This is a genomic window from Bradyrhizobium sp. Cp5.3, from assembly GCF_000426265.1.
In the GTDB taxonomy this organism is placed as follows: Bacteria; Pseudomonadota; Alphaproteobacteria; order Rhizobiales; family Xanthobacteraceae; genus Bradyrhizobium; species Bradyrhizobium neotropicale.
Genome location: NZ_AUFA01000002.1, coordinates 288,358 through 490,528, shown reverse-complemented (window position 1 = coordinate 490,528; position 202,171 = coordinate 288,358). Strand labels below are relative to the sequence as shown.

The 202,171-nt window shown below is 65.0% G+C and carries 173 protein-coding genes and 3 pseudogenes (1 of these 176 cut by a window edge); 91 read left to right on the top strand and 85 right to left on the bottom strand.

What is annotated here, in order from left to right; translation table 11 throughout:
- Both K289_RS0105230 and K289_RS0105225 read right to left on the bottom strand, forming a co-directional pair.
- Window positions 1-269, bottom strand: a 269-nt coding sequence (locus K289_RS0105230) for a transposase (RefSeq protein WP_198024659.1), incomplete at its 3' end; no start/stop codon positions are given.
- A gap of 239 nt (window positions 270-508) precedes the next feature.
- Window positions 509-1,480: a hypothetical protein gene (locus tag K289_RS0105225; protein ID WP_156917802.1), complete on the bottom strand. Its 972-nt coding sequence runs from the start codon at window positions 1,478-1,480 to the stop codon at window positions 509-511.
- Between the two features lie 264 nt (window positions 1,481-1,744).
- On the opposite strand from K289_RS0105225, the gene K289_RS0105220 reads away from it, so the two are divergent.
- Window positions 1,745-2,365 carry a VOC family protein gene (locus tag K289_RS0105220; protein ID WP_027550529.1) on the top strand — a complete coding sequence of 207 codons (621 nt, stop codon included), beginning with the start codon at window positions 1,745-1,747 and terminating at the stop codon, window positions 2,363-2,365.
- Between the two features lie 24 nt (window positions 2,366-2,389).
- On the opposite strand, the gene K289_RS50175 is transcribed toward K289_RS0105220, so the two are convergent.
- The gene (locus tag K289_RS50175) at window positions 2,390-2,581 is read right to left on the bottom strand and encodes a hypothetical protein (protein ID WP_156917801.1); all 192 of its coding nucleotides are present in this window, start codon (window positions 2,579-2,581) and stop codon (window positions 2,390-2,392) included.
- On the opposite strand from K289_RS50175, the gene K289_RS0105215 reads away from it, so the two are divergent.
- Window positions 2,571-3,014: an SRPBCC family protein gene (locus tag K289_RS0105215; RefSeq protein ID WP_027550528.1), complete on the top strand. Its 444-nt coding sequence runs from the start codon at window positions 2,571-2,573 to the stop codon at window positions 3,012-3,014. The two genes, K289_RS50175 and K289_RS0105215, sit on opposite strands and share 11 nt — an antisense overlap.
- A 229-nt stretch (window positions 3,015-3,243) precedes the next feature.
- Here K289_RS0105215 and K289_RS0105210 read toward each other — a convergent pair whose 3' ends face one another.
- The gene (locus tag K289_RS0105210; RefSeq protein WP_027550527.1) at window positions 3,244-4,575 is read right to left on the bottom strand and encodes an Hsp70 family protein; all 1,332 of its coding nucleotides are present in this window, start codon (window positions 4,573-4,575) and stop codon (window positions 3,244-3,246) included.
- Window positions 4,576-4,938: 363 nt separating this feature from the next.
- Here K289_RS0105210 and K289_RS51410 point away from each other — a divergent pair, with 363 nt between their 5' ends.
- The 14 genes from K289_RS51410 (at window position 4,939) to K289_RS0105140 (ending at window position 20,995) form a co-directional block, all read left to right on the top strand.
- Window positions 4,939-5,076 carry a hypothetical protein gene (locus K289_RS51410; protein WP_198024658.1) on the top strand — a complete coding sequence of 46 codons (138 nt, stop codon included), beginning with the start codon at window positions 4,939-4,941 and terminating at the stop codon, window positions 5,074-5,076.
- A gap of 248 nt (window positions 5,077-5,324) precedes the next feature.
- Window positions 5,325-6,611: an oxalate/formate MFS antiporter gene (gene oxlT / locus K289_RS0105200; RefSeq protein ID WP_027550526.1), complete on the top strand. Its 1,287-nt coding sequence runs from the start codon at window positions 5,325-5,327 to the stop codon at window positions 6,609-6,611.
- Window positions 6,612-6,873: 262 nt separating this feature from the next.
- Window positions 6,874-8,196 carry an oxalate/formate MFS antiporter gene (gene oxlT, locus K289_RS0105195; protein ID WP_027550525.1) on the top strand — a complete coding sequence of 441 codons (1,323 nt, stop codon included), beginning with the start codon at window positions 6,874-6,876 and terminating at the stop codon, window positions 8,194-8,196.
- A 189-nt stretch (window positions 8,197-8,385) separates the two neighbouring features.
- The gene (locus K289_RS0105190; RefSeq protein WP_027550524.1) at window positions 8,386-8,811 is read left to right on the top strand and encodes a CBS domain-containing protein; all 426 of its coding nucleotides are present in this window, start codon (window positions 8,386-8,388) and stop codon (window positions 8,809-8,811) included.
- Window positions 8,812-8,921: 110 nt separating this feature from the next.
- Window positions 8,922-9,941, top strand: a complete 1,020-nt coding sequence (locus K289_RS0105185) for a 2-dehydropantoate 2-reductase (protein WP_027550523.1) — start codon at window positions 8,922-8,924, stop codon at window positions 9,939-9,941.
- Window positions 9,941-10,726 carry a fumarylacetoacetate hydrolase family protein gene (locus K289_RS0105180; RefSeq protein WP_035683843.1) on the top strand — a complete coding sequence of 262 codons (786 nt, stop codon included), beginning with the start codon at window positions 9,941-9,943 and terminating at the stop codon, window positions 10,724-10,726. The genes K289_RS0105185 and K289_RS0105180 overlap by 1 nt, the downstream gene beginning before the upstream one ends.
- Before the next feature lie 375 nt (window positions 10,727-11,101).
- Window positions 11,102-12,508, top strand: a complete 1,407-nt coding sequence (locus K289_RS0105175) for a hypothetical protein (RefSeq protein ID WP_027550521.1) — start codon at window positions 11,102-11,104, stop codon at window positions 12,506-12,508.
- Between the two features lie 98 nt (window positions 12,509-12,606).
- Complete coding sequence (locus K289_RS0105170) at window positions 12,607-13,320, top strand: hypothetical protein (protein ID WP_051310490.1); 714 nt, start codon at window positions 12,607-12,609, stop codon at window positions 13,318-13,320.
- A 167-nt stretch (window positions 13,321-13,487) separates the two neighbouring features.
- On the top strand, window positions 13,488-13,691 hold the full coding sequence (locus K289_RS0105165) for a hypothetical protein (protein WP_035683840.1): 204 nt from the start codon (window positions 13,488-13,490) through the stop codon (window positions 13,689-13,691).
- A 116-nt stretch (window positions 13,692-13,807) separates the two neighbouring features.
- Complete coding sequence (locus K289_RS0105160; RefSeq protein WP_371260786.1) at window positions 13,808-14,401, top strand: hypothetical protein; 594 nt, start codon at window positions 13,808-13,810, stop codon at window positions 14,399-14,401.
- Between the two features lie 351 nt (window positions 14,402-14,752).
- Window positions 14,753-15,745 carry a nitronate monooxygenase family protein gene (locus K289_RS0105155; protein ID WP_027550517.1) on the top strand — a complete coding sequence of 331 codons (993 nt, stop codon included), beginning with the start codon at window positions 14,753-14,755 and terminating at the stop codon, window positions 15,743-15,745.
- A 103-nt stretch (window positions 15,746-15,848) separates the two neighbouring features.
- The gene (locus K289_RS0105150) at window positions 15,849-16,817 is read left to right on the top strand and encodes a zinc-binding dehydrogenase (RefSeq protein WP_027550516.1); all 969 of its coding nucleotides are present in this window, start codon (window positions 15,849-15,851) and stop codon (window positions 16,815-16,817) included.
- A gap of 250 nt (window positions 16,818-17,067) precedes the next feature.
- A complete protein-coding gene (locus K289_RS0105145) occupies window positions 17,068-18,441 on the top strand; it encodes a cation-efflux pump (RefSeq protein WP_027550515.1) in 1,374 nt (457 codons plus the stop codon).
- Between the two features lie 226 nt (window positions 18,442-18,667).
- Window positions 18,668-20,995 carry a PAS domain-containing sensor histidine kinase gene (locus tag K289_RS0105140; protein ID WP_027550514.1) on the top strand — a complete coding sequence of 776 codons (2,328 nt, stop codon included), beginning with the start codon at window positions 18,668-18,670 and terminating at the stop codon, window positions 20,993-20,995.
- Window positions 20,996-21,002: 7 nt separating this feature from the next.
- On the opposite strand, the gene K289_RS0105135 is transcribed toward K289_RS0105140, so the two are convergent.
- A complete protein-coding gene (locus K289_RS0105135; RefSeq protein WP_027550513.1) occupies window positions 21,003-21,896 on the bottom strand; it encodes a LysR family transcriptional regulator in 894 nt (297 codons plus the stop codon).
- 235 nt (window positions 21,897-22,131) lie between these two features.
- On the opposite strand from K289_RS0105135, the gene K289_RS0105130 reads away from it, so the two are divergent.
- Genes K289_RS0105130 through K289_RS0105110 form a run of 5 tightly spaced genes read left to right on the top strand, consistent with a single transcriptional unit; the run spans window position 22,132 to window position 28,099 of the window.
- Window positions 22,132-22,608 carry a formate dehydrogenase subunit gamma gene (locus tag K289_RS0105130; RefSeq protein WP_027550512.1) on the top strand — a complete coding sequence of 159 codons (477 nt, stop codon included), beginning with the start codon at window positions 22,132-22,134 and terminating at the stop codon, window positions 22,606-22,608.
- The gene (locus K289_RS0105125; RefSeq protein ID WP_027550511.1) at window positions 22,605-24,161 is read left to right on the top strand and encodes an NADH-quinone oxidoreductase subunit NuoF; all 1,557 of its coding nucleotides are present in this window, start codon (window positions 22,605-22,607) and stop codon (window positions 24,159-24,161) included. Before K289_RS0105130 ends, K289_RS0105125 begins: the two co-directional genes overlap by 4 nt.
- A 10-nt stretch (window positions 24,162-24,171) precedes the next feature.
- Window positions 24,172-27,045: a formate dehydrogenase subunit alpha gene (gene fdhF, locus K289_RS0105120; RefSeq protein WP_027550510.1), complete on the top strand. Its 2,874-nt coding sequence runs from the start codon at window positions 24,172-24,174 to the stop codon at window positions 27,043-27,045.
- Window positions 27,046-27,048: 3 nt separating this feature from the next.
- Window positions 27,049-27,876: a formate dehydrogenase accessory sulfurtransferase FdhD gene (gene fdhD, locus K289_RS0105115; protein WP_027550509.1), complete on the top strand. Its 828-nt coding sequence runs from the start codon at window positions 27,049-27,051 to the stop codon at window positions 27,874-27,876.
- Window positions 27,866-28,099: a formate dehydrogenase subunit delta gene (locus K289_RS0105110; RefSeq protein WP_027550508.1), complete on the top strand. Its 234-nt coding sequence runs from the start codon at window positions 27,866-27,868 to the stop codon at window positions 28,097-28,099. Before fdhD ends, K289_RS0105110 begins: the two co-directional genes overlap by 11 nt.
- Here K289_RS0105110 and K289_RS0105105 read toward each other — a convergent pair.
- The 14 genes from K289_RS0105105 to K289_RS51405 all read right to left on the bottom strand — a co-directional run bounded on the left by K289_RS0105105 (window position 28,074) and on the right by K289_RS51405 (window position 45,433).
- Window positions 28,074-31,040 (bottom strand): bifunctional [glutamine synthetase] adenylyltransferase/[glutamine synthetase]-adenylyl-L-tyrosine phosphorylase, encoded by a 2,967-nt coding sequence (locus tag K289_RS0105105; protein WP_027550507.1) that lies wholly within the window; start codon window positions 31,038-31,040, stop codon window positions 28,074-28,076. The two genes, K289_RS0105110 and K289_RS0105105, sit on opposite strands and share 26 nt — an antisense overlap.
- On the bottom strand, window positions 31,037-32,497 hold the full coding sequence (locus K289_RS0105100; protein ID WP_027550506.1) for an ATP-binding protein: 1,461 nt from the start codon (window positions 32,495-32,497) through the stop codon (window positions 31,037-31,039). Before K289_RS0105100 ends, K289_RS0105105 begins: the two co-directional genes overlap by 4 nt.
- Window positions 32,481-33,161 (bottom strand): response regulator transcription factor, encoded by a 681-nt coding sequence (locus K289_RS0105095; protein WP_035683899.1) that lies wholly within the window; start codon window positions 33,159-33,161, stop codon window positions 32,481-32,483. The genes K289_RS0105100 and K289_RS0105095 overlap by 17 nt, the downstream gene beginning before the upstream one ends.
- A gap of 271 nt (window positions 33,162-33,432) precedes the next feature.
- Window positions 33,433-35,007 carry a Do family serine endopeptidase gene (locus K289_RS0105090; RefSeq protein WP_027550504.1) on the bottom strand — a complete coding sequence of 525 codons (1,575 nt, stop codon included), beginning with the start codon at window positions 35,005-35,007 and terminating at the stop codon, window positions 33,433-33,435.
- A 221-nt stretch (window positions 35,008-35,228) separates the two neighbouring features.
- A complete protein-coding gene (locus K289_RS0105085; RefSeq protein ID WP_027550503.1) occupies window positions 35,229-36,572 on the bottom strand; it encodes a methyl-accepting chemotaxis protein in 1,344 nt (447 codons plus the stop codon).
- A gap of 105 nt (window positions 36,573-36,677) precedes the next feature.
- Complete coding sequence (locus K289_RS0105080) at window positions 36,678-37,160, bottom strand: cytochrome c-type biogenesis protein (protein WP_027550502.1); 483 nt, start codon at window positions 37,158-37,160, stop codon at window positions 36,678-36,680.
- A gap of 5 nt (window positions 37,161-37,165) precedes the next feature.
- Complete coding sequence (locus K289_RS0105075; RefSeq protein ID WP_027550501.1) at window positions 37,166-39,148, bottom strand: heme lyase CcmF/NrfE family subunit; 1,983 nt, start codon at window positions 39,146-39,148, stop codon at window positions 37,166-37,168.
- Window positions 39,145-39,654 (bottom strand): cytochrome c maturation protein CcmE, encoded by a 510-nt coding sequence (ccmE, locus tag K289_RS0105070; protein ID WP_027550500.1) that lies wholly within the window; start codon window positions 39,652-39,654, stop codon window positions 39,145-39,147. The genes K289_RS0105075 and ccmE overlap by 4 nt, the downstream gene beginning before the upstream one ends.
- Before the next feature lie 37 nt (window positions 39,655-39,691).
- A complete protein-coding gene (gene ccmI / locus K289_RS0105065; RefSeq protein ID WP_027550499.1) occupies window positions 39,692-40,813 on the bottom strand; it encodes a c-type cytochrome biogenesis protein CcmI in 1,122 nt (373 codons plus the stop codon).
- 131 nt (window positions 40,814-40,944) lie between these two features.
- Window positions 40,945-41,214 (bottom strand): hypothetical protein, encoded by a 270-nt coding sequence (locus K289_RS0105060; protein WP_027550498.1) that lies wholly within the window; start codon window positions 41,212-41,214, stop codon window positions 40,945-40,947.
- Between the two features lie 99 nt (window positions 41,215-41,313).
- Window positions 41,314-42,714: a hypothetical protein gene (locus K289_RS0105055; RefSeq protein ID WP_027550497.1), complete on the bottom strand. Its 1,401-nt coding sequence runs from the start codon at window positions 42,712-42,714 to the stop codon at window positions 41,314-41,316.
- Window positions 42,715-42,872: 158 nt separating this feature from the next.
- Window positions 42,873-44,249, bottom strand: coding sequence for a sensor histidine kinase (locus tag K289_RS0105050; RefSeq protein ID WP_027550496.1), 1,377 nt, complete (start codon window positions 44,247-44,249; stop codon window positions 42,873-42,875).
- Between the two features lie 107 nt (window positions 44,250-44,356).
- The gene (locus K289_RS0105045) at window positions 44,357-45,031 is read right to left on the bottom strand and encodes a response regulator transcription factor (RefSeq protein ID WP_027550495.1); all 675 of its coding nucleotides are present in this window, start codon (window positions 45,029-45,031) and stop codon (window positions 44,357-44,359) included.
- A 246-nt stretch (window positions 45,032-45,277) separates the two neighbouring features.
- Window positions 45,278-45,433, bottom strand: a complete 156-nt coding sequence (locus tag K289_RS51405; protein ID WP_198024657.1) for a hypothetical protein — start codon at window positions 45,431-45,433, stop codon at window positions 45,278-45,280.
- Window positions 45,434-45,669: 236 nt separating this feature from the next.
- Between K289_RS51405 and K289_RS0105035 the strand changes: the two genes are divergently transcribed.
- The 7 genes from K289_RS0105035 to K289_RS0105000 all read left to right on the top strand — a co-directional run bounded on the left by K289_RS0105035 (window position 45,670) and on the right by K289_RS0105000 (window position 55,496).
- The gene (locus tag K289_RS0105035) at window positions 45,670-46,632 is read left to right on the top strand and encodes a Ku protein (protein ID WP_027550494.1); all 963 of its coding nucleotides are present in this window, start codon (window positions 45,670-45,672) and stop codon (window positions 46,630-46,632) included.
- Window positions 46,633-46,691: 59 nt separating this feature from the next.
- A complete protein-coding gene (locus K289_RS0105030; protein WP_027550493.1) occupies window positions 46,692-46,928 on the top strand; it encodes a hypothetical protein in 237 nt (78 codons plus the stop codon).
- Between the two features lie 224 nt (window positions 46,929-47,152).
- A complete protein-coding gene (locus K289_RS0105025; RefSeq protein ID WP_027550492.1) occupies window positions 47,153-47,335 on the top strand; it encodes a hypothetical protein in 183 nt (60 codons plus the stop codon).
- 186 nt (window positions 47,336-47,521) lie between these two features.
- Window positions 47,522-47,686: a Flp family type IVb pilin gene (locus K289_RS0105020; protein ID WP_027550491.1), complete on the top strand. Its 165-nt coding sequence runs from the start codon at window positions 47,522-47,524 to the stop codon at window positions 47,684-47,686.
- Window positions 47,687-48,413: 727 nt separating this feature from the next.
- Window positions 48,414-50,048 carry a thiamine pyrophosphate-requiring protein gene (locus K289_RS0105010; protein WP_027550490.1) on the top strand — a complete coding sequence of 545 codons (1,635 nt, stop codon included), beginning with the start codon at window positions 48,414-48,416 and terminating at the stop codon, window positions 50,046-50,048.
- Between the two features lie 79 nt (window positions 50,049-50,127).
- Entirely contained in the window at window positions 50,128-53,736 is a 3,609-nt protein-coding gene (locus K289_RS43895) for a GAF domain-containing protein (protein WP_035683835.1), read from the top strand.
- A gap of 41 nt (window positions 53,737-53,777) precedes the next feature.
- On the top strand, window positions 53,778-55,496 hold the full coding sequence (locus K289_RS0105000; RefSeq protein ID WP_035683832.1) for an alpha/beta-hydrolase family protein: 1,719 nt from the start codon (window positions 53,778-53,780) through the stop codon (window positions 55,494-55,496).
- A gap of 4 nt (window positions 55,497-55,500) precedes the next feature.
- Here K289_RS0105000 and K289_RS0104995 read toward each other — a convergent pair whose 3' ends face one another.
- The gene (locus K289_RS0104995) at window positions 55,501-57,084 is read right to left on the bottom strand and encodes an MDR family MFS transporter (protein ID WP_027550488.1); all 1,584 of its coding nucleotides are present in this window, start codon (window positions 57,082-57,084) and stop codon (window positions 55,501-55,503) included.
- A 172-nt stretch (window positions 57,085-57,256) separates the two neighbouring features.
- A complete protein-coding gene (locus tag K289_RS0104990; protein WP_027550487.1) occupies window positions 57,257-57,772 on the bottom strand; it encodes a YcgN family cysteine cluster protein in 516 nt (171 codons plus the stop codon).
- A gap of 294 nt (window positions 57,773-58,066) precedes the next feature.
- On the opposite strand from K289_RS0104990, the gene K289_RS0104985 reads away from it, so the two are divergent.
- Genes K289_RS0104985 through K289_RS0104975 form a run of 3 tightly spaced genes read left to right on the top strand, consistent with a single transcriptional unit; the run spans window position 58,067 to window position 61,534 of the window.
- Window positions 58,067-60,364 carry a transglycosylase domain-containing protein gene (locus K289_RS0104985; protein WP_027550486.1) on the top strand — a complete coding sequence of 766 codons (2,298 nt, stop codon included), beginning with the start codon at window positions 58,067-58,069 and terminating at the stop codon, window positions 60,362-60,364.
- Between the two features lie 10 nt (window positions 60,365-60,374).
- Window positions 60,375-60,953, top strand: a complete 579-nt coding sequence (locus K289_RS0104980; RefSeq protein ID WP_027550485.1) for a DUF1214 domain-containing protein — start codon at window positions 60,375-60,377, stop codon at window positions 60,951-60,953.
- A complete protein-coding gene (locus tag K289_RS0104975; RefSeq protein ID WP_027550484.1) occupies window positions 60,950-61,534 on the top strand; it encodes a DUF1254 domain-containing protein in 585 nt (194 codons plus the stop codon). Before K289_RS0104980 ends, K289_RS0104975 begins: the two co-directional genes overlap by 4 nt.
- Window positions 61,535-61,610: 76 nt before the next feature.
- On the opposite strand, the gene K289_RS50170 is transcribed toward K289_RS0104975, so the two are convergent.
- The 5 genes from K289_RS50170 to K289_RS0104960 all read right to left on the bottom strand — a co-directional run bounded on the left by K289_RS50170 (window position 61,611) and on the right by K289_RS0104960 (window position 63,696).
- Window positions 61,611-61,850, bottom strand: coding sequence for a hypothetical protein (locus tag K289_RS50170; RefSeq protein ID WP_156917798.1), 240 nt, complete (start codon window positions 61,848-61,850; stop codon window positions 61,611-61,613).
- A 60-nt stretch (window positions 61,851-61,910) separates the two neighbouring features.
- On the bottom strand, window positions 61,911-62,141 hold the full coding sequence (locus K289_RS50165; protein ID WP_156917797.1) for a hypothetical protein: 231 nt from the start codon (window positions 62,139-62,141) through the stop codon (window positions 61,911-61,913).
- Between the two features lie 74 nt (window positions 62,142-62,215).
- On the bottom strand, window positions 62,216-62,683 hold the full coding sequence (locus K289_RS52160) for a tripartite tricarboxylate transporter substrate-binding protein (protein WP_245283844.1): 468 nt from the start codon (window positions 62,681-62,683) through the stop codon (window positions 62,216-62,218).
- A 46-nt stretch (window positions 62,684-62,729) separates the two neighbouring features.
- Window positions 62,730-63,491 (bottom strand): hypothetical protein, encoded by a 762-nt coding sequence (locus K289_RS0104965; RefSeq protein ID WP_027550482.1) that lies wholly within the window; start codon window positions 63,489-63,491, stop codon window positions 62,730-62,732.
- A 16-nt stretch (window positions 63,492-63,507) separates the two neighbouring features.
- Window positions 63,508-63,696 carry a hypothetical protein gene (locus K289_RS0104960; protein WP_027550481.1) on the bottom strand — a complete coding sequence of 63 codons (189 nt, stop codon included), beginning with the start codon at window positions 63,694-63,696 and terminating at the stop codon, window positions 63,508-63,510.
- 254 nt (window positions 63,697-63,950) lie between these two features.
- On the opposite strand from K289_RS0104960, the gene K289_RS0104955 reads away from it, so the two are divergent.
- Window positions 63,951-64,928 (top strand): DUF2336 domain-containing protein, encoded by a 978-nt coding sequence (locus K289_RS0104955; protein ID WP_027550480.1) that lies wholly within the window; start codon window positions 63,951-63,953, stop codon window positions 64,926-64,928.
- A gap of 162 nt (window positions 64,929-65,090) precedes the next feature.
- Here the strand turns inward: K289_RS0104955 and K289_RS0104950 are convergent, their stop codons facing one another.
- The 3 genes from K289_RS0104950 to K289_RS0104940 are packed head-to-tail and all read right to left on the bottom strand — an operon-like array spanning window position 65,091 to window position 68,056.
- Window positions 65,091-65,435 carry a DUF1491 family protein gene (locus K289_RS0104950; RefSeq protein WP_027550479.1) on the bottom strand — a complete coding sequence of 115 codons (345 nt, stop codon included), beginning with the start codon at window positions 65,433-65,435 and terminating at the stop codon, window positions 65,091-65,093.
- 58 nt (window positions 65,436-65,493) lie between these two features.
- Window positions 65,494-66,201, bottom strand: a complete 708-nt coding sequence (locus K289_RS0104945; protein ID WP_027550478.1) for a peptidoglycan-binding domain-containing protein — start codon at window positions 66,199-66,201, stop codon at window positions 65,494-65,496.
- Window positions 66,194-68,056 (bottom strand): ATP-binding protein, encoded by a 1,863-nt coding sequence (locus tag K289_RS0104940; RefSeq protein WP_156917796.1) that lies wholly within the window; start codon window positions 68,054-68,056, stop codon window positions 66,194-66,196. The genes K289_RS0104945 and K289_RS0104940 overlap by 8 nt, the downstream gene beginning before the upstream one ends.
- A 377-nt stretch (window positions 68,057-68,433) precedes the next feature.
- On the opposite strand from K289_RS0104940, the gene K289_RS0104935 reads away from it, so the two are divergent.
- Both K289_RS0104935 and K289_RS0104930 read left to right on the top strand, forming a co-directional pair.
- On the top strand, window positions 68,434-68,868 hold the full coding sequence (locus tag K289_RS0104935; protein WP_027550476.1) for a DUF5330 domain-containing protein: 435 nt from the start codon (window positions 68,434-68,436) through the stop codon (window positions 68,866-68,868).
- A 69-nt stretch (window positions 68,869-68,937) separates the two neighbouring features.
- Window positions 68,938-69,366, top strand: coding sequence for a SufE family protein (locus K289_RS0104930; protein ID WP_027550475.1), 429 nt, complete (start codon window positions 68,938-68,940; stop codon window positions 69,364-69,366).
- Between the two features lie 91 nt (window positions 69,367-69,457).
- On the opposite strand, the gene K289_RS0104925 is transcribed toward K289_RS0104930, so the two are convergent.
- Window positions 69,458-69,871: a MucR family transcriptional regulator gene (locus K289_RS0104925; protein WP_027550474.1), complete on the bottom strand. Its 414-nt coding sequence runs from the start codon at window positions 69,869-69,871 to the stop codon at window positions 69,458-69,460.
- 163 nt (window positions 69,872-70,034) lie between these two features.
- Window positions 70,035-70,916 (bottom strand): hypothetical protein, encoded by an 882-nt coding sequence (locus tag K289_RS0104920; protein WP_027550473.1) that lies wholly within the window; start codon window positions 70,914-70,916, stop codon window positions 70,035-70,037.
- 308 nt (window positions 70,917-71,224) lie between these two features.
- Here K289_RS0104920 and K289_RS0104915 point away from each other — a divergent pair, with 308 nt between their 5' ends.
- Both K289_RS0104915 and K289_RS0104910 read left to right on the top strand, forming a co-directional pair.
- A complete protein-coding gene (locus K289_RS0104915) occupies window positions 71,225-72,874 on the top strand; it encodes a glycosyltransferase family 39 protein (protein WP_027550472.1) in 1,650 nt (549 codons plus the stop codon).
- Between the two features lie 215 nt (window positions 72,875-73,089).
- Entirely contained in the window at window positions 73,090-73,869 is a 780-nt protein-coding gene (locus K289_RS0104910; RefSeq protein WP_027550471.1) for a class II aldolase/adducin family protein, read from the top strand.
- Between the two features lie 223 nt (window positions 73,870-74,092).
- On the opposite strand, the gene K289_RS0104905 is transcribed toward K289_RS0104910, so the two are convergent.
- From K289_RS0104905 to K289_RS0104895, 3 genes and pseudogenes are all read right to left on the bottom strand, one after another.
- On the bottom strand, window positions 74,093-75,487 hold the full coding sequence (locus K289_RS0104905; protein WP_027550470.1) for a M20/M25/M40 family metallo-hydrolase: 1,395 nt from the start codon (window positions 75,485-75,487) through the stop codon (window positions 74,093-74,095).
- Window positions 75,435-76,825, bottom strand: a pseudogene (locus K289_RS43890) (glycosyltransferase family 87 protein). The gene K289_RS0104905 and the pseudogene K289_RS43890 overlap by 53 nt, the downstream one beginning before the upstream one ends.
- 140 nt (window positions 76,826-76,965) lie before the next feature.
- The gene (locus K289_RS0104895; protein ID WP_027550469.1) at window positions 76,966-78,585 is read right to left on the bottom strand and encodes a helicase HerA-like domain-containing protein; all 1,620 of its coding nucleotides are present in this window, start codon (window positions 78,583-78,585) and stop codon (window positions 76,966-76,968) included.
- A 353-nt stretch (window positions 78,586-78,938) separates the two neighbouring features.
- On the opposite strand from K289_RS0104895, the gene K289_RS0104890 reads away from it, so the two are divergent.
- The 15 genes from K289_RS0104890 (at window position 78,939) to K289_RS0104820 (ending at window position 93,859) form a co-directional block, all read left to right on the top strand.
- Window positions 78,939-79,304 carry a hypothetical protein gene (locus K289_RS0104890; protein WP_027550468.1) on the top strand — a complete coding sequence of 122 codons (366 nt, stop codon included), beginning with the start codon at window positions 78,939-78,941 and terminating at the stop codon, window positions 79,302-79,304.
- Between the two features lie 22 nt (window positions 79,305-79,326).
- Window positions 79,327-79,734, top strand: coding sequence for a DUF4332 domain-containing protein (locus K289_RS0104885; protein WP_027550467.1), 408 nt, complete (start codon window positions 79,327-79,329; stop codon window positions 79,732-79,734).
- Between the two features lie 262 nt (window positions 79,735-79,996).
- Entirely contained in the window at window positions 79,997-80,857 is an 861-nt protein-coding gene (gene folP / locus K289_RS0104880; protein WP_027550466.1) for a dihydropteroate synthase, read from the top strand.
- On the top strand, window positions 80,854-81,222 hold the full coding sequence (gene folB, locus K289_RS0104875; RefSeq protein ID WP_027550465.1) for a dihydroneopterin aldolase: 369 nt from the start codon (window positions 80,854-80,856) through the stop codon (window positions 81,220-81,222). Before folP ends, folB begins: the two co-directional genes overlap by 4 nt.
- A complete protein-coding gene (folK, locus tag K289_RS0104870; RefSeq protein WP_027550464.1) occupies window positions 81,222-81,713 on the top strand; it encodes a 2-amino-4-hydroxy-6-hydroxymethyldihydropteridine diphosphokinase in 492 nt (163 codons plus the stop codon). The genes folB and folK overlap by 1 nt, the downstream gene beginning before the upstream one ends.
- A 75-nt stretch (window positions 81,714-81,788) precedes the next feature.
- Entirely contained in the window at window positions 81,789-83,657 is a 1,869-nt protein-coding gene (locus tag K289_RS0104865) for a methylmalonyl-CoA mutase family protein (protein ID WP_027550463.1), read from the top strand.
- Window positions 83,657-84,121, top strand: coding sequence for a GFA family protein (locus K289_RS0104860; RefSeq protein ID WP_027550462.1), 465 nt, complete (start codon window positions 83,657-83,659; stop codon window positions 84,119-84,121). The genes K289_RS0104865 and K289_RS0104860 overlap by 1 nt, the downstream gene beginning before the upstream one ends.
- A 32-nt stretch (window positions 84,122-84,153) precedes the next feature.
- Window positions 84,154-86,310 carry a methylmalonyl-CoA mutase gene (gene scpA / locus K289_RS0104855; RefSeq protein WP_027550461.1) on the top strand — a complete coding sequence of 719 codons (2,157 nt, stop codon included), beginning with the start codon at window positions 84,154-84,156 and terminating at the stop codon, window positions 86,308-86,310.
- A 170-nt stretch (window positions 86,311-86,480) separates the two neighbouring features.
- Entirely contained in the window at window positions 86,481-87,308 is an 828-nt protein-coding gene (locus K289_RS0104850) for an RsiV family protein (protein WP_084788550.1), read from the top strand.
- 131 nt (window positions 87,309-87,439) lie between these two features.
- The gene (locus tag K289_RS0104845; RefSeq protein ID WP_027550459.1) at window positions 87,440-88,432 is read left to right on the top strand and encodes a tripartite tricarboxylate transporter substrate binding protein; all 993 of its coding nucleotides are present in this window, start codon (window positions 87,440-87,442) and stop codon (window positions 88,430-88,432) included.
- Window positions 88,433-88,531: 99 nt separating this feature from the next.
- Window positions 88,532-89,026, top strand: coding sequence for a tripartite tricarboxylate transporter TctB family protein (locus K289_RS0104840; protein WP_027550458.1), 495 nt, complete (start codon window positions 88,532-88,534; stop codon window positions 89,024-89,026).
- Window positions 89,027-89,029: 3 nt separating this feature from the next.
- A complete protein-coding gene (locus K289_RS0104835) occupies window positions 89,030-90,544 on the top strand; it encodes a tripartite tricarboxylate transporter permease (protein ID WP_027550457.1) in 1,515 nt (504 codons plus the stop codon).
- A gap of 51 nt (window positions 90,545-90,595) precedes the next feature.
- Entirely contained in the window at window positions 90,596-91,585 is a 990-nt protein-coding gene (gene meaB / locus K289_RS0104830; RefSeq protein WP_027550456.1) for a methylmalonyl Co-A mutase-associated GTPase MeaB, read from the top strand.
- Window positions 91,582-92,235, top strand: coding sequence for a pyroglutamyl-peptidase I (locus K289_RS0104825; protein ID WP_027550455.1), 654 nt, complete (start codon window positions 91,582-91,584; stop codon window positions 92,233-92,235). Before meaB ends, K289_RS0104825 begins: the two co-directional genes overlap by 4 nt.
- Before the next feature lie 253 nt (window positions 92,236-92,488).
- Window positions 92,489-93,859 (top strand): TIGR03808 family TAT-translocated repetitive protein, encoded by a 1,371-nt coding sequence (locus K289_RS0104820; protein WP_027550454.1) that lies wholly within the window; start codon window positions 92,489-92,491, stop codon window positions 93,857-93,859.
- A 142-nt stretch (window positions 93,860-94,001) separates the two neighbouring features.
- On the opposite strand, the gene K289_RS0104815 is transcribed toward K289_RS0104820, so the two are convergent.
- From K289_RS0104815 to K289_RS0104800, 4 genes are all read right to left on the bottom strand, one after another.
- Window positions 94,002-94,568: a TIGR03809 family protein gene (locus tag K289_RS0104815; protein WP_027550453.1), complete on the bottom strand. Its 567-nt coding sequence runs from the start codon at window positions 94,566-94,568 to the stop codon at window positions 94,002-94,004.
- Between the two features lie 500 nt (window positions 94,569-95,068).
- On the bottom strand, window positions 95,069-96,751 hold the full coding sequence (locus K289_RS0104810) for a S8 family serine peptidase (protein WP_027550452.1): 1,683 nt from the start codon (window positions 96,749-96,751) through the stop codon (window positions 95,069-95,071).
- Window positions 96,752-96,767: 16 nt separating this feature from the next.
- Window positions 96,768-97,463, bottom strand: a complete 696-nt coding sequence (locus K289_RS0104805; RefSeq protein ID WP_027550451.1) for a hypothetical protein — start codon at window positions 97,461-97,463, stop codon at window positions 96,768-96,770.
- Entirely contained in the window at window positions 97,460-98,029 is a 570-nt protein-coding gene (locus K289_RS0104800) for a sigma-70 family RNA polymerase sigma factor (protein ID WP_027550450.1), read from the bottom strand. Before K289_RS0104800 ends, K289_RS0104805 begins: the two co-directional genes overlap by 4 nt.
- A gap of 438 nt (window positions 98,030-98,467) precedes the next feature.
- Here K289_RS0104800 and K289_RS0104795 point away from each other — a divergent pair, with 438 nt between their 5' ends.
- Both K289_RS0104795 and K289_RS0104790 read left to right on the top strand, forming a co-directional pair.
- Complete coding sequence (locus tag K289_RS0104795) at window positions 98,468-99,625, top strand: GGDEF domain-containing protein (protein ID WP_027550449.1); 1,158 nt, start codon at window positions 98,468-98,470, stop codon at window positions 99,623-99,625.
- A 59-nt stretch (window positions 99,626-99,684) separates the two neighbouring features.
- Entirely contained in the window at window positions 99,685-100,788 is a 1,104-nt protein-coding gene (locus K289_RS0104790) for a DUF2336 domain-containing protein (protein ID WP_027550448.1), read from the top strand.
- Between the two features lie 9 nt (window positions 100,789-100,797).
- On the opposite strand, the gene K289_RS0104785 is transcribed toward K289_RS0104790, so the two are convergent.
- Entirely contained in the window at window positions 100,798-101,436 is a 639-nt protein-coding gene (locus K289_RS0104785) for an NrsF family protein (protein ID WP_027550447.1), read from the bottom strand.
- A gap of 2 nt (window positions 101,437-101,438) precedes the next feature.
- Window positions 101,439-101,984: a sigma-70 family RNA polymerase sigma factor gene (locus K289_RS0104780; protein WP_027550446.1), complete on the bottom strand. Its 546-nt coding sequence runs from the start codon at window positions 101,982-101,984 to the stop codon at window positions 101,439-101,441.
- Window positions 101,985-102,261: 277 nt separating this feature from the next.
- On the opposite strand from K289_RS0104780, the gene K289_RS0104775 reads away from it, so the two are divergent.
- From K289_RS0104775 to K289_RS0104745, 7 genes are all read left to right on the top strand, one after another.
- Entirely contained in the window at window positions 102,262-102,918 is a 657-nt protein-coding gene (locus K289_RS0104775) for a hypothetical protein (protein ID WP_027550445.1), read from the top strand.
- Between the two features lie 104 nt (window positions 102,919-103,022).
- The gene (locus K289_RS0104770) at window positions 103,023-103,802 is read left to right on the top strand and encodes an enoyl-CoA hydratase (RefSeq protein ID WP_027550444.1); all 780 of its coding nucleotides are present in this window, start codon (window positions 103,023-103,025) and stop codon (window positions 103,800-103,802) included.
- A 236-nt stretch (window positions 103,803-104,038) separates the two neighbouring features.
- Window positions 104,039-105,436, top strand: a complete 1,398-nt coding sequence (locus tag K289_RS0104765) for a TolC family outer membrane protein (protein ID WP_035683822.1) — start codon at window positions 104,039-104,041, stop codon at window positions 105,434-105,436.
- A gap of 104 nt (window positions 105,437-105,540) precedes the next feature.
- The gene (locus tag K289_RS0104760) at window positions 105,541-106,509 is read left to right on the top strand and encodes an alpha/beta fold hydrolase (protein ID WP_051310489.1); all 969 of its coding nucleotides are present in this window, start codon (window positions 105,541-105,543) and stop codon (window positions 106,507-106,509) included.
- Window positions 106,510-106,543: 34 nt separating this feature from the next.
- Complete coding sequence (locus tag K289_RS0104755) at window positions 106,544-106,963, top strand: hypothetical protein (RefSeq protein WP_027550441.1); 420 nt, start codon at window positions 106,544-106,546, stop codon at window positions 106,961-106,963.
- On the top strand, window positions 106,956-108,056 hold the full coding sequence (locus tag K289_RS0104750) for a hypothetical protein (protein WP_027550440.1): 1,101 nt from the start codon (window positions 106,956-106,958) through the stop codon (window positions 108,054-108,056). Before K289_RS0104755 ends, K289_RS0104750 begins: the two co-directional genes overlap by 8 nt.
- Window positions 108,046-108,378: a hypothetical protein gene (locus tag K289_RS0104745; protein ID WP_156917792.1), complete on the top strand. Its 333-nt coding sequence runs from the start codon at window positions 108,046-108,048 to the stop codon at window positions 108,376-108,378. The genes K289_RS0104750 and K289_RS0104745 overlap by 11 nt, the downstream gene beginning before the upstream one ends.
- A 10-nt stretch (window positions 108,379-108,388) precedes the next feature.
- Here K289_RS0104745 and K289_RS0104740 read toward each other — a convergent pair whose 3' ends face one another.
- Window positions 108,389-109,987: an FAD-binding protein gene (locus tag K289_RS0104740; protein WP_027550438.1), complete on the bottom strand. Its 1,599-nt coding sequence runs from the start codon at window positions 109,985-109,987 to the stop codon at window positions 108,389-108,391.
- Between the two features lie 205 nt (window positions 109,988-110,192).
- On the opposite strand from K289_RS0104740, the gene K289_RS0104730 reads away from it, so the two are divergent.
- The gene (locus K289_RS0104730; protein WP_027550437.1) at window positions 110,193-111,155 is read left to right on the top strand and encodes an amidohydrolase family protein; all 963 of its coding nucleotides are present in this window, start codon (window positions 110,193-110,195) and stop codon (window positions 111,153-111,155) included.
- Window positions 111,156-111,160: 5 nt separating this feature from the next.
- On the opposite strand, the gene K289_RS0104725 is transcribed toward K289_RS0104730, so the two are convergent.
- From K289_RS0104725 to K289_RS0104715, 3 genes are all read right to left on the bottom strand, one after another.
- Entirely contained in the window at window positions 111,161-114,277 is a 3,117-nt protein-coding gene (locus tag K289_RS0104725; protein ID WP_027550436.1) for an efflux RND transporter permease subunit, read from the bottom strand.
- A 30-nt stretch (window positions 114,278-114,307) separates the two neighbouring features.
- Entirely contained in the window at window positions 114,308-115,552 is a 1,245-nt protein-coding gene (locus K289_RS0104720; RefSeq protein WP_027550435.1) for an efflux RND transporter periplasmic adaptor subunit, read from the bottom strand.
- Window positions 115,553-115,695: 143 nt separating this feature from the next.
- Window positions 115,696-117,108, bottom strand: coding sequence for a CoA transferase (locus K289_RS0104715; RefSeq protein ID WP_027550434.1), 1,413 nt, complete (start codon window positions 117,106-117,108; stop codon window positions 115,696-115,698).
- A gap of 56 nt (window positions 117,109-117,164) precedes the next feature.
- Here K289_RS0104715 and K289_RS0104710 point away from each other — a divergent pair, with 56 nt between their 5' ends.
- Together K289_RS0104710 and K289_RS0104705 are read left to right on the top strand one after the other, a co-directional pair.
- Complete coding sequence (locus tag K289_RS0104710; RefSeq protein WP_027550433.1) at window positions 117,165-117,452, top strand: hypothetical protein; 288 nt, start codon at window positions 117,165-117,167, stop codon at window positions 117,450-117,452.
- 279 nt (window positions 117,453-117,731) lie between these two features.
- Complete coding sequence (locus K289_RS0104705; RefSeq protein WP_027550432.1) at window positions 117,732-118,502, top strand: SDR family NAD(P)-dependent oxidoreductase; 771 nt, start codon at window positions 117,732-117,734, stop codon at window positions 118,500-118,502.
- A 258-nt stretch (window positions 118,503-118,760) separates the two neighbouring features.
- On the opposite strand, the gene K289_RS0104700 is transcribed toward K289_RS0104705, so the two are convergent.
- Genes K289_RS0104700 through K289_RS0104690 form a run of 3 tightly spaced genes read right to left on the bottom strand, consistent with a single transcriptional unit; the run spans window position 118,761 to window position 124,586 of the window.
- The gene (locus K289_RS0104700) at window positions 118,761-122,285 is read right to left on the bottom strand and encodes an error-prone DNA polymerase (protein ID WP_027550431.1); all 3,525 of its coding nucleotides are present in this window, start codon (window positions 122,283-122,285) and stop codon (window positions 118,761-118,763) included.
- Window positions 122,282-123,862, bottom strand: a complete 1,581-nt coding sequence (locus K289_RS0104695; protein ID WP_035683818.1) for a DNA polymerase Y family protein — start codon at window positions 123,860-123,862, stop codon at window positions 122,282-122,284. The genes K289_RS0104700 and K289_RS0104695 overlap by 4 nt, the downstream gene beginning before the upstream one ends.
- Window positions 123,762-124,586 (bottom strand): ImuA family protein, encoded by an 825-nt coding sequence (locus tag K289_RS0104690; RefSeq protein ID WP_051310488.1) that lies wholly within the window; start codon window positions 124,584-124,586, stop codon window positions 123,762-123,764. Before K289_RS0104690 ends, K289_RS0104695 begins: the two co-directional genes overlap by 101 nt.
- Window positions 124,587-124,823: 237 nt before the next feature.
- On the opposite strand from K289_RS0104690, the gene K289_RS0104685 reads away from it, so the two are divergent.
- Together K289_RS0104685 and K289_RS0104680 are read left to right on the top strand one after the other, a co-directional pair.
- A complete protein-coding gene (locus tag K289_RS0104685; RefSeq protein WP_027550428.1) occupies window positions 124,824-126,221 on the top strand; it encodes a UdgX family uracil-DNA binding protein in 1,398 nt (465 codons plus the stop codon).
- A gap of 121 nt (window positions 126,222-126,342) precedes the next feature.
- Window positions 126,343-127,965: an inorganic phosphate transporter gene (locus K289_RS0104680; protein ID WP_027550427.1), complete on the top strand. Its 1,623-nt coding sequence runs from the start codon at window positions 126,343-126,345 to the stop codon at window positions 127,963-127,965.
- 74 nt (window positions 127,966-128,039) lie between these two features.
- On the opposite strand, the gene K289_RS0104675 is transcribed toward K289_RS0104680, so the two are convergent.
- On the bottom strand, window positions 128,040-129,212 hold the full coding sequence (locus tag K289_RS0104675) for a M20 aminoacylase family protein (protein ID WP_027550426.1): 1,173 nt from the start codon (window positions 129,210-129,212) through the stop codon (window positions 128,040-128,042).
- A 183-nt stretch (window positions 129,213-129,395) separates the two neighbouring features.
- On the opposite strand from K289_RS0104675, the gene K289_RS0104670 reads away from it, so the two are divergent.
- Both K289_RS0104670 and K289_RS0104665 read left to right on the top strand, forming a co-directional pair.
- Window positions 129,396-131,015, top strand: coding sequence for a GMC family oxidoreductase (locus K289_RS0104670; RefSeq protein ID WP_027550425.1), 1,620 nt, complete (start codon window positions 129,396-129,398; stop codon window positions 131,013-131,015).
- A gap of 44 nt (window positions 131,016-131,059) precedes the next feature.
- Window positions 131,060-131,953 carry an alpha/beta fold hydrolase gene (locus K289_RS0104665; RefSeq protein ID WP_027550424.1) on the top strand — a complete coding sequence of 298 codons (894 nt, stop codon included), beginning with the start codon at window positions 131,060-131,062 and terminating at the stop codon, window positions 131,951-131,953.
- A gap of 2 nt (window positions 131,954-131,955) precedes the next feature.
- Here the strand turns inward: K289_RS0104665 and K289_RS43885 are convergent, their stop codons facing one another.
- On the bottom strand, window positions 131,956-132,432 hold the full coding sequence (locus tag K289_RS43885) for an L-2-amino-thiazoline-4-carboxylic acid hydrolase (RefSeq protein WP_035683812.1): 477 nt from the start codon (window positions 132,430-132,432) through the stop codon (window positions 131,956-131,958).
- 132 nt (window positions 132,433-132,564) lie between these two features.
- Here K289_RS43885 and K289_RS52975 point away from each other — a divergent pair, with 132 nt between their 5' ends.
- The 5 genes from K289_RS52975 (at window position 132,565) to K289_RS0104635 (ending at window position 135,977) form a co-directional block, all read left to right on the top strand.
- Window positions 132,565-133,152 (top strand): LysR family transcriptional regulator, encoded by a 588-nt coding sequence (locus K289_RS52975; RefSeq protein ID WP_051310487.1) that lies wholly within the window; start codon window positions 132,565-132,567, stop codon window positions 133,150-133,152.
- A gap of 109 nt (window positions 133,153-133,261) precedes the next feature.
- A complete protein-coding gene (locus tag K289_RS0104650) occupies window positions 133,262-134,200 on the top strand; it encodes a metallophosphoesterase (RefSeq protein ID WP_027550423.1) in 939 nt (312 codons plus the stop codon).
- A gap of 13 nt (window positions 134,201-134,213) precedes the next feature.
- Window positions 134,214-134,537, top strand: coding sequence for a cupredoxin family copper-binding protein (locus K289_RS0104645; RefSeq protein ID WP_027550422.1), 324 nt, complete (start codon window positions 134,214-134,216; stop codon window positions 134,535-134,537).
- 127 nt (window positions 134,538-134,664) lie between these two features.
- Window positions 134,665-135,213, top strand: coding sequence for a sigma-70 family RNA polymerase sigma factor (locus tag K289_RS0104640; RefSeq protein ID WP_027550421.1), 549 nt, complete (start codon window positions 134,665-134,667; stop codon window positions 135,211-135,213).
- On the top strand, window positions 135,210-135,977 hold the full coding sequence (locus K289_RS0104635) for an anti-sigma factor (RefSeq protein WP_027550420.1): 768 nt from the start codon (window positions 135,210-135,212) through the stop codon (window positions 135,975-135,977). The genes K289_RS0104640 and K289_RS0104635 overlap by 4 nt, the downstream gene beginning before the upstream one ends.
- A 24-nt stretch (window positions 135,978-136,001) precedes the next feature.
- Here K289_RS0104635 and K289_RS0104630 read toward each other — a convergent pair whose 3' ends face one another.
- Together K289_RS0104630 and hpnO are read right to left on the bottom strand one after the other, a co-directional pair.
- Window positions 136,002-136,406 (bottom strand): GFA family protein, encoded by a 405-nt coding sequence (locus tag K289_RS0104630; protein WP_027550419.1) that lies wholly within the window; start codon window positions 136,404-136,406, stop codon window positions 136,002-136,004.
- A gap of 115 nt (window positions 136,407-136,521) precedes the next feature.
- On the bottom strand, window positions 136,522-137,913 hold the full coding sequence (gene hpnO, locus K289_RS0104625; RefSeq protein ID WP_027550418.1) for an aminobacteriohopanetriol synthase HpnO: 1,392 nt from the start codon (window positions 137,911-137,913) through the stop codon (window positions 136,522-136,524).
- Between the two features lie 141 nt (window positions 137,914-138,054).
- Here hpnO and K289_RS0104620 point away from each other — a divergent pair, with 141 nt between their 5' ends.
- Window positions 138,055-138,681, top strand: a complete 627-nt coding sequence (locus K289_RS0104620; protein ID WP_027550417.1) for a DUF2147 domain-containing protein — start codon at window positions 138,055-138,057, stop codon at window positions 138,679-138,681.
- Here the strand turns inward: K289_RS0104620 and K289_RS0104615 are convergent.
- Window positions 138,649-141,237 (bottom strand): MMPL family transporter, encoded by a 2,589-nt coding sequence (locus K289_RS0104615; protein ID WP_027550416.1) that lies wholly within the window; start codon window positions 141,235-141,237, stop codon window positions 138,649-138,651. The two genes, K289_RS0104620 and K289_RS0104615, sit on opposite strands and share 33 nt — an antisense overlap.
- Before the next feature lie 467 nt (window positions 141,238-141,704).
- Here K289_RS0104615 and ispH point away from each other — a divergent pair, with 467 nt between their 5' ends.
- Together ispH and hpnH are read left to right on the top strand one after the other, a co-directional pair.
- The gene (gene ispH / locus K289_RS0104610) at window positions 141,705-142,631 is read left to right on the top strand and encodes a 4-hydroxy-3-methylbut-2-enyl diphosphate reductase (RefSeq protein WP_027550415.1); all 927 of its coding nucleotides are present in this window, start codon (window positions 141,705-141,707) and stop codon (window positions 142,629-142,631) included.
- Between the two features lie 35 nt (window positions 142,632-142,666).
- Window positions 142,667-143,827 (top strand): adenosyl-hopene transferase HpnH, encoded by a 1,161-nt coding sequence (gene hpnH / locus K289_RS0104605; RefSeq protein WP_027550414.1) that lies wholly within the window; start codon window positions 142,667-142,669, stop codon window positions 143,825-143,827.
- 93 nt (window positions 143,828-143,920) lie between these two features.
- Here hpnH and K289_RS0104600 read toward each other — a convergent pair whose 3' ends face one another.
- From K289_RS0104600 to K289_RS0104575, 6 genes are all read right to left on the bottom strand, one after another.
- A complete protein-coding gene (locus K289_RS0104600) occupies window positions 143,921-144,670 on the bottom strand; it encodes a phosphorylase (RefSeq protein WP_027550413.1) in 750 nt (249 codons plus the stop codon).
- On the bottom strand, window positions 144,667-146,619 hold the full coding sequence (gene shc / locus K289_RS0104595; RefSeq protein WP_027550412.1) for a squalene--hopene cyclase: 1,953 nt from the start codon (window positions 146,617-146,619) through the stop codon (window positions 144,667-144,669). The genes K289_RS0104600 and shc overlap by 4 nt, the downstream gene beginning before the upstream one ends.
- 53 nt (window positions 146,620-146,672) lie before the next feature.
- Window positions 146,673-147,929, bottom strand: a complete 1,257-nt coding sequence (gene hpnE / locus K289_RS0104590; protein WP_027550411.1) for a hydroxysqualene dehydroxylase HpnE — start codon at window positions 147,927-147,929, stop codon at window positions 146,673-146,675.
- Window positions 147,929-148,768, bottom strand: coding sequence for a presqualene diphosphate synthase HpnD (hpnD, locus tag K289_RS0104585; protein ID WP_027550410.1), 840 nt, complete (start codon window positions 148,766-148,768; stop codon window positions 147,929-147,931). Before hpnD ends, hpnE begins: the two co-directional genes overlap by 1 nt.
- The gene (hpnC, locus tag K289_RS0104580; protein ID WP_027550409.1) at window positions 148,758-149,642 is read right to left on the bottom strand and encodes a squalene synthase HpnC; all 885 of its coding nucleotides are present in this window, start codon (window positions 149,640-149,642) and stop codon (window positions 148,758-148,760) included. The genes hpnD and hpnC overlap by 11 nt, the downstream gene beginning before the upstream one ends.
- A 191-nt stretch (window positions 149,643-149,833) precedes the next feature.
- The gene (locus K289_RS0104575) at window positions 149,834-150,070 is read right to left on the bottom strand and encodes a hypothetical protein (protein ID WP_027550408.1); all 237 of its coding nucleotides are present in this window, start codon (window positions 150,068-150,070) and stop codon (window positions 149,834-149,836) included.
- A gap of 456 nt (window positions 150,071-150,526) precedes the next feature.
- On the opposite strand from K289_RS0104575, the gene K289_RS0104570 reads away from it, so the two are divergent.
- Complete coding sequence (locus K289_RS0104570; RefSeq protein WP_027550407.1) at window positions 150,527-151,024, top strand: hypothetical protein; 498 nt, start codon at window positions 150,527-150,529, stop codon at window positions 151,022-151,024.
- A 66-nt stretch (window positions 151,025-151,090) separates the two neighbouring features.
- On the top strand, window positions 151,091-151,936 hold the full coding sequence (locus K289_RS0104565) for a hypothetical protein (RefSeq protein WP_027550406.1): 846 nt from the start codon (window positions 151,091-151,093) through the stop codon (window positions 151,934-151,936).
- An 18-nt stretch (window positions 151,937-151,954) separates the two neighbouring features.
- On the opposite strand, the gene K289_RS47670 is transcribed toward K289_RS0104565, so the two are convergent.
- The 5 genes from K289_RS47670 to K289_RS0104540 form a co-directional block, all read right to left on the bottom strand.
- Window positions 151,955-152,746 (bottom strand): class I SAM-dependent methyltransferase, encoded by a 792-nt coding sequence (locus K289_RS47670; protein WP_051310486.1) that lies wholly within the window; start codon window positions 152,744-152,746, stop codon window positions 151,955-151,957.
- A 74-nt stretch (window positions 152,747-152,820) separates the two neighbouring features.
- Window positions 152,821-155,187: an RND family transporter gene (locus K289_RS0104555; RefSeq protein WP_027550405.1), complete on the bottom strand. Its 2,367-nt coding sequence runs from the start codon at window positions 155,185-155,187 to the stop codon at window positions 152,821-152,823.
- Between the two features lie 169 nt (window positions 155,188-155,356).
- Window positions 155,357-156,175 carry an ethanolamine ammonia-lyase subunit EutC gene (gene eutC / locus K289_RS43870; RefSeq protein WP_051310493.1) on the bottom strand — a complete coding sequence of 273 codons (819 nt, stop codon included), beginning with the start codon at window positions 156,173-156,175 and terminating at the stop codon, window positions 155,357-155,359.
- 5 nt (window positions 156,176-156,180) lie between these two features.
- Entirely contained in the window at window positions 156,181-157,767 is a 1,587-nt protein-coding gene (locus K289_RS0104545; protein ID WP_027550404.1) for a B12-binding domain-containing radical SAM protein, read from the bottom strand.
- Between the two features lie 174 nt (window positions 157,768-157,941).
- Window positions 157,942-159,324, bottom strand: a complete 1,383-nt coding sequence (locus tag K289_RS0104540) for an ethanolamine ammonia-lyase subunit EutB (RefSeq protein ID WP_027550403.1) — start codon at window positions 159,322-159,324, stop codon at window positions 157,942-157,944.
- Between the two features lie 308 nt (window positions 159,325-159,632).
- On the opposite strand from K289_RS0104540, the gene K289_RS0104535 reads away from it, so the two are divergent.
- A complete protein-coding gene (locus K289_RS0104535; protein ID WP_027550402.1) occupies window positions 159,633-161,372 on the top strand; it encodes a methyl-accepting chemotaxis protein in 1,740 nt (579 codons plus the stop codon).
- Window positions 161,373-161,604: 232 nt separating this feature from the next.
- Here K289_RS0104535 and K289_RS0104530 read toward each other — a convergent pair whose 3' ends face one another.
- Entirely contained in the window at window positions 161,605-162,498 is an 894-nt protein-coding gene (locus tag K289_RS0104530) for a LysR family transcriptional regulator (RefSeq protein WP_027550401.1), read from the bottom strand.
- Between the two features lie 134 nt (window positions 162,499-162,632).
- On the opposite strand from K289_RS0104530, the gene K289_RS0104525 reads away from it, so the two are divergent.
- The 4 genes and pseudogenes from K289_RS0104525 (at window position 162,633) to K289_RS0104510 (ending at window position 165,574) form a co-directional block, all read left to right on the top strand.
- Window positions 162,633-163,796 carry a mandelate racemase/muconate lactonizing enzyme family protein gene (locus K289_RS0104525; protein WP_027550400.1) on the top strand — a complete coding sequence of 388 codons (1,164 nt, stop codon included), beginning with the start codon at window positions 162,633-162,635 and terminating at the stop codon, window positions 163,794-163,796.
- Between the two features lie 229 nt (window positions 163,797-164,025).
- Window positions 164,026-164,183: pseudogene (locus K289_RS48420) on the top strand (helix-turn-helix domain-containing protein); the annotation flags it as partial.
- Window positions 164,184-164,384: 201 nt separating this feature from the next.
- Window positions 164,385-164,567 (top strand): annotated as a pseudogene (locus K289_RS48415) (NAD(P)/FAD-dependent oxidoreductase); the annotation flags it as partial.
- Between the two features lie 89 nt (window positions 164,568-164,656).
- The gene (locus K289_RS0104510) at window positions 164,657-165,574 is read left to right on the top strand and encodes an MBL fold metallo-hydrolase (protein WP_035683806.1); all 918 of its coding nucleotides are present in this window, start codon (window positions 164,657-164,659) and stop codon (window positions 165,572-165,574) included.
- A 142-nt stretch (window positions 165,575-165,716) separates the two neighbouring features.
- Here the strand turns inward: K289_RS0104510 and K289_RS43865 are convergent, their stop codons facing one another.
- Window positions 165,717-166,208, bottom strand: a complete 492-nt coding sequence (locus K289_RS43865; protein ID WP_027550397.1) for a septal ring lytic transglycosylase RlpA family protein — start codon at window positions 166,206-166,208, stop codon at window positions 165,717-165,719.
- A gap of 243 nt (window positions 166,209-166,451) precedes the next feature.
- Window positions 166,452-167,276 (bottom strand): DUF4239 domain-containing protein, encoded by an 825-nt coding sequence (locus tag K289_RS0104500; protein ID WP_156917790.1) that lies wholly within the window; start codon window positions 167,274-167,276, stop codon window positions 166,452-166,454.
- Window positions 167,277-167,397: 121 nt separating this feature from the next.
- On the opposite strand from K289_RS0104500, the gene K289_RS0104495 reads away from it, so the two are divergent.
- Together K289_RS0104495 and K289_RS0104490 are read left to right on the top strand one after the other, a co-directional pair.
- Window positions 167,398-167,808, top strand: coding sequence for a hypothetical protein (locus K289_RS0104495; RefSeq protein WP_027550395.1), 411 nt, complete (start codon window positions 167,398-167,400; stop codon window positions 167,806-167,808).
- Window positions 167,809-167,956: 148 nt separating this feature from the next.
- Window positions 167,957-169,645 (top strand): SulP family inorganic anion transporter, encoded by a 1,689-nt coding sequence (locus K289_RS0104490; protein WP_027550394.1) that lies wholly within the window; start codon window positions 167,957-167,959, stop codon window positions 169,643-169,645.
- Between the two features lie 328 nt (window positions 169,646-169,973).
- Here the strand turns inward: K289_RS0104490 and K289_RS0104485 are convergent, their stop codons facing one another.
- The 15 genes from K289_RS0104485 to hpaR all read right to left on the bottom strand — a co-directional run bounded on the left by K289_RS0104485 (window position 169,974) and on the right by hpaR (window position 191,634).
- Window positions 169,974-173,333, bottom strand: a complete 3,360-nt coding sequence (locus K289_RS0104485) for an adenylate/guanylate cyclase domain-containing protein (protein ID WP_027550393.1) — start codon at window positions 173,331-173,333, stop codon at window positions 169,974-169,976.
- 164 nt (window positions 173,334-173,497) lie between these two features.
- Entirely contained in the window at window positions 173,498-174,727 is a 1,230-nt protein-coding gene (locus K289_RS0104480) for an acyl-CoA dehydrogenase family protein (RefSeq protein WP_027550392.1), read from the bottom strand.
- Between the two features lie 27 nt (window positions 174,728-174,754).
- The gene (locus K289_RS0104475; protein ID WP_027550391.1) at window positions 174,755-175,966 is read right to left on the bottom strand and encodes an ABC transporter substrate-binding protein; all 1,212 of its coding nucleotides are present in this window, start codon (window positions 175,964-175,966) and stop codon (window positions 174,755-174,757) included.
- Window positions 175,967-176,083: 117 nt separating this feature from the next.
- The gene (locus K289_RS0104470; protein WP_027550390.1) at window positions 176,084-176,308 is read right to left on the bottom strand and encodes a hypothetical protein; all 225 of its coding nucleotides are present in this window, start codon (window positions 176,306-176,308) and stop codon (window positions 176,084-176,086) included.
- A gap of 26 nt (window positions 176,309-176,334) precedes the next feature.
- Window positions 176,335-176,910 (bottom strand): HdeD family acid-resistance protein, encoded by a 576-nt coding sequence (locus K289_RS0104465; protein ID WP_027550389.1) that lies wholly within the window; start codon window positions 176,908-176,910, stop codon window positions 176,335-176,337.
- A gap of 129 nt (window positions 176,911-177,039) precedes the next feature.
- Window positions 177,040-178,563 carry an FAD-dependent oxidoreductase gene (locus K289_RS0104460; RefSeq protein WP_027550388.1) on the bottom strand — a complete coding sequence of 508 codons (1,524 nt, stop codon included), beginning with the start codon at window positions 178,561-178,563 and terminating at the stop codon, window positions 177,040-177,042.
- Between the two features lie 30 nt (window positions 178,564-178,593).
- Window positions 178,594-179,220 (bottom strand): GTP cyclohydrolase I FolE, encoded by a 627-nt coding sequence (folE, locus tag K289_RS0104455; protein ID WP_027550387.1) that lies wholly within the window; start codon window positions 179,218-179,220, stop codon window positions 178,594-178,596.
- A gap of 105 nt (window positions 179,221-179,325) precedes the next feature.
- A complete protein-coding gene (locus tag K289_RS0104450; protein ID WP_027550386.1) occupies window positions 179,326-180,228 on the bottom strand; it encodes an alpha/beta fold hydrolase in 903 nt (300 codons plus the stop codon).
- Between the two features lie 50 nt (window positions 180,229-180,278).
- Window positions 180,279-181,109: a metal-dependent phosphohydrolase gene (locus K289_RS0104445; protein ID WP_027550385.1), complete on the bottom strand. Its 831-nt coding sequence runs from the start codon at window positions 181,107-181,109 to the stop codon at window positions 180,279-180,281.
- A 421-nt stretch (window positions 181,110-181,530) separates the two neighbouring features.
- Entirely contained in the window at window positions 181,531-182,409 is an 879-nt protein-coding gene (locus K289_RS0104440) for a transglutaminase family protein (RefSeq protein WP_027550384.1), read from the bottom strand.
- Window positions 182,406-184,919 (bottom strand): circularly permuted type 2 ATP-grasp protein, encoded by a 2,514-nt coding sequence (locus K289_RS0104435; protein WP_027550383.1) that lies wholly within the window; start codon window positions 184,917-184,919, stop codon window positions 182,406-182,408. Before K289_RS0104435 ends, K289_RS0104440 begins: the two co-directional genes overlap by 4 nt.
- A gap of 27 nt (window positions 184,920-184,946) precedes the next feature.
- Entirely contained in the window at window positions 184,947-188,216 is a 3,270-nt protein-coding gene (locus K289_RS0104430) for a DUF2126 domain-containing protein (RefSeq protein WP_027550382.1), read from the bottom strand.
- Window positions 188,217-188,320: 104 nt separating this feature from the next.
- Window positions 188,321-189,844, bottom strand: a complete 1,524-nt coding sequence (locus K289_RS0104425) for a UxaA family hydrolase (RefSeq protein ID WP_027550381.1) — start codon at window positions 189,842-189,844, stop codon at window positions 188,321-188,323.
- A gap of 185 nt (window positions 189,845-190,029) precedes the next feature.
- Window positions 190,030-190,806 carry an HpcH/HpaI aldolase/citrate lyase family protein gene (locus tag K289_RS0104420; protein ID WP_027550380.1) on the bottom strand — a complete coding sequence of 259 codons (777 nt, stop codon included), beginning with the start codon at window positions 190,804-190,806 and terminating at the stop codon, window positions 190,030-190,032.
- A 309-nt stretch (window positions 190,807-191,115) separates the two neighbouring features.
- A complete protein-coding gene (gene hpaR / locus K289_RS0104415; protein WP_027550379.1) occupies window positions 191,116-191,634 on the bottom strand; it encodes a homoprotocatechuate degradation operon regulator HpaR in 519 nt (172 codons plus the stop codon).
- A 114-nt stretch (window positions 191,635-191,748) separates the two neighbouring features.
- Between hpaR and hpaH the strand changes: the two genes are divergently transcribed.
- The 6 genes from hpaH to K289_RS0104385 all read left to right on the top strand — a co-directional run bounded on the left by hpaH (window position 191,749) and on the right by K289_RS0104385 (window position 198,149).
- Window positions 191,749-192,555 carry a 2-oxo-hept-4-ene-1,7-dioate hydratase gene (gene hpaH, locus K289_RS0104410; RefSeq protein WP_027550378.1) on the top strand — a complete coding sequence of 269 codons (807 nt, stop codon included), beginning with the start codon at window positions 191,749-191,751 and terminating at the stop codon, window positions 192,553-192,555.
- Window positions 192,556-192,585: 30 nt separating this feature from the next.
- On the top strand, window positions 192,586-192,984 hold the full coding sequence (locus tag K289_RS0104405; RefSeq protein ID WP_027550377.1) for a 5-carboxymethyl-2-hydroxymuconate Delta-isomerase: 399 nt from the start codon (window positions 192,586-192,588) through the stop codon (window positions 192,982-192,984).
- Window positions 192,977-194,515: a 5-carboxymethyl-2-hydroxymuconate semialdehyde dehydrogenase gene (hpaE, locus tag K289_RS0104400; protein WP_027550376.1), complete on the top strand. Its 1,539-nt coding sequence runs from the start codon at window positions 192,977-192,979 to the stop codon at window positions 194,513-194,515. Before K289_RS0104405 ends, hpaE begins: the two co-directional genes overlap by 8 nt.
- 130 nt (window positions 194,516-194,645) lie before the next feature.
- Entirely contained in the window at window positions 194,646-195,629 is a 984-nt protein-coding gene (hpaD, locus tag K289_RS0104395) for a 3,4-dihydroxyphenylacetate 2,3-dioxygenase (protein WP_027550375.1), read from the top strand.
- Window positions 195,629-196,498, top strand: coding sequence for a fumarylacetoacetate hydrolase family protein (locus tag K289_RS0104390; protein WP_027550374.1), 870 nt, complete (start codon window positions 195,629-195,631; stop codon window positions 196,496-196,498). Before hpaD ends, K289_RS0104390 begins: the two co-directional genes overlap by 1 nt.
- 25 nt (window positions 196,499-196,523) lie before the next feature.
- Window positions 196,524-198,149 (top strand): thiamine pyrophosphate-dependent enzyme, encoded by a 1,626-nt coding sequence (locus K289_RS0104385; protein ID WP_027550373.1) that lies wholly within the window; start codon window positions 196,524-196,526, stop codon window positions 198,147-198,149.
- Window positions 198,150-198,292: 143 nt separating this feature from the next.
- On the opposite strand, the gene alkB is transcribed toward K289_RS0104385, so the two are convergent.
- The 4 genes from alkB to K289_RS0104365 form a co-directional block, all read right to left on the bottom strand.
- Window positions 198,293-198,946: a DNA oxidative demethylase AlkB gene (gene alkB, locus K289_RS0104380; RefSeq protein ID WP_027550372.1), complete on the bottom strand. Its 654-nt coding sequence runs from the start codon at window positions 198,944-198,946 to the stop codon at window positions 198,293-198,295.
- A 35-nt stretch (window positions 198,947-198,981) separates the two neighbouring features.
- Window positions 198,982-199,734, bottom strand: a complete 753-nt coding sequence (locus K289_RS0104375; RefSeq protein WP_027550371.1) for a 2OG-Fe(II) oxygenase — start codon at window positions 199,732-199,734, stop codon at window positions 198,982-198,984.
- Window positions 199,735-199,919: 185 nt separating this feature from the next.
- Window positions 199,920-200,606 carry a DUF2848 domain-containing protein gene (locus tag K289_RS0104370; protein WP_027550370.1) on the bottom strand — a complete coding sequence of 229 codons (687 nt, stop codon included), beginning with the start codon at window positions 200,604-200,606 and terminating at the stop codon, window positions 199,920-199,922.
- Window positions 200,599-201,948: an amidase gene (locus K289_RS0104365; protein WP_027550369.1), complete on the bottom strand. Its 1,350-nt coding sequence runs from the start codon at window positions 201,946-201,948 to the stop codon at window positions 200,599-200,601. The genes K289_RS0104370 and K289_RS0104365 overlap by 8 nt, the downstream gene beginning before the upstream one ends.
- 178 nt (window positions 201,949-202,126) lie before the next feature.
- Here K289_RS0104365 and K289_RS0104360 point away from each other — a divergent pair, with 178 nt between their 5' ends.
- Window positions 202,127-202,171: the beginning of a Zn-ribbon domain-containing OB-fold protein gene (locus tag K289_RS0104360; RefSeq protein ID WP_027550368.1), read on the top strand. Its footprint extends 369 nt past the window's final position; the window shows 45 of its 414 coding nt (coding positions 1-45); it begins with the start codon at window positions 202,127-202,129; its stop codon lies off the right edge, out of view.

Sequence of the window (202,171 nt, the reverse complement as noted above, 5' to 3'; positions counted from 1 at the left end):
AGCAGCTCAGATTCCAGCGGTGATGCGTCCCAGACACCATCGGCGATGAAATGGTGCAGCTGATCGTAGTTGCCCGTGACAAGGCGTTCTGCCATCGGCTGAACGCTCTTGCGATCGCCAGGACCGATCAATCCCGCAACGTACAGTGGACACATCCGCTGCCGGGTCTTGTGACCCAACCGGTCCAAGAACGGCTTCAGCCAGCGTTCGAGTTCGTCTTCCCATTGCGCCATGGTCAGCCCTCCAAGAGCCGACCACCCATGAATCATTGAAGAATCGATTCGGGAATCCTAAAAACTCACGGAAATCAAATAATCTGCCAAAGTAGTGCTAGCTAGATCAAATGCAGGGAAGAGGGATTCCTCCGACAGCGGTCGAGAATGCAATTCAGAATGGAGTGCCCGGTCCAGGTATTACGGTGACAGTGCTGGACTGCACTGGACTGCACCCCTGAAGTGAGACACGATAATTCCTGCGACAGGCTCATTTTGAGGATGTGGCAGCCCCGTCAAAGCCGCGCGGATGGCACGATCCGGGCGAGCAGAGGCAGGTTTGACTGCCACAGCATGCAATCGCGCGCACGGTCCGTTTGGCCGGCCGCAAGCTCGGCAAGCTGCTGGCGTGAAAACACGTGCCGCCCGCAGAAGAATGGCCGAAGCGGCGTGCGCGAGAAGAAGTTGTAGAACAGCGCGCAGCGGTCACGTGCGACCGCCGGCCTCCCGCGATGGTAATGGCTCGCCACATCCGTGAAGATCACCGTGCCGGCCCTGCCGGTGCAGGTCGTCACGTCGCCGCTCCGCAGCGTTGTGCCGAGCCTCTCTTCCAGCATTTCCTGTGTCAGGACGGGAAAGTTGGCGCCTTCGAGCGTATCGCTTCCGGGAAAGGAGCGGTGAAGGATTTCGAGCGGGCCGGTGTCGATGTCGACATCGTGCAGGTAGACGATCACCTTGACCATCCGCCTGTCCTCGACATCGCGATGCCATCTGCGTGCGGCAACCTGCCTGCCATCGGCCACGGTGTAGAAGAAATTCAGCGTGTCATAGGCGGCAGGCAGGCCGAGATAGGTCTCGACGATGTCGAGGATGCGGTCGTTGAGAGGCCAGCGGACGATATGCGGATGGCGCATCATCTCTTCGGCGCCGACCTGCACGGTATAGTCGTCGGCGAACTCGCCGTTCCTGGCGCGGAGGGAATAGGTGTTCGCGATTTCGGTCGCCGATGTCCAAAGTGCCGTCGTGCCGGGCAGATCCAGCTCTTCGAGCGAAGTGATATAGACGCCGTTCTTTTCCAGTCCGGCGACGATGTCCATGTCGAGGGATGAGAGTTTGGGCAGGCGCGGCTTGTGAGATGCTCTCGCCCGTTCGTATGCCCCGTTCAGTCGTCGGCTGACAGTCGGCATTCCAACCAGCCTCGAGGCGAACTCGGCCGGGAGGCTGCGGGCACGGCGCGAGACCCGGTAACGCAGGGTGTTCTGCTTCAAGACGCAAATCCTCTAGTACCATAGATGCGTAGCGCGATCGCCACGTAGCTGGACGCGGCGAACGGCCAACTAATCCATGAGACTAGAGGCCAAAATCCGGCTGGATTGTTACGAAGTGTAGACCAGGCATATCTGCTCGTGAGTCCTGGGGCGAATTCTCCGCATGGTTGCATATCGCTTCATCAGGGTGCGCGGCCTCTCCGCAGCGTGATCTGACGAATTCGGCGCACTCGACTAGATTGTGGCAAACAACAGGAGTGGCACATGAGCGATCCCCGTAGTCGCAACGAACCTGCAACGCGGAGCACGAACACGCAGGGCGTGGACATGAAGCTCGAGGTGGCAGTGCTTCCCGTTTCCGACGTCGATCGCGCAAAACGCTTCTACAGCGAGCTCGGCTGGCGGCTCGACGCCGATTTCACCAGGGCGGATGGCTCGCGCGCGGTGCAGCTCACACCGCCGGGCTCGCCGGCCTCGATCCAGCTCAACTCCGCACCGCTATACTATCTCGTCGTATCCGACATCGAGGCGGCACGCGCCGAGTTCGAGGCGCATGGCGTCGACGTCAGCGAAGTCTTTCATCGCGGCGCGAAAGGCCGCATCAGTGGTCCGGATCCGGAACGGCCGAGCTACGGCTCGCTCGCGACCTTCAGCGATCCGGACGGGAATGCCTGGCTGGTCCAGCAGGTCACGAAGCGGTTGCCTGGACGCGTGGACGGCGACACGACCTTTGCGTCGTCACGCGACCTTGCGAGCGCGCTCCGCCGCGCGGCGGCCGCCCATGGCGAGCATGAGAAACGAACCGGCAAGCACGATGACAACTGGCCGGACTGGTATGCCGACTACATCGTCCGCGAGCAGGCCGGACAGGACCTGCCCGAGTGAGCCGCGTCGCCGCGTGATCCTTCGTCACGCCACGATGACGCAGCCTGCAGCTCCGGCCAGATGATCCACCGCCGGCGTTGCCCACAAAAGCCGGCGAAAAAATCCAAGCTGCCATGTCGGATCGGCAGCGTCTCGTTCGTCCTTGGGGCATGAATGGGCGATATACGTCAACGCCGTGCCCATCGATGCAAGAGGATGAACGATCATGCCCAGCACTGTACGCCTGCACCGCGTTTTGGCGACCAGCCCGGAGAAGATCTATCGCGCCTTCCTCGAGGCGGATGCGCTGGCGAAATGGCTTCCGCCCAATGGCTTTGCCTGCACCGTCCATCACCTCGAGCCCAAGGTCGGGGGCACATTCAGAATGTCCTTCCGGAACTTCACGACGGGCAACGGCCACGCGTTCGGCGGCGAATATCTCGAGCTCGTTCCGGGCGAACGGCTGCGCTACACCGACAAATTCGACGACCCCAACCTGCCCGGCGAAATTCAGGTGACCGTGACGCTGAAGAAAGTCTCTGTCGGCACCGAGCTGAACGTCACACAGGAGAGCATCCCGGACGTCATTCCGCCTGAGGCTTGCTATCTCGGCTGGCAGGAGTCGCTGCGGAACCTGGCAAGGCTCGTCGAGCCCGAGATCAATCAGTAGCGTCCCAGACGGAGCCAGCGCCTCGTCCTTCGAGACGACCGCTCCGCGGTCTCTTCAGGATGAGGCTAAGCGGCATCAGCGCCCGTCGAAACTGCGGCCACCGCACTCCGTCCTCATCCTGAGAGCCCGCCAAAGGCGGGCGTCTCGACGGATGGCCGCAGAAACGGTCTTCAAATGCGAAAGCCCTGTCCGCAATCGGGGTGAGCAATCGAGTCTGGTCTCATTGCGCTTACGCGCCTGCCCTCGATTTGACCCCGCCGGCTGCAGCCCAGCGGTCCGGGTCCGGACTGTGTCCGATCAGCGCGAGGCCGTAGGCGATCGATTCGAACTGGTCTCCCGACATCAGCCGTTCGTTGCCGAAGCGATCGGCGAACAGCCGCCGGACGGCGGGCACGAACGAGGTCCCGCCGGTCAGGAACACCTTTTCCACCTCGCGGGCGGTGATGCCCGCTTCGCCCAGCACCTTGTCGACGGTGGCCCCTAACCGAGCGATATCGTCGGCAATCCAGGCGTCGAAGTTCTTCCGTGTGATGGTCGAACCAATGTCGACCCCGCCGCCCTTGAAGCGGAAGTCCACCTGATCCTGCGCCGACAGCGCGACCTTGGCGTCGGACACCGCACGGTACAGCGAAAAGCCGAGGTCGAGATCGACGATGGTGATGAAATCCTCAAGCAGAGCCGGCTTCAGCGCGGTGCGTGAAAGCTCCCGCAGCTCGCGCAGATCGCCGTTGCTCTTCATCATCGCGAGCTGATGCCAGCGCGCGAGGTTGGTGTAGTGGCTGTTGGGAACCGGCAGCACCTTGTCGAACGAGCGAAAGCTGGAGCCCTTGCCCAACCGCGGCGAGACGACGTGGTCGACGATGCGGTAATCGAACGTGTCGCCCGCGATGCCGATGCCGGCATGGCCGAGCGGCTCGGCGCGCAAGGTGCCGCCTGCGCGCGAGAACCGCATCACCGAGAAATCGCTGGTGCCGCCGCCGAAATCCGCAACCAATACGGTGGCATCGCGCTCCAGCCGGCGGGCAAAGGAGAACGCCGCTCCCACCGGCTCATAGACATAGCGCGCGTGGCCGGCGCCCAGGCGTTCGAACGCGGCCCGATAGCGCTGCATCGCCAGCGCCTCGTCGGGATTGCCGCCGGCGAAGCGCACGGGACGGCCGACCGTGATGTTGGCCGTCTCGAAGCCGAACCTGTCTCCGCCATGGCGCGCCAGCGTCCGCAGGAACGCCGCCAAAATATCCTCGAAGCGGTAGCGCTGCCGGAATACCTGGGTCGAATTGAAGCTGCTGCTGGCAGCGAAGGTCTTGAACGACTGGAGGAAGCGGTAGATGTGGCGTCCTTCGAGAAACTGTTCGATCGCCCACGGGCCGCCTTCAGCCTGAGCTCCGGCTCCTGGCCGGTCCTCCCAGAAGCACAGGGCCGACACGTAGACGCTGTGCCGTTGTCCGCCATGATCGAAGCGAATGGCCTCGACCCGGCGGTCGTCCGTCGCGAGCGCGACGACCGTATTGCTGGTTCCAAAATCGATGCCGATCGAGACGGCGGGCGAGGCGCTCGACATGAACCACTCTGACAGTTGGTGGGAAAAAGGGGGCAGACCACTAGCGGCTTTGAATTGCCCTGCCAAGACCCCGGTCCATTGCCGTCCGATCGGACCCCGCACCCGCGGCGACGTGGAACAACTTCCCTCTTCGACGCCTTTCTGCGCTGGCGGCGGAAGGCATTTTATGGCCCGTACCCTTCATTTCGGCGGCTTTCCGCAGCTTTATGCCCGAAATGGCCCTGTTGACGCACGATCATGCTGCGATGCGGGAGAGCGTATGCTGCTATGCAATGACATGCATAGACACTGGCATCTGGTATACATAGATTACTCTTCGAAATGAGACAGCAATGTTGACTGTCTCCGAGAAAGGGAATTCCGATGTCCAAGTCCGCTTCCGTCGCCCTCCAGCCTTCCTCTTCGCTGCTCGCCCGCCTCATCGCCACCCTCGATCGCCTCCTGATGGCGAGCGCCGAGATCTCGAATCGCAACGGCGACTTGCCGCGCTTCGGCCTGTAAGCATTCGCCTTTCCCGCAATTCGGGAAGCGGAGCCGGTTTCAGATCCGTCAACATGCTACTTTTGATGAATGGCCCCGCCCGACGGGGCCATCTCTATTTGTGCAGTCCCTGAGTCACTGCCGCGGGCCAGGAAAGTCCTGCGGCATTTGCGCACGGTGACCGGACCGGCGCTTGAACCTTGGCATAATGAATACAAGAATGCCGCCCCAGCGCTCGTAAAAAAATGAGAGGCGCCACGGGAGGCTTTATGACGGACATGGTGCAGGCAACGGCCCCTACAGCCGCGCGCGTCAGCGATACGTTTCGCTGGGCGCAATTGGCGATCGGTGTAGCGGCCATGGTGATGATCGCCAACTATCAATACGGCTGGACGTTCTTCGTCCCCGACATCCAGAAGACGTTCGGCTGGGATCGCGCTTCGATCCAGTGGGCCTTCACACTGTTCGTCCTGTTCGAGACCTGGCTCGTGCCGATCGAAGGATGGTTCGTCGACAAATACGGCCCGCGCATCGTCGTGCTCGTCGGCGGCGTGCTCTGCGCGATCGGCTGGGTGATCAACGCCAAGGCCACCACGCTCAACGGCTACTATCTTGGCATGATCATCGCGGGCATCGGCGCCGGCGGCGTCTACGGCACCTGCGTCGGCAACGCGCTGAAATGGTTTCCCGACAAGCGCGGTCTTGCCGCCGGCATCACGGCGGCGGGCTTCGGTGCGGGCTCCGCGCTGACCGTTGCGCCGATCCAGGCCATGATCAAGGATAGCGGCTTCCAGTCGACCTTCCTCTATTTCGGCCTCGGCCAGGGCATCATCATCTGCATCCTCGCCTTTTTCCTGCTTGCGCCGAAGCCGGGCCAGGTGCCGAACGTGGTGGCGAATGCCGCGCTGGCGCAGAGCCGGCGCAACTACCAGCCGACCGAAGTTTTGCGTCAGCCGATCTTCTGGCTGATGTATTTCATGTTCGTGATCGTCGGCGCCGGCGGCTTGATGGTGACGGCGAACCTGAAGCCGATCGCGGTCGACTGGAAGGTCGACAGCGTCCCGGTCACGCTGATCGGCATGACCATGACGGCGGTGACGTTCGCTGCGACCATCGACCGCGTGCTCAACGGCCTGACGCGTCCGTTCTTCGGCTGGATCTCCGACATGATCGGGCGCGAGAACACGATGTTCATCGCCTTCGGCATGGAGGGCATCGGCATCTGGATGCTCTACCTCTGGGGCCACGACCCGGTCTGGTTCGTGATACTATCGGGCTTCGTGTTTTTCGCCTGGGGTGAGATCTACTCATTGTTCCCTTCGACCTGCACCGACACGTTCGGCGCGAAGTTCGCGACCACCAATGCCGGCCTGCTCTACACCGCAAAGGGCACCGCCGCACTTCTTGTTCCCGTGGCCAATTATGTGCAGCAGACCTCGGGCCATTGGGACAACGTGTTCATCATCGCGGCCGGCGCCAACATCCTGGCCTCCCTGCTGGCGATCCTGGTGCTGAAACCCTGGCGCAGGACGGTGGTCGCGCAATCGTCGGCCTGATCCGTCTTTAGCCAGACTTCGCGCGAAGCGCCCGGCCCGAGCGGCCGGGCGCTTTCGTTTTGGCCGAATACCATCCGATTCCACAAATCCGAAGGGAACCGCGCACTTTCTTTGCAGGCGGGCGCAGAATAGGGCTTGCATTCTGGGATATGGTATACCAAGCTGCGCGCCGCGCTTGCGACGATAAGCCACAATATTTGCGACATCAGGTCATCTTGGCAGCCTGCGTCGCCACCAGACAGGCGCTTTTGGGAGGTTGTTGATGATTTCCAGCACCGAGGGCGCCGTCACTGCTGCGCCCCTTCGTACCGGTTTCCGTTGGCTCCAGCTCGTCATGGGCATCGTCTGCATGGCGATGATCGCCAACCTGCAATATGGCTGGACGCTGTTCGTCGATCCGATCGACGCGGTCCACCATTGGGGACGGGCGGCGATCCAGCTCGCCTTCACCATCTTCGTCGTCACCGAGACCTGGCTCGTGCCGATCGAGGCGTGGTTCGTCGACAAATACGGCCCGCGCATCGTCATCATGTTCGGCGGCGTGATGATCGCGCTCTCCTGGGTTCTCAATTCCTACGCTGACTCGCTCACCATGCTCTACGCGGCCGCGGTCGTCGGCGGTATGGGCGCGGGCGCGGTGTACGGCACCTGCGTCGGCAACGCACTGAAATGGTTTCCCGACCGCCGCGGCCTTGCCGCCGGCGCGACCGCCGCGGGCTTCGGCGCCGGCGCCGCGCTCACCGTGGTGCCGATCGCGAGCATGATCGTATCCAGCGGCTATCAGAACGCGTTCTTCACCTTCGGCATCGGTCAGGGCCTGATCGTCTTCGTGCTCGCCTTCTTCATCCAGCCGCCGCGGATTTCGATCCCGCCGAAGAAGAAGCAGCTCAACCTGCCGCAGACCAAGATCGACTTCACCCCGCCGCAGGTGCTGCGCGCCCCTATTTTCTGGGTGATGTATCTCGTCTTCGTCATGGTCGCCTCCGGCGGCCTGATGACCGCGGCCCAGATCGCCCCGATCGCGCACGATTTCAAGATCGCCAACACGCCGGTGACGCTCGCCGGCTTCCAGATGGCGGCGCTGACGTTCGCGATCTCGCTCGACCGCATCTTCGACGGCTTCGGACGCCCGTTCTTCGGCTTTGTCTCCGACACGATCGGCCGCGAGCACACCATGTTCATCGCCTTCGGCACCGCGGCGCTGATGCTGCTGACGTTATCGGCCTACGGTCACATCCCGGTGGTGTTCGTGCTGGCGACCGCTGTTTACTTCGGCGTGTTCGGAGAAATCTACTCGCTATTCCCCGCAACCTGCGGCGACACCTTCGGCTCGAAGTTCGCAACCACCAACAATGGCATGCTCTACACCGCCAAGGGTACCGCCTCGCTGCTGGTGCCGCTCGCAAGCGTGATCTCGGCGACCTACGGCTGGAAGGCCGTGTTCGTGGTCGCGGTGGCGCTGAACGCTACGGCCGCTCTGATGGCGCTGTTCGTAATCAAGCCGCTGCGTCGCTCCTTCATCCTCGGCAAGGAGGCCGAGAGTGCGAGCACTGCAACCGGCAACGCCAAGACCGAGACGGCGTAGCGGCCACACCTCTTGTGATCGGTCGGAAAGGGGCGCAGCATTGCGTCCCTTTTCTTTTTGGCCTGCATCGGCCGCGAGAAACGTCAGTATCGCTGCCGCAAGATTTTTCGGATCAGCCAAATCCAGCGCTTGACGATTGGCATAATGTATACCAGAATTTCACCCAGACGTTCACCCAGGGAGGTCGCAATGTTGGTCGGAGATATTCTGCGCAAGAAGACGTCGCGCGTTGTCACGGTGCGAATGAACGAAACGGTGGGTATCGCCGCCAAGCTGATGCGCGCCAACAACATCAGCGCGCTGGTGGTCAAGGACGTCGTCCGCTCCGAGGGCAACACCGCGGTCGGCATGTTCACCGAGCGCGACGTGGTGCGTGCCGTCGCCGAGCACGGCGCCAATGCCATCAACATCAAGGTCTCGCAGCTCGTATCGGTGCAGCAACTCGTCTCCTGCACGTCGACCGACACGATCGAGCACATCCGTCACCTGATGAACCGGCATCACATCCGCCACCTGCCGGTGATCGACGAGTACAGCCTGATCGCGGTCGTCAGCATGCGCGACATCGCGGCCGCCGTCGACGAAGCCACCAGCTCCACGCCGCAAGCGGCTTAAGGCAGCCGCACCATTCCCCTGCGACTTCCGGCCCCGGCTCGGACCTGTCCGAGCCGGACCGGGCCTTGTCGTGCCCAAAAAACCCGTTCCTGCTCCCCCGCGAGGATTTCATGAAGATCTGCATCTACGGCGCCGGCGCGATCGGCGGATATCTCGGTGTTCAGCTCGCGCGCGCAGGCGCCGATGTCAGCCTGGTCGCGCGCGGCGCTCATCTCGCCGCGATGCGCGAGCGCGGCCTGAGGCTGCTCGCCGGCGGAGAGGAGCACGTCGTCCATCCGCGCTGCACCGACAACGCCGCTGAGCTCGGCGTGCAGGACTACGTCATCATCACGCTGAAGGCGCATTCGATCACCGGCGTGATCGAGAAGATGCAGCCGCTGCTTGGATCGCACACCCGCATCATCACCGCGGTCAACGGCATCCCCTATTGGTACTTCTACAAGCACGGCGGGAGTTACGAGAACTCGACGCTGGAGAGCATCGACGCCGGCGGGCGGCAGTGGCGCGAGCTCGGGCCCGAGCGCGCCATCGGCTGCATCGTCTATCCCGCAACCGAGATCGAGGCACCCGGCGTGATCCGCCACGTCTACGGCAACAATTTTCCGCTCGGCGAACCCTCCGGCGAGATCACCTCCGACGTGCAGCGTCTCGCCGACCTCTTCGTCGAGGCCGGCATGAAGGCGCCGGTGCTCGACAACATCCGGGACGAGATCTGGCTGAAGCTTTGGGGCAATGTCTGCTTCAATCCGATCAGCGCCCTCACCCACGCAACCCTCGACGTGATCTGCACCGACCCGGCAACCCGCGCGCTGTCGCGCGCGATCATGCTGGAGGCGCAGACCATCGCCGAGACCTTTGGCGTCAAATTCCGCGTCGACGTCGAGCGCCGCATCGAGGGCGCCCGCAAGGTCGGCGCGCACAAGACCTCGATGCTGCAGGACCTCGAGCGCGGCCGCCCGATGGAGATCGATCCGCTCGTCACCGTGGTCCAGGAGATGGGCCGCCTGACCGGCATCGCCACGCCCGCGCTCGACTCGGTGCTGGCGATGGTCACCCAACGCGCCCGCATCGCCGGCCTCTATGACGGCGTCTCGGTGCCGGCCGATCCGCGCGCACTCGCGGTGGCGTGATGGCTGACGAGATGACCAAATGGCTGCGCTTCCGCCATGGCGGGGCAACCTCCTTCGGTACGCTGACGCCGTCAGGCATCAGCGTCCATGACGGCGAGATGTTCGGCCGCAACGCAGCCAGCGGCAGGACGCTGTCGCTGTCCGAGGTCGAACTGCTCGCGCCTTGCGCGCCCAGCAAGATCGTCGCGCTCTGGAATAACTTTCACGCGCTCGCGGCCAAGCTCAACCAACCCGAGCCGCCGGAGCCGCTCTATCTCTTGAAGGCCACGACCAGCATCGCCGCGCCCGGCGCGGTGATCCGCCGTCCCTCCTATTACGACGGCAAGACGACCTATGAGGGCGAGCTCGGCATCGTCATCGGCAAGACCTGCGCCCGCGTCTCTCCGGCCGAGGCAGATAGCTTCATCTTCGGCTATACCTGCGTCAACGACATCACCGCCAACGACATCCTGACGAGCGCCCCCACCTTCGCCCAATGGGCGCGGGCCAAGGGCATCGACGATTACGGCCCGTTCGGTCCGGTGATCGCGACCGGCCTCGATCCAGCAAAGCTCGTGGTGCGCACCATCCTCAATGGTGCGGAGCGGCAGAATTATCCGATCTCCGACATGATCTTCAGCGCGCAGGAGCTGGTCAGCAAGATCTCGCACGACATGACCCTGCTCCCTGGCGACCTCATCGCCGTCGGCACCTCCGTCGGCGTCGGCGTGATGAAGGAGCAGGTCAATACGGTGACCGTCGCCATCGACGGCATCGGCGAGCTGACGAACGAGTTTCGGCTGTAGCGTATTTCTTGCGCGCCATCCCCTTCCCGTCATTCCGGGGCGCGACGAAGTCGCGAGCCCGGAATCCATAACCACGACCGCGGATTGGGGCAGACATCGCGCGGCGCCGATCTCGCTCCGCAACCTCTGTCTGTGGCTATGGATTCCGGGCTCGGCGCTGCGCGCCGCCCCGGAATGACGACTGAGACTTGATGACGGGCGCCGAACAATTCAGGCAAACCCGGCAATCTCCAAGGGCGGTGCACCGATCGGTCGCTCTCGGCCGACTGTGGATCGCGCCTGCCGGAAACATCCCGCAAGCCGCGCGCCCCTTGATCTCGGTTCCGCTCTCCAATAGCAACTACAGCGTTAGTGGCGCCGCGTGAGGAATTCTCGATGTGGCTGTTTTTCCTGCTTGCCTGGTTCACCCTGTTGGCCGTTATCGCGGTCTTCGCCCAGCAGGCGCTCGGTTACGACGTCGTCCACCTGCCGGCCATGTTCGCGGGCCTTCCCATACCGCAGCGCATCACGACTGGCGCGATCCTCGCCGGGGCGCTGGCGCTGATCGGCACATCGGCTTTCCGGATTTCGCGCCAGGACCGGCGTCTCCAGACGCTGCGCGACCGCCTCAAGAAGACGCGCGAGGACGTCGTCGCCGCCCACGCGCTCCAGAACCACCTCGACGCCACCGTCCAGCACCTGATCGAGAGCGATCCAAGGGAGGCGGTTTCCGCGCTGCACGGCAAGTTGGGAGAGACCGAGCAGCGGGCCCAGCTCCAGCAGGCCCGCAACGAATCCGCCGACATGCACGACCAGCTCGCCGAAATCCGCCGCCGCCAGCAGGGGCTGCGCGAGATGGTCGGCAAGGTCGCCGACCAGCGGCGTGCCGTCGAGCCGGTCTTCACCGAGATCCGCGACCGCCAGAACCAGCTCGAACGAGCCCTGCTCGATCTCGAGACTGACGACCGCAAGAACAACCTCGCCGACCGACTGAAGGACATCGAGCGCGACGTATCAAAGCTTCTGTCGCGGGTGAACGCGGTCCAGGACACGTTTGCGAGCTTAAACCAATTCAAGGAGGGCCTGGCGAAATCCCATGCTGAGCTCGCGCCGCTGCGCGCGCCCGAGGCCGGCATCAACGCGCTGATCAGCGAGCTGAGCCTCAGCTACGACAGCCTCGCCAAGACCATCGACGAGCTCGAGACCGGCGGCGAGGCCCCGCTCAGCGCGCGCGTCGAAACGCTCTCGAAGAACAAGCTCGAGGTCGAGCAGCGCATTGCCCGCATCGACGACAGCTTCAACATCCTCAAGGCGATCCGGCTCGATTTCGAGGAGCTCGGCCAGCGCCGGGCTCAGCTCGAACGCTCGCTGGCGGAGGTCGAAACCGATTCTGACGGCAAGAACCTCGCCGAACGTCAGAACGCGCTGAACGACTTCGTCATCAGGTCGCGTCAGCGCCTCGGCGCGTTGCAGGAGACCTTGGCGACGCTGAACGTCTTCAAGGCCGAGTTGACGAAGTCGCAGGCCGACCTCGTCCCGCTGAACGCTCCCGTCTTCGGTATCGAGGCCATGATCGCCGATGTCGGCGCCACCCACGACCTCCTCGCCAAGACGATCGGCGAGATCGAGGCGAACGGCGGCGTGCCGCTCGCATCGCGCGTGGAGGCGCTCTCTCAGAGCAAGCGCGAGGTCGAGGACCGGCTCGCCCGCATCTTCGACAACTTCAACGCACTCGATGGCCTGCGCAAGGACATCGGCGGCATCTTCGCGACGATCAGGAACAGCCTGAACCGGATCGGATGAGGCGAGGTTCTCGCACGCCTCAAGCTCGAACCGGGATCGATAAGCGGACGACCAACGTACGCACATAGAGCAACCTGGCTGATCTCGTTTCCCCACCCATGCGCTTCATCCTCGGATTCCTTTCCGCCCTCCTCGGGATGCTCGCCGGCTGGTCCGCGCTTGCAGCGCTGGTGGTCATGCTGGCGGGGCCGGACCGCGATGGCGGCATCGCCATGGGCGCCTTCTTCAACATCGGCCCGGTCGGCGGCGTGGTCGGCCTTGTCGCCGGCATCTGGCTGTTCATGCGCTTCGGCCTCATCCGAAACGCTGCGCCCCCCGCTGCGGAGGCCCCCGACGCTGCGCCTCACCCCAAGACGCGCCCGTCCATTCCCTTTGCCGTCACGGTTCTGCTCATCGCAGCAAGTCTCGCCTGGTGGGGCTGGTACGAATTCATCCGCTCGCCCGATCTCACGCACGGCTTCATGACGCTCGAGCTGCAGTTCCGGCTTCCCGCTGGCATGACCTTGCCGGACAACAGGGAGGACGTGCAGATCGAGGTCGAGGAAGCGCGGGGATATGCGACCGCCATGTTGCCCGCGAACTGGCGCGCGCATGATGGCGACCGTGCAGCGATCATCGCCACGGTGTCGTTGATGTACAAGACGCGCCACCGGGTCGTCAGCCTGACGCTCCCGGGCACTCCAACGCAAACCTGGCCGATCGATCTTCCTTCCGATCCGGATCCAACGCCCGGCTTTTCACCCTGGCGCATTGCGAGCGAGCCATCGCCCGCGAAGATCGAGATGCATTTCCGCCTGACTGCCGACCGCTAGCTGCGGCGCGGTGGTGCAATGGCGGCAAATATCACACACTTCCCGCACGCCCGACATATGCCGCCAACTTGTCCCGCAGGCGCCGCACTGTGGACGCATTCCGACGCCCATCTGTGAGGTGGGTCTGGGGGCACGGCACTGCTGTGTTTGGACTAACCTTCAGGGGAATGACTGTGAAGAAGATTGTATTTGTCGTGGGCGCAACGCTTGCCCTGGTGACGGCCGCGAGCGCCGCGGATCTGCCGCGCCGGCAGCCCGTGCCCGTCTATCCGGCAGGACCGGCTCCGATCGGCAAGATGCCGATTGGCAAGAGCCCGATTGGCAAGGCCCCGATCGGCAAGGCGCCCGGCCCGGTCGTCTCGCGCTACTGACGCGCCGCATTCCAACGCTCAATCTGAGTGAACGGCCGACGTCGAAGGGGCTGAACGTGACGAACAGATCTTATCAATCGGGATCCTGCCTGGTCGCGGGGTTCGCCCTTGCGGCCATGATCTCGTGCACGACGCCATCGGCTTCGGCCCACGAAGCGAGCAAGCGCATCGCCGATGCGAATGCGCTTGTCTCGAACGACGGCGGATCACGACCCGCGCCGCAATCGACGAGACGGCCTGTCGCGCGAGCGGAGAAAGGCCCCTACTACGTCGACTTCCGCGCCCGTACTGCGGCGAGCTGGGGCCACGCCTTCGTCTGGTACGGCAAAACCAGCGAGCGCGCCGTCGAGGTCGCGGGCCTCACGCCGGCCGGTGACACGCTCGCCTACGTGATCGGGCATCTGACCTGGGTGCCGTCCGAAACCGGCGCGAGCTACGGCGATCTCGATCCGGAATATCTGACCGCGAACTACCGCGTCTATCTCAACGAGGCCGACGCCAAGCGCGTCTTCGCCTATATCAAACAGTTGCAGGCAAACTCACCGGTCTGGAATGCCGAGACGACCAACTGCACCGGCTTCATCGGCGACATCGCCGAGTTCATGGGACTGAAGGTCCCGTATCGCTGGCAGCGCCCGGAATCCTTCGTCAACCGCCTCAAGGAAATGAACGGCGGCCGGCAGATGGTACGACTTTCGCCTGAGCAGTAGCTTTCGGACGCCTACGCCGCCCGGGGCAACACCCGCACCCACACTCGTCATTGCGTGCGTAGCGAAGCAATCCAGAATCTCTCCGCGGTGGCAGCCTGGATTGCTTCGCTGCGCTCGCAATGACGACGTCGACGCAGCGACTGAGAACGGGGAAACGCTAGCGCACGTCACACGCATCCCATCACCGAACACCGCACAGCCCCAAATTATCCGACCCACGGAATCACCCCTGTCCCCCTGCATGATCGCCCTGCCCGCGCCGCAATAGACTTTTGCCGACCCGGGCGGCATCCTGCCGCGGACATCAGCGATAACAGAGCCTGCGAAACGCACAGGCGGGGGAAACAGACCATGTTGCAGACCCGGTTCACGAAACTCGTCGGCGTCCAGCACCCGATTGTCCAGGGCGGCATGCAATGGGTCGGGCGCGCGGAGCTGGTCGCCGCCGTCGCGAACGCCGGCGCGCTCGGCTTCATCACCGCGCTGACCCAGCCGACGCCGGAGGACCTGACCAAGGAAATCGCGCGCTGCCGCGACCTCACCGACAAGCCGTTTGGCGTCAACCTCACCATCCTGCCCGCGATCAAACCGCCGCCCTACGCCGAATACCGCGCCGCCATCATCGAGAGCGGGATCAAGGTGGTCGAGACCGCCGGGAACAAGCCGCAGGAGCATGTCGACGAATTCAGGAAGCATGGCGTCAAGGTCGTGCACAAATGCACCAGCGTCCGCCATGCCCTCTCGGCCGAGCGCATGGGCGTCGACGCCATCTCGATCGACGGGTTCGAGTGCGCCGGACACCCCGGCGAGGACGACACGCCAGGCCTGATCCTGATCCCGGCCGCCGCCAACAAGATCAAGATCCCGATGATCGCCTCCGGCGGCTTCGCCGACGCCCGCGGCCTCGTCGCGGCGCTGGCGCTCGGCGCCGACGGCATCAACATGGGTACCCGCTTCATGGCGACCCGGGAAAGCCCGATCCACCAGCTCATCAAGGAGAAGATCGTCGCCAATGACGAGCGCGAGACCGAGCTGATCTTCCGGACCATGCGCAACACTTCGCGCGTCGCCAAGAACGCGGTCTCGACCAAGGTGGTCGCCATGGAAAAGGAAGGCGCCAAGTTCGAGGACATCCGCGAGCTCGTCGCAGGTGCCCGCGGCAAGATGGTCTATGCGACCGGCAATTCCGACGAGGGCATCTGGTCGGCCGGCCAGGTGCAGGGGCTGATCCAGGACATCCCGACCTGCGCCGAGCTCGTCTCCCGTATCGTGCGCGAAGCCGAAGCCATCATCAGGAACAGGCTGGAAGGCATGATCGTTAGCAAGCAACGTGAAGCAGCGTAGTAAGCCCTGCAACGATCCCGGAGCTTTCTCCCTCTCCCCGCCGGAGAGGTAAAGCGACATCACTCTTTGCTTGAACAAGTTCGTAACGCGCGCGAGGCCACACATGAAGGCTTACGTCTACGGTCCTGATGGAGCTAGGATTTCCGACGTTGCTCAACCAACACCTAAAGGCACGCAAGTGCTGGTCAAAGTCCGCGCCTGCGCCCTGAACCGCGCCGACACCGGCATGCGCAAGGGCCACGCCCACGGCGCAGCCGGCGGCGTCGGCACCGTGCTCGGGATGGAATGGGCGGGCGAGGTCGCCGCGCTCGGGCCGGATGCAAAGGGCGTCAAGGTCGGCGACCGCATCATGGGCTCGGGCGCCGCAGCGTTCGCCGAATACACGCTGGCGGATCACGGCCGCCTGTTCCGCGCGCCCTCCAACATGAACTTCGAGGAAGCCGCCACCCTCCCCGTCGCGCTGGCGACCATGCACAACGCCGTCGTCACGGTCGGCGGCGTGCAAGCGGGACAAGCCGTGCTGATCCAGGGCGCAAGCTCGGGCGTCGGCCTGATGGCGATGCAGATCGCCAAGCTGAAGGGCGCAAAGCTCGTGATCGGCTCGTCGACAGACGCCCACCGGCGCAGCCGGCTGACCGACTACGGCGCCGACCTCGCGATCGACTCCTCCGACCCCGGCTGGGTCGACCAGGTGCTGAAGGCGACGAACGGCGAAGGCGTCGACCTGATCGTCGACCAGGTCTCCGGCAAGGTCGCGAGCCAGAACCTCGCCGCGACGAGGGTCAAGGGCCGCATCGTCAATGTCGGCCGGCTCGGCGGCACCCATGCCGACTTCAACTTCGACCTGCACGCCGCCCGCCGCATCAACTACATCGGCGTCACCTTCCGCACCCGCACCATCGAGGAGATCCGCGAGATTTTTGAGGAGGTTCGCAAGGACATCTGGAGTGCGGTGGAAGCGCGGAAGCTGCAATTGCCCATCGACAAGGTGTTTTCGTTCGACGACATCGACAAGGCGTTCGAGCACATGGAGGCCAACAAGCATCTCGGGAAGATTGTCGTGACGCTGTGAGGCGTGACCGTCAGTCCGGGACGATCCACAGATCGGCGGTCTTGTAGGGTGGGCAAAGCGAAGCGTGCCCACCATAAGCGGTTGATTGAGAGACGTCTGTTGGTGGGCGCGGCGCTACGGCGCCTTGGCCCACCCTACGAGCTCATTCAATTCGGAACAGTTGGCAGCATATCCGCTCCTGCAACTCACTTGCGACTAGAGTTGTGGACTGCGGCTTGATGTTCGGCTGCGGCCTGCTAAATCCCCCGCCATGACCTCCCAGCACAGCAAGACATCGGTCGCTGCGATCTCGATCTTCGCCAGCGGCGGCATGGCGGCGGCCAAGTTCGTGGTCGGCTTTGCGATCGGCTCGCTCGCGCTGATCTCCGAAGCCCTGCACTCCTCGATCGACCTGGTCGCGACCATCATCACCTGGGCGGTGGTGCGGGTGTCCGACAAGCCGGCGGACGACGAGCATCATTACGGCCACGGCAAGCTCGAGAGCATCTCCGCGCTCGGAGTCACCGCCCTGCTCTACGTGCTGGCCGGCGGCATCCTGGTCGAGGCCTATAGCCGCCTGCGCGAGGGAACCCCGCCGCCGACGATTTCGGCCGTGCCCTTCGTCGTGCTCGTGATCGACATCGTCGTCAATCTCTGGCGTGCCCGGGCACTGCACCGGGCCGCGCGCGAGACGCGGAGCCAGGCGCTCGCCGCCGACGCGCTGCATTTCGCCTCCGACGTCATGGGCTCAATCGCCGTCATCGTCGGCCTGATCCTCGCCGGCCTCGGCTTCTGGTGGGGCGACGCCGCGGCCGCGGCCGCCGTGGCCGTGATGATCGCGGGGCTCGGCCTGCGCATGGCTGGCTCGACGGTGCAGACGCTGGTCGACCGCGCGCCCGAGGGCGCGCAAGAGAAGGCCACGGCCGCGATCCGAAGTGTCCCCGGCGTGATCGACGTCGAGCGGCTGCGAGTGCGCATGGTCGGGGCCACCACGTTCATTGACGCCATCGCCAAGGTGCCGCGGACCTATCCGATCGACCGCGTCGAGGACATCAAGCGCAACGCCCAGGCCGCCGTCGGCAAGGCGTTCGGCGATGCCGACCTCACCTTCACCGCCGTCCCCGTCGCCCGCAACAACGAGACCGTGCGCGACCGCATCATGGTGATCGCGCGCAATTCGGGCCTCGCCGTCCACCACGTCACGGTGCACGACCTCGGCGCCAAGCTGATCGTCGGCATCGACCTCGAGGTCGATGGCGAGATGCAGCTCGTGGCCGCCCATGATGTCGCCAACACGCTGGAGCGCAACATCAAGGAGGAATTCGGCGAGGACGTCGAGGTCGACGTCCATATCGAGCCGCTGGAGCCGGAACTGCCGTTCGGCGTCGACGCACCGCCGGAACGGGTGCAGACCATCGCAGCCGCGCTCGCGGGCTACGCGCGCGACGGCGAGATCCATGACATCCACAATGTCCGCGTCCGCAACACCGATGCCGGCGAGGTCGTCAACTTCCACTGCCGCGCGGTGCCCTCGATGAGCGTGATCAAGGTGCACGAGCAGGTCGACGCGATCGAGCGTGCGCTACGTCGCGCCTTCCCGAGCGTGAAGCGCGTGATCAGTCACGCCGAGCCGCCGCGCGCGTGAAGCAGAGCGTACGAAGAGTCACACGTTCTCGTTTCGGACTCGCCGCGCAGCTCAGTTTGCGTACGCGCGACGCGCCAACTCTCCATTGGATAAGAATTATTTCGCGTTAACGATTCGTTGACTCTCGACAGGCCGCGAAAACTGGATTCAAATCGCTGTGATTCGGAAGCGAGCGGGGGCTTCATTCCGAATTGTGGTGCAGCAATATCTCCTGGGGGCCTAAGGCATGGCGCGTGCTGACGCCGCGAACGCGTGCGCTCAATCCGATTCGATCAAGGGATTGGCGCAATCGATCGCGAAACCTGCCTACCACCGGCTGCTGATCGCCGAGCCGGCGCTGCGCCGCGCCGTGCCTACTCTCATCATCGCCTTCCTCATCACTATCTGCCTCGGCGCGTTCGTGCAGGTCGTCGACCAGACTCGCCAGAAGCGGCTGGTGATGCGCCGCGACATCTCCGCGCTCGCTGACCTGCTCGCCGAGCGCATCGACCGCCTCACCTCCGTCCGCATGGAGCGGCTGAAGAACATCGAGAACCTGCCGACGACGCTGCCCGATCTGATCCCGTCGTGGGGCACGGCCTCGGGCCGCCACGTCATCGTTACCTCGGCCGGCGTCGACCGCCGCATCCTCGCCCGCATTCCGGTCGACACCGATCCGGCCGGCAACGACCGCCTGCTCGATGCGATCACCACGGCGCAGCTGGTGGCGACGCCACCGCGCGACACCAACGTCTCCGACATGACGCTGCCGAACGGCAACGCGGCGATGGTGACCTCGCGCCCGATCCGGTCGCTGCCGGGCCTCGTCACCGTGATCCAGGAGCGCAACGAGCCGATCTGGGGCTCGGACGCGGCGCTCTCGGTGACACTGTCGGCGACCACCGGCTTCGTCGTCCTGATCCTCGGCTTCGCCTTCCACTGGCAATCGACCCGCGCCCGCGAAGGCGACCTGATCAACGACGCGGTTCGCGGCCGGATCGACACCGCGCTCAACCGCGGCCGCTGCGGCCTGTGGGACTGGGACCTGTCGCGCGGCCGAATCTTCTGGTCGCAGTCGATGTTTTCGATGCTCGGCCTCGACGGCCGCAACGAGCTCCTCACCTTCGGCGAGGTCAACGCGCTGGTGAAGTCCGACGACATCGACCTGTTCGCGATCGCCGACCAGCTCATCTCGGAAAAGATCGACCACATCGACCAGACCTTCCGCATGCAGCATGTCGATGGCCACTGGATCTGGCTGCGCGTCCGCTGCGAAAAGGTGCGCGGGGCGACCGACTCCAGCGTGCATCTGATCGGCATCGCCGTCGACATCACCGAGCAGAAGAGCCTCGCCGAGAAGACCGTCGAAGCCGACCTGCGCCTGCGCGACGCGATCGAGACCATCCCGGAAGCCTTCGTGCTGTGGGACGCGAGCGACCGCCTCGTGCTCTGCAACTCGCACTTCCAGCGCCTGCACAAGCTGCCCGACAGCGCCGTCATCCCCGGCACGTCCTACGAGACCGTGCTCGAGGTCGGCCGCATGCCGGAAGTGCGCACCCGCCACAACGAGACCGCAAGCCAGGGCCCGGGCGCACGCACTTTCGAGGCGCAGCTCGACGACGGCAGCTGGCTGCACATCAGCGAGCGCCGCACCAAGGACGGCGGCTACGTCTCGGTCGGCACCGACATCACCCGCATCAAGGAGCACGAGCAAAAGCTCGTCGACAACGACCTGCGCCTGCGCGCCACCGTCATCGACCTCAAGCGCTCCCAGGCGGCGCTGGAGCGCCAGGCGGTCGAGCTCGCCGACCTCGCCGAGAAATATCAGCGCGAGAAGACCCGCGCCGAGGAAGCCAACCAGACCAAGTCGAAATTCCTCGCCAATATGAGCCACGAGCTGCGCACGCCCCTCAACGCGATCATCGGATTCTCCGAGATCATGGGCAGCGGCATGTTCGGCGAGCTGGGCTCGGAGAAGTATCAGGAATACTGCCAGGACATCCTGACCAGCGGCCATTATCTGCTCGAGGTCATCAACGACATCCTCGACATGTCCAAGATCGAGGCCGGCCGCATGAAGCTCGACATGGAGGAGCTCGACCTGTCGCGGGCACTCGCGGAATCGCTGCGAGTGGTCTCGGGCCGCGCGCAGGACAAGCAGCTGACGCTCGATGCCGACATCGCGAAGTCGATCTCGGTCGTCGCCGACCGCCGCGCCACCAAGCAGATCATCGTCAATTTATTGTCCAACGCCGTGAAGTTCACGCCTGATGGCGGGCGCATCGTGGTACGCAGCCGCCAGCTCGAGGACAGGATCGTGCTCATGATCGCCGATACCGGCATCGGGATCGCGCCGCACTCGCTGGCCCGGCTTGGACGCCCGTTCGAGCAGGTGGAGAGCCAGCTCACCAAGACCTATCACGGCTCGGGACTCGGGCTTGCGATCGCCCGCTCGCTCGCGCAGCTCCACGGCGGCTCGATGCGTCTGCGCTCGAAGATCGATGTCGGCACCGTCGTGCGCGTCACCCTGCCGCGCGATGCCAAGATCGCCGCCCGGATTTCGGCGGCGGCGTGAAACCGCTCTAAACCTGCAGTCCCGGCGCCACCTCGCGCGCGACATTGACCAGCGCTGCGATCAGCGGCGTCATCGGGTCGCGCTGCGGGATCACCATGCCGATGCTGTAATTGACATCGGGGTCGACGATCGGGATCGAGCGGACGGTGTCGGACAGGCCGAGCGTCTCGGCAAGCTTGGCCGGCATCACGCTCGCCCAGCGCCCGGTCTTGACGTGGGTGAACAGCACGAGCAGCGAGTTCGAGGTCAGCGTCGGCGTCGCCTCCGCGCCGACCGAGCGCAGCGCGCGGTCGATGATGCGGCGGTTCTGCATGTCGGGCGTCAAGAGGCAGAGCGGCACCTGTCCGACCTCTGTCCATGTCACGGTCTCGCGGTCGCCGAACATCGCATCCGGCGCGGTCAGGAGGCGATAGCTCTCGTTGTAGAGCGGAATGGTGCGCACCTTGCCGATCGGCTCGTTCTCGATGTAGGTCAGCCCCGCATCGACCTCGAGATTTTCCAGCAGCCCCAGCACTTCGGACGACGTGGTGGACTGGATGCGGAAGCGCACGTCGGGATGCCGCGCGCGGAACGGCGTCGTCAGCGAGGCGACCATGCCGAGCACGGTCGGGATCGCTGCGATCCGTATCTCGCCCGAGAGCTTGTCCTTCAGCGAGTTGATCTCCTGGCGCATCGCGCGCGCATCGCCCACGATCCGCCGCGCCCAGTCCAGTGCGCGCTCGCCTTCAGGCGTGAAGCCCTGAAAGCGGGAGCCGCGCTGGACCAGCATCACGCCCAGAATCTCCTCGAGCTGCTTCAGCCCGGTCGACATGGTCGGCTGGGTGACGCCGCAAGCCTCCGCGGCCCGTCCGAAATGCCGCTCCTTGGCCAGTGCCAGCAGCAGTTCAAGCTTGTCGATCAAGCGTCCGTCCCCTTGTCCGTCCCTTTGGGTTTGCGCGTGGCATGCAAGCTAGCACGCCCGGCCTGCACCAACACGCAAAAACCGGCAGCCAATACAAGTTTCATTACCATTCCGTATCGACCGATTACGCTCGTCAATCGATCCGAATTCCCGATCGCAGCATGAGACGGCTTTATTGATTTTCAAATGATTCCAAATACTCATGGGCTGTCGGACACCGAATTGAGAATGAAGAATGACAGCGGTTTACGAACCTTGGGATGAAACGCGCGGCGCCGAGATCATCGCCGAACACGCTCAGCAGGAGGGCGCGACGCTGGTCATCCTCCATGCCCTCCAGGAGGCGTTCGGCTACGTGCCGGAGGCCGCCATTCCGATGGTGGCGCAGGCGCTCAACCTGTCGCGCGCCGAGGTGCATGGCGTCTTCACGTTCTATCATGATTTCCGCCACAAGCCGGCCGGCCGTCACGTGCTGAAGCTCTGCCGCGCGGAAGCGTGCCAGGCCGCGGGCGGCGATGCGCTGGCTGCACGCGCCGAGACGAAGCTTGGCGTATCGCTCGGCAACACCACGGCCGACGACCGCGTCACGCTTGAACCGATCTACTGCCTCGGGCTGTGCGCGACCGCGCCATCCGCGATGCTCGACGGCCGCCTCATCGGCCGGCTCGATGAAAAGCGTCTCGACGCGCTGGTTGCGGAGGCGCAGCGATGAAGATGCGGATTTTCGTCTCGCGCGATGCAGGTGCGGTTGCCGTCGGCGCCGACGAGGTCGCGCTAGCGCTGGAGCAGGCCGCGGCGAAGCGCGGCCTTGCTGTCGAGATCGTCCGGACCGGCTCGCGCGGGCTGTACTGGCTGGAGCCGCTGGTCGAGGTCGCGACGCCGCAGGGTCGCATCGCCTTCGGGCCGGTCACCGATGCCGATGTGCCCTCCCTGCTCGACGCACTCGCCAGCAACACGCCGCATCTGCTGCGGCTCGGCGCGACCGACGAGATCCCGTGGCTGAAGCGCCAGACCCGCCTCACCTTCGCCCGCTGCGGCGTGATCGACCCGCACTCGCTCGACGACTATCGCGCCCATGGCGGCTACAAGGGCCTGGAGCGCGCGCTGTCGCTCGGCGCGGATGCGATCCTCACCGAAGTCACCGCGTCCGGCCTGCGCGGCCGTGGCGGCGCGGGCTTCCCGACCGGCATCAAATGGAAGACGGTCGCGCAAGCGAAGGCCGATCGCAAATTCATCGTCTGCAATGCCGACGAAGGCGACAGCGGCACCTTCGCCGACCGCATGATCATGGAAGGCGATCCCTTCCTGGTCATCGAAGGCATGACGATCGCCGGCATCACCGTCGGCGCGACCAAGGGCTACATCTACATCCGCAGCGAATATCCGCATGCGGTCGAGGCCATGAACGCGGCCATCATTGCGGCCAGGCGCGGCGGCTATCTCGGCGCCAATATCGGCGGCTCGACGCAGAGCTTCGATCTCGAGGTGCGGGTCGGCGCCGGCGCCTATGTCTGCGGCGAAGAGACCTCGCTGCTGGAGAGCCTCGAAGGCCGCCGCGGCATCGTGCGCGCAAAGCCGCCGCTGCCGGCGCATCACGGCCTGTTCGGCAAGCCGACGGTGATCAACAACGTGCTGTCGTTCGCCGCTGTCCCCTTCATTCTCGCCGAAGGCGCCAAGGTCTATGCGGATTTCGGCATGGGCCGCTCGCGCGGCACGATGCCGATCCAGCTTGCCGGCAACATCCGCTATGGCGGGCTGTTCGAGACCGCGTTCGGCGTGACGCTCGGCGAGCTCGTCGACGACATCGGCGGCGGCACGTACTCGGGCCGTCCCGTTCGCGCGGTGCAGGTCGGCGGCCCGCTCGGCGCCTATTTCCCGCGCGCGCTGTTCGACACTCCGTTCGACTACGAAGCCTTCGCGGCGCGCGCCGGGCTGATCGGCCATGGCGGCATCGTCGTGTTCGATGACAGCGTCGACATGCGCAAGCAGGCGCGTTTCGCGATGGAATTCTGCGCCGTCGAGTCCTGCGGCAAGTGCACGCCGTGCCGGATCGGCTCGACCCGCGGAATCGAGACCATCGAGAAGATCATGCGCGGCGAGCGCGTCACGGAAAACCTCGCGCTCGTCGAAGACCTCTGCAACACCATGAAATTCGGCTCGCTCTGCGCACTCGGCGGCTTCACGCCCTACCCCGTGCTCAGCGCATTGAAGCATTTCCGGGAGGACTTCGTCCCGGCGCCGACCACGCTTCAGGCCGCGGAATAGGAGAACGACAATGTCTCTGATCGAAGAAATCGACTTCGGCACGCCGCGCTCGAAATCGGAAACCATGGTCACGCTGACCATCGACGGCAATCAGGTCACGGTGCCCGAGGGCACCTCGATCATGCGCGCCGCGATGGACGCCGGCCATCAGATCCCCAAACTCTGCGCGACCGACATGGTCGACGCCTTCGGCTCCTGCCGCCTGTGCCTGGTCGAGATCGAGGGACGCGCCGGCACGCCGGCCTCCTGCACCACGCCGGTGATGCCAGGCCTCGTCGTGCATACCCAGACCGAGCGGCTGAAGAAGCTGCGCAAGGGCGTGATGGAGCTCTACATCTCCGACCATCCGCTCGACTGCCTCACCTGCGGCGCGAATGGCGACTGCGAATTGCAGGACATGGCCGGCGCCGTCGGCTTGCGCGACGTGCGTTATGGCTACGAGGGCGAGAACCACGTCTTCGCCAAGTCCAACGGCGACGCGAACCCCGCTTGGATGCCGAAGGACGAGTCCAACCCGTACTTCACCTACGATCCCTCAAAATGCATCGTCTGCTCGCGCTGCGTGCGCGCCTGCGAGGAAGTGCAAGGCACCTTTGCGCTGACCATCTCGGGCCGCGGCTTCGACAGCCGCGTCTCGCCCGGCATGAGCGAGAGTTTTCTGGGCTCCGAATGCGTGTCCTGCGGTGCCTGCGTGCAGGCCTGCCCGACCGCGACGCTGACGGAGAAGTCCGTGATCGAGATCGGCCAGCCCGAGCATTCGGTCGTCACCACCTGCGCCTATTGCGGCGTCGGCTGCGCCTTCAAGGCGGAGATGCGTGGCGAAGAGGTCGTGCGCATGGTGCCGTACAAGGACGGCAAGGCCAATCGCGGCCATTCCTGCGTCAAGGGCCGCTTCGCCTGGGGCTACACCAACCACAAGGAACGCATCCTCAAGCCGATGATCCGCGAGCGGATCGAGGATCCCTGGCGCGAGGTGTCGTGGGACGAAGCGTTCTCGTTTGCCGCCACCAGGATGCGCGGCATCCAGAAGAAGTACGGCCGCGACGCCATCGGCGGCATCACCTCGTCACGCTGCACCAATGAAGAAACCTATCTGGTGCAGAAGCTGATCCGCGCCGGCTTCGGCAACAACAACGTCGACACCTGCGCCCGCGTCTGCCACTCGCCGACCGGCTATGGCCTCGCCACCACCTTCGGCACCTCCGCCGGCACGCAGGATTTCGACTCGGTCGAGGACACCGACGTGGTCGTCGTCATCGGCGCCAACCCGGCCTCCGCCCACCCCGTCTTCGCCTCGCGGCTGAAGAAGCGGCTGCGCCAGGGCGCGAAGCTGATCGTGATCGATCCGCGCCGCACCGAGATGGTGGAATCGCCGCACGTAAAGGCGCTGCACCTGCCGCTGATGCCCGGCACCAACGTCGCGGTGATGACGGCGCTGGCGCATGTCATCGTCACCGAGGGCCTCGTCAACGAGGCCTTCGTCCGCGAGCGCTGCGACTGGAGCGAGTTCGAGGAATGGGCCGCGTTCGTCGCCCAGCCGAACAACAGCCCGGAAGCGACTGCGATCCTGACCGGCGTCGATCCCAAGGCGCTGCGCGAAGCGGCGCGGATCTACGCCACCGGCGGCAACGGCGCGATCTATTACGGCCTCGGCGTCACCGAGCACAGCCAGGGTTCGACCACCGTGATCGCGATCGCCAACCTCGCGATGGCGACGGGCAATATCGGCCGTCCCGGCGTCGGCGTGAACCCGCTGCGCGGCCAGAACAACGTGCAGGGCTCCTGCGACATGGGCTCGTTCCCGCACGAGCTGCCCGGCTATCGCCACATCGCGGGCGACGCCGTGCGCGAACAGTTCGAGGCGCTGTGGAACGTCAAGCTCAACCCGGAGCCGGGCCTGCGCATCCCCAACATGTTCGACGCCGCGGTCGAAGGCACGTTCATGGGCCTTTACGTGCAGGGCGAGGACATCCTGCAGTCCGATCCGAACACCTCGCACGTGGTGGCGGCGCTGTCCGCGATGGAATGCGTCATCGTCCACGACCTCTTCCTGAACGAGACCGCGAACTACGCCCATGTGTTCCTGCCCGGCTCGAGCTTCCTCGAGAAGGACGGCACCTTCACCAATGCCGAGCGCCGCATCCAGCGCGTGCGCAAGGTGGTGACGCCGAAGAACGGCATGGCCGATTGGGAGGTCACCATCGGCCTTGCCAAGGCCATGGGCTTCGAGATGAACTACAATCACCCCTCCGAGATCATGGACGAGATTGCGGCGCTGACGCCCACCTTCGCGGGCGTCTCCTACGCCAAGCTCGAAGAGCTCGGCTCGGTGCAGTGGCCCTGTAACGAGAAGGCGCCGGAAGGCACGCCGGTGATGCATATCGACGGCTTCGTTCGCGGCAAGGGCAAGTTCGTCGTCACCGAATATGTCGCGACCGACGAGCGCACCGGCCCGCGCTATCCGCTGCTGCTGACCACGGGCCGCATCCTCAGCCAGTACAATGTCGGCGCGCAGACACGGCGCACCGAGAACGTGGTCTGGCATGCCGAGGATCTGCTCGAAATCCATCCGCACGACGCCGAGCAGCGCGGCGTGCGCGACGGCGACTGGGTGCGGCTGAAGAGCCGGGCTGGCGAGACCACGCTGCGCGCGGAGATCACCGACCGCGTCGCGCCCGGCGTCGTCTACACCACCTTCCATCACCCTGACACGCAGGCCAACGTGATCACGACCGACTATTCGGACTGGGCAACCAACTGCCCCGAATACAAGGTCACGGCGGTGCAGGTCTCGCCGTCGAACGGGCCGTCCGACTGGCAGAAGGCCTATGATGCTCAGGCGCGGCACTCCCGCCGCATCGCGCCGGCCGAGGCTGCGGAGTAGCGCATGCACGTGCCGGTCCAGGCCATCGACCGCGAGATCTGGCGCGACGGCGCGCCCTCCGAAGGGGCGCGTCTGATCCCGGAGGAAACCCCGCTGGCGCTAACCTACAATGGCGGCACCTATGCCGTCATGATGGGCACGCCGCAGAACCTGGAAGACTTCGCCGTCGGCTTCAGCCTGAGCGAAGGCATCGTCAACTCCGTAGACGATATCCAGTCGCTCGAAGTGGTCCGCCTCGACGAGGGGATCGAGCTGCGCATGTGGCTGGCATCGGAGAATGCCGGGCGCATCAGCGAGCGCCGGCGGCACATTGCGGGGCCGACCGGCTGCGGCATCTGCGGCATCGAGTCGATTGCGGAAGCGGTGCGGCCTGCGGCTGTGGTGCCCGAGGGACAGAGCTTCACGCCCGAGCAGATCATGGCGGCGATGCAGGCCATCGCGCCGCTGCAATCGATCAACCTGCAAACCCGCGCCGTTCACGCCGCCGCGTTCTGGTCTCCTGCCGGCGGCATCGTCGCCCTGCGCGAGGACGTCGGCCGCCACAACGCGCTCGACAAGCTCGCCGGCGCGCTGGCGCGCAGCCGGACGAATGCGGGTGGCGGCATGGTGCTGCTGACGAGCCGCGTTTCGGTGGAGATGGTGCAGAAGACCGCCGCGATCGGCGTTCCGGTGATGGTTGCTGTCTCCGCACCCACCGCGCTCGCGGTCCGTACCGCGGATGCCGCCGGCATCACGCTCATTGCCATTGCCCGCCAGGACGGGTTCGAAGTGTTCACGCATGGCAGCCGGGTTGTCCCCCGCCATGCCACGGAGGTTGCCGATGTCGCCTGACCGCTTGATCTACATGGCCAACCAGATCGGCACGTTCTTCCGGAGCCAGGGCCATGACAAGGCCGTGCCGGGCATCGCCGAACACATCAAGAAGTTCTGGGATCCCCGGATGAAGCGCGCGATCTTCGCGCATCTGGACGCGGGCGGCGCGGGACTGGAGCCGAACGTGCGCGAGGCGCTCACCTCGCTGAAGCAGTCTACTGCCCTTCCAACAGCGCCGTAAACACGCGCCGCACCTCGCCTTGCGTCTCCTTCACGCGCGCCTCCAGCGATGAGAAATCCGGCGCATCGCCGGCCCGCGCCATCACGCGCTGAAGATCGACACCCGCCGTTTCCGGCTTGAAGCGGTCGCTGACGCAGAGCCGCAGGATTTGCGTCAGATCGTGATAGAGCCGCGCTGCGGCGCGCAGGATCTCGGCCTCCGATTGCGCGAGCAGGCCGAGCTTCGCCGCATTGTCCAGCACCTGCATCGTGCTGACATCGAGAATCTCCGGCTTGGCGTGGGCGTGCACGAGCTGGAGATATTGCGCGATGAAGTCGATATCGACCATGCCGCCGGCGGCATATTTGAGGTCCCAATAGTCGGTCTCGCCCTTCTCCTGCGCGATCGCGCGACGCATGTCGGCGACGTCGCTGGCGATGATCGCCACCTCGCGACGCCGCGTCAGGACCTCGCGGATGACGCGCTCGATCCGCTCGCGGAACTCGGGCGATCCCGACACCACGCGCGCGCGCGTCAGGGCCATGTGCTCCCAGGTCCAGGCTTCACTGGCCTGGTAGTCGGCGAAAGACGCGATGCTTGACGCAACCGGGCCGGCACGGCCTGACGGACGGAGCCGCATGTCGATCTCGTAGAGCACGCCGTAATTGGTGCGCGTCGTAAAGGCGCTGATCAGGCGCTGGGTGAAGCGCGCGAAATAATGCGCCCCCTGGAGCGATTTGGGTCCGTCGGAATCCGGATTTTCGCTGTCGAAATCGTAGAGCAGGATCAGATCGAGATCGGAAGACGCCGTCATCTCGCGGCCGCCGAGCCGGCCCATGGCGATGATCGCGGTCTCCTGGTCCTTGATCCGACCGTGCTGGGCGGCAAAGCGATCGGCGACGAGGCCATGCACGGTGTAGACGATGCCCTCGGCAACGTCTGCGAACGCGGTGCTCGCCTGCTGCGCCGAGACGGTGCCAGAGAGAATGCGCGTGCCGATCAGGAACAGGCTCTCCTGCCCGAACAGGCGGAGGCGATCGAGGAACTCCTCGTAGGAATCGGCGTCCCGCACCGTCGCGGCGAGCCGAGCCGACAATTCCTGCTTGTCCGGCATGGCGCCGAAGAAGCGCGGATCGATCAGGCCATCCATGAGCTGCGGCTGCCGCGCCAGCATCTCGCCGAGCCGCGGCGCCGCGCCCAGCACCAGGGCCACGAGCGCGACGAGGTCACGGTTCTGACTGAGCAGCGTGATCAGCCGCCCGCCGCGCTGCAATGCCTGGAGGAAATGATCGAAGGCCGCGACCGCGCGGTCCGGCTCCTCGGCGTGCGCAAGGCCGTCGATCAGGGCCGGCACGAACTCGACGAAAGCGCTTCGCGTCTGTTCGTTGCGGAACACGCGATAGTCGCCGGTGATCCAGTCGCGCACGGTCTGCGCCACCGCCGCAGGCTTCTTGAAGCCGAGCCCCGTCAGGTGCTGCAGCAGGCGCGAATCTTCGGGACCGGCACGATAGTCGATGGCCGGCAGGTTCGCCGTGCCGTTCGAATCGTCGCCCTCGAACAGCTTTTCATAGTGCCCCTGCACGATTTCGAGCTGACGCAGGAGATCGCGGGCAAAGGCCGCGCGATTCTCATAGCCAAAGAACCAGGCAAAGCGCTCGACTGCCTCCTTGTCCTCGGGAAGCGCATGGGTCTGCTCGTCGGCGATCATCTGGAGGCGGTGCTCGACCCGGCGCAGAAATTCATACGCCGTGGTGAGCTCGTCGCGCGCCTCGCGAGTGATCCAGTTGCTGGAGGCGAGCACGTCGAGCGCCGCGAGCGTCGGCCGCACCCGCAATTCCGGATGGCGGCCGCCGGCGATCAATTGCTGGGTTTGCGCAAAGAACTCGATCTCGCGGATGCCGCCGCGGCCGACCTTCACGTTATGGCCTTCGACCGCGATCTCGCTCTGGCCGCGATAGGTCTGCATCTGCCGCTTCATGTCGTGGACGTCGGCAAGCGCGGCGAAGTCGAGATGCTTGCGCCAGACGAACGGCGCGATTTCAGCCAGCAGCGCCTCGCCTGCCCTCGAATCGCCGGCGCAGGCGCGCGCCTTGATCATGGCGGCGCGTTCCCAGGTCCGCCCCTCCCGCTCGTAATAGTTCAGTGCGGCGTCGCGCGAGATCGCCACTTGCGTCGAGGACGGATCGGGGCGCAGGCGCAGGTCGACGCGGAAGACGTAACCGTCGTAGGTACGCTGCTGCAGAATGCGCGCCATCCCCTGCGTCACCCGGACGAAGAACGGCTGCGGCTCGATGTCGGGTGCCAGTGTCGTGGCCTCGGGATCGAAGAACACGATGAGATCGATGTCGCTGGAATAGTTGAGCTCGCCGGCACCCATCTTGCCCATCGCGAGCACGATCAGGCCGCAGCCCTCTTCCGGCGCCTCGGGATTGGACGGCGAAAGCTTGCCGCGTGCGGCTTCCTGTCGCAGCATGAACTGGAGCGCCGCCTGCACCGATGAGACGGCGACGTCGGTCAGCGCCGCCGTCACCCGCATCACCGGCCAGACCCCGCCGATGTCGCACAGCGCGGTCAGGAGCGCCGTCTCCGCCTTCATGCGGCGAAGCACGCGCATGACCTCCGCTTCGTCGGCCGCAGCAAACACCGCGCCCCTCGCCCCCTCGATCAGCGCGGCCAAATGCGCGTCGGGATCGCATTGCAGGAGCCGGATCAGGCGTGCCGGATCGGCGCGAACGAGGTCGAACAGATAGGGCGAGAATTCGGCGATGCCGGCCAGAATGTCCTTCGCGAACGGACGGGCGAGCTGTGCCTCGATACTGGCCGATTGTGCCGGCTCGAGCTCGGCCAGCCAATTCGCGAGGCGTTCGTCGGTTGCGGAAGCGGCAATATGGGGGGCTTCCGCGAAGCGTGCGGCCAGCCTCTCACCATTCTTGTCCGCGTTTCCCGGCGCGGAGAGGTTCATGCCACCTTCTGTGGCACATCCTGCATTGGGGGAGCAACCCTGTCGCCGGCGCCAGCGCGGGCCGGCAGAACCAGCGTGGCGACGAGGCCGGGCTGAGCATCACCCAGCCGCAGTTCACCGCCATGCAATGTCGCTACCGCCGATGCCAGGCTGAGGCCGAGCCCGGAGCCCGGCAAGGTGCGGCTCGCTTCCAGCCTGACGAACCGTTCCACGACATGCTTGCGGTCGGCCTCGGGGATGCCGGGGCCGCGATCGGTGACGCTGAGCAGAACGTGATCGTCCTCGCGCCTGGCCTCGATGGTGATCTGCCGGCTGTCCATGCTGACCACGGTTCCCGCAGCCTGGGCTGCCGGCTTGCCGTATTTGATCGCATTCTCGACCAGATTGGCGAGCGCCTGGCTGATCAGTTCGCGGTTGCCGTGAATGGGCGCTGCCTCCGCCTTGACCTTCAAGGCCATGCCGTCATCTTCGGCAAGCGGCTCGTAGAGCTCATGGATGCCATTGGCGACCTCGGCGGCATCGAAGTCGTCCATGTTGCCGCGCGCCTGGCCGGACTCGGCACGCGCGATCATCAGGAGGGCGTTGAAGGTGCGGATCAAGCCGTCGGATTCCTCGATGGTCCGCTCCAGCGCCGCGCGGTAGTCGGCCTCGCAGCCCGACTTCGCCAGCGCCTCCTCGGCGCGGTTGCGCAGGCGTGTCAGCGGGGTTTTGAGGTCATGGGCGATGTTGTCGGAGACCTCCTTGAGGCCCGCCATGAGCGCTTCGATGCGCTCCAGCATGGCGTTGAGGTTCTCCGCGAGCCGATCGAGCTCATCACCGCTGCGGCCCACCGGCAGCCGTTCGCTGAGATCGCCGGTCATGATGCGCTGGGCGGTGCCGGTCATCGCGTCGATGCGCCTCAACACGCGTCTTGCGACGAAGATGCCGCCGCCAAGGCCCAGCACGACGACGATCAGGATCGACCATTGTGCCGCCTTGGCCACGATGCCGAACAGCCGCCGCCGCTCGTCGAGATCGCGGCCGATCAGGAGGCGGAATCCGTTCTCCAGTTCGGTGACACGCACCAGCGCGCGATGATCGCGGTCGTCCGCATCCTCGATCCGCCGATAGGCCGTCTCGGACCAGCCGGGTGTCGCCATCACACCGGGCGCCAGCGAGCCGACATTGCCGGCAATCGCCTGCCCGGTCGGCGTGGTGACGAGATAGAGGTTTGCGCCCGGCCGTAGCGCGCGGTACTCGATCGCGAGCACGAGGCCGCGCAGGCCGCGGCGGCCATAGATCTCGTTGATCTCCGAGGTTTCGGCGTTCACCGTCTGCGTGATTTCCTCGGTGATCAGCCGCCGCGTATTCCAGGCGAAATAGGCCAGCAGCGAGGCCGCGAACAGCGCGAACAGCAGCAGATAGACCAGCGTCAGCCGGAATGCCGTGGTGCGGACGAGTTTACCGAATGCCGTCACGGATCATGTACCCCGCGCCGCGGATCGTGTGCAGCAGCGGCCGATCGAACCCCTTGTCGATCTTGGAGCGCAGCCGCGAGATGTGCACGTCGATCACGTTGGTCTGCGGATCGAAATGATAGTCCCAGACGTTCTCCAGCAGCATGGTGCGCGTCACCACCTGGCCGGCATGCTTCATCAGATATTCGAGCAGGCGGAATTCGCGCGGCTGGAGTGTGAGCTCGTCCTTGCCGCGGGCCACGCGATGCGAAAGCCGGTCGAGCTCGAGATCGCCGACGCGATAGACCGTGTCCTCGGCCGGACCGCCGCGGCGGCGCGACAGCACCTCGACGCGCGCCAGCAGCTCGGCGAAGGAATAGGGCTTCGGCAGATAGTCGTCGCCACCGGCGCGCAGACCCTTGATGCGGTCATCGACCTGCCCGAGCGCGGAGAGAATCAGCACGGGCGTCGGGTCGCTCTTTTCACGCAGCGCGCCGATCAGCGACAGGCCGTCGCGCTTGGGCAGCATGCGGTCGACCACCAGCACGTCGTAATCGCCGTTCTCGGCCATGGATAGGCCTTCCTCGCCGTCACCGGCGTGGTCGGCAATGTGGCCCACTTCGCGAAACGCCTTCACGAGGTAGTCGGCGGATTCGCGGTCGTCTTCAATGATGAGGAGGCGCATCGTGCGATCGGCGGCGGTCAAGGAGGTCAACCCTTTATGAACATGGCGCGAGCGGCACTCGCATGCAAGCCGAGCGAAACAGACTTGGGTCGAGAAAAAGGGGGGCGGTGAAGCTGGGGGACCTCACCGCCCTAGGCCCTTCCGACGGAGGGGGGCGTATTCCACCGGAAGGTAGATAGGGGGAGCAAGCATTGCGCTGCTCCCCGGAAGGGCGCCGACGGCGGGGGCGACTGATGCCGGCGACACCCTTCATTTCGTAAGCCTCCTGGGGTTAGCCCTTGGCGAGGGGCACCGCGACGAAGCGCGACTGGCCGCCGCTCTTCACGCGCATCAGGACGCTGTTCTTGTTGTCGGTCCGCGCCGCGTTGATCGCTTCGCGGACGTCGCCGGCAGTGCTCACGCTCTTGCCGCCGACTTCGAGAATCACGTCGCCTTCCTTGAAGCCGCGTTCGGCCGCGGCGCTCTTCGGATCGACTTCAGTGACCACAACGCCTTCCTTGCCGGCACCGGCCACGGAGTCGGCGGGCGCAACGGTCATGCCGAGCTTGGGCACGTCGGTGCCGCGGCTCGCACCCTTGCCGCTGTCCTTGTCGGTGTCGGCCTTCGCCTCGACCGTGTTCGGCAGCTGACCGAGGGTGAGGTTCACGACCTTGTCCTGGCCCTTGTGCAGCACGTTGAGCTTCACGGTCGCGCCCGGCGCCATGCCGCCGATGGTGCGGGCGAGCTCGCGCGCGTCCTTGACGGATTCGCCGTTGACCGCAGTGATCACGTCACCGGACTCGATGCCGGCCTTCGCAGCCGGACCGTTGGCCTGCGGCTCCGCCACCAGCGCGCCTTCGGCCTTCTTCATGCCGAGGCTGTCGGCGATGTCGGACGTCACGGGCTGGATCTGCACACCGATCCAGCCGCGGCTGACCGAGCCCTTGTCCTTGAGCTGGGCGACCACGCTCTTCACGGTGTTGGCCGGAATCGAGAAAGCGATGCCGACGCTGCCGCCGGAGGGCGAGTAGATCGCGGTGTTGACGCCCATCACCTCGCCATCGGTGTTGAAGGCCGGACCGCCGGAATTGCCCTTGTTCACGGGCGCGTCGATCTGGATGAAGTCGTCATAGGGGCCGTTGCCGATGTCGCGGCCGCTCGCCGAGACGATGCCCGCGGTGACGGTGCCGCCGAGGCCGAAGGGATTGCCGACCGCGAGCACCCAGTCGCCGATCCGCGGCTTGCCGTCGGCAAGCTTGGCGAACGCGAAGTTGGAGCCGCCCTCGACCTTGATCAAAGCGAGGTCGGTGCGCTGGTCGGTGCCGATCACCTTGGCGGTATAGGTCTTGCCGTCGTCGGTCGTGACCTCGACCTTGTCGGCGCCGTCGACCACGTGGTTGTTGGTCACGGCAAAGCCGTCAGCCGAGATGAAGAAACCGGAGCCCTGGCCCTGGACGACGCGGCCACGACCACCCTTCAGGCCGGGGAAGCCATCCGGACCGCCGAAGCGGCGGAAGAAGCGCTCCATCGGCGAGCCGGGCTGGAACGGCGTGGAATCGTCGCCGTCATCGTTGCTCGCGGTCTTCTCCTTGATGTTGACCTTCACCGAGATCACCGAGGGCTTCACGCGCTCGACGATGTCGGCGAAACCGACCGGACGTTCGACCTTCCGGACCTCGTTATTGACCTGCGCATGCGCCGGGCTGGAGAACAGGTCGGCCGGCGAGTGCGTCGGACTGAAGCCATAGACGGCGACGCCGAGACCGGCGACGACCGAAGCCATCAGCGCGATTTTGCGGGCCGAGAAGACCGACCGGCGCGGCTGCCGGTAGGATGGAAGGTTCGAAAGATCGGGACGGTCGTTCATGCAGAGCTCTCCAGGGCCTTGAAATCCTTGTGATGCCTGAGGGTGGCATCCTACGGTCCTGAAGATGGGATCTTCCGCCTTACCGTGCGCTGGCGGCGGGGTTAAACTTTCGTAATGAAGGGCCGTGCGGATGCGGCAGATTAACGCAGGAAAAAAGCCAGCTTCCACAGGAACTTAGTCGGGTTCTTGAAATCGGCGCGTAGGTGGCCTGTTCCACCACTTTAGCCCGCCCTGACGCTGACGATGAATTCGTCGACTTCGCGCTTCAAGGTTTCCGCCTGCTGCGACAAGTCGACAGCGGAATCGCGGGCCTCCGCGGCCATGCGCCCGGTCTCCGCCGAGGTCGAGGTGATCTGGACGATGTGATTGGAGACGTCGAGCGTCCCGTGAGCCGCATCCTGCGCGTTGCGCGTGATGTCCTGCGTGGCGTTGCGCTGCTGGGCGGTGTCGACCTCAATGCCGGACATGATCGACGAGATATCCGACAGCGTCCTCGAAATGCCGTCGATCGCGCCGCGCGTCTCGGCGGTGATGCCCTGGATGCTGGCGACATGAGAGGTGATCTCCTCCGTCGCCTTGCTGGTCTGGTGTGCGAGGCTCTTCACCTCGGAGGCGACCACCGCGAAGCCTTTGCCGGCCTCCCCTGCCCGCGCAGCCTCGATCGTCGCATTGAGCGCAAGGAGGTTGGTCTGCGACGCGATCGCCTGCACGAGTTGCACGACCTCGCCGATCTTGTCGGCGGCGTCCGTCAACGTATGGATCGTATCGCGGCTCTTCTCGGCCTGCGCTGCCGCACCCTCGGCGCGCTGGGTTGCATCCGTGACACGGCGGCTGATCGTGCCGATCGAATTGGTCATTTCCTCGGCGGAGCCCGCAACCGTCTGGACGCTGGCGCTGGCCTGGCTCGCGGCGCTCGCCACCGCGTTGGCCTTGCTACTGGTGTCGTTGGCCGCGCGCGACAAAGTCTCGGCATTGCGCTTCAGTTGCACGGCCGAGGACGCCACGCTGTCGACGACGCTGGCGACGAGCCCGTTGAAGCTCTTGATCCGGGCGTCGAGATATGTCGACCGCTCGGCCTGGTGCTGCGCCTCCTGTAACTGCCGCTCGGTGAGCCGGCGCCGCTCGATGCCGTTGGTCTTGAAGACCTCCAGCGCCCCGGCCAAAAGGCCGATCTCGTTCGAGCCGCCCAATCCCGGAACGGGCGTGTCGAACTTCTGGTCGGCGACCTCGCGCATGGCATGCACGATCGCCGCCAGCGGGCGCAGAATGCCGTTGCGCACGGCAAACCAGGTCGAAAGACAGATCGCGAAGGCGATGACCGCGATCGCGCCGCAGGCGACCAGGAAATAGGAGAACGCGGTCTGCGCCTGCTGATAGATCTGCATCGCGTGGTCCCGCGAGGGGCCGCTCAGCGCGGCGAAATCGGACGAAAGGCTGGTGATCTCGTTGTTGAGATAGAGCACCGCGACAAATCCGGTGCCTCCGCCGATACCCAGCAAGAACAATAATGCCGCGACGACGGCTCCAACCAGGAAACGGATCGTCAGGTTGCTGTTGGCGAACATCGGAAGGACTCTACGTCTGGAATCGAATCTCGCGACAAGCTTCCAGACAAAGGTCAACAGAACATGAAACGCGCTACCTTGCGCAGCCTACGTATCATTGCGTAGCTAGCGCGACGTCGCATCGTCCGACATCAAGGCGGCAAGGCGCGCCTTTTCGTCGGGCGTGAGCGGCGGCATTGGTACATCTGCACCACTCCGCGAGCGCCGCCGAATTTGCAGCCACAGGGCCAGACCGCCACCGCCGAGCAGAACCGGTGCGAGCAGCCAGAGCAGCAAGGTTTGTCGCTCGAAGCGCGGCTTGAGCAGCACGAATTCGCCGTAACGCGCGACCAGGAAGTCGAGCACCTGCGAATTGCTGTCGCCGGCCGCGATCCTCTCGCGCACGAGCAGCCGCAGGTCGCGCGCCAGCGGCGCATCGGAATCGTCGATCGACTGGTTCTGGCAGACCATGCAGCGCAGCTCCCGCGACAACTCGCGCGCGCGCGCCTCCTTCGCCGGATCGGCCATGATCTCGTCGGGCTGTACTGCGCGGGCAGCCGGCACCCCCAGCAGCGCGAGCGCAATCAGCGCGACAAACATCCGACGCATGACGATCACTCCGCCGGCTGCAGGCTTTGCTTCGCCCGCGCCGGCTTCGGCGCACCGACGCGCAGGCGACGGTCGGACAGCGACAGCATGCCGCCAAACGCCATCAGCACCGGTCCCCACCAGATCAGCAGCACGAAGGGCTTGTGATAGATGCGCACCGCGACGGCGCCCTCGGCAGTGACGTCACCGAGCGAGATGTAGAGCTGGCTCGCGCCGCGGGTCAGCAGCGCGGCCTCAGTGGTCGAGGAGCCGCGGGTGGTGAAGCTGCGCTTTGACGGCGTCATCACGCTGAGGGTCTCGCCGTCGCGGCTGACGTTGAACTCGGCGATCATCTCGCGGAAGTTCGGCCCCTGACGCTGAAACAGCCCGTCGAGCTTCAGATCGTAGCCGGCGAGATGCGCGACGTCGTTCTGCTTCATCGTCGCGATGTATTCGCTGTTCCAGGTGGTCTCGCAGACGATCCCGAGCAGCGCGACGCCGAGGCCGGCATGCGCGAACGCGGTGCCCCAGGCCGAGCGCGGCAGGCCGCGTGCCCGGTGCAGCGTCGTCGCGAACGGCAGGCGGAACAGGCCGGTCCGTTCGGCGAGGTCCGTGACCGCGCCGGCGATCACGAAGATGCCAAGCCCGATCGCCAGCGGCGCGAGCGCACTGCCGCCGCGCGCCCAGCCCCACGCGATGGCGACGGCGACGAGTCCGGCGGCGCCGGCCGCGAGCAGACGCTGGGTAACGCCGAGCAGATCGCCCCGCTTCCACGCCAGCATCGGCCCGAACGGCACGGCGAGCAGCAACAGCGCGAACAGCGGAACGAAGCTGAGATTGTAGAAGGGCGCGCCGACCGACATCTTGAAATCGGCCAGCACTTCCATTGCCAGCGGATAGAGCGTGCCGAACAGTACGACCGCGCAGGCCACCGTGAGCAGCAAATTGTTGAGGACCAGCGCCCCCTCACGCGAGATCGGCGCGAACAGGCCCCCCTGCTTCAACGAGGTGGCGCGCCCCGCGAACAGCGACAGGCTGCCGCCGATGAAGAGGCAGAGGATCAGCAGAATGAACACGCCGCGCGTGGGATCGTTGGCGAAGGCGTGGACCGAGGTGATGACGCCCGAGCGCACCAGGAAGGTGCCGAGCAGCGACAGCGAGAAGGTCAGGATCGACAACAGGATGGTCCAGACCTTCAGCGCGTTGCGCTTTTCCATCACCAGCGCCGAGTGCAGCAGCGCCGTGCCGGCGAGCCACGGCATCAGCGAGGCGTTCTCGACCGGATCCCAGAACCACCAGCCGCCCCAGCCGAGCTCGTAATAGGCCCAGTAGGAGCCCATGGCGATGCCGAGCGTCAGGAATATCCAGGCCACCAGCGTCCAGGGCCGCACCCAGCGTGCCCAGGCCGCGTCGATCCGGCCCTCGATCAGCGCCGCGATCGCGAAGGAGAACGAGATCGAGAATCCGACATAGCCGAGATAAAGCATCGGCGGATGCACCGCGAGGCCGATGTCCTGCAGCACCGGGTTGAGATCGCGTCCCTCGATCGGCGGATTGGCGATGCGCAGGAACGGGTTCGAGGTCATCAGGATGAAGAGGTAGAAGGCGCTGGCGATCCAGGCCTGCACGGCCAGCACATGCGCGCGCAGCGACAGCGGCAGATTGTCGCCGAAGATCGCGACCAGGCCGCCGAACAGCGCCAGGATCGATACCCAGAGCAGCATCGAGCCTTCATGGTTTCCCCACACGCCGGTGATCTTGTAGATCAGCGGTTTCATGGAGTGCGAATTCTCGTAGACGTTGGCGACGGAGAAATCCGAGCTCACGTGCAACATGACGAGCGCCGCGAACGAAGCGCCGACGAACAGAAGTTGCGCAAGCGCGGTGGAGCGCGCGACATTCATCAGGGCGGGATCGCGCAGGCGCGCACCAATCAGCGGCACGAAGGACTGGATCAGCGCGAGGCCAAGTGCCAGCACCAGCGCATAGTGTCCGGATTCCGCGATCACCGCACCGCTCCCTGCGAATTGCCCTGCGCGGTCGTCGCCGCAGGCTTGACACCATCAGAAGCTTTGGCGCCGTAATCGTCCTTCCAGTGGCCCTGCTTCTTCAGGGCATCGGCGACGTCCTTGGGCATGTAGGTCTCATCGTGCTTGGCGAGCACCGTGTCGGCCTTGAACACGCCGTTGGCATCGAGCGCGCCTTCGGCGACGACGCCCTGCCCTTCGCGGAACAGATCCGGCAGGATGCCCTTGTAGGCGACCGGAAGCTTGGCGCTGCCGTCGGCGACCTCGAAGGTCACCGCGAGATTGTCGCCGCGCTGAAGCGAGCCGGGTTGCACCAGCCCGCCAAGGCGAAACCGCTTGCCGGGTGCGAGGTGCTTCTCCGCGACCATGCTCGGGGTCGAGAAGAACACGATGGAGTCCCGCAAGGCATTCAGCACGAGCGCGGCGGCGAGCGCGAGCACGGCGAGCGAACCGCCGATGATGGTCATACGTCGCTGCTTGCGCGTCATGGCGTGTCTCTTCTCCGCTCGTCCCGTCCCGCAATCATCATCCGTCGAGCCCGAGATTCTTCAGGCCTTCGTTGAGCTGGCGCAGCCGCTCGGCGTCATTGGCCACAGCCTGGCGGGCGTCGGTCGAGGCGCCCATCGCCTTGTCGCGATCGCCCATCACGAGATAGGCACGGACCAGGCGCAGCCAGCCGTCGACATCGTCGCCGTTCTGCTTGAGGCGGGTGGCCAGGCGCTCGACCATGCCGCGGATCATCGCGCTGCGATCGCCCTCGCTCATGTCCTTCGCGGCCGCCATCGTCTCGTCCGACAGCGCCGGCACGGCGCTGCCGCCGCCGACCCGCGCCAGCGAGGATTGCACCAGGGACCGCCACGGCGCATCCGCCGGCGCCTTCACAAGCAGCGCCCGCCAGATATTCGCCGCATCGTCCTTGCGGCCGTCCTGCTCGGCGGCGAGCCCGAGGAAGTAGTTCGCCTTGGGATCGTCGGCGTTCAGGCCATGCGCGCGTTCGAATTCGGTCTTGGCCTCAGCGGTCACGACGCCGCCGGCAGCGGCCGAGAGCGCTTCGCCGAGATCCGACCGGCGCTCCGCGCTCTCGCCATTGTAGGTGAGCGCGTTGCGATAGGCGCGCACCGCATCGTCGTAGCGGCCGAGCCGCTCCAGCACCGGCGCGAGCACGTTCCAGCCGCGACCGTCGGTCGGATTCTTTTCCAGATGCTGCTCGACCTGCACGACGAGGTTCTCGAGCGATTGCGCCATTCCGGGCGCGCGGTCCCGCTGCGCCAGCGGAAAGTCGCGAAGCGCCGGCGAACCAAGCGGGATGTAGACCGCGATCGCAACCAGCGGCAGGCCAACGAGGGCAAGCACGGCCGCCGCGCGGCGCCATTTGACGCTCGATTTCGGTGCCGCCGCAGGCTCGCTGCCGGCAGCCGCCAGCAGCCTGCGGCTGATCTCGACACGCGCGGCCTCCGCCTCCGGAGCCGCGATCAGTCCGGTCGCAAGGTCACGCTCGATCTCGACGAGTTGGTCCTTGTAGACCGCGACCTCGCTGCCTTGATTTTCAGTGTCTTGCCGCTCAGCGCGACTGCCACGGCCGAGCGGCCAGAGCACGGCGAAAATCGCCGCGACCGTCATCAGCGCGAACACGAACCATAGTGTCATCAGGCAAGCTTCCGGCAGCGCGCAATCCGCGCCCATCGGTGGCTTTACACCACGGCTGGAGCATGCGGCAATTGACAATTGTCAATTTGGCGCGACCGGCCGCAGTCCCGAAACAGTGAAAATCCAACAACTTAGCCGATTTCGAACTCTGCGCTCTGGGCGGCGTCCTCGCCGTGCCCGTTAAGGGCCTTCAGAAAGTATGTTCCCGGCTTGATGGTGTCGGGCAGCCTGATGCGCAACGCGCCGACGGGAACCGGGGATGCAATCGTCGTGACCGGATCCGGCAGTTGCAGGCCGCTCGCCTTCTCGACCAGCACCACCTTCGCCCTGACCATTAATCTCCGATAGGTCGCCGAGATCACGCGATTCTCGAGTTCAACAAAGCTGATAATCGGTTTCATGCGCCCACAAATAGAAATTCCCAAAATGTGCACGAAACCGTACGGCCCGCCACCGGCAGCGTCAACCACAAATTGTGATTGCAAAAATATGCGCCTAAATCAGCTCGCGCGCGACGATTTGCGCTCGCCGGTCAGCGCGTTTTCCGCGGCCCGGCTCATCAGCGACGCATAGTCGTCGCCGAACAGAACCTCGCAGAAGCGGATCGCGGCCTGAACCTGCTGCTGCCGGTAGGTGCGGACCTTGTGGTCGGCGGCGCGCAGCGACTGCACCAGCGATTCCGTCGACCGCTCGACATATTGCTGGAGGTCGGAGAACGTGCGCAGCGTCACCTCGTTGATCGCGAGCTCGCTGGCATAGTTGCGGCAGGTGGCGACGAAATCGATCAACGCGGCCGCCTCCTCCACCTCGGTGCTGTCGACCCGCGCGCCCGGGGGAATGTCCTTCTCGGCACGCTGGCGCAGGATGCGGCGGACGCGGCCGGGAACGCTGTCGATCTCCGATTGCAGCGCGTTGGAGATATCCGCACGGATCGAGGTCAACTGCTTGCCCCAGGCGGAATCGTTGCGTAGGTCGAGCTCGGTGCGCAAGCCGCGCACGCCGTCGTGCAGCGCCTTCAGGTTGTCGGCGACGGTGTCGAAACGCCCGCGCTTGATGTCCATGCGCAGGATGGCGGCAAGGCACGACAGGTCGTGCAGCGCGATGGTGACGGCCACGCCATACGGCGTGGCCGCGACGCGGATCTCGTCGTCGGAGGCGGCAATCTTGATTGCGAGGCGAATGATCTGCCAGGGCGCGGTCATCCGCTGGATCACCATCGACAGCGCGAAGGGCAGCATCTGAGGCGTCTGCAGCACGGGGATGTTGAGTGCCGCCGTCACCGAGGCGATCTGGGATTCGCCGAACGCGCGCAGGAAGCGCGGCAGTTTTTCGTTCAGCGTTACCATGGCCTCGCGGACGGTGAGCACCGCGCCGATCGAATAGAGATCCTCGATCACGCTGGGCGCGCCGACACGGGCGAGCGCGCGCGACTTGTCGCCGCCGCCGGGCCCGATCAGTTCGGCGATGGCGTCGGAGGCCGCCGCCTGCAGCTTCAGCGCGAGAGCTTCGACCTGGCCTGCATTGTCGGTCGGCAGGCGCGCCAGCGTCGCCTCGAATTCATTCAGCTTGGCCGGGGCGCCGTCGCGGCCGAGCCACTGCCAGATCGGGTGCAGCGAGGAACGGCGGATCTGCCCGACCCGGATCGGCGCGCCGGCCTCCACGAGGAACGGTTCCAGCGGCTGGAACAGGAGCCGCGACAGGTCGTCAGTACGGGCGGGCGCGGCCTCGTCGGCCTCCGTCTTGCGCACGATCTTGCGCAGCTGCTCGAGCACGAGGGTGGCGACCGCCGTATCCTGGCCGCGCTCCAGCGCACGCTCGAACTCCCGCATCAGCAGCGCCTGCGACTGCGGCGGGAGCTGCGCGAGATACTCTCTCAGCCGCTCGATCGATGTCTGGCTCATACGCCCGGTAATGCACGGTAAAATGGCGGACGTGGGATGCGTCCGAGCGCGATCATAGGAGGTCGCGCCTTAAGAAGCCGTTTAGGAAGTTGGGTAGGACGTCCCGTCTTTCTCCAGGCCGGCCCCCGCCGAGACGAAAAAGCATGATAGGACAAGCACTAAATGCCGGGGAGCACCAGCTCCGCCCGCAAACCGCCGATCGGTGCGCTGCCGAGGGAGAGAGAGCCGCCGTAAAGCCCGGCCAGATCGACCACGATCGACAGACCCAGCCCCGATCCCGGCTTGGATTCGTCGAGCCGCTGGCCGCGCCGCGAGACCTGGGCGCGCTCGGTCTCGGACAGGCCGCGACCGTCGTCATCGACGAGGATGCGGAGACGCGGGCCCGCGCCGGACTGGTGTGGCGTCTCCACCAGGACCTCGATGAAGACCCGGGAGGCTGCCCATTTGCAGGCATTGTCGACGAGATTGCCAACCATCTCCTCCAGGTCCTGGCGCTCGCCGCGAAATTTCGCGGATGGCTCGGCCTTGGCCTCGACGATGATGCCGCGGTCGCGATGGATCTTCTCCATGGTCCGCCGCAACGCCTCGACGGCGGGCGCGACGTCGGTCACGGTGGCGACGACCGAGACCCTGGCCGCGATGCGCGCGCGCTCCAGATGATGGGCGACCTGGTCGCGCATCACATCGGCCTGCTCCATGACCTTGGCCGCGAACGGCTCGGCTGCGTGCACGCCGGCCTCGTTGACGATGACCGAGAGCGGCGTCTTGATCGCATGCGCGAGATTGCCGACATGAGTGCGCGCGCGTTCGACGATCTCGCGATTGGCATCGATCAGTGCATTGGTCTCACGCGCCAGCGGCGCGATCTCGACCGGAAACTCGCCTTCGAGCCGCTCCGCACGCCCGGAGCGAATGTCGGCGATCGCCTCTGATATCCGCTTTAGCGGTGCAAGACCGAAGCGGACCTGGAACACCGTGGTCAGCAGCAGCACGATGCCGAGCGCGGTGAAGGTCCCGCCGAGGTAGTAATCGAAGCTGCGTGTCTCGTCGAAGATCTCGGTCGCATCGCCCGCGACGCTGACCAGATATTTGCCGTCCGCGCCCAGATCGACCGGCCGCTCGACCATCCGCAAATTCTGGCCCTCGGGCCCGTCGACATAGGCGAGCCGGATGCCGGCAGCGGTGAGCTCGGCGCCCTGCTCTTCCAGCTTCGGCAGCTTCTTGTCCCACAGCGAGCGTGACGAGCGCACCTCCGGCTTCTCGGTATCGGTGCGCGTGATCTGCCAGTACCAGCCGGACAGCGGCAGCTCGAACAGGGGCTCGCCGAGCGACTGGAACTGGCGGTCCGGCGGCTCGTCGGGGGTGGCGACCTCGGCGATGAGCGTGCGGAGATAGAGATTCAGGCGGCGGTCGAAGGCGCGCTCGGTGGCGTTCTTGTAGACCGAGGACAGCACGACGCCGGTGATCGCCAGGATCACCACGAGCCACGCGGTCGCCGACAGGAACAGGCGGTTCGCAAGCGAGCTAGCGGCCATCGGAATGGTCCCGGGAGGCGCAGGACGGCGAGTCGTCAGGGGTCATGGCCGAGCAAGAGCCTCGTTCCGCCGCCCGGTCAAGCCTCGGATGTTGCGAGCCCCAGGCTTCAGCTGCCGTTGGCTGCCGGCGGGGTCAGGAGATAGCCCAAGCCGCGGACGGTCTGGATGATGTCGACGTCGAGCTTCTTGCGGATGCGGCCGACGAAGACCTCGATCGTATTGGAGTCGCGGTCAAAGTCCTGGTCGTAGAGGTGCTCGACGAGCTCGGTGCGGGAGACCACGCGACCGGAATGGTGCATGAGGTAGGCCAGCAGCCGATATTCGTGCGAGGTCATCTTCACGGGATTGCCCGACACGCTGACGCGGCCGGTTCTCGTATCCAGCGTGACGGGACCGCAGCTGAGCTCGCTCTGGGCGTGGCCGGTCGAGCGGCGCAGCAGCGCGCGAATGCGGGCCAGAACCTCCTCGAGATGGAAGGGCTTTGCGACATAGTCGTCGGCGCCGGCGTCGAAGCCCTGGACCTTGTCGCTCCAGCGGTCGCGCGCGGTGAGGATCAGCACCGGCATGGTTCGGCCATTGCGGCGCCAGGCCTCCAGCACCGAGATGCCGTCCTTCTTCGGCAGACCGATGTCGAGCACCACGGCGTCATAGGGCTCGTTGTCGCCGAGATAGTGTCCCTCCTCGCCGTCGAAGGCGCGATCGACGACATAGCCGGCGTCGCTCAGCGCCTTGGTAAGCTGGCGATTGAGATCGGGGTCGTCCTCAACAACGAGCAGGCGCACGCTTCTCTCCAGCAATGGTTCGACGGGATCGACGGCAGAAGATCCGCGCCAAGATGATCAATTCCGGCGTGAACTGAATATGAACGCCGGGAACCGGGAAACGTTACTTTTTCGTCATAAACGATTTTCACGCCTTGACGCGACTGCGCCCGCCAGGCCAGCGGACGAGCCGTTGGCTTGGCGGGCGCAATGTGCCGCGTTACGCGGCGAGTCGGAAGGTCAGAACCTCCTGTCGATCGCGGTCCTTCAGGTCCGGAAGAACACGAACCAGATGACGGCGAGGATCAGGATCGCCAGCCCGGTCGAGATGGCGAGCAATGCCGCCACGGACGGGCCAGGCTCGCCTTGGCGCGCCTCGGTCGGGGTTTCGATGATCTGATGTTGGTCTCGCGTGGTTGCCATGGTGACCTCGATCTCTGGCTGGCACGTCCGATTGCCGCGATCTCCTCGCGGCCTTGAGTCTCTGGGGCAACGCCCGATCGTAAACGATGTTCCGGGCGGACTGCCCTCGCCCGATGGCAACCAGAGCCGGCGCCCGCGGTTAACGTCGTTGCAAGATTCCGTGGCGCCGCTTGCTATGATTCGCGGAACAGCGATGGTATTCTTGTGGGCTGTCCCTGTTGCGTTTGGAGTAACCCATGGCCCCCCGAGCCAATTGGAAGGGTTTTTTGCGCCTCTCGCTCGTGACCTGCCCGGTCGCGCTCTATCCCGCCACTTCGGATACCGAGAAGGTCTCGTTCAACCAGATCAACCGCAAGACCGGCCACCGGATCAAGTATCTCAAGGTCGACGCCGAGACCGGTGACGAGGTGACCTCCGAGGACATCGTCAAGGGCTACAAGGTCGACACCGACACCTATATCGAGGTCACCAAGGACGAGCTCGACGACATCGCGCTCGACTCGACCCACACGATCGAGATTGACGAGTTCGTGCCCAAGGCCGACATCGACAACCGCTATCTGATCCGCCCCTATTATCTCGTGCCGGACGGCAAGGTCGGCCACGACGCCTATGCGGTGATCCGCGAAACCATCCGCAGCATGAACAAGGTCGCGATCGGCCGCGTGGTGCTGACCAACCGCGAGCACATCATTGCACTGGAGCCGCTGGAGAGCGGTTTGATGGGCACGCTGCTGCGCTACCCCTACGAGGTGCGCAGCGAGTCCGAGTATTTCGACGACATCCAGGACGTGAAGCTCACCAAGGACATGCTCGACCTCGCCAAGCACATCGTCGAGAAGAAGTCCGGCGCATTCGAGCCTGAGCTGTTCGAGGATCATTACGAGACCGCGCTGATCGACCTCATCAACAAGAAGCGCAGCGGCATGCCGATCACGGCCAAGGCCACGCCGAAAGCGGGCGGCAATGTCATCAACCTGATGGATGCGTTGAAGAAGAGCCTCGCAAGCGAAAAGGAAGCGCCGCCCGCAGCCAAGGCCGCCAAGGGCAAAAAGCCGAAGAAGCGCGTCGAAGGCCAGCGCGAGATGCTGCTGCCGATCGCCGGTAAAGGCGGCAAGGAAGCTGCTGCGGCCAAGGAAGCCCCGAAGAAAGCCGAGAAGCCCGTTCGGACGACCGCGCGGACGAAGAAGGCCGGATAGCAGCAGCAGCCGAGGGGCAAAGCGCGTCGTGATATCTCCTGCGGACGGGCCGGCCTGACATGCCCTGGTCGGCGCCGTTCGACGATCCCATTTCCCTGCGAGGCGGGCGCAAGCTGCGGACGCTGCAAGAGGCGGCCGATCACATCATGCAACTTCCCGAGGACGCGCAGCACGCGAGCCACTGGCAGACCGCGATCGAGACTCTGATCAATGCGGCTGAGACCGGGGGCGGTTGGATGATGTTTGCCCGCATCGCGATGTTGCGGGCGCTGAACAAGGACGTTCCTCGCAAGTGAGCCCTGCCCGGCCGGCGCCGTTCTGCGGGGGCTGGCCGATATCGTGGCCCCTCGCCGCCCCCTTGAGGAACAGCCTCAACAATCCGTTAAGCGGCGCCGTCGTTTTGCGCGCCCGGCCTCACCATCGTGAGGCGCCACGTAGTCCTACGGAAGACAAAATTAACCGTCGGTTCCCGCCCAGCACAGCAAGGTCGCGCCGTTAATTGTGTCAAGGTTCGCATGCCGTGCAGCAGCAGAACACCAGAAAAAACTACATCGGCATCGTCAATGACGGGACCGAGGAAGAACGGGCCGCCGACAGTGCGGCGTGGTCGCAGCCGCGTGTGATGAGCTATCTGGTCGACCGCATCGCAGCGGCGCTGAGACGCCCCGGCAAGGGCACGCCGGGACACTCGATCACCTCCTGAGACGCCAAGAATCAAATCCACCCGAATTGGGTGACGAAGCCTTAAGCTAATCGATGGCAACATGTGCCGGAGCAGGCGGGGACGACCCGAACCTGCTTTTTTCACGCGCGCAAAAAAGTTAATGGATCAATTTACCTTTCCGAAAACGGCGCCAGCGTACGTTAGACGCACGAATAGGAGTTGACGATGCCTTTGCTCAGGTCCTTTTTTGCCGATGAAAGTGGTGCCACCGCCATCGAGTATTGTCTGATTGCCTGCGGTATTGCGCTCGCGATCGTTACGGTCGTGAACGGCACCGGAAGCGCGCTCCTGAACAACAAGTTCAACTCGATCAACACGGCCACGAAGTAACCGTCGTAGCCGGCACTCCCCAATCTCGTCTTCGCAAGCGCAGCGAGGTAACCCAGAGTCATGCCGCAGAGGGATTCTGGATTGCTTCGCGAAGCCTGTCATCGAGCTGCGCTTCGCGCGGACCCGTTGGCTCGCAATGACGAAGCATAGGTAACGGCGCTTCTCTTTCCAGCGCGACCGCGCGACACGGCCCGCGCTCGCGAACCCGTGAACAGACTTCGTCAACGGCGCGGAACGAAACAATCGCCCCCTGGATCGAAGCCGCTTTCGAGCGACCACGAAGTCACCGCAAAACATCACCGAGCTACGATGCGAACCGTTCCGATTGGGAGAGGCAACAATGCGGTCGCATCAGGCTTTCGTCGCTCCGGTAGTCATCCTCAGTTTCTCGCTGCTGAGCATCGCCACCCTGGTGATGGTCGGGGCTTGGTAATCCCTGGGTCAAACGTCCATGCGTGAAGAATTCACATCGCTCGCTTTTCTGGCCGTGACTGTCGCAGGCGTCGCTCTGCTCGGGTCAGGCCTGCTCGCACTCGTCTTCGTGGGATAGGCCGCGCGGCGACCTGAAGCCGCGCATTTCGAGATCGCCGGGGCGGACCTGCACGCTCGCGCTGCATAGCTGACCTACCGCAGCCCGCCCGCGCCCGCGCTTTACGCTTCTCCAGATTCCTGATCCTCTCTCCTCCAAATCGGCCGGACCAACCGGCCTCTCAGGGAGAGAGACGCCATGAAGCTCGGCACTGCGATCGCGGAAATCATGAAGCGCGAGGGCATCGAGATCCTCTGCGGCTATCCCGTCAACCACCTGATCGAGCACGCGGCCGAGGCCGAGATCCGCCCCGTGATGGTGCGCCAGGAGCGGGTCGGGATCCACATGGCGGACGCGATCTCCCGCGTCACGTCGGGACGCAGCATCGGCGCGTTCTGCATGCAGCATGGCCCGGGCGCGGAGAACGCCATGGGCGGCGTTGCGCAGTGCTTTGGCGAGTCCGTACCCGTGCTGGTGCTGCCGATGGGCTATCCGCGCCGGCTGTCGCATATCGAGCCGAACTTCAACTCCAGCGAGGTGATGAAGGCGTTTGCCAAATCATCCGAGCCGATCATCCTGGCAGCCGAGGTCGCCAACATTTTCCGCCGCGCCTTCACCAAGCTGAAGAACGGCCGTGGCGGGCCCGTCATCGTCGAGATTCCCTCCGACATGTGGAACGAGGAGGTGCCGGAGCCGCTCAACTATACGCCGGTGCTGCGCACCCGCTATGGCGCCGATCCTGTTCATGTGAGGGAGGCGGCGGCGCTTCTCGTCAACGCGAAACGGCCAGTGATCTATGCCGGCCAGGGGGTCCACTATGCGCAGGCCTGGCCGCAGTTGAAGCGGCTGGCCGAACGGCTGGCGATTCCGGTCACGACCAGCCTCGGCGGGAAGTCGTCGTTTCCCGAAACCCATCCACTCTCGCTCGGGTCCGGCGGCCTCGCGGTGCCGCGCGCTGTGCCCAAATTCTTGGGCGAAGCCGACGTCATCTTCGGCATCGGCTGCTCCTTCACCGAGACCAGCTTCGGCATCGCGATGCCGAAGGGCAAGACTGTCATCCATTCGACGCTCGATCCGAACCATCTCAACAAGGATGTCGAAGCGAGGGTTGGCCTCGTCGGCGACGCCGGCCTCGTGCTCGATGCGCTGCTGGAGGAGATCGGCAGGACCGTGACATCGGATCGCGACGCCTCGGCCGTCACCGCCGAGATCGCCGCCTCGCACAAGGAGTGGCTTGCGAAGTGGATGCCGAAGCTCACCGGCAACGACGCACCGCTGAGCCCCTATCGCGTGCTCTGGGACCTCCAGCACACCGTCGACCTCCACAACACCATCATCACGCATGATGCCGGCAGCCCACGCGATCAACTCTCCCCGTTCTGGAAGGCGGTCGAGCCCCTCTCCTATCTCGGCTGGGGCAAGACGACGCAGCTCGGCTACGGCCTCGGTCTTGCGATGGGCGCCAAGCTGGCAAAGCCCGACAAGCTCTGCATCAATGTCTGGGGCGATGCCGCGATCGGCTTCACCGGCATGGATTTCGAGACCGCGGTGCGCGAGCGTATTCCGATCATGTCGATCCTGCTCAACAATTTCTCGATGGCGATCGAGCTGAAGGTGATGCCGGTCTCGACCGAGAAATACCGCTCGACCGACATTTCCGGCGATTACGCCGCCATGGCGCGCGCCTTCGGCGGCTATGGCGAGCGGGTGACCAGGCCGGAGGACATCGTTCCCGCGATCAGGCGCGGCATCCAGAAGACGCAGGAGGGCGTGCCGGTGCTGCTGGAGTTCATCACCAGCAAGGAGACCGAGGTGTCGCGACCGGGCACCTGAGGCTTGCTTGAGGCCCCTTGGCCGCGCGAGCTTTTGGCGCTAAAGGCGCGGTCGTGGGACCGGCCGCATCGGACGATCAATGACCGCGCTTTCCGAGGACATGGCTGCCGCGCTGAAGCGCAGGATCGACGAGCTCGAGCAGCAGCTCAAGTCCAGCACGGCCGAGAACGCGCGGCTGGCCGACGAGAAGCGGCAAGCTCTCGAACGGCAGGCCGCAACGGCCGACATCCTGAAGGTCATCGCGGCCTCCCCCTCCGATGCGCGACCGGTGTTCGAGGCGATCGCGTCCAGCTCCAAGCGCCTGCTCGACGGCTTTTCCGCCACCGTGCTCCAGTTCATCGGCGATGAGCTCCATTTGGTCGCCTACACACCGACGAGCCCCGAAGCCGACCGGGGATTGAAGGCATCGTTCCCGCGACGGATCGCGGATTTTCCGACCTTCGAACTGGTTCGCGGCGGCGAGACGATCCAGTTTCCCGACAGCGAAGCCAATGACGTCCCGCAACTCAACCGGGATCTGGCGCGACTGCGCGGCTTCCGCAGCGTGCTGTTCACGCCGCTGATGAACCGGGGCACCCCGGTCGGCATGATCAGCGTCACGGGCGCCCAGCCAGGCGCGTTCGACGCCGAGCACGTGCAACTGCTCCAGACCTTCGCCGACCAGGCCGTGATCGCGATCGAGAATGCGCGGCTCTTCAACGAGACGCGGGAGGCGCTGGAGCGCCAGACCGCCACCGCCGACATCCTGAAGGTGATGGCGGCCTCGCCCGCCGACGTGCAGCCGGTGTTCGATGCCATCGCGTCCAACGCCAACCGCCTGATCGGCGGCTTTTCCACCGCGGTGCTGCGCTATGTCGACGGCGCCGCACATCTGGCTGCCTTCACGCCGACCGACCCGACCGGCGACCGCGTGCTGCAGGCATCGTTCCCAGTGCCCTTCGCAAAATTCCCGGCGTACCAGCTCGTGGCGAATGGCGCGGCAGCGCAACTGCCCGACACCGAGCTCGAACCGGCCGCGCGGGACGTCGCGCGCGCCCGCGGTTATCGCAGCATGCTGTTTGCTCCGTTGATGAGCGAGGGCCAGGCCATCGGCGTCATCATCGCGACGCGCAAGGCCACCGGCGCATTCAGCGAGCATCATGTCCGCCTGCTGCAGACTTTCGCCGACCAGGCAGCGATCGCGATCAAGAACGTCGCGCTGTTCAACGCGACGCGAGAGGCGCTGGAGCGCCAGACCGCGACCGCCGACATCCTCAAGGTGATTGCAGCCTCGCCATCGGATGTCACGCCGGTATTCCAGGCCATCTCCGACAGTGCCAAGGCGCTGATCGGGGGACATTCCTCCGCCGTCACCCGCGTCATCGACGGCATGCTGCACCTGGCCGCCTTTACCACCGACAATGACGGCGGCAACGAGGATCTGCTCCGCTCGTTCCCGGCACCGCTGTCCGCGTCCGGCATTCATAGCCGCGTCGCGACGAGCGGACAGTTCGCCTTCCGCACCGACATGCAGAGCGAGCCCGACCTCACCGTCGCGATGCGGGAGCTGGCGCACACAAGAGGCTATCGCAGCATTCTGGTGGTTCCGATGCTGCGCGATGGCGTTGCGATCGGCACCATCGGCGTGACGCGCCCCGAGGCCGGTCACTTCCCGGACAAGGCGATCAATCTGCTCAAGACCTTCGCCGACCAGGCCGTGATCGCGATCGAGAACACGCGGCTGTTCAACGAGGTGCAGGCGCGAACGCACGAGCTTACCGAGTCACTGGAGCAGCAGACCGCGACATCGGAGGTGCTCGGCGTCATCAGCCGATCGGCCGGCGATCTCGCGCCGGTATTCGAGGCGATGCTCAGCAAGGCAATGCAGCTCTGCGGCGCCAGTTTCGGCGTGCTCAATACCTACGATGGCACGCAGTTCAACTCGGCCGCCACTTACGGCCTGCCCCCTGCCTATGATGAATTCCGGCGCAAGGCGCCCCTCAACTATGGTCCGGCCACCGCGCCCGCGCGCCTTTTGAAGGGCGAACCGTTCGTCGAAATTGTCGACCTGCTGGAGTCGGACGCCTATCGCAGCGGAGAGCCGAACCGTCGGGCGCTGGTCGATCTCGGCGGCGCGCGCTGCCTGCTTGCGGTGCCGCTGCTCCAGGACGAGCGCGTGGTCGGCAACGTCATGATTTTCAGACAGGAGAACCGGCCCTTCTCGGAGAAGCAGATCACCTTGCTGAACCAGTTCGCGGCGCAAGCCGTGATCGCCATCGAGAACGCGCGGCTGCTCAGCGAACTGCGTCAGCGCACCGAGAATTTGACCGAGTCGCTGCAGCAACAGACGGCGACTGCCGACGTGCTCAAGGTTATTAGCCGCTCGGCGTTCGACTTGCAGGCCGTGCTCGATACCCTGGTCGAATCGGCGGCTCGACTATGCGAAGCCGATATGGCAGCGATTACCCGCAAGACCGGCAATGCCTATTTCCGGGCGGGCTCCTACGGCTTCCCAACCGAATTCGTCGAGTTTGTAAGAACTCTCCCGGTCCGTCCAGACAAGCGCACCATCACGGGCCGGACTTTGCTCGGCGACAAGGTGGTCCATGTCACCGATGTGCTCGAAGATCCCGATTACCTCTTTGAAGGCCAGGAATTGAGCGGCAATCCGCGTAGCTTCCTCGGTGTACCCTTACTGCGCGAAGGCAGCACGGTTGGCGCCATTGTCCTCGCACGTCGCGCAGTCCGGCCGTTCAGCGAAAAGCAGATCGAACTCGTTACCAGCTTCGCCGACCAAGCCGTCATCGCGATCGAGAATGTGCGCCTCTTCGACGAAGTGCAGGCCCGGACCAAAGAGCTTGCAAAGTCCCTCGACGATCTGCGCGCCGCGCAGGATCGCCTGATCCAGACCGAGAAGCTCGCATCGCTCGGCCAGCTCACCGCCGGCATCGCGCATGAGATCAAGAACCCGCTCAACTTCATCAACAATTTCGCCGCGCTCTCTGCCGAGCTCGCCGATGAGGTGAACCAGGTGCTCGCGGCCGTCACGACGGTCACGGGGGACGTTCGCGCCGACATCGACGAGCTGACCGGCCTCCTGAAGGACAACCTGCAGAAAGTGGTACAGCACGGCAAGCGCGCCGATTCCATCGTCAAGAACATGCTGCTGCATTCCCGCGGGGGCAGCGGCGAGCACGGGCCGGCCGACATCAACGCGCTGGTCGAGGAGAGCCTCAACCTCGCCTATCACGGCGCACGCGCGGAGAAGCCGCAATTCGATGTCACGCTGCGGCGCGATCTCGATCCCGAGGCCGGAACGGCCGAGATGTTTCCGCAGGAAATCGCCCGCGTGCTGCTCAACCTGATCTCGAACGGCTTCTATGCGGTGACGAAGCGCGGCAGCGAGGCCGGCAGGGGTTTCGAACCCACGCTCAGTGCCTCGACCCGCGACCGCGGCAGCCATGTCGAGATCCGCATCCGCGACAACGGCATCGGCATCCCACCGGAGGTGAAGGAGAAGATGTTCAATCCCTTCTTCACGACCAAGCCGGCCGGCGAAGGCACGGGGCTTGGCCTTTCCATCAGCCACGACATCATCGTCAAGCAGCACGGCGGCACGCTCGATATCGAGACCGAGCCCGGCGAGTTCACCGAGTTCACGATCCGGTTGCCGCGAAAGAGCATTTTTTCGGACAAGGACAGAGGATAGCCGTATCGTCGGGTCTGCGGGTTGAGGAAGATCGTCGCTCGATGGGTGCATTCAAAAATCTGGCTTGGCTCATTCGGCGGCAATTGCTCTCGCTGTCCGGCGTCGGCCTCATGCTGGGCGCCCTGTTCTTCGCGGCTGCGCTGACGCCGACGCTGATCCCGCGGAGCTATCTCACGCAAGGCGTCCTCGCCGGCGCCTGCTTCGCGATCGGCTACCTCGCCGGCATCGTCTGGCGCTGGCTGTGGCACTATCTCGAATTGCCCGAACCTTCGGCGCGCGCAAGAGCGATCGCCAATGCGCTGGTCGCGGCCGGCTGCCTGCTCGTCGTCATCATCTATCTGCGGCGAGCCTCCGAATGGCAGAACTCGATCCGCGCCGTCATGAACATGGCGCCGGTCGAGACCGCGCATCCGCTCAAGGTCTGCGGCATCGCCCTGGTCACGTTCGTCGTGCTGCTGATGCTTGCGCGGCTGTTCGCGCTTCTCGCTCGCTTCCTTGCCGCGCGCAAAGGGCGTTTCGTCCCGAGAAAGATCGCAAACGTCCTCGGCGTTCTCGTGGCGGCTCTGCTGTTCTGGATGATCGCCAACAACCTCCTCATCCGCACGGCCTTCCGCGCACTCGATTCGTCCTTCCGCGAATTCGACGCACTTCTCGAGCCCGAGCGGCCGCAACCGACGGCCCCCGGGAAGACGGGAAGTCTCGCGTCGCTGGTGAAGTGGAAGCAGCTTGGGCGTGCGGGGCGCGAATTCGTTGCCTCGGGTCCGACCGCAGCGGAGATCAGTGCCGTCACGGGGCGGCCCGCGCAGGACCCCGTACGTGTTTATGTCGGCCTCGGGGGCGGCAACACGGCGCAGGCGCGCGCCCGGCTTGCGCTCGACGAACTCAAGCGCCAGCACGGATTTGAACGCTCGGTCCTGATCGTCATCACGCCGACCGGCACCGGCTGGGTCGACCCCGCCGCGATGAATACGGTCGAATATCTCCACCATGGCGACGTCGCGAGCGTTGCGGTGCAATATTCCTATCTCAACAGCCCGCTATCGCTGCTGTTTCAGCCCGAATTCGGCGCGGAAGCTGCGCGCGCGCTGTTCTCTGAAATCTACGGCTACTGGACGAGGTTGCCGAGGGACAAGCGGCCGAAACTGTACTTGCACGGGCTCAGCCTCGGCGCCATGAACTCGGAAAAATCCGCGGAGCTGTTCGAAACGATAGGCGATCCGATTGCCGGCGCGCTGTGGAGCGGGCCGCCGTTCGAGAGCCGCATCTGGCGCTCGGTCACTGCGAACCGCAATCCGGGCTCGCCGGCCTGGCTGCCGGAATTCCGCGACAGCCGCTTCGTCCGCTTCATGAACCAGAACGGGCCGACGGTGCCGGCGGATGCGCCCTGGGGCGCGCTGCGCGTCGTCTATCTGCAATATGCCAGCGACCCGATCGTGCTGTTCTCCTACCGCGACGCCTACCAGGCCCCGGCCTGGATGGCAGCGCCGCGCGGGCCCGACGTGTCACCGGAACTGCGCTGGTATCCGATCGTCACCATGCTGCAACTCGCGCTCGACATGGCGGTCGCGACCAGCACGCCGATGGGCTTTGGCCATGTCTACGCGCCCGAGCACTACGTTGATGCCTGGGTCGCGGTCACCGATGTGCATGACTGGTCCGCCGACGCGCTGGCGCGGCTCAAGACCCAGCTTGCGGCGCAGGCGCGGAAGGCATCCGAGAGCAGCGCCGACGACAACCCCTATGCCGATCGTGGCGGTTGAGGCCCTACTCCGCCATCTCGACGGGCGGCGCGGTGGCGGGGCCGGCCAGCGGCCGTTCCTCCATCAGAATCAGGCAGAGCGCGGCGGTGGCCATCATCGCCGCCGCGGCGCCGAAGACGTAGCGGAACGCGACCATCATGTCGGCCGAGGGAATCGCATTGACCGCAGCGTGATGCTCGCCTGCGAGCGGAATGTCCGCCCCCAGCGCGATCAGCAGGATCGCGGCGAAGGCCGCGACCGTGAACGAGGACATCAGCGAGCGGAAGAAATTCATCGCACCGGTGATGGTGCCGACTTGTGCGCGGACAACCGAGTTTTGCAGCGAGACGACGCACACCGGGAAGGTCGTGCCGAGCCCCAGCGCGAACGCGGCCATCAGCAGCAGAAGCCCCCACAGCGGCAACGTCAGGAACGTGAGGCCGAGGCCACAGATCGCGGCCCAGGAGGTGCCGACGACGGCGACGCGCTTGTAGTGCTTGGCGCGCGCCATGGTGCGGCCGGCGATGGCCGCGCCGCAGGTCGAGACCGCAGCGAGCGGGATCAGTGCGAGCCCCGCCTCGCTGGCGCTGAGGTGATAGACCGACTCGTAGTAGAGCGGGAGTTGAACCGTGAGACCGGTGATTGCGCCGAGCGCGCAGCCGCCGGCCGTCAGCGCATAGGGCGCGACCGTTCCGCCGAGCAGCGGCAGCGGCAGGAACGGCTCGTCCGCCTGGCGCGCGTGCCAGACGAAAGTGAACGCCAACGCGACCGCCACACCCACCATCGCAAGAACGGTCGGCGAGAGCCACGGGAACCGCGTGCCGCCCCAGGTCAGCACCAGCATGAAGACCACCGCGGACGCCATCAGCAGCACGCCGCCGAGCCAATCGACCTCGCGCCGGTGGTGGAACACCGGGATCTTGTTCATTTTCGGAAGCAGCAGCGCCAGCGCCGCGGCCGCGAGCGGCAGGTTGATCCAGAAGATCATCGACCAGTGCAGATGCTCGGCGAACACGCCGCCGATGACGGGGCCGAGGATGCCGCCGACCATCCAGACGCTGGAGAAATAGGCTTGGTACTGGCCGCGTTCGCGCGGTGAGACAACATCGGAAATCACGGTCTGCACGACCGGCATGATGCCGCCGCCGCCGAGGCCTTGCAGGCCGCGCGCCAGGATCAGCATCGGCATGCTGGGCGCGATCGCGCACAGGATCGAGCCCGCCACAAAGAGACTCAGCGAGGTGATGATCATGGCACGCCGGCCATAGATGTCGCTCAGCGTCCCGAACACCGGTGCAACCGCGGTCGAGGCGAGCAGATAGGCCGTGATCACCCAGGAGAGGTTCGAGACGTCCTGGAACTGGCGCCCGATGGTCGGCAGCGCGGTCGCCACGATGGTCTGGTCCAGCGACGCCAGGAACATCGTCAGCATCAGGCTGATCACGATGGTCCGCACCTCGTCCGTCGAGAGCGGAACTGGCGGCGCGATGGAGGGCGCGTCGCTAACGCTGATGACCTCGGACGGAAGGCGGGAGAGCTCTTCGGCGATGTCGTCGGGCAACGCCTGGATGTCGGCAGATTGGCTCGTCTGCCGTTCGAACTTGTTCATGTCGGTCGGACGTCGGGTAGCGGCGCAACGCCGCGGAGGATTCGTTCTGTCCAGGTAATCTAGACAGCGAACTTCTTCTCGGGCAGGCGCTGCGGCGCATGGGTGCATCCCACCCCCTGGTCATCCCGAAGACGTGATCGCTTCACACAGCGTTAGGCCTGAGACGTCGCTTTCAGTCCTTTGGACGTCGCTTGAGGCGTGCCCGTTTCGGCAGCTGCGCCGGCCACTGCACGATGTGCTCCTCGAGCTCCTCGTCCGGGATGTCCTCCTCGCTGCCCTCGACCCGGCCGCGCACGGAGACGCCGGCCTCATGAACGGTGTTGGGATCGCCGGAGACTAGCGGGTGCCACCAATAGAGGTCGCGCCCCTCCGCGACGAGCTTGTAGCCGCAGCTCGGCGGCAACCAGTTCAGGGTGCGGACGTTGGCAGGGGTCAGGCGGACGCAGTCCGGAACCTTGTCCGAGCGATTCGGATAGTCCTTGCAGGCGCAGGTCCCGGCGTCGAGCAGCTTGCAGCCGACATGGGTGAAGTAGATCTGGCCGGTATCCTCGTCCTCGAGCTTGTTCAGGCAGCAGCGGCCGCAACCGTCGCAGAGGCTCTCCCACTCAGCCTCCGACATCTCTTCCAACGTCTTGGTTTTCCAGAAGAATCCTTCCTGGTCTGAAGGTCGTTTGGGAGCTGCGGTCATGCGCCTCAACAAGATTCAAAAGAGCTACGGCCAATTCCATCTAGGGCGAGGGCCGATACGGCTGCAAGCAGCGCCCGCGGGGGCCCCGTAAAGAAACGGGGTCAATTAGGCCTGTTGTTCAAAATCGCGAGCGTAGCCATTGGTTTATAGGCCCCGCTCGGTTAGAACAAACCCTCAAGTCCCCTCGGACGCGAACCGGGCGCCTTGGGTTTGCCGCAACACTCCCGCAAGACGTCTCGATGCCGCCCCGGCCGGGTGCTTGAACGCTTTCGAACCGAGCCTCAAGGGTTCTAGGTGCGCCAGATCATACCACCGCAGTGGAAGACCAGGGTCCGGAATTTCTTCCTGGATCTCGATGCGCGCATCGACTCCTCGCTGTTCTCATCGGCCAAGGGCATTCGCGAGCTCTATGAGCGCTACTCGACCTTCATGGATCGCTTCTATGTCGGGCGGTGGAAGCGCTGGGTGTTCATCGAGCCGCTGTCGGAAGCCGCAACCCTCGGGCTCGGCGGCCTGGTGCTGCTGCTCGCCCTCGCCATCCCCGCCTTCCGCGAGACCGCGGACGAGGATTGGCTGAAGAAGTCCGACCTCGCGGTGACCTTCCTCGACCGCTACGGTAACCCGATCGGCAGCCGCGGCATCAAGCACAACGACTCGATCCCGCTGGAAGACTTTCCGGACGTGCTGATCAAGGCGACGCTCGCCACCGAAGATCGCCGCTTCTACGACCATTTCGGCATCGACATCGCCGGCACCGCCCGCGCCCTCGTCACCAACGCACAGGCCGGCGGCGTCCGCCAGGGCGGCTCCTCGATCACCCAGCAGCTCGCCAAGAACCTGTTCCTGAGCAACGAGCGCACCATCGAACGCAAGATCAACGAGGCGTTCCTCGCGGTCTGGCTGGAATGGCGCCTGACCAAGAACGAGATTCTCAAGCTCTATCTCGACCGCGCCTATATGGGCGGCGGCACCTTCGGCGTCGACGGCGCGGCGCATTTCTACTTCAACAAGTCGGCGCGCGACGTGACCCTCGCGGAAGCCGCGATGCTCGCCGGCCTGTTCAAGGCGCCGACCAAATACGCCCCGCACATCAACCTGCCCGCCGCGCGCGCCCGCGCCAACGTCGTGCTCGACAACCTCGTCGATGCCGGCTTCATGACCGAGGGCCAGGTGTTCGGCGCCCGCCGCAACCCGGCCTTCGCGGTCGACCGCCGCGACGAGGCCTCGCCGAACTACTATCTCGACTACGCCTTCGACGAGATGCGCAAGCTCGTCGACACCTTCCCGAAGTCCTACACCGAGCGCGTCTTCGTGGTCCGCACCGCGATCGACACCAACGTGCAGAAGGCCGCCGAGGAGGCGATCGAGAACCAGCTCCGCCAGTTCGGCCGCGACTATCACGCAACGCAGGCGGCGACCGTCGTCTCCGATCTCGACGGCGGCATCCGCGCCATGGTCGGCGGCCGCGACTACGGCGCGAGCCAGTTCAACCGCGCCACCGACGCCTACCGCCAGCCCGGCTCGTCGTTCAAGCCTTACGTCTACACCACCGCCCTGTTGAACGGTTACACACCGAACTCGGTCATCGTCGACGGCCCGGTCTGCATCGGCAACTGGTGCCCGCAGAACTATGGCCACTCCTATTCCGGCTCGGTGACGCTGACGCAGGCGATCACGCGCTCGATCAACGTGGTGCCGGTGAAGCTGTCGATCGAGATCGGCCGGCGGGAGCAGCCGAAGGCGCCGAATCCGGCCAAGATTGGCCGCGCCAAGATCGTCGAGGTTGCACGCCGCTTCGGCATCAAGGCGCCCCTGCCCGACACGCCGTCGCTGCCGATCGGCTCCGACGAAGTCACCGTGCTCGAGCACGCGGTGGCCTACGCGACCTTCCCGAACCGCGGCAAGGCCGTGACGCCGCACTCGGTGCTGGAGGTGCGCACCGGCGCCGGCGACCTGGTCTGGCGCTGGGACCGCGACGGCCCGAAGCCGCGGCAAGCCATTCCGCCGAACATTGCCGCCGATATGGCCGGCATGATGAGCCACGTGGTCAGCGAAGGTACCGCGCGCCGTGCTGCGCTCGACGGAATCCCGACCGCGGGCAAGACCGGCACGACCAATGCGTATCGCGACGCCTGGTTCGTCGGTTACACCGGCAACTTCACCTGCGCGGTCTGGTACGGCAATGACGACTACTCGCCAACCAACCGCATGACCGGCGGCTCGCTGCCGGCGCAGACTTGGCACGACATCATGGTCGCGGCCCATCAGGGCGTCGAGGTCAGGGAAATTCCCGGCATCGGCATGGGCCAGAAGCTGCCGCCGCAGCCGGCGGCCGCCAACGCGCAAGCCAATGCGGCGCCAAAAGTGCTGGAGACCAAGCCCGGTCCGCCGCCGGTATTGACCAAGCGCGGCGCCGATATCCTGGTGCGCGTCGAGAAGCTGCTCGACGACGCGGCCAAGACCGCGACAAAGACGACTTCCGACGACACGACGAAGACGGCCAAGCCGGCCTCGTCATCGAGCGCGCTCGCCTTCCCGCAAAACTATGCGGCGGAGGAGAATGCGAACTCGTCCGCTCCACGCAAGAACTGATCGTTTTCCCGTGCGGCTGATCATTATCACATTGACTGCGCTTCTGCTCGCGACCGTCGTCGGCGTCGGCGCCACCTGGATGACGACGACGCGCGGCACCGACATCGGCGCGCTGACCATCGGCGCCTGGACCGCGCGGCCCCGCACCGGCACCGCCGACGTCGACCCCTACTCGCGCGCCACCATCGTGCGCAACGGCGAGCTGCCGATCGGCACCGGCGACGGCGTCGCCTTCACCGCGATCGCCGACGACAAGAAGAAGGCGCTCGACGGCCGCTGCGATGTGGTTGTCTCCGGCGTGACGCCGCCGGCGCGGTTCTGGACGCTGACGCTCTATGACCGCAAGGGCCATCTCGTCGCCAACTCGCTGCAGCGCTACGGCTTCACCAGCCAGGAGATCGTCCGCCAGTCCGACGGCTCGTTCGAGATCCGCATCGCCTCGCGCTCGCGCGCCGGCAACTGGTTGCCGACCGGTGGCATCGAGCGCTACGCGCTGATGCTTCGCCTTTACGACACGCCGGTGGGTGTTGCGACCCGCACCCAGCGCGATGCGCCGATGCCCACGATCACCACGGTGGGCTGCTCATGATCCGGCTGCTGTTCACCATCGTTGCCGGCATCCTCCTGGGCCTCGTGGTCCATCTGGTCAGCGTGCTGGCGCTGCCGCGGATCGCGACGCAGGACGCCTATTCGCGGCTGACGCCCATGACCAAGCTCAATGCGGTCACGCAGCTTCCTCTCGCCGACCCCAATACGTCGCCGATGCCGTTCATGGATCCGGCCTTTGCCCTGGCGATCTGCCGCTACGATCTGTCGGGCGGGCCGCTCAAGCTCACGGTGCCGGTAAGCCAGGCCTATACCTCGGTGTCGTTCTACACCCGCAACGAGATCGCCTATTACGCGATCAACGACCGTTCGGCGGGCAAGAAGGTGATCGAGCTCGACCTGATGACGGAAGCGCAGCACAACGAGCTGCCCGAGGACGAAGAGGTCACGGCAGCCGACCGCCTGATCATCGATTCTCCGAGCGCAACCGGCCTGATTGTGATGAAGGCACTCGCCGCCGAGCCCGGCCTCTTGCCGCAGGCGCAGGCTTCGCTGGCGGCCGCGACCTGCGCGCCCCAGACCGAGCCGCCTACCAAGGCCGAGACGCCGCGCAGCCGGCGCTGAGCGGACCGTCTCGCAGCACTTGCCCGGAAATCCGCAAAACAACCCCATGCAAAGTAGAAGGGGCAGAAGAGCAGACCTATTTTGTTCGTTTGAGTTCGGTCGGGTTCGGACGGTCCCCGCCCAGCAATTCTCTCAGCTTCTGCACAAGTTGATTGGCCGCCTGCTCATCAACCAGAAAGTCATAGTGTCCTTTCTGCGTGACGAGGGTAACCGTTCCCAGAAGCTCATGAGGAGAATCCTGGGCTGGTTGGACCCCGCATTCCAATACGATGAGGTCGATAATGTCGTCGCTCATGTTCAGTGGCGGATCGCGCATCGTGCCAATTGTCCGATTTCAATGAGCCATGATGCAGCCAACTCGGCAAATCCTGGTTGCTCAATTGAGCATTCTCGGGTCGTGGCGGTCTCCGCACAGCAACTCTCTCAGCTGGTGGACGAGCTGACGAGCCGCTTCCTCGTCGACCAGGAAATCATAGTGCCCTCTCTGAGTGACAAGGGTAACCGTCCCGAGAAGCTCATGAGGAGAATTCTGAGCCGCCAGGACCCCGCTTTCCAATACGATCAGGTCGACAATATCGTCGCTCATGTTGAGTAGCGGATTGGGCATAGCCGAATGTCCAATTTTGACGAGTCACAATGTATCCAACTCAGCAAATCATAGTGATGGCCAGCATCGAGCTTTTACAGGCCGGGTAGCTTGGGTCCGGATTCCTGTCGGATTTTCCCCGGACGCTTTCGACCTAGGAATCCCCGATCTCGCCCCGGCGTCCCAAGGCTCTTCGGAAGCCGAAACATGATCCGCGCAACTCTCAGATGTATCGCCGCACCTGTTAGCAAAGGACAAGCGAGGATCGTCCGCAAGCGCAGAACACTGACCGTGGTCAGTAACCACTGAGACTTTGTGAGAGTCATCAAGGGCTGACGTCGATCGAGAGCCGCGAAAAAACTTCCAGGGATCAGCGAGACAGCTTCCCGACTTCCGCACGTGCGATTGCCGTGTTTGTCAGTCCGCGTCGGTGAGGTCACAGCCAGACCACGGATTGCACCGCTCTGGATCTGCGGCGCAAGCAGGACGGGCCTGCCTACGATGACCGCAACTTCTCCGTCGAGAAGGGCGGTGACGGACTGCGCATCGCCGCGATACGGCACATGCACGCGCAGCGGCGCATGTCGAAGCGAAGCGCGCGCAAGGCTCCTAGCCGCGGACGCTGACGGAACGTCCGTAGGGCGGCTGCGCCGCGACCGGCGGATGGGCGGTCTGCGCGGCGAGTTCGCCGATCAGGCGGTCGGCATCGGCGGCCATGGGATCTGGCGCCTGGATCACCAGCCGCTCCAGACCCCAGCGATAGGAGGAGACGCGCTGCTCCAGGCACTGCTGCACCCACTGGATGATCAGCGAGTTCTCCTGCATGCGCGCGATCGCGTCTTCCCTTTCCCTCGGCGAGAGCTCGGAGACACGCGCCATGCTGGCATTGCGCTTCTTGTCGAGGTCGATGACGCGGATCGCGCTGGCGAAGAACGGCTCGAAGCGGGTGATGTCGTTGCGCACGTCCTCGATGAGCTGCGCATAGCGCGAGGAGTGCGTGCGATGCGGCTCGTCGATCAGCGTCCGTCCGTACATGGTGCGGTCGAACACGACCTTCTGCCGCCAGGGCGACGGCAGCGCCTGGTAGTCGCCGAACACGCTCTTCCAGGCCGGGCGCGACAGCGGCGGCTCGATCAGGGGATAGGCGAGATCGCGAAGCTGACGTTCTTCCTCGGTGAGCTGGAATTGAGACGCTCTCAGTCCGACGCTGGAGGTGACTTCAGCTCCAAGCCAGCGATGCATGTCGTCGCTGCGCATGTCGGCACGGGTGCGGCCGAAATCGCCGCCGCTGCAGCCCGCAAGCGCGGCGCCGATCAGCGCGAGCAGCACGCTTGATGAGAGAGACCGGATCTGGCGGATTGATTCCGGCATTGCATGAATGCCGGATCTAGCGACGGCGACGACGGCGCCCCGGCGCTGTGCCCTGTTCCGGCCCACGACCGCCGCTGGTCTCATCCGTCTCGCGCTCGATGCGGATCACGGGAAGGATCAGGACCGTCCCCGTTTCCGTGCGCGGCGCCACTTCCCCCGACGAGGCGAGCCGGCGACCGGCCGGAAATTCGATGATGGTCCCCATGTCAGCTCTCTTCAATTGCGGCGCGACCGAAGGCGGTGCTGCAACATGGCGTCAATTAAGATCAGGACATGGTTAACGGGGTGTAAACATGGCGTTCGGACCGTAACCGCACGGGCATGCCGCACCGTCCCGTTGCGGCACGACAACACCTTGAATTGCGCGGGGCGTTTCACATCTCGTTTTCCTTAACGAGCCTTTAAAGGAACCCGCGATAGGCTTCGCCCCAAGGACCCTTCCAAGTTGCGTACGCCTCAATGACCAAGTCGCTGTTTCCCGGATTCGACGGGCTGATGACCCTCTCCCGTCGCGAGGGCGTCGATATCCGCCCGACGCTGCTGCGCGTGCTGACGGACCTCTATGTCCAGACGAGCCGCCACAACGACGACGAGGAGCGGCAGTTCGTCGAGCTCGCCACGCGCCTGATCGACCAGGTCGACGACGCAACGCGCGCCGCGGTCAAGGCGCGGCTCGCAATCTATCCCGCAACGCCCGCGCCGATCATTCAGAAGCTTGGCCTGACGGCCGCGCAGGAAGGCCGCCGGATCCCGCTTGCACGGGAGATCCCCGCGCCGCCGCAGGCGCCCGCGCCCATGCGCACGCCGACCGATGCGGAATTGCGCATGGCCTCGAACCTGGCGATGCAGCCGATGGATGCCGCCGAGATCCACGACATGTTCTTCCGCGCCAGCGCTTCCGAGCGCGCCCTGGTCCTGCAGAACCTGGCGCAGACGCCGCTCAAGGCCGCGCCGCGGATTCCGACCGTGCGCGCCAAGCGCGCGATCCAGATCCTGGAGATGGCGGCAATCGCCAACGACGCCGAGAACTTCACCCTCGAGCTCGGCGACAGCCTGATCCTGTCTTCGCGCGTCGCGGCTGAAATCGTCGACGATCCCGGCGGCGAAGCGCTGGCGGTCGCCGCGCGCGCGCTCGACATGCCGAGCCCCAACTTCCAGCGCATCCTGCTGTTCTTCAAGCCGGAGATCGGAACGTCCGTGAACGCGGTCTACCGGCTGTCGCGGCTCTACGACCGCTTGAGCGACCGCTCCGCGCTGGTGATGTTAGCTGTCTGGCGCAGCTCGACGCTCGCCGTCACGCGCGCCAAATACCAATCCTCGCTGCATGACGGTGAACGCCAGCGTGCGCGTTCGAGCGCGAACCAGCCGCGGCCGGCCGTGCAGCCCGGCTCGAGCCCCGCGGCGCGGACCGGCACCGGCGGCTCGTTGGATCGCTGATTTGCTCGCCCCGGCTTCCGGAAGCGGTGGCGCTGAGTGTGGGACACGCGACGCGTCCCAAGCTCGTCATTGCGAGGAGCCCTTGCGACGAAGCAATCCAGAGTCCCTCCGCGGAGAGAGTCTGGATTGCTTCGCTGCGCTCGCAACGACGGTTGGCGCTAGTTACGCCTTCGCGAGCTCAAGGAAATGCCGCCCCGCGCGGTCCTCGGTCTCGACGATCCAGGCATCCGGGTCGAAGCGGATCTCCTTGGTCAGCCGCTCTTCGACGGCCTGCTCAGTCTGGGGCTGCGGAGCAACGGGCATGAAGAAGCGATCGACCGGCCGGCCGTCCTCATAGACGGTCTGCGGCGCAGGCGCGTACAGCATCGCATTGCCGTCGAGCAGCGACACCTTCACGAACACCGCGCCCGCCTCCTCGGCGCCGCGACGACGCACCGCGCCGAACACGCCTTCGGTTTGGCACCGGCGCAAGTAAGCCGCCACCCAAATGCTGGATTTCAATCTCATGAGCATGAAGGATAGGCCAGCGCCGCGATCGACACCAGCCTCCGCGCAATGATGACGATTATTCGACGGGATGCCCGATCGCGGCCGCGAGCTCGCGCAGCAGGCGCTCAGACACCTGGCCGGTGACAGCCATGCGATGCTCGCGCTCGAACTTCTGGATCGCGGACTGGGTCTCCCCGCTCATCGTGCCCGTGACCTTCAGCTGGCCGTAGCCATATTCGGACAGCGCGCGCTGCACGCCGGCGATGCGACGTGCCGCAGGGCTCTGCTGCACCGGAATCGGCGCCGGGGGGCGGGCAACGGCGACGGCAGGCGGTGTCGGCGCAGACGTCGTGGCCTTCACCAGATTGGTCAGGGGATCGCCCGATCGCGGCGTCGACGCGGTCGCCTCGACCGGCTTCTCCGGCGCCTTCTCGGCGGGCTTCGGTTCGATGCGAAATTCCGTCGGCTTCGGCTCGAGCGGCGACATGTCGGCGCCGACCGGACGTGGGCGCGGCAGCGGGCTCGACAGCGCGGCAGACGACGGCGCAGGCAGATTGATCACGGTGCCGAACATCGGCGCCGGATGCCGGCCGGTCTGCAGGAACAGCGCGTTGGCGACGATGGCGCAGACAGCAGCAACGGCGACGAAGCCGGCCAGCGTGTCCTTGGGGCTGTGCAGAAGGACCCGCATCACGAGATTGCGCTCGGTCTCGATATCGACAACCGCGGCCTTGGCGCCACGGCGGCGCGGAGCAGCATCGTCCTTTGCAGACTTTCTAGGCACTTTTCTTCACCAGAGCAGGTTGGTCCAGAGTTTGGTCTTGAATTTCCTGGCGCGGCGCCGGCGTCAACGTCGCGATCTTGCTCTCGGACGGCTTGACTTGCGGCGACGTGTAGACGAGCGGCAGCTTGACCGTGACGGCCGTCCCCTCGCCGAGCCTGCTTTGTACCGTCAATTCGCCGAGATGCAACGCCACGAGGCTCTTCACGATCGAAAGACCGAGGCCGGTTCCTTCATGGCGACGCTGATAGGTCTTGCCGGCCTGGAAGAACGGCGCGCCGATGCGCTTGAGATCATCGGGGGCGATGCCGACACCGGTGTCGCTGATGCGAAGCGTGAGCTGCGACGCCGACGCTGATGCGGCAACCATGACCTGACCGCCACGCTCGGTGAACTTGATCGCGTTGGCGACGAGGTTGAGCACAACCTGTTTGAAGGCACGCGGATCGCCGTCCATCATCGGTAGGTCCTGCGGCGCATCGGTGATCAGATCGATGCCGTTCTCCCGCGCTTTGAGCGCCAGCAGATTGCAGCAGTGAAGCAGCGCGGCGCGCGGCGCGAACGGCTCCGACGAAATCTCGAAATTGCCCGATTCCATCTTGGACATGTCGAGGATGCCGTTGACCACGGACAAGAGATGCTGGCCGGAATCATTGATCAGCTGCGCATATTCTTTGCGCTGGGCCGCCCCTAACATCAGCGTTTGCTCCTGCGCGATCATCTCCGAGAAGCCGATGATGGCATTGAGCGGCGTGCGCAGCTCGTGACTCATGGTGGCGAGGAAGCGCGTCTTGGCGGCATCGGCGGCTTCGGCGGCGCTGCGCGCCTCTTCGAGCGCCTGCTCCTGGATCTTGCGATCGGTGACGTCGCGCATCACGGCAACGACCTCGGCTTCGCGCGACATGTCGCGAGCGGACTCCTGCTCGAGCGGCCGGCAACGCATCTCGACCCAGACGAAATCGATTTGACCGCGCTCGGATCCAACATGCTCGCGCCGCAGCCGGAACTCGACGCTGCGCACCTCGCCACGGGCGGCGTCCGACAATGCTGTCAGGTAGGCCGGACGATCGGCGACATGGACGCGGTCGAACAGGCCGTGGCCGAGCAGTTGCGCAACCGGCATCCCCAGCATGGTCTCGGCCGCGGGCGAGATGAACTGCACCGCGCCGTTGCGCCGATGCCGCGAGATGACGTCGCTCATGTTGCGCGCGAGCAGACGGTAGCGCTCCTCTTCGCGCGACAGCAGCGTGACGCTGGTGCGCGCCAGCGACTCAGCACCGAAGGCGAGGCCCGCTGCGTAAAGGGTCGCCGAGGCGACGCCGAATGCCATGTAGACGCCGCGTTCGGCAACGCCCAACTCTGCCGGCGGCAGCCAGCCGAGCTGGCTGACGAGGATCAGTATCCCCGCGCAGGACAGCGCGAGCAGCGAGGCGAAGGCCGCGACGCGGCGCGAGGCCGACAGTGCGGCTTCGAGGGGAACCACGACCAGCCAGACCGCGGCAAAGGACTCAATACCACCGGTTGTGGCCGCGACCGCCATGATCAGGCCGGCGAGCGCCAGCGACGACAGCACATGCGCGCCTTCGTAATGGCCCGTGCGCGACAAGAACCACGACAGCAAGATCGGCGCGATCAGCCACGCGAATGCGGCGGCCTCGATCGCGCTCGGCGCGCCGCGCATCGCAAGATAGACCGGAAAGGCGGCAAAGGCGGCCAGGCTGCCGAGCAGCCGCGGCGCCATGAAGGCACGATGGCGCGCTCGCGTCAGCGCATCGTAACGCGCGGAGGGATGCAGCAGCGCATCGAGACAATCGCGGATGATACTCAAAACTGTCACGGGTCTCGCGCTTCGGCTCATTCGTCGAAAAGACGCGCCGGAACGCCTCCTTGTCGTTGAGCCACCGTGTCAGAGTGACATTAAACGAACGCTAAGGCGGCCGCCCTCGCCGCCGAACACCGTGTCATCGCGGACATTTTTAGACGATTTGACGACGTCTTCCGTAGGGATGGTGAACGCGGGGTTTCGCGTCCGCCCTCATGGTTTCGAATTGGTGGACGCGCGAGCGCAGTGTGCCGCCGTCAATCGAAAATTTACGACACCGTCGGCGGCCAAGAAATTTGCGTCAATTTTCGAAGAATTAAGCTCAAGGCAATCACTTGCGATTTATCGAGGATTGCTAGGTCGAAACGCGCGCGGGCATCGCCGCGGGCGGGATCTAACATACAGGTCGCAAGATGCGCTTTTTGCTTCGCATCACATTCTGGCTCGGGCTGGTGCTGGTACTCCTGCCGCGGGACAAGACGCCCGAATCGGAGAAGCTGCCGCAGATCGGCGCTGCCGATGCCGTGCAGGCTGCGACCGCGGCTGTCTCCGACGCGACCCAGTTCTGCAAACGTCAGCCGGCGGCCTGCGAGGTCGGCGGACAGGCGGCGACCATCATCGGCCAGCGGGCGCAGGACGGCGCGCGCAAGCTCTACCAGATGATCAACGACAAGAAAGAGCAGATTACCAACGGCAAGAATGACAAGAACGAGAAGAAGGCGCCCGATCATACCGGCTCGATCGCGATGGCCGGCGAAGGCGATACGGCCGCGAGCGAGGCGCCGCGCGACACCCTGACCCAGGACGATCTCGCGCTGGAATGGCGAGGGCCGGGACCAGCGAATTAGCGCCCAAACCCTATCGATTTCGCTGCTTTGCGTCCCTATATTGGCGGGAACAGGGATTCACGGGCCGATATGACGACGATTGACGAGATCCGAGACAATTTCGAGATTCTGGACGATTGGGACGACCGCTACCGCTACGTCATCGAGCTCGGTCGTACTTTGGAACCGCTGCCGGAGGCGGAGCACTCGGCCGCTAACAAGGTGCAAGGTTGCGTCAGCCAGGTCTGGCTATCCAAGCGCATCGAACGCGGCAACGGCGCCCCGGTCCTGAAATATCTCGGCGACAGCGACGCGCATATCGTGCGCGGGCTGGTCGCGATCCTGCTTTCGCTCTATTCCGGCCGCACGCCGCAAGAGATCCTGTCGACCGACGCCATCGCGTTGTTCGACGAATTCGGCTTGCGCGACCACCTGACGCCGCAGCGCTCCAACGGCCTGCGCTCGATGGTCGAGCGCATCCGGGTCGATGCGAAAGAAGCACTCGCGGAAGCTTCCTGAAGCGCGATGAAGATCGCGCTTCAGGCTAGTGTCTGAGCATGATCTCGCCGGAAATCCGCGGCACACTTTTCCGGATCATGCTCTCGCAACGCTACTTCCGCTTCCGCTGCTGCTGTCCGAGCCCCATCTGCTTCGCCAGCTGCGAGCGTGCCACCGCATAGTTCGGCGCGACCATGGGGTAATCGGCCGGCAGGCCCCATTTCTCGCGGTATTGCTCCGGCGTCATATTGTACTGGGTGCGCAGATGGCGCTTCAGCGACTTGAAGCGCTTGCCGTCCTCCAGACAGACCAGATAGTCCGGCGCGATCGACTTCTTCAGCGAAACCGCCGGCTTCGCCGGCTCGAGCGGCGCCTCGGTTCGGCCCGAGGAGACCCGCACCAGGGCGCCATGCACCTGGCTTATGAGGTTCGGAATCTCGCCGGCCGGCGTCGGGTTGTTGCTGAGATAGGCCGACACGATGTTCGCCGTCAGCTCGATGAAATTTTTGCCGCCGGCATCCGACATGGCTCGCCCCCTCCATAAAGCTGGCTTCGTCGCAGTGGATTGGCGACGTCCGAGTATTCTCTGTCAACAATACGTTCGGCTGAAATACGACGACTGGCGAATAACGGCTGGTTACTGGTGGGCTACCACGAACTGCGGCGCTTTACTTGCTCGATGAAAAGCGTCAGGAGCGCTGGTCCAGATGGGCGCGCAGCTCGTCAATCGAGGCGAAGCGCATCATGCCTTCCGGCATCTGCGCTTCGATCGACCCGTCGGAATAGAGCGAATAGGCCATGCCGTCGACGATGCCGGACTTGAGCACGGTGACGGGCGGCTGCTCGGCCGGCGGTGGAGGCTCAGGCGCAGGCGGAGGCGTCGGGGCAGCAGGCTCGGTGAAGATCGAGGGCGTGCGCGGCGGTGGCGCCGGGCGACGCGACGCGGGAGGCTCCGGCGGCCGCATCCGGTCCGGCTTCGGCCAGGCATCGTCGAAGCTCGCGGGCGGCGTCTCCGGCGGAGCGGGGGTCGCGGGCTCTGCATGGGGGTACGGCGGCAGGCCTTCGGCAGCCTTCGCCTCCGCGCGCTCGCGCTCCTTGCGCGAGGTGGAGGCGAACAACAGATTGCGACGGCGCGGCGCCTCGGGCGCCACCGGCGGAGGCTCCTCCGGCGCCGCAGGAGCCTCGACGCGCGACCGCTCGCGTGCGGCAGCATCGTCCAGCCATGGCGGCGGCGCGGCAAATGGAGGCGGCGGCATCGGTTCGACCTTCATCGCCGGCGAAGGCGCGAGGTCTGGGGCAGCCGTTCCTGGAGGCACGAGTCCCGACGGCAGCACGGGCCGGACGCGAACGTCCGATGGCGCGACCGAGCCCGCGAGGCGCCGCGCGATTCCCTGCAGCTCCAGCACCACGACGTAGAGGCCGGCCAGTAACATTCCGGAGCAGACGCCGATCGTGCCGGCGATTATGAGGGTGCTGCCGAGGCTGAAATCCCTGACGGAGTAGCCAAAAAGGACCGTAAGGAGGCCCGCCAGGACGGCGAAGATCCCCGCGATCAACAATGCCAACGTCATCGAATACACCCCCGGCCGCGCACCGACGCGCGACAGCTAGGCCACGATACCGTCATATTGCGTTCCTCGCCAACGGCCAATTGCCGCCACCGTTCCTTAAAGGAAGGAAATCAGAGACTTATTCACATTCCCTTCAGCATCGGTTCGGTAGCTTCAAGGTGCTTCCAAAGTCAGGGATTGCTGCGTCGCATCAGGAATTTAGCCATAATGCCCAATTACTTGGTAATGGAACTGCGCTATAGGGATTCCGGGGAACAGGCCCGCGCGCACCAGCTGGGCCAAGAGGGGATTCCGGGTCACCAATAGCCATGACGTCCATTACGACCTCGGCGATCGATACGCCTGCGCGGCGCTCGATTGAACGGACTTGCGATGATCTCGCCATGCTGGTGCTGGCGATGGTCAGCGTCATCGCGGGCCTGACGTTCCGCGACTATGGGCTCGGCTGGGACGATTACACCCACGCCGAATATGCCGACCTCCTGCTGCGCCTGTTCGGTTCCGGCTTCAAGGACACCGCGGCGCTGTCCTTCGCCAACCTTTATATGTATGGCGGCGGCTTCGACATGGCAGCCGCTCTCCTGCACAAGATCCTACCGCTCGAGCTGTTCGAGACGCGCCGTCTGGTCGGCGCGATCGTCGGCGTCATCGGACTTGCCGTGACATGGCGGCTCGGCCGCCGCATCGGCGGACCGCTCGCAGGACTTGCGACGCTGCTCCTGCTCGCGCTCTGCCCGATCTTCTACGGCCACATGTTCATGAACCCGAAGGATGCGCCCTTCGCGGTGGCGATGATCATCCTGATGCTGGGCCTGGTGCGGCTCGCCGAGGAATATCCGCAGCCCTCGCCGCGCACGATCCTGATCGTCGGCCTCGGGGCCGGCCTGTCGATCGGCACGCGCATTCTCGGCGGCCTCTCGCTCGTCTATGCGATGATCGGTTTCGTGCCGCTTTTCATGGAAGAGCTGCGCATCGAAGGCGCGCGCGAAGCGGTCCGCCGCTTCGCCCATGTCGTCTATGTGCTGCTGCCCGGCCTCGTGCTCGGCTATCTCGTGATGGGCCTGATCTGGCCATGGTCCATCATGCAGCCCGGCAATCCCTTCGAGGCCCTGACCTATTTCTCGCACTTCTTCGAAAAGCCCTGGAAGGAGATGTTCGACGGCGCGATCGTGTCCGTGCCCGACATGCCCTGGTCCTATCTGCCGACGCTGTTCGCGCTTCAGCTTCCCGAGGTGATGCTGGTGCTGATGACCGGCGCCGTGATCGGCACCTTCGCCCTGCTGCCGCGCCGCGAGGTTCCTGCGCGTCGCAAGACCATTCTCCTGATGCTCACGCTCGCGGCAACACTGCCGCTGGCGATCGCGATGGTGAAGCGGCCGGCGCTCTACAACGGCATTCGCCATTTCGTCTTCGTGATCCCGCCGATGGCGGTGCTCGGCGGCGTCGCCTTCGCCTGGGCCATGGAACGCCTGCGCGCCAACCACCGCGCCTGGCAACCCGTCGTGCTCGCCACCTTCTGCTTCGGCCTTGCGCTGCCGCTCGCCGAGATGATCCGGCTGCATCCCTATCAATACACGCACTTCAACCACATCGCCGGCACCGTGCGCGCCGCCGACGACCGCTTCATGCTCGACTATTGGGGCCTCGCGCTGAAGCAGGCCTCGGACGAGCTGCGCGAGCAGCTGGTCGAGCGCCAGGAAGTGCCGCCGCGCAATCGCAAATGGAAGGTCGCGGTGTGCGGCCCGCAGCGGCCGGCGCAGGTCGCGCTCGGGCCCGATTTCACCATTGGCTGGGATTCCAATGCCGCCGATTTCGCGATGACGCTCGGCGAATTCTACTGCAAGGGCCTCACCGCCCCCGTCATGGTCGAGATCAAGCGCGACGACGTGGTGTTCGCCCGCGTCTACGATATCCGCGGCCGCAGCATTTCCAGCCTGCTGTCGATCCCGGCGCCGTAGTATTTTTTTCCGATCGGCCGTTGCTGCAGACGGAACGTCATCCAGGCTTCCGCAGCCCGGCTGGAGCGAAGCAAAATCCGGGACAGCAGGACTCCCCGCATGCCGCTCCGCTCCATGCGGGCTACGCTGAACTGCCGCGCTCTGGGCGCCTTGCCGCCGACATCGGCCGCGACTACCCTCCCTCCCCGCAACAACGATGTTCGGAGAGACCAGCCATGTCGCCAGCGGAAGCGCGCCTGAAGGAAGTGCCGTCGAACATGACGGAGGCCGAGTGGCAGCAACGGGTCAATCTCGCCGCCTGCTATCGCCTCGTGGCGCTGTACGGCTGGGATGATCTGGTCGACACCCACATCTCGGCACGGGTGCCGGGTCCCGACCATCACTTCCTCATCAACCCCTACGGGCTGATGTTCGACGAGATCACGGCGTCGAGCCTCGTCAAGGTCGACCTGCACGGCAACCAGCTCACCGAGAGCGAGTACAGCATCAACCCCGCCGGCTTCACCATCCATTCGGCGATCCACGAGGTGCGCGAGGACGCGATCTGCGTGCTGCATCTTCACACGCTCGACGGCACTGCGGTCTCCAGCAGCGCGGAGGGCCTCTTGCCGCTGAACCAGACCGCGCAGCTCGTCACCCACGACCTCGCCTACCACGACTATGAAGGCATCGCGCTCGATCACGACGAGCGGCCGCGGCTGCAGAAGGACCTCGGCGACCACAACCACATGCTCCTGCGCAACCACGGCACGCTGACGGTCGGCCGCTCGGTCGCCTCCGCCTTCGAGCGCATGTATCACCTCGAGCGCGCCTGCTCGATGCAGGTGCGCACGCGCGCGTTGGGCACGCCGGTCTATCCGGTCGACGAGGTCGCGATCGACAAGAACACCGAGCTGTTGTCCAACCGCGATCGCGCCGAGCTGCGCGCCACCAACCTCGTGTGGCCGCCTCTGCTGCGCAAGCTCGACCGCGCCAACCCGGGCTACCGGACTTGAGATTTTCGGGAATTGCTGTAGAGTAGCCTTCAACTACCTCTGCACGATTTGGAATGGAACGCCGTCCAATCCCGGGCGGCGTTTTTATTTTGTGCGCTCTTCGTCGGGTCGGCAAAGCGAAGCGTAACCCACTACTTTTGTCGCCGCGCGAGAAGAGGTGGGTTACGCCTAGCGGACTGCGCTTCGCGCAGCCGCAGGTCTAACCCACCCTACACACGGCGCCCTATTTCACATCCGCCAGCGCGGCGAGGATGCGGGCCCAGGAGCGGATACCCTTCTGGAAGCTCTTCAGGTCGTACTTCTCGTTCGGCGAGTGGATGTTGTCGTCATCCAGCCCGAAGCCGACCAGCAGCGAATCCAGCCCGAGCGTGCGCTTGAAGTCGGCGACGATCGGGATCGAGGCGCCTGAGCCCATCAGCACGGTCTCCTTGCCCCATTCGTCGGTCAGCGCCTTGCTGGCGGCGGCGAGCGGCTTCATGTTCCAGTCGAGCGCGACCGCGGGCGCGGCGGAATGGTCGCCGAACTCGACCTTGCAATCCCCCGGAATCCGCGCCGACACGTAATCGCGGAAGGCCTTGCGGATCCTCGCGGGATCCTGCCCCTGAACCAACCGGAACGACACCTTCGCCGACGCGTGCGACGGAATCACCGTCTTGGAGCCTTCACCGATATAGCCGCCCCAGATGCCGTTGACGTCGCAGGTCGGACGCGTGGACGCCTGCTCGACCAGGAGCCTGCCCTTCTCGCCGGCCGGAATCGACAGCCCAACCGGCTTGAGGAACGTCTCCGGCGTGAAGGCGAGCTTCTTCCACTGCTCCAGGACGTCCGGCGGCGTATCCTTCACACCATCATAGAAGCCGGGAATGGTGATGCGGTTGTCGTCGTCGAACAACCCGCCGAGAATTTTGGTCAGCAGGCGGATCGGATTCATCGCGGTGCCGCCGAACACGCCGGAATGCAGGTCGCGATTGGCGGCGGTGATCTTCACCTCTTCATAGAGCAGGCCGCGCAGCGACGTCGTGATCGCCGGCGTGTTCGGGTCCCACATGCCGGTGTCGCAGACCAGCACATAGTCGGCCTTGAACTCGTCCTTGTTGGCTTCGATGAATGGCACGAAGTTCTTCGAGCCGACCTCCTCCTCGCCTTCGATCAGGAAGGTGATGTCGATCGGCAGCGAGCCCGTCACCTTCTTCCAGGCGCGGCAGGCCTCGACGAAGGTCATCACCTGCCCTTTGTCGTCCTCGGCCCCGCGCGCGACGATGATCTTGCGGCCATCGGCGTGATCGGTGACGACGGGCTCGAACGGCGGTCGGTGCCAGAGATCGAGCGGATCGACCGGCTGCACGTCGTAATGGCCATAGAACAGCACATGAGGCCGCCCGCCCACCTTGCTTCTGCCGAAGACGGCGGGATGACCGGCGGTCGGCCGGACCTCGGTCGCGACGCCGAGGCTTGCGATGTCCTTGGCCAGATGCTCAGCCGCGGCCTTGCAATCCATGGCGAAGGCCGGATCGGCCGAGATCGACTTGATCCGCAGCAGCGCGAACAGGCGCTCGAGGCTGTTGTCAAAATCCTTGTCGATATGGTCGAGCACGGACCGGAGCTGCGCGTTGGACATTGGCGTGTTCCTGATTGCGGGCCTGCGGTTTTAGCCCTGCTGCGGCGCCGGGACCAGCGCAACGGGCGGATGGCGGATGTGCCAAGCGAGCGCACCAGCGAGAACAGAAGCTGCCACGAAATTGTTACCCCAGGCCTGGATCACCAGCGGAAAGAGCGGCAGCGACAGCAGCATCAAGATTCCCGCAGCGCCCAGCGCGATCCAGGTTCCCAGCCTGACACTCGGCCTTTCGTCAAAGGCGGCGCGATGCATCAGCACCGTCATCGGGAAGAACAGCCACATGAAGTAGTATTGCCGCGCCAAGGGCGAGGCGACTGTCATCAGGCAGAAAAGGATGCCCAGCTCCTCGGCATCCGAGCGCGCGGTTCGCCGCCGCTGCGACGGCATCACGGCGAGGAAGCCGAGCCCGAGCGCGACCGAGACCGCGAGCACGATCCAGTTCGCCGTCTTGTAGTCGACGTCGATGACATTCATCGTGCGCGGCGGCTTGGCGGGATCGTCCTGATTCCAGTTGATCGGTCGCACCAGCCGATGGGTCATGGCAATGACGGACTGGTTGACCCACGACCAGTTCTGCTCGTCGCGCTGGCCAAAACCCTTTTCGGAGCTCGAGCCGACCATGCCCTGATACCACGTCTTCAGTTCGGCCGCGTTGCGCTCGAAGCCGCGAATGGGCCCCGGCACGGCATAGAGAAGGATGCCGGTGAAGGCGATCATGCTGACAACGGCAGCCCACTGCCGCCGCCAGACGAGATAAGGCAGCACCGCGACCGGAAACACCTTGATGGCGGTGGCGAGCGCGAACATGAAGCCCGCGAGCCAGGACCTCTGGTGCTGCAGGCTCCAGAAGCCGTAGAGCATCATCGCCAGCAACAAGAGGTTCGGCTGGCCGAGATCGAACATGTCGAACACGAAGGTCACGGTGACGACAGCCGGCAGCGCCTCCAGCCAGCGGCCGGGCGTGCGGCCGGAGCCGGTCATGGCATTCGAGAATATCCCCGTGTACCACCACGCCACCGCGTTCAGGATCGACAGCACGACGTAGAGTGGAATCCTGCCGAACCAGCTCGGGATCGCGAGCAGGATCGCCGGCAGCGGCGGGTAGATGTATTCGAACGGCTGCGTGACGTCGGGATAGAGCGCCCCGCCCTGCAGCACCTGCTGGCCGGCCCAGTACCACAGCCCATAGTCCTTGGTCTTGCCGTGGCCGAATATCTCGGGGACCAGCACGTCGGCGGTCAAGAGGACGCAGCAGAACAGGAAAAGCAGATCGAGCGGAGCGCGTAGCGACGGACGTCTGAGCGCGCCAAGCTTATCGGGAGAATGGGTCGCGGTCACAATGCCTTCGATCTGCAGCCAGCAAGGTGTCGATATATGTCTATTAAAACTCCGGCCGCAAGTAGATCCCTCTCCCGGCTGGCGGGTAGAGGCGAATTACGGCGGCATAAAGAGTCGCTTCAAAAAATGTCCGACCCTGCCTACCGGCGCAGCAATCCGCCGAGGGCGCCGCGAACGAGCGCGCGGCCGACCGAGCTGCCGAGCTGGCCGCCAACCGACTTGCCGAGGTCGGCCACGACGCCGCCGACCACCTTATCGGTGACCGTGCGCGTCACGTCGCGCGCGATGCGCTGGCCGGCTGTCAGCCGGCCGCGTCCGGTGTTGGTGCCGAAGATGGTGCCGACGATCGAGCCGATCTGGCCGAGGATGCCGCCGCCCTCGCCTCCCGTGCCGTCCGCCGTCGGCGCGGTGCCGGCGATGCGCTTCTGCAGGATCTCATAGGCGGATTCGGAATCGATCGCGGTGTCGTATTTGCCCTTCACGGGGCTTGCATCCATGATCGTCTTGCGCTCCTCCGGCGTGATCGGTCCGATGCGCGCCGATGGCGGCCGGATCATCACCCGCTCGACCATCGCCGGCGTGCCATTGCCTTCGAGGAAGGACACCAGCGCCTCGCCCTTGCCGAGCTCCATGATTACCTTCGCGGTGTCGAGCTTCGGGTTGGGCCGGAAGGTCTGCGCGGCGGCGGCGACCGCCTTCTGATCACGTGGAGTGAAGGCGCGCAGCGCATGCTGCACCCGGTTGCCCAATTGCCCGAGCACGCGATCGGGCACGTCGATCGGATTCTGCGTCACGAAATAGACGCCGACGCCCTTTGAGCGGATCAGGCGCACCACCTGTTCGATCTTGTCCATCAGCGCCTTCGGCGCGTCATTGAACAACAGATGCGCCTCGTCGAAGAAGAACACCAGCTTCGGCTTGGGCAGGTCGCCGGCCTCCGGCAGCTCCTCGAACAGCTCCGACAGCATCCAGAGCAGGAATGTCGCATAGAGCCGCGGGCTCTGGAGCAGCTTGTCGGCAACGAGGATGTTGACCATGCCGCGTCCGTCGCGGTCGGTCTTCATGAAGTCCTTCAGCGTCAGCGCCGGCTCGCCGAAGAACTTGGTGCCGCCCTGGTTCTCGAGCACGAGGAGCTGGCGCTGAATGGTGCCGACGGTGGCCTTGGTGACGTTGCCAAAACCCTGGGCGGCTTTCCTGATGGGCGCGAGCGGATCCTCCTCCGCGTCCGGCCCCTTCTTGCCGCTGTCCGGCACGATCGCGTCCAGAAGCGCTCGCAAATCCTTCATGTCGATCAGGGCGAGCCCGTTGTCGTCGGCAACACGGAAGGCGACGTTGAGCACGCCTTCCTGCACGTCGTTGAGATCGAGCATCCGCGCCAGCAGCAGCGGCCCCATCTCGGTCACGGTGGCGCGGACCGGGTGGCCCTGTTCGCCGAACACATCCCAAAACACTGTCGAGAACTGGTCCGGCTGGAACGTCAGTCCCATGTCAGCGGCGCGCTTGAGAATGAAGTCCTTTGCCTCGCCGACCTCGGAGATGCCGGAGAGGTCGCCCTTGATATCGGCTGCGAACACCGGAACACCGGCGCGCGCAAATCCTTCCGCCATGACTTGCAGCGAGACCGTCTTGCCGGTTCCGGTTGCACCGGTGACGAGGCCGTGGCGATTGGCGAGTGCCAGCGTCAGCCAGGCTGGCTCGTTTCCCTTGCCGACGAAAATCTTGTCGTCGGTATCGCCGAGCTTGCTGTCCTGTGCCGTCATAAGTCTCTTGCCTCGTTTGCCTCGGCATGTTCGCGTATTAAAGCGCAAACGCACCAGTTCCGTAGTTTAACGCATGTTGTGAGCCGATTAAAACGGTTCAACGCGCCGTTCGTATGCGACATTGTCGGAAGATGAGTGCATCTCATCCGCCAAAAGTCGGAATGACCAGTTCGCACCGCGGCAATTTTTCGCTGATTCCATCTCCGCTCTTGCATTGCTGCAACACTTTTCGCGCGATTGGAGATGAATCGCGACGCCGCCTGCGTTCGTCGCTTGAATTTCGCATCGCACCGGCTCAAGATCATTCCCGAAAATAAAACTCCGGCATGTGAACCGGCTGAGGGGCAGGCCATATGGACGAGCTGATCGGACGGCTGGCGACAAACGCCAGCATCGATAGTGCTGTCGCTGAAAAAACCGTCGGCATTATCCTGGGCTTCCTCCGCAGCGAGGGGCCTTCCGATAGCGTCCAGGCGCTGATCGAACAGATTCCAGGCGCAGAAGCGGCGATCGAGGCGTCCAAGAGCGGCGGTGGACTGTCGCGACTGATGGGCGGCGGCCTCATGGCGGTCGGCACGCGCCTGATGAGCCTGGGGCTCGGCATGTCCGACATCCAGAAGGTCGCCCGTGAACTTTTTCGCTTCGGCCGAGACAAAATCGGAGCGGATCAGATGGGCAAGATCATCGCGGGGACGCCGGGCCTCAGCCAGTTCGCCTGAAGCGCGCAGTGCATCGAGTAGCATGACATATCCCATCTCCGAGATTGAGGGTCTGCCGGCCTTCGCCGCCAGCAAGCTGAAGGCGCAAGGTATCCGCACCACCGACGCCCTGCTCGAAGCGGCGAGCACCGCCAAGGGCCGCAAGACGCTTTCCGCCAAGACCGGCATCAGCGAGCAGCAATTGCTGGAATGGGCCAACGTCTCCGACTACATGCGCATTCCCGGCATGGGCAGGGCCAAGGTCGGCCTGGTCCGTGCGGCCGGCGTCACCACCGTGCGCGAGCTCGCTTATCGCAACCCGACGAGACTGGCCCAGAGCATGCGCGAAGCGAACGAGAAGAAAAAGCTCGTCCGCATCCTGCCGTCGGAAAAGTCGGTCGGCGACATCATCGCCAAGGCCAAGAAGCTGGCGCCGAAGATTACATATTAGAGCCAACGCTCGCAGTATACGAACGTGGGCAACGGCCCTCGCGATCGTCGTGAAGCACCCAAGCATCCCCAACATCATGGCCGGGCTTGACGACGGAGCGTATGGCGGCAAATACCATCCAGATCGTCATTGCGAGCGCAGCGAAGCAATCCCGGGTCTTTCCGCGGTGAGTGTCTGGATTGCTTCGCTGCGCTCGCAATGACGGAGCCAGGGTACCCCATCCGTCTTGACTCCCCCTGCCCGACCGCGCAAATCGGGCCGCATGAACACCTCGCCCTCCCCATCCGTCGCGCCGGCCGCCTCTGCCGGGCTTGGTGTGCTGCGGACGCTGCTCGGACGGCCAATCCCGGCGGTGATGGGCGTGCTCAACGTCACCCCGGATTCCTTTTCCGACGGCGGGCAGTTCATCACGCCCGACCTGGCGCTGGCGCGGGCGCGGGCAATGATCGCTGATGGCGTCGACATCATCGACATCGGCGCCGAATCCACCCGCCCCTACAAGGGTGCCCAGCCGGTGACCGCGGCGGACGAGCTCGGACGCTTGAAGCCGGTGCTGGCCGGGGTGGCGGCGCTCGGCGTGCCCGTGTCGATCGACAGCATGAAGGCAGAGGTCGTGGCTTTCGCGCTCGACCAGGGCGCTGCGATCGCCAACGATGTCTGGGGCCTGCAACGGGACGCCGGCATGGCGCCGCTGATCGCCGCGCGAAATGTCCCCGTCATCGTCATGCACAATCGCGACAGTGTCGATCCCGCCATCGACATCGTGCAGGACATGATCGCATTCTTTCAGCGCTCGCTCGACATCGCGGCGAAGGCCGGCATCGCGCGCGACATGATCGTGCTCGATCCCGGCATCGGCTTCGGCAAGACGCCCGAGCAGAGCATGACGGCGCTGGCGCGGCTCGACGAACTCGGCACGTTCGGCCTGCCGATTCTGGTCGGCGCCTCGCGCAAGCGCTTCATCGCCTCGGTGTCGCCGTCGGAGCCGCAGGAGCGGCTCGCCGGCTCGATCGCCGCCCATCTCCTTGCCGCACAGCGCGGCGCGAAGATCATTCGCACCCACGACGTCGCCGAGACCCTGCAGGCCTTGCGTGTCGCGGCCGCAATCGAGAGCAAGCAATGACCGATACGATCTTCGTCACCGGCCTGTCGATCCATGCCCGCCACGGCGTGATGGACCACGAAACCGAGGTCGGCCAGCGCTTTGTGATCGATCTCGAACTCTATACCGACCTGTCGGAGCCGTCGCGCACCGACCGGCTCGCCGATACGGTGTCTTACGCCGAAGTCGTGGCGACCACGACGGCAGCGTTCAAGAACACCAACTACAAGCTGCTGGAGCGCGCGGCCGGCGCGGTCGCCGACGCCATCCTGTCGCACTTCCCGCGCATCCGCGCGGTGAAGGTCACCGTGCACAAGCCGCATGCCCCGATCGCGGCGATCTTCGACGACGTCGGCATCATGCTGACGCGGTCTCGGCATCCCTGATGGCGAGCGCCCTGATCGCACTCGGCGGCAATGTCGGCGATGTCCGCGCGACGTTCAAGAAGGCGATCGGCCATATCTGCGGCATGGCGCAAGCCGCGCTGATCGCCCGCTCGGCGGATTATGCGACCCCGCCCTGGGGCGACGAAGACCAGGATCCCTTCATCAACGCCTGCATTGAGATCGAGACGAGCCTCGATCCGCATGCGCTGCTGTTCGTGCTGCAGAAGGTCGAGCAGAAATTCGGCCGCATGCGGACCCGGGAGCGGCGCTGGGGGCCGCGCACGCTCGATCTCGACATGATCGCCTATGACGATGTGTCGCTGCAGACGCCCGACCTGACGCTGCCGCATCCGCGCCTGTTCGATCGCGCCTTCGTGCTGGTGCCGCTCGCCGAAATCGCGCCGGACCGCGTGATCGGCGGCATCCGTGTGCGCGACGGGCTGGCCAGCATCTCAACGCAAGGAATTGAGCGGCTTTCGGATACCGGCTAACAAGAAAACAACCGTTTGCAGGGACGGCTGGCCGTGGCAATTTCGCCGCCGAACAACAAGGATTTTTGGGACCTAATGACCTCCGTGACTGACGACCTGCCGCTTGCGGCCGAGTTTCCCAAGGCGCAGTACGAGGACTGGCGCAAGCTGGTCGATGGCGTGCTGAAGGGCGCGCCGTTCGAGAAGCTGGTCGGCAAGACCTATGACGGGCTCAAGATCGATCCGCTCTATCAGCGCGCCAAGGACGTGGCGCCCGTGCCAGGACGGCCGGCGGCGGCGCCGTGGCAGATCATGCAGCGGATCGATCATCCCGACGCCGTACTCGCGAACGCGCAGGCGCTCACCGATCTCGAGAACGGCGCCACGGGGCTCGCGCTGGTGTTCGCCGGCGGCAATGGCAGCTACGGCTTTGGCCTGGAACCGACCGCGGATGCCGTCGCAAAGGTCTTGAAAAACGTTCATCTCGATGCCGGCATCGGCATCGAGATCCAGGTCGGTCCGCAATCGCGGATGGCGGCGATCCATGTCGCCGAATACGTCAAGGGCAAGGGCATCGATCCCGCCGCCTGCGACATCCGCTTCGGGCTCGATCCGCTCGCGGCCGGCGCAGTGTGGGGCCACAGCCCCTACACCTGGGAGGAGATCGTTCCCGCCGTCACCGGCGCCATCAAGGGCCTCGCCGCGCTCGGCTTCAAGGGGCCGTTCGCATCAGGCGACGGGCGCGTGATCCATGATGCCGGCGGCTCGGAGGTCCAGGAACTCGCCTTCGTACTTGCCTGTGGCGTCGCTTACTTGCGCGCGATCGAAAGCGCTGGCGTTCCGCTCGAGCAGGCGCAGGGCATGGTCTATGCGCGGCTCGCCGCCGACGCCGACCAGTTCCTGACCATGGCAAAATTCCGCGCGTTGCGGCTGCTCTGGGCACGCATCGAGCAGGCCTGCGGTCTGACACCCAAGCCGCTGTTCATCGCCGCCGACACCGCCTGGCGCATGCTGACGCAGCGCGATCCCTATGTGAACATGCTGCGCGCGACCATTGCGACATTCGCCGCGGGGCTCGCCGGGGCCAACGCGATCACGGTGCTGCCGCACACGCTGGCGCTTGGGCTACCCGATCCCTTTGCGCGGCGCGTGGCGCGCAACACGCAGCTTCTGCTGCTTGAGGAAAGCAATCTCGCAAAAGTCTCTGATCCCGCGGCCGGCGCCGGCGGCATCGAGACGCTGACGGCGCAGCTTAGTGAAGCGGCCTGGGCGCTGTTCCAGGAGAGCGAAAGAGCCGGCGGCGCCTTTGCCGCGCTTCAGCAAGGTCTTTTCCAGGGCAAGGTCGCGGCCGCGCGCAAGGCGCGTGAGGCCAACATCGCAAAACGCCGCGACGTGCTGACCGGCGCCAGCGAGTTTCCGAACCTGCATGAGAGCGTGACGGTCGTGCTCAAGGCGACGCCAGTCGCGCTGCCGCCCTATGGCGAGCAGAAATACAAGTTCGAAGCGCTGCCGCCGATCCGGCTGGCGCAACCGTTCGAAGTGCTTCGCGACAAATCGGATGCGGCGTTGAAAGCGCACGGCACGCGGCCGAGGGTGTTCCTGGCCAATCTCGGCACACCCGCCGATTTCACGGCACGCGCAACCTTTGCGAAAAGCTTCTTCGAAGCCGGTGGAATTCAGGCCATCGATAGCGAGGGCTTTGCCGATCCGGCCGAGCTTGCGACCGCCTTCAAGGCCTCCGGCGCCGGGTTCGTCTGCCTTTGTTCCAGCGACAAGGTCTATGCGGGCCAGGCGGAAGCCGCGGCGCAGGCCCTGCAACAGGCCGGCGCAGCACATATCTATCTGGCTGGCCGTCCCACTGATGCCGAGGCGGCCGTGCGCGCGGCCGGCGTCAGCGGCTTCATCTTCGCAGGCGCCGATGCGCTTGCGACGCTGCAAGACGCCTATCGACGGATGGAACAGTGATGACCGAAGCAGGCAAACCAGTTCTCACCGGCGGCTGCCAATGCGGCGCGGTGCGCTTTGCGGTGACGGCGGCACCGACCCGGATCTCGATCTGCCATTGCCGCATGTGCCAGAAGGCGAGCGGCGCTCCGTTCGCCTCCTTTGCCGACATCAACAAGACCGATTTCGCCTGGACCAAGGGCTCGCCCTCGGCGTTCCGCTCCTCCTCGATCGCGGAGCGCGATTTCTGCCCGGCCTGCGGCACGCCGCTCAGCTTCCGTCGCATCGATGGCGACCGGGTCGAGATCATGACCGGCGCCTTCGATCACCCCGATCGGGTGGCACCGACGCGGCAGTATGGAACCGAATCCCGCCTCGGCTGGGTGGTTGGCATCGCCAATCTGCCGAGCCAGACCACGCAGCAGAATTACGGACCGGAGAAGATGGCGACCATCGTCAGCCATCAGCATCCGGACCATGATTAGCTTACGCGCTCACCTCTGATATGGTTGGAACCATGAGCCGCATTCCCAATTTCGCCGATGTCGCCTTCGAAAGGGCTGCGAGCGCCGCACCGACCGGCGGCGCCGAGCCCTGGCTGACGCCCGAGGGCATCCTGGTCAAGCCCGCCTATGGCGAGGCCGATCTTGCCGGCGTCGATTTCCTCGAGACGTTCCCGGGCGTCGCGCCCTACCTGCGCGGCCCCTACCCGACCATGTATGTCAACCAGCCCTGGACGGTCCGGCAATATGCCGGCTTCTCCACGGCGGAAGACTCCAACGCGTTCTATCGCCGCAACCTCGCGGCGGGACAGAAGGGCCTCTCGGTCGCCTTCGATCTCGCAACCCATCGCGGCTACGATTCCGATCATCCGCGCGTCGCCGGCGACGTCGGCATGGCGGGCGTCGCGATCGATTCCATCTACGACATGCGCACGCTGTTCGCGGGCATCCCGCTCGACCAGATGAGCGTGTCCATGACCATGAACGGCGCGGTGCTTCCGATCCTCGCGCTGTTCGTTGCGGCCGCGGGCGAACAGGGCGTGCCGCCGGAAAAACTCTCGGGCACCATTCAGAACGACATTCTGAAAGAGTTCATGGTGCGCAACACCTACATCTATCCGCCCGCGCCCTCGATGCGGATCATCTCCGACATCTTTGCGTACACCTCGCAGAAAATGCCGAAGTACAATTCGATCTCGATCTCCGGCTATCACATGCAGGAAGCCGGCGCGACGCAGGATCTCGAGCTCGCCTATACGCTGGCCGACGGCGTCGAATATCTTCGCGCCGGTCTTGCCGCCGGGCTCGACGTCGACCGCTTCGCGCCACGGCTGTCGTTCTTCTGGGCGATCGGCATGAACTTCTTCATGGAAGTCGCCAAGATGCGCGCCGCGCGGCTGCTCTGGGCAAAGCTGCTGAAACCATTCGGGCCGAAGGACCCGCGCTCGCTCTCGCTGCGCACGCATTGTCAGACCTCGGGCTGGTCGCTGACCGCGCAGGATGTCTTCAACAACGTGATGCGCACGACGGTGGAGGCAATGGCGGCCACCCAGGGCCACACCCAGTCGCTGCACACCAACGCGCTCGACGAAGCCCTGGCGCTGCCGACCGATTTTTCGGCACGCATCGCTCGCAACACCCAGCTCTTCCTCCAGCAGGAGAGCGGCACCACCCGCATCATCGATCCCTGGGGTGGCTCCTATTATGTCGAGCGCCTCACGCGCGACCTCGCCGCCAAGGCGTGGAGCCATATTCAGGAAGTCGAGGAGCTCGGCGGCATGGCGAAAGCCATCGAGGCCGGGGTGCCGAAGCTGCGCATCGAGGAGGCGTCCGCCAAGACGCAGGCGCGCATCGATGCCGGCAAGCAGGCGGTGATCGGTGTCAACAAGTACAAGCCTTCAGACGAAGTGCCGATCGAGATCCTGAAGGTCGACAACACCAACGTTCGCCGGCTCCAGATCGACAAGCTGACGCGGCTCAAATCCGAGCGCAGCCAGAAGGACGTCGACGCCGCGCTCGCCGCGCTGACGCGCTCGGCCGGCGAAGGCAACGGCAATCTGCTCGCGCTCGCGATCGACGCGGCGCGCGCGAAGGCGACCGTCGGCGAAATTTCGGACGCGATGGAGAAGGTGTTCGGCCGGCACCGCGCCGAGATCAGGTCCATCACCGGCGTCTACAAGCGGGAGGCGTCCAGCATGGGTAACCAGGTCGAGAAGGTGCAGGCGCTGATCGATGCGTTCGAGGAGGCGGAAGGCCGCCGCCCGCGCATCCTCGTCGCCAAGATCGGCCAGGACGGCCACGACCGCGGCCAGAAGGTGATCGCCTCCGCGTTCGCCGATATCGGCTTCGACGTCGACATCGGGCCGCTGTTCGCCACCGCCGACGAAGCCGCGCGACAGGCGGTCGAGAACGACGTCCACATCCTCGGCGTCTCTTCACTCGCGGCCGCCCATCTCACCGCCGTGCCGGAATTGAAGGCGGCCCTGAAGAAGCAGGGCCGCGACGACATCATGATCATCGTGGGCGGCGTGGTCCCGCCGCAGGATTATGACGCGCTTCATGCAGCCGGCGCCGAAGCCATCTTCCCGCCGGGCACAGTGATTGCCGACGCGGCCGAGGAGCTGATCCGCAAGCTCAACGCCCGGCTCGGGCATAGCGAGGCGGCGGAGTAGTTCACCGACGCTCGGCACTCTGCATCAAACCGGCAGGCCCGTTGCCGCGACCAATCTTCACGACCCGGTGTTCGCACCGGGCGTTCTGCACCGGTTCATCCTGTGATGTTATGCCGTGGCAGATGTTCGGCCGCCGCCCTGGCGGCCTTTCGGAAGGCGCATGAAAATTCATGAATACTGATGTGACACACCATCGTGCAACTGCGCGCGCAGGGCTGCTCCTGCACACGATCGCGATCCTCTCGGCTATCGCTGCGATCTCCACAGCCTCCCCCATCTACGCCGCCGATCCCAAGCCCGACGCCGAGATCAAGACCAAGAGCATCGAGGCGCGCGTGCTGCTCGACGACAGGATCAAGGCGGATGCAGCGCTGGCGGCGGATTGCCTCGCCGAAGGCAAGAAATGGCTCGACAAGAACGCGACCGAAGCTGCCACCTCGCGCAAGCAGGACCCGCAGTTCTTCAAGGACGGCGGCTGGGATTTCGAGCGCAAGTACACCATCCGCTCGGTCGTCGCCGACCGCTATGTCAGCGTCCTGCGCAATGACAACATGGATACCCACGGCGCCCACCCCAATTCCGACGTGAACACGATCCTGTGGGACAAGACCGAGAACAAGCGCATCTCGATCCGCCCGTTCTTCACCGAGACCGCCGACAACGGCCCGACCATGAAGGCGATGGTGAAAGCCGTGATCGCCTCGCTCAAAATCGAAAAGAAGAAGCGCGACACCAGCGAGACCGCGACCGACGAGTGGTTCAAGGACGTCGCGCCGAGCCTGCTCAAGATCGGCGCGGTGACGCTGGCGCCATCGACTGAGGCAGGCAAGACCTCCGGCCTCACCTTCCACTATCCGCCCTACGCCGTCGGCCCCTACGCCGAGGGCGAATATGTCGCCTTCGTGCCCTGGGAGACGCTGAAACCGTACCTTTCGGCGGAAGGCGCGCGCATATTCGGCGGCGCACGGCCGAAGGGCGATGAGGATGACGGTCAGTGACCACGCTTTGAGCTGCACGTTGTTGCTCACAAGGCAGTGGTAGCGCTACCTTGCGGCGGCGCTGCAAAGCCGACTAGAATGCCGCCATCGACAAGAGCGCCCGACATTACGGGCGCCGCTGGGAGGCATTCATGTCCAAGCTCACCCGCCGCGCTTTCGCGGCCTCGTCCGCTGCTGTCGCAGCATCCGCCGCTTTCGGTTTCAAGCCCGCGCTCGCGCAAGCCTATCCGGCACGGCCGGTCACCGTGATCGTGCCCTGGGGCGCCGGCGGCGGCACGGATGCCACCGCGCGCATTGTCGCAGCACTGCTGGAAAAGGATCTCGGCCAGCCCTTCAACGTCGTCAACCGCACCGGCGGGTCTGGCGTGGTGGGTCACACCGCGATCGCGACTGCCCAGCCGGACGGCTACACCATCGGCATGCTCACCGTCGAAATCTCGATGATGCACTGGCAGGGCCTGACCGACCTGACGCCGCAGAGCTACACCCCGCTGGCGCTGATGAACGAGGACCCGCCGGGTATCCAGGTCTCGTCCTCCTCGCCCTACAAGACGGTCAAGGACCTCGCCGACGCGATCAAGGCCGCGCCTCCCGGCAAGTTCAAGGCCTCCGGCACCGGCCAGGGCGGCATCTGGCATCTCGCGCTGGTCGGCTGGATGCAGGCGATGGGTTTGCCCGCCAACCAGGTGGCCTGGGTGCCCTCGAACGGCGCAGCACCTGCGATGCAGGATCTCGCCGCCGGCGGCCTCGACCTCACCACCTGCTCGGTGCCGGAAGCCCGCGCCATCATCGAGGCGGGCAAGGCGAGAAGCCTTGCCATCATGGCGCCCGCGCGCAATCCGATCTTCCCCGACGTGCCGACGCTGAAGGAGTCGATGGGCGTCAACTACGCCACCGGCGCCTGGCGCGGCATCGGCGCGCCCAAGAACCTGCCGCCGGAGATCACGGCAAAACTCACCGCGGCGCTGAAGAAGGTCTACGACTCCGCCGAGTTCAAGGATTTCATGAGCAATCGCGGCTTCGGCACGGTGTGGGGCGACGGCGGCCAGTTCGGCAGCTTCATGGACAAGGGTGACGCTCAGATGGGCGAAGCGATGAAGGCTGCCGGCCTGACGAAGGCGTAATCTCGCATCGGCTCACCGGGATGATCTCGGGCCCGCACACTCTGCTCACCTCTCCCCGCAAGCGGGGAGAGGGAGAACTTCTCTCATAGGACTCCTCACATGCGTCTTCCCGACTCCGTCACGGGATCGTTTCTCGTCGCACTCGGCGCGGCGGCGGCCTATGGCGGCTGGATCCTGCCGCCGGTGCCGGGCCAGCCGGTCGGCCCCAACGTGTTTCCGCTCGTGATCGGTGTGGGCCTTGCGCTGTGCGGGCTCGCGATCGTGTTCGGCATTGGCCATTCCTTCGAGGAGGAGGAAGAGCTGATCCCGATCGAGGACGGCCAGGCCGCAGCCGCGCCGCCACCGCAAAACAAGCTCTACAGCCTGCGCGCCTTGCTGCCGCCGGCACTCTTGCTGTTCTACGTCTTCGCAGCCGACCGGCTCGGATTCATCATCACCGCGGCGGTCATGGTCTACGTGACCTCGACCGCGCTCGGCGCGAAGTGGAAGCTCGCGCTGCCGCTCGCGGCGCTGTCACCCTTCGCCATCCACCTCATCTTCGGCAAGCTGCTGCGCGTGCCGCTGCCCGCCGGCCTGTTGCCGACGCCCTGGTGATCCATGCTGAAAACCCTGATTGATGCGTTCGCGCTGATCTCCACCTGGGAGGTCGTCATCGCGATGTTCGCAGCCTCCGTGTACGGGCTCGTCATCGGCTCACTGCCGGGCCTGTCGGCGACGATGGCGACCGCCCTGCTCGTCCCCGTCACCTTCTACCTGTCGCCGATCGCGGCGATCGCGACCATCGTCGCGGCCTCCTCGATGGCGATCTTTTCCGGCGACATCCCCGGCGCGCTCTTGCGCATTCCCGGCACGCCCGCCTCTGCCGCCTATGCGGACGAAGCCTACGCCATGACGCGCAAGGGCCAAGCCGAGCTCGCGCTCGGTGCCGGCGTGTGGTTCTCCGCGGTCGGCGGCATCGCCGGCGTGCTGTCGCTGATGATTTTGGCGCCGCCGCTGGCCGAGATCGCGCTGTCGTTCTCGACCTTCGAATATTTCTGGCTCGCGTTGCTCGGCCTGATGTGCGCGACGTTGGTGGCGCGCTCCTCGCCGGTGAAGGCGATCGCCGGCATGTTCATCGGCCTGCTCGTCTCCTGCATCGGCATCGAGAATCCCGGCGGCGTGCCGCGCTTCACCTTCGGCATCACCGATCTGTTCGGCGGCATCGAGCCGATCCCGGCGCTGGTCGGCGTCTTCGCGGTGGCGCAGGTGATGCGCGCGATGCTCACGCCCGAACCGCCGCCGCTGCCGCGGCGAAGGTTCGGGAGCATCATGGCCGGCCAGTGGTCGCTGACCAGGAAATACCACTGGCAGATGACGCGCGGGAACATCGTCGGCATCATCATCGGCGTGCTGCCGGGAGCGGGCGCCGACATGGCCGCCTGGGTCTCATACGCGATGTCGAAGCGCTTCTCCAAGGAGCCGCAAAAATTCGGCACCGGCCATGTCGAGGGCCTGGTCGAGGCGGGCGCCAGCAACAATGCCAGCATCGCCTCGGGCTGGGTGCCCTCGCTGCTGTTCGGCATTCCCGGCGACACCATCGCGGCGATCGCGATCGGCGTGCTCTACATGAAGGGGCTCAATCCGGGCCCGACGCTGTTCACCGAGAAAGCGTCGAGCATGTACGCGATCTATCTAATGTTCATCATCGCGAACATTCTGATGATCCCGCTCGGCATCGCCATGATCCGGGTCGCGGCCTACATCCTGCTGGCGCCGCGCTCCACCGTGATGCCGATCATCATGCTCTGCTGCGCGGTCGGCTCGTTCGCGATCGGCAACAACATGTTCGGCGTCGTCACCGTCGCCGCCTTTGGCGTGATCGGCTACGTGATGGAGGCAAACGGCTATCCCGTGGCCGCCATGGTGCTCGGCATCGTCATGGGCACCATGGTCGAGCAGGCCTTCGTCACCTCGCTGATCAAGTCCGACGGCAGCATCTTGCCGTTCTTCGAGCGCCCGGTTGCCGCGATCCTCGCCGCCATGGCGATCGGCGCGCTGCTCTGGCCGGTGATGGTGTGGGTGTGGCGGAAGGTGAAACCGGCACAGACGGCGGCGGCGGCAACATCGCGGTGATATGGGGCGAGCAGCCCTCGCCTGCCCCGCCGGGGCGTTGTAAAGCAGGGCATGACTGAGAAGAAGTCCTCGCTGGACACCCAATCCCTCGCACGCGACCTCCGCGCGGGTCACCGCGCCGCGCTGGCGCGCGCCATCACGCTGATCGAGAGCCGGCGCAGCGACCATCAGGCACTGGCGCGCGAGCTGGTGCAGATGCTGTTGCCCGAGACCGGCAAGGCGGTTCGCGTCGGCATCACCGGGTCGCCTGGCGTCGGCAAATCCACCACCATCGATGCGCTCGGCACCTACCTGATCGAGCAGGGCCACAAGGTCGCGGTGCTGGCGGTCGACCCGTCCTCGGCGCGCAGCGGCGGCTCGATCCTCGGCGACAAGACGCGGATGGCGCGGCTCTCGGCCTCCGACCACGCCTTCATCCGCCCCTCGCCGTCCTCCGGGACGCTCGGCGGCGTCGCTGCGAAGACCCGCGAGGCGATGCTGCTGTGCGAGGCGGCCGGCTTCGACGTCATGCTGGTCGAGACCGTCGGCATCGGCCAGTCGGAAACGGCGGTCTGCGACATGACGGACTTCTTCCTGGCGCTGATGCTGCCGGGCGGCGGCGACGAGCTTCAGGGCATCAAGAAGGGCCTCGTCGAGCTCGCCGACATGATCGCGATCAACAAGGCCGATGGCGACAATCTCAAGCGCGCCAACATCACGGCCGCCGACTATCGCGGCGCACTGCACATCCTCGCGCCCCGCTCCGAGCACTGGCACCCGCCGGTCGTCACCTATTCGGCACTGACGGGCAAGGGCATCGCCGAGCTTTGGCAAAAGATCCTGGATCACCGCAAGGCAATGGGCGCGTCCGGCGAGTTCGCGGCGCGACGGCGCGAGCAGCAGGTGAAGTGGATGTGGTCGATGCTTGAGCAGCGCATGCTGGCGCGGCTGCGCACCGAAGCATCCGTGCGCACGAAGGTCAGAAAGATCGAGGCCGAGGTCGCAGATGGTCATCTCACCCCGGCCCTCGCCGCCGAGCATATCCTGGAGTTGCTGCGATGAGTGCAAAGCTCCGCATCCTCCTCACGGGCTTCGGGCCGTTCCCCGGCGCGCCCTACAACCCGACCCAGCCGCTGGTCGCGCGATTGGCGCACCTGCGCCGTCCGGCACTCGATGATGTCGAGATCGCAAGCCACATCTTCCCGGTCACCTATGCCGCGGTCGACCGGCAACTGCCGGAGGTGCTCGCGAAGGTGAAGCCGGACGCGCTTCTGATGTTCGGCCTCGCAGCACGCACGCCCTTCCTCCGGATCGAGACCCGCGCGCGCAATGCCGTCACGATGCTCTGGCCCGACGCCGCCAATACGCGCTCGCGCAAGCGTGCCATCGCCGGCAATGCGGACGCGATGATGTTCGGTCCGCACACGGCAAGGCTGCTGCGCGCTGCACGCTTCACCGGCATCGACGCGCGGTCTTCTCGCGATGCCGGCGCCTTTCTCTGCAATTATCTGAGCTGGCGCGCGATCGAAGGCGTGAATGCCGGCGGGCCGCGGCTGGCGGCGTTCATCCACATCCCCCTGCTCGCGCGCAGCGGCGCGGTGCGGCGGAAGGGCGCGCCGCGCATCACGCTCGAGGAGCTCGTGGATGCCGGAGAAGCGATGCTGATGGAGATGCTGCAATTGGCGCGGAAGACGCGGAACACGCAGCCGTAGGGTGGGCAAAGGCGCGCTTGCGCCGTGCCCACGACGCATCCAGATCCGCGGCGACGACGGTGGGCACGCTTCCGCCTTCGCTCTTCGAGCTACGGCGGACAAGTCGCTTTGCCCACCCTACGGCACTACGGCACCTCGCTTGCGTAAACATTTAACCCTACCTCGAACAATCCTTCCGGTCCCGGCCGCCCTGCCGCATTTCTGCGCTACCTAATTCGCGCGGACGCTTCCCGCGTCCGCCGGAGGACGCATCATGGACCTCAACCGCCGCCATCTCATCGGAGCTTCCGCCGCAGGCGTTGCGGGCGCGCTGGCCGTGCCTGCCGACGCCGCGCGCGCAGCGCCACTGACGTCGCTGCTCGGCCGCGACGCCACGCAATATGGGGTGCGGCCCGGCAGCGGCGAGGACCAGACGCGCGCGCTACAGCGCGCGATCGACGAGGCCGCGCGGGCGCAAATGCCGCTCGCCTTGCCGCCCGGCGTCTACCGCACCGGCCTGTTGCGGCTGCAAAATGGTTCGCAATTGATCGGCGTCCGCGGCGCGACCAAGCTGGTCTTCACCGGCGGGGCCTCGGCCATCCAAAGCGACGGCTCCGATGCGATCGGCCTCACCGGCATCACTTTCGACGGCGGCGGCATCCCGCTGCCGACGCGGCGCGGCCTGATCCACTGCCTCGGCGGACGCGACGTCCGCATCACGGATTGCGAGATCACGGGCTCGGGCGGCAGCGGCATCTGGCTCGAGCAGGTGTTGGGCGACATCTCCGGCAACATTTTCACCAACATCGCCGTGACGGCCGTGGTCTCGTTCGATGCGAAGGGCCTCAGCGTCTCGCGCAACACCATCATCGGCACCAATGACAACGGCATCGAGATTCTGCGCACCGCGGTCGGCGATGACGGCACACTGGTCGCCGACAACCGCATCGAGGACATCAAGGCCGGCCCCGGCGGCTCGGGCCAGTACGGCAACGCCATCAACGCCTTCCGCGCCGGCAACGTCATTGTGCGCGGTAACCGCATCAAGAATTGCGACTATTCCGCGGTGCGCGGCAATTCGGCCTCGAACATCCACATCTCGGACAACAGCGTCAGCGACGTGCGCGAGGTCGCGCTCTATTCCGAGTTCTCGTTCGAGGCCGCCGTGATCGCCAACAACACGGTGGATGGCGCCGCCGTCGGCGTCTCCGTCTGCAATTTCAACGAGGGCGGCCGCATCGCCGTGGTCCAGGGCAACATCATCCGCAACCTGATTCCGAGGCGGCCGATCGGCACGGCGCCGGATGACGATGCCGGCGTCGGCATCTACGTTGAGGCGGATTCGTCGGTGACCGGCAACGTGATCGAGAACGCGCCGTCCTACGGCATCGTCGCCGGGTGGGGCAAATATCTGCGCGACGTCGTGATCTCGGGCAACGTGATCCGCAAGGCGCTCGCCGGCGTCGGCGTCTCGGTCGTGCCCGGCGCAGGCACAGCGCTCGTCAACAACAACATGATCTCCGAAACGCCGCGCGGCGCCGTGGTCGGGCTCGACCATGCGCGCGTGGTGACGGCGGATTTGTCCGCGGACGGCGCCCAGCGCTTTGCGCAGGTGGTAATCGGCGGGAATGCGGTGCGGCGGTAGATGCGCAAGCAGTCTGCTCGCTGCGCCTTGGCGCGGCGGGCCGATGGCCGTTCATCCTTCGAGGCTCGCCCTGCGGTGCTCTGCACTGCAGGGCGAGCACCTTAGGGTGATGGGGCGAGAAACGGTGGTCTTCCTCCCGACGCTAAAACGCGTTGCGCAGCAGCGGGTATCTGGCTTCGATGCCGTCAAGGCTGAGGGTGAATTCGACGACGCGCTCCGGTGCTGCGACGACGTCGGCGGCGGGCGGCGAGAAGGTCGGCAGGAACGTCGCAATCCGCGCGCCCGGTGCGGTTGGAGCGGCCGGTGCGATGGGAGCGAGTGGTGCAATTGGAGCGATCGGGGCTTCGGTAATCTCGGCGAGCACGTCCGGCGTGGGGTCGAGTGCGACCGGCACGGCCGTTTCACGCGCGATGTGCACGGCCTTCGGCTGCACGGTCTGGGCCTGCTCGCGCGGAGCCATGCGCGGCATGGTGGCCGGAGACCAGCCGAACGCGGGCGTCACGCTCGCCGCGGCCGCCTGCACGTCCCCGCCAGTCGCAATCGCGCGCCAAGTCTGGAGCGCGCGCTTGGCTTCCTGGATGTTTTCGAGAAATGCGAGCTCCGAGTGATAGCGGCGCCAGCGCCCGGTCTCGAACATTTCGGTGAGATGTTCCAGCCGCTGCTCGGCGAGCGCGCACCAGCGCTCTGCAACGTCGCGGCGGCAAGCCACGCCTTGGCGATGTGTCATTAACCAGCCCGTCAGGAGAAAATACGGACGCGGGGGACGCAACGCTCACGAATCAATTTAGACGCGACATGAATATTTTGTGGAAAAGTTTTGACTTGTCCAGCAGCGACGCGGTCTTCGTCGTCAAACACCGTAGTCGTGCGGAGATTTTGTGTGATTTGGAGTCAAGCTTCACGCAAGCATAGCGGTCTTGCGGCGTAGCGGCAGAAGCAACGACGAGGGACCGCCATCGCCAGCTCAACCAGAAGCTGACCGGAGCGGCGCTTCAAGAAAGCAGCCCCCAAAAGAAAAGACCCGTCCGGGGGGACAACCGGACGGGTCGAGCCATATGGGCGCTTGGGGTGGATGGGCGCTCGCGCCTGATATGACCTATGGGGAGGGATGACCGCTCCCACATATTTTGGTCGTGGCAGCGGGCTGAACGTTCAACGCGGGGTTCGATTTTTTAACCTTCTCGCCGCGTGCAACTTTGTCGCAAGCGTCTATCGCGCTGCCGGCCTATCCGTCTGGGAAACCGTCGATTTATCGTCCGCGCTCGACAGCGATGGCTGCTCGATCGCGCGGATTCCAGGCTCCTCGCGACGCCCCTCGCCGCCTTCACGTTTTGTTGTACCGGACGCGGCGGCAACGGGGGCCGCACTGTCGGACGGAATGGCCGTCACAGCCGCGTAGGCGTCGGCCTCGCCGTCGCCGAACAGATCATCACGACCGGGTGAACCGAGGTCGTGCGCAGTCTTCGCGAGCGTCATGCGCAGCGCTTCCGGCTTCAGAGCGTAGTTGCGCTCCAGGAGCAGGGCCGCGACGCCGGAGACATAGGCAGCCGAGAACGAGGTGCCCGACGTCATCTGATACTTGCCGTCCGGCGCCGGCAGGAAGATGTCGACGCCGGGCGCCGCAAGCGCGATGTAGTTGCCGCGGTTGGAGGCGGTGAACAGCTTGTCCTGCTGATCCGTCGCACTGACCGCGATCACATTGGGATTGGCGGCGGGATAGAGCGGCGGCGATTTCGCGCCGGCATTGCCCGCGGCCGCGATCAGGACGAGACCGCGTGCGGCAGTTGCCGCGATGGCGCGCTCGATCACTGCGTCCTTCGGACCGGCAAAGCTCATATTGACGATCTGCGCGCCGTGCTCGGCGGCGTAGTTCAGCGATCGCAGGATGATGTAGGAAGAGCTCTCGGCGCCGCCCGTGGTGCCACCGAAGGCGCGGATGGCGATGATGCGCGCTTCCGGCGCGCTGCCCATCAGCCGCCCATGGGCGACGATGGCGCCGGCGATGCCGGTGCCGTGGACATGCGGGCCTTCGGAGCTGCCGAGCGCATCGAAATTGTCGGCGATGGAATTGGCGAGTTCGGGATGCTTCGCATCGATCCCGGAATCGATCACCGCGACCGTGACGTTGGCACCGTGCACCAGCGCGTGCGCCTGCGGTAGCCGGAGCTTCGCCAGCGCATATTGCGCGGGATCGCCCTCAGTCGGCGCCGCCACCTTCTGGTCCTGGAGCAGGTAGCGATAGTTCGGCTGGAGCGAGCGCACGCTGCCGTCGGCGGCGAACTCGCGCCGCACCGTGTCATAGGGCCGGCCGTCGGCGATGCGGAACAGGCCGACCGTGGCGCCAATCAGCGGGAAGTTCTCCGAGGCGACGCGCCTCAAGCCGTGCCGCCGGGCCAGCTCGTCGGCCTCGGCCAGCGAAAGCGCGCCGTCGATCTCGGCGACGAACTCGTTGGCGAAGGTGCGCGGGTTTGCGGCGACGGGCGTGTTGTTGCCGCGCCCCTTGCCGGCGCTCTTTTTGCCCGACTTGCCGCTGCCGCCGCCATCCCCGTTCGACTGCGCGAGGCACTCGCCGTCGGCGTCACGATAGGGCGCGGTGCAGGCCGGATAGAGATTCGGCGAGTAGTGCACATAAGGATGCACCGGGGCCGCCAGCCGCGCCGTCACCCGGGCCGTGGTGCCGATCCCGCGCGGGCCGCGGTCGACGCTCACGGCCCTCGCGGCAATGCTCGGACTGATGGTCGGCGTGCGCGAGGGAACACTGATCGTGGGCGTGCGCATGATCGCCTGCGCATGGGCGACCTCGATGTCGAGCGAGGTGGCAAGGAGAAGCACGGCGCCCACGGATGATGCGCAGGCCCCTGCTCTCACCCCGCTCTCGAATTTGCGCGTCATCGGCTCGAGGGCGCCCTTAGGGCGCCGCAACGGCGAGGTTGACGAACTTCTCGCGCTGCATCCGGCCGAGCAGCGCGGTCAGCTCGTCCTGGCTCATCGCCTTGTCGAACTGAAGGCGGAACATGCCGCCCTTGGCACTGTCGATGATCGAGGCCTGGTAGCTGTCGAGCAGCGACGTGATGTCGGCCACCCGCGCCTCCGGCGTGAAGCGTACCAGCGCACGCGCTGGCGTCGCAGTGGATCCGCCGAGCTCGCGCGTAATCGGGGCGGTCGAGAGCGACGCCGTCTGGAAGGTTGAAGGTTGGGTCTTCATCAGCACCGCGCCGATGATGCCGGCTTGCAGTACCAGCGCAATCGCGCCGAGGCTCGCCGACCAGGCCAGAGTGCGCGGCGACAGGCCCGCGAAGAAGGTCGAGATCCGCGCCGACAGCGGCAACGAGCCGGTCGTGCGCGAGGGCTCGGCGTCGATCGCCGAGAACAGCTTCTGCATCGCGCGCGCCGACGGTGCGCCGAGGCTCTCGTTCAGATGGATGGTCTCTTCGTACTCGCCGCGGATCGCGGCATATTGCCGGGCGAGCTCGGGATCACGCGCGAGCGCTTCTTCGACGCGGCGGGCGTCGCGCGCATTCAGCGTGCCGGCGGCATGCCACGGCAGCAGCATTTCAATTTCACTGGGCTCTTGCTCCAGCATCTTCTTGCTCAAAGCCATCATGGCCAGCCTCGCTCAACGCCGGCTGCCTTCAGCAGTTCGGCCAGTTTCTTGCGCGCATAGAACAGGCGCGTCTTTACCGTGTTCTCCGGTATTCCGACGATCTCGGCCACCTCCTCCACGGACTTCTCGTGGTAGTAGACAAGGTCGACGATTTCCCGATGTTCCGGCGAAAGTGACGTCAGGCACTCCCGCAACGCTTCACTGGTATCCTTCTTCTGCACCGCCGTTTCCGGATCGTCGGACGAATCCTCGATCGCGTTGGCAGCTTCGTCGTCCAACTCGAGGTCCTTCCTGCGCCGGAGCGCAGACAGGGCCTTGAATCGGGTGATTGCCAGCAGCCAGGTGGAAACAGCGGATCGGCCCTCGAACTTGCCGGCCTGACGCCAGACGTCGAGAAACACCTCGCTTATGAGGTCCTCCGCCACCTGTTCGTCGCGCACGAGCCTGAGCCCGAAGCGATACACCCTGACATGATGCCGCCCGTACAGCACCTGCATGGCGAGCCGGTCGCCTTGAGCGATCCTGGCGATCAGGACCTCGTCCGAAGCCGCCTGTGTCACGCTCAAAGGCCGTCTCGCAAGGTTGGTCGGGTCGAAACGGCGGACGGTTCGACGGGAGGCGCAAGATTCTTCAGCTTACCGCAGACACACGGGGCCCTGTGTGATCTACCCCACATACGCGTATTTTCCTTTCGCCGCCCGCGGCGGTTGGCTGCCCTGCTCCATATCGGTAACATAATACTGAAAAACTTTCCTGCGGAGTGCCTGTCGGGCGCACGCGGCCCGACCAAAGCTCGATCCATGGCAGCAGCCCTGCACGACGTATGTCTCACGAACCCCTGCTTTGGCTCGACCGATCGTCAACGATCCCTAATCGCTCACTAAATTTCGTGTCGGATCAAGGCCATTTGCCAGCGCAACGAGCCCGGATTCGCAAGGCGAGGATACCAAACCTAAAGGCTTGCCACGTAGATTTTTGGACCGACACCCACCAACGGCGAGAGCATGAGCACGGCCGCGACGTCCCTCCCGGACCGGAATGCCGCAGAAGCCGCGGAGCTTGCGCCGGCGCCCGGCGCGACGGCGCCGGAGGTGCGCGCGCGACGGATGCGGCAGCGGCGGCAGATGTATGTCGGCCAGGTCGTGAGCTATTCGCTCGGCGCGTCGGTCCTGCTGCTCTACGCCCATGACGGCGCGATTTCGATGGCCGTGCCATCGCTGTTCTGGTTCGGCGGCCTGATGATCATCGGCACGTTCGCCGTGCTGTCTGAATCCGGCTTCGGCGACCAGTTCGAGGACCATTACCTGACCGTCTTCCAGATCTCGGCGCATATGGCGCTGCAGATGATCTTCCTGCTCGCGGTGCCGACGGTCGGGGTCGCCTTCATCAGCGTGCTGTTCCTGATCTTCGCGTTCGGCACGCTGCGCATGACCTCGCGTCAGGCGATGCTCACCTGGAGCCTGGCGACCGCCGGGCTCGCATTCGTCTTCCTGGTCTCGGACCTGCCGATCGGACTGCCCGTCGCAACGCGTCTCGAGCGGACCGCCTCGATGCTGTGTTTCGTGCTCGTGATCGGCCAGTGTGCCTTCCTCGGCCTGTTCGGCAGCACGCTGCGCAAGATCCTGTACCGGCGCAGCATCGAGCTGAAGGCCGCCTATCAGCGCATCGAGGAACTCGCCGAGCTCGACGAACTCACCGGCTCCTATAACCGCCGCTGCATCATGCGGCTGCTCGACGCCGAGATCGAGCGATCGCGCGAGACGGCAAAATCCTTTGCGATCGCGCTGATCGATCTCGACTGGTTCAAGCGCATCAACGACGCCCACGGCCATCCCGTCGGCGACGAGGTGCTGCGCACCTTCGCGATCACCATTTTCGCCAATATCGGTCCGGAAGACCGCTTCGGCCGCTACGGCGGCGAGGAATTTTTGCTGCTGCTTCCGAACACGCGAGCCGACGCCGCCGCGCGGATGCTCGAGCGGCTGCGCGGGATCGTCGCCGATCTCGACTGGAATACATTCTCCTCCGGCATGAACGTGACGATTTCCGCCGGCGTCGCCTCGCTGCGCGACAACGATACTGCCGACTCATTTCTCGCGCGCGCCGACAGCGCGCTCTATTCCGCCAAGGCGCAAGGGCGCAACCGAATTGCAACGAGCTGACCATTCCATTGCCGCCGGTCGCGCAGAAGCCGCCGGACCAAACGCTCCAGGACAGGGCTATGAGATCCAAATCCGCCAAGCCTTCCGAAAACCTGCTCGATGAATTGCAGGCCGCGCTCTCGCACGGCACGGTCGCACGCCGGGTGGAGACGCTGCGTCGCGTCACCGACCTCTTCATCAACAACGCGGTGGATTATTCCGACCAGCACGTCCGCCTGTTCGATGACGTCTTCCAGTGCCTGGTCGAGCGGATCGAGACTTCGGCCAAGGCGCTGCTCGCCGACCGCCTCGCCCCGATCGGAGCTGCGCCGCCACGGATCATCCGCACGCTGGCACTCGACGATGTCATCGACGTCGCCGGTCCTGTGCTGTCGAAGTCGGAACGGCTGGACGAGGCCACCCTGATCGAGATCGCGCGCAGCAAGAGCCAGGCCCACCTCAAGGCAATTTCGTTGCGGCGGGTGCTCTCGGACGCGCTCACCGACGTGCTGGTGGCGCGCGGCAACGACGACGTGGTGCAGTCGACCGTCGCCAATCCGGGCGCCCGGTTCTCCGAGGGAAGCCTTACGGACCTCGTCACGCGCGCCGAGCGTGACGACGACCTCGCCACCTGCATCGGCCTGCGGCCCGACCTGCCGCGCCATCATTACCTGAAGCTGGTCGCGAAGGCTTCGCTGAGCGTGCGCAGGAAGCTCGAGGCCGCCAATCCGGAGCTTGCCGGCGAAGTCGCCAGCGTGGTTCAGGAAGCGACCCAGCGCGTCCGCGCCGCCGCCATGACCAGGCAGACCGAGATGGCGCGCGCGCTGGTGAAGTCGCTGCACGAGGACGGCCGCCTCAACGAATACCAGGTCATGACCTTTGCCGAGCAGGGCAAGTTCGACGAGACCAACGCCGGGCTGGCGGCGCTCGCAGGCGTCGCGGTCGAGACCGCCGAGAACATGATGGTCGAGAGCCGCAACGAGGGTGTGATGATCCTCGCCAAGGTCGCGGGCATGTCGTGGTCGAGCGTGCGCGCGATCATCGCCATGCGCGAAAAGCTGTCCGGCGGTGCACAGACGGACATGCTGACGCTGCGGGATACCTACGATGCCTTGCGTAGCTCCACCGCGCAGCAGGTGCTGCGCTTCCATCGCATGCAGCAGAACACGACGTCGCCGGCCTGAGGCGGCGCGCTAGTAGCGCAAGACCTTCGATCCCGCGAGCGCGCCGACCGCGGTCACGAGCGCGGTCGCAATCGTGTACCAGGTCGCGACGAACAGCGGCGAGTCGTCGGTGCAGTGCGAGGCATAGAGCGTCGCGGCGAGCCCCGCCGACAACATGCCGGCCAGCGCGCCGGCGAGCGCGGGACGCGACGGTGCGCCGTGGCGCAATCCGAACAACGCGCCGGCAAGCAGCGGCAACGACATCGCAGGGATCGCCGACAGGCAGACCCTGGAGTTCTTGCCCACCATCCGCATCGTCATCGGCATCGCCGGCGCCATCATCATCTCGCCGCCGATCGCGACCGCGAGCAGTCCGACGGGAAGCAGCAGCAGCCAGCCCCAGCCGCGCATCAAGGCTTCAGGACGCGACAGATGCAGGCTGATGATGATCGCGGGGATCGCGAGCGACAACGTCACCGCGAACTTCATGTCGAAGAACGGGTTATGCATCGCGCTCATCACATCGGGCCGCACGCCGAGGAAGGTCGCGAAGATCAGGATCGACAAGGGAGCCGCCACCAGCAGCGCCATCGTCAGCACCGCGCCGACGCGCGGCGCGCGATGGGCATTGTCGGCGGCGAGCGTGCGAATGAGTTGATCGGTATCCATGACTAACGGTCCCGCAGTTTGGCCGTGAGCGCGGCAAGGCCCCGATGCAGCGCGACGCGCACCGCACCTTCGCTCATCGAGAACTTTGCCGCCGTGTCCTTGATCGAGGCGCTATCGACCGCGATCGACTGCAGGACGTCACGCTGGCGCTGCGGCAGGGTGTTGAGCTGGGTCGCGACCTCGCTCGCCGAAGCCGTCTCCTGCGGCGCCTCGCCGGGCAGCGTCTCGGCGAAATCGTCGATGTTGACGAAGATGCGCCTGCCGCGTCGCCGGAGAGCGTCGATCAGCTTGTTGCGGGCGATCGCGAACAGCCAGGGGGCGAAGGGGGCCTCGCTATCCCAGGTGTGCCGCTTCAGATGCACCGCCAACAGAATTTCCTGCACGATATCCTCGGCCTGGTCGGGAGGCTGCCCGGCCCGCGCCAGGCCGCGCCTCGCGGCAGCGCGCAGCACAGGCGTGATCGCCCTCAACAGGCGTTGATACGCCGCATCATCGCCTGCCATGGCCGACCGCATCAGGCCGGTCCACTCGTCCTCACGTCCGCGCACGCGCGCCCCTCACCATGCAATTCGGCCGTTCTTTCAATTTGTTACGCTCGCACCTCATGATCACGAAGTCGTGATCGATGCGCCGTCCCCGTCCGCAAAGGCCCGGGAGGCTCATAACACCGATCGCTCCCGCTGGCACCCGGCGGCAGCCCGCGAGGCAGCGGTTTGCCCCGTTTTTGCCCGCTGTAGCCCGAAGATTCCCATTTTCCGCCCCGCTGTGGTCACGCGCCGGCGTCTCTGTTCGCCCCGGGACGGGCCAATTGGGGAGATCGTCAACATGATGAAAGCCAGCGGGCGCGCGGCCTTGATTCTTCTGGCCGGACTTTTCTTGCTGTTCGGAGGCGCTGCGCAGGCCGCGCCGGATGCGACCACCAAAACGGACAGCGCGAGCAAACAGGCCGACGAGGTCAAGCCCAGCAAGCACCGGCGCCACGCCTCGCACCGCAGCAGCAGCAAGACGGCGGAAAAATCCGCCGACGACAAGGCCGACAAGAAGGACACGGCAAAGGCAGCCGATGCAAAGACCAACAGCGACGCGCCGGCCTCCAGCCAGATGCCGCCGACCGTCGCCAATGCCAACGCGCAGCTCGCTGCCGCCGACACCCCGACCGCCGCCGCGGCCACCGCGATGACCAACCGGGCCAACGACAATGTCCAGGCTGCCGCCGACGACTCAGCCGCCCCCGGTGCCGAGAACCAGGTGGTTGCGCCTGACCAGCTCAACGACGTCGATCGCGCCCTGCAACAGGACAACCCGCCCGCGCAGAAGGCGGTGATTGCCGCCACCGACGCGCAGCCGCGTCCGGCGCCGGTGATGGCCGCGAGCAGCCAGCAGAGCTCGGCCTGGGACCAGAGCTCCCTGATCGGCAAGATCTTCATCGGGTTCGGCGCGTTCCTGACGCTGGCGTCAGCCGCGCGCATGTTCATGGCCTGACGACCTGTTCCGGGGCGCGCTACCCGCGCGTCCCGCCTTTGGCCCCTTGAAGCCCACCGCGCCAGCGGGCAAATTGCCCGCTCAATCAAAAGCGTGGGTGGAGCATGAGCACGTTTGAACACATCATCGTCGAAAGCAAAGGCGCGGTCGGCATCGTCAAGCTGAACCGGCCGAAGATGCTCAATGCGCTCTCGTTCGGCGTCTTCCGCGAGATCGCGGCAGCCGTCGACGATCTCGAGGCCGATGACGCCATCGGCTGCATCGTCGTGACCGGCAGCGACAAGGCCTTTGCCGCCGGCGCCGACATCAAGGAGATGCAGCCGAAGGGCTTCATCGACATGTTCTCCGAGGATTTTGCCGCGATCGGCGGCGACCGAATCGCGCGCTGCCGCAAGCCGACGATCGCCGCCGTCGCAGGCTACGCGCTCGGCGGCGGCTGCGAGCTCGCGATGATGTGCGACATCATCATCGCGGCCGACACCGCAAAGTTCGGCCAGCCCGAGATCACACTCGGCACCATTCCCGGTATCGGCGGCACGCAGCGCCTGACCCGCGCAATCGGCAAATCCAAGGCGATGGATCTCTGCCTCACCGGTCGGATGATGGACGCGGCGGAAGCCGAGCGCTCCGGCCTCGTCAGCCGCATCGTACCCGCCGACAAGCTGATGGACGAGGCGATCGCGGCGGCCGAGAAGATCGCCGCGATGTCGCAGCCTGCCGCCGCAATGGCCAAGGAGGCGGTGAACCGCGCCTTCGAGACCACGCTCGCCGAGGGCATGAGCGTCGAGCGCAACCTGTTCCACGCGACCTTCGCGCTGGAAGACCGCTCCGAGGGCATGGCCGCGTTCATCGAGAAGCGCAAGCCGGTGAACAAGAACCGGTAGGGCAAGCACCGGCAAGGGAAGCACCGGTAAGGCTGGTGTAAGGCTTCAGCCGCTTCCTATGGAATCGCTGTGACGCAGCTGCAACAAGCACGGATTTCATGGGGGTATTGCCCGCGGCAGTTTGCCTGCGGGACCGGCGCTGGTTAAACAGGTATGAGGGCCGCCGTCGGCGGGGGCGGACAGCCGGGGTTTTGCGGGAATACATGATTGGGCATGCCGCCAGAGCTGGTCGCGTCATGACGCGACATCGATCGGGCGTCGGTCCTGTCTTGGCGACATGGACCGCGCTGGCACTTTGCTGTGCCCTGCCCGCAACTGCCGGCGCAGAGGCCCTGCCCGAGGCCCTGGTCAAGGCCTACCAGACCAACCCGCAGCTCAATGCCGAGCGGGCCCGTCAACGCTCAACCGACGAGAACGTGCCGCAGGCGCTGGCCGGCTACCGGCCGCAGATCGTGGCGAGCCTGAGCGCCGGCCTGCAGACGGTGCGCAACCTGCTGCCCGACAACACCATCCAGACCGCGAGCCTGAAGCCATGGGTCATCGGCGTCACCGTGACGCAGACCCTGTTCAACGGCTTCCGGACCGCCAACAGCGTACGTGTCGCCGAGCTCCAGGTGCAATCCGGCCGCGAAGCGCTGCGCAATGTCGGCCAGGGCGTGCTGCTCGACGCCGTTACGGCCTACACCAATGTGCTCGCCAACCAGTCGCTGGTTGAGGCGCAGCGCTCCAACGTCGCCTTCCTGCGCGAGACGCTCGCCGTCACCCAGCGCCGCCTCAATGCCGGCGACGTCACCCCGACCGACACCGCACAGGCCGAGGCCCGCCTCAACCGCGGGCTCTCCGATCTCAACGCCGCCGAAGTCGCGCTTGCCGTGAGCCAGGCAACCTATGCCCAGGTGATCGGCAATCCGCCTGCGCAGCTTCGCCCCGCCGAGGTTGTCGATCGCTATCTGCCGAAGAGCCGCGAGGATTCGATGGCGATGGCGATCCGCGAGCATCCGGCGGTGATGGCCGCCGGCTTCGACGTCGACGCCGCCTCGACCAAAATCCGCGTTGCCGAAGGCGCGCTGCTGCCCAGCGCCAGCGTCCAGGGCAGCGCCAGTCGCAGCCGCGACAACGACCCGTCGCTCAGCACCTTCGCGACCGACCAGGCCTCGATCGTCGCCAGCGTCACCGCACCGATCTATGACGGCGGCACGGCCGCCTCGCAAACCCGGCAGGCCAAGGAGGTCACGGCGCAGAGCCGGCTCGTGCTCGACCAGGTCCGCAACCAGGCGCGCACGGCCGCGGTCAGCGCCTGGGTCGCCAATGAAGGCGCCAAGATCGCGGTCTCCGCCTCCGAATCGGAAGTGAAAGCGGCGACGGTCGCGCTGCAAGGCGTGCAGCGCGAGGCCGCCGGCGGCCAGCGCACCACGGTCGACGTTCTGAACTCGCAGGCCGACCTGATCCAGGCCAAGGCACGCCTGATCGGCGCGCTGCGCGACCGCGTCATCGCCTCCTACACGCTGCTCAGCGCCGTCGGCCATCTCGACGTCAAGACCTTGAACCTGAGCACGCCGGACTACCTGCCCGAGGTGCACTACCACCAGGTCCGCGACGCCTGGCACGGGCTGCGTACGCCGTCGGGGCAGTGATTCATTAACTGCACAAGCAGTGCGCCTGCACTTTGCGGCTGGCTCGCTGCTCTACCTCCGCTAGAGTATCCGCCACATATTCGCGTCGGTCTGCCGAGGGCCATTTGATCTCCAGAATTCTTCGCGGCGCGGCCAAACTGTGCCTGATCGTTGTGTTGCTGATCGTCGCCGCTATCGCGGCATTTCGGATTGCAGCGGCCGCGCGCGAGACGGCGGGCCGCGGCGATCTTGCGCCGTCGACCGGGCATTGGGTTGCGACCCGCTCCGGCGATGTCTTCATCCAGGAGAAGGGGCCCGCGAGCGGCACGCCGGTCGTGCTGTTTCACGGCACGGCCGCCTGGAGCGAACTATGGCGCGCGACGACCGATGCGCTTGCGGCCGCCGGCTATCACGTCATCGCGCTCGACCTCCCGCCGTTCGGCTTTTCGGACCGGCCCGGCAGCTACACGCGACAGGATCAGGCCGAGCGGGTGAACGACGTGCTGGCGCGGCTCGATGCGCAGCCTGCCATCATCGTCGGACATTCCTTCGGCGCGGGAGCGGCGACCGAACTGGTCCTGCGCTTTCCCGAGCGTGTGCGCGCGCTCGTGCTGGTCGATGCGGCGCTCGGCCTGATGGCGACGCCATCGGACGCGCCGGCGCTGCTGCAGCCGAAATGGCTGCGCGAAATACTGGTGTCGCTGACCGTCACCAATCCCTTTGCGACAAAGATGCTGCTGAAGTCGCTGATCGCGAAGAAGGAGCGCGCGCGGCCCGAATATGTCGAAATCCTGCAGCGTCCCCTCACCCGGCAGAACAGCACGTCCGACGTCGCCGACTGGCTGTATTATTTCGCGGGCTCGGATCGCGGCGCAGAGAGTGCCGACCGCAGCGCCTATCCACGGCTGAAACGGCCCGTCGCCATCCTCTGGGGCGAGATGGACACGGTGACGCCGCTCGGGCAGGCGCGCGATTTGAACGCCCTGCTGCCGCAGGCGCACTTAACCTTGCTGCCGGGGCTCGGCCACATCCCTCAGATCGAGGATCCCCAAACCTTCAACGACGCCCTGCTCAAGGCGCTTGCGACACTCTAGACTTGGAAAGATTCGAGAGGCCACCGGAGAGACCATGGACATCATCAGATTGTGCGCCTTTGGCTATGCGGCGCTGCTCGGCTTCGTGATCCTGACCGGTTACATCCCCCTTTTCATCGACCAGAACGACATGATCTTCGGTCTGTTCCGCCGCACCTGGTACGCCGATGGCTTGCATCTGGTCTCCGCGCTCTGGGCGCTGGCGGCAGCGCTGACCTCGCGCCGTGCATCCGAACTGTTCTTCCAGCTCTTCGGCGTCTTTTATTTCGCTGACGGCGTGCTCGGTCTCCTCACCGGCTCCGGCTATCTCGACTTCGGCATCCTCATCAATGGCGTCCTGAACCTGCCGCTCTCGACCCGGATCTTCGCCAACGCGCCGCATCTCGGCCTCGGCGGCGTCGCCATCCTGATCGGCTATCTGCTCGTCCCGCGCACGCGCCCGGTCCATGCTTAAGCGCCTGCGCCGCTTCATACTGACGCTGCTTGCGCTGGTCGCCGTCGCGATCCTCGTGCCGCTCGCCTATATCGAGGCGACCTGCCAGCCCACGTCGCAAGCTGCTCCAGCGGCGACGGCCGCGATCGCGCTGCCGCCGATCACGGAGAAAGGCTACCGCCGGCCGCTCGACAACACCTATTTCACCTTCCCGGAATGGTACATCGTCTATTCCTTCGAGGATTTCGGCCGCTTCCTCGATCACTCCACCGAAAGCCAGTTCGGCTATCTCCGCCACATCCTCGGCTTCTGGCGCAGCTTCTGCACCATCAACCGTGCGATGCCGGCCGCAACGGAGTCCCGCTTCGACGTCAAGCTGATGATCTATGTGATCGGGATCAGCTACTCGACCGAATACGCCATCAAGGGATTTTACGAGAACACGGTCGGCCGCCTGTTCGAATGGATCCGCGGCGATCACCTGACGCCGCAGGACGAATATGCACGCACGGTGCTGCAGGACTACGCCGCGTTCCTCTACACCGTGCCCTGGTTCAAATATCCGTTTCGCGACAAGCTCGATGGTCTCGAGGCGATCTCGGCGCCGACGCCGAGCAATTGGCGCACCCGGGAGCGCGACTTCGCGCTCGGCACCGAATATTTCATCAAGATCGGCTACGCGCACGCGATCCAGGCCGCGCTCGATGCCTCCAATGACGACGAGCCACGCGACATCATGTTCGTCGTGCAGACGCTGCCGCCGGAGACGCTGGCCGCGGAGCCGCGCATCACGCCGATCCGCAACCTCTCGCCCGACTGGCAATTGGTGCAGGCCCCACGCTACAAGGCGCTGACGGAAATCCTGAGCAAGCTGCTGGACGGCGGTCACGGCCTCGCCGAGATCGCCGGCAATCACGACATCCTCGTCACGGTGATCGCGCCGAAAGATGGGGTGCTCGACGTTTCCGACACGACGGAACTGTTTTCGCTGGATCTCGACGCCAAGCCCGGCTTTCGCCGGGCCGGCCTCAAGGCTAGGATCGACCGGCTGATCGAGATCAAGCGCGGGCTGACGGCGAAGGGTGTGAGCCTTGAGCACTTCTATGATTACTAGCCGGACAGGACTGCGCCCGCTCGGCAGGATCGCACTTGCGATTCCGCTCGTCGTCGTGGGCTGGCTGGTGCTCGTCGTCGCCCTCACCTTCGGAACGTCACCGGGCCGCTCGCTGGCCGTGATCGGGCCGCAGGCGCAGGCGATTGCGGCGGTCGCGAGGGCCAACGGGCGTGTGCTGGCATCCAGCGCCTATGTCACGATCGCCCGCTCCGACGCCGCCGACTTCGTCAGCCGGCTCTACAATGCGGGCGCCCTGCTCGTGCTCGATGCCGAAGAGGCCGGTGGCTGCAACGGGCTTGCGCCACGCCGCGAGCGTAGCTGACGCACTCAGCTCACGAGGCGTATTTCTGGTACATCGTGTTGGTGAACAGCCCCGCCGGGTCATATTTGCGCTTGGCAGCAAAGAAGTCGTCGATCTGCGGATAGGACTTCTTGAGCTGGTCGCGCGAATAATAGAGCTGATACGGCAGGAAGAAGCGGCCCTGGTTGGCGATGGTGAGATCAATCAGCTCTTCCGTCGTCCTCTTCATGCGGCGGTTGCCCTCGTCGTCGGTGGGCTGATTGATATAGAGCACCAGCGAAAAGGCGGGCTCCGGGGAATAGGTCAGGAAGTTATCTTCCTTGTGGACGACACGCACCGATGCATTCAGCAGGTTGGTGTTGTTGGCGAGCATGATCTTGCGCATGCCGTCGACGAAGGCGACGAAGTTTTTGCGCGGGATGAAGTATTCGTGGAGAATGTCGGTCTCATCCGGCAGAGCGTTGCGCAAGTACGGCACGGAATCATGCATGGGATTGTTGCGGCTGACGAGGCAGGCTTCGCCCGACGCGATCGCTTGGGCGCGGGTTACCGTGCAGCTCTCCATCCGGTGCTCGATATGCTTCTCGGACAGCCACTTCAGCTCCTGGAAGAATGGCCCCTGCTTGGACAGGTTGATCGTGAGGCGCCTGAGCTTCGTGCTGCTGACCTCACCCAGCGCCTCGATCGCGAAATCGCTGCCGTCGGCCTTGGTGTAGGTGTAGAGCAGCATTTCCTGCAAGAAACTGCTCGGCGCGGTCGAGAGGTGGCCGTACATCAGGCCGATATTGGTGTCGTTCTCGATCTCGCCGGAGAACAGCGCTGGAAACGTCTTGTAGTCGAGCACGCGGCGGCCGGTCTGGTAGACCGTGTTGTCGGCGATATCGAGCTCGGCCTCGATGATGACGCCGAACAGGCCGTAGCCTCCGACCACGAGGTTGAACAGTTCCGTGTTCTCCGTCGGCGAGACGGTCCGGATCGAGCCGTCGGCCAGCATGACCTTCATCGCCTTGATCGAGCGCGCCAGCGCGCCAGCCTGGTGATCCATGCCGTGGGCATTGACCGAGATCGAACCGCCGACGCTGAAGATGTCGGTCGATTGCATGGCGCGTACGGCAAAGCGCGGATGCAGCGCGATCTGGATGTCGTGCCAGGTCGCGCCCGGCTGCACGGTGACGCTGCGCGCGGCCTCGTTGAGCGTGATGCGGTTGAACGTACGCATGTCCAGCACGATGCCGCCCTTGCGGAAGGCCTGCCCGCCCATGGAGTGGCGCACGCCCGCCGTCGTGATCGGCAGCTTGTTGTCGCGGGCAAACGCCAGTGTCCTGGCGATATCGTCGACGCTGTGCACCTCGACCACGCCGTAGATTTCGGTGCGGTTGAGACAGCTCGCATCGTTGATGCTGCCGCCGAGCTGCGACCATTTCACGCCCGGAAGCGGCGCGATCGCCCTCACCTTGTCCAGATCGATCCTGCCCTGCTCGCCAATATCCTCCGCCGCCCGGCAATCCTTCGGCCCGGTGGGATCGGCCGCCAGCGCCTGCAATTTGCGGAAGCCGTAGACGCCGAACAGCGCGACAAGCACGGCCGCGGCGGAGACGCCTGTTTTGAATTTTCCAAAAGATTTTTGCATGAAGTGATTCCGGTGGGAGGATGATGATCCGGGCGCGCGGATCATTAGTCAAACCGGCCGTCGCCGGGTTCAATGCCGCGATCCTGCCGGCCAAATCCTGAAGAACTCCTTGCAACGCTCACCAGCCATGCGGCGGCGAGACGAAGAAGGCCCCGAGCGGACGTGATAATCTCCCCCATCAGAACAATAAGCGGGGAGAGAAATCATGCTCAACCGACGCAGCGTCCTGCTTGCATCCCTTGCCGCCGGAGTAGCCATGACCAGCAAAGCCCACGCCAAGGCGGCGCAGCCCGCGACGCCGGTCAATTTCGACGTCCCGCTGCACGCCTGCGACTGCCACACCCATATCCATGGCGATCCCGAGAAGTTTCCGTTCTTTGCCGGACGCGTCTATACGCCGGAGCTGGCGTCGCCGGATGAGATGGCGGCGCTGCACAAGGCGCTGCGTATCGAGCGCGTGGTGATCGTGACGCCGAGCGTCTACGGCACCGACAACGCCTCCACCCGGTTCGGCATGAAGGCGCGCGGGGCGGCCGCACGCGGGGTGGCCGTGATCGACGACAAGACCACGGAAGCCCAGCTCGATGCGATGCAGCAGGATGGCTTCCGCGGCATCCGCATCAATCTTGCTACCGGCGGCATCAGCGATCCCAATGTCGGCCGGGCCCGCTTCACCGCGGCGATCGAGCGCATGAAGGCGCGCGGCTGGCACGTGCAGCTCTACACGACGCTGCCGATGATCACGGCGATCAAGGATCTCGTGCTGGCCGCGCCCGTGCCGGCCGTGTTCGACCATTTCGGCGGTCTCGAGGCCCCGCTCGGGCTGGAGCAGCCGGGATTTGCCGACCTGATCGAGCTCGTCAAATCCGGCAAGGCCTATGTAAAGATCTCCGGGGCCTATCGCTCGTCAAAGCTCGCGCCCAATTATCAGGACATGGTGCCCTATGCGCGGGCGCTGATCGCGGCGAATCCGGACCGCATCGTCTGGGGCACCGACTGGCCGCATCCGGATTCGAGTCGCGTCGAGGGTCGCAAGGCCACCGACATCGCGCCGCTCTACCAGATCGACGACGGCCGGCTACTCAACCAGCTTCCGATCTGGGCGCCGGACGCGGACGTGCGCAAGAAGATCCTGGTCGATAATCCGGCGCGGCTCTACGGGTTCTAACGCTCTCAGCGCGCGCGGCGCGAGAAGAAGGAGATCAGCACCGGCAACGTCACCAGGATGACGACCGGCGCCAGCATCATGCCGGTGACGACGACGACCGCCAACGGCTTCTGCACCTGCGAGCCAATGCCTTCCGACAACGCGGCAGGAAGGAGGCCGACGCCGGCGACCACGCAGGTCATCAGCACGGGCCGAAGCTGCAGCTCGCCGGTCCGGACCACCGCGGTCATGCGGTCCATGCCTTCTTCGATGAGCTGGTTGAACTGCGAGATGATGATGATGCCGTCCATCACGGCGATGCCGAACAGCGCGATGAAGCCGATCGCCGCCGAGACGCTGAACGCCGTACCTGTGATGACGAGCCCGAGCACGCCGCCGAAGATCGCCATCGGGATCACGCTCATCGCCAGCAGCGTGTCGGTCATCGAGCTGAAATTGAACCAGAGCAGGATGGCGATCAGCGCCAGCGAAATCGGCACCACGATCGACAGCCGCCGAATCGCGTCCTGGAGGTTGCCGTACTCACCGACCCATTCCATGTGGGAGCCGGGCGGCAACTGCACCTGGTCGGCAATCTTCTGCTGCGCCTCGCGGATCGCGCTGCCGAGGTCACGCTCGCGCACCGAGAACTTGATCGGCAGGTAACGCTCCTGCTGCTCGCGATAGATGTAGGCGGCGCCGGAGACGAGGCTGATGGTTGCGACCTCGCTCAGCGGGATCTGCGTGACGGTGCCGTTCGGCCCGGGCGCGCCGATACGCAAATTCTGGATCGCCTCGGCGCTCTTGCGGTATTCCGGCGCAAGGCGGACGATGATCGGGAAATGGCGATCGCTTCCGGGCTCGTAGAGGTCGCCCGCGGTGTCGCCGCCGATCGCGACCTTGATGGTGGCGTTGATGTCGCCGGGCGCAAGGCCATAGCGCGCGGCCTTGGCGCGGTTGATGTCGATCTGGATGGTCGGCTGTCCGAGCGATGTGAACACCGCAAGGTCGGTGACGCCCTGCACGGTCGCCAGCACCGATTTGATCTTGTTGGCGGTGTCGGTCAGCGCCTTGAGATCGCTGCCGAACAGCTTGATCGAGTTCTCGCCCTTCACGCCGGAGACGGCTTCGGAAACGTTGTCCTGGAGATATTGCGAGAAGTTGAACTCGACGCCGGGGAAGCGGTCGTCGAGCTGCTTGAGCAATTGCGCGGTCAACTCTTCCTTGTCATGCGTGCCCGGCCACTCGCTCGCGGGCTTGAGTGGCGCGAAGAACTCGGCGTTGAAGAAGCCGGCCGCGTCGGTGCCGTCATCGGGGCGGCCGTGCTGCGACACGACGGATTCCACCTCGGGCCGGCTGCGGATCAGCTTGCGCATCTCGTTGACGTAGGTGTTGCCCTCCTGGAGCGAGATGGTCGGCGGCAGCGTGGCGCGGATCCAGAGATTGCCCTCTTCCAGCTTGGGCAGGAATTCGAGGCCGAGCAGGCGGCTGAGCGCCAGCGTCATCACGACGATGCCGATCGCGCCGCCGAGCACGATGGTGCGGTTGGCGACGGCCCAGTTCAGCACCGGCATGTAAATCCGGTGCAGGAACAGCATGACCTTGGTCTCGGTCTCCTGGACATGCGCGGGCAGGATGATCGCGGACAGCGCCGGAGTCACCGTGAAGGTCGCGAGCAGACCGCCGGCGAGCGCATAGGCATAGGTGCGCGCCATCGGTCCGAAGATGTTGCCCTCGACGCCCGAGAGCGTGAACAGCGGGAGGAAGGCCGCGATGATGATCGCGGCGGCAAAGAAGATCGAGCGCGAGACGTCGGCCGCAGCGCTGAGGATGGCGTGGCTCTTCATGCCGAACAGCGTCTCGTTCGACACCTGCTCGAATTCGGACAGCGGCGTGGTCTGGGTCAGGCGGCGGAAGATCGCCTCCACCATGATGACGGTGGCGTCCACGATCAAGCCGAAGTCGATCGCGCCGACCGACAACAGGTTCGCAGATTCCCCGCGCAGCACCAGGATGATCACCGCGAAGAACAGCGCGAACGGAATGGTGGCGCCGACGATCAGCGCGCTGCGTAAGTCGCCGAGGAATATCCACTGCAGCAGCACGATCAGGAGGATGCCGACCACCATGTTGTGCAGCACCGTGTGCGTGGTGAGGTCGATCAGGTCCTTGCGGTCGTAGATGCGCTCGATGCGCACGCCGGGCGGCAGGATGGACGAATTGTTGATCTGGTTGACGAGCTGCTCCACGCGCTTGATGGTCGGCGTGCTCTGCTCGCCGCGGCGCATCAGGACGATGCCCTGCACGATGTCGTCGGCATCGTCGAGGCCGGCGATGCCGAGCCTGGGCTTTTCGCCGACCGTCACGGTCGCAACGTCCTTGACCAGCACCGGATTGCCCGAGGTCTGCGCGATCATGGTGTTGGCGAGATCGTCGATCGAGCGGATCAGGCCGACGCCGCGCACCACCGCCGACTGCGAGCCGATGTTGACGGTGTTGCCGCCGACATTGACGTTGGAGTTGCTGACCGCCTGGAGCACCTGCGGCAGCGTCAGCCCGTTGGCCATCAGCTTGTTGAAGTCGACCTGCATTTCGTAGGTCTTGGTCTTGCCGCCCCACCCGGTGACGTCGATCACGCCGGGCACGGCGCGGAAGCGGCGCTGCAGGATCCAGTCCTGGATGGTCTTGAGGTCGAGCACGCTGTAGTTCGGCGGGCCGACGAGGCGATAGCGGAAGATTTCGCCGATCGGGCTCAAGGGCGAGATTTGCGGCTGCACGTTGCCGGGCAAGGGCGCGAGCTGCGCCAGCCGGTTCAGGACCTGCTGCAACGCCTCGTCATAAGTGTAGGCGAAGGAAAATTGCAGTTTGACGTCGGACAGGCCGTAGAGCGAGATGGTGCGGATGGTCGTGAGGTTCTTCAGCCCCGCGACCTGGGTCTCGATCGGGATCGTGATGTAGCGCTCGATCTCTTCGGCCGACAGCCCCGGACTCTGCGTCACGATGTCGACCATCGGCGGGGTCGGATCGGGATAGGCCTCGATGTTGAGCTGGTTGAACGCGATCAGGCCCCCGATCAGCACGGCGACGAACATGCCGACCATCAGGTAACGCCGATTGACGGCAAGGGCGACGAGGCGATCCATTCAGGTCTTCGTTATGCTTGGGGTCGTCGATCAGCTACCGGACGCCGCGCGGTCGATGAACAGGCTGCCCTTGGTGATGATCTGCTCGCCGGGCTTCAGGTTGCTGGTGACCTCGACGAGGTCGCCATTGACGAGGCCGATCTTGATCTGGCGCAGCTCGACCGACTTGTCCTCGCGGGCGACCCAGATGCGCACCTGGTCACCCTCGTAGATCAGCGCCTGCTTCGGCACTGCGGGCGCGGCGCGGTCGCCAGCCGAGTAGATCGTGACATTGGCGAACATCTCCGGCTTGAGCATGCCGTCCTTGTTGTCGATGGTGGCGCGCACCAGCAGCCGGCGGGTGTTGGGGTCGATCGCGGCGGCGACGTAGTTGATCTTGGCGGTCAGCGGACGGCCCGGCAGCGCCATCACGTTGACGGTGATGTCCTGCCCGATGCACACCGACGCCGCGTCGCTCTCGCGCACGAAGGCAGTGAGCCAGACGGTGGAGAGATCGCCGATCACGAAGACCGGATCGCTGGCGCCGGAATTGACGTACTGGCCGGGACCGATCTTGCGTTGCACGACCGTGCCGGCGATCGGCGAATAGATCGTGATCTCCGGATTGATGCTGCCCTTGTCCTGGAACGCCTTGATGGCCTCGTCGGTGAAGCCGAGGATGCGCAGCTTGTTGCGCGCGGCTTCCAGCGCCGTCACCGAGGAACGCATGTCGTTCTGCGCCTGGACCTGAGTCGCTTCCGCCTGCTGATAGTCCTTCAGCGGGATGGCGTGGCCCTCATAAAGATCCTTGGCGCGCTTGAACTGGATGTCGGAAAGCTCGAGCGAGGACTTCGCCTTGTTCTGCGAGGTCATCGCCGCGATGAAATCATTCTGGGCCTGCACGGTGTCGGCGGCCTCGATCGTGAACAGCGGTTGACCTTGCTTGACGCTCTCGCCCGGCTTCACCAGCAGCTTGGTCACCCGGCCCGCATAGGGCGAGAACACGGGGGTCGAGCGGTCTTCATCGACCGCGACCTTGCCTTCGGTGACATATTCGGCCCGGAAGGATTTGGCCTTGACCGGCTCGATCGTCAGCGTCGCCCATTCGGACGGCGTCGGCGTGAAATTCTGCGCATTCCTGCGCGACTGGCTGGAGATTTCGGAGTGGCTCTTCTCCTTGCCCCCCACAGCGACGAAGCCATAGGCGCCGGCCCCGGCAAGTAGCAGTAAAACTACGGATGTGATCATCCGTTGCTTTGTAAGCACCTGCAATCGCTTGGTATTTTCAACTACCATGGGGCCCGGTCATGTCTGCGATGATATCGGCAACTGACCGCGTCATCGGTTGCGCTAATAGTGCCGAATTGGGATTTCAGACAACCTAAAAACGCAGGTCGCCCTTCGGTTTACTGTTAAAATTTTGCGATGTCAGCTTCGTGTCAGCTACCGGCCGGCCACTGTGCCCGATGGCTGCCGAGCGGCATCGCCGGGCGGCTCCATTGCGCCGGCGTTTTCGACAGCAGCGCCGAATGCCTCACCGCTTTCAACGTGCCGAAGCCAGATGGCATGGCATCGATGAACGCCAGATGTACGACGTCCCCCGTAATATCCGGGGTCTTCAGCCCGTCCTCGAGCCGGCCGAGATTCCACAGCCAGCGCCCGGTCTGCGCCAGCGACACGCGCACGTGCCAGCTCCCGCCTTCGCGCGCCTGGCGGGCCTTGGCCATCACCGCGCCGAACGCCATCAGATAGCCGGTGGCATGGTCGAGCATCTGCGCCGGCAATTCCTTCGGCCCTTCGAGGCCAGCGGCCTGTCCCTCGGCATGGTTGAAGCCGGTCGTGGTCTGCACCAGCGAATCGAAGCCGCGCCGCTCGGCCCAGGGGCCGGCATGGCCATAGGCCGACAGCGTCACGTAGACGATGCCAGGATTGATCTCTGCTGCATCCTGCGGCGAAAAGCCGAGAGCGGCGAGCGCGCGCGGACGATAGCCTTGCGAGAATATGTCGGCCTCTTTCAAGAGCTCGCGCAATTGCGCCCGCCCCGCTTCGCTCTTCAGCTCGACGAACGTAGTGAGCTTGCCGCGGCCGGTGTCGATGGTGAGCCATGGAATTGCCGGCAGCTCGGGCCCCGACACCAGCAGCACATCCGCGCCGTGCGCAGCGAGGGTGCGGCCTGCGACGGGACCTGCGATGACGCGGGAGAGATCGAGCACACGAAGGCCGGCGAGCGGACGATCGCCCTTGGATGATCCCTTGGGCCAAGGCCTCGGCGGGGCCTCGCCGATCTTCTCGATCGAGACCAGCGGCAGTTCGGCGAGCGCACGCGCCTGCGGCAGTGCCGACCACTCCTCGTAGGAGCGCATCAGGGCGACGACGCCGCCGGCGGCATAGGCCGCGGTCTCGAAATCGGCGCCCTTCCATTGCATCAGCGCGGCCTGCACCTTCTCGCGCTCCGGCTCGCAGGCCAGCACCGTGCAGACGGCGTCGCGATGATGCGGGAAGTTGGTGTGGCAGCGGACGAAGCGGTTGTCGCCGGTCTTGTAGACTCCGGCGATGGCGTCCCGGGCCGGTGGCGGCGGCTTGTCATCGACGCGCAAATAGCGTTCGGAACGGCATTCGACGACGGCATGGCGCATGTCGACGGAGACGTCCTGCGCCTCGCCGCTGCGCAGCCGCCAGATCTCGGCGGCTGCGAGGCCCGCGGCCGCAACGCTGGCCTGGCCTGCGGCGGCGACACGAAACGAGGACGGGATTTGCGGCTCCTCGCCGGTGAGCCGCACTCGCGCGAGTGCGGCCATTTCGCCGCCAGCGGAGGTCCAGATGTCGCGGAGAATGCCGGCAGGGCTTTGCATGGCTGATTCTCTCCCTTAGTTTTCACGACCATCCCACGATCGCAGAAAGGACTGCAATGGCCGCCATCGATCCCCTCACCGCGGGCGCCGTGTTCGTTGCGACGGCAGCGACCGACGCGGTCTACGTGATGTTCACCTCCGCCATCGTCGCGCGCAAGCGCGTGCCCGCCGCGACCTGGAGCGCGATCTGGTACCTGCTCTCGTCCTACGCCGTGATCAGCTACACCGAAAACGCCCTCTATGTCGCTTTCGCGGCGGCCGGCTCCTGGGTCGGCGCCTACGCCTCGCTGACCTTCCTGCACCGCCCGCCCGGCGGCCCGCCGGTGGGCGCCGCGCCGGAGTAAGTGGTGGTCGATTTGAGAACTCGTAGGGTGGGCAAAGCGAAGCGTGCCCACCGCTTTCGTGCACATTGAAGAATGGTGGGCACGGCGCTGACGCGCTTTTGCCCACCCTACAACTGCTTCAACTTCGTCATTGCGAGCGCAGCGAAGCAATCCAGAGTCCTTCCGCGGCGGCAGTCTGGATTGCTTCGTCGCCTCGCTCCTCGCAATGACGGCGTGGAGGCTTCTGCGCATCTCCTGAAACGGCTACACTCCCTGCGACCAACAAAAAGGAGCCCAACAATGGATCTCGGTCTCAAAGGAAAAACTGCCATCGTGCTGGGCGGCACGCGCGGCATCGGGCGGGCGATTGCGACAACGCTGGCCGGTGAAGGCGCTGATGTCGCGGTGTGCGCGCGCAACGCCGATCAGGTTGCGGCAACCGTCGCCGAGTTGAAGGCGAGCGGGATTCGCGCGACCGGCGGCCCGGTCGACGTCACCGACGGCGCGGCGCTGAAAGCCTGGATCGAGGGCGTCGCAAAGGAGCTCGGCGGCATCGACATGCTGTTCTCCAATGCCGGTGCAATGGCGCAAGGCGCGGATGCGGCATCGTGGGAGCAGAATTTCCGGCTCGACGTGCTCGGCGCCGTGCATGCGTTCGATGCCGCGCGGCCGTTCCTTGAGGCAAGCGGCGAGAAGAGCGGCGATGCCGCCTTCGTCATCATCTCCTCGGTCTCGGCGGCGCAGGCCGACCAGGCAAGCTCCTACGGCCCGGTCAAGGCGGCGCTGATCCACATGGCCAAGGGGCTGGCGCGGCAATACGCAAAGAAGAGGGTCCGCGTCAACGTGGTGTCGCCGGGCACCGTCTATTTCAAGGGCGGCGTCTGGAACACGGTCGAGCAGAACATGCCGAAGCGCTACGAGGATGCGCTCGCCCGCAATCCGACCGGACGCATGGCCACGCCCCAGGAAATCGCCAGCGCAGCGGTGTTTCTCGCAAGCCCGGTGTCGTCGTTCACCACGGGGTCCAATCTCGTCGTCGACGGCGGGATCTCGAACCGGGTGAATTTTTAGAGGCGGGCATCATCGCGCCGCTCGCTCCGACGTCAGGGCCGGGCTTGACCCGGCCATCCACGCACTGCTGCGCACGCTGAAAGCCGTGGATGCCCGGGACAAGCCCGGGCATGACGACTGAGGATGTGGCGCACAATCGTTGCAGCGAACTCGTCATTGCGAGCGCAGCGAAGCAATCCAGATTGGCGCCGCGGAAAGATTCTGGATTGCTTCGCTGCGCTCGCAATGACGGTGTGGCGACATTCTGCGTGACGCCCCTCAATGAAAATCCCGCGACGGCGGCAGGATGCGGACATCGCGCGGGTGGCGGATTTTCTGTGCGGGCGTATCGACGTGGTCGCGGCGGTCGTCGTTGAGGGGCTCGATCAGGGCGGCGCCGGCCGGCACCGGACGCTTGCGGCTCAAGGCATCATTGGTGAGCCCGATCAGATCGTGCGAGCGGTCGATCATGCGCTGCGCGATGAGATGCGTCACCTTTTCGGGGCTGCTCTGGATATAACCCTCGACCAGGATGAGGCGCGCGCCCATCACTTCCTTGCGGTAACGCTCCATGATCTTGGGCCACACCACGACATTGGCGATGCCGGTTTCGTCCTCCAGCGTCATGAACACGACGCCGCTGGCGCTGCCCGGCCGCTGCCGCACCAGCACCACACCGGCACAGCGGACCCGGCGCCGCTCGTTCTCATGACTGACGTCCTTGCAGGCGACGACGCATTCGCTCGTGAACATCTCGCGCAAGAATTCCATCGGATGGCCCTTCAGCGACAGGCGGATGGTCTGGTAGTCCGCGACCACCTGCTCGGCGCGCGGCATCACCGGCAGGGGTCTTGCACCTTCGTCCGGCTGCTCGCGCGCGACGGCGGCCTCGAACAGCGGCAGCGGCACGTCGTCAGGCAGGCGCCGCACCTGCCACAGCGCCTCGCGGCGGTCGAGCCCGAGCGAGCGAAACGCATCGGCATCGGCGAGCAGGATCAGCGCGCGCTTGGGCAGCCCGGTGTCGCGGGCGAAGTCTTCCAGTGAGGTGAAGGGGCGGCGGTTGCGAGCGGCGACGATGCGGTCGGCCCAGTCCTGGGGGTTCTCCGCATTGTTCTGAGCTGTCTCCACCCTGTCATTCCACATTGCGCAAGTGCGCAATGGGGGCGCGCGAAGCGCGGACCCGGAATCCATCGAGCCGCATACGCCTGGCGGAATGGATTCCGGGCTCGCGCCTTTCGGCGCGCCCCCATTGCGCACTTGCGCAATGTGGAATGACAGCTGAGAGCGTTTCAGCCTCTCCTCATCCTCGTCCAGCCAGTGAAACCCATCGATCTGGCGAAAGCCCAACCGCACGGCGCAATATTTGCCGTCGGTGTTCTCCAGCGTGTTCTGCGCGAAGCTGTAGGAGACGTCGATGTCGCGTACCTCGACGCCGTTCTTGCGGGCATCACTGACGATCTGTGCCGGGGCATAAAAGCCCATCGGCTGCGAGTTCAGCAAGCCGCAACAGAACGCGTCGGGGTGATAATGCTTCAGCCATGAGGAAATGTAGACGAGCTGCGCGAAGCTCGCGGCATGGCTCTCCGGAAAGCCGTAGCTACCAAAACCCTTGATCTGGTCAAAACAGCTCCTGGCGAAGTCGGGATCGTAGCCGCGCGCGACCATGTTGCCGATCAGCTTGTCCTCGTATTTGCCGATGGTGCCGACATTGCGGAACGTCGCCATCGAGCGGCGCAGGCCGTTGGCTTCCTCGGATGTAAAATGTGCGGCCTCGATCGCGATGCGCATCGCCTGCTCCTGAAACAGCGGGACACCAAGCGTCTTGTGCAGCACCTTGTAGAGCTCGTCCTTGTCGCCATGCTCCGGTGACGGCGATGGATAGCTCACCTTTTCCTGACCGTTCCGCCGCCGAAGATAAGGATGCACCATGTCGCCCTGGATCGGACCGGGCCGCACGATCGCGACCTCGATGACGAGATCGTAGAACGTCCGCGGCTTCAGGCGCGGCAGCATGTTCATCTGCGCGCGGCTCTCGACCTGGAACACGCCGAGCGATTCCCCGAGGCACAGCATGTCGTAGACCTTGGGATCGTCCTGCTTGACGGTTGCCAGCTCCAAACGCTCGCCCTTGTGCTCGTCGATCAGGTCGAAGCATTTGCGGATGCAGGTCAGCATGCCCAGCGCCAGCACGTCGACCTTCATCATGTTGAGCGCGTCGACGTCGTCCTTGTCCCATTCGATGAAGGTGCGATCGTCCATCGCGGCATTGCCGATCGGCACATAGGTGTCGAGCCGGTCCTGCGTGAGCACATAACCGCCAACATGCTGGGAGAGATGGCGCGGGAATTCGATCAGCTCGGTCGCAAGCTCGACCGCGAGGCTGATCATGGGATTGTGGGGATCGAGCCCGGCCTGCTTGACCTGCATGTCGTTGAGGCCCTTGCCCCAGCTTCCCCAGACGGTGTCGGCGAGCGCGGCGGTGACATCCTCGGTCAGGCCCAGCGCCTTGCCGACGTCGCGAATGGCGCTACGCGGGCGGTAATGGATGATCGTCGCGATGATCGCGGCACGGTGGCGGCCGTAGCGACGATAGACATATTGCATCACCTCCTCGCGCCGCGAATGCTCGAAATCGACGTCGATGTCCGGCGGCTCCAGCCGCTCCTTGGAGATGAAGCGCTCGAACAGCAGATCGACCTTGGTCGGGTCGACCGAGGTGATGCCGAGCACGTAGCACACAGCCGAGTTTGCCGCCGAGCCGCGGCCCTGGCACAGAATGTTCTGGCTGCGCGCATAGTGCACGATGTCGTGCACGGTGAGGAAATAATGTGCGTATTTCAGCTCGGCGATCAGCGCGAGCTCTTTCTTCAGGGTAGCCCGCAGCTTGTCGTCGATGTTGCCGCCGAAATATTTCTGCACGCCCGCCCAGGTCAGGTCTTCCAGATGCCCTTGCGCCGTCTTGCCCGGCGGCACCGGCTCGTCCGGATACTGGTATTTGAGCTGGTCGAGCGAGAAATCGATCTTGTCCGCAAAGCGCATGGTCTCCACGATCGCGTCGGGGAAATCGCGGAACAGCCGCGACATTTCTCTGGGAGTCTTCAGAAACCGCTCGGCATTGGCTTCGAGCTTCCTGCCGACCGCCTCGATCGTGGTCTTTTCCCGGATGCAGGTCAGCACGTCCTGCAAGGGGCGGCGCGCGGGATGGTGATAGAGCACCTCGTTGGTCGCAAGCAGCGGCACCTTTGCCGTCGTTGCGAGATCGTCGAGCCGCGCGAGGCGACGCCGGTCGTCGCCGCGATAAAGCAGGCTCGCCGCCAGCCATACGCCCTCGGCGAGGCTCGCCTTGAGCTTGGCAAGGACATCCAGCGCCTTCGCCGGCTCGAAACGATGCGGCAGCGTCAGGACCAGAAGCTGGCCTTCCGAGAATTCAAGGAGATCGTCGAAGGCGAGATGGCACTCGCCCTTCTCGATCCGCGTGATGTCGTTGCCGCGCTTGCCCCTGGTGAGGAGCTGGCACAGCCGGCCATAGGCGGCGCGGTCGCGCGGATAGACCAGGATGTCGGGCGTGCCGTCGATGAAGACGATGCGCGCCCCGATCAGCAGCTTCGGCTTGTGCATCACCTCGGCATTGTCGAGCTCCTTGTAGGCGCGCACCACGCCGGCGAGCGTGTTGTGATCGGCAATGCCGATCGCGGGAATCCCCAGAATGCTTGCCTGATGCACATAGGCGCGCGGATCCGAGCCGCCGCGTAGGAAGGAGAAATTGGTGGTGATGCCGATCTCGGCATAGGCGGGCGTGTTCATGCGAAGAGACCGTGCACATACCAGTTGGCGGGAACAGGCTTGCCCTCCTCGTCCATGAGCTCGCTGTCGTAGAGGCCGTCGCGAAAGATCCAGAAGCGCAGGCCTTCGGCATCCTCGACGCGAAAATAGTCCCGCGTGAGCTGTTTGCCGTCCTGCCGCCACCATTCCATGGCGATGCGCTCGGGCCCCTCCACCCGCACCACCGCATGCAGCGCGCGCCGCCAGGTGAATTGATGCGGCGCGCCGTCGGGCACGGTCGCGAACGGCACCTTGATCGGCTCCGGCCTGTCGAACAGCCGCAAGGGACGCAGCGGCGGTTCGCTCTCGATGCGCGCCGGCCATTCGGCCTGCATGGCCGTGGCGAGATGGTGCTGCGCGGGCGCGGCCAGCACCGCGCGCTCCGGAATATGGGTGTCCTGCGGCAGGTGCACGACGACGCGCTTTCCCCCGATGCGCGCGGCGATGCGGTCGATCAGCGCGGCGAGTTCGTCATTGTCGTGGACATGGGCGTCGAGATCGCGCTGCTCCTGCACCACGATCTCGGTGCGGCTCGCCGACAGCCGCACCATGTCGAAGCCGAAGCCGGGGTCGAGGGGATCGGCGAGCGCATCGAGCCGCTCACGGAACAGCCGGTCGATGACGGCGCTTCGCGTCACCGGCCGCCCGGTCTCGACCATGATCGTGCGCACCACGCCATCGGTGCGGAAGAAGGCGGCTTCCAGCCGCCGCGCGCCCTTGCCCTGCTTCTCCATGGAGGTAACAAGCGTATCGGCGAGCCGCGACAGCGTCATCGCGATCATGGTGTCGGTCGCGATCGGCTCGGCAAAGCGCTTCTCCACGATGTAGTCGGGCAGCGGTTTGCGCGGATTGATCGGCGCATCGCCCTGCCCCAGCGCATGCGCGAGCAGCGTAGAGAACCGCGCGCCGAACCGCGCGGTGATCTCATGCGGCTCGCGCGACGCCACATCGCCGATGGTTTTCAGGCCGGCGCGGCGCAGACCGACAGTGATGGCATCAACCGCGCCGAGCGCGGACACCGGCAGCCGGCTGACCGCCTCCGCCTCCCCGCCATCGGCGACGATGGTGCCAGGTACCTGCCGCGTCAGCGTGCGCGCGCAGACCGAGGTGGCGGCGATCGCCGCGCTGACAGCAAAGCCCTGCCGGGCGAGCGCACGGACCAGCGTCTGCAACAGTGCAGCCTCCCCGCCGAACAGATGCGCGCAGCCGGTGATGTCCAGGAACAGACCGTGCGGCGGATCGAGCGCCACCAGTGGTGTGAAGCGATCGCACCAGTCGGCGATGTCGCTGAGCGTCTTTGTATCGGCCGCGATGTCCGCGTCGAACACCTTCAGATCCGGGCACATCGCCCGCGCATTCGCCAAGGGCAGGCCGATGTGCAGGCCGAGGCGCTCGGCGGCCTCGTCGAGCGCATGGATCACCAGCGCGTTGTTGTCCTTGGTGACGACGATGCTGGGATCACCCAGCCCGCCGTCGAAGAACCGCTTGATCCGGTCGATGGGCAGGCGCGGCAGCCACAGGCTGAGAATACGCCGACGGTTCACTGAACAGGCACTCATCACATTTCCATTCCATGATCCACCGGCCACACGGGCCATGACGATTGCGCAAGAGCTCGGCATCGAAGCGCGGTGCGCCCCAGGCATTCCACACCGAGCCCGGCGGCGAATGTGCCGCGCGCAACATCCATCGTGTCTCCGCAGTCGAGGGCAGCGGCTGCGCCGCCATCCGCAACAGGAGCCCGGTCACGCCCGAGGCCTGCGCGGCGAGCGTCAGCTTGCGGCTCGCCACGAGATCGAACTGCTTTGTCTCGCCCCAAAGCTCGAGCACGACGGCGCCGAGCGCATCGCAGGCGAGCGCGTCGGCCGACGTGCGCAGCGCGGTCTCGACATCGGCAGCGCGCACCATCACCACGCGGCGCGGATCGAGGCCGAGCTCGGCCAGTCCGCTCATCGACAGCGCGCCCGTTTCAACTTCCGAAAAATCCTGCCGCACCCACAGCAGTGGCCGGCGCGCCGACACGCGTCCTGCGAGACCCATGACGAAGCCCGTCGCGGCGGTACCCTGCCGCCCCTCGCAAAACACCTCGTGGATCGCTGCGCGCGCGAGCCCGCCCTGCAAGGCCCGATCTGCTTCCGGGTGGCCGAGTGCCACGCAATCGCGATGATGCGCGGCCTCCGCCGTCTCGATGCGCTCGATCTGGCCGCGCAAGGTCGCAAGCGCGCTTGTACGTGCGGTGGCGCATGATCCGCCAAAATGAGAGCGGTTTGGCGACAAGATCATGCGCCCTCCCTAAAAAGAGGAGCGCGATCGGACGCAAAACCGGCGACCACTTTTGCTGATCGCGCTCCGCATGCTCGCCGCTCCTTCAGAGGTGATTGCCGTGGCTCTCAAAAAGAAAACCAGCGGCTGGCTCATTTGTTCATGATATGTTCTAATATAAAACTAACGGCGCCCCTGGAGTCAATCGAATTGGTGCGTCCACGGATTCATGAGCAGAATCAAGAGGATTCAGGTGCCATGTACCTCATCACTCTCGACAGCGAGACCGATTTCGACGGCTGGCGCAAAACCGCACGCGCGCTCGCACTGCACCACGTCGCGCCGACCGACGTGACGTGGCGCGTGCAGGGCCATGCGAAAGACGACGTGCCGCCCGGCCTGTGCGAAGCGCCAGGCCTTCCACCGATCGAGGCCGACAGCACCTTCAGCGTGCCCGCCGATTTCATCGAGCTCGCACGCGTCGCGATCCTGCATCGCGACGCTGAGCGCTTTGCGCTCCTCTATCGCCTGCTGTCGCGGCTGCGGAGCGATCACGATCTGCTCGGGACCAGAACCGATCCCGACGTCGCGCTGGCGACGGCAATGGCCGGCAGCGTGCATCGCGACGTGCAGCGGATGCGCGACGTCGTCCGCTTCCGCGAGATCGGACGCGAGCACAAGGCGCATTACGCCGCCTGGTTCATACCGGAGCATCACATCGTCGAATTTGCTGCCCCCTTCTTCGCGCGCCGCTATGCCGACATGCCATGGTCGATCCTCACGCCCGACATTTGCGCCCATTGGGACGGCCACGCGATCTCGTTCACGCCGGGGATCAGCCAGGCGGAGATGCCTGCCCCAAACCGGTTGGAGGAAACCTGGCGCCGTCACTTCCGGCCGGACCAACCGATCGCACCGGAAGCGCCGAACAAGCGCCGGAGGAACCTGTCGGAAGCCTCGATACTTGAACCTCTGCTCTCTGATGCCGAACGCTGGACCGGCGGACGGATCAAACCGTCTCCGGAGCCGCCCATGAAGCGCAAACCCGCCGCCGACGATCTCGAAACGCTTCGCGAGGAAGCCGCCCACTGCCGTGCCTGCCCTCTCTACAGGGATGCGACGCAGACCGTGTTCGGCGAGGGTCCGAAGTCCGCCAATATCATGCTGGTCGGTGAGCAGCCCGGCGACAAGGAAGACCTCGCCGGCCATCCCTTCGTCGGCCCGGCCGGCCAGATGCTCGACCGCGCGCTGGACGAGGCCGGCGTCGACCGCAGGAAGGTCTACGTCACCAATGCGGTGAAGCACTTCAAATTTGTGCCGCGCGGAAAAATCCGCCTGCACCAGAAGCCGAACACACCGGAGATCCGGGCGTGCCGGCAGTGGTACGAGCGGGAACTGGCGGCAATCCAGCCCGATCTCGTCGTGGCCATGGGCGCCACCGCCGCCCAAAGCGTGTTCGGCAAGATCACGCCGATCGGCAAGAACCGCGGCCGCCTGATCGACCTTGCCGACGGCCGCAAGGCCCTGGTGACGGTGCACCCGTCCTATCTGCTACGGCTGCCGGATCCCGAAGCCAAAGTGCTGGAATATCAACGTTTTGTCGAAGACCTGAAGATCGCTGCCGGCTTGCAGAAAAAAGCCGCCCGCGCCGCCTGACGGCTACCTGCACGCAATCGGCGGTGGAGAAGCCCCCGTCATTTCAATCGTTCGTCAACCATTTCAACTGGCTGTCACATGCCGCGAGCAAAATCGGGGCCTTGGGACAGGAGAATTTCCAATGAGTGACGTTGCTTTGCCCGGCTCCATCGAGCCAGCCTTGCGTAGGGGGCCCGACCTCGACCGCGGATTTCATCCGCTCACTGGCGTGATCTACATGGGGGTCATCGGCGCTGCGCTGCTCTTCGTCGCCTACAGCATCTGGATCGACGTCGATGCCACCGGCACGCAGGTCAAGAGCATTGCGCCCTTCCTGATGCTCTTCGTCGCGCTTCTGATCGCGCTCGGCTTCGAGTTCGTGAACGGCTTCCACGACACCGCCAATGCGGTCGCAACCGTCATCTACACCCGCTCGCTCCCCGCCCACGTCGCCGTGGTGTGGTCCGGCATGTTCAACCTGTTCGGCGTGCTGCTGTCCTCGGGAGCGGTCGCCTTCGGCATCGTCTCGCTGCTGCCGGTCGAGCTGATCCTCCAGGTCGGCTCCAGTGCCGGTTTCGCCATGGTGTTCGCGCTGCTGATCGCCGCGATCATCTGGAACGTCGGCACCTGGTATTTCGGCCTGCCGGCCTCGAGCTCGCACACGCTGATCGGCTCGATCATGGGTGTGGGCATCATGAACGCGGTCCTGCATGGCCGCAGCGGCACCTCGGGCGTCGACTGGACCCAGGCCACCAACATCGGCAAGGCATTGCTGCTGTCGCCGCTGTTCGGCTTCGCGCTCGCCGCCGGCCTGCTCCTGATCCTGCGCACCGTGCTGCTGCGCGCCACGCCCGCCTTGTTCGGCGAGCCGAAGGGCGACCAGCCGCCACCGTGGTGGATCCGCGGCATCCTGATCCTCACCTGCACGCTGGTGAGCTTCTTCCACGGCTCCAACGACGGTCAGAAAGGCATGGGCCTCATCATGCTGATCCTGATCGGCACGGTGCCGACCGCCTACGCGCTCAACCGCGCGCTGCCGGAGGCCCAGATCGAGCAGTTCATCAAGAACTCGGACGCCGCGAGCAGGATCATCGAGGGCAAGGCCGCCGGCTATAACGTGATCGGCAACCCGCGCCCTGCCGTCACCAACTATGTCGCACAGCACGAAGTCACCGGCGGAACGTTCCCGTCGCTCGCCGTGCTCGTGCGCGATATCGCCAAGCAGGTCACCACCTACGGCTCGCTCGCCAAGGTGCCGGCGGAAATCGTCGGCAACACCCGCAACGACATGTACCTCGTCTCGGAAGCGCTCCGCTTTTTGATGAAGGACAAGGAAGCCGAACTCAGCGCCGACGATGTCGCCGTGCTCACCGCCTACAAGGGCTCGCTCGACAGCGCCACGAAGTTCATCCCCGGCTGGGTGAAGATCGCGGTCGCCATCGCGCTCGGCCTCGGCACCATGGTCGGGTGGAAGCGCATCGTCGTCACCGTCGGCGAGAAGATCGGCAAGACGCACCTCACCTACGCGCAAGGTGCCTGCGCCGAGATCACGGCGGCCGCCACCATCGCCGCCGCCGACGTCTACGGCCTGCCGGTCTCGACCACACACGTGCTGTCGTCAGGTATCGCCGGCACCATGGCCGCCAACGGCTCGGGCCTGCAATGGGCCACGATCCGCAACATCGCCATGGCCTGGGTGCTGACCCTGCCGGCCGCGATGATCATCTCGGGCGTGCTCTACTACGTCTTCTCGCGGGTGTTCTGAGCAATCACAGAGCTCAAAGAAAAGGGCCCGTGCGATGCGCGGGCCCTTTTCCATTTCCGCTTCGGTATTGAGGCTCACGCCGCCGCGAGCGACTCCTCGACCAGCTTGATCCAGTACGACGTGCCGTAGACGATCGCCTCGTCGTTGAAATTGTAGGCGGGGTGATGCAGGCCGGCACTGTCGCCGTTGCCGCAGAAGATGAAGGCGCCGGGACGCGCTTCCAGCATATAGGCAAAATCCTCGCCGCCCATCAGCGGCGGCATCTCGAGCACGTTGGCTTCACCCGCGACCTGCTTTGCGATGCGCGTCGCCACCTCGGTCTGCGCCGCATGATTGTTCACCACGGGATAATTGCGCTTGTAGTGCAGATCGATCTTCGCACCCGTGATCTGCGCCACGCCCGCCACCACCTCGCGCACGCGTTTCTCGACGAGCTTGCGCACCTCCGGCGTGAGCGTGCGGATGGTGCCCCGCAGCTCCGCGGTCTGCGGAATGACGTTGCGGGCGTTACCGGCGTGGAACTCGCAGATCGAGATCACGGCAGATTCCAGCGGATCGACGCTGCGCGCGACGATCGACTGCAACGCCGTGATCAGCTGGGCGCCGACCAGAACGGAATCGACGCATTTGTGCGGGCGCGCGGCATGGCCGCCGAGGCCCTCGATCTTGATGTCGACCTCGTCGGTCGCCGCCATGATCGGGCCCGGCCGGATCGCGAACGAGCCGATTGGGATGCCCGGCCCATTGTGCATGCCGTAGACCTGCTCGATGCCGAACCGCTCCATCAGCCCGTCCTTGACCATGGCCGCGCCGCCGGCACCGCCCTCCTCGGCCGGCTGGAAGATCACGACCGCGTCGCCGGCGAAATTGCGGGTCTCGGCGAGGTAGCGCGCAGCGCCGAGCAGCATCGCAGTGTGGCCGTCATGGCCACAGGCATGCATCTTGCCGGGGGTCTTGGAGGCGTAGGGCAGATTGGTCTGTTCCTCGACCGGCAGCGCGTCCATGTCGGCGCGCAGGCCGATCGCCTTGAGGCCTTCACCGGCCGGCTTCTTGCCCTTGATCACCCCCACCACGCCGGTCTGGCCGAGACCGGTCACGACCTCATCGCAGCCGAACTCGCGCAGCCGGTCCGCGACGAATGCGGCAGTGCGGTGGACGTCGTACAGCAGCTCGGGGTGCTGGTGGATGTCCCGCCGCCAGGCCTGGATGTCCGGCTGGAGGTCAGCGACACGGTTCACGATGGGCATGGAGGATCTCAAGCTCTCAAATTGGGAATTGGGAATACAGGAGTGTCTACCATGCAAGCGGCGGTCCGCCTAACTCCTTGGGACCGGGGTTGCCCTGCCCTATCGTCATGGCCGGGCTTGTCCCGGTCCTCCTCGTCCGACTATTAGGACGTCAAGCCAAGTGACCATCCGGGTGGAAGCAGAATGCCAAGACGGCTCGAAGGTGAGTTTGACTACATCGTCGTCGGGGCGGGCACGGCCGGCTGTATCATCGCCAACCGGCTCTCGGCCGATCCGAACAACCGCGTGCTGATCCTGGAAGCCGGCGGTGACGACAACTGGATCTGGTTCCACATTCCGGTCGGCTATCTCTTCGCGATCGGCAATCCGCGCTCGGACTGGATGTTCAAGACCGAAGCCGAGCCGGGCCTCAACGGCCGTTCGCTGGCCTATCCCCGCGGCAAGGTCATCGGCGGATGTTCGGCCATCAACGCCATGATCTCGATGCGCGGACAGGCTGCCGACTACGACCATTGGCGCCAGCTCGGCATGACCGGCTGGGGCTATGATGACGTGCTGCCGCTGTTCAAGCGGCTGGAGGACCACTTTCTCGGCGCGAGCGAGCATCACGGAGCGGGCGGTGGCTGGCGCATCGAGGCGCCGCGGCTGTCATGGGCAGTTCTGGATGCCGTGGGCGACGCCGCCGAAGAGATGGGGATCAAGCGCATCCCGGATTTCAACACCGGCGACAACGAAGGCACGAGCTATTTCCACGTCAACCAGAAGCGCGGCCGGCGCTGGTCGTCGGCGCGCGGCTTCCTCAAGCCGGCGCTGAACCGCCACAATTTACGGCTCGAGAAGCACGTGCTCGTGAACCGCCTGATCATCGAACAGGGCCGCGTGGTCGGCGTGCGCTTCATCCAGAATGGCGAGGCCATCGAGGCGCGTGCGAAGCGCGAGGTGGTCCTCTCGGCAGGGGCGATCGGCTCGGTCCAGGTGCTGCATCGCTCCGGCATCGGGCCCGCCGACTGGCTCTCGCCGCTCGGCATCGACATCGTGATGGACAAGCCCGGTGTCGGCCGCAACTTGCAGGACCACCTCCAGCAGCGCGCAATCTACAAGGTCGAGGGCGTGCGCACCCTGAACGAGACCTATTACAATTTATTCCGCCGCGGGCTGATGGGGCTCGACTACGCCTTCCGCCGCCGCGGGCCGCTGACCATGGCGCCGTCGCAGCTAGGCATCTTCACGCGCTCCGATGCGACGCGCGCGCGCGCCAACATCCAGTTCCATGTGCAGCCGCTGTCGCTCGACAAGTTCGGCGATCCCCTGCACCGCTTCCCAGCAATCACGGTCAGCGCCTGCAATCTGCAGCCGACCTCGCGCGGCACCGTGCGGCTGCGCGCCGCGACACCCGACGAGAAGCCGATCATCGCGCCGAATTACCTGTCGACCGACGACGACCGCCAGGTTGCTGCCGACGCGATCCGCACCACGCGCCGCCTGATGCGGCAGAAGGCGCTCGCCAGATATCACCCGAGCGAGTATCTGCCAGGGCCCTCTGTCGGCGATGACGACGCCTCGCTCGCGAAGGCCGCCGGCGACATCGGCACCACCATCTTCCATCCCGTCGGCACCGCGAAGATGGGTGCGGCGAGCGATCCGATGGCCGTGGTCGACGAGCGCCTGCGCTTCTACGGCCTCAGCGGCTTGCGCGTGGTCGACGCCTCGATCATGCCTACGATCACGTCAGGCAATACCAACACGCCGACCGCGATGATCGCCGAGAAAGGCGCCATGATGATTTTGCAAGACGCGAAGTGAATGCATAATCCGAGCTACGACGCATCACCGCTCACCTCATGCCCATGATCAATCAGCATCGTCATTCGATCGGACCCGCCGGCGCGGAGATTGCGCTTGTGCGATGGAGCGAGGGAGAGCAGCGCAAGCCGCCCGCGCTTCTGCTCCACGGCACCGGTTTCGTCGCCGACGTCTGGGACGAGGTCGCACGCGAGCTGGCGTCAAGCTACACCGTCTATGCACTCGACCGCCGCGGCCATGGCGCGAGCCACAAGCCCGGCGCCTATCATTTCCTCGATTACGCCGACGACGTCTGCCGCGTGATCGAGGCGCTCGATCTGCACGGGATCTACGGGATCGGCCACAGCGCCGGCGCGACGGATCTGCTGCTCGCGGCGAAACTTCGGCGTGGCCGCTTCACGCGCCTGTTCGTGATGGAGCCGACCGTGATGGATCCGCGCAAGGTGCGCGATGCATCGGCCGGATTGAGCGAATGGGCCACCGCCAGCGTGCAAGGCGTGTTGCGGCGCCAGGCCGAGTTCGACAGTCTTGAGGCCGTCTTCAAGCGCTACCGCGCCGCGCCGGCCTTCGCGGATTGGACCGAGGCTTCGCTCTGGGCCTATGTGAGGCACGGCTTCGCGCCGCTGGAGAATGGCCGAGTACGGCTCTGCTGCACGCCCGAGATCGAGCAGGCGATCCTCCGGCCGATCTTCGAGGCGATGGACCAGATCTACACCGGCGATGTCCGCGGCAACCCGTTCGCGGGGCTCGCTGAGATCGATTGCCCCGTGCGGGTGACGACCGCCGAGAAGTCGGGCGCGATCTACAAGGAGATGGCCTCACGCGCCGTGTCGCTCGTTCCGCGCGTCAGCACGCACGCCTTCGCCAGTATCGGCCACTGTGTTGCGCAGGAAGCGCCTGGCCTTGTGGCAGAGGCCGTGCGGGAATTTTCGGCGTAGCTCTACGGCCGCTTGCGAAACCTGAAATCGCAGCAGGCTCCGCCCTCCATGATCGTCTGGCTTCGGGACAGTTCGAGCTCGTTGTTGAAACCGGCCACCATGGCGTGGTCACGATTGCAGTGAACGCGAACGCCGAGATCAGCGAGACCCAGCTCCTGGTAGAACGCAGCGTATTGACAGCGCGTGACGTTGAAATCGAGATGATCGTCGGACTCTCCGACCACCTCGACATCCATGCCGCCGCCGCCCGCCCAGAGTTCTTGTGCCACGGTTCGCAGCGATGCGGTGGTCTTTCCGTAGGTCGCCGCCCATCTTGCGCCCTCCTCGGCCGCGAGCCTGCGTATCGTTTCGTCAACGACTTCGCGCATCGCGCCTTGACCGAACCGGTCGCGCAACACCTGGATGAATGGGATCAGCACGCGCCCTTCGATCTTCCGGCGCTGCAGGTGACTGATCGCAACTTCGTTCGTATCAACCATTGTTGGGCACCTCATGGGGTCGACCGGTTGTTTCACGCCGCCGCCAACGGAACAAACCAGATCTTCTGACGTGTTGACTTAGATTTTCTAAGCCATGAAGATTGGCACTCCCCAGAGCAAAGGGCGTTCTCGATGAGCTATCGGCTTCCTCCCCTGAACAGTCTGCGCGCGTTCGAAGCATCGGCGCGTCACCTGAGCTTCAAGCGGGCATCCGACGAGCTCTGCGTCACACCAGGAGCCGTCAGCCAGCAGGTCAAGAGCCTTGAAGCGAGCCTCGGCGTGCAGCTGTTTCGACGCCTCCCTCGCGGTCTGCTGCTCACCGCCAAGGGCGAAAGCTATCTGCCGCTGATCAGCAACGCCTTTCGAGCAATCTCCGACGCGACGGAGCACGTCGCGCCCACCCTCAAAGGAAGGCTCCTGCGCGTGGGCATCTCACGCCCCCTGTCGGGGCGACGCCATCCCGCGATCGAGCGCTTGCGACGAGGCGGGGAATGGCCCCGTACCAAGCTCACCACCACAGATGACTTGAGCAAGCTGATCGACGGAAAGCTCGACGTCTTGCTGCGAACATCCCCGCAATCGCCGCCGGGCCTGCATGCCGACCGGATCGCATTGCCGGTCCCGTCCGGCGCCGCTCTGCCTGCCACGCTCGTGACGCTGCCGGGACTGGCCGGATGCCGTGAGATCCGGGCGCTCCTCAGGCTTCTTACGCGCGCCTAAAGCCCCGAGCCGCCCGCCGTTCACGAAATCGTCATCGCGTCCGGGAATAAGGCCACCCCTCCCCCAATCATCTCCCCGAAGCCCAATTCCGGGCGAGAGGAGACGTGCGATGAGCGGACACGATCACGGGGAAGACGGCGTCAGCCGCCGCAAGGTCCTTGAATGCATGACGTGGGCCGGCACCGGGGTGCTCTGGACCATCACCGGCGGCGTGCCGCGCTCGCTCGGCATCATCGATTCCGCAGAGGCCGCGACGGCGCCCGGCATGACCTTCCTGCAGATCAGCGACAGCCATGTCGGCTTCGACAAGCCGGCCAATCCCAACGCACTCGGCACGCTGGAGGAAGCCGTCAACAAGATCAACGCAATGCCGGAAAAGCCCTCCTTCATGATCCACACCGGCGACATCACCCATCTGTCCAAGGCCGCCGAGTTCGACAATGCCGAGCGCATCATCTCGCAGACCAAGCTGGATGTGCACTACGTGCCCGGCGAGCATGACTTTCTCGACGAGGAGGTGAAGTTCTATCGCGACCGTTATGGTCGCGGCACCAAGGGCCAGGGCTGGTACTCCTTCGACGCCGGCGGCGTGCACTTCATCGGCCTCGTCAACGTCGTCGACCTTAAGGCCGGCGGGCTCGGCAATCTCGGCGCCGAGCAGCTCGCCTGGCTCGCTGACGATCTCCGCGGCAAATCGAAATCGACGCCCGTCGTTCTGTTCGCGCACATCCCGCTCTGGACCGTCTATCCGGAATGGGGCTGGGGTACCGAAGACGGCGGCCGCGCCCTGGAGCTCGTGAAAGGCTTCGGCTCCGTCACCGTGCTCAACGGCCACATCCACCAGGTGATGCAGAAGGTCGAGGGCAACGTCACCTTCCACACCGCGCGCTCGACCGCCTTCCCGCAGCCGGCGCCGGGGGCCGCCTCCTCGCCCGGACCGATGAAGGTCGAGGACGCAAGGCTCCGCTCCATGCTCGGCGTTGCCAGCATCAACTTCAAGCAAGGCGACCAGCGCCTCGCGATCATCGACACGCCGCTGCAGGGCTGAACGGAAGCCGACAATGAAGACGCTCAATCGCCGCGACTTCGGTGTCGCCGTGGCTGCGGCCATCCTGCTGCCTGCCACAAACGCCCGCGCCGACGACATGGAGGTGCATATCGACAACTTCGTCTTTCAGCCGGCCGAGCTCAAGATCACGGTCGGGTCGACCGTGACCTGGACCAACCGGGACGATATCCCCCACACCGTGGTGTCGGCGGGCAAGTTCAGGTCCAAGACCCTGGACACCGACGACAAGTTCTCGTTCACCTTCACGAATGCGGGCGACTACAAATATTTTTGTTCGCTGCACCCGCACATGACGGGGATGATCAAGGTTGAGTAACATCTCGAACCAAGGCATCAACGTCTTGCCCGGCCGGTGGTCCCACGCCGGCCGGGCTCATACCTCTTCGATCGGGTCCAGGGACGAAACGAAGCAACACGCGAAGCAAGAGGCAAAGCGAGAGGCGATGCCCGGCACCGACGATTTGCAGAAGGCACAGCGCTTCCGCGAGGCGGCGCTGCCCTATCTCGACGACGTCTACACGCTCGCGCGCTATCTGCTGCGCGACGCCTCCGACGCCGAGGATGCGGTGCAGGAGTGCTATCTGCGCGCGCTGAAGCATTTTGACAGCTATCGCGGGCCGGCGATGAAGCCATGGCTGTTCGCGATCCTGCGCAACGTCTGCAACGCAGAATATGCAAGGCGCGCGCATTCGCATGCCGCGATCGAGGATACACCCGGCGCCGCCGAGCAGACGCCGATGTGGCAAGAGACCGAGGCGAGCCCGGAGACGGAAGTGCTGCGCAGCCGCGACGCCGGCGCGATCCGCAAGCTGATCGACGCGCTCGCCGAACCGTTCAAGGAAACCTTCGTGCTGCGGGAGATCAACAACCTGTCCTATCGTGAAATCGCCGAGGCCGTCGGCGCCCCCGTCGGCACCGTGATGTCCCGCCTCGCGCGGGCCCGCGCCATGCTGCGCGCGGCCTGGATGGCGGAAGAGGAGCATTCGAGATGACCTGCGACGAAGCAAAGATCCTGCTTCACGCGCTGCTCGACAACGAGCTCGACGCCGGCCATGCGCGCGAGGTCGAGGCGCATATCGCGGGCTGCCCGGCCTGCGCCGCCGAACTTGCGGCACAGCGCGACATGAAGCGTGTGCTCTCCGACGCGAACCTGCGCTACACCGCCCCGGACCGCCTGCGCGCGCGCATCGAGGCGTCGTTGCCGCAGCCGCAGCGCCAGTCCCTGAGCCGCCGCTCCGTGCTGCGCGGCTTCGCGATGGGCTCGGCGGTCTCCGCGCTCGCCGCCAGTGGCGTCGTTGCCGTGGTGCTGCGCCAGGACGACCAGCAGCGCGTCCTCTCGGAGGTCGTCTCCGCGCATCTGCGCTCGCTCCAGGCCGGCCACCTCATCGACGTGATCTCGACCGACCAGCACACGGTCAAGCCGTGGTTCAACGGCAAGCTCGATGTCGCCCCGCCCGTGATCGATCTCACCGCACAGGGCTTCACGCTCGTCGGCGGCCGGCTCGACTATATCGATGCCCGCGCGATCGGCGCGGTGGTCTACCGGCGCCGACAGCACGTCATCAATTTGTTCGTGTCGCAGACCTCGAACACCGAGTATCGCGCGCCGAAGACCGAGACCATGCAGGGCTTCAACTGCCGCCGCTGGGGCAATCGCGGCCTGAACTTCTGGGCCGTCAGCGACATCGGCGCCGACGAGCTCGCCGAATTCGTCGACAAGTTCGAGACGGCAATGAAGGCGAATGTGGAGGGTTAGTTGTGCGGCGCCCGCGCAACGCCGTCATTCGAGCGGAGGAAATCGTTCGAAGATCGGCAGTTCGTGGGCCCGCTCCATCCAGCGAATCCGCTCGGCGACCTGGGTGTGCATCATGGCTGGAACGGCATCGGGGTCATCATAGGTGCCGCTCTGGATGTCGATGATGCCGGGCATCAGGTTTTCGTTGATGTAGAAGAGTCCCGTGCCGCAATCGGCGCAGAAGTGGCGCCGTCCATGCTCGGACGATTGATAGATCTTCGGTTGGCCGCACACCACTCTGACCGCTTCGAGCGGATACATTGCCCAACCAACCATCGGTGCGCCGGAATGGCGACGGCAATCCGCGCAATGACAGAGCGCGTGCACCATCATGTCGCCGTTCACCTCATAGCGGATCGCACCGCAATGACAGCCGCCAGTAACACCCATCGCCCACTCCTCTCCCGGTCACGTCAATGCAGGGAAAGTAAGTGGCGCTTCGAAGGTTCCGTAAGCAGACTGCTTCAGCAGGTCGCACGTCGCGGCACCAGGCAGCGGCGCTCGCCTACGCCGACCGCCGCACCGCGTTGTCCACCAGGGTCTTGCCGAGCGACCAGATCGCGCCGGGGACCTTGTGGCTGCCAGCGATGACGTCGTCGAAGGCGCGCTCGATCCAGTTGCAGTCTTCTTCGGTGATGGTGAGCGGCGGCAGCAGCTTGATGGTGTGGCTGCCGTGACCTGCGACCTGGGTCAGGATCTTGTGATCCTTGAACAGCGGCACGGTGATGAGCTGGCAGAACAGGCCCTTGTTGGCAGCCTCCAGCACGTTCCAGGAGGCGCGCAGACGCAACGATTTCGGCGGACCGAACTCGACGCCGATCATCAGGCCCTTGCCGCGCACCTCTTTCATCAGCTCGTAGCCGGGCACCATACGCGTCAGCGCGAGGCGAAGCTCGGCGCCGCGCTTGGCGGCGGCCTCGATCAGCTTCTCCGATTCCATCACGTCCAGCGTGGCGATGCCCGCGGCCATGGCGAGATCGTTCTTGGAGAAGGTCGAGCCGTGCACGACCGCACGGTCCATCTGGTTGAAGATCTTGTCGAAGATGTTCTTGCGCGTCAGCACGGCGCCGACCGGCACGTGGCCGCCGGAGAGCGACTTCGACAACAGCACCATGTCGGGCTCGACGTTCCAGTGCTCGACCGCGAGGAAGCGGCCGGTGCGGCCCATGCCGGTCTGGATCTCGTCGGCGACGAACAGCGTGCCGTATTTCTTGCAGAGCGCGGCGGCACCCGGAAGGAACTCGTCCGAGGGCATGTTGACGCCCTTGCCCTGGATCGGCTCGACGACGAAGGCCGCGACTTCGCGAGATGACAGCGCCTTTTCCAGTGCGGCGAGATCATTGAACGGAACCGAGGTGCAGCCCGGCAGCAGCGGCTCGAAGCCGCTGCGGAAGTTCGGATCGCCAGTCAGCGACAGCGCACCATAGGTCAGGCCGTGATAGCCGTGGGCGCAATAGACGATGCCCGGGCGGCCGGTGGCGCCGCGCGCGAACTTGATCGCCGCCTCGACGCATTCCGCACCGGAATTGGCGAAAAACGCCTTGTCGAGATAGGGAACGTATTTCAAAAGCCGCTCGGCGAGGACGCCGGCGAGCGTTGAGACGTCGAATTGGACGAGATTGGGCAGGTCGGCATCGAGCACGCTCTTGAGCGCCTCCCGCATCACCGGGTGATTGCGGCCGATTGCGAACACGCCGAATCCGGACAGAAGGTCGAGATAGCGAGCGCCGTCCCGATCGTAGAGATACTGTCCCTGCCCCTTCTGGAAGCCGACATCGTAGCCAATGGTCTTGAGAACCCGAACGAACTGCTCGTTCAGGTACCTATTATGCAGGGTGCTGCGCTGGGCCTGACGGTCCGCGAAAAGCTGGGACATGTCTGGATTTGGAGTGTGCATCCGCTACATACTTCGATTGAGGGCCGCTTCGTCAACAGAAAACGGGTCGCAACTGAATACGATCTGTGCGGCCTTTTGCCCTTTTTCGGACCATCTTCGCAAGCACAGCTTTAGACCATGTTGCACTGCCGAGGGAATATCATGCGTTTGGCCATTTACACCGGAATATTACTGGCTGGTGGTTACACCTACCTGACTCCCGCGCTCGCCGCCGATCCGACCGGCGACTGGCGGGTCGCCGACGGCGTCGCCAACATCCGTGTCGCGCAATGCAATGGCAGCATGTGGGGCGCGGTGTCCTGGGAAAAGCAGCCCGGTGGCCACGACGAGAATAACCCGGATGTCTCAAAAAAGAACAGGCCCACGTTGGGCATGCCGACCCTGATCGACATGAAGAAGAAGTCCGGCGCCGACCAGTGGGAAGGCCAGGTCTATAACGCCAAGGACGGTCAGCTCTACAGCGCGACCATCACTCCGGTCGGCTCCGATCAGCTTGAGATCAAGGGCTGCGTGCTGGGCTTCCTGTGCGGCGGAGAGACCTGGACGCGAGTCGGCCCGCCGATTCCCGCCAGCCCCGCCAACGCCATGGCCAAGGGCGCGCCGAAAACCACCGGCGCGGCGCCCAAAGCCGCGGGAACGGCGGGTGCCGCAGCGCCTGCGCCCGGCGCAGCAAAGAGCGCCGGCGCGGCCAAGCCCGGTCAGAAGGGTGCCGCCGACCCCGTCGGCGACATCTGCCTACTCCCTGAGATTGCGGGGTTTACCCATTAGGGCCGGCTGAAACAGCAGCACTGCGGCCAGCGTCGTCACCAGCGACAGCGCCAGCAGCTTGCCCATGCTGGACGTGCCGGGATGGCTCGACAGCCACAGGCTGCCGAACGCGGTCGCAGTCGTCAGCGCGCTGAAGAAGATCGCGCGCGTCAGGCTGGTCTGCAGCAGATTCGTTCTGCCGGAGCGCCAGGCCACGACATAGTAGATCTTGAAGGCCACACCGACGCCGAGCAGCAACGGGAACGCGACGATATTGGCGAAGTTGAGCGGCAGACCGATCAACACGCAGATCTCGAGCGTCACGGCGCCGGCAACCAGCAGCGGCACCAGCGTCATCAACACGTCGACGAACCGGCGCAGCGTGATCCACAGCAACAGGCTGATCACCAGCAGCGCGTAGATGCCGGCGTGGATGAACGCCCTCACCACGGTATCGCCGGATTTCAGGATCGAGACCGGTCCGCCGATCGCGGTCGGCTCGGCCGCGAGCACGGCCGCCGCGAAGCGGCGCAGCGTGTCGTTGTCGTTGGGATCGCCCTTGGGCAGCGCCTCGACGCGGATGATGCCGTCCTTGCTCTTCCAGGCATTGACGAGATCGGGAGGCAACGACTTCAGGGTCACGGGTTCGGCCTGCATCGCGTTCCTGAGCTGGTCGAACACGATCTTCATCGGCGTGACGAAGACGTCCTGCGCCTTGTTGCGGGTGGCTTCATCCGCACTGGCGAGCTTCTGGAGCGCGTCCGCGAGCCGCCGTGAGGCGACTGCGCCCGGGCCCTTGGCGTCGCCGGCGGTCCTGCGCAGATTGTCGACCGAGGATTTCAGCGACTCGACGTTCTCCTGGTCCGACGGCGCCGCGTCGATCTGATCCGGGTTGAGCGCGGGGTTCAGCACCTTGGCGCCCTGCGCGATCAGCTTCAGCTTCGGCTGCTGGTCCTGCGGCACGAAGCTGTCGAGCGACATCACCCGCAGCACCTCCGGCACCTTCTCCAGCCTGGCCTCGACCTCCCTCGCCTGCTCCTCGGACGTGGTCATCACGTTGATGGCATTGGCTCCGGTGTTCGGATCCTTGCGCAGGTCGAGGAAGGTCGCGATCGATTCGGCATTCGGATTGCGCAGGTTCATCGGATTGAAGTCGAACCGCATGAAATAGAGCAGCGGCAGGCCGCCAAGCGCGAGCAGCATCGTGCCGCCCACGATCACCACGCGGTGCTTCTCCAGGAAATGATCGAGCGGCGCCAGGAAGGCATAGCCGACCGGCTCCATCTCGCCGGGCGGGTTCAGAAGCTTCAAGAGCGCCGGCAGGATCGTGATGCTGGAAACAAACGCCACCAGCATGCCGACACCGGCGATCTGGCCGAGCTCGGAGATGCCCTTGTAGTCGGTCGGCATGAAGCAGAGGAAGCCGGCGGCGGTCGCCATCGCCGCAAGCGACAGCGGCACCGCCGAACGCTTCGCGGCCAGCACCAGCGCGTTCGAGAGATCGTTGACCTTGTAGCGCTCCGAGCGGTAGCGGACGCTGTACTGGATGCCGAAATCGACGCCCAGGCCGACGAACAGCACCGCGAACGCAATCGATAGCAGGTTGAGCGAGCCGACCATCATCAGGCCGGCGGCGGTCGTGACCGCAAGGCCGACGAAGAGATTGACGAACACTGCGAAGATGATCTTCGCGGAACGCAACGCGAGCCACAGGATCAGCAACACCACGACCACGGTGCCGATGCCGTTCACGACGGCACCTTCCTGGACAGTGGCGTATTCCTCGTTGGCGATCGGGACCGGGCCGGTCAGCCGCACCCGCGCCTGATACTTGGTCGGAAAATCGAGGTCTGCCGCCGCCTTCCGGATCGCGTCGGTGGCGTCCTTGCCGGGCTCGAGCGCGTTGTAGTCGAGGATCGGCTTGAACTCGATGAAGGCACGCTTGTCCGAATCCGACAGCGGCTCGTCGCTGACGAGCTCACGCCAGGAGAAGCTGGCGTTGCCCTTGTTGAGCACGGTCTCGACGGTCTGCGCGATCAGGTTGAACGGCCGCTCGGTGCTGTCGAGCTTCACCTGCCCCCGCTTCACGCCGGCAAGCCCGGTCTCGAGCGCGCCGGTCAGGCCGCGGATCGACGGGTCGCCCGCCATGATCTCGATCAGGGGAGCCGCGGACTCGAACTGGCCGGTGGCCTTGGCGACCTCTTCGGTCGGAAGGAACAGGAGGCCGTTTCTCTCGAAGAACTCACCGGTGCCGAGCTGCTGCATCGACTGGAAGTTGGTCTTGTCGTCCTTCAGCTTGGCATAGAGCGCGTCCGCCGCAGCGGTCACCATCTCCGGCGTCTTCGCCTCGACGACCGCGAGAATCGTCGCGTCGCGATCGAAGGCGCGGTCGAACTGCTGATCACGCTGCCGCCAATCGAGCTTTTGCGAAATCAGCGAATTGATGTCGGTGTTGATGGCGAAATGACGCGCAGCGTAATAGCTCGCCGCGACCGCCAAGAGGAGCCCGAGGACGACAACGAGGGAGGCAAACCGGGTACAGGCCCTGACGACGGCAACGACTACGCTCTGCAGCACATCTTTTCTTTCTGGTGTAACAGCTTGCCGAAAACGCCCGCTGTTTATCGGAGTTCCCGGGCGAAACCTATTGCTGTTTTGAGTGGTTCTCGTCGCGAGAAGGTTCGAAGTAAACGACGGGAGACCATGGCAAAATCATGCGGGACGGCGGTTTAGCCAGCGAGTTGAGGCGGGAAAGTGACGAAGGGGGCGGGCACAAATGCCGCTACCCCTTGGCCCTTCCTTGAGTTTACTATAATACCGGCAAACCCATCCGAGGTGGAACTGCGGCGCATTCCGCCTTTCCTCGCGGCCGATTTTTTGACACAAAGTGCTGCGCTTCCATGCGCTTGCGGAACCCGGACGGGTGGGCAGTTACCGCGCGTGCGCGAAACCAGTGGTGCGGATATTGCAGCTCCTTGGTTAGGGATCGGGGTGCCGCCGGGGACAATTGAGCGGATTGGTGCAATTTGCGTGATGGACGTCCGATGGAAGTTTTTCTAGCGCAACCACGCGGCTTTTGCGCAGGCGTGGTGCGTGCAATCGAGATCGTGGAACGGGCCCTGCAGAAATACGGACCGCCCGTCTACGTGCGCCATGAGATCGTGCACAATAAGTACGTCGTCGAAAGCCTGAAGAACAAGGGCGCGATCTTCGTCGAGGAACTGTCCGAGGTTCCACCCAAGGCGGTGACCGTCTTCAGCGCCCATGGCGTGGCCCGCAGCGTCGAGGAAGAGGCCGCCGCACGCGATCTTCCCGTGCTCAATGCCACCTGCCCCCTGGTCACGAAAGTTCACAATCAGGGGAAGCGCTACATCGCCAAGGGCCGCACCTTGGTCCTGATTGGCCATGCCGGCCATCCCGAGGTCGAGGGCACCATGGGCCAGGTGCCAGGCCCGGTGCTGCTCGTACAAAGCGTTGAAGAGGTTAATGCCCTGACGCTGCCGGCGGATACGCCAGTGGCCTACATCACCCAGACGACGCTGTCGGTCGACGACACCAAGGACATCATCGCGGCCCTCCAGGCCCGATTTACAGATATTCAAGGCCCGGATATCCGGGATATCTGCTATGCGACACAGAACCGCCAATCTGCGGTAAGGGACTTGAGCAAGCTGGTCGACGTGATTTTGGTGGTGGGCGCTGCCAACAGCTCGAACTCGAACCGGCTCCGCGAAATCGGCGCTGAGGCCGGCGTCGCGAGTTATCTGATCGCCGATGGCCGCGAGCTCAATCCGGAATGGTTGAAAGGTGCGAGGAGCGTGGGCATCACGGCCGGTGCTTCGGCGCCCGAGGTGCTCGTGGATGACGTGATCGAAGCGCTGCGGCGGATCGGACCGATGACGGTCTCCGTGCTGCCCGGCCGCGAGGAAAACATCGAATTTCGGCTTCCGGCCGAACTGGCTGCAAGCTGACCTACCCGAATTCCAAGCCCAGAAAGAAACCCGTAATGGCTATACCCTTCTTCAAGGAAATGCGTATCGGCGGCTATTTGCTCAAGCAGAAACTGCTTGGCCGCAAGCGCTATCCGCTCGTGTTGATGCTGGAGCCGCTGTTTCGCTGCAACCTCGCCTGCGTCGGCTGCGGCAAGATCGACTATCCCGACGCGATCCTGAACCGCCGCATGACGGCGCAGGAGTGCTGGGACGCGGCCGACGAGTGCGGCGCGCCGATGGTCGCCATTCCCGGCGGCGAACCGCTGATCCACAAGGAGATCGGCGAGATCGTGCGCGGCCTCGTCGCGCGCAAGAAGTTCGTCTCGCTCTGCACCAACGCGCTGCTGCTCGAGAAGAAGCTCGACCTGTTCGAGCCCTCCCCCTACCTGTTCTTCTCGGTGCATCTCGACGGCTTGCGCGACCACCACGACAAGGCGGTGTCGCAGAAGGGCGTGTTCGACCGCGCCGTGTCCGCGATCAAGGCGGCCAAGGCACGCGGCTTCACCGTCAACGTCAACGCCACGATTTTCGACGGTCATCCGGCCGAGGAGATCGCGAAATTCCTCGACCTCACCGTCGAGCTCGGCGTCGGCGTGTCGATGTCTCCGGGCTACGCCTATGAGCGCGCGCCGGACCAGGAGCACTTCCTCAACCGCACCAAGACCAAGAAGCTGTTCCGCGACGTCTTCGCGATGGGCAAGGGCAAGAAGTGGAACTTCATGCATTCCGGCCTGTTCCTCGACTTCCTCGCCGGCAACCAGGAATACGAGTGCACGCCGTGGGGCATGCCCGCGCGCAACATCTTCGGCTGGCAGAAGCCCTGCTACCTACTCGGCGAAGGCTATGCGAAGACCTTCAAGGAGCTGATGGAGACCACCGACTGGGATTCCTACGGCACCGGCAAGTACGAGAAGTGCGCCGACTGCATGGCACATTGTGGCTACGAGCCGACCGCGGCGACCGCTGCGCTCAACAACCCGCTGAAGGCGATGTGGGTATCGCTGCGCGGCATCAAGACCGCAGGTCCCATGGCGCCGGAGATCGACATGTCCAAGCAGCGTCCGGCCCAGTACATCTTCTCCGAGCAGGTCCAGAAGAAGCTCTCGGAGATCCGCCGCGACGAGGCGCTCGCCGCCGAGCAGAAGGCCGCCCAGAAGGCATCGACCGCCGCTTAAGCGGTCGTGCGCCAGAAACAAGAAAGGCCCGGTCGCGATCGCGACCGGGCCTTTTCGTTTGCTCAGATTTTTCGTTTGCCCAGATGAAACCGCTCAGACAGTCTCGGGAACCAGGCCTTCGCCCTCGAGCCCCTCGCTGCCGATCAGGAAGTCCCGGCAGCCGCGCAAGGAGCGCAGCGCGCGGTTGAAATCGAGGCCGGTCGAGACCAGCGCATGCAGGGTTCCCGGGTTGCGAACGATCCCACGCAGCACGGCAGCCACGTCGATCTGGCCGTTCGGCTTGATCGCGGCGCGGGCGATCGCCGGCAGCGCGCGATGGGCCGGATCGCTGATGACCCGGACCGCGGCAAAGGGAAGCCCGGCCTCGGCGGCGTAGGCGGCAGCGATGTGGCTCTCCATGTCCACCGCCGCAGCCCCGGTCTCCAGGTGCAGCGCTTTCTTGCAGGACTTGCCCGTGACCACTTCCTCGGCGCCGGCGAGGCTGCCGCGCACCACGCGGCGGCGTCCGGAGGTCAGGCGGTCGATCAGGTCGTCGCTGAGTGACAGCCCCGCACCCCAGCGGGCATCGCCAGAAAGCACCTCGGTCGCTACCACCACGTCGCCGGAGCGCAGCGACGGATCGAGCCCGCCGGCCACGCCGAAGGAGATCACGCCGCGAATCGATTCCGGATCGACCACCGTCAGAAGCGCCCGCAATTGAGTCGGGCTGCTGGACGAGCAGATGACAGCCATTCCTGGCCCGGCCGCGATGCGGGCCTCCTGGACCAGTCCAGTCACAATCAGTATCGGCCGCGGGTCTATGGCATTACCCACGGTAATCTCGTCCCCCGTCCCCAAAGTCACATCCCGACCCCTACCACCCTGCTGTTGGTGTTCCGCAAGTTCCGATACCGCGCCAGCGCCCACAGCGGAAAGAACTTCGGGTAACCATGATACCGTAGATAGAACACGCGGGGGAAGCCTGTGGCGGTATACCGCTGCTCGTCCCACAGTCCTTTTTCGTTCTGTGTTGCAATCAGGTACTCCACCCCGCGGGCAACGGCCGGATGATCGACCTCACCGGCCGCCATGAGGGCAAGCAAGGCCCATGCCGTCTGCGAGGCGGTCGACGGCGCGGGTTCCCAGCCCTTGTAATCGAGCCGGTAGCTGACCGCGTCTTCACCCCAGCCGCCGTCATCGTTCTGGATCGACGCCAGCCAGTCGGCCGCTTTGCGAATCATCGGGTCGTTGTGGCTGACGCCGGCCATGTTCAGGGCGCACAGCACCGACCAGGTTCCATAGATGAAATTCATGCCCCAGCGGCCGTACCAGGACCCCTCGGGGTGCTGGGTGCGGCGGAGATAGGCAACGCCGCCGGCCACGTGCTTGCTGGTCTTCTCGGTCTCCCCGAGCTGGGCGAGCATCGAGATGCAGCGGGCGGTGACGTCCTCGGTCGGCGGGTCGAGCAGCGCGCCGTGGTCGGAGAACGGGATGTTGTTCAGATAGTACTCGAGGTTGTTCACGTCGAAGGCAGCCCAGCCGCCATCGTCGCTCTGCATCCCCTCGATCCACTCCCGGCCACGGTCGATCGCGGCATCATAGCCGGCCGTGCCGTGCTCGCGGCGCATGCGGTCCATCGACATCACCACGACGGCGGTATCGTCGAGATCGGGATAATGGGCGTTGTTGTACTGGAAGGCCCAGCCGCCCGGTCGCGCCTCGGGCCGCTTCGCGGCCCAGTCGCCCTTCACGTCCAGGACCTGCTTGGGGATCAGCCAGTCGAGGCCCTGCTTGGCCGCAGGCACGGCTTGCGGGCCACCGGCTTCGAGCAGCGCGTGAGCAGCCAGCGTGGTGTCCCACACCGGCGAGACGCAGGGCTGGCAATAGGCCTCGTCGTCCTTGAAGACGAGCAGCTTGTCGAGGCCGCGGCGCGTCGTGGCGCGCGGCGGGAAGTTCTCGTCCTTGCCGAGCGCGTCGTACATCATCACGATGTTGGCCATGGGCGGATAGATCGCGCCCATGCCGTCCTCGCCGTTGAGCCGCTCCTCGGTGAAGGCGAGCGCCGCATCGATCGCGCGCTTGCGCAGGCTCTTCGGAAACATCGGCTCGACCACGCGCAGGATGTGATCGAGTGCGCGGAACAGCACGAACCAGGCCATGCTCTGGTGCGGCGCCTTTGCGGTCATGCCGATCGAGCGCGGGTCCTGGAGGAACAGCTCGTCGATGCCGACGCCCTTCGGATTCCTTGCGCGCGGCTTCAGCGCGGCGAGCACCATCAGCGGCACCATGGTCGTGCGCGCCCAGTAGGAGATCTTGTTGAGGTGGAACGGCGACCAGAACGGCAGCAGCACGATCTCGACCGGCAGCACCGGCACCGCGCGCCACGTCACGACGCCGAACATCGCGAGCGTGAAGCGGGTGAAGACGTTGCTGTTGATGGCGCCGCCGCGCGAGAGGATCGCCTGGCGCGCACGCACCATGTGCGGCGCGTCGATGGGGTCGCCGATCATCTTGAGCGCGAAATAGGCCTTCACGCTGGCGCTCATGTCGAACTCGCCGTCATGCACCAGCGGCCAGCCGCCATGGGCTCCCTGCACGCGGCGCAGATAATTGCCGATCTTGGCTTCGAGCACGGTATCGACCGGCTCGGCGAGGTGATGCCGCAACAGGATGTACTCGGCCGGAATCGTGCAGTCGGCCTCAAGCTCGAACACCCAGTGGCCGTCGGATTGCTGGAAGCCGAGGACGCCTTGCGTTGCAGACGCAATGCTCGATTCCAGGACTTCGCGGTTGGTCGCGTTCACGGAATCCATCTCGCTCGATTTCTCCGATAGTTGCTGGGATAATTTTGACGGGGCGAATGCCGTCAGGACCGCTGTGCGGCCAGGACCAGATCGGCGGCGCGATCACCGGACCGGACCGATCCCTCGATGGTTGCAGGCAATCCCGTAGCAGTCCAATCGCCCGCAAGAAACAGGTTTTTCAGTGCGGTGACCGGCCCCGGACGCAGGGCGTTCTGCGCCGGCGTTGCCGCAAATGTGGCGCGGCGCTCACGCACGATCTGCCAGGGCGGTAATTCGCCGGACACGCCGCCCGCCTTGCAGACGTCGTTCCAGATCGCCTGCGCCAGTTCCTCGCGCGGCATGTCGACCAACCGGTCGCCATTGCTGATGGTGACCGAGAGTCGATTGGGAAAGGCGAACAGCCACTCCACGACACCGCCGATCACGCCCAGGATGGGTGCTGCGCCCGGCGGCGGCTCGAAACGGAAATGCGCATTCACGATGGCGCGGAATTCGGTCGGGGTCTTGAGGCCCGGCAGCAGGCTTGCGGCAGCGCGCGGCGGCACCGCCATCACGATGGCATCGCCGTCGGCGACCTTGATCACGTCCTCGCCGCCGAAATTCAGCGCAATGACCTTGCCGTCCTTGGTCTCGAACGAGCGCAGCTCATGGCCGAGCTGAACGGAGTGGCCACGCTCGGTCAGGAATTTCACGGCGGGCTCGATCAGCACCGCGCTCAGACCATCACGCGCGATCAGCGGACGGCAAGCCTGCCCGCCGGCGAGCAGCGTCTCGCGGACGATCGCACCGGCAAGGCCGGCCGAACCTTCGGGCGGATCCACGTTGAGCGCTGCGAGCAGCAGCGGCTGCACCAGGCGCTGATAGAGGATGCCCTCGCAAGGAATGGACTTGCCGACCAGCGTCTCCTCCGACGCCCAGATCAGCGGCGCCAGCTTCAGATAGTCCGTGAGCCCGGTGTCGGGGACGCGCCGGCTCTCGTCGAACACCCAGGTCGGCAGCCTGCCGTCACCGAGATCGAGCTGCCAGCGCTGGCCGGTCGCGAGATCGACGAAGGGAAACTGCGCGCGCTCCGGCCCGACCAGTCCCGCCTCCGAGCCGATCGAGCGCGCATAGGCCTGTGCATGGCCATTGCCCGACAGCATCAGATGGTTGCCGTTGTCGATCGTGAGGTTGGTGGCGCCGTCGAAATAGGAACGGCAGCGGCCGCCGGCCTGGTGTGTCGCCTCGTGCACGGCGACCTTGAAGCCGGCATTGGCGAGCCGCACGGCGGCGGAGAGGCCGGAAATTCCAGCGCCGATGATGTGAGCTGTGTTTTGCATCAGATGAAAGCGTAGCGGAGCAGGATCAAGATGCGTGCGACCTTCGACACACGCACCGTCTGGCGCGGCGCGTTGAAGCCGCGCGCGATCAGGAGGTCCAGAATGGAATGATAGTATTTCGACATGATCCGCGGCGCGCGCACCGCGCGGCGCCTGTTGCGGTTCATGATCTCGTCCGACTTTTCGAAATGCACTTTCGCGCGCTGCGCCAGCGGCAGGCAGACCTTCGGCAGCGCGCGCTCGGCGATCACGCGGTTCGGATCGTTGGAGGTGATGCCGGCATGCAGCAGGCCTTCGCGCGGCAGATAGAGCCGTCCGAGCCCTGCGTCCTCGTCGATGTCGCGCAGGATGTTGGTGAGCTGGAGCGCGCGGCCGAGGTGATAGGCGAGCTGGATGCCGTCCTCTTCCGGCAGGCCGAACACCCGCACCGACAGCCGGCCAACGGCGCTCGCGACGCGATCGCAGTAGAGATCGAGCGTCGCCATGTCGGGCGCACGGATATCCTGCGGCACGTCCATTTCCATGCCGTCGACGATGGCGAGGAAATCCTCGCGCTTCAGCCCGAACGTCTTCACCGACGCGACATAGTCCTTCAGCCGCGCCGGCGGATGGCCCTGATAGAGCGCATCGATGTCGTTGCGCCACTCTTGGAGCGCGGCAAGCCGCTCCTCGCGCGGGCCGTCGGAATCGGCGATGTCGTCGACCTGACGGCAGAAGCTGTAGATCTGGAACATGGCCTCGCGCTGGTCATGCGGCAGGATGCGCATCGCGGCATAGAAGGAGCTGCCGGATGCGGTCGAGCCATAACTGGCGCCGGGCGAGGTCGCCTCAAGCGTCATGCGCAGTCCCCGGTCTGGAAATGGCCTTGCGCCCGATCGCGCGGCGGCCGGCTTCACCGATCATGCCGGCAAGGCTGAAGGTGAGGAGTTCGAACTTGTTCAGATGCACGCGCTCGCGCAGGGGATCGCGCACCTTGAGCAGACGCACGATGCGGTCGGCGTAGGCCTGGATCACCGCGATGTCGACGCCGAGGCGGAAATCCCTGACCTCCGCGCTCAACGACTTGCTCTCGTCGAGAAGCCCTTCGTTGCGCGCAGCGAGTGCCTGGAGACATTGCAGCATCGCCGGCGGCGATTGCGCGAGCCCGAGCTGCTCGACGGAGGCGCCGCTTGCGGCCAGCGCGTCGCGCGGCAGATAGACGCGATTGAGCTCGCGAAAATCCTTGCCGCAATCCTGAAGATGGTTGTTGATCTGGAGACCGGCGCAGAGCGCATCCGATGCGGCCCAGGTCGAGGTGCTCTCACCATGCACGTCGAGCATGAAGCGGCCGACCGGCATCGCCGAATAGCGGCAATAATGGATGACCTCGTCCCAGGTCTCGTAGCGCAGCTTGGTCACGTCCATACGGAAGGCAATCAGCACGTCGAGGGCATGGCGCGGCGCCATGTCGCGCTCGGCGAGCGCACGCCGCAAGATGACGGCTTCGGCCTGGGTGTCGCCCTTGCCGAGCAGCTCGCCCTCGAGCAGGTCGAGATAAGCGAGCTTCTCGTCGGCAGGCAGCGTCGCGTGGTCGGCGATGTCGTCGGCGGTGCGGACGAAGTTGTAGAACGCCAGGATCAGGGCACGATGACGCGGATGAATGATCCAGGACGCGACGGGAAAATTCTCGTCGCGGTCACCCTTGCCGGATCGCAATTCGCTCGCAGAGGTCATCGAGGGCTGGTTAACAATCGTTGGGACAGGAAGGTTTTTTCGCCCGCGCGGGCTCACGGCGGCGATGCCGCCGCGGCCCCCATATAGGGGAATACGGCCGCAAAACCAATCCTGTCTCTCGATGGCTGCCCTTCCGGATCCGGCCCACAAAGGCGGCCCAGGATCCGCCTTTTGTGGGCCAGCGGCCGAGCTTACTGGTTGTGGTTCTTCAGAACCTGGTCGCAGGCCTGCGAGATCTTGGCCCGGTTCTCCTTCAGACAGGCCAGGATGGTGAAATCGCCCTGGTCGATGACCGGGCGGCAGAACTTCTGCACATCGCGCGTGCAGGCCTTCTGCTCGGCGTCCGTGCCACGCCCTTGTTGCTGGGCGAACGCCGCCGTCGAAAGGGATGCCGACAGCAGGGTGAGAGCGACGAGGAGCTTACGCATTGTATTCCTTCATTCTGACGGCAGAATCGCACCGATGCCGGACCGCACAGGCGGGCGACCGGAACGGATTGTTCTGATGGCAAGTTGCCGCGGAAGCGCGGCATCCGGGAAAGCACAAGCGCTGGCAAATGCGGCCAAATTGGCGCCACGCCCACCAAATCACGCCTTCCTGTTGCCTTCCTTGGCAGATGTAAGGGATTGATACTACGTCATAATTCGCGCGCGCCGCGTTTTGGCGTCAACCTGTTGCAGACATGCATCTGTTCGTCCCGGGTTCCACGCCAGAAACATGCAGAAACACGTGGAATTATGAACGGACGGAGGCACGACCGCTTCGCGATCCCGACATCTCAGCCGGCTAGGGTTTGAACCTGATACAGGCTTGGAACACTAAACTTTCGATGCGGCGAGACGTTCTTTCCTAAGCGAACGTCATTCCAAAACGGGATATTCAACATGAAATTCTTTGGGCGATCTGGACAGGCAATCAAGGCGGCCGGCATTGGGGCTGCGCTGCTCTTCTCGGTCTCGGCAAGCCATGCTCAGTCGTCCGGACCGTTCGCCGGTTTCGACGGCGCGTGGTCGGGCACCGGCACGGTGTCCCTCTCCGACGGCTCCACCGAGCGCATCCGCTGCAAGGCGGACTACAAGGTCGCGGGCAGCGGCCTCAACCTGAAGCAGAGCCTCCACTGCGCCAGCGACAGCTACAAGTTCGACCTCACCAGCGACGTGACGAGCCAGGGCGACCGCATCTCCGGCAACTGGAGCGAGGCCAGCCGCAACATCTTCGGCAACCTCCAGGGCACCGCTGGCGGCGGCCAGATCGACGTGTTCGTCGAGGCCAACGGCTTTGCCGCCAATCTCTCGCTGCGCACCAACGGCAGCAAGCAGACCGTGCAGATCAGTTCGAAGGGCGAGATCCGCGGCGTCAACATCACGATGGTGAAGAGCTAAGGGCTCCTTCCCGATCGGAAAAGATCATGGCCCCCGGTTCTCGCAAGCCGGGGGCTTTTTGCTGACATGGACCAGCTTCGCAGAAGCCTGCTCTTGGGGATTGGGCTCTTGGCAACCCATCGCGCCTCGGCAAATGATCCACCGTCGGTCCCACGGGGAGCGGACATGCAGGCATCATCCGTCAAGCCGCGTCACGTGCTTTGCTTTCTCGGCAGGGACGAAGGCCTGCTGCATCCGCCGAAGGCTGTCGCCAAAACGATCGCGGATTTCGGCTTCGAGATCGACCGCACTTATTCGCAAGGCAAACCCGATCCGCACATGGAGCGGTCGTTTGGCGTCTGCTGGGATCGCGTCATCCCCAACGCCTGGTCTCCCGCCGACGAAGCGGCAGTGATCAATCACCGCTCGGTGCTCTACGTGCTGAGCCCGCCGATGGACCAGCAGAAGACGGTCGCCTATTCGGCGGCGGCCCTGCGCATCGTCGAGGAGATGATCGAGGCCGGCGCGACCGCCGTGAAAGGCGAAAGCGCGGGCGTTGCCCACGGTCTGAAACGGTGGCTGCAACTGGCCACTGAGTGCAAGGCCGCGGCAAAAACGTACGAGGGTCTCGCCGTCACAGCAGCCATGGGCCGGACCTGCCGCCTCGCCTTCGCCAAGCGTCCGCTGGGCGGCGAGACCTACTACGAGACCGTTGGCTGTCATCTCGTGGGATTACCGGAGATCTATATCGCGCGGCAAAGGGGCAGCGATCGGGACGCGGCCAGGCTGATGGACGAGATCGCCGACGAGATGGCCGAACGCGGCATCGACGCGACGCTTAGCGCACGCAAGCTCGAAGTTTCGCGGAAGTCGGACTACGCGGAGGACGATTTCAAGTTCAACCCGTACGGCGCGATCCGGATCGAGGCGTGAGCGCGCTACGCCGCTGGATCAATCCCTGCGGGCGACGCATTCGCAGCGGCATCTGAAATAGACTGCGTCCGGATCACTTCCCCAGGCGTCCCAGCCGGCAAGCGCCGCCTGAATGTCGTCGTCCGTGGCAAGTCCCTTGCCTACAAGCTGCGGCCCGAGAGCGAGCAGGCTGCGCCTCGCATCGGCAACCGCCTCCTTCCGGCTCACCGCGTCCGCGCTGTGGTTGACGTAGCTCGCGCCGGCCCAGACCGGGGTGAAGGCGCGGGTGCGAAGGATGGAGCTTTGCCGCCGGCCGAAGTGAAGCGCCGCCGGATCCTCATGCTCGTACCAGCGCTGCCAGAGATCGAGCGCAAGCCTCACGCCGTCGAGTTCGGGATGGAGAATGTTGCCACCGACATCGGCGTCACGCGTTCCAAGCACCCCGCCCGGCTTCAGCACCCGTCGCGCTTCCGCCAATGTCCGCGTCAGCTTCGGAGGACTCTGATGATAGAGGACCGCGTGGAAGAACACCGCTTCGAAGGATGCGTCGTCAAACGGAAGCGCGGTCATGTCGGCTTCGATGAAGGTCAGGTTCGTCAGGCCTGAACGCGCCGCAAGCCGGTTGGCGGCCGCAATCGCGTTCGGCTCGATATCGATGCCCACCGCCTTGCCGACAATCCCCGCGAGGTCCGCCGTGATGGTCCCGGGCCCGCAGCCCGCATCGAGCAGGACCATGTCCGCCGTCAGGAACGGCACGAAAAAGGCGGCTGAATCGCCACCTCGCTTCTGCTGAAACGCCACGACAGAGCTGTCGTACCGCGTCGTCTGCATGGCGTATCCCCGGGGTGGATTTCGGCGCAGTCGTTCAGACTGCGCCGATTCCATGTCCGATGGATGAAGCCCGCTCAGATCGCGCGCTTGTCCGGTCCCTGCAGCTTCTCATGCAGGTTGATCAGCCACATCGCCGTCGGCCGCAGGATGAAGAGGTCGGCCACGAGGGCCATGACCATCGAGAAGGCGCTGAGCCAGCCGAACAGCCGCAGCGATGGCAGGTCGGAGAACACAGTCACGACGAGGCCGCAAGCCAGCACCACCGTGGTCAGGATCAGCGCAGGACCAACCAGGACGGTGGCGCGCTCGACCGCGAGCGCGGACGAGACCCCGGGCTTGCTCTCCAGCCTGAGGCGGTTGAGGAAGTGGATGGTCGCGCTGAGGCCGAGGCCGAACGAGACGGTGAGCGCCACGACGCTGGCGAATTGCAGGCCCTCGCCCATCGCCCACAGCACCGTGCCTGACATCACCACCGGGAAGATGCCCGGCAGGATGCAGGCGAGCATCACGACCCAGGAGCGGAAGGCCAGGCCAATGAAGATCGCGACCAGCGCGAATTCGACGGTGAGACCGCGGTTCAGCTTCTCGATCATGCTGGCCGAGTTGCGTGCGGCAATGGCGGCAAGACCCGTCACTGCCACCTCGTAGCCGGGATGCTTCTTGCGGACGGCGTCGAGCTCGGAATCGAGCTTGTCGACGATCGGCAGGAGCTGGCTGGAATCCTTGTCCGGCACGCGGCCGGCGACCACGACGGCGTCCTGCTTGGCATCAATGAAGCGCCGCACCAGATGCTCGGGGATGAGATTCACATATTCCTTCAGCGTTGCGACGTCGGCGCTGCCGGCCTTCTCCGCGAGCCAGCGGCGCAGGGTTTCGAGCGACCAGACGTTACCGACGCCAGCGGCCTTCTCCACGGTCGCGTGCACGTCCGCGATGGTCTGCAGCGTCTCCGGCGAATAGAGCGATTCACCCTTGGGGAATTGGATCAGCACGTTGACGGGGTTGGCGCCGGTCAGCTTGGCGTCGAGCCGGTCGCTGGCGGCAACCGCCTGACGCTTGTCCGGCACCTGGTCGGCGAGCCGGTAGCGCGGCTCGAGATTGGCGTAGATGACGCCGAGGCTGCCGACGAACAGCACCGCGATCAGGCTGAACAGGCCGGGCCGGCCCACCATGCGCACCGCGATCCAGTAGCAGAAATTGCGCAGCGCCTGCACGCCGGCATCGGCGCTCTGGAATTTGACGGCAAACATCTTCTCGTTGCGCACGAGCAGCACGCCGAACACCGGCACCAGCGACAGCACCGCAACCAGCGCGATGATGGTCGCGGCAAGGCCCGCCTCGCCGAACTTGCGGATCAGGTCGGAGTTGGAGAACTGGAGCGCGATGAAGGAAATGCCGGCGGTGCCGTGCGTCAGCACGCAGGCCGGGCCCACCACCAGCACCGCGTTCTTGAACGCGGTGAACTTGTCCTGTCCTGCGATCAGCCGGTCGCGCGCCGCGAAGGTGAGCTGCATCGAGTCCGAGAAGCTGATGACCATGATGAGCGGCGTCATCACGTTCAGGAACATGTTGAGATTGAAGTTGGCCCAGCCGAGCGCGCCGAGCGCCAGCAGAATCGCGATCATCGGCGGGAACGCCGCCGCCACCATGAACGAGATTTTCCGGAAGAAGATGATGGCAATGATGCAGCCGGCGAGAATGCCGAGGATGTTGTAGGTGAGCCCGTCGCGCTCGACCGCATTGCGGATCTCGAGCTGCATCACCGGCACGCCGGAGAGTTGGAAGTTGAGGCCGGTCTCGCCGAGATCCTCCTTCATCAGCGCGCGGATGTCGCCGACGGTCTTGCCGAGCTTGCTGGAGGCGACCACATCCGGATCGAGCGAGAGCACGATCAGCGCGAGCGTGCCGTCCTCCGACAGCAGCTTGCCGCGGATGATCTCGTTGGCTTTGACGGTCTCGATGAACTTGTTATAGGCCTCGCCCTCGGGCAGCTCGCCCGGGAACAGTGCCGCCGGCAGCTTGCCCGGCGCAGGCGCCTGGCGCGCGGAGAACAACGAGACCAGCCCGCGCGTGCCTTCGACCAGCTGCAGGTCGGTGACGAAGTCGCGGAGCTTCTCGAGGTTGTTCCGCGCCAGCAGGTTCTTGCCCTCAACCACGACGAGAACGTCGAATTCCTCGGCCGGGAACTTCTTCGTCACCTCTTCGTACTGGCGGAATTCGCGGCTGTTGGAGCGGAAGAGCTGCGACAGCGAATCGTCGATCTTGATTCGCTGGATGCCGAACACGGCGCCGACGATCAACGCGACCAGGATGAGGCAGGAGACGATCGGCGCCCGGACGGCGATCAGCCCGATACGTTCCAGCCCGAAGGCGATGGAGGACGCGGGTCCCTGCTCGACCTTGTCGACATGAACCTCACTCTCGCTGTGCTTTTCGAGCATGCCTTGTCCAGTTCCTGAGTCGGCTCGGGTTATGAGCTTATTGCGCCCCGCGAACGGCCTGAAAACGCCATACTGATGGGAGGCCTTTGAAAACGCGCGGAAAATCGCGGCACGGGGTTTAGCAGGTCCAACCATGGTCTCGCAAGCAGCCGCAAGTCGGCCAAACCGATCAAGATGAGGACATTTTGGCCCCCGATTCCGTTCCTCCGGGCGAGGCTGTGCCAATTCGACGCGGCGCCCGGTCGGCGCTCTCGTCCTTCAGCGCGACCCCGGTGACCTCCCTTGCCAGGCCCTCCCGGACGAGCCAGGCGATCTTGTGGGCCGCTTCGCTATAGCTCAACCCGCCCTGGTGGATGTTCGAGACGCAGTTGCGCTCGGCATCGGTGCGCCCCGGCTTCGGCGCGAAGGTCAGATAGGCGCCGAGACTGTGGGGCGCCGACAGGCCCGGCCGCTCGCCGATCAGCATCACGACCATGCCTGCCCCCAGGATGGCGCCGATCTCGTCGCCGAGCGCCACCCGCGCGCCGGAGGCGACAACGACGTGGCAGATCGCGACGGCATCCTCGGCCGCGAGCCGCGGCAACAGGCTCTTTATCAGCGCCAGCGCATGCGCGTGCACCGCGGTCGGCGACAGACCGTCGCCGATGACGATCGCAAGTCGGCCCGGCTCCGTGGCGGTGCGCGCCAACACCTCGGCGGACGCAGCATCGAGCCGCCGCCCCAAATCCGGCCGCCGCAGATACTCCCCGCGATCGACCGCCCGGCTCATCACCTCGGCGGGCGCGAGGCCGAGCTCGCGGAGTTCGGCGACCAGCCGCGCCGCATCGAAAGCGGCATGCACCGCATCGCGGGCGCGCGCATGATCCAGCGTGAAATCGAGCAGCGGCCCGGTCGGCAGGCTTGCGCCGCTGCGCCCGAGCGCGACGCGCGCAGGCGTAGCGGCGCGCAGATCGCACGTGGCGCGGGCCGGAACGACCGGATCGGGCATGTCGCTCACTCGGCGGGAACGGCAGCCTCGCGCAGCCGCAGCGAGTAGTTCGAGGCGTTCTGCTTTCCGCTGGAGGCGGCACGCGCAAAGGTGATGAGATGATGCGCGACCAATGTGCAGGCGATCAGGCCTTCGAGATCGCCGCGCTTGATGCGCCCGAGCGCAAACTTCCAGAACACGCGCCTGTAGCTGCCCAGCACCCCGACCTTCCAGAAGATGTTCCTGAGCATGACAAGACCGCGCCTGATGTTGGGCCAGGCCTTCATCTCGTCCGGCACGGGCACCTTCAGGCGGTTCGAATAGGTGTGGTCGCACTGATACTGGAAGCGCGCATAGACCTTGGCGGGCTCGTAGGCGACCTCCATGCAGTGCTTCCAGGAAGCGACGACGTCGTCATAGGGCAGCAGGAAGTTGACGTTGGAATCGCGGCCCTCGTCCTCGATCAGGCGCCCTTCCCGCTGCAGCCGGTCCCATAGCGGCGTCTTCGGCAGCGCCTGAAGCAGGTTGATGGTGAGCAGCGGGATCTGGGATTCGTCGACGAAGGCGAGCAGCGCATCGGACGTATTGGGCTTGTCGGTGTCCAGTCCCATGATGATGCCGGACACGACCTCCATGCCGTAGGAGTTGATGGTGCGCACGCCCTCCAGGATCGGGACCATCATGTTGTGGTCCTTGTGCATCGCCTTCAGCGCGTCGGGATCGGGCGTCTCGATGCCGCAGAAGATGGTGATGAAATAGGCCTCCCGCATCTTCTCCAGGATCTCGGGCCGCTTGGCGATGTTGAGCGTCGCCTCACAGGCGAGCCGCACCACATAGCCGGTCTTCTTCTGCCATTCGATCAGGTGCGGCAGGAGGTCCATTGCCGCCTTGCGGTTGCCGATGAAATTGTCGTCGACGAAATAGACCGTGTCGGTCATGCCGCATTCGCGCAGGCGGTCGAGCTCGGCGATGATCTGCTCCGGCGACTTGAGACGTGGGTTGCGGCCGTAAAGGCCCGGAATGTCGCAGAATTCGCACTGATAGGGACAGCCGCTGGAATACTGGATGCTGCCGAGGAAGTATTTCTTCACGTCAGCGAGCTCGTAGGCCGGAATCGGAAATTCCGTCATTGGCACGCGATCCCCGGTCGTCAGCACCACCTGCTGCGGGGGACGGGAGGTGTCGCGGGACAGGATTTCGATCAGCTCGTTGGTGGCGTCGCCAAGCTCGCCGACATGGAGATAATCGAAGGACGGATAGTAGTCGGGGCACGCGCTGACAGAGGGACCGCCGAGCGCAACCGGCAGATCGAACTCATGGGCGCGACGGCAGATGTCGTTCATCTGCTGGCGCTGGATGTGCATGCCGCTGACAAAGACGGCTTCGGCCCACTCGAACTCCTCCTTGGTCGTGCGGCGGAGGTTCTCGTCGACGAATTTGACCTGCCATTCCTTGGGCAGATAGGCGGAGATCAGCAGCAGTCCCTGGGGCGGCATGAATGCCTTCACCCCGTCCGTCAGCGGATAGGAATGCTCGAACGTACCGAACGATGATGTGTAGCGCGGGAAGACGCAGAGGATATGCCGGATCGTTCCGTTGCTCTTAGCGCGCATCGAACTTCCCCCAACAACCACGTTCTACAAATGGTGCAGAATGAACGGTCAGACACATACCGTAACGCTGCGACCGAAATTCCTCAATATTGTGGCACCAGTCTAATTCGTAAGACGCGCCAATGGTTTCGTTGGTTCATTGCCGATCGGTGGCATTTCTGTGCCGGCGAACGCTCACGCGATCAGCCGGGAAGCAAAATCGGGCAGCAGGGCTGCGTCCGCGGCAAGCCGGAAATCGGCCCCTGCAATGCCCGACTGCACCAGCCAGTCGTCGAACTCCGGCGCGCGGCGCAGGCCGAAGACGTCACGGACATAGAGCGCGTCGTGAAAGGAGGTCGACTGGTAGTTCAGCATGACGTCGTCGGCGCCAGGCACCCCCATGATGAAGGTGACGCCGGCGGCAGCGAGCAGCGTCAGGAGATTATCCATGTCGTCCTGGTCCGCCTCGGCATGGTTGGTGTAGCAGATGTCGACCCCGAGCGGCAGGCCGAGGAGCTTGCCGCAGAAATGGTCCTCGAGCCCTGCCCGGATGATCTCCTTGCCGTCATAGAGATATTCCGGGCCGATGAAGCCGACCACGCTGTTGACCAGGAGCGGCGCAAAGGCGCGGGCGACGGCATAGGCGCGCGCCTCGCAGGTCTGCTGGTCGACGCCATGATGGGCGTTGGCCGACAGCGCCGAGCCCTGCCCGGTCTCGAAATACATCACGTTCTGCCCGACCGTGCCGCGCCGAAGCGACAGCCCGGCCTGCTGCCCCTCCTTCAGCAAGGCGAGATCGATACCGAAGCTGCGGTTGGCGGCCTCGGTGCCCGCGACCGACTGGAAGACGAGGTCGACCGGCACCCCCTGCCCGATCAGCGACAGCGTCGTGGTGACGTGGGTCAGCACGCAGCCCTGGGTCGGGATCTTGAGCCGGGCGATGATCTCGTCGAGCAATCGTAACAGCTGCGCGATGACGGCGGGGTCGTCGCTCGCCGGGTTGATCCCGATGCAGGCATCGCCGGCGCCGAGCAGGATGCCGTCGAGGATCGAGGCGGTAATGCCCCTGGCGTCGTCGAAGGGATGGTTGGGCTGGAGCCGCGTGCTCATCCGTCCGTTGAGGCCGATGGTGTTGCGGAAGGCGGTGGTCACCTCGCACTTCCGCGCCGCCAGGATCAGGTCCTGGTTGCGCATCAGTTTCGACACGGCGGCCGCCATCTCCGGGGTGATGCCGCGCGACAGTCGATTGAGGGCCTCGGGCGTCGCCGCATCCGACAGCAGCCAGTCGCGGAAGGCCCCGACCGTGAGCGAGGCCACCGGCGCAAAGGCTGTCGTGTCATGGCTGTCAAAGACGAGGCGAGTGACCTCGTCGGACTCATAGGGGATGACGGCCTCCTGGAGGAATTGCCCGAGCGGGACGTCGGCGAGCGCCATCCGCGCCGCGATCATCTGCTCGGCGCTGTCGGCCGCGATCCCGGCCAGCCGGTCCCCGGAGCGCGGCGGCGTGGCCTTGGCCAGGAGGTCGCGCAGGTCGGGGAAGGTATAGGTCGTGGCGTCGATGGTGTGGCGGTAGACCAAATGCCCCTCCGGGGTTTGTCGGCCTATGGCCGACTCCAAATCGATCGTTTGAAGGCGGTCCTGGCGTCAGGACATACGCGCTCGGCGCCCGCCAGGCACGCCGATGCTTGCGGCACGCCTCCCGATCCTCGCACGGACTCGCCGGTGAGACCAAGGCAATGAAATAGCTCGATTTTCCTTCGACCAAAGGCGAATGCAAGGGACCGTCGCGTTAACGCTGCATCCATCTTCATTCTGCATAGTTTTGCATCAATTTGACACGCCCCCCGCTCACCGGCCATCGACGGCCTCTTCGGGCCCCTGACACCATGACAACCGACCGATCTGGGAATGCCGCCGGCTTGGCAGGCCGTTTCACGCTTGCGACCAAGCTCTATGCGATTTTCGCGCTGTTTGCCCTGCTCACGGCGGGAATCGCGATGCTGTCCGATTACAACAGCCGCCGCAGCGCCGAACTGACCGCCGCGATCGAGACGGCGAACGCGGCCGCGCTGAACGTCGAGCGCGTCAACTCGCTGGTCTATGCCGTGGTGATGGAATCCCGCGGCGTCTACATGTCGACCGACCCGGCCGTGGTGAAGAAATACGGCGAAGGCCTGCTCAAGTTCAATGCGCAGATCCTGGACGTGGTCAAGCGGTGGGAGACCATCGTCAAGGCCGACGATGCCGATCAGTTCGCCACCTTCAAGAAGCGCATCGAGCAGTTCGTCGAATTCCGCCAGGAGCTGGTCCGCCGCGCCAACGAGATCAGCCCGGCCGCAGGCCGCGAATGGGGCGACAACGACGCCAACCGCTCCGTGCGGTCGGCCCTGAACAAGGATCTCGAAGCGCTCTCCAAGGTCTATGCCGAGCGTGCGAAGCAGATCTCGCTGGAGACCGAGACCAACCGCAGGCTGTCCTTGGTGCTGACCTGCCTCGGCGGTCTCGCGCTGGCGCTGGTCGTCATCGGCATCATCATCATCGCCCGCTCGATCGCCCGTCCGCTTTCGGCGATCACCGCAACCATCAAGCAGGTCGCCGACGGCGCACAAAACGTTACGGTGCCGCACACGGAGCGGGCAGACGAGATCGGCGCGCTGGCCCGTGCGATCCAGGTGTTCCAGGAGGCCATGGGCCGCAACCGCAATCTCGCTTCGCAGGTCTCGCAGGAATCCGCCTCGCGCGAAGAGCGTGCGCGCCATATCGAAACATCGGTCGAGGCGTTTCGCGACGCGATCGGCGCGGTCATGCGCGGCCTCACCGACAACGCCTCCGTCATGCGCGAGACCGCGCAGACGATCACGCGCGTCACCGCAAACGCGAGCAGCCGCGCCGGCACGGCAGCGAACGCCACCGAGCAGGCCTCGCACAACGTCACTGCGGTGGCGGGAGCGGCCGAGGAGCTGTCGGCGTCCGTCGAGGAGATCGGCCGCCAGGTGCGGCAGTCCGCCGGCGCCGTCGAGCAGACCGGCCAGCGCACCGAGAAATCGATCGCCGAGATCGAGAGCCTGGCGGCGGCCACGCAGCGCATCGACGGCGTGCTCAACCTGATCCAGGCGATCGCCGAGCAGACCAATTTGCTCGCGCTAAATGCCACGATCGAAGCCGCCCGCGCCGGTGACGCGGGCCGCGGCTTTGCCGTCGTCGCGCATGAGGTGAAGGCGCTCGCAGGGCAAACCGCGAAGGCGACCGCCGAGATCAGCGAGAACGTCAGCATGATCCAGGCCTCGACACGCAACGCGGTGGAGGCCGTGCGCGAGATCGGCGGCGCGGTGCGCGAGATCAACGAGGTCACCTCGGCAATCGCCGGCGCCATCGGCCAGCAGGACTCCGCCACGCGCGAGATCTCCTCCAACGCGCAATCGGCGGCGCAGGGCAACGAGACCCTCGTCGCCAACATCACCTCGCTGCGCGACGCCATCGGCGAGACCGACACCGCGGCAGCCTCCGTGCTGACGCAGGCGAGCAGCCTGACCGCAACCGCGGAGACACTGTCGCGCGAGGTGGAGAAGTTCTTCCAGAACTTGCGCTCAGGGGCGGCAGACAGCCGCGTTGCCAAGGCGGGATAGCAGCGCGTCCACCGCCGCCAAGTTGGCGGTGGGCTCGCCCTCACAAAAATTTCGAAAACAACCCCATGCAAAGTAGGATTGTCTGCTGGGCGCCACGCCCTCGGCGACCTCGCGACGTTTGACACGTCGGGCAAAACACCAGCACAATGCCATCATGGCGGCGGTACACCTCCCCGAACCCAGCCCTCCCGCCCTGAACTCCTCCTTAAACCAGCCCTCCAGGGGTGTGCTGTTAGCCCGCCAAGGCATGCCACAGCTCATCGGCCGTCTGATTTCGACAGTCGGGTGACCGGAACAGTCTGATCTCTATTGGTATGTCCAATTGCTCAGGTCCGGCGCGGACGAGACGCCCCTGCTCGACATCGTCCTTTGCGAGCGTTTGCGGGAGCCAGGCGACACCATGACCCTCGCGGGCCATGGTCATCAACGTCGCGGCGAGGTGCGACGTGAAGCCGGTCTCCAGGTTTGCCAGCGCATTGTCGCCTGTCTGATGGGCTGAGAGGATGCGGCCGAGGCCGGAGGCATGACTGTATGAGAGCAGTCGTACTGGACGAGCAGGAGAGGCGGGCAAAGGCCATGCCGGTCGACCATCGGAGGTAGGCGCGCACAGAGGCACTAGCCGATCGTCGCCGATCCGGATGCTCTGGAAGCGGTCGGGCTCGAAGCGGGTCGGCGCCTCCCGATGATAGTGGCACAGCAGGAAGTGGACCTCCCCGCTCACCATGATCTGCTCGCAAGCTTCCATGCTTTCCGAGATCAGGCTGAGAGCTCCGAGCCTCTCAAAGCGGAGGTTCCGAATCCATTGAGGGAAGAACGTAAATGAAAGCGCGTGTGTTGCTGCCATGGACAGCGCGACCGTGTTTCGCTCGCCAACGGACCGGGTGTCGCGCCGCGCCCGCTCCAGGCTGCGGATCATCTCTTCGGCCAGGGGCTGAAAGTGGATTCCCGCAGGCGTCAAGCTTGCCCCCTGGGCGCCACGCACGAAGAGCGGTGTTCCGATCCAGTCCTCCAACGCGCGAATCCGCCGGCTGAAAGCCGGTTGCGTCACGTTCCGCGCGTCCGCCGCCCGCGAGAAGCTCTTCAGTTCCGCGAGCGCCGAGAAGTCCTTGAGCCAGTCGAGATCCATGTCGATGCCGTTTGCGCATCAGCCGAACCGATCATGGCATTGGCCAATAAGCCCTGTCCAGCAGTACCCATCCGCGCAGCTCCCCAACGAGCAGCCCTCTGAGCCCTCGGTCAGAGCGAAGACAGGAGAACACCATGCGTATCGTCGACGTCCGCGAAATCACCAAGCCGATCTCATCGCCGATACGGAATGCCTACATCGACTTCTCGAAGATGACCGCCAGCCTCGTCGCGGTGGTGACCGACGTCGAACGTGCTGGCCGGCGCGTCGTTGGCTACGGCTTCAATTCGAACGGCCGATACGGCCAGGGCGGGCTCATCCGCGAGCGCTTCCGCAATCGCATCCTCGAAGCGGATCCCAAGAGCATCCTGAACGACGCCGGCGACAACCTCGATCCGCACAAGCTCTGGGCGGTGATGATGAGCAACGAGAAGCCCGGCGGCCACGGTGAGCGCTCGGTCGCGGTCGGAACGCTCGACATGGCGATCTGGGACGCCACGGCCAAGATCGCCGGCAAGCCGTTGTTCAGGTTGCTCGCCGAGCAGAAGGGACGCGAAGCCAATCCCCGTGTCTTCGTCTACGCCGCCGGAGGCTACTACTACCCGGGCAAGGACAACACGGCGCTGCGGGCCGAAATGCGCGGCTATCTCAATCGCGGCTACAACGTCGTCAAGATGAAGATCGGCGGCGCGACGATCGACGAGGATCAGCGCCGCATCGAAGCTGTGTTGACCGAGATCGGGTCGGAGGCGCAGCTGGCCGTCGACGTCAACGGTCGCTTCGATCTCGAGACCGGCATCGCCTATGCCAAGATGCTCCGCCAGTACCCGCTGTTCTGGTATGAGGAAGTCGGCGATCCGCTCGACTATGCGCTTCAGGCGGCGCTCTCGGAGTTCTATCCCGGCCCGATGGCGACCGGCGAAAACCTGTTCTCGCACCAGGATGCGCGCAACCTTCTGCGCTACGGCGGGATGCGGCCTGACCGCGACTGGCTCCAGTTCGACTGTGCACTGTCGTATGGTCTGGTCGAATACCTGCGCACCCTCGACGTGCTTCATCAATTCGGCTGGTCGCCGTCGCGCTGCATCCCGCACGGCGGCCACCAGATGTCCCTGAACATCGCCGCCGGACTCGGGCTCGGCGGCAACGAGAGCTATCCGGATCTCTTCCAACCCTACGGTGGGTTTCCGGATGGCGTGAAGGTGGAGAACGGGCACATCGTCATGCCCGAGCTTCCGGGAATCGGCTTCGAAGGCAAGTCGGATCTGATCAAGGTCATGCGCGAACTGGCTGAATGAGCTCCCTGACATGCGACATGCGGCCTTAAAGGCCGCATCTGCATTGTCCATCCGACCATCGGTCGGTCTGGTTCTCCAAGCAGACGTTGAAAGCCGAACCGAACTTCCTGCCCTCGCCCCCTCCACGGACTAGGCGTGCACTCATAGATCCGATCAGGCAGCAGCGCGCGTCGTTGATCGCTGACCGGCCTCCCGCCGATGTGGAAATGGCCCGCTGCCGCATGCCTGACTGCGCCAACATCGGCTCGAGGAGGCCATGAACATGCTGCGGGAAACCGACGAGTCGGTTGTCTCGATAGCCGCGGCGCTTGGCTACTCCTCGCAGACCCCCTTCGCTGCAGCATTCAAGAGCTGACGGGCGAAACGCCGAGCGATTGGCGGAGGCGCCGCGTTAGCAGCAATTTCTCTACAGGGACGGCAATCGCTCTGGGGCGGTCGAATATCTGGTTCGCTAAACATCGCAAGTCCACCCCATTCGGACGGAGACAAACGATGGACTGGAAGCATCTTGCAATTGCACCGCGCCGGAAAGCCGTCGCAACGGCGCTTTGTCGGCATGTACGCCGCCCTCTCCTCCGCCCGCCTGCGCGCACCTGTCTCGATCTCGGCGAGGCCGGCGCGCTGTTCACGCGCGAGCGCAAGGTGGAGATGGTCGGCGACGTCGCCAAGAACACGAAGCAGGAAATCGACACCGTCTGGATCTATCCGCCCAAAGCCGAGCGCGCCGCTGCGCTCAGCTCGGCCGGTCCGGAACGCGTGACCAGCCGCTAGAGCCGCGAGGCGATGACGGCCGCGTTGCCTGGCTGCGCGACCCGGTCAACCACGATCAGCCAGAAGCCAGATTGAAACAGGAGACAGACATGAACCTGCACAACACCTCAGACCCCGTTGCATCGAAACCCGAAGAGCTCGTTCCGTCGCGCTACGCAGTGCAGGTCGGCGAGATTGACGTGCTGGTGGTCAGCGACGGCGTGCTGCCGCTGCCAACCACCATGTTGGCGCACAACGCCGCCCCGGCCGACCGGGCGACCTGGCTGCACGACATGTTCCTGCCATCGGACGCTTTCGACTGGGCGCTGAATTCCGTCATGGTCCGTAGCGGCGGCAAGACCGTCCTCATCGACGCTGGACTGGGGTCCGACCCGAACCTGAACTTGCCGCGGGCCGGACAGTTGATCAAACGACTGGAAGCCGCCGGCATCGATCTTGCGTCCGTGACCGACCTCGTGCTGACCCACATGCACATGGACCACATTGGCGGGCTGCTCGTCGACGGGGTGAAGGAGCGGCTGCGCAAAGACCTGCGGATCCACGTGGCGGCCGCCGAGGTCAAATTCTGGGAGTCGCCTGATTTCACTCACACCAACATGCCGCAGGGTTTCCCGGATGCACTCCGGTCGGCCGCCAAGCGGTTCGTGAAGGAGTACGGCAGTCAGCTGCGGCAGTTCGATGAGAAGCACGAGGTTGCGCCGGGCGTCGTCGTCCGTCGCACCGGCGGTCACACCCCCGGCCACAGCGTGGTTCGCGTAGCATCCGGCGGCGACGCGCTGACGTTCGCCGGCGACGCCGTGTTTGCTGTCGGCTTCGACCAACCCGACTGGCACAACGGTTTCGAACACGACCCCGAGGAGGCGGCGCGCGTTCGGGTCCGTCTTTTGCGAGAGCTTGCTGAGACCGGCGAGATGCTGGTGGCCACTCACCTTCCGTTCCCGTCCGTTGGCCGGGTGGCAGTTGAGGGTGACGCCTTTCGTTGGGTGCCGGTCTTCTGGGACTACTGACCGCTTGTTGAGCTAGGGTCGAACTAGGGCGCGCACTCATAGCGTTGATGAGTTCACGCCCTGGTTTCCGCGCTGCCGATTGCGGTCCCGACCGAATTTACTGTCCAGGTCGGCCGTGCTGCACCTCTTTCGCTTACGATGTTCAACCAACCGGTCCGGGGATCCAAGAGTCGCCGGAAAGCGGCATAACTCTTACATCAGAAATCACGCCGAGTTGCAGGCTTGGATCGAAATGGCGCATCGTCCGCTCGTTGAGGTCAATGATGCGGCCAGGTCTTAGCGGCCCCACGTCGTTGATCTTGACGATGACCTTCTTGCCGACGGCCTCGACGAGGGCAAACTTCGGCTTCGCGCCAAATTGGACCCCACCAAATTTCTGACGCAAACTCGTCTTGATGGCAGCCGCCCAGACGGAGGGATCATATCGCTCGCCGGAGGCGGTACTCGGGCCGCCCTCCTCCTTGCCCGGCTTGAACGGATTGTACATGGAAGCTTTGCCAACGATCGCATCCCCAGAGGCGGCATTGACGACAGCGCTTGAATGAATTCCACCTGCTTCACTTCGAGCAACGGTAACAGAAACGGCAAGCGCAACCACAGCGCCGCAAATTGCGGCGCTCGAGCGGAACACCATTATATCTCCTTTGATTTTCGATCGTCCGGTTCCCGATGCCGCAAAACATGGTCAAGCGAACGCGGAAGCGTTCAGGAACTTGCGCCAAGCTTTTGCGGATTCGAGCCAACCCCTTGGCTACGGAACCGTTGCGGGAACCAGAGCGCTCCCTGCGCAGTGTTTTGGTTATCGCCGTCTAAGACAGAGATTGCGTCAGCAGCATGACCGCGAAGAACCACGCGCGAATGTCTCGACCACCGGGTCTCACGAGACCAGCGGTAAGAGTGCACTCCGCAATATCGAGCTCGAAATCCCCATAAGTCCCGTGAAGGGATCATCCAGCTCCAAGATCAGAAAGATCGCACTGGCAAACGACAGCGCGCATACAAACAGCGAGATCATGACGACCACATTCGTCCGCACAAAAAGGGTGGCGCTCACGAAGATCGCGCTTAGCCAAAACACCACAATGACCAGAAAAGGCGTCGGTATCGAACTGCCGACCTGCGTGAATAACCGCAGTCGCATCTGCGCACCTTCCGTGAAAGCCGCAATAGCGCGAGACTGCAGGGAACGTTGCATATCGTTGTTCGGCGACAGCCGTTCGAGCTCACTATAGAATGCCCACGCCTCTACGCTGGGCTCGAAGCGCGTGGGTTTCCCGGTTGAGTTCGCTTGCTCGTGCCAAATGCGATCAGCCATCGGTGGTATGCTCTGCCGCAGGAGTTTTCGGAGCGAGGTTGCTTCCGGCCCGTATTGCGTAACCAGATCGTCCAGCAGGATGATCGTTGCGGTCAACTGCCTGACCTGGTTTTCCTTCTGGTCGAACGTCGTTTTTGCGGACGCGATCAACAGACCAAGTACGAGTGCGGTCAGCGTACCAATCAGGCCCGCGGTCAACTTTACGACGTCCCTGGAGTCCGAGTGCAAGTGATGTTCCGACAACAATTTCCGAACGGCCATCCCAGCCAGGGCGCCGCCAAACATCAGTGCGAACACAAGCAACGAAATCAATAGATTCATCATATCTGCGAATGCCCCCACCATCCCGGTGACCAAGCTGAGATCGCGCGCACGATCGCCAGACAATACGAGCGCCGCGCCAGTCCTTCACGAAGAGCGGTCGATCCATCCTAGCCCCGATTATGCGGACTTGTCTAAATGCGGGCGCGTATGAGACCATTCTCCGGCCGCAGGGAGAACCGCGACCATGGAAATCAAACTGCCAGTCGTCGCGCTGCTCGCGATGATCGTGCCGGGACAAGCGCGCGCAGTGCTCACCGACGCCGAGGCGACGTTCCTCGACCAACTCGTCACCGCAGCCGCGGTGCTCGAACAACGATGCGCCGGCTTCGAGGTCAATGGTGCCGGCGGCGTTCAACTCGGCGCCAGACTTCTCGGCAGCACTGATGCCGCGATGGCGATGATCGACGCCTATGCCGCCGCCATAAAGGCCCACGATGGCAAGGCTTACGATCCAGGTAAATTCCGCCCCGAAGTGCTCGAGGCGGCGAGCAAAACGTCCAAGCGACTTCAGGCGCACTTGATCAAGAACCCGAAAGAGGCCTGCGCCGATTATGGCGATACCAGCGTGGCGCGCGGTCTGCTGAGACGGTACTGAACAGTCTTCGCATCTTGGCCCGCCATGTCGTGCTTCGTCCTCGGATCAGCTCGCCCTGGCAAGTCGGCGAAGGGCCACTGGCGGAGGTTTGCCCGCGCAGCTAGACTTGCGTGGCTTGCGCCCGGCGCATCTCTACCCGTGATCCGGCATGATTGACCGTCTGACGCGTATTGCACCCGGATTGACAAAGCTCTTGTCCTACAGTTTTGCCGAAGACTTTCGGCATGATCTGTTGGCAGGGGTCTCTGTTGCCGCAGTGGCGTTGCCGGTCGCGATCGCCTACGCGCAGCTGGCGGGCTTCAATCCCGTCGTGGGGCTTTATTCGAGCATTCTGCCGCTGGTCGCGTACGCCATCTTCGGCACTTCACGGCAGATGATCGTCAATCCCGATGCCGCGGTGTGCGCCATGGTCGCCGCCGCGGTAGCTCCGCTTGCGGGTGGAAATGCCGAATTATACTGGTCGCTGTCGGTTGCAGTTACGTTTCTGGCCGGCATGTTCTGCATTGCAGCGAGTTTTTTCCGGCTCGGAGCGCTGGCGGAATTTCTCTCCAAGCCGATCCTTGTCGGACTTTTGAATGGCGTCGCAATTTCGATCTGCCTCGGGCAAGCCGGCAAGCTTCTCGGCTTTTCCATCGAATCCAAAAGGATCATTCCGCAACTGCTCGAGATCTTCGCCAAGCTTCCCCAGACGCAGGTTCCGACGCTGATCGTGGGAGCGGCAAGCCTGGCAATATTGTTTGGGCTGGCGCGCTGGGTGCCGCGACTTCCGACTGCTCCGATCATATTGATCGCCGCCGGCGCTGCGGTCGCCCTGTTCGGGCTCGACCGGTATGGCGTAGCGATTCTGGGGCCGGTTCCTGGGGGTGCGCCGCCGTTGCGATGGCCCAGATTTCCAGAAGACGACATACCATCCCTCCTCGGCAGCGCGGCGGGGCTCGCGCTCGTGCTGTTTTCGAGCGGCATGCTGACGGCGCGCAGCTTTGCGTCGAAGGGTGGGTACGAGATCGACGCTGATCGTGAATTGGCAGCCTTTGGTGCTGCGAATCTCGCCTCAGCCTTGTCTCAAGGATTCGCCGTAACTGGCGCCGACTCGCGCACGGCGGTAGCCGTTGCAGCCGGCGGCCGCACCCAGGTGACCGGCCTGGTCGCTGCGGTCACGATCACCGCAGTGTTGCTGTTTTTGACGGGCCCCTTGCGATACGTGCCGATTGCTGCCTTGGGCGCGCTGCTTGTTTTCGCTTCAATTTCGCTCTTCGACATACGAACGCTACGCGAAATCTGGAGCATCGATCGAACCGAGGTCGGCCTCGCCGTGATCACTACGCTGGGAGTGGTCGCGCTGGGCGCCATCAACGGAATCCTCATCGCGGTGGGGCTGGCCCTGGTCCGCTTCGTCAAGCTGACCGCACGGCCGAGGGACGAAGTCCTGGGAACAGTCGAAGGGCTTCCCGGTCTGCATTCGATCGAACGACATCCGAACGCCAGAACGTTTCCGGGTCTCGTGCTCTACCGCTTCGATGGCCCGCTGACCTTCTTCAATTCCGATTACTTCAAGATGAGGGCGCTTGCGGTAGCCGAGGCCGCAGGCCCGGACCTTCGATGGTTTGTGATTGATGCAATTCCAGTCAGCCAGATCGACACGACCGGCCTGTATGCGCTTCGCGACTTGCGGGAAAAGCTGGAAGCGCGCGGAGCGTCCCTGATACTCGCCGGGCGCAAGGCCGAATTTCTCGAGTGGTTTCGTGAAGCCGGTCTCTACCGGCCGGAACATGAAACATGGATCCTCCCGACACTACGCCAGGCCCTGAAGACCTATCTGCGGGCGGCGCAACGGTAGGCAGACCCAGTCATTGATCTGGATCAATCGGACGTGTGCCAAGCTCACTTTGGTGCAGGACGCACCCCGCTGGCCGCCACTTCGGCGGGAGCGAACGGGCAGCAATACCAGCAGCTGCCCGCGCTTCGTTGGCTCTCTTCATCGAAAACGTCCGACGCGTGCCGGGCCACGTTTCATAAACGAGAATCCGGCGGAGAACGACAAGGATGGGTGGCGAGAGGTACAAGATACCTATCAAAACTATCGCAAGCGATTGGATGCTTGACGCCAAGGTAAGTGGCTTTGCGACTTGCCAAGCGAGGCCACCATGTCTGTCGTTCAAGCAGAATTACCGCAGCCGGTCGAGCAACGCCTTTGCTTGCTTTAGATCCCGCGTTTCGAAGCCCTCGGTGAACCAGCCGTAGATGGGTGCCAGCAGGTCGAGCGCTTCCTCGCGCCTGCCCTGATCAAACCACAAGGCGGCAAGGTCCATCGCAACTCGAAGTTCGAGGGCCTTGGCTTGTTGGCTCCTCGCAGTCGTCAATGCGTGATCGAACAGTGATTGCGCCTCGGTGCCGGCCTCCGGTTCCGCGCGGACGAGCAACACTCGGGCTTTCAGTCGATACAGTTCGGCCTCAAATATCCGTTCGCTATTGCGGCTGGTTGTGGCGAGGCCCTGCTCAATCAGCTCCAGCGTCGCCTCGCCTTGATGGCTCGACAACAAGGCCGGACTCAGGAGCACGTACAGCGCCGTGATGCCGAGCTGATAGCCCGCGCTGCGATATTCGTTCATTGCAGTCTGGATTTCCGCGAGCGCAGCGGACGAAGGATCAAGGAAGGTGGCGCTTATCCCCCGAACGGCGCGCGCCAATCCTCGCCACTGCCGGAATCCGTGCTCTTCCGACAGGGTGAGGCAACGCTCGGCATAGCGGCGTGCAATCAGGAATTCGCCTCGAAGAGCGTAGAGAATGGACGCATAATAGCATCCATAGGCCTGCGAATGCGGATGACCAATGGCGTCGGCGCGCTGAATGGCGGCATTTAGACGTGCGAGCGCCGTATCGGTGCGGCCCAGCAGCCAGAGTGTCCATGACATCAGGGCAAGGTCGGCCACGCCCGCATCCTGGCCGGCGGCACGCGCCGCCAATCTGTCCTGCTCACTGCTCGCCTCGAACGCTTCGTAGGCCCGTTCGATCACTTCGTGGGCGCCTGTGAGATGTCCCATGAAAAGGCGAATCATCCCTTGCCCACGCATCGCATTGAGCAATGTCGGTCGATCGTTCCGTGTCTCCGCGAGATCGAGCAGCGCCGCGATCATTTCCTCGGCAACCGGCAACTCACCACGAATGACACTCGCGGTGGTCAACCAAAACATGATTTGCAGGTGCTCGGGGGGATCTTCGAGACGCTGGCAGAGCTCGCGCGCACGAGCGAAGGTCGCTACCGCATGGGGCGCGGCCGGCCCCTGGGTAGCGATTAGGCAGGGTCCCAACGCGAATTGGAAATCAAGCTCCAGCCTGTCCTTCGGTACGCCGTCGGCCAAATGAGCGGAGACCTCGATGCCTTTCCGCAAGTGTGCGATGGCTTCGAGATTGGCGGAGCGCATGGCCGCCTTCTTGCCCGCCTGGAGCCAATATTCCCCGGCCTTTTCGAACAGTCCTGCCTCCGTAAGGTGGAGCGCGAGAGTCTCGGGTTGAGCCTCCACGATTTCCGGGAACCGTTGCTCGAAGACGTCTGCGATGGTGGCATGCAGCGCCGCGCGTCGGCTCTTCAACAGTCCCGATTCGGCGGCGTCCCGCACGAGCACATGCTTGAAGGTATAGACTGCCCGGGGAATCTCGCCCCGGCAGAATATCAGCTCCGCCCGGACCAACTGGGCAAGCGCCTCCTCAAGCGTCTGCCTCGGCAACTCGGCAACGGCGCTCAGCAGTTCGTAGGAGAATTCGCGCCCTACGACGGCGCCGATCTGAGCCACGTACTTCACCGGGGCCAGCCGGTCGAGTCTGGCCATCAGCGATGCGCTCAATGTCGTTGGAATCGCCATCGAGGGTAGCGGATGGCTGAGCGTGTAATGGTCGTCCCTCTCCTGCAACAGTCCGGTTTCGAGCACGGCCTTGGTCAGTTCCTCGACGAACAGGGGCACGCCATCGGTACGGGCGAGGATTTGGTCCATGACCTCCTCCGGGAGTGTCTTGCCCGCAGTGACGCGCTCGACCAGTGCCGCCCCGTTGCGCCGGCTCAGTCGTGTGAGCGAAATCGTCGTCACATGTGCATGACCAGGCCACGGCGGCGTGAACTCCGGTCTCGCCGTGACGAGCAGCAGCACTCGAAGCCGCGGCAGCTTTTCCAGCGCAACCGTGAGCAGCTCCAGCGAAGTCGGGTCCGCCCAATGGGCATCTTCAAAGATGATGAACACTGGCTGTCGCGCCGACAATGCCTCGAGCTGAGCCAAGAACGCCGCCAGCGTCACCTCCTTGCGCTTCTGCGGACTCAGCTCAGGCAGGCGGTAGCGGTCGCTGACCGGCACCGACAGAAGGTTGGCCAGAGCCGGCACCACAAGGTCTGGGTCAGCACCGGACCGCAAGAGCAGAGTTTCCAGCTTGGCAAACTTCTCGGACGGCGTCTCGCCTCGCTCGAACCGGGCAGCACGTTCGAGGTTGGCGATGAATGGAAACAGCGCACTGTTGGTATGGTGCGCCGAACAGAAATGACGCACCGTAATGTGTGGTTCGGCTCGAAGCCGCTCTTGAAGCGCCAGCGCGATGTGCGACTTACCGATTCCTGGCTCTCCAGTTAGAACCACAACGCAGCCTTCGCCTGACGCGGCATGCCGCCAGCGCCGCGACAGCAGCTCGACCTCCTCGTCACGCCCGATGAGCGGTGTCAATCGAGTCTTGTGCTGCGCCTCGAAGCGGCTTTCCACTCCGCTTATACCGAGCACCTGCCAGGCAGGTATCGGCACAGCCCAACCTTTGAGAGCGATAGAGCCGACATCACGGTACTCGAAATACCCATCGGTGAGCTGGTGCGTACTCTCGGAGATCAGCACCATACCGGGCTCGGCAAACTGCTGCAGGCGAGCAGCCAGATTCGGCGTTTCACCAATCACCGCCTGCTCCTTGGCAGCGCCTTCACCGGTCAGATCGCCCACGACGACCATTCCGGTGGCGATGCCAACGCGGACCTGTAGTTTCGTACCGATATCCGTCTGGAGACTGGCCACGGCATCGACCAGCGACAGCCCCGCGCGTGTCGCCTGCTCGGCATCGTCCTCGTGGGCCTGGGGATAGCCGAAATAAGCAAGCACGCCATCCCCCATGTACCGCGCGATGACGCCCTCATTCCGGGCGATAACATCCGCGATGCAGTCGTGATAGGCGCCGATTACCGAGCGCAAGTCCTCCGGATCCAGTCGGGCCGAAAGTGCCGACGAGTCCACGAGATCGCAAAACATGACCGTGAGTTGGCGCCGCTCGGCGCTGTCCCGCGGCGCTGGTTTGGCGGCCGTTCGGGCTGATACAACAGCTTCACTCTTGAGTTCTGCAATCGCGCGCAGAATCTTGCGCCGGTGCCCAAGTAGGACGCCGAGGTCCTTGAGGTCCTGCTCAGTGAGATCGCTGACGACCGAGAGATCGATGGCGTTCTCGGCGAAACGCTGGGCGTACTCTCCCAAACCAATCGATGATAGCCACTCCGCAATACCTGCCATGGCATACCTATGGGCTATACAATGAGAATAGCACATTGGAGAGGCATGCGAAGGCACATCTGTCGATGGAGGAGCCGACGCCGGACCTTGTCGCAATTTAACACGGTGGGCCAGCCGAGAAGTGGACGCGGCAGAGCGATTTCTGTCAGGGGAGGATAACGGCCCTACTCGATCACGCCACCGCGCTTGATCAGCTCCTTGCCGACCGCGGCGAGGTGCACCTGGTCGGGGCCGTCGCCGATACGGATGAAGCGGGCGTAGACGTAGGCGCGGGCGAGGAAGGTGTCCTGCGAGACACCCGCAGCGCCGTGGATCTGGATGGCGCGGTCGATCACCCGCGCGGCCATGCTGGGCACCACGATCTTGGCCGCAGCGATCAGGTCGCGCGCGGCCTTGTTGCCCTCGCGGTCCATCTTGTCGGCGGCCTGCAGCGTGAGCAGCCGCGCCTGCGCGATCTCGCAGAAGGAGTGCGCGATGTCCTCGCGCACCGAGCCCTGTTCGGCCAGCGGCTTGCCGAAGGCGACGCGCGAGACCGCGCGCTGGCACATCAATTCCAGTGCGCGCTGGGCGCAGCCGATCAGCCGCATGCAATGGTGGATGCGGCCGGGCCCGAGCCGGCCCTGCGCGATCTCGAAGCCGCGCCCCTCGCCGAGCAGGATGTTCTCGGCCGGCACGCGGACATTCTCATAGACGATCTCGGGATGGCCGACCGGTGCGTCGTCATAGCCGTATGTCAGCATGTCGCGCACGATGCGCACCCCTGGCGTCGCCTTCGGCACCAGGATCATGGATTGCTGGCGGTGGCGGTCGGGATGATCGGGCGCGGTCTTGCCCATCACGATCAGGATCTCGCAATCCTCGTTCATTGCGCCGGAGGTGAACCACTTGCGGCCATTGATGACGTAGTCGTCGCCGTCGCGCCGGATTTCGCATTGGATGTTGGTGGCATCGCTGGAGGCGACCTGCGGCTCGGTCATCGAGAAGCCGGAGCGGATGCGTCCCTCCAGCAGCGGCTTCAGCCAGCGCTCCTGCTGCGCTTGCGTACCGTAATGGCTAAGCACCTCCATGTTGCCGACATCGGGGGCCGAGCAGTTGAAGACCTCGGGCGCCCAGAGGATGCGGCCCATGATCTCCTTCACCGGGGCATATTCGAGATTGGTGAGCCTTGAATTGGTAAGGTCTGGGCCGTGCTCGCCCGACAGGAACAGATTCCAGAGCCCCTGCTCGCGCGCCAGCCGCTTCAGGTCCTGCAGGATCTGCGGCGTCCGGTAGCGCGCGGGCTCCGGCTTGACCTGCTCGTAATAGAGCTCCTCGACCGGCTCGACATGCTGCCGCATGAACTGGCGGACGCGCTCCTGGAGCTCCAGCGAACGTTCGGAGTGTTGAAAGTCCATGCGTCCTCCCGTTCGCTTGTCGGCGCGTCAGGTACCGCGCAACAGTTCGCTCGCCACGATCCAGTCGGTGCCGTCGAACTGGAGCATATAGCCGTCCTTGATCGGGCGGAAATCCTGCGGCGTGGTGTTGAGCGTGATGCCCGGCATCAGAAGCGACAGCGGCACCTTCTTCAGGTTCGCCGCCTGCGCCATGATGTTCTCGCGCGTCAGATTGTCCTTGCACTGCTTGAGCACGACCACCAGCGCCTCGGCGACGGTGTAGCCGTAGAGGCCGGCGACGTTGTTGACGTCGGCACTGGGCAGGCGCCGCTTCATGAAATCGATATAGGCCGACATCGCCGGATCGTCCTTCGGCTCGGCCACGAACGGCTTGAGCGACCCGAGCGAAAGAACGCCCTTGCCGGCATCCAGCCCCGCCGGCACCATGACCGTCGCCTTGTTGGCGCAGCCGCTGGCGAGGAAGCGCTGTGGCTGCCAGCCGACCTCATGGGCCTTTCGGATCGCCTGCGCGCAGGCGCGCGGCGTCACCGAATAGATCATGAAAACGTCCGCCTTGGTGTTGGCGAGCGTCAGCACCTGGGAGTCGACGGTCGGGTCGGTCACCTCGAAGCTGGAGGCCATCGCGATCGCCTTGTCGGCATCCGCACCGAGCGCCTCCTTGACGCCACGCAGATATTCCTTGCCGGCGTCGTCGTTCTGGTAGAGCACCGCGAACCGCGCACTTGGGTTCTTGGCGCGGGCATAGGCGACGTCGATCGCGGCCTCGCTGGTGTAGTTCGGCGCCCACGGCAGCGCCATCGACCACGGCATGTTGGCTGGATCGTTCCATTTCGAGGCCGAGCTGATCAGAAAGAGCTGCGGCACCTTGTTGCTGTTGAGGTATTTCGCGATCGCCGAACTTGGCGCCGTGCCCATGGTCGCGAAGATGAAGGCGACACCGTCGCCCTCGACCAGCCGCCGTGCTGCTTCCATGGTCTTGGGCGGCGAGAACGCATCGTCGAGCGAGAGCAGGTTGAGCTTGCGGCCGTTGACGCCGCCCTTCTCGTTGACCTCGTCGAAATAGGCCGCGATGACCTTGCCGGTGATGCTGAGCGGCGACGCCGGCCCGCTGTAGGGCATGGTGTTGCCGATCTTGATCTCGGTGTCGCTGACCCCGGGACCATAGGATTTTTGCGCGGAAACGGGCGTGGACAGACTGACGGCAGCAAGCGCTGCGGCCAGGGCCAAAGCGGCTTTCATGGTTTCTCCCCAGTGGTCTATCGCTCGCGCGACGCGGCGAATGCGCGGCGTGCTGCCTTTTGTCAGCGCGTCAGCTCACCGGAGTTCCACAAAACGGTCTTGCGTCGAGTTGCTGGTCTAGCCGACACCTCGCTTCGAGCCGGCATAGGAGCGCCGCAGCAAGGCAAACAGGCTGCCGCCCGTCGCGGCGCCGAGCAGGTAGACCACCAGGGTCTGGACCGCGAGCGGCAGGCTGAGATTCATCCTGAAGAAGGAGATCGTCACCGTCTCGAAATTCTGCGCGGCAAAGATCATCGTCGCCGCAGCGAATAGCACGATGACGGCGATGTGAAACCACCGCATCACGATCCCCCTTCGTCGTCGCGGGCCTAGTGGCGATGCCGCATGCTGAAGCCCAGGCTGACCCAGCCGGCGCCCGCCATGATCAGGTCGATGCCGAGGAACAGGCCGAGGATGTAGACGCTGTTCACCGGCCAGCGCGCCAGGATCAGTAATCCGAGCAGCAGCGTGATGACGGCCGACAGCGCCACCCAGACCCAGGGGCTTTCGCGCTTCATGCTGAAGGCGAGAAACAGCCTGATGGCGCCCGAGGCGATCAGCGACGCGCCCAGGAAGAGCGTCAGCAACACGGCCGCAAACAGTGGGTTTTCGAAGGTCAGGAAGCCCGCGATGACATAGAGCACACCGAGCAGGGCCCAGATCAAAAACTTGCCCCAGCTCTTCATCTGAAACGCGCCGATCACCTCGGTCACGCCGGCGACGATCATCATCACGCCGACGATGAGCACACTCGCCACCGTCGCCATCACCACGCTGCCGAGCGCGATGAAGCCGGCGATGAGATAGACGACGCCGAGGGCGACGATCCATCCCCATTTGCTGTGCAGCGCGGCAATGCCGGTGCCCAAGCCCAGATTCTGAGGCGTATCCGAAGCAGTTGTCATGACGGCCACTCCCGCACATGCGAAGCCCGGAGGCAGGCGCCAGGATAGCACGGGCCACGCCGGGACAATAGCCAGCAGAACAGCCCTCGGCCGCGCCGACCTTGACGCAAATCAAGACTAAATGGCGCACTACGTGCGCGCCCGCTCCATCTCGAGCTCGGCCTTCAGACTGTCGAGATCGCGATAAATTGAAGCGACCGCCAGCACGCGGCCGCCCTTGCGGTACTTCAACAGGCAGTCCTTTCCGGCGATGCTGCCATCGACCAGGATGTCGTCAAAGCTTTCGGCGTGACCGAGATAGTTGATCGGCACATCATAGTGCTGGGACCAGAAGAACGGCACGGCATCGAACCGCTCGCGCCGGCCCAGCATGTTGCGCGCCGCAGTCTGGCCCTGGCGCTCGGCGACGACCCAATGCTCGACGCGGATGCTCTCGCCCGAATGTGGATCAGGCCAGCGCGCGATGTCACCGGCGGCGAAGATGCCGGACGCGCTGGTTTCGAGATAGGCGTCCACCGTCAGGCCACGATCGATCGCAAGGCCCGCCTGCTCGGCAAGGCCGAGGCGAGGCCTCACGCCAACACCGGTCACGACGAGGTCCGCCTCGATGACGCCGCCGCTCTTCAGCGTCGCACGCGCGCCGTCGAAGCGCACCACCGTATCCCCAAGGTGGAAATTGACGCCGTTCTCCTCATGTAGCGCACGGACGAACTCGCCCATCTCGGGTCCGAGAATGCGTTCCATCGGCCGCTCCTCCGGCGCGACCACATGGACCTCGAGCTTGCGCGCCCGCAAGGAGGCGGCGACCTCGAGGCCGATGAAGCTGGCGCCGATCACCAGCGCGCGTCTGGCGCCGCCGGCGGCCTTGATGATGGCGCGGCTGTCGGCAACCGAACGCAACGCGTAGATGTGCGGCTGGTCGGCGCCCGCGATCTGCAAGGTCACGGGCTCGGCGCCGGTTGCGAGCAGGAGCCGGTCGAACGGGAGCTTGTCGCCATTGCCCAGCGTTACGCTGCGCGCCTTCGGATCGATCGCGGCAACGGCGGTGTTGAGGCGGAGGTCGATCCCGGCATCCCGGTAGTAGTCCTCAGGCCGAAGCGGCAGCCAGTCCTCCGGTGCATTGCCGGCGAGATAATCCTTGGACAGGTTCGGCCGGTCGACCGGCGTCGCGCCATCATGGCTGAGCATGGTGATGGCGCCGGCAAATCCCTCGCGCCGGAGCATCTCGGCCGCGGCAAATCCGGCAGCACCGCCACCGACGATGACGAACCTGTCTGGCGTCGGCGCCACCAGATGCGGCGCGGCAGGCGTCGGCGCCGCGCGCTTGCGGTGCACCACGATCCTCTCTTGCTTGCGCTCGACCTCCCAAACGGCCAGCGCATTGAGCGCCGGCGCGCGAACCGCCTCGCCGGTCCGCAAGGAGAAGCAGGCATGATGCCAGGGACAACGGATGGTGTCGTCAACCACCAGCCCGTCTGCGAGCGGACCATGATAGTGACTGCAACTGGGCTCAATCGCGACCACCTCCGCGCCGAGGTGCACCAGCAACACATCTTCGTCGCCGACATGGCCGAGCAACTTGCCGTCCTTGAAGTCGGTCGGCAAGACGCCTTGCGTCAGATCGGGCCCGCTCGGTTTTTTCTCCTCGGTCATGGCGTCGTCTCCTTGCTATCGCCACGCGGATCACGCGTCCGAATTGGCCAGTCCCAGCAATTCCTGGCGTGTCAGCGCATTGTCGCGGAACACACCCAGCATGCGGCTGGTGACGAGATCGGTCCCGGGCTTGTGCGCACCACGGGTGGTCATGCAGTGATGCGTCGCCTTGATGATAACGCCGACGCCTTCTGGCTTCAGCACGTCGTTGATCGTATTGGCGATCTGCGCCGTCATCTTCTCCTGGATCTGGAGGCGCTTGGCATAAATATCCACCACCCGCGCGAGCTTGGAGATTCCGACCACGCGCCCTTGCGGGATATAGGCGACCCAGGCGCGGCCTACGATCGGCGCCATGTGGTGCTCGCAATGGCTCTCAAAGCGAACGCCGCGCAGGACGATCATCTCGTCATAGCCTTCGATCTCCTCGAAGGTCTTTTGCAGGATGTCCGTCGGATCCTGCGCATAGCCGGAATAATACTCCTCGAAGGCGCGCGCGACCCGATCGGGCGTTTCGCGCAGACCGTCGCGCGCGGGATCATCACCTGCCCAGCGGATCATGGTCTGAACCGCTTGCTCGACCTCCGCCCGGCTCGGCCGTTCGCTTGGCATCTGCGCCACCGCGACACGCTCCAACCTGCGCGCTTGTGAACCCATAAATAGCCTCCGTCTGACGAGCCGCAGACATCTGCGGTCCTTCAGCTTGGACGGCTGCAATCGGAAAAGGTTCCCGGGATGGCGAAAAATCGGAAGGCCGGCTGACTAGGCGGCCGAGCGTTCCGCCGCTTCCCGCACGTCCAGCACGGCCTGCGCCCATTCGGTTGGCCGCTCCTGCGGCAGATTGTGGCCGGCGCCGGCGAACACGCGGTGCTCGAAAAAGCCTTCGAACTTGCGCGCGTGATGTGCGGTGCCGGGGTTGACGCCGTCGCTGTCGCCGTCGATCGCGATCGTCGGCACGCAAATCGGCGGCTGGCTTGCAAGCGTCGCCTCGATCCCGGCATAGGCGGGATCGCCCGCGACCAGCGCATAGCGGTGGCGGTAGGAATGGATCACGACGTCGACGAAATCGGGATTGTCGAAGGATGCGGCGCTCCGCTCGAAGATCGCATCGTCGAACGCCCATCTCGGCGACCACATCGACCAGAGCTGACGCGCAAAGCCGCGCCGGTTGCGCTCCAGCGCCCGGCGTCCGCGCTCGTTATGGAAAAGATATTGATACCAGAGCGCCGCCTCCTCCGGCGGCGAAGCGGGCTCCATCGAACGCGCGATGTTCTGGATGTTGTAGGAATTGCCGGAGACGAGCCCGCTGACTCGCTCCGGATGCAGCACGGATACCACGCAGGCCGCGCGTCCGCCCCAGTCGTAGCCGCCGACCACGGCGCGCGCGACCCCGAGCGCATCCATGAAGGCGAGCAGATCTGCGCCCAGCGCCGCCTGCTCGCCCGAGCGCAGCGTCGTGGCGGAGCGGAAACGTGTCGGGCCGTAACCGCGCAAATACGGCACCAGCACGCGCGCGCCCGCTTGCGCGATCAGCGGCGCGGCTTCGGCATAGGCATGAACGTCGTAGGGGAAGCCGTGGCCCAGAATGCAGGGCCAGCCGTCCGGCGGACCGTTTTCGAGATAGGCGATGTCGAGAACGTCGGTGATGACGGATTTTTGTTGCATCACGCACTCACGGATTTGCCCGGTGCCGTGGCCCATCCAGGCTACGGCATCTACTTCTGCGGCCCGGACAGCGTGATATCGCGTTCGGCGCGGAATACGTTGCTGTAGAGATTGGCGATCCACTGCCGGCCGATCTCGGTCTTGTTGAGATAGCCGATCTCGGTCTGGATGTGCGGCGCGACGCTGTTCCAATAGAATTGCGGATAGCGGTTCACGATGTCGGCGGGCGAGTCGTAACCGAGCTGGCGGTTGATGCCGACCTCCTCGAACTCGTAATAAAGCGCGTTGGCCTTGCGTAGATAGTTGGGATCACCGAGCTGCCCGATGAAGTCGGCGGCGCGCAGGACCGAGGCGTCCACGTCATACTCCTGCCCCTCGCGGGCCGGGAAGCGCGTCCCCTCGATGGCGCGGGCGACGCGCTCGCTGTCGATGCCGCGGATCGGCGGCAGCCGCCGCCTCACAAAAAGCTTCGACCGATCAACGTGATACATCATGAGACTGGCATCGGATGCACCGCGCGGCAGTGACACCTTGGTCCCGGCTTCGTCGATCAGAAAACCGTCTTCATCGTCCTCCTCGAACAGTCCGCGCACATAGCCGATGTCGTGCGCGAGGCAGGCGATGAGGACGTGGTTGTAGTCCTCCGCCGAAAGGTGCGTGTGGAGATTGCGTCCCATCAGGATCGCCTGGCCCGCCAGGGTCACAAGCATCGTATGCTCGATGTTGTGGTAGAGCGCGTCGCTGTTGCCGATGCATTCCAGCGCCGTGCGCGTCGCGCCTTCCAGCACCCTGGCATGAGATTCGTCGTCGTATCTGCGACGCATGAACGAGCCCAGCAACTTCTCCAGGGTCTCCGCCGCCAGTCTCGGTAACGTCATCATGGATGCAGCCCCGTTGTCGGTGGTGTCCCACGCCAACTCCCGACGTCTCGTTTCCTGTCCGCGACGCGAGGAATAGCATAGCCCATCTCGGGCCGGCTCGCCAAATTCAGGGACGAGATTACGAAAATATGTTTATTGCTTTGCCGCGCAACGTCGCGTCAGCGGTCGCGGCCCAGCGCGCTCGGGACGAGCGAGCGGACCGGCCCGACGGTGGACGACGACAACGAAAATCCGCTTGATCGGATTAGGGTTGCAGAAGCCCGTCGCCCGTGCGAACGCCTGCACGGTTTTGCGGACGGCGGCGTCAATTCCACCGCGCGATCCCATCGCGGTGCAGCGTTAAAAGGCGCTTAATGAACAGCGGTCGTCGCGCGCGGCAAATCCCAAGCCAAATCTCCACCGCAGGACGGTAAACGCACCGTCACTCCACCAGCAATACGTCCACAGCCACGCCCAGCTTCTGCTTAGGCGAGCCGACGATGATGCCGTCGACCGGCGAGACGTCGGAGAAGTCACGGCCGACCGCGAGTACGATGTGATCGCTCGCGACCAGGAGATCATTGGTCGGATCGAAATCGACCCAGCCAAGCTCCGCTCCGCACCACAGCGACACCCAGGCGTGCGTGGCGTCAGCGCCTTGCAGACGCGGCTGCCCCGGCGGCGGAATGGTGCGCAAATAGCCGCTGACATAGGCTGCAGGCAGGCCAAGCCCGCGAAGGCCGGCAATCATCACATGGGCAAAATCCTGACAGACACCGTGGCGCTTGTCGAAGACTTCGTTGAGCGGTGTCGAGATCACGGTCGCCTTCGGGTCGTAGCGAAACTGGTTGCGGATTCGATGCATCAGATCGACCGCGCCTGCGAGGATACTCGTATCAGACGCGAAGCTCTCTGCAGCATAGGCGCTGACGGGACGCAAAATAGGCACCAGCGGGCTGGCAAAGACATAGCCGACGGGCGAGGACGGCCCGAGGCTCGTCGCCTCGAAGGCTATGTCGCGGATGCTTTCCCAGGACGGGCTCGAAGCATCGCGCGCCGGCGGCTGGCGCGACACCGAGACGCGCGAGCGGGAATCGATCCGCAGGTTTCGGTGCGAGGCTTCGATCACGACGCTCTCGGTCAGCGTGCCGAAGAAATCGCGTCGCGCGTTGCGCTCTGACGGACGCGGACGGATCTCGAGACTGTGCGAGATCAACTCCTGGCCGTGACCGCTCTTCGGCTCCAGCCGCAGCGTGCAGCGCGCGAAGCTGACCGCACTCTCATACTCATAGGTGGTGACGTGGCGGATGTCGTAGATCACGCCAGCCCCGTGAGCTTTTCCGGCCGGCTGGCATTGGGACCGTGCGGGAAATAATGCTGCCCAATTGCGTCGGCGAGCTTGAGCAGGTCCTGTTCCAGCGAGAACAGGGTCTTGACCTCGAGCTTCTCGGCCTCGGCGGTCGCGAGCATCGCCTGCACCGCGACGGCAAGCCGCTGCGGCTTCTCGATCATGCCGTACTCCCGCAGGCTTGGCAGCGCCGCGATGTGCTCGTTCAGCGTCGCGACCTGGAAGGCAACCGAGCGAGGATTGTAGGTATCGAGCACAGCGAGGTCGCGCACGGGTGCGAGCACCGGCGCCAGCAGATAGCGCGAGCGGTACGTGATCTGGCAATCGACCAGCGTCAGCAGGATATCGAGGTCTTCGTCGCCGGCCTCGTCAAAGGCGAACTGCCGCGCGAAGCGCGTGGTGTTGATGGCGCGCTCGGCCCGGCGACCGATATCGAGGAAGCGCCAACCGGCGGCGCGGTTCATGTTCTCCTGCGCAAGGCCGGCAAAGCTCGCAAGCTCCTGCAGGGTCAGCTCGGCAGCGCTCAGCACGCTGTCATCATCCTCGACCTCGTAGGCGAGCCGCTCGGCCATCTCGGTGATGACCTGCCAGGCATCGGGCGACAGCCGCTCGCGCAGGGAGGTGGCGGTGCGCTGCGCCGCGCGCACCAGCGACAGCGCCGAGCCGAAGCGTTCCGCGCTCTGCAGCGCTTCGGCCACGATGCGTCCGGGCGCCGCGCGCGACGTCTGCGAGATCGCGCCCCAGGCCACCAGCAGACGCTGGATGCGCTCGGCCGACTGCATCGTGGCCGAGGTGCCCTTGTTGGGCCCGCTCGGCGAGCCCAGAGCGCGCACCAGCCGCAGCGTGGCCTCGGCGCGTTCGAGATAGCGGCCGAGCCAGAACAGATTGTCGGCGGCACGGCTCGGCAGCACGCCGGCGATGCGACGGATCCGCACCTTGTCGGTCGCGGGCAGCAGCGTTGCGGCCGGGACCTGCTGCTCGGACACGACCCAGACGTCGGCGGCACGCGCGCCGTCACCCATCGACACCGCGCGTGCATCCGCCCGCGCGGCGATCCGGCAGAAGCCGCCGGGCATGATTGTCCAGCCGTCGGCAGTGGCCGCCGCGAACACGCGCAACACGAAGGGACGCGGCGCAATCTGGCCGTGCTCCCACACCGGCATGGTCGAGAGCCGCACCACCTCCTGGCCGACATAGTCCATGCCGCGCGCGGTGATGGCGTCGACCAGGCGTTGGCGCCCGCTTGCGTCGAGCTCGCTCGCGAGCACCGGGCCGCGGCTTTCGAATCCGGGAACGCCGCGCCGGTAGGCGCCTTCGATCGCGACCTCGTCGAGCCGCGACAGGACCTCATCGCGCGCCCCGCGCTGGCCGCACCACCAGGTCGCGATATGCGGCATCTTCAGCTCTTCGCGGAGCAGGCGGCGGCTCAGCGCCGGCAGGAAGCCGAGCAGCGCGCGCGCCTCCAGGACGCCGGAGCCCGGCATGTTGGCGACGACGACGCCGTCCTTGCGGAGCACGTCGATCAGGCCAGGCACGCCGAGATGCGAGGATGCATCGAGCTCGAGCGGATCGAGCGAGTTGGAATCGACCCGGCGCAGCAGCACGTCGAGCCGCTTCAGCCCTGCGACGGTGCGGATGTGGACGCGGTTGTCGCTGACGGCGAGATCGTCGCCTTCGACCAGGAGGAAGCCGAGATAGCGCGCTAGCGTGGCGTGCTCGAAATAGGTCTCGCTGAAGCTGCCGGGCGTCAGCACGCCGATGCGCGGCTCGTCGCGATCGGCGCTGGCGCGAAGACTGTCCCGGAACGCCTCGAAGAACGGCGCGACGCGCGGCACGTTCATCGATTTGTAGAGATCGGAAAAGGCACGCGAGAGCACCAGGCGGTTCTCCAGCGCATAGCCCGCGCCGGACGGCGCCTGGGTGCGGTCGCCGAGCACCCACCAGCGGCCATCCGGCCCGCGGCCGACATCGGCGGCATAGATCGAAAGGTATCGTCCGCCGGGCGGCGGCACGCCGCAGACCGGGCGCAGATATTCGGGGCTGCCGGCGATGGCGGCAGCCGGCAGTGCGCCTTCGGCAACCAGCCGGCCCTCGCCGTAGATGTCCCGGAGCACCAACTCCAGAAGCTCTGCGCGCTGCTTGATGCCGGCCGAGAGCTGCTGCCAGTCGGCCTCGTCGATCAAAAGCGGCAGGTGACTGAGCGACCAGGGCCGGTCGGCGCTGTCGCCGGGCGCGCGATAGGTGACGCCGGCCTCGCGCAGGTGGCGATCGGCCATGCCAAAGCGGCGCTCGATCTCGTCGGGCGCCAGTGCCCCGAAGGCGTCGAAGAAGCGGCTCCAGACCGCACACGGGGCGCCATCCGGCCGGAGAAACTCGTCGGGGATGCCGGGCAGCCGGCTATAGTCGCGCACCCATTGCGCCAGCCGGCGCTGGCCGGGCGCCCTGCCCGTCTCGCCAGTCCCGTCGGTCGCGCCCTCGCCCATGCGCCTCTCCTTGCCCCGCTCCCATACTCATTGCAGGAGCGGCGTTCGCAAGTCGAGGGTCAGCGGAAACTCATTTGTGCGTTCCTCCGGCGGCGGCTGGACCGGGCCCGGCGTATGGCCGTGATCCTGAAAGCGCGCCAGCCGGCGCGCGTCCGCCTCGTAGGTGTTGACGGGCTTGGTATCGTAGTTGCGCCCGCCGGGATGGGCGACGTGATAGACGCAGCCGCCAAGCGAGCGGCCATTCCAGGCGTCGATCAGGTCGAATGTCAGCGGGGCGTGCACGGGAATGGTCGGGTGCAGGCCGGATGCCGGCTGCCAGGCCTTGAAGCGGACGCCGGCCACGGCCTCACCCGAGCGGCCGGTCGAGGTCATCGGCAGGCGGCGGCCGTTGCAGGTCACGATGTGGCGTCCTTCGACGAAACCTTCCGCCTTCACCTGAAGCCGCTCAACCGAACTATCAACATAGCGCACAGTGCCGCCGGCCGAACCCTCCTCGCCCAAGACGTGCCAGGGCTCCAGCGCCTGGCGCAATTCCAACGTCACGCCGCCATGATGAACGCGGCCGAAGACGGGGAAGCGGAATTCGAGCTGGGCGAGATACCATTCGGGCTCAAAGGGATAGCCGGATTGCTTCAACTCAGAAAGCACATCAAGAAAGTCCTGCCAAATGAAGTGAGGCAGCATGAAGCGGTCGGCCAGCGCCGTTCCCCAGCGAACGAACTTGCCGCCTTGCGGCTCGCGCCAGAGCTTTGCGATCAGTGCGCGGATCAGAAGCTGCTGCGCCAGCGACATGCGCGGATCGGGCGGCATTTCGAGCGCGCGGAATTCGACGAGGCCGAGGCGCCCCGTCGGCCCCTCCGGCGAATAGAGCTTGTCGATGCAGATCTCGGCGCGATGGGTATTGCCGGTGATGTCGACAAGCAGATGCCGGAACAGCCGGTCCACGAGCCACAGCGGCGCCTGGTAGCCGGGCGGCGGCACATGCGAGAGCGCGATCTCGAGTTCATAGATTCCGTCGTGCCGCGCCTCGTCGATGCGCGGCGCCTGGCTGGTCGGACCAATGAACAGGCCGGAGAAGAAATAGGACAGCGACGGATGCCGCTGCCAGTACAGCACGAGACTCTTCAACAGATCCGGCCGGCGCAGGAACGGCGAGTCCTGCGGGCTCGAGCCACCGACCACGACGTGATTGCCGCCACCAGTGCCGGTGTGCCGGCCGTCGATCAGGAAGCGATTGGCGCCGAGCCGCACCTTCGCAGCATCCTCGTAAAGGCCCGAGGTGATGTCGACCGCCTCGCGCCAGTTCCTCGCCGGCTGGATGTTGATCTCGATCACGCCTGGATCGGGTGTCACCTTGATCACCTCGATGCGCGGGTCGAATGGCGGCGGGTAGCCTTCGACATGGACCGGAAGCTGCATCTCCTCGGCGGTGTCTTCGAGCGCTGCGATCAGCTCGAGATAATCCTCGACGCGCTCGACCGGCGGCATGAAGGCGCAGAGCACGCCGTCGCGGATCTCCACCGCCATCGCGGTGCGCACGGGGATCGTCGTGTTGAGATAGTCGGGTGCCGCGCGCGGCGGCGACGGCGGGCGCGCCATGCGGCTGAACACCGGCAGCTTGCCGCGCGGCTCCATCGGGTCCTGCTCGACGAGGTAGGGATATTGGTCGGGCGGGACATGGCCGAGCGAGCCCATCGGCAGCCGCAGGCCGAGCGGAGAATCGCCCGGCGACAGGAAGAGATGGCTGCGCCGCAATTGCCAGCGCTCGCTGCGCCAGCGCGGCGGCGCGTTCCAGCGCTGGATCGGCAGCACGAAGCCGCGCGGCGTGCCCACGCCCTGGTCGAACACGCGCGCCATCCGTGCCCGCGCTTCCGGGTCGGACAGTTTGGAGTCGGACGGATCGACGTTGACGGGAAGATTGGCCTCCTTCTGAAGCCAGTACGACGGGTCCTCATAGGCCGGCATGATGTAGCCGAGATCGAGCCCGAGCCGCGCCGCCGTACCTTCCATGAAGGCCTCGGCGTCCCTGACCTCCGGTCGCCGCGGATTTTCGATCCTGGCGATGAGGTCGGCGTTCTTCCAGATCGGCACGCCGTCCTTGCGCCAGTACAGGCCAAAGGCCCAGCGCGGCAGGCTTTCGCCGGGATACCATTTGCCCTGGCCGTAATGCAGCAGGCCGCCCGGCGCGAAGCGCGCGCGCAGGCGGCGGATCAGGTCGTCAGCGAGCGTGCGCTTGGTGGGACCGACCGCCTCCGTATTCCACTCGTCCGCTTCGAGATCATCGACCGAGACGAAGGTCGGCTCGCCGCCCATGGTGAGCCGAACGTCCTGGGCGGCAAGATCGCCATCGACCTGCTCGCCGAGATCGTTGAGCCGCGCCCAGGCGTCATCGGAAAACGGCTTGGTGATACGCGGCGCCTCGCGGATGCGCCGGACGCTCATCTCGAAGGCGAACTCGACCTCGGCAAAGCCGGCGCTGCCGGAGATCGGCGCGGCTGAGCGATAATGCGGCGTCGCGGCGACGGGAATGTGCCCCTCGCCCGCGAGCATGCCGGAGGTCGCGTCGAAACCGATCCAGCCGGCGCCGGGCAGATAGACCTCGGCCCAGGCGTGCAGGTCGGTAAAGTCGTTATCCACCTCCGGTGGTCCTTCGATTGGATCGATGTCGGGACGGATCTGAATGAGATAACCGGAGACGAAGCGCGTCGCGAGGCCGAGATGGCGCAGCGTCTGGATCAGGAGCCAGGCGGAGTCGCGGCACGATCCGGCGCCGGAGGTGAGCGTCTCCTCCGGCGTCTGCACGCCCGGCTCCATGCGGATGATGTAGCGGACGCGCTTCTGCAGCTCGCGATTGAGCTCGACCAGGAAGTTGACGGTGTTGCTGGCCTCGCGCGGGATCGCCGCGAGATATCGCGCGAACTCAGGACCCGGCTCGATGACCTCGAGGTAGGGCGCAAGCTCGGTCTTCAGATCCCTCGGATAGTCGAACGGAAAACTGTCGGCATAGGGCTCGACGAAGAAGTCGAACGGGTTAATCACGGTCATCTGCGCCGTGAAGTCGACCTCGATCCTGAGCTCCGTCGTCTTCTCGGGAAAAACATAGCGCGCCAGCCAATTGCCTTGCGGATCCTGCTGCCAGTTCACGAAATGATTGGATGGCGTGACCTTGAGCGAATAGCTCAGGACCGGCGTGCGCGTATGCGGCGCCGGCCGCAGGCGGATGGTTTGCGGGCCGAGATCGATTGGCCGGTCGTATTTGTAGTGCGTGACGTGATGAAGTGCGACGTAGATCGACACGGGTTGCGGTGCTCCGGCAGCTTTTTTGAGCAGAACACCGCCGGTGATCGCGATCAAGCACTAACAACGGGCAGCCCGTGCCTACGGGACGGGCTGCACCTTTGCTACATCGTCGCGCCAATCACCCAGGGCGCGAACTCGGCGCCGCCGAAATCAAAGCTCTCGCTCTTGGTCGGCTGGCCCGAGGCGGTCTTGAGGATGAGATCGAAGATGCGCTGGCCGCATTGCTCGACAGTCTCGGAGCCTTCGAGGATGGTGCCGCAATTGACGTCCATGTCCTCTTCCATGCGCTTGTACATTGTGCTGTTGGTCGCAAGCTTGATCGACGGCGCGGGCTTGCAGCCGAACACGCTGCCGCGGCCGGTGGTGAAGCAGACGAGGTTGGCGCCGCCGGCGACCTGTCCGGTCGCGGCGACCGGGTCGTAGCCGGGCGTGTCCATGAACACAAAGCCCTTCTTCGTCACCGGCTCCGCATAGCGCAGCACGTCGACGAGATTGGTGGTGCCGGCCTTCGCCATCGCACCGAGCGATTTCTCCAGAATGGTGGTGAGGCCGCCGGCCTTGTTACCGGGGCTCGGATTGGCGTTCATCTCGGCGCCTTCACGCTCGGTATATTCCCCCCACCAGCGCATGAGATCGACCAGCTTCTCGCCGACCTCGCGGCTGACGGCGCGGCGCGTCAGCAGATGCTCGGCGCCGTAGGTCTCGGGCGTCTCCGACAGGATCACAGTGCCGCCGTGACGCACGATCAGATCGCTGGCTGCTCCCAGCGCGGGATTGGCGGAGACGCCGGAATAGCCGTCCGAGCCGCCGCATTGCAGCGCCACGGTCAGTTCGCTCGCGGCGACCTTCTCGCGCTTGACCTTGTTGGCGTCGGCCAGTGCCTCGCGCACGAAGGCAACTCCCGCCTCCACTGTCTTGCGGGTGCCGCCGACCTCCTGGATGTCCATCGCGCGCAGGCGGCCGGCGAGCTTCTGCTCCTCCATCAGGCCGCCGATCTGGTTCACTTCGCAGCCAAGGCCCAGCACGATGACGTGGGAGAAATTGACGTGGCGCGCATAGCCGCCGAGCGTGCGGCGGAGCAGCGCCAGCGGCTCGTTCTGCGTCATGCCGCAGCCGGTCTTGTGCGTCAGCGCGACCACGCCGTCGACATTGGGGAATTCGGCCAGCGGATTTTCACCGGTGAAGGGATTCTTCTTGAAGACGTCGGCGACGAGGCCGGCGACATGCGCGCTGCAATTCACCGAGGTGAGGATGCCGATATAGTTGCGCGTCGCGACGCGGCCGTCCGGACGGCGGATGCCCTCGAAGGTCGCCGGCAGATCGAAGTTCGGCGTCGGCTTGACGTCGGCGCAATAGGCATAGTCCTTGGAGAAATCGCCCATGCCGCAATTCTGCGTGTGCACATGCTGGCCCGGCGCGATCGGCGCCGTGGCGAAGCCGATGATCTGGCCATAGCGCCTGACCGGCTCGCCCACCGCGATCGGCTTGATCGCGACCTTATGCCCGGAGGGAATGCGATCGACCGTCACGACGCCCTCTGCCACCACCGTTCCAGGCGGCAGGCTCGCACGTGCGATCACCACGCCATCATCGGGATGCAGGCGGATGACGGGGCTGATGGTCATGGTCGTTCTCCTTGAATCTTCGTACTTCACCTCTCCCCGTTCTTACGGGGAGAGGTCGGATCGCGCTCGGCGCGATCCGGGTGAGGGGCAGGCCGCGCGCTCGATCGTTAGTTCAGTGCGTGTTGAGAGAGGCCCCTCACCCCAACCCTCTCCCCGCAAAAGCGGGGAGAGGGAGAGGAGAGAGCTCAAGCCTTGCCGGCGGAATCCTTCCGGGTTTGGTTGACCTGCATCTTGGCGTAGGTCGTCATCAGGCCGACCTCGTTCGAGAGCGTCACCAGCTTGAAGCCCATGTTGATCGCGCGTGCCGCGCCTTCCGCGCCGCTGCAATGGATGCCCGGATTGAGGCCGCGCTTGCCGCACTCCTTGATGATCTTCTCGTAGATCGCGAGAATCTCCGGCTCGGTACGGTCGAGCTTCGGCTCGAGCCCGTAGGAGAAGCCGAGGTCGGACGGGCCGATATAGACACCATCGATGCCTTCGACGTCGAGGATCGCTTCCATGTTCTCGACCGCGGTCCTGGTCTCCATCATCGGCAGCAGCACGATCTCGTCGTTCGCGGTCTTCTGGTAGGAGCCCGCGGTGCCGTACATGCCGGCGCGGATCGGGCCGTTGGAGCGCACGCCCTTCGGCGGATATTTGGAATAGGAGACGAGGTTCCGCGCGTCCTGCGGCGTGTTGACCATCGGGCAGATCACGCCATAGGCGCCGCCATCAAGCACCTTGCCGATGATGCCGGGCTCGTTCCAGGGCACACGCACCATCGGGGTAATCGGGTGCTTGTCCATGGCCTGGAAGCACTGAACCATCGACAGATAGTCCTGCACGCCATGCTGCATGTCGACAGTGACGCTGTCGAAGCCGCACTGCGCGATCATCTCGGCCGAGAAGCCGGAGGGAATCGCGAGCCACGCGTTGACCACGGCCTTGCCCGACTTCCAGATTTCTTTGACTTTGTTCGCCACGTTGCCTTCCTTCCCTGTTGGCCAATGCCGCCGTCGGTGCGAGCGGCGCGAAATAATCCGGAATCTCTCCGCTTGCGAGATTCTGGATTGCCTCGGAGCCGACGCTTTCGCAATGGCGAAATTGTCTCAGCTCATAGCCCTCTGATGCTTACCTCTATTTGCCTCAACCTTGTTCCCAGCGGAGGCCGCGCCTGATACGGCATGAGCCGTCCCGCCGCCGATTTTGCACGGATCGGCTTGGCCGGCACTTTGAGCGAAAAAGCGCGTGAATGTCCATGGCTGTCGCGCCGCAGGCGCGCATATCTGCTTTCACTCCTCGGCTATTGCCTCCTCGCTCGCGCCAAGCCCTGCGAGACTCTGTTCGAGTTCGCCGAGCATCTCCTGCAATTCGGCAAGCTTGCGCACTCCGTAGCGCCGCGTGATCTCCGCGTAGATGGCTTCCGAACTCGGCGCGACCGAGGCCATCAGCTTCACCCCCTTCTCGGAGATCGAGACCATGCTGCGGCGCTGATCCGTCTTCGCCGTCCTGCGCTCGATCAATTGCCGCGCCTCGAGATCGCGCAGGATGCGCGACAGGCTGGGTCCCAGGAGAAACGCCGTGCGCGCCAGTTCCGTGACCTCGACGGTCTCGATGGCGGCGAGCGCCCGCAGGATGCGCCATTGCTGCTCGGTGAGACCGTGCTGGCGCAGCGAGGGGCGGAACTGCCGCATCACCGCCTCGCGGGCCCGGAGCAGCGACATCGGCAGCGAGCGCGAGAAGTCGCGCATCGGCACCTGCCGTGCGGCAGGCGCGCTTCCGTTCGCAGGTTCAGCAGGTCTCCTCGCCATGACACCCCGCCTTCAAACCGCAAAATGTTTGCAGTGCAGCAAAGCAGAATTCTGTTTGACGCATTCATTTAACATGTTAAGTATCTCCCGGCACCACGATTTGTAAGATCACAGATGGCGCTTTCCAACGACGATATCCAAGCTTGCGCGAACCGTCTGCATCAGGCGGAGAAGACCCGCACGCAGATCCGGCAGCTCTCGCAGGATTTCCCCGGCATCACCATCAGTGATGCTTACGCGATTCAGAAGGCCTGGGTCGACCTCAAGCTCAAAGAGGGCCGCATCGTCAAAGGCCACAAGATCGGCCTGACCTCGAAGGCGATGCAGAGCGCGCTCAACATCGACGAGCCTGATTCCGGCGTGCTGCTCGACGACATGTTCTTTGCCGACGGCGGGCTCGTCCCGACCGAGCGCTTCATCGCCACGCGTGTGGAAGCCGAGCTCGCCTTCATCATGAGCAAACGCCTCTCAGGCCCCGACTGCACCATGTTCGATGTGCTCAACGCCACCGACTTCGTGGTGCCGGCACTTGAGATCCTGGACACGCGGATCGAACGCGTCGATCCCAAGACCAAAGCGACGCGCAAGATTTTCGACACCATCGCCGACAATGCGGCGAATGCAGGCATCGTGCTCGGCGGGCGGCCGATCCGCCCCTTGGAGACCGACCTGCGCTGGATCGGCGCGCTCTGCTTCAAGAATGGCCAGCTCGAGGAAACCGGACTCGCCGCCGGCGTGCTCAATCATCCTGCAACTGCGATCGCCTGGCTCGCCAACAAGATCGCGCCGCTGGGCCTTGCGCTGGAGCCCGGCCAGGTCGTGCTCGCCGGCTCCTTCATCCGCCCGATCGAGACCCGCAAGGGCGACACAATTCAGGCCGACTATGGCGCCTATGGCTCGGTGAGCTGCTACTTCGCCTGACGAACAAGGAAGACAGGGAGTGAAACCGCCATGCCGCATTTCACGATCGAATATTCGGCCAATCTCGACAGCCGTCTCGACATGAGCGCGGTGTGCGAGGTCGTGCGCAAGGCGGCGGTCGAGACCGGAATCTTCCCGCTCGGCGGCATCCGCGTCCGCGCCATCAAATGCGAGCACTACGCGATCGCGGATGCCCGGCAGGATTACGGCTTTCTCGACATGGTTCTGCGCATCGGCGAGGGCCGCGATCTCGCCACCCGCAAGAAGGCCGGTGAGCACGTCTTCAACGCGCTCTCCAATCATCTCGATTCCGTTTTCACCGCCAGCAAATTCGCTCTGTCGTTCGACATGCAGATCAACGACAAGGAGACGAGCTGGAAGCGCAACAACATCCACGACGCCCTGAAAGTGGAGGCCGCCCATGGATAAGCCTACGCCGAAAGCCGATCTGTTCCAGGTCAACCGCGACCGCGTCGTGCCGCTGCTGAAGAAGCTGCGCGGCGACGGCATCGGCCACATGATCGACGGCAAGAACGTCGCTTCGATCTCCGGCGAGACGTTTGAGACGAAATCGCCCGTCGACGGCACGACGCTCGCAAGCGTTGCCCGTGGCAATGCCGAAGACATCGATCGCGCGGCAACGGCTGCCGCGCTCGCCTTCAAGTCCTGGCGCGACATGGGACCTGCGATGCGGCGCAAGCTGCTGCACCGGGTTGCCGATGCGATCGAGGACAATGCCGACGACATCGCCGTGCTCGAATGCATCGACACCGGCCAGGCCTATCGCTTCATGGCAAAGGCCGCGGTCCGCGCTGCCGAAAACTTCCGCTTCTTCGCCGACAAATGCGCCGAGGCGCGCGACGGCCTCAACACGCCGAGCGATGAGCACTGGAACGTCTCCACCCGCGTGCCGATCGGCCCCGTCGGCGTGATCACGCCTTGGAACACGCCGTTCATGCTCTCGACCTGGAAGATCGCCCCTGCCCTCGCGGCCGGCTGCACCGTCGTGCACAAGCCGGCCGAATGGTCGCCGGTGACCGCGGATATCCTGTCGAAGCTTGTCAAGCAGGCCGGCGTTCCCGACGGCGTGCTCAATACCGTGCACGGCTTTGGCGAAGAGGCCGGCAAGGCGCTGACCGAACACCCCGCGATCAAGGCGATCGGCTTCGTCGGCGAGAGCGCGACGGGATCTGCGATCATGAAGCAGGGCGCGCCCACCTTGAAGCGCGTGCATTTCGAGCTCGGCGGCAAGAATCCGGTGATCGTGTTCGACGACGCCGACCTCGACCGTGCGCTCGATGCCGTCGTCTTCATGATCTACTCGCTCAACGGCGAGCGCTGCACATCCTCCAGCCGCCTGCTGATCCAGGCGAGCATCGCGGACAAGTTCATCGAGAAACTGGCGGCGCGCGTGAAGGCGCTGAAGGTCGGCCATCCCCTCGATCCCGCAACCGAGATCGGACCGCTGATCCATGAGCGGCATCTGGCCAAGGTCTGCTCCTATTTCGACGTCGCGCGCCAGGATGGCGCGGTGATCGCTGCTGGCGGCAAGGCCTATGACGGCCCGGGCGGCGGGCACTACGTCGAGCCGACGCTGGTGACCGGCGCGAACGGCAAGATGCGCGTCGCGCAGGAGGAGGTGTTCGGCCCCTTCCTCACGGTCCTGCCCTTCCGCGACGAGGCCGACGCGATCGAGATCGCCAACGACATCCGCTATGGCCTCACCGGCTATGTCTGGACCAACGACATGGGCCGCGCGCTGCGCGTTGCGGATGCACTCGAAGCCGGCATGATCTGGCTGAACTCGGAAAACGTCCGCCATCTGCCGACGCCGTTCGGCGGCATGAAGGCATCAGGCATCGGCCGCGACGGCGGCGACTATTCGTTCGACTTCTACATGGAAACCAAGCACGTCTCGCTCGCGCGAGGCACGCACAAGATTCAGAAATTGGGAGTGTAACGCTTCGTCATTCCGGGGCGCGACGAAGTCGCGAGCCCGGAATCCATTCATCCGCCAACTCTGCTGCGCGATGGATTCCGGGTTCGGCTCTTCGAGCCGCCCCGGAATGACAAATCCGAGGGGAACCACAATGCCCGTACCACAACACGTCTTCGAGCCGCCGTTCAACATCATCCGCTCGAGCCACGCCGTGCTCGACGTGACCGACCTGAAGCTCAGCCGCGAGTTCTACGAGACCACCGTCGGCCTGCATGTCGAGGATGCCGACGACAACGTCGTCTACCTGCGCGCCGCAGAGGAGCGTCAGCATCATTCGCTGGTGCTGCGGAAAGCAGCGGTGCCGGCCTGCAACCGGCTCGGCTTCAAGCTCGGCAATGACAAGGACCTCGACAAGGCGGCGGCGTTCCTCTCCGAGAACGGCCTCAGCTATGCCTTCGTCGACCAGCCGTTCCAGGGCCGCACGCTGCAATTCACCGATCCCTTCGGCTTCCAGATCGAGCTTTATGCCTCGATGGACCGGCGGCCGCATCTGCTCCGTCGCTACGACCTCTACAGGGGTTGCCACCCGCAGCGGCTCGATCATTTCAACGTCTTTGCCGCCGAAGTGCAGGACACCGTCGACTTCTACGCGCGGCTCGGCTTCCGTCTCACCGAATATGCCGAGGAGGACGGCCCGAACGGCCGCATCGCCGCCGCCTGGATGCATCGCAAGGGCAACGTTCACGACTTCGCCATCACCAACGGCAAGGGTCCGCGGCTGCATCACTTCGCCTATTGGACGCCGACGGCAATGAACATCATCCATCTCTGCGACGTCATGGCCTCCGCGGGCTACGTCAAGAACATCGAGCGCGGCCCCGGACGCCACGGCATCTCGAACGCGTTCTTCCTGTATGTCCGCGATCCCGACGGCCATCGCCTGGAGCTCTATACCAGCGACTATTTCACCGGCGATCATGACCACGAGCCGCTGCGCTGGTCGCTGCGCGATCCGCGCCGCCAGACGCTGTGGGGCGCGCCCGCCCCGCGCTCCTGGTTCGAGCAGGGCTCGCCCTTCACGGGCCAGACCGTGCGCGAGCCGAAATTCGTGGCCGACGTGCTGGTGGCAGACTAATGACGCTGCCTCGCCTCGCCACCTATTCCCTCAAGGGCACGACCCGATATGGCGCCGTCATCGACGGCGGCATCGTCGATCTCTCGGCGCGCCACGCAAAGGATTATCCGACGCTGCGCGAGGTGATCGCGGCGGGAAAGCTCGCGAGCCTCGCAGAAGAAGCCGCCAGCCGCACGCCGGACCACGCAATCGGCGACATCGCCTGGCTTCCGCCGGTGCCCGCGCCGGAAAAAATCATCTGCATCGGCGTCAACTATCCCGACCGCAATGCCGAATACAAGGACGGGCAAGACGCTCCGAAATATCCGAGCATGTTCATGCGGTCGCCGCGCTCCTTCGTCGGCCACGACACGCCGCTGGTGCGCCCGCGCGCCTCGGCGCAGCTCGACTACGAGGGCGAGATCGCGCTGGTGATCGGCAAGGCCGGACGGCACATCCCGGAAAGCACAGCGCTCGACCACATCGCGGCGTTGACCCTGTGCAATGAAGGCTCCGTGCGCGACTGGCTGCGCCACGCCAAGTTCAACGTCACGCAGGGCAAGAACTTCGACTCCAGCGGCAGCCTCGGCCCGTGGCTCGTGCCCTACACGCAGGAATCGCAGATTGCCGACATTCGCCTGACCACGCACGTCAACGGCGAGCTGCGGCAGGACGACCGCACCAGCCGGCTGATGTTTCCATTTCGCTATCTCATCAACTATATCTCGACCTTCGCGACCCTCGTTCCCGGCGACATCATCGTCACGGGCACGCCGACCGGCGCCGGCGCGCGGTTCGATCCGCCGCGCTACCTGAAGCCGGGCGATGTCATTGAAGTCGAGGCGGAGGGCATCGGGTGCCTGCGCAACGGCGTCGTCGACGAGGCCTGATCAACAATCGAAGTGGAATAGTGCAATGACCACTCTCAGCGGCGGCGAAGCGATCGTAAGCGGCCTTGTCGCCCATGGCGTCGACACCGTGTTCGGCCTGCCCGGCGCGCAAATCTACGGCTTGTTCGACGCCTTCCACCAGGCTCCGCTCAAGGTGATCGGCGCGCGGCACGAGCAGGCCTGCGGCTACATGGCGTTCGGCTATGCGCGCTCGAGCGGCAGGCCCGGCGTGTTCAGCGTGGTGCCCGGCCCCGGCGTGCTCAACGCCAGCGCGGCGCTGCTCACCGCGTTCGGCTGCAACGAGCCGGTGCTGTGCGTCACCGGCCAGGTGCCGACGCAATTTCTGGGCAAGGGCCGCGGTCATCTGCACGAGATGCCGGATCAGCTTGCGACCTTGCGCACCTATGTGAAATGGGCGGAGCGGATCGAATATCCCGGCAATGCGCCGACGGTCGTGGCGCGCGCCTTCCAGGAGATGATGTCCGGACGGCGCGGCCCTGTTTCGGTTGAAATGCCCTGGGACGTCTTCACGCAGCGCGCGGACACCGCTGCCGCAAAGGTGCTGGAACCCCTGCCCGCACCGCAGCCCGATCCTGATCTCGTGAAGCAGGCCGCAGCGCTGATCAAGGCGAGCAAGGCGCCGATGATCTTCGTCGGCAGCGGCGCGATCGACGCGCGCGAAGAAATCCTCGAGCTCGCCGAGATGATCGATGCGCCTGTCGTCGCGTTCCGCAGCGGGCGCGGCATCGTCTCCAACGCGCACGAGCTCGGCCTGACCATGGCCGCCGCCTACAAGCTGTGGCCGAACACCGACCTCATGATCGGCATCGGCTCGCGACTGGAGCTGCCGACGATGTCGCGCTGGCCCTATCGCCCCGACGGCCTTAAGAGCATCCGCATCGACATCGATCCGGTCGAGATGCGGCGCTTCTCCTCGGATGCGGCTATCATCGCCGATGCCAAAGCCGCAACGGCCGATCTCGCCGCCGCCGTGCGCAAGGCCGGCTACAGCAAGACCGCTGGCCGTCGCACCGCGATGCGCGAGGCCACCGCGTCGGCGCAAGACGAGATCCAGCGCGTCCAGCCGCAGATGGCGTATCTCAACATCCTGCGCGAAGTGCTGCCGGCGAACGCGATCGTGACCGATGAGTTGTCGCAAGTCGGCTTCGCCTCCTGGTACGGCTTTCCGATCTACGAGCCGCGCACCTTCATCACCTCGGGCTATCAGGGCACGCTCGGCTCGGGCTTTCCGACTGCGCTCGGGGCCAAGGTCGCCAATCCCGACAAGCCGGTGGTGGCGATCACCGGCGACGGCGGCTTCATGTTCGGCGTGCAGGAGCTCTCCGCCGCCGTGCAGTTCAACATCGGCGTGGTGACGCTGGTGTTCAACAACAACGCCTATGGCAATGTCCGCCGCGACCAGCGCGAGCGTTTTGACGGCCGCGTGGTGGCATCGGATCTGGTCAATCCGGATTTCGTCAGGCTCGCGGAGTCCTTCGGCGTGGCTGCTGCGCGTGTGACCTCGCCTGATCATTTCAAGGCGGCGCTGGAGAAGGCACTCGCCCATGGCGGACCGTATCTGATCTCGGTCGAGGTGCCGCGGGACTCCGAAGTCAGCCCCTGGGCGTTCATTCACCCGCCGAAGCCGTAGCTCCTCATGGTGAGGAGGCGCGTAGCGCCGTCTCCGGACGATGCTGCGCATCGCCGGGAGAACCATGAAGGCCCAAGTCTAGCATCTCGGCCTTCTCATCCTTCGAGACGCGCGCGAGCGCGCTCCTCAGGATGAGGGACAGATCACCGCGTCCTGCGGAACGTCAGATTGATCCGCTGCCGGCCGAGCAGCGCGTGTTCGCCGTCGGCGAGCGGCGCGACGCCGTGATAGGCGAGCCGGGACGGACCGCCCCAGACCACGACATCGCCATGCACGAGCCGAAACCGGCGCGTCTTGTCGCTGCGCGCCAGGCCGCCAAACAGGAAGATCGCCGGCAGCCCGAGCGAGACCGAGACGATCGGCGCGGAGTAGTCCAGCTCGTCCTTGTCCTGATGCAGCGACAGCCGCGTGCCGGGCTCGTAGCGATTGACGAGGCACGCATCGGGCGCAAAGCCGGCGAAACCGCCCTGCTCCGCCGCGCGGCGGGCCAGATCGCGGAACTGGGGCGGCATCGCGGGCCATGGCACGTCGGATCGCGGATCGATCGGATCGTAGCGGTAGCCGGTGTGATCGGTGATCCAGCCGCACTCGCCGCAATTCGTCATTGCCACGGACATCTGATAGCCACCGGGCGTGGTCATCCGGCGGAACGGCGACTGCGCGACGATCGCGCGCACCGCCGCAATCAGCTCGCTCTCGATCGGCTTGGCGAAGCCGCGCAGCAGCACCGCCCCTTCCACGATCTCCTCGCGCGGCGGCTGCGCCTCGGCAACGTTGTCGAACAAGTCCCCCGTCAATAGCTGCGCTCACTCGGCATGTTTACCTGGCATGCTTACTTGGCATCATGGAAGATCACACCCAGCGTGTGGCGTTGTCCCGAGCGAATCCGGCTGACGCCATGGCGCAGATTAACGCGATAGGTGCCGCGTGTCCCCTGCACCGGGCGATGATGCACGGCGAAGGCGACCGCGTCGCCTTGCGACAGAGGTACCACCTCTGCCCGGGATTGCATGCGCGGACGCTGCTCGGTCAGCACGAACTCACCGCCGGTGAAATCGCGGCCCGGCTCGGAGAGCAGGAACGCGACCTGGATCGGGAACACGTGCTCACCATAGAGATCCTGATGCAGGCAGTTGTAATCGCCGGCCTCGTATTGGAGCAGCAGCGGCGTCGGCCGGCTCTGGCCCGCCTCATGACATCGCTTGAGGAACGCCGAATGCGCCGCGGGATATCGGATGTCGATCCCCATCGCCTCGTTCCAGCGATTGGCGACGCCCTGCAGATGCGCATACAGGGCGGGCCGCAATTGCGCGATCAAGTCCGGCAGCGGATAGGCGAAATATTTGTACTCGCCGCGGCCAAAACCGTGGCTTCCCATGACGATGCGGCTGCGGAAGTGTGCATCGTCCGGATAGAGCGCGGCAATGGTGCGGCATTCGTCCGGCGTGAGCAGGTCCTTCAGGACGGCGCAGCCCTGGGCGTCGAGTTCGTCGGTGATTTGTCCCCAGCCTAGGGCATCGACGCGGGTGGCGATATCGGCCGCGTCGTGAACAGCAGCAGCGGGAACACGTTTCGCGATTGCCATAGCGACCATCCTATCCACTTCCGTCATTCCGGGGCGCGACGAAGTCGCGAGCCCGGAATCCATTCATCCACCTACGGTGCCGCGCGATGGATTCCGGGCTCGCGCCCAAGAGGGCGCGCCCCGGAATGACGGAGATTGGTGTCGCAGATCGCTGCCGCCGTAACCACCCGATTTCCGGACGGAACCTAGCCCAGCACCGGCAGCGTGATCACGTCATACCCATGCTTGATCGTCCGCTTCAGCACGGGATCCTCCAGCTCGAACTCGAACCGGTCGGCGGGGCGGATGCCGCCCTTGGCCGCAAACGTGCCGCCGAACATGGCGCAGCCGTCGGGCAGCGTCTTGCCCTCGAAGCCACGCGCGATCAGGTCATCGACCGGCAGCATCGCCTCCAGCGTGCCCTCCTGGTAGAGCACGCGCTCGCCGTTGATCCAGGCGTGGGAGCGCAGGATCATCTTGTCCCAGTGATCGACGACCTCATCAAGCTCCCACAACACCGGCGCGACCACCTTGTCGCACATCTGCTTCGAGACCGTGACGTTATAGGCCTCGACCTTGCGGTCGGTGTGGTCGGAACCGCAACCGACGAAGATGCGGCCCTGCCAGCCGATCAGCACGAACTCGACCTCGCCGCTGGAATCGTCGCCGCAGCATTCGATGCTGTCTTCCATTGTCAGCCTGCGCGCCGAGACACGGTAGTAGATCGGCGTCGAGGCCGGCCGTGCGATGCCGACCGCCTCGAGCTCGGCGATATGCTCGTCGCGGGCGACGGGATCGCGGCCGGTCCAGCCGGCGATGACGGCCTGGTCGATCGCAAGCGTCAGAGGGGTTGTCGCGTCCTGGGCGTCTACGGTGAAAGTCAAATCAAACACGGATCACGGCCTCCATGCCGGCAGCAAGTTCGAAAATGCGGCGATCCGATCCGCCCGCGCCCGCCAGCATCAGCCCGACCGGCACGTCACCCTCGCGGTGCGCCGGCAGGGAGATGGCGCAGCCGTCGATCATGTTGATCAGGGTGCAATTGCGCAAGGCGCGCAGGTTCGCGGTGGTGAACGCCTTGTCCTCAGTGAGATCGGCGATCTTCGGCGGCGTGTTGGCGGTGGTCGGCAGCACCAGCGCGTCATAGGGCGCAATGCGCGCATTGACGCGCGCGATCAGCGAGCGACGCTCGTTGAGGAGATCGATATAGTCGGCCGCGCTCTGCGCCTCGCCGCGCATGATGCGCACGAAGACGCGGGGATCGTAGACGTCGCCCTTGGCCGTGATGAGATAGCGGTGCCAGGCGAAACTTTCGGCCGCGGCAAAGCCGCCCTTGGCGTTCATGGGGCCGATCTCGTGGAACTCAGCCATCTCGATGCGCTCGATGGTGGCGCCATGATCGGCGAGCGTCTTCAGCGCACGCTCGAACGTCGCAGCCACGGGGCCGTCGAGATCGTCAAGCGCGATCGCGGTCGGCACCGCCAGCCGCATGCCCTTCACGGAACGCGGCTTCAACGCAACGACGGGCTCGTTCGCTAGCACCGCATCGAGTATGGCACAGCAACTGACCGATCGCGCCAGTGGCCCGATGCTGTCGAGCGAGAACGATAGCGGCACCGCGCCGTCGAGCGGAACGCGACGCTGCGTCGGCTTGTAGCCGACAATGCCGTTGTACGCGGCGGGAATCCTGCAGGAGCCACCGGTGTCGGTGCCGAGCGCGCCATGCGCCATGCCGTCCAGCACGGACACCGCCGCGCCGGAGGATGAGCCGCCCGGCACGTGGCCCGCGGCCCGATTCCAGGCGCCCTTCGGCGTGCCATAGTGCGGATTGATGCCAATGCCGGAGTAGGCGAACTCGGTCATGTTGGTTCGTCCGATCAGCACGAAGCCGGCGCTGCGCAGCCGCCCGACCGCCGCCGCGTCGTGCTCCGCCGGATCGGAATCGTCGAGCGCGCGGGAGCCGGCGCGCGTCGTTTGGCCCTTGATGTCGAAGAGATCCTTGATCGAGATCGGGATACCGGCATGGCGCGACGGCGCAGCCTTGGCCTTGCGCAAGGCATCCATCGCGTCGGCGGTCGCGAGCGCCGCGTCCTTGTCGACATGGATGAAGGCGCGCGGACCCTCGCCGGCCGGATCGGCAATCCTGGCGATACAGTCCTCGACCAGCTTGCGGGAGGTCGTGCGGCCGCTTTCGAGGTCGTCGGCTAGCTTTGCCACTGTCGGGAAATTGGGCATGTCTGTCTCACGGAATATTGGTGCGCGCAATCTATCGCGCTGGCTCAGTTCGACACAAGCACTGTGCGCATGATGGCATGCGCGCGCGTTGCTGGACCGTTGACGCGCCATGGTCAATTGTCGCATCAAGATCGAAACGGGCAAGGTTGAAGCCTGTACCTCGGGAGGACCTGCCGACATGGCCGAACCGCAGCGCGCGCGACCGAAACCGACGCCGGAGACC

What these genes read in the sequence shown, in the direction of transcription:
- K289_RS0104950 (WP_027550479.1), bottom strand. Translation starts at nt 65,435, where the DNA reads ATGAGATTGAAATCCAGCATTTGGGTGGCGGCTTACTTGCGCCGGTGC.
- K289_RS43895 (WP_035683835.1), top strand. Translation starts at nt 50,128, where the DNA reads ATGACCGCGCTTTCCGAGGACATGGCTGCCGCGCTGAAGCGCAGGATC.
- K289_RS0104990 (WP_027550487.1), bottom strand. Translation starts at nt 57,772, where the DNA reads ATGACCGCAGCTCCCAAACGACCTTCAGACCAGGAAGGATTCTTCTGG.
- K289_RS0105050 (WP_027550496.1), bottom strand. Translation starts at nt 44,249, where the DNA reads ATGGCCGCTAGCTCGCTTGCGAACCGCCTGTTCCTGTCGGCGACCGCG.
- K289_RS0105020 (WP_027550491.1), top strand. Translation starts at nt 47,522, where the DNA reads ATGCCTTTGCTCAGGTCCTTTTTTGCCGATGAAAGTGGTGCCACCGCC.
- K289_RS0105035 (WP_027550494.1), top strand. Translation starts at nt 45,670, where the DNA reads ATGGCCCCCCGAGCCAATTGGAAGGGTTTTTTGCGCCTCTCGCTCGTG.
- K289_RS0104845 (WP_027550459.1), top strand. Translation starts at nt 87,440, where the DNA reads ATGTCCAAGCTCACCCGCCGCGCTTTCGCGGCCTCGTCCGCTGCTGTC.
- K289_RS0104465 (WP_027550389.1), bottom strand. Translation starts at nt 176,910, where the DNA reads ATGACAACTGCTTCGGATACGCCTCAGAATCTGGGCTTGGGCACCGGC.
- K289_RS0104545 (WP_027550404.1), bottom strand. Translation starts at nt 157,767, where the DNA reads ATGCGCGCTAAGAGCAACGGAACGATCCGGCATATCCTCTGCGTCTTC.
- K289_RS0104975 (WP_027550484.1), top strand. Translation starts at nt 60,950, where the DNA reads ATGATCCGGCTGCTGTTCACCATCGTTGCCGGCATCCTCCTGGGCCTC.
- K289_RS0104640 (WP_027550421.1), top strand. Translation starts at nt 134,665, where the DNA reads ATGCCCGGCACCGACGATTTGCAGAAGGCACAGCGCTTCCGCGAGGCG.
- K289_RS0104715 (WP_027550434.1), bottom strand. Translation starts at nt 117,108, where the DNA reads ATGCAAAGCCCTGCCGGCATTCTCCGCGACATCTGGACCTCCGCTGGC.
- K289_RS0104635 (WP_027550420.1), top strand. Translation starts at nt 135,210, where the DNA reads ATGACCTGCGACGAAGCAAAGATCCTGCTTCACGCGCTGCTCGACAAC.
- K289_RS0104435 (WP_027550383.1), bottom strand. Translation starts at nt 184,919, where the DNA reads ATGGGCGAGGGCGCGACCGACGGGACTGGCGAGACGGGCAGGGCGCCC.
- K289_RS0104905 (WP_027550470.1), bottom strand. Translation starts at nt 75,487, where the DNA reads ATGTCCAACGCGCAGCTCCGGTCCGTGCTCGACCATATCGACAAGGAT.
- K289_RS52975 (WP_051310487.1), top strand. Translation starts at nt 132,565, where the DNA reads ATGAGCTATCGGCTTCCTCCCCTGAACAGTCTGCGCGCGTTCGAAGCA.
- scpA (WP_027550461.1), top strand. Translation starts at nt 84,154, where the DNA reads ATGAGCCGCATTCCCAATTTCGCCGATGTCGCCTTCGAAAGGGCTGCG.
- K289_RS0104710 (WP_027550433.1), top strand. Translation starts at nt 117,165, where the DNA reads ATGGCCGCCATCGATCCCCTCACCGCGGGCGCCGTGTTCGTTGCGACG.
- K289_RS0105215 (WP_027550528.1), top strand. Translation starts at nt 2,571, where the DNA reads ATGCCCAGCACTGTACGCCTGCACCGCGTTTTGGCGACCAGCCCGGAG.
- K289_RS0105210 (WP_027550527.1), bottom strand. Translation starts at nt 4,575, where the DNA reads ATGTCGAGCGCCTCGCCCGCCGTCTCGATCGGCATCGATTTTGGAACC.
- K289_RS0104730 (WP_027550437.1), top strand. Translation starts at nt 110,193, where the DNA reads ATGCTCAACCGACGCAGCGTCCTGCTTGCATCCCTTGCCGCCGGAGTA.
- K289_RS0104930 (WP_027550475.1), top strand. Translation starts at nt 68,938, where the DNA reads ATGACGACGATTGACGAGATCCGAGACAATTTCGAGATTCTGGACGAT.
- K289_RS0105010 (WP_027550490.1), top strand. Translation starts at nt 48,414, where the DNA reads ATGAAGCTCGGCACTGCGATCGCGGAAATCATGAAGCGCGAGGGCATC.
- K289_RS0104445 (WP_027550385.1), bottom strand. Translation starts at nt 181,109, where the DNA reads ATGATGACGTTACCGAGACTGGCGGCGGAGACCCTGGAGAAGTTGCTG.
- K289_RS0104650 (WP_027550423.1), top strand. Translation starts at nt 133,262, where the DNA reads ATGAGCGGACACGATCACGGGGAAGACGGCGTCAGCCGCCGCAAGGTC.
- K289_RS0105185 (WP_027550523.1), top strand. Translation starts at nt 8,922, where the DNA reads ATGAAGATCTGCATCTACGGCGCCGGCGCGATCGGCGGATATCTCGGT.
- K289_RS0105030 (WP_027550493.1), top strand. Translation starts at nt 46,692, where the DNA reads ATGCCCTGGTCGGCGCCGTTCGACGATCCCATTTCCCTGCGAGGCGGG.
- K289_RS0105130 (WP_027550512.1), top strand. Translation starts at nt 22,132, where the DNA reads ATGACAGCGGTTTACGAACCTTGGGATGAAACGCGCGGCGCCGAGATC.
- K289_RS0105155 (WP_027550517.1), top strand. Translation starts at nt 14,753, where the DNA reads ATGTTGCAGACCCGGTTCACGAAACTCGTCGGCGTCCAGCACCCGATT.
- K289_RS0104470 (WP_027550390.1), bottom strand. Translation starts at nt 176,308, where the DNA reads ATGCGGTGGTTTCACATCGCCGTCATCGTGCTATTCGCTGCGGCGACG.
- K289_RS0104385 (WP_027550373.1), top strand. Translation starts at nt 196,524, where the DNA reads ATGACCACTCTCAGCGGCGGCGAAGCGATCGTAAGCGGCCTTGTCGCC.
- K289_RS0104575 (WP_027550408.1), bottom strand. Translation starts at nt 150,070, where the DNA reads ATGCGTAAGCTCCTCGTCGCTCTCACCCTGCTGTCGGCATCCCTTTCG.
- K289_RS0104865 (WP_027550463.1), top strand. Translation starts at nt 81,789, where the DNA reads ATGACCTCCGTGACTGACGACCTGCCGCTTGCGGCCGAGTTTCCCAAG.
- K289_RS0105160 (WP_371260786.1), top strand. Translation starts at nt 13,808, where the DNA reads ATGATCTCGTGCACGACGCCATCGGCTTCGGCCCACGAAGCGAGCAAG.
- K289_RS0104450 (WP_027550386.1), bottom strand. Translation starts at nt 180,228, where the DNA reads ATGCAACAAAAATCCGTCATCACCGACGTTCTCGACATCGCCTATCTC.
- K289_RS0104510 (WP_035683806.1), top strand. Translation starts at nt 164,657, where the DNA reads ATGAACCTGCACAACACCTCAGACCCCGTTGCATCGAAACCCGAAGAG.
- K289_RS0105090 (WP_027550504.1), bottom strand. Translation starts at nt 35,007, where the DNA reads ATGAACGACCGTCCCGATCTTTCGAACCTTCCATCCTACCGGCAGCCG.
- K289_RS0104820 (WP_027550454.1), top strand. Translation starts at nt 92,489, where the DNA reads ATGGACCTCAACCGCCGCCATCTCATCGGAGCTTCCGCCGCAGGCGTT.
- K289_RS0104570 (WP_027550407.1), top strand. Translation starts at nt 150,527, where the DNA reads ATGAAATTCTTTGGGCGATCTGGACAGGCAATCAAGGCGGCCGGCATT.
- K289_RS0104790 (WP_027550448.1), top strand. Translation starts at nt 99,685, where the DNA reads ATGAGATCCAAATCCGCCAAGCCTTCCGAAAACCTGCTCGATGAATTG.
- K289_RS51405 (WP_198024657.1), bottom strand. Translation starts at nt 45,433, where the DNA reads ATGGCAACCACGCGAGACCAACATCAGATCATCGAAACCCCGACCGAG.
- K289_RS0104850 (WP_084788550.1), top strand. Translation starts at nt 86,481, where the DNA reads ATGAATACTGATGTGACACACCATCGTGCAACTGCGCGCGCAGGGCTG.
- K289_RS0104685 (WP_027550428.1), top strand. Translation starts at nt 124,824, where the DNA reads ATGTACCTCATCACTCTCGACAGCGAGACCGATTTCGACGGCTGGCGC.
- K289_RS0105170 (WP_051310490.1), top strand. Translation starts at nt 12,607, where the DNA reads ATGCGCTTCATCCTCGGATTCCTTTCCGCCCTCCTCGGGATGCTCGCC.
- K289_RS0104860 (WP_027550462.1), top strand. Translation starts at nt 83,657, where the DNA reads ATGACCGAAGCAGGCAAACCAGTTCTCACCGGCGGCTGCCAATGCGGC.
- K289_RS0105175 (WP_027550521.1), top strand. Translation starts at nt 11,102, where the DNA reads ATGTGGCTGTTTTTCCTGCTTGCCTGGTTCACCCTGTTGGCCGTTATC.
- K289_RS0104670 (WP_027550425.1), top strand. Translation starts at nt 129,396, where the DNA reads ATGCCAAGACGGCTCGAAGGTGAGTTTGACTACATCGTCGTCGGGGCG.
- K289_RS0105110 (WP_027550508.1), top strand. Translation starts at nt 27,866, where the DNA reads ATGTCGCCTGACCGCTTGATCTACATGGCCAACCAGATCGGCACGTTC.
- K289_RS0104770 (WP_027550444.1), top strand. Translation starts at nt 103,023, where the DNA reads ATGAGCACGTTTGAACACATCATCGTCGAAAGCAAAGGCGCGGTCGGC.
- K289_RS0104740 (WP_027550438.1), bottom strand. Translation starts at nt 109,987, where the DNA reads ATGCAAAAATCTTTTGGAAAATTCAAAACAGGCGTCTCCGCCGCGGCC.
- K289_RS0104495 (WP_027550395.1), top strand. Translation starts at nt 167,398, where the DNA reads ATGGAAATCAAACTGCCAGTCGTCGCGCTGCTCGCGATGATCGTGCCG.
- K289_RS0104940 (WP_156917796.1), bottom strand. Translation starts at nt 68,056, where the DNA reads ATGAGCCGAAGCGCGAGACCCGTGACAGTTTTGAGTATCATCCGCGAT.
- ccmE (WP_027550500.1), bottom strand. Translation starts at nt 39,654, where the DNA reads ATGACGCGCAAGCAGCGACGTATGACCATCATCGGCGGTTCGCTCGCC.
- meaB (WP_027550456.1), top strand. Translation starts at nt 90,596, where the DNA reads ATGACTGAGAAGAAGTCCTCGCTGGACACCCAATCCCTCGCACGCGAC.
- K289_RS0104375 (WP_027550371.1), bottom strand. Translation starts at nt 199,734, where the DNA reads ATGGCAATCGCGAAACGTGTTCCCGCTGCTGCTGTTCACGACGCGGCC.
- K289_RS0104535 (WP_027550402.1), top strand. Translation starts at nt 159,633, where the DNA reads ATGACAACCGACCGATCTGGGAATGCCGCCGGCTTGGCAGGCCGTTTC.
- oxlT (WP_027550525.1), top strand. Translation starts at nt 6,874, where the DNA reads ATGATTTCCAGCACCGAGGGCGCCGTCACTGCTGCGCCCCTTCGTACC.
- K289_RS43865 (WP_027550397.1), bottom strand. Translation starts at nt 166,208, where the DNA reads ATGGTGTTCCGCTCGAGCGCCGCAATTTGCGGCGCTGTGGTTGCGCTT.
- K289_RS0104485 (WP_027550393.1), bottom strand. Translation starts at nt 173,333, where the DNA reads ATGGCAGGTATTGCGGAGTGGCTATCATCGATTGGTTTGGGAGAGTAC.
- K289_RS0104895 (WP_027550469.1), bottom strand. Translation starts at nt 78,585, where the DNA reads ATGACGGCACAGGACAGCAAGCTCGGCGATACCGACGACAAGATTTTC.
- K289_RS0104750 (WP_027550440.1), top strand. Translation starts at nt 106,956, where the DNA reads ATGCTTAAGCGCCTGCGCCGCTTCATACTGACGCTGCTTGCGCTGGTC.
- K289_RS0105190 (WP_027550524.1), top strand. Translation starts at nt 8,386, where the DNA reads ATGTTGGTCGGAGATATTCTGCGCAAGAAGACGTCGCGCGTTGTCACG.
- K289_RS0104925 (WP_027550474.1), bottom strand. Translation starts at nt 69,871, where the DNA reads ATGTCGGATGCCGGCGGCAAAAATTTCATCGAGCTGACGGCGAACATC.
- oxlT (WP_027550526.1), top strand. Translation starts at nt 5,325, where the DNA reads ATGACGGACATGGTGCAGGCAACGGCCCCTACAGCCGCGCGCGTCAGC.
- fdhD (WP_027550509.1), top strand. Translation starts at nt 27,049, where the DNA reads ATGCACGTGCCGGTCCAGGCCATCGACCGCGAGATCTGGCGCGACGGC.
- K289_RS0105220 (WP_027550529.1), top strand. Translation starts at nt 1,745, where the DNA reads ATGAGCGATCCCCGTAGTCGCAACGAACCTGCAACGCGGAGCACGAAC.
- K289_RS0104810 (WP_027550452.1), bottom strand. Translation starts at nt 96,751, where the DNA reads ATGACGCGCAAATTCGAGAGCGGGGTGAGAGCAGGGGCCTGCGCATCA.
- K289_RS50165 (WP_156917797.1), bottom strand. Translation starts at nt 62,141, where the DNA reads ATGCCCAATCCGCTACTCAACATGAGCGACGATATTGTCGACCTGATC.
- K289_RS0104785 (WP_027550447.1), bottom strand. Translation starts at nt 101,436, where the DNA reads ATGGATACCGATCAACTCATTCGCACGCTCGCCGCCGACAATGCCCAT.
- K289_RS0104960 (WP_027550481.1), bottom strand. Translation starts at nt 63,696, where the DNA reads ATGGGGACCATCATCGAATTTCCGGCCGGTCGCCGGCTCGCCTCGTCG.
- K289_RS0104690 (WP_051310488.1), bottom strand. Translation starts at nt 124,586, where the DNA reads ATGATCTTGTCGCCAAACCGCTCTCATTTTGGCGGATCATGCGCCACC.
- K289_RS50170 (WP_156917798.1), bottom strand. Translation starts at nt 61,850, where the DNA reads ATGCGCGATCCGCCACTGAACATGAGCGACGACATTATCGACCTCATC.
- K289_RS0104425 (WP_027550381.1), bottom strand. Translation starts at nt 189,844, where the DNA reads ATGACCATCAGCCCCGTCATCCGCCTGCATCCCGATGATGGCGTGGTG.
- K289_RS0104525 (WP_027550400.1), top strand. Translation starts at nt 162,633, where the DNA reads ATGCGTATCGTCGACGTCCGCGAAATCACCAAGCCGATCTCATCGCCG.
- K289_RS0104405 (WP_027550377.1), top strand. Translation starts at nt 192,586, where the DNA reads ATGCCGCATTTCACGATCGAATATTCGGCCAATCTCGACAGCCGTCTC.
- K289_RS0104795 (WP_027550449.1), top strand. Translation starts at nt 98,468, where the DNA reads ATGAGCACGGCCGCGACGTCCCTCCCGGACCGGAATGCCGCAGAAGCC.
- K289_RS0104475 (WP_027550391.1), bottom strand. Translation starts at nt 175,966, where the DNA reads ATGAAAGCCGCTTTGGCCCTGGCCGCAGCGCTTGCTGCCGTCAGTCTG.
- hpnC (WP_027550409.1), bottom strand. Translation starts at nt 149,642, where the DNA reads ATGACCTCTGCGAGCGAATTGCGATCCGGCAAGGGTGACCGCGACGAG.
- K289_RS0104530 (WP_027550401.1), bottom strand. Translation starts at nt 162,498, where the DNA reads ATGGATCTCGACTGGCTCAAGGACTTCTCGGCGCTCGCGGAACTGAAG.
- K289_RS0105085 (WP_027550503.1), bottom strand. Translation starts at nt 36,572, where the DNA reads ATGTTCGCCAACAGCAACCTGACGATCCGTTTCCTGGTTGGAGCCGTC.
- folB (WP_027550465.1), top strand. Translation starts at nt 80,854, where the DNA reads ATGACCGATACGATCTTCGTCACCGGCCTGTCGATCCATGCCCGCCAC.
- K289_RS0104805 (WP_027550451.1), bottom strand. Translation starts at nt 97,463, where the DNA reads ATGATGGCTTTGAGCAAGAAGATGCTGGAGCAAGAGCCCAGTGAAATT.
- K289_RS0105055 (WP_027550497.1), bottom strand. Translation starts at nt 42,714, where the DNA reads ATGAGCCAGACATCGATCGAGCGGCTGAGAGAGTATCTCGCGCAGCTC.
- K289_RS0104965 (WP_027550482.1), bottom strand. Translation starts at nt 63,491, where the DNA reads ATGCCGGAATCAATCCGCCAGATCCGGTCTCTCTCATCAAGCGTGCTG.
- K289_RS0104915 (WP_027550472.1), top strand. Translation starts at nt 71,225, where the DNA reads ATGACGTCCATTACGACCTCGGCGATCGATACGCCTGCGCGGCGCTCG.
- K289_RS0105145 (WP_027550515.1), top strand. Translation starts at nt 17,068, where the DNA reads ATGACCTCCCAGCACAGCAAGACATCGGTCGCTGCGATCTCGATCTTC.
- folE (WP_027550387.1), bottom strand. Translation starts at nt 179,220, where the DNA reads ATGGGTTCACAAGCGCGCAGGTTGGAGCGTGTCGCGGTGGCGCAGATG.
- K289_RS0104555 (WP_027550405.1), bottom strand. Translation starts at nt 155,187, where the DNA reads ATGCTCGAAAAGCACAGCGAGAGTGAGGTTCATGTCGACAAGGTCGAG.
- K289_RS0104910 (WP_027550471.1), top strand. Translation starts at nt 73,090, where the DNA reads ATGTCGCCAGCGGAAGCGCGCCTGAAGGAAGTGCCGTCGAACATGACG.
- K289_RS0105180 (WP_035683843.1), top strand. Translation starts at nt 9,941, where the DNA reads ATGGCTGACGAGATGACCAAATGGCTGCGCTTCCGCCATGGCGGGGCA.
- K289_RS0104365 (WP_027550369.1), bottom strand. Translation starts at nt 201,948, where the DNA reads ATGCCCAATTTCCCGACAGTGGCAAAGCTAGCCGACGACCTCGAAAGC.
- K289_RS0105165 (WP_035683840.1), top strand. Translation starts at nt 13,488, where the DNA reads ATGACTGTGAAGAAGATTGTATTTGTCGTGGGCGCAACGCTTGCCCTG.
- K289_RS0104825 (WP_027550455.1), top strand. Translation starts at nt 91,582, where the DNA reads ATGAGTGCAAAGCTCCGCATCCTCCTCACGGGCTTCGGGCCGTTCCCC.
- K289_RS0104695 (WP_035683818.1), bottom strand. Translation starts at nt 123,862, where the DNA reads ATGAGTGCCTGTTCAGTGAACCGTCGGCGTATTCTCAGCCTGTGGCTG.
- K289_RS0104665 (WP_027550424.1), top strand. Translation starts at nt 131,060, where the DNA reads ATGATCAATCAGCATCGTCATTCGATCGGACCCGCCGGCGCGGAGATT.
- K289_RS0104840 (WP_027550458.1), top strand. Translation starts at nt 88,532, where the DNA reads ATGCGTCTTCCCGACTCCGTCACGGGATCGTTTCTCGTCGCACTCGGC.
- K289_RS0105125 (WP_027550511.1), top strand. Translation starts at nt 22,605, where the DNA reads ATGAAGATGCGGATTTTCGTCTCGCGCGATGCAGGTGCGGTTGCCGTC.
- K289_RS0105080 (WP_027550502.1), bottom strand. Translation starts at nt 37,160, where the DNA reads ATGCGTCGGATGTTTGTCGCGCTGATTGCGCTCGCGCTGCTGGGGGTG.
- K289_RS0104490 (WP_027550394.1), top strand. Translation starts at nt 167,957, where the DNA reads ATGATTGACCGTCTGACGCGTATTGCACCCGGATTGACAAAGCTCTTG.
- K289_RS0104675 (WP_027550426.1), bottom strand. Translation starts at nt 129,212, where the DNA reads ATGCCCATCGTGAACCGTGTCGCTGACCTCCAGCCGGACATCCAGGCC.
- K289_RS0104890 (WP_027550468.1), top strand. Translation starts at nt 78,939, where the DNA reads ATGGACGAGCTGATCGGACGGCTGGCGACAAACGCCAGCATCGATAGT.
- K289_RS0104920 (WP_027550473.1), bottom strand. Translation starts at nt 70,916, where the DNA reads ATGACGTTGGCATTGTTGATCGCGGGGATCTTCGCCGTCCTGGCGGGC.
- K289_RS0104885 (WP_027550467.1), top strand. Translation starts at nt 79,327, where the DNA reads ATGACATATCCCATCTCCGAGATTGAGGGTCTGCCGGCCTTCGCCGCC.
- K289_RS0105105 (WP_027550507.1), bottom strand. Translation starts at nt 31,040, where the DNA reads ATGAACCTCTCCGCGCCGGGAAACGCGGACAAGAATGGTGAGAGGCTG.
- K289_RS43885 (WP_035683812.1), bottom strand. Translation starts at nt 132,432, where the DNA reads ATGGTTGATACGAACGAAGTTGCGATCAGTCACCTGCAGCGCCGGAAG.
- K289_RS0104935 (WP_027550476.1), top strand. Translation starts at nt 68,434, where the DNA reads ATGCGCTTTTTGCTTCGCATCACATTCTGGCTCGGGCTGGTGCTGGTA.
- folK (WP_027550464.1), top strand. Translation starts at nt 81,222, where the DNA reads ATGGCGAGCGCCCTGATCGCACTCGGCGGCAATGTCGGCGATGTCCGC.
- K289_RS0105150 (WP_027550516.1), top strand. Translation starts at nt 15,849, where the DNA reads ATGAAGGCTTACGTCTACGGTCCTGATGGAGCTAGGATTTCCGACGTT.
- K289_RS0104765 (WP_035683822.1), top strand. Translation starts at nt 104,039, where the DNA reads ATGACGCGACATCGATCGGGCGTCGGTCCTGTCTTGGCGACATGGACC.
- K289_RS0105000 (WP_035683832.1), top strand. Translation starts at nt 53,778, where the DNA reads ATGGGTGCATTCAAAAATCTGGCTTGGCTCATTCGGCGGCAATTGCTC.
- K289_RS0104645 (WP_027550422.1), top strand. Translation starts at nt 134,214, where the DNA reads ATGAAGACGCTCAATCGCCGCGACTTCGGTGTCGCCGTGGCTGCGGCC.
- hpaH (WP_027550378.1), top strand. Translation starts at nt 191,749, where the DNA reads ATGGCGCTTTCCAACGACGATATCCAAGCTTGCGCGAACCGTCTGCAT.
- hpaE (WP_027550376.1), top strand. Translation starts at nt 192,977, where the DNA reads ATGGATAAGCCTACGCCGAAAGCCGATCTGTTCCAGGTCAACCGCGAC.
- K289_RS0104775 (WP_027550445.1), top strand. Translation starts at nt 102,262, where the DNA reads ATGATGAAAGCCAGCGGGCGCGCGGCCTTGATTCTTCTGGCCGGACTT.
- K289_RS47670 (WP_051310486.1), bottom strand. Translation starts at nt 152,746, where the DNA reads ATGCAGACGACGCGGTACGACAGCTCTGTCGTGGCGTTTCAGCAGAAG.
- K289_RS0105060 (WP_027550498.1), bottom strand. Translation starts at nt 41,214, where the DNA reads ATGAAACCGATTATCAGCTTTGTTGAACTCGAGAATCGCGTGATCTCG.
- K289_RS0105095 (WP_035683899.1), bottom strand. Translation starts at nt 33,161, where the DNA reads ATGCGCCTCCTCATCATTGAAGACGACCGCGAATCCGCCGACTACCTC.
- K289_RS0104630 (WP_027550419.1), bottom strand. Translation starts at nt 136,406, where the DNA reads ATGGGTGTTACTGGCGGCTGTCATTGCGGTGCGATCCGCTATGAGGTG.
- shc (WP_027550412.1), bottom strand. Translation starts at nt 146,619, where the DNA reads ATGGATTCCGTGAACGCGACCAACCGCGAAGTCCTGGAATCGAGCATT.
- K289_RS0104480 (WP_027550392.1), bottom strand. Translation starts at nt 174,727, where the DNA reads ATGGACTTTCAACACTCCGAACGTTCGCTGGAGCTCCAGGAGCGCGTC.
- K289_RS0104390 (WP_027550374.1), top strand. Translation starts at nt 195,629, where the DNA reads ATGACGCTGCCTCGCCTCGCCACCTATTCCCTCAAGGGCACGACCCGA.
- folP (WP_027550466.1), top strand. Translation starts at nt 79,997, where the DNA reads ATGAACACCTCGCCCTCCCCATCCGTCGCGCCGGCCGCCTCTGCCGGG.
- hpnD (WP_027550410.1), bottom strand. Translation starts at nt 148,768, where the DNA reads ATGACGCTTGAGGCGACCTCGCCCGGCGCCAGTTATGGCTCGACCGCA.
- K289_RS0104955 (WP_027550480.1), top strand. Translation starts at nt 63,951, where the DNA reads ATGACCAAGTCGCTGTTTCCCGGATTCGACGGGCTGATGACCCTCTCC.
- hpaD (WP_027550375.1), top strand. Translation starts at nt 194,646, where the DNA reads ATGCCCGTACCACAACACGTCTTCGAGCCGCCGTTCAACATCATCCGC.
- K289_RS0104565 (WP_027550406.1), top strand. Translation starts at nt 151,091, where the DNA reads ATGGACCAGCTTCGCAGAAGCCTGCTCTTGGGGATTGGGCTCTTGGCA.
- fdhF (WP_027550510.1), top strand. Translation starts at nt 24,172, where the DNA reads ATGTCTCTGATCGAAGAAATCGACTTCGGCACGCCGCGCTCGAAATCG.
- K289_RS0104700 (WP_027550431.1), bottom strand. Translation starts at nt 122,285, where the DNA reads ATGAACACGCCCGCCTATGCCGAGATCGGCATCACCACCAATTTCTCC.
- K289_RS0104720 (WP_027550435.1), bottom strand. Translation starts at nt 115,552, where the DNA reads ATGGTAGTTGAAAATACCAAGCGATTGCAGGTGCTTACAAAGCAACGG.
- K289_RS0104745 (WP_156917792.1), top strand. Translation starts at nt 108,046, where the DNA reads ATGATTACTAGCCGGACAGGACTGCGCCCGCTCGGCAGGATCGCACTT.
- K289_RS0104460 (WP_027550388.1), bottom strand. Translation starts at nt 178,563, where the DNA reads ATGACCGAGGAGAAAAAACCGAGCGGGCCCGATCTGACGCAAGGCGTC.
- ispH (WP_027550415.1), top strand. Translation starts at nt 141,705, where the DNA reads ATGGAAGTTTTTCTAGCGCAACCACGCGGCTTTTGCGCAGGCGTGGTG.
- K289_RS0104725 (WP_027550436.1), bottom strand. Translation starts at nt 114,277, where the DNA reads ATGGATCGCCTCGTCGCCCTTGCCGTCAATCGGCGTTACCTGATGGTC.
- K289_RS51410 (WP_198024658.1), top strand. Translation starts at nt 4,939, where the DNA reads ATGTCCAAGTCCGCTTCCGTCGCCCTCCAGCCTTCCTCTTCGCTGCTC.
- K289_RS0104705 (WP_027550432.1), top strand. Translation starts at nt 117,732, where the DNA reads ATGGATCTCGGTCTCAAAGGAAAAACTGCCATCGTGCTGGGCGGCACG.
- K289_RS0105140 (WP_027550514.1), top strand. Translation starts at nt 18,668, where the DNA reads ATGGCGCGTGCTGACGCCGCGAACGCGTGCGCTCAATCCGATTCGATC.
- K289_RS0104755 (WP_027550441.1), top strand. Translation starts at nt 106,544, where the DNA reads ATGGACATCATCAGATTGTGCGCCTTTGGCTATGCGGCGCTGCTCGGC.
- hpaR (WP_027550379.1), bottom strand. Translation starts at nt 191,634, where the DNA reads ATGGCGAGGAGACCTGCTGAACCTGCGAACGGAAGCGCGCCTGCCGCA.
- hpnE (WP_027550411.1), bottom strand. Translation starts at nt 147,929, where the DNA reads ATGCAAAACACAGCTCACATCATCGGCGCTGGAATTTCCGGCCTCTCC.
- K289_RS0104835 (WP_027550457.1), top strand. Translation starts at nt 89,030, where the DNA reads ATGCTGAAAACCCTGATTGATGCGTTCGCGCTGATCTCCACCTGGGAG.
- hpnH (WP_027550414.1), top strand. Translation starts at nt 142,667, where the DNA reads ATGGCTATACCCTTCTTCAAGGAAATGCGTATCGGCGGCTATTTGCTC.
- K289_RS0104995 (WP_027550488.1), bottom strand. Translation starts at nt 57,084, where the DNA reads ATGAACAAGTTCGAACGGCAGACGAGCCAATCTGCCGACATCCAGGCG.
- K289_RS0104680 (WP_027550427.1), top strand. Translation starts at nt 126,343, where the DNA reads ATGAGTGACGTTGCTTTGCCCGGCTCCATCGAGCCAGCCTTGCGTAGG.
- hpnO (WP_027550418.1), bottom strand. Translation starts at nt 137,913, where the DNA reads ATGCACACTCCAAATCCAGACATGTCCCAGCTTTTCGCGGACCGTCAG.
- K289_RS0104620 (WP_027550417.1), top strand. Translation starts at nt 138,055, where the DNA reads ATGCGTTTGGCCATTTACACCGGAATATTACTGGCTGGTGGTTACACC.
- ccmI (WP_027550499.1), bottom strand. Translation starts at nt 40,813, where the DNA reads ATGACACTATGGTTCGTGTTCGCGCTGATGACGGTCGCGGCGATTTTC.
- eutC (WP_051310493.1), bottom strand. Translation starts at nt 156,175, where the DNA reads ATGCCCGATCCGGTCGTTCCGGCCCGCGCCACGTGCGATCTGCGCGCC.